Origin of the sequence: Shimia sp. MMG029, from assembly GCF_027947445.1 — a bacterium.
Classification (GTDB): Bacteria; Pseudomonadota; Alphaproteobacteria; order Rhodobacterales; family Rhodobacteraceae; genus Shimia.
Window position 1 is genome coordinate 340,719 of record NZ_JAQJIM010000002.1, and the last position, 197,608, is coordinate 538,326.

A 197,608-nucleotide genomic window follows, 5' to 3' on the forward strand; every position below is an offset into this window, starting at 1 on the left:
CTGCACCGCGAACCGCCCACCGAACAAAGCGTGTTTAACGAACTCTACCGCAGCCACATCGGCCATCACGAATACCCATCCGATGCAGAGTTTTTCACCGGCGGCGACCACTGGTACCCGGTGCGCTTCGGCCTGATCTCTGTTGCCATTCACACGGCCCTGCTATGGCCACTGCTGGGTCTCAGCATGGCGTTCATGGTTGCGTATATTGCGTTGTTTGTCGGATCCGTGACCGCCTTTGCCACCTATGAATACTGTCACACCCTGTCGCACCTGAATGTGAAAAAGGGCCGCTTTGGCCAATATGTGACCCGCAAGCACCTTGCCCATCACTTTCAGGACCATCACGCCACATTTCAGGTCAGCTTTGGCTTTGATTGGATCGACCGCCTGTTTGGCACCGCCCATGACAAAGACGTGGCAAAAGAGCGATTTGATCGCAAAACCATTTTGTCGATGGGCATGGATCCCGAAGATCTGCGCCTTGTGACCGCACGCAAAGCTTTTGGCATCAACCGCCGCCCCGGTGCCAAAAAAGCGTCTTCCTAAGCCACCACTGAAAGTTTCGGCCTGCCCACTTTGCGATGGGTGGGCTTCACCCCAGCCGGAAAGCGGTGTGAAAAACTAAGCCCCGCGCGGATCAGATCAGGGTCCATTCGGCCACGGGTCACAAACGCCACTGCGCTGCGCGCGCCAGAGGCTTTGTCTCGGCGCATGTGATGCAGCATCGACATAATCTGCATCTCATCATCTGTCATTTTCAGCCGCGCCTCTGTGCACAACGGGTCCATCATCTCAGGCCCATCTTCACGGCTTTCAGCCAACGCCAGCGCAACCTTGTTCAGCAAGTAGGCAGCAGGCAGACCAACCGCCTCGCCCCACCGCTCGACTGCAATATCTTGCCCTCGGGTCCATCCGTGTGGATCGGCTTCATAAAGACCCAGCATGATGTGGCGCAAAACCGCCAGCAAGCCAAATTCGAATTCGTCACAGCCAATCGTGCGCAAAGCTTCGATCGGGCGCGCAAGGGCGTCGGTATTTTCAACCAAACTCATGCCCGCTTCCTCTCGTGTCCGGGCACTTCAGTGATTGGCACCACATTGTCTGGCAAATCGCTCGGCGCAATCGGCCCTGCCTGCATCGGAGAGGCCGCCACCGCAGGAAACCGCAGGCTTGCTTCCATTGCCGCGCGCAACTCTGGCTTTAAGCCGCAACCGGCCTTTTGTGCCAAGGCATCAGCCGCCAACAGATCCCGGAAAATAGTCGCCATGCTCGGTCCTTTCACAGAGACATTCGAAATGGCGATGCACAGCACCAAAGACGCGCGCACCGTCACTTCATGAATTGGAAAACCACAGCTATGCTCGAGGGTAGACTGGCTAGGTGCGCGCTTTCTGACAAAATTAGTCAGAAATTGCAATAGCGGAATTTCGCACACCGCAACGAAAAATGCCGCGGCCCCCGGACCACGACATTTTCAATCAACGTCAAATGTTTAACAGCTCAGCGCCCGCTGTCCTGCGCCTTGATCACTCCGGCCACACGGTTGCCTATGGCGCGGCTTCCCTTAAGCGAGGGGTGAATCATGTCGCCACTGTGGAAGCTGCGATTGCCATGCGGCACCAGATCCGCCAGCGACACAAAATGCACCCCGCTATCTAAGGCGGCGAGCTTGGCGATCCGTGCTTCCAGCGCATCCCCATTGTCGCGACACCCTTCAATCGGCGACCAGGCGCCGGGACTACGCAAATAGCCGACCCATGCCACCTGAGCACCTTTGTTGCGCAAGTCCTGCACCAGCATGGGGATTGCACCGCGCTTGCCATCTGCACTGATCAGCTTGTCCATTTTTCGCGTACATTTGCCACAGCCGCAGCCGAACCAAAGATCATTGCCCCCGCCATTCAGAACCACCCAGTCCCAGTCTCCCTTACGATACTGGCTGGCGATCTTCATGCCCATTGCCCCGGAAATCGGCAAATTATACAGCATGCGCGCCCCGCTCACCGCAGTACTTGCCACCGGCTCACCCAGCGCGATCTCCATCGCGTGCGATACCGACTTTTGCGTCACACTGTGCCAGGCCATCATGCTGTCGCCCATCGCCAGAATGCGCGGGGCATCCTCGGGCGCAGTCACCGCGTTTTTGGCCACAACATCCGTCGTGGAGCTTGCCGCAACGGCCGCATTGGCATCCTCAGAAATCTCGTCGGGCATGGCCTCAAGCGGCGGCGTCGATGCGCATCCCGCAACAAGAAACACAACGGCAAAGCCGATGGCCAACAAAAGGGTATATGGGGCTCTTATCAAATACTCTCGCATACGCACGCCTGGTCCAACAAATATCGAATCGATCACGGCAAGCCCCCAAGCCGCATCAACTCGGCACAGTCTCACCCAATTTATGGTTAATTGCCACGATCAGGTCGTGAACAATCTGTTGCGCTTCCCGCCATAGTAGCACAATCGCAGGTCAGAAACACGTGCATGTGCGCGGGCCGCCTGCTCAGCTTATGCAAAATCAGGTTTCCAAAAGCCTTATTTTCCGATATGGGCCAGCCATCTGAAAGCTTGCGCTCTGATCCCGGCGCTCGAAGCAAGATAAGGGGGATCGGCGGCAATGGGGCCGCTATTTCAAACGGGAGACCCGGGATACGCCCGGGAGGGCTCCCAGCTAGGATACGATGATGTTCGAAGTAACAAAGAAATCCATGCAGTGGGGCGAAGAGACGCTCACACTGGAAACGGGCAAGGTTGCCCGTCAGGCCGACGGTACCGTGATCGCCACTCTGGGCGAAACCTCCGTCATGGCCAACGTGACCTTTGCAAAGGCACCAAAGCCCGGTCAGGACTTTTTCCCGCTGACCGTACACTACCAAGAGAAATACTACGCCGCCGGTAAAGTACCGGGTGGCTTCTTCAAGCGCGAAGCGCGCCCGACTGAAAAAGAAACCCTGACCGCGCGTCTGATCGACCGTCCGATCCGCCCGCTGTTTGTTGATGGCTTCAAAAACGAAGTTCTGGTGATGTGCACCGTGCTGTCCCACGATCTGGTCAATGACCCAGACATCGTGGCAATGATCGCAGCCTCTGCCGCGCTCACCATCTCTGGCGCACCATTCATGGGCCCAATCGCGGGCGCACGTGTGGGCTTTGAAGACGGCGAATACGTTCTGAACCCAACCGTTGACGACATGCAGGACCTGCGCTCCAACCCAGACCAGCGTCTGGATCTGGTTGTGGCCGGCACCAAAGACGCCGTCATGATGGTTGAATCTGAGGCTTACGAACTGACCGAAGCAGAAATGCTCGGCGCTGTGACCTTCGCCCACGAGCAGATCCAGCCAGTGATCGACCTGATCATCGATCTGGCCGAAGAAGCGGCAAAAGAGCCGTTTGACTTCCAGCCACCAGAATACACCGAGCTGTTTGACGCGGTGAAAGCAGCTGGCGAAGAGCAGATGCGCGCAGCTTTCGCTCTGCGTGACAAGCAGGAGCGCACTTCCGCTGTTGCCGCTGCCCGTGACGCGATCAAAGAAGCGCTGTCTGAAGAGCAACTCGAAGACGCAAACCTCGGTTCCGCGCTGAAAAAGCTCGAAGCAGGCATCCTGCGTGGCGACGTTGTGAAAACCGGCGTCCGTATTGACGGCCGTAAAACCGACGAAGTCCGTGACATCGTTTGTGAAACCGGCATGCTGCCACGGACCCACGGCTCCGCTCTGTTCACCCGCGGTGAAACTCAAGGCCTCGTGGTGACCACTCTGGGCACCGGCGACGATGAGCAGATCATCGACGCGCTGCACGGCAACTTCCGCTCCAACTTCCTGCTGCACTACAACTTCCCCCCCTACTCCGTGGGTGAAGTTGGCCGCGTGGGCTCCCCGGGTCGTCGTGAAATCGGTCACGGCAAACTGGCATGGCGCGCGCTGCAGGCAGTTCTGCCAGCGGCAACCGACTTCCCATACACCGTGCGTGTGGTATCCGAGATCACCGAATCTAACGGCTCCTCTTCCATGGCGTCCGTTTGCGGTGGCTCCCTCTCCATGATGGACGCAGGTGTGCCTCTGAAATCCGCCGTTGCCGGTGTGGCCATGGGCCTCATTCTGGAAGACAGCGGTGACTACGCGATCCTGACCGACATCCTGGGTGACGAAGACCACCTCGGCGACATGGACTTCAAAGTGGCGGGTACCGAAAACGGCATCACCTCGCTGCAGATGGACATCAAAGTCGCAGGCATCACACCTGAGATCATGGAAAAAGCGCTCGCGCAGGCGAAAGAAGGCCGCATGCACATCCTGGGTGAGATGAACAAATCTCTCTCCGGCGCATCGGAATTCTCCGTCCACGCACCGCGCATCGAAACCATGAACATCCCAACCGACAAGATCCGCGAAGTGATCGGCTCCGGTGGTAAAGTGATCCGCGAGATCGTTGAAGTCTCCGGCGCGAAAGTCGACATCAACGACGAAGGCGTGATCAAGATCGCAAGCCCGAACGGCGACTCGATCCAGAAGGCCTACGACATGATCCACGCGATCGTGGCAGAGCCAGAAGAAGGCGCGGTTTACACCGGTAAAGTTGTGAAAATCGTCGACTTCGGTGCCTTCGTGAACTTCTTTGGCAAGCGCGACGGTCTGGTGCACGTGTCTCAGATCGAGAACCGCCGCCTGAACCACCCTTCCGACGTTCTGAAAGAAGGCCAGGAAGTGAAAGTCAAACTGCTTGGCTTTGACGACCGCGGCAAGGTGCGCCTGTCCATGAAAGTTGTGGATCAGGAAACCGGCGAAGAGATCGTTCCTGAGAAAAAAGAAAAGTCTGACGACTAAGTCTTGAATTTAAGACACCAGAGAGCCCCGGCCATTGGTCGGGGCTCTCTTGCTTAACGGCTTTGGCGACAGTGTGGGACAAAACATGCCACAGCAACAAGATGAAGCTCCACTCGCACAAGTGGCGACTTGGGTCATCAATTTGGAAACGGACGCTGAGAGGCTTCGCGTAACAGGCAGCCTATTGCAAGACGCGGACCTCCCATGGTCTCGCTTTCCTGCTGTCGATGGTCGGGCAACCAATCTGAAAACCCATCACCTGAACAATAGTAAGCGACAATCCCATTTGTTTGGGCGTGAGTTGAACAGTGGCGAAATTGGGTGTTTCCTCAGCCACTTACATGCACTCGAAAAATTTGCCGCCGGCTCCGAAGAATACCTTCTCATTCTGGAAGACGACGCCGATGTTCCGAAATCATTGGCCCGAGACGTATATGAAATAATAAAGTGGCACGAAGCAAATCCCAAACACCGTTTGGATTGCGTCAATCTTTGCAATGCATCTCGCAAACGAAACACACCGCTCGCGGCACTGTCAGGTCGTCAACTATTGCGGTCTTGGTATTTCCCGGTTCTCACGACCGCTTGCCTGTGGACCAAAGAAGGCGCACGCGCGTTTGTAAACCAAGTGCATCACGGCGGCATTGACGGCCCACTTGACGATCGCATGCGCGCTTGGTTCGCCAAGACAGGTGGCGGCATGCACCTGGACCCAGTCCTTGTACCTCCGCGGCAGGTTGCAAGCTCCATAGACGCAATGGGATCCCGGTCCACAAGCACTTTGCCACGCTCAAAGCAGATTCTGCGGCGAAAGCTCCCAGTCTACGGGTGGGTTTTTCTGAACAAACTCAAGAGCCTCTTCCGGGCTTCGTAGCAAACGGATCGATGAACCGAACGCTGAAGGCCGCAAACAAATCGACCGCCCCCGGAAACAGGAGCGGTCATATTTTTCTCAGCGGCTAATGGCTTTAGGCCGCCACCCACTCTTCGTCATCATCATCTTCAAACAAGATGGCGTCTTCAGAGGCTTCCTCAACCGCTTCCGCCACACGGAACCCGGACAACCCATCCACCAGACGATCCACCGCCATATCCAGGCTGGAGGTCGCCGCAGAGGCTTCTTCAGACCGCGCAGCATTGGCCTGCGTCTCAGAGCCAATCGTTTGCATGCTGTCTCGGATTTGAGCCACCGATTGCGCTTGCTTGTCAGAGATCTCGGAAATCTCGGCAATATTGGTGCGCACTTCGCTCACATCGCCCAAAATGGTCTCCAGCGCCTCACCAACTTCACGCACCAGCGACACGCCGCTGGACACATGCCCGTTGCTTTGGCTGATCAGCCCATTGATGTTTTGCGCAGCTTCAGCCGACCGGTGCGCCAGCTCGCGCACCTCCGAGGCCACGATCGCAAACCCTGCGCCCGCTTCCCCGGCCCGCGCCGCCTCCACCCCGGCGTTCAGCGCCAATAGGTTGGTCTGGAACGCAATGTCCTCAATCAGCGCCACAACCGTGTCAATCTGCGCTGAACTCGCTTCGATTTCATCCATTGTGCTGACAGCTTTGCGCACAACTTCAGTGCCTTCGCGGGTCAGCTTTGTTGTGTTGTCAAACCGGTTTTGGGTATCGACAGCTTTATCAACTGCGCCCTTCATGGCATCCGCGATCTGCTCAACAGCCTCAGTGACATGCTGCAGCTCACCCGCTTGTTTTTCCGTGCTGTGCGCCACATTCAAAGACACTTCACGCAGTTCGCGGCTGTCTGTTTCGATCTGATTAGAAATCGTGGTCACAGAGCTGACAATGCCACTCAGCGACGTCACCGACGCATTGAAGCTTTTGCGCAGATCCTCATAGCTGTCCTCAAACGGAGTACGCACATAAGCGTCGAGATTGCCTTCAGAGATCAGCGTCAACTTGTCATGCAGCGTCTCCACCACTTCGGTTTGCACTTTCTCTTTGGTCTCAATGCTGGCCTTTTCCTCATTCAGCGTATCCATCAGATCTTGCTGCGCTTGTTGCTCTTTGGCCAGCTCCTGCAGCTGCTTGCGATAGTTGTTCACCGACACAACCAGAATACCAGTCTCCGCAACCACAATCAGCGCGTGCACAATGGTTCGCCCAAGGTTCTCAACCAAATCAACAGACGGGTAAACCATCACTGGGAACAGAAACGTCAACGCCAGATGGTGAACCGCGACAACACCAGCGGCGGCCAAAATCGCAACCGGACAGATCATCACCGTCAAAACCGCCAACATCGCAAAGAACATCATATGAATGTCGAGCTGCCATGCATGGCCAGCCATAGCTGCAAGCAGCACCATAATTTGGCCAGAGCTTGCAACGGCAACGCTCAAACGCGCAGCCAAATTGCCTTGCAGGCGCATCGCATAAACCGACAGGCCAACCAGCACCGCCGAGGCGCCGCCAAGCGCCACAAAATTGCCGCCGCGCACAATTGCGACGCCAAAGGCCAACGCACCCAAGAGCGCTGTGACAATTGCGACGACTTTCACACCAGTCTGGTGTGATTGGGTAAGTTTGGGATGTTCAATCATGTTTTCACTCCGCAGAGCCAGGATAGCGCTTCGCCGTCCAAAATGGCCCATGCCCCGTTTTCCTTAAGTCTGTCTTCAAAATCTTCGGCATCAGATGCGCCCATGACCGCCATTGGCGCACGCGAGACGCCAATCACCCAGCCACCAGAAACCTCAACTATGCGGTCCAGATCAGCGCCCGGCGCTGCCACCACCACCACCGGCGCACCTTCTTTCAACGGCGCGCCCACAACTGCCAGAACCGGGGTTACCGTCAGGCAGAAAACGATTCCAAGAATCGCAGGCAGAAATTGGACAGGTCGGGTCATTCGTCCATCTGCGCGCAAAATAATTGCCACCAAATTAATCGATGCCAGCAAGCGCAGAGACAAACGCCTAAGAATTTATCGGTTTTCACAGAGAAGACGGTGCAGTTGGAGCAAATCAATCAAAGTAAAGAAAAAGGCGCCGCACATATCGCACGACGCCTTCTCAATGGGTTGTTTGTATGCCGTAGCACCGTCAGGGTACTGACGTCATTTAATTAACCTGGCAACTTAGTGGTGCGCAGATAAGGGAAATGCGTGGTGAACTCCCCGTATTTGGCAGTCGCGTCCGCATCGCTCACAGCAACCGGGATGACCACATCACCACCCGGTGTCCAGTTTGCCGGAGTCGCAATGTTTTCCTTCGCCGCGGTCTGCAATGCCTCAAGCGCCCGCAGAATCTCCGCAAAATTGCGCCCCACATTCATCGGATAGGTCATTGATAGCTTCAGCTGCTTGTCAGGCCCGATGATAAAAACAGAACGTACAGTGGCACTGTCAGCAGGCGTGCGCCCATCTGGCAAGTAGGCTTCTGCTGGCAACATATCGAAGGCTTTGGACACCTCTAGCCCCTCATCTGCGATGATCGGAAATCCAGCATCCGCACCGCCATAGCTCTCAATGTCCTTCTTCCAGCCCTTGTGGTCTTCGACACCATCAACGGAAACACCCAACACTTTGGTACCACGCTTGGCCCATTCATCTGCCAATTGCGCCACGGCACCAAATTCAGTCGTGCAAACCGGCGTAAAGTCCTTGGGGTGCGAAAACAGGATCGCCCAGCTGTCACCTATCCAATCATGAAACGTAATCGTGCCCTGATCCGTTTCTGCCGTGAAATTTGGCACAGTATCATTAATTCTAAGGCCCATCTGAATCTCCCTATTCGCGGGTCTGTCTGTCAGCGGCAAATGCTGTCGCAGTAAAAAATACCTCGTAGGAAATGGCAGCTCAGAATAGGCCTTTCCATCCGCAGGCAGGCACAGACTACATCACCAGCTTCTAAGCACCACCCCTTTTGGGATCAGGATATATCCAAAATAACCCGGCGTCCGATTGAGTGTACACACTCTTGCACCGCCCGGATGTCGCGGGCAGAGTGCCCGCAAGGATCGATAGGGAGGGAACCATGATCGATAAACGCCAATTCTACATCAACGGCCAATGGGTTAATCCCGTGGTTGCCAATGACCTCACTGTCATCGACCCATCCACCGAAGAGCCCTGCGCGGTGATTTCTCTCGGTGATCAGGCAGATACAGACGCCGCCGTGGCCGCGGCACGCGCCGCCTTCCCCGCCTGGGCGGACACCCCACTGGAAGAGCGTGTGGCACTGGTCAAAAAACTGCGCGAGATCTACGTCGCCCGCCGTGCAGACATGGCCGAAGCCATCCGTGCCGAAATGGGCGCGCCGCTTGATCTGGCCAGCAACAACCAATGGGGCGCCGGTGTCTGGCATCTGGATGGTTTCATTGAAGCGCTGGAGAACTTCGAATTTGAATACGCCATGGGCGCAGACCGCATGCGCAAAGAGCCCATTGGTGTCTGCGGCATGATCACCCCTTGGAACTGGCCCATGAATCAGGTCTTCCTGAAAGCGATCCCCGCGCTTCTGGTGGGCTGCACCATGGTTCTGAAACCTTCTGAAATCGCGCCGCTCTCTTCGATCGTCTTTGCCGAAATGATGGACGAAGCGGGCTTCCCTGCGGGCGTGTTCAACATGGTCAACGGCGATGGCGTCGGCGTCGGCAGCCAGCTCTCATCCCACCCCGATGTGGATATGATCAGCTTCACCGGCTCCACCCGCGCAGGCATCGCCATCTCCAAAGCCGCCGCCGACACGCTCAAACGTGTCAGCCTGGAACTCGGAGGCAAAGGTGCCAACATCATCTTTGCCGATGCGGATGAAAAGGCCGTCAAACGCGGCGTGATCCACTGCATGCAAAACTCCGGCCAGTCCTGCAACGCCCCCACCCGCATGATGGTGGAAAGCAGCGCCTATGCCGCCGCCGTGGAACAGGCCAAAGCCGCCGCCGAAGCGGTCCAGGTCGGTGCCACAACAGAGGCGGGCCGCCACATCGGCCCAGTGGTCTCCGAGGTGCAGTTCAACAAGATTCAGGGCCTGATTGAGATCGGCATCAAAGAGGGCGCAACCCTCGTCGCCGGTGGCCTTGGCCGCCCCGAAGGCATGAACAAAGGCTATTATGTGCGCCCCACGGTCTTTGCCGATGTCACCCCGGACATGACCATCTACCGCGAGGAAATCTTCGGCCCAGTGCTCGCCATCTCCCCGTTTGATAGCGAGGCGCAGGCGGTTCAGATGGCCAATGACACGGTCTATGGCCTCACCAACTACATCCAGACGCAGGATGACGACAAACGCCTGCGTGTCGCCCGTCAGGTGCGCTCCGGCATGGTGGAAACCAACGGCGTGGGCCGCGTCAACGGCTCCCCCTTTGGCGGCTACGGCCAATCCGGCAATGGCCGCGAAGGCGGCGGCTGGGGTCTCGAAGAGTTCTGCGAAACCAAGGCGATCTCCGGCGTGCCAATGGGCTGACCGGAAGGCTCCAACAAAACAAAAGGCCGCAGCACACCGCTGCGGCCTTTTTTATTGATGCTGTATTTATGCGGCTGGCTTGCGCGAACGATTGCGCCGCCGACGCGGGCGTCCGCCACCGGGCTTGTCAGTGCCATTGGCCGCGCTTTTGGGCTGTCCGCCAGCAGGTTTGGCACCACCGCCGGGCTTTCCGCCGCCGGGTTTGCTGCCTCCGCGCTTGCGCCCCGGCCCGCCGGAGCGTGGCCCAGCCCCGTATTCTTTCTTCATCTCCCGAAGTTCATCGGTAGGGCGGTCAAACTTGCGCCCGATCAGCTTCTCGATGTCCTTCAGATAATCCCGCTCATCCAGCGCACAGAAGGAAATCGCGCGCCCGTCGCGGCCCGCCCGCGCGGTGCGGCCAATCCTGTGCACATAGCTTTCAGCCACATTGGGCAGGTCAAAGTTAATCACCAGCGAAATCACCGGAATATCAATCCCGCGCGCCGCCACATCTGTCGCCACCAGCACAGTGATTTCACCATCGCGAAACGCCTTGATCGCGCGGTCCCGCTGCCCCTGGCTCTTGTTGCCGTGGATCGAAGCCGCGTTGAATCCATCAGAGACAAGCTGCTTCATCATCCGCTCCGCACCATGTTTGGTGCGCGAAAAAATCAGCGTGCTCTCGCCCATGTTCTCCGACAGGATCTCCCGCAGGCGCACGCGTTTTTCGCCCTTTTCCAGATACTCCACGCTCTGCGTGATCTTATCCGCGGTTTTGCCCGGAGGCGCGATCTCCACCCGTTTCGGCTTGGTCAGATAGCTCTGGCTCAGCTCTTCCATCTGCTTGGGCATGGTGGCCGAAAACAGCATGGTCTGGCGCGGCGTGCCCAGATGCGGCGCGATTTTGCGCAGCGCATGGATAAAGCCCATGTCCAGCATCTGATCCGCCTCATCCAGCACCAAGTTGGTAACAGTGGACAGGTTGATTTCCTTGCGGTCCAGCAGATCAATCAACCGCCCCGGTGTGGCCACCAAAATATCGGTGCCACGCGACAGCATGGCGATCTGGCGGTTGATCGACTGGCCGCCCACCACAGTCATAACCTTCATCGGTGTGCCCTGCACCATCGGGCGCAGGTTGTCGGCGATCTGATTGACCAGCTCGCGCGTCGGGGCCAGCACCAGCGCTTTCACGGATTTCGGCATAGGCTTACCCGGCTGTTCCAGCAGGCGATCCATCATCGGCAGACCAAAGGCCAGCGATTTCCCGGTGCCTGTCTGTGCAAGGCCTAGAATGTCATGTCCTTCAAGCGCCAACGGTATCGCCTTGGCCTGAATCGGTGTCGGGGCGTCAAAGCCGTGTTTCTTCAACCCTTTGAGCAGGGTGGATGACAGGCCCAGATCTTCAAATTGCGCCACAATATGTCCTTTCAACCGCACGCAGGACGCACGGCAAACAGCGGTGCCAGCGGCATCCGCTCAGAGGTTTGACAGCACCGCCATTGCACAGACCCATTCTGCGCCAACCCGGCCTATCCGTCAGAACCCTGCGTGATGGGAACGAAAGCGTCGTTGATGCGCCTGTCCGCCCTCTTGGGGGCGCGGCGCGGCCTGCTCACGCGGCTGCGCAACGACGCGCCTCACATATAGGCTTGTCAAAAAATGTCAATGTCTTTGCCTTATCGCCAGTCCAGCACCACCTTACCCGACTTGCCGGATTTCATCGCCGCAAACCCCTCTTTAAAGTCTGCCATCGGCAATTGATGCGTGATCACCCGGCTGACATCGAGGCCATTTTGCAGCATCGCGATCATCTTATACCAGGTCTCAAACATCTCCCGGCCATAGACGCCCTTGATGGTGATCGCCTTAAACACAATCCGGCTCCAGTCCACAGGCGACCGCCCGGGCGGAATACCGAGCAGGGCAATCTTGCCGCCCATCACCAGCGCCTCCACCATCTGATCCAGCGCCACCTGCGCGCCGCTCATCTCAAGCCCCACGTCAAAGCCTTCTTTCAGGCCCAGCGAGTGCATCACGTCATTGAGGTCTTCCTGCGCCACATTCACCGCGCGTGCGTTGGGCACCACATGTGTGGCCAGCGCGAGCCGATCCGGATTGATATCCGTGATCACCACATGACGTGCCCCTGCATGTTTGGCCACCGCCGCCGCCATGATCCCAATCGGCCCCGCGCCTGTGATCAGCACATCTTCCCCCAACAGATCAAAGCTCAGCGCCGTGTGCACAGCATTCCCAAGCGGGTCCAGAATCGCCCCGATCTCATCGGGAATATCATCGGGCAAAGGCACCACATTAAACGCCGGCAGCCGCAGATATTGCGCAAAGGCCCCTTGCACATTCACACCAATGCCGCGCGTGCCGGGATCAAGGTGAAACTTTCCCGCCCGCGCCTGACGGCTTTCATGGCCAATGATGTGCCCTTCCCCCGAACAGCGCTGACCAATCTCAAGCCCCTCGACGCGCCGCCCAATCTCAACGATCTCCCCGGCAAATTCATGGCCAGTGATCATCGGCACCGGCACCGTGGCGCTGGCCCAGTCATCCCAGTTCCAGATATGAATATCCGTCCCACAGATCCCGGTTTTGTTGACCTTGATCAACACCTCATCCGGCCCGATCTCAGGCACCGGCGCCTGCACCATCCACAGCCCCTCCTCAGGGTGGGATTTCTCAAGCGCTCTCATTGTGTTTGCGCGCATCTGCTCACTCCCACAAATCGGTAGACAGGTACTTCAAACCACTGTCACACATCACAATCGCCACACAGCCGCCCTTTTCCGGCCCGCGCAGCAGATCCACCGCCGCCGCCAGATTGGCCCCTGCAGAAAAGCCTGCGAAAATCCCTTCGCTCTGCGCCAGCAAACGCGCGCCCTCGCGCGCGGCGTCCCCCGTCACCGACAGATGCCCCGCCAGCGCAGTACCATTCAGATGCACCAGATCGCCCATCGCGTAGCCGCCCCCCTGAATTGGATGCTCTGCCTGCGTCACAGTTTCCCCTGCAATCGCGCGCGCGCCCTCCGGCTCCACCGCATAACAGCGCACACCTTTGGGGCCGAGATATGCCGCCGCCCCCGCCAATGTGCCGCCAGACCCGGCAAAGTCACAAAAAGCCGTCACCGCCCCGTCAGACTGCGCCCAGATCTCCGGACCTGTACCGCTTTCATGCGCCTTCGGGTTGCCCACATGTCCAAACTGATCTGCGCGAAACGCCCCGCGCTCTTGGGTGATCCGCTGCGCCGCCTCATCCACCATGGCAAGGTCCGCACCAGAGACTTCGCCCGGCTTGCTGCCCGCGGCCTGCGGCACAATCACCACTTCCGCGCCCAGCGCCCGCATCATGCGGGCGCGCTCAACCGAGTTGCCCGCGCTCATCACCGCAACAAACGGATGCCCCAGAATGCCGCACACAATCGCCAGCCCGGTGCCCATATTACCAGAGGTCAGCTCCACCACCATCTGCCCCGGTGCTAGCGTGCCATCCCTGCGCGCCATCTCAATGATCGCCTTGGCCGCACGGTCCTTCTTGGAAAACCCCGGCAGCAGGTAATCCAGCTTTGCCACAATCCGCCCGTCCAGCTCCAACCGCGCGCAAATCCGGCTCAGCTCCACCAGCGGCGTGTCGCCAATTGCCTCAACAACAGAGGGTAAGATCATGTCAAAACTCCCAGCTCTTTGCCCACTTTGCCAAACGCCGCCAGCGCCCGGTCCAGCTCTTCTTTGCTCAAGGCCGCATTCATCTGCGTGCGAATGCGCGCCTGCCCGCGTGGCACCACCGGAAAGAAGAAACCAGAGACATAGACCCCCTCCTCAAACAGCCGCGCCGCCATCTCCTGTGCCAGCGTCGCCTCCCCAAGCATCACCGGAATGATCGGATGTTCCCCCGGCAGAATGTCAAAGCCCAGCGCCTCAAGCCCGGCCCGCCAATAAGCCGCATTCTCAAACAGCCGCGCGCGCATCTCTGCGCCCTCTTCCACCAGCCGCAGCGCTTCGATCCCCGCAGCAACAATGCTCGGCGGCAGCGAATTGGAAAACAGATAGGGCCGCGCCCGCTGCCGCAGCAGGTCGATCACTGGCTGCGGCCCCGCGATGTAACCGCCGATTGCCCCGCCAAGTGCCTTGCCCAAAGTCCCGGTGAGAATATCCACATCCACGCCAAAGTGATCCGGCGTGCCCGCTCCGTTTGGCCCCATGAACCCGGTCGCATGGCAGTCATCCACCATCACCACCGCGTCATACTCTTTCGCCAGCCGCGTGATCTCCGGCAGGTTCGCCAAGTAGCCATCCATGGAAAACACCCCATCGGTGGCAATCATGATATGGCGCGCGCCCTCATTGCGCGCATGTTTCAGCATCTCTTCCAGATCATGCATGTCATTGTTGGCGTACCGATAGCGCTTCGCCTTACAAAGCCGGATGCCGTCAATGATCGACGCATGGTTCAGGCTGTCAGACACAATCGCATCTTCCGGCCCCAACAGCGGCTCAAACAGCCCGCCATTGGCATCAAAACAGGCGGCAAACAGGATCGCGTCATCCTTTTTCAGAAACCTTGCCAGCTTCTGCTCCAGCTCCCGATGAATATCCTGCGTACCACAGATGAAGCGCACAGAAGCCATGCCAAAGCCGCGTGGTTCCATCGCCCCCTTGGCCGCCTCAATCAGCGCCGGATTGTCCGCCAGCCCAAGATAGTTGTTGGCGCAAAGATTGATGACCTCGCGCTCTCCAACCGCAATTTCCCCGGCCTGCGGCGAAGTGATCATGCGCTCCCGCTTCATCATCCCCTCCGCCTCAATGGTTCTGAGCGTGGCGCGGATGTCGTTCAAAAAAGCGTCTGACATGGGAATCTCCATAATGATGGACAATCATCTACCATAGCGGATTTACCTCCGTGAAGAGGGAATTTCACTATAACGGATAAAAATCCTTAATTTCGGAATTCACTTAACTTCAAGGTATCATACAAACGGCAGCATCGGCCGGCCGATAGGTCGGGCCGCACCAATCGCGCGACAGGGTATTGCAACAGGCAATGTCCCGAAAGCGGGCCTGCCCCTCGGCAGGTGCATTGGCAACGCTAGATGAAGTGGAATCGGTTGCGGGTTTTGACAGGCTTTGATCCAAAACCTCCGTCTGACTGCACCTACTCAGGCAGGCGCACCCCTACGCGCCAAACCTCACCCATTCTTCACAATCAAAAACACCCGCGCGGCCTCACTGGCCTCAATGGCATGGGTCACATCCGCCGCATACCGCGCCGTATCCCCTTCCGCCAAATCCTGCACTGCCGATCCGCTGCTCACTCGAACAGCGCCTTCCAGCACGGTCAGTTGCTCTGTCGCGCCGCGTTTGTGGGGCTGGCTCATCAAACGCCCGCCCGCCTCAAAGCGAATGTCATAGACCTCATGCCCGCCCACATCTTCGGGCGGTGACAGAATATGGATCAGGCACCCTTCGCCCATATTGTCAAACCGCGGCACATCGCTGGCGCGCAGAACCTCAACCTTGTCTGCGGCTTCCGCATCCAGCAGCCCGGCAAAATCCACCTGCAAAGCCCGCGTCAGGTTCCACAGGGTCGCTATGGTTGGGCTGCTTTCACCACGTTCAATCTGGCTCACCATAGATCGGCTCACGCCGGACAGTTTCGCCACAGCATCCAGTGACAAACCTTGCGCACGCCGCGCTTCTCGCAACCGGCTCGGCAGCAAATCCAGAATGGGCAAATCGGTATCCATGCCCCCAGATGCTGCGAACATCCCCAATTTGTCAATCAACAGCCCGCCATCCAACACGCCCCCATCCGTAAGACTACGGGTGCCGCGCTGTGACGCCCCGTTTCTGGTGACGCCCCCTTTCTGCATCTGCATAGTGCAGCGCAAATACGACGGAGAGGAGATCACCCATGTCGGACATCGTAATTCTGGGCGGCGCACGCACCGCTGTTGGCACTTTTGGCGGCGCGCTTGCCAACACCCCCCCTATTGAGCTGGCCACCGCGGTCTCCAAAGCCGCCATCGAACGCGCGGGCGTTCAGGGCGACCAAATCGGCCATGTGGCTTTCGGCCATGTCATCAACACCGAGCCCCGCGACATGTATCTGTCCCGCGTTGCTTCCGTTGAAGCAGGCGTGCCTAACACCACCCCGGCCATGAACGTGAACCGTCTTTGCGGCTCTGGCCTTCAAGCGATCGTGTCTGCCACCCAGTCCCTGATGCTGGGCGATGCGGATTTCGCACTGGCCGGTGGCGCAGAAAACATGTCCCGCTCGCCCTACATCATGCAGCAACAGCGCTGGGGCCAGAAAATGGGCGATGTGAAAACGCTCGACATGATGCTCGGCGCGCTCAACTGCCCGTTTGGCACCGGTCATATGGGCATCACCGCCGAAAACGTCGCCGATGAGCACGATGTCACCCGCGAGGACATGGACGCCTTCGCGCTCGCCAGTCAGGAACGCGCCGCCGCTGCAATCGCAGCAGGGTACTTTGACGAACAGATCACCCCGGTCGACGTAAAAGTGAAGCGCGACATGGTGGCTTTTGCGCGTGATGAGCACCCAACCGCCTCCACTCTGGAGAAACTCGCCAGCCTGCGCCCGGTCTTCAAGAAAGACGGTCGTGTGACCGCAGGAAACGCCTCCGGCCTGAACGACGGGGCCGCCGCTGTTGTGCTGGCGCGCGCAGAGGCAGCAGAGGCAGCAGGTCTGACACCGAAGTTCCGTGTGATCGGCTATGCCCATGCCGGTGTGCGCCCAGAGGTGATGGGCATTGGCCCTGTTCCAGCCGTGGAAAACCTGCTGGCCAAAACCGGCTTGTCCGTTGGCGACTTTGACGTGATCGAAAGCAACGAAGCCTTCGCCGCACAGGCCATCGCCGTGAACAAGGGGCTGGGGCTCGACACCGCCAAGGTCAATCCAAACGGCGGCGCGATCTCTCTGGGCCACCCGGTTGGCGCAACCGGCGCAATCATCACCGTAAAGCTGATGTATGAACTGGAGCGCACCGGCGGTTCCAAAGGTCTCGCCACCATGTGCATCGGCGGCGGTCAGGGCATCGCACTGGCGATTGAGCGGATCTAAATCTCTCTCAGAATCTGGTGGGCGGTCAAATGTTAACGCCTTGGCCGCCCACCGAAATTGCACCTACGCAATACAGTCGCGATACCGACGCAATACCGACAGCTCTGCAAATGGTTAATTTGGGCCCTAATCGACCCAGACAGTGATTCGATCTGACTGACCACGCGCATCGATCACGGTCAGTGTTGCACTGCCCCGCCCAACCGTGGGAACGGTCACATCACTCCTGCGCACCCCACTCACAACTGGCGCGCCATTGGCCAATACGGTCAGCGGATAAACCGCATTTTTGACCTTGAGCGTCATGCCCCCCACCGCATTGGCAAGCCGCGCTCCCTCTGGGGGAAACGCCACCTCAAGGGCGTCCGCTGCGCTCTCAAAAACAGCATTGCGCCCTCGAAATTTCTGAAGCGGTTCAGGCAGTTGCGCCGTATTGACGATCAGCGTTTCAGGCGGCGGCGCTGACAGCGGATCAAGCGTAGGTTTCAGCCTCTGAAACACATCAAACAGCACCGGCGCCGCCACCTCAGCGCCGAAAGCCCCCGGCACAGGTGTCCCATCCGGTCGGCCAATCCAGACCCCAGCCACGTGCCGCCCATCAAAGCCAATCGCCCAAGTGTCCCGATGCCCATAGCTGGTTCCGGTTTTATAGGCCAAGCCACTGCGCGGCGCACCCGCAGGCGGCGCAATATCAGACAGGATATCCCCCAGATGCCAGGCCGCCGACCGGCTCATAACCCTCTGCCTTTGTGAGGTATTTCCCCCAATCTTCCACAACAAAGGTGTCGAAACACCCCCCTGCGGGATCATCGCATAGAGCGTCACCAGCTCTTCCAACGACACCCCAACGCCGCCCAACGCCACCGCCAACCCAGCGGTCCCTCCCGGCACCTCAGGGGCCATCCCCGCCGCGCGCATGGCCGCCATCAAATTGGCCGGCCCCAGTTCATCCGTCAGCATCACAACCGGGATATTCAGCGACTGCGCCAAGGCCTCCCGCACCCGCAACTCTCCGCGAAAACGCCCGTCAAAATTCTGCGGCGCATAGCGCCCAAACCGCGTGGGCCGATCCGCAATCATCGTCTCTGGATGCGCTAGCCCACGATCAAAAGAAAGTCCATAAACCAGAGGCTTAAGCGTCGATCCCGGAGACCTCTTAGCACGGGTCATATCAATAAACCCCTGCCGCGCATCCGCACCAGTGACCCCAGCGGAGCCAACTGAGGCGAGGATCTCTCCGCTCGTGTGGTCCGCCACAACCATCGCAATCGACACCCGCGCCTCCAGCCCGCGCAGTGCGTCCTGTGCGAGAGCCTCCAACGAAGTCTGCAGCGCACGATCCAGCGTCACCTCATGCCTCTGAAGCTCCGGCGTCTCAGCCAGTGCCCGATCCGCCAAATGCATGGCCACCGAGGGAAACGCCCGCCGCCCCCTTGGCACCGGTGTCATCAACGCTCCAGCGACGCTTTCCTGATCTAAAACACCGGCTTCCTCAGCCCGCCTCAGAACCCTTTCCCGCGCGTCCACAGCCGCAGCGGTATGGCGATCTGGCCGCCGCGCATTTGGGCTTTGCGGCAAAGCCACCAAAAGCCCCACTTCCGCAGCTGTAAGTCGTTGAGGTTCTTTGCCAAACCAAGACAGAGTGGCAGCCCGTATGCCTTCGAGATTGCCGCCAAATGGCGCATGGGTGAGATAAAGTTCAAGGATCTCGCGCTTCTTTAGACGCTGCTCCAGCGCGAGCGCAACACGGATCTGGCGCAGCTTGCCCCCCCAGGATCCGGTGCCGGAATCCTCGATCAACCGCGCCACCTGCATGGTAAGCGTGGAGCCGCCAGAGACCACCCGACCGCGCCAAAGAGACTGCGCTGCGGCACGTAAAAGCGCCCGCAAATCAACGCCTTGGTGATCCCAAAACCGTTTGTCTTCATATGCCAGAAGTACATCTATGTAGAGCGAATCCACCTCACCATAGCCCGCACCAAGCCGCCACAATCCCCCTTCAACCGTATAGGCGCGCAGCAGCAAACCGTTCCGATCCACAACTTCCACAGAGGTATCAGCCAGAAGGTTGGGCAGCTCTGTCGTTTCGACCCATTTGTCAAAAGCGTCTCGCGCCCCTGCTACAAACAGAAGCGCCAGCACCAGAAAACCGGGCAAAAACCGCATGTTATTCGGTCACAACCAAACGCGACGCCGCGGTGTTGGCGCGGTACTGCGGGCGATACATGTCTTCAACAGACGCCGCTGGATGGTGGTAGCTGCCGGGACTTACAGCACGCACCATATAAGCCAGTTGAAACGGCTCCGCCGAACGCCAATCCACCGCCGCCAGAAAGCGATCTGCGCGGAACTCAGTGTTGGCCGCCTCCACAGGTTGCAGCCAATCCATGTCACGCAAATCCCCCGCCGCCAGCAGGTTGGGATTGTCGATTTCAAAACCTGCCGGCAATGGGTCATTGACCATCAAACGCGCCCCACCGTCGCTTGCTGGCGCAACTGTCAGCACAGTCACAAAGCGCTCTCCAGCGCGTACTGTTTCGAGCTCAACAGGTTGACCCTCCAAAGAAAAATATGCGCGTTCAAGCCGATAGCCATAGGACCGCGCCTCCGTTGGATAGGTTGGCACACCCACGGTGGTCACAGTCACGACCTGGGGCACGTCGCCCGCGTTCGTAAGGGCGACCTCTTGTGACACATCTTGATCCTTCAAACGCTGCAAAAGCGGCCCATTCAACGCTTTCCCATTCAGAATCAGCCCATTGGGACGTTCATCCTCAGTCAACGCATGCGCCGCCATCAGCGACCACACCGCCTCTTGAGTGGATCGCTCCGGCCTATCCGCGGCCACTTGGTGCAGCAAGCCGTCTATATCGATCGCCTCACTACCGGCTGCAACCGCCAGCGCAACCGCGCCTGCAGCATCGCGCAGGTCGGTGCCATAATCGACGCGCCAAAGCGGTGTCTCTTCGCGACCCTCCTGCGCTTCGATCTTACGCGCTGCCGTGCGGAACATTTCGTCCGCACGCATCTGATCACCATAAAGCGCCAAGGCTGCTCCCAACTGCGCAGCAGCCAGCGGCGTGGCAAAAGCTGTCCCTTTCACATCGGCGTAGTAGCGCAGATCGCCCATAGCAGCGGCACCTTCACGTGCCAGCACCATCAGGGCATAAGCCAAGTCCTCGCCACCGCTGTCAAAATCCGGGGCATAGTTCACACGATTGCGCAGGTTGTTCATCGCCTGCTTGAATGCCGGATCAGGAACCGCATGCCCCTGCGCGCGTGCGCGCGACAGAAAGTCAGTGACATAAGCATCGAGCCAGAAGTCACCGGACTCAGGACGCCAAAGACCAAAGCTGCCATTGCTCGCCTGACGCGTCAAAACAAGCGAGATCGCCTCAGCTACGCGTGCATCAATATCTTGATCCACTCCAAGCCCCAAACCACTTGCCACATCTTCAAAATAGAGCAGCGGTAGGGTTTGAGAGGTCACCTGCTCAGTGCAGCCATAGGGGTAACGGTCCAGCGCCTGCAGCAAGCCCGGCGCATCAAAGCGCGACAGCGCGCCAGAGGATACCACCGCTTCCGCACTACCAACGCGTAGGTCGGCGAACAAATCCTCCCCCAACGACAGTGTTTCACCTGCGGCCAGCGTGAGTTGCCGAGTTTCGCTCACCGCCGGATCATTGGCCCGCACGGGCAGCGTGAGAGATTTGACCAAGGTCTTACCATCGGGTGTCGTCAGCGAAACCCGCACAGCATGATCGCCAGTTTCCAGCGCGGTGAGCGGAATAGAGAAGCTCTGTGTCCCCTGCGCAGCGAGATCAAACCCCGAAGGAATCGCAGCCGCATCAAGGGCAACGCTCGCGGCTTCCACATCTAGTCCCATCCGGCCAGCGGCACCTTCGGCATGAACAAACTCCAACAGCAACCGGCTCTGATCACCCGGCGCAAGGAACCGCGGCAAGCTGGCCGTCACAACAACCGGATCACGCACCAGCACCTCAGCCTCTGCCTGGCCAACGCCTGTTTGAGACCACGCAACCGCCATCAAGCGCACCGAGCCGTTGAATTCGGGGATATCAAACTGCACATTCGCAGCCCCATCCTCGCCAACCGTGACAACACCGCTAAAGTAGGCAACCAATTCTTCGGTTGGCGGCGGCGAGTCAAAATCTCCTGCCGCATTGGCATCACCACCAGACCGCAAGCGCCCCATGGCCCCACTCAAGCCGTTGATCAGGCGACCATAGACATCGCGGACCTCCATACCCAATCGGCGTTGACCAAAGTAATGTCCCGACGGATCAGGACTTTCAAAACTGGTGAGGTTGAGAATCCCAACATCCACAGCTGCCAAAGTCACATAGGCCGTTTCGCCAGGTTTCACGCCATCCACTTGCAGCGCCACATCAAGTGGACCGCGCGGATCCATCACATCAGGTGCAGCGATAGTCACCGCTAGCTGCTTTTCTTCCGGATCGACCTGCGCATATTGCAAACCAAGCGCACGTGCAGGGTTTTGCCCTGCTGGCGCGTTCCCGGCCCGAATGACAGATGCGGTGACATAAGCGCCCGCCCCCCATTCGTCTGTCACATCCAGGTCGATCAGGTTCTCGCCCTCCTGGACCTCAACGGTTTTCATCGCGATGAGCCGGTTGGACATCACAGAAATCAAGGCTGTCCCGGCATAACGCGGCACAAGGCGCAACTGCGCGGCCTCGCCACTGCGATAACGCTTTGCATCCAGAGACAACTCAAGCGTATCGGGGGTTTCGGTCGCATCAACAGGCGCGTACCACCCCGCATCAAACGTGATCGCGGTGGAAACATAGTCACCGCCGTCTTGGGTCACAACGATCTCATAGCGGCCCCAATCAACATCTGCGCTGACCTCCAACGGCGCACCGTCGAGCGTTACGGACCCGCTCGCCACAACCTCGCGCGTGGTTGTGGGCTCCCACTCCCAGCCGCCATTGAGCTGATACCACTGGTAATGCGTGCGCAGACGGTTCACGGCCCAATTGACAGGCATGGCGGCGGGGGTCAGATCGGCATCAAGCGCAAGGAGCTCAAAGCTGGCCTGGCTGCCTTCCGGCACAACGTCCTCGCCAAAACGCGGCTTGATCCCCACCATCGGTGTTGTCGCGGCGACCGGATGGCCAATGCGGCGTTCCACTGGTCTGCCAGACCCTTCCAACACGCGTACGGCCACCTCCGCAATCAGGGCACGGCCTTTGGCCTCTTGCTCCGGCAATGGCACAAAGATATCTGCCTGACCTTTGCTGTCTGTCACATCGCCAGAGAAATACTCGGTCTGGCCATAAAACGGCAGATCATAACGGCCGAAACGGAAGCCCGGATATTCCTCAAGCGTGTCGCGCGCTTTCAGTGTCACCTGCCCTTCCACATCCAGATTGGCAGCAGGAGCGCCAAAAAGGTATCTGGCACTTAGCGCCAATGGGCTCGGATTTTGCACGTCAAAAGCACCATCTGGCGGGGTCAGGTCAAAGTCGATCCGCTCAGGCAGGAAGTCTTCAACAAGCACCTTGGCTGTCGCCAAGGCAGGCGCTTCCAGATCGGACTTAAGCGCCAGTGACCAGCGCCCACGCGGCACAGTTGCGCCTAGGGGCAGTTCAAAAACATGCCCGCCAGCGACACCATCAACGGAAATCCGGCGACTGTATTCCACACCATCCGGACGCGTGAGAATGGCCGTCAAGGGCAAGGCCGGCAGCGCCTGGGCACGATCACCGCGCGCCAAGGCGGTCACATAAATCGTCTCACCCACACGATAGGCCCCGCGATCTGTGGTGACATAGACATCAATTGGCGGCGTAGCGGGGCGTCCTTCAACACCGCGATCTGACAAATCAAAGGCAGGGTCTGTCAGGGACAGGAAAGAAAAATCATCACCCTTTTGCACCATAAGCAGTGCAGGCGACGCGCTGCCGGCACCACGGGTCAGACCTGCATCAAAAACAGCATACCCCTCATTGTCAGCCACTTCCTCCGCCAAAATGCGATTGGCGCGCGACAGCAACGTGACCGTCGCACCGCTTAACGCCCCTGCATCGGACAGCTGTCGCACAAACACGTGCAAACCGTCGCTGCCACTTAAGCTCGAAATCCCGATGTCAGACAGAAGAAACCACTGCGTCGCCGATGTTTCATCATATTTGTCGGCGCCCGGCACATCCGCCGTCAGTGCGTAGACACCTGCAGCCTGTCCAGCGACCAGATCAGCCATTGGCAGGCGCGTTGTCATGGTCTGATTGAGCGTGTTTTCTACTTGTCCAGTGCCGGTCCATACGGTTTCTGCAACATCACGATCAAAGTCCTCCATCTGCCAATAGCTCAGAGGTTGCCCAAAATACCCGTCCTGCATGGCACGCAAAATATTGCGATCGTTCACCCGCTGAAGCGTCAGGGACACTTCGTTGAGGTTAACAGTCTCAATGGGTATCCCCGCATCAGAACTGCGCGGCAAAACATAAGCTCTGCCTGCAAACGCAACGCGCGGGCTTCGATCGCGTACATACGCACGGACATCGGTGTCGCGTACAAGGCTCTCCCCGCTTTTTGCCGGCAGCCCTTCCCTGAAGGTGACCTGAATGTCCTGCCCGTGTGCCAAACCTTCCACGCAGATACGCCGCTCTTCCACACGAAGTGCCAATCGGGCATCGGGCAATTTCACGTAAGGCGTGTAATCCTGACCGGCCTCGATGAGCGCTTCGTTGAATTCCGCGCACAAGCGCGGGGCTTCCAAGTCGCTTTCAACTTGGTGATCAGAGACGCGAAAACCGTATTTTCCAATGGCATCTTCCAGTTTCTCCAGAATCTCACTGCGTGGGTTGATCGTCTCGGCAAGACGCAGGCTACGCAGCACCGCTTTGCCCCGGTCTTGGTCTTCCAGACGCTCGGCCATCAACACCAAAGCGTTCACTTGCTCCGCGTCTGAGGTGGCGCGCAGGTATGCATTTATAGAGGCAAGGTAAGCTTGCTCTTGATACCTTCGCGTCTCAGAAGTGCGATCACCGCGCAAACCAGCATTGAGCCGACCATACTCCAGCCAAAGGTCACTGCGATCCGCTTTGCTCAGCGCGCCACCTGTCCAACGCATTGCGCTCAACATGTTGCCTTCGGCGCGCCGCTCTTTGGCCGCCTGAAGCATATCAGCAACCGCCCAAGGGCCGCCTGCGTGCCTGCGCCCGATGTTGGCAGCGAGGTCTTTGGCACGAGTAAGATCATTCTCGGAAAGGAACCCCAAATCTTTGCCCCGAGCCCGAGCTGTCTTCAGGATTGTATCCGAAGCCGAAAACACCTCAGCCGACACGGCACCATCGTAGGGCTGCCGCTCATTGACTTCAGATTTTGGAAAACACGCATTGGAGCGCTGGTTGAACGTAAAAGCCACACATTCTGGCCTGCTGAGGCAGGTCTGTGCGCAAGCCTCATAAGTTGTATCAAACAGGTTTTGCAAATCGGATCCGTAGAAATCGACATCGCGACTCACCACCAGGCGCTTCTCCGGCACATAGCTTTCTTGTGCTTTCGCCGCCGTTCCCGCCATCGCAAACAGCCCAATTGCTAAAATCCGCAGCATTCTATTCTCCAACAATCAATAACTTGATCGTGCCATGTCACAAACCTGCATTGCAACGATGCAAACACATCCCGGTATTAAGCAGATGTTCATCGACTGACAGGAATATGGCCTCTAACGATAAGACGGCTTGAGGATCGGCGTATGTCGCTGGCGCAAAAACTTGCTGACGAACGGCGTGCCCGTTTGGCGGCAGAACGCTTGTTAGAGTTGAAAAAGCGTGAGCTTTATGCCGCCAACCGCAAGTTGGGCAAACATGCTGCGCAACTCTCAAACGAAATTGTGGAAGCCCGCGCGACAGTTGAGACTGTTACCAAAGAGAACAACAAGTTTCGGTCTGATCTGGAAACAGCTCAGGAACGCGCAGATAAGGCAGAAAGACGTCTGTGGCATTCCCTTTCCACAATCCGAGATGGCTTTGCCTTCTTTGACGACAGCGGCAAAATGATTGCCGCCAATCCCAGCTATCTGGCAATGTTTGAGGGTGCCGACCACATAAAACCGGGCGTGTCTTATCAAGAGATCATGGAATTTGCGGCACATGAAGGGCTGTTTATTCTCGAAGACACCTCTCCGGAAGACTGGTGCACGATGATGGAGCAGCGCTGGCACGCAGAAGAGCCAGAACCTGTGATCGTTCAGCTTTGGAATGAAGAGTTTCTGAAGCTCATCGATCAACGCGACCTCGGGAATGACCGGGCCAGCTTGGCCATGAACATCACAGAGTCGGTTCGCAACGAAGCGGAGTTGCAGCGTGCGCAGCATGAAGCCGAAGCGGCGAGCCAGGCCAAATCTGCGTTCTTGGCCAATATGAGCCATGAACTACGGACACCAATGAACGGTGTTGTCGGGATGGCCAGCCTGTTGATGGACACAACGCTGACTGAAGAACAGCGTTTGTTTGCATCAACCATCAAGAACTCGGGCGAGGCACTGCTGAACATCATCAACGATGTCTTGGACTATTCAAAACTGGGCACCGAAAATGTCGGGCTGCGCAATGAGACCTTCGATCTGGAGCGTTGCATCCATGAGGTAATGACGCTGCATCAGGTGTCTGCCCGCGAACGTGGGCTCGAATTGCTGGTCGACTACGACCTGTTCCTGCCAACCCAATTTGTTGGCGACATTGGACGCTTCCGTCAAATTCTCACGCATCTTGTTGGAAACGGAGTGAAGTTTACACACACCGGCCATGTCTTGGTGCGGGTTGTTGGCGTAATCACAAACGATGGGTCTAACGCTGTGTTGCATATCACAGTTGAGGATACAGGCATCGGTATTGCAGACGAACAGCTGGAACACATCTTCGGAGAATTCAATCAGGTCGATACAAGCCAAAACCGTGAATTCGAAGGCACTGGGCTTGGTCTTGCACTGACAAAACAGTTGGTCAACCTGATGTCCGGCGAAATTTGGGTCGAATCCGCATTGGGCATGGGTACGTCTTTTGGGTTCCGACTGACGCTACCGATCGAAGAAGACTGCGATCATCTTCCCATCCCACTGCCCGACAATATTCAGCATGTGCTCGTTGCCTCCGACACCGAAGTGAACAGCGATCTGCTCAGAAAGCAGCTTGAGCAAATGGGCGCAACGGTAACGATCTGCACAGATCAGTCGCAGGCAATGTTGCTTGCACCTCATGTGGACCTGATTTTGGCAGATCATGCGGCGGGCGACATTGATGCCCGACAGTTGAACCGTGACATGCTTGAGCAGAATTTGGCGACGCCCATTGTTGCGTTGACCTCTGATCCCAACAGTTTCGCGGATGTTGATGACCTCGGGCTTATCAAAAGCCTGCTGCCCAAACCCGGTTCCCGCGCAGAGCTGAATCTCGGAATTGCAAAGGCGGCTTTGGCCAGCCCCAACAACAGCATTCCAGGCAATTCAAGTGCCCGGCGACGCATGCGCATTCTGTCAGCAGAGGACAACAAAACCAACCGCTTGGTGTTGGAGAAATTGCTCAAGCCACTCGACATCGAATTGATGTTTGCGCATGACGGTGTCGAGGCGGTGGAGCGGTACGTTTCTTACTCACCGGACCTTATCTTTATGGACATTTCCATGCCACGTATGGATGGCACCGAGGCCACAAAGAAGATCCGGGCGCTGGAGACAAACAACAACCGCCGGACCCCAATTGTGGCGCTCACAGCATTGGCCAATGAAGGCGACGAAGAGCATGTGCTCAGTAACGGGTTGGATCGCTACCTGACAAAACCCCTGCGCAAATCTGAGATTTTCAAAGTGATCTCAGAAATGCACCCAGAAGAAACGATTGATCCGTTCAAAGACAATTCAGAGGCAATCGCCAGCTGACGCCCTTCACTTGGCTTCAGGGTAGTCCCTGAGAAACACCCAACGGTCCCCTTCTGACATGTCGTCCTGAAAACGATAGCCGCCATAGTCAAAGCTCTTAAGCCCTTCGGGATCCTGAATGCGATTGTGGATCATAAAGCGCGCCATTGAACCACGTGCTTTCTTGGCAAAGAAAGACACTATTTTGGCTTTGCCATCTCGCTCTTCCATGAAGACCGGGGTGATCACGCGCATTTTCAACGCCTTAAGATCCACCGCTCCAAAGTATTCTTGGCTGGCACAGTTGACGAGCGTGTCGGTATTCAAAGCTTCTGCCTGTGCATGCAGGGCCTTTGCCGGAGCAGTCCGCCAGTAGTCATAGAGCGACGCTCCGCGGCGGGTCTTCAGACGGCTGCCCATCTCCAGCCGATAAGGCTGAATCGCATCCAGCGGCCGCAACACACCATATAAACCTGACAAAATGCGCAGATGGTCCTGAGCCCAGGTCATTTCCTCTGGTTCAAGACTGGCCGCATCCAATCCCACATAGGTATCACCAGCAAAAGCATGAACCGCAGGGCGCGTCATGTCTGCATCGGGCTCTGCCTCAAACGCTTTAAATCGGTCGCGGTTCAGGCGCGCCAGATCTTCGCTTAAATCCATCAGCTTGCGCAGCTCACCCAATGTCAGGTTCCGCGCTGTTTTCGCAAGGCGTACAGCGTCTTCCTGAAAATCTGGCGCGGTCACAGGGCCGTCAACAACGTCCCAATTCAGGCGTTTGGCCGGAGAAATCACAACAAGCATTCGGCAGCTCCATCTGGTTTAGAACTCTTCTAATCCGCTCGATGCAGAACGTCCAGAAAAGCTGCACCAAATCGGTCTGCTCGCCGATCCCCAAGCAATCGCTCCATGTCCTGAGAGGTACGCGGCTTTTGGCTCGCGATTTTCGCCAAGAGCGAAGCTGAACAGCTCATTGGTTTGTCAATTCCGGTAGGGCCACGCATCAGCTGTGACTGCGCCTCCAACAATTGGTCATAGAGGTCAGCATCCTGCCGTCCTGCAATTTTACGGCGGCTGGGGTGCATTTGCTCTGCCTCGCCGTTGATCACTTCCAAGAACGCATCGCCATAATTGGCAAGTTTCTTGGCTCCGACCCCACTCACCCTTGCCATCTCATCAAGATCTGCAGGCCGTGTTTCTGCCATTTCTGCCAATGTGCGGTCAGGGAAAATCACATATGCAGGCACTTTGGCTGCTTCTGCCAAGGCGCGCCTTTTGGCTTTGAGCGCAGACATCAACGGGGTGTTTTCTTCGCTCACAAGTGTCTTTGCGGCGGGGCGACGCGACGTGACACGAATGGTATCGCGACGCAGCTCAACGCGTTCTTCATCACGCAATACCGGACGCGCGCGCTCTGTCATCGTCAGGGCACCGTGGCGTTCGGGATTTGGTCGCACCAGATCGTGCCCCATCATCTGCCGGAACACCGCTTGCCACTGGCGCTTGTCAAATTCGCCGCCCACCCCAAAGGTTGGCAGCGCATCATGGCCGCGTTCGCGCACTTTATCGGTTTCATTACCAAGCAAAATGTCGATCAAATGGCCGGTGCCAAACCACTCGCCTGTCCTCAAGATCGCCGAAAGCGCTTTCCGAACAGCTTCTGTGCCGTCAAAAACTTCGGGCGGCGTATCGCAGAGGTCACATTTGCCACAAGTGACCTCATCTTCGCCGAAGTACTTCAGCAACTGTTCACGACGGCACTTCAGCGCTTCGGCCAGCCCCAACAACCCGTTGAGCCGCGCATGATCTGCGGCGCGGCGCTCCGGCGGGGCAAGCCCCTCATCAATCTGGGAACGGCGCAGACGAATGTCATCCGGGCCAAACAGCGTAAAGGTCTCTGCTGGCGCACCGTCCCGCCCTGCCCGGCCAATTTCCTGATAATAGGCCTCAATGGATTTTGGCAAATCGGCATGGGCCACCCAACGGATATCGGGCTTATCTACCCCCATGCCAAAAGCCACAGTGGCCACAACGATCAAGCCATCTTCACGCTGAAACGTCGCCTCTGTTTCACGCCGTTCCTGCGGGTCCATGCCCCCGTGATAAAACAGCGCCTGGTGACCGTCTTCGCGCAGCGCTTTGGCAAGGCTTTCGGTTTTCGCGCGGGTCCCGCAATACACAATACCGGACTGCCCCTTGCGGGCTGCCGCGAACTGCAGGATCTGGCGGCGCGGGTTGTCTTTCGCAGCGAACGCAAGGTGTAAGTTGGGGCGGTCAAAACCGTGCAGGAACACCTGCGGCGTACGCCCGTCGAACAGGCGTTCAACAATTTCGTCGCGCGTTTCTGCATCTGCGGTGGCGGTGAACGCGGCAATTGGAACATTCAGCGCGCGCTGCAATTCTCCGATGCGTAGATAATCTGGGCGAAAGTCATGCCCCCATTGGCTGACACAATGGGCCTCATCCACGGCAATCAGGCTCACGCCAATCTTGCGCAGCATGCCCAACGCGGCGCCGGAGGCCAATCTCTCAGGCGCGATATAAAGAAGTTTGAGCCGCCCGGCTTCGATTGCGTCCCAAACTTGGGCTGTCTCTTCATCGGTATTGCCAGACGTCAACGCGCCGGCCTCAACACCGCTTTCCCGCAGCGCACGCACTTGATCCCGCATCAGAGCAATCAGCGGGGATATCACAACCGTGACACCATCCCGCAGCAAGGCCGGGAGTTGAAAACAGAGAGATTTACCGCCACCCGTGGGCATGATGGCCAGGACATTCTCGCCCGTAGCTACAGCATTGACGATCTCTTCCTGCCCAGGGCGGAAGGCGTCAAAGCCAAAAACATCACTGAGAACGGTGCTGGCGGCCCGCATTGTTCACCTTATTTATCTGGGCAATCTGCTCTGAGCAGTTGTCCCATAGTGTCCAAGCGGGCTCAAGCCCGAACAACGATTTAGAACAGGATCGCAGGCAGGATGTAATCACGCAGAGAAATGATGATCACAAAGACCACCAAAGGCGCCAGATCCAGAGGCCGCGTGTCCGGCAAGATCCGGCGGACAGGTTCATAGATTGGCTCCAGCAAACGGTTCAGACCGGTCCAGATTTGCGCCACAATCGGCTGACGCAAGTTGAGCACCTGAAAATTGATCAACCAGCTCATGATGATATGCGCCAGCATAAAGAAGAAGGCGATGTCCAAGATCAGCTTCAGCGGACCGTAAATTGCCATCATGAGAGGCTCCTTTGCTTTGATTGGCTCACAGTTAAGCGCGACGGGCAAAAAGCACAAGACTGACGCGAGGAAGTCGGTTGACGAAGCGTATAAAGCGCCGTTCAAGAGCGCCAAAGGAGAGACCGATGTATCCAATCATGCGCATGGTCAAAGAGCTGATCAAATACCGCAACGCTGCGCCTTTACCGCTGACTGGCACACATGTGTCCTCTCACCGTTGCTGGCCCTCAGATATTGATCTCTGGATGGAACTCAACAATGGCCGCACCCTGACATTGTTTGATCTGGGGCGCATCCCATTGGCCAGCCGCATCGGGCTCGTACCTGTTCTCCGCCAAAACAAATGGAGCCTCACCATGGCGGGTGCGTCTGTGCGCTACCGCCGCCGCATTCGCACATTTGAGAAAATCGAGATGCGCAGTCGAACCGCTTTCTGGGATGAGCGCTTTGTCTACATCGAACAATCGATGTGGAAACAAAATGGGGAGTGCGCAAACCACGCGCTATATCGTGCGGCAGTGACAGATCGAAATGGCATCGTATCACCGGCGCGTGTGATGGAAGCGCTTGGCAGTGCAGAAAGCCCGCCTCCTGCGCCGGAATGGATCCTCGCCTGGATTGAGGCGGAGACCACCAGACCATGGCCCCCCATGCAGGAATAGCTTGCTCTGGTTGAGTATCCCTGTCTAATTGACGTCAAAATCCGAAGGGGATGCGGATGGAAAAAACAACGACGCGCAAGCGCATTTGGGGTTGGTTCTTTTTTGATTGGGCGAGCCAGCCATATAACACGCTCCTGATCACTTTTATTTTTGCGCCCTATGTCAAAGACTTGATCGGCGATGGCGCGAAAGCACAAGCAGCATGGGGTTTTGGCATTGCCGCCGCAGGTGTGATCATTGCCGTTCTGGCCCCTGTGTTGGGTGCTATGTCAGACACCTCAGGCAATCGCTTGCGCTGGATCTGGCTGTTCTCGGTAATGTATGTGGTTGGATCTTTTGGGCTGTGGTGGGCGGCGCCAGACAATTTCAACCTGACATGGACATTAACGCTCTTTGCGATCGGCATGATCGGCATGGAGTTCGCCACAATTTTTACCAACTCGATGCTGCCGGATCTTGGCAGCAAGGAAGAAATCGGACGGATTTCAGGAAATGGTTGGGCCTTTGGCTATGTGGGCGGTCTGATCGCGCTTGTGATCATGCTCACCTTATTTGCCGAAGACGCAAAGAGCGGCAAAACGCTGATAGGTCTGGACCCAATGTTTGGTCTGGATGCAGAGCAACGCGAAGGCACCCGCGTTGTCGGTCCTCTTACGGCAATCTGGTATGCCATTTTCATGATCCCCTTTGTGCTTTGGGTTCGCGATCCGCGGCCGACCAAGCCTAGAAAAGGCGCCGTGGGCAAAGCACTTACCAATGTTTGGGGAACGGTCCGCAGCCTGCCCAAAACGCCGTCCCTCTTTGCCTATCTTGGCAGCTCAATGTTTTACCGCGACGCCCTCAATGGCATGTATACTTTCGGAGGCATCTATGCGGCGGGCGTGCTGAACTGGTCGGTTGTGGATGTGGGCATCTTCGGCATTCTGGCAATCATTTCCGGCGCTATTTTTGCGTGGCTTGGCGGGAAGGCTGACACACAATTTGGCCCAAAGCCGGTGATCAAAACCTGTATCCTGATGCTCTGTGGGGTCGCAATTGCGACCATCTTTGTGTCGAGAGAAAGCGTTTTGGGCATCGCCGTGGAGCCTCAGTCCAAACTGCCAGACTATGCCTTCTATGTGCTGGGCATCGTGATTGGCGCGGCGGGCGGTGTGATTCAGTCCGCAAGCCGCACAATGATGGTGCGCCAAGCCATTCCGGAACGCACTGCAGAGTCTTTTGGTCTCTATGCTCTGGCGGGCAAAGCCACGTCTTTCATCGCCCCATTTTTGATCGGTATCATGACCACGGTATCAGGCAGCCAACAGATTGGCGTCACGCCGCTCATCGCTCTTTTCTTGTTAGGCCTGATCCTGCTACGCTGGGTTGACCCAGAAGGAGATCATGCAAAATGGGGCCGCGCCTCCTCATCCTCCTAACACTGTTTGGCCTGATAGCCTGTCAGAGCGATACGGATACAAAACCCACACTTGCGGTTTCGACGCAGCAAGAAGTGCCCGCGACAATGCAAGGGATTGCCGCCAAACAATTGTTTGGCGCAAAGTCTGATGGTTCAAATCAAAGCAGTGCATCCTTTGGCAGCTATGCAAAAGGATGCCTTGCAGGCGGTGCTGAACTTGCTGAAACGGGCCCAACCTGGCAAGCGATGCGGCTTTCAAGAAACCGCAATTGGGGCCATCCTGAAACGATCTCCTACATTCAGGACCTCTCCGTTAAAGCTGCCCAGCAGCCGGGGTGGAACGGCCTTTACATTGGAGACATCAGCCAGCCCCGCGGCGGGCCGATGTTGTCAGGTCACCGTAGCCACCAGCTTGGTCTTGATGTGGATATCTGGATGCGACCGGCGGATCGGCTCAATCTAAGTGTCGGTGAACGCGAGAGTATTTCCTCGACATCCATGCGGCGCAGCAATGGGGCTTATGTCAACAGCAGCTGGACGCGACAGCACCACGAGATCCTGAGGGCCGCTGCGAAGGACTCTCGCGTGGCCCGGATTTTTGTGTTTCCCGGCGCAAAGGTGCAAATGTGCGAGGACGAAAAAGGCGATCGCGCTTGGCTTAGGAAGATCAGACCGTGGTGGGGGCATCACTATCACTTCCATGTGCGCCTGAATTGCCCAGCAGGGACGCAAGGATGCATCAATCAAGATCCTCCGCCAGCAGGTGACGGCTGTGATGATGCCAGAAAATGGGTGCAGGACATTCTCTTCCCACCGCCGCCGCCACCGCCAGATCCCAATGCGCCCAAGCCGAAACCACGCCGTGACCTTCAAATGACAGATCTGCCTCGCCAATGTATCGCCGTCTTGCAATCTCAATAGTTGCCTGCCTCACGCTTTCTGCGGGATTTGCGCTTTGGGCGGAAGCGGGCAACCCAAAGACTGGTGAGGCGGACCACCTGTCGACCTATCGCTGGCAAATACATGAGGGCTGGTTCGGCGGGTTTTCAGGCCTTGAAGTGTCTGACGACGGGACGCGGCTGGTGACCATTTCTGACAGAGGCCACATTGTGGCCGCCGATATTTCACGTGCGCGTGGCGACATTGTTGGTTTGGTCAATGTCACACAATTCAAACTTCTGAACCCAGAGGGCGCCTTTCCGGCGCAACCGACCCGTCGCGATAGCGAAGGGTTGGCGCAGCTTCCGAGCGGGCAATTGGTCGTTTCCTATGAGGGGCACCATCGGCTGGAACGCAGGGCATCCCCAGATGCGCTGCCTGCCCCACTTCCTCGAGATGCGTGGTTCAAGACCATGGCAGCGAACTCAGGCTTTGAAGCGCTCGCTGTCAGCAGCGATGGGAGACTGTTTGCAATGCCAGAAGCCGCTGTCGAGGACACGAATCGCATTCAGGTCTACACGCTACTGGGGTCTCACTGGCACCCTGCCTTTACTTTGAGCCGGGATGCAAAGTTTCAACCCGTGGGTGCTGATTTCGGACCGGATGGCAGATTCTATGTTCTCGAACGTGGCTTCAACGGGATCGGTTTCCGCACGCGTGCCCGCAGTTTCCGTATCGATGGCACCGAGGCAAACGATGAAAAACTCCTGTTTCGCAATGGCATAGGTGGCCATGACAACCTCGAAGGCATTTCGGTCTGGCGCGACAGTGATGGGCGCATTCGTCTTACCATGATCTCGGATGACAACTTCAGACTGATCCAGCGTACAGAAATTGTGGAATATGTCATTCCTCAATAAAACTTGATTTGCCCTCTCCTCACTTATACACGCCTGACGTCCTGCGATGCGCGTGGGGCCAAGTCGCCGCTACCTTGTCAAAACGGGCTAAAGCTTATGAACAAGACCTATCTTCCTGGCATTCTTGCCATGGCTGCCATCGTGGTGGCCTCCAACATCCTTGTGCAGTTCCTTTATGGCCAATGGCTGACATGGGGTGCATTTACCTATCCTCTCGCTTTCCTTGTGACCGATGTGATGAACCGGGTGTACGGCGTTTCCGCTGCGCGCCGTGTGGTTCTGGTCGGCTTCATCGTTGGTGTGATCTGCTCCTTTATCGGTACAAAGATCATGCTGGAAGGCGATGGCTTCACCTATCCGGCCGTGACGCTGCGGATTGCGATTGGCTCTGGTTTGGCGTTCCTGACCGCGCAACTGCTTGATGTTGCTATCTTTGATCGCCTGCGCAATGGAGCTTGGTGGCGGGCGCCGCTGGCGTCCACGCTGATCGGCTCTTCGCTGGATACCGCGATTTTCTTCACCATTGCCTTTAGCGGCGCACTCTCCTTCATCGAATCTGGCAACGACGTGAGCTGGGCCGGTGAAATGCTGCCGCTTCTGGGCGCTGGTCCAGTGGCCCCTCTGTGGGTCAGTCTTGGATTTGCTGATTGGATGGTCAAACTATCGCTTGCTTTGCTCGCTCTTGTGCCATTCCGCATCATCGTGGGGTCTTTGACTGCGCGCACCACATGATTTTGTTTGACATATCTCCAACCTGTGGCAGGCTGAAGATACGCGAAACAATCTGAAAGGAGGTGCCCATTGTCTAGAGAAGCTATGGAGAACGGAGTCGGAACAGTTTGGAAGGAGTGCAGCTGAGGCAGCCCTTGGCTGACATAAGATCCGAATTGGTGTTGACCTAACCGGCGCACCTCCAATCATCTCGAAGGGCTGTTTCCAACGCGGGAAGCAGCCCTTTTTGCTGGCGTGTTAACCGCTTTTATCGGCAAAAACCCCACATCGGTATTGCGTCGGTATTGCGACTGTATTGCGTAGGTGGAATTTTTGGGCGCATAGAAAAGCACAGATCTTAACCCACCGGCCGCGCAACGCGGGGAGCCCCATGCTGAGAATCAGCGATGACATCACGATTGAGGACTGGGAGCTGACCGAACAGTTCGTCCGTGCCAGTGGGCCCGGCGGGCAGAATGTGAACAAGGTCTCCACCGCTGTTGAACTGCGATTTGAGGCGGCGCGCTCGCCGAATCTGACCGCGCCGATCAAGGCACGGCTGAAACGTCTGGCCGGACGTCGCTGGACAAAAGACGGCGCGCTGATCCTGCAATGTGATGAAACCCGCAGCCAATCCCGCAACCGCGACATCGCGCGCGAGCGTCTGGCCGAGTTGATCCGCAAAGCGCTGGTGGCACCCAAACGCCGGATCAAAACCAAACCCACCTATGGCAGTCAGCAACGGCGGCTGAAGGCCAAAAAGGAACGGGGCGAGGTGAAATCCATGCGCGGCAAAATCCGCGGCGAGGACAGCTGAACCCAACCACGCGTCGTGCCATTACGAAATTACCACAAAACCCCGCTTGGCATGCCCGGACGATCAACCTAGGGTCGCGCCCAAATTGGGGAGACTGACATGACCAGCAGCATTGAACGCCGTGCCCGGCTTTTGGGGCCACATATGACCACCTTCTACAAAGAGCCTGTGCATGTGGCGCGCGGCGAAGGGGTTTGGCTGTGGGACACCGATGGCGCGCAATATCTGGACTGCTACAACAACGTGCCCCATGTGGGCCATTGCCACCCCAAAGTGGTGGAGGCGATTGCCAAACAGGCAGCGGTTTTAAACACCCATACACGCTACGTGCATGACGGCATTCTGGAATACGGCGAAGCGCTGACTGCGAAATTTGACCATGATCTAAGCAGCATGGTGATGGTCTGTTCCGGCTCTGAAGCCAATGATGTGGCGCTGCGCATGGCGCAGGCGATGACCGGTAAGACCGGGGTGATCACCACCGACAACACCTATCATGGCAACACCTCTGCGGTGAGCCAGCTGAACAGCTCCAAAGTGCCGATTGGCGGTTTTCAGGAGCATGTGCAGCGGGCGCCGGCGCCAGACAATATGATGCCGCCCGGCGGCACACGCGAAGGTCAGGCGGCGGCTTTTGCCGCAGGCGTGAAACAGGCGATTGCCACATTGGAAGAAAACGGCCACGGCGTTTCGGCGCTGATCGTGTGCCCCTATTTTGCCAATGAAGGCTTTCCGACGCTGGAAGAGGGGTTTCTGGATGAGGCGATTGCGCTGGTTCGAGCGGCGGGTGGCCTGATCATTGCCGATGAGGTGCAGCCGGGCTTTGGCCGGATTGGCAGCCATTGGTGGGGGCATCAGAAACTGAATTTTGCGCCTGACATCGTGACGCTGGGCAAGCCGATGGGCAACGGACACCCGGTGGCGGCAGTGATCACGCGCCCAGAAATCCTGACCTGTTTTCAGGAAGGGTTCAAATATTTCAACACCTTCGGCGGCAACCCGGTGAGTGCGGCAGCGGCGATGGCTGTGCTGAATGTGGTTGAGGACGAGCAGCTGGTGACCAATGCCAAGACGGTGGGCGACTACACGCTGGATCTGCTTGGCGCCTTGCAGGCGCGCTATGATGTGATTGCGGATGTGCGCGGCTCTGGCCTATTTCTGGGCGTAGAGCTGTGGCGTGATGGCAAACCTGCGACCGAGTTGTGCGATGCTGTGGTTGAAGCGATGCGCCATCGCGGGGTCCTGCTGCACACCGAAGGGCGGTTTGACAACACGCTGAAGATCCGCCCGCCCTGTGTGTTTGACAAGGCAAACGCGGATCAATTGGTCGATGTGATGGACGCAGCACTCGGTGCAGCACTGGGAGCAGTGGCATGAACGAAGCACAAGCCTTGACCGCCGCGCAGGACGCACTGACAGCATGGGGCGTGTCCGCAGCACCCCGGCTGATCAAAAACCGTGAAAACATCGTGTTGGAGGCGGTCGGCCCTGATGGGCAACGCGCGGCGCTGCGCCTGCATCGGCCCGGCTATCAGAGCGATGATGCGATCCGTTCTGAACTCTGGTGGTCAGAAGCGCTGGTGGCGGCGGGCATGACCGTGCCACAACCGATCCGCACCCTCGCCGAGGATGTGCTCGCCACGGGTGGCGCGCGGGTGGCCTCGCTGGTGACATGGCTTGAGGGCGAACCGCTGGGCGAAGGCGGTGTGCCGCTAGCGATGGATGCGCCAAGGCAAGACGCGCTGCATGAAGCGCTTGGCGCAGAGCTGGCCCGCCTGCATGTGGCGAGCGATGCGATGACGCGGCCTGACGCCTTTGAACGGGTCACTCTCGATCTGGAGGCGCTGCTGGGTGATAATCCGGCATGGGGCCGGTTTTGGGAGAACCCCAGCCTGACCGCAGAGGAATCCGCGCTGCTGCAAACCACCCGTGACACGTTGCGCGACGTGATTGCCGCCCATGCTAAGGCAGGCGGTGACTTTGGCCTGATCCATGCGGATGCGCTGCGGGAAAACGTGCTGGTGCAGGGTGATCAGGTGCGGCTGATTGATTTTGACGACGGTGTCTTTGGCTTCCGCATGTATGAGCTGGGCGTGGCCATGTCGCAGAACTATGACCAGCCCAATCAGGATGCGCTGGGGGCGGCCCTGCTGCGCGGCTATGCCTCTGTGCGTACGCTGCCGGATAACGCGGCTGCGCTGCTGGAAGCGTTCACTTTGATGCGCGGTCTGGCGAGCTGTGGCTGGACGATCGGGCGCTATGCAGATGAGGACGCAGCGGTGCGCGACTATGCAGAACGAGCGCTGGAAATGGCGCGGCGGTGGCTGGGCTGATCGTGTAAATCAGCCACAGACCAGAGTCGGCGCATTCAGACGATCACATCCATTTTGTCCTGTGCGCCGACGCTGAACACACGTTTGTAACGGTCGATTTCGTCCTGCGGCCCCATCGCCTTGTTGGGGTTGTCAGAGAGTTTGACCGTAGGGCGGCCATCCGCCTTGATCGCCTTGCAGACCAGCGAGAACGGCGCGAGGCCATCATCGGGGGTGAGACCGCGGAAATCATTGGTGAGCAAAGTGCCCCAGCCGAAGGACACGCGCGCGCGGCCGGCAAACTGGGTGTGCAGCTCGGCGATTTTGTCGGTGTCCAGACCATCGGAGAAGATGATGAGTTTCTTGGTGGGGTCTTCGCCGCGCTCTTTCCACCAGCGGATCGCGGTTTCCGCACCTGTGGCGGGATCGCCGCTGTCGATGCGGATGCCGGTCCAACCTGCGAGCCAATCCGGCGCGCGTTTCAGGAAACCTTCGGTGCCATAAGTGTCTGGCAGGATGATGCGCAGATTGCCGTCATGTTCCACATGCCAGTCTTCGAGCACCTTATAGGGCGCGCGGGCTAGTTCCTGATCGGTGTCCGCCAGAGCAGAGATCACCATGGGCATTTCATGGGCGTTGGTGCCAATCGCCTCCAAATCGCGTTTCATGGCGATCAGGCAGTTGGAGGTGCCGACAAATTTGTCGCCAAGCCCCTCGACCATGGCCTGCACACACCAATCCTGCCATAGGTAAGAATGGCGGCGACGGGTGCCAAAATCGGCAATGCGCAGATCCGGCAGGGTGCGCAGGTGATCGATTTTTTCCCAGAGTTTGGTCATGGCGCGGGCATAGAGCACCTGCAGCTCAAACTTGCGCATGTCATGCAGCACGGCGCGGCCGCGCAGCTCCATCAGTACGGCCAGCGCGGGAATTTCCCAGAGCATGACCTCATGCCATTTGCCCTCAAAGGTCAGCTCATATTGGCCGTCGCGCTTTTCCAGATGGTAGTCTGGCAGGCGCATGTTCTCAAACCACTCCATGAAGTCGGGGCGGAACATCTGGCGTTTGCCATAGAAGGTGTTGCCGCGCAGGAAGGTGCTTTCCCCGCGTGAGAGCGACAGTGACTTGATGTGATCGAGCTGTTCGCGCAGCTCGCCTTCGTCGATCAGATCAGCCAGCCGCACTTTGGAGGAGCGGTTGATCAGGCTGAATGTGACATGGGCATCGGGGCGGTTTCGGAAGATCGACTGACACATCAACAACTTATAAAAGTCGTTGTCGATGAGAGAGCGCACAATTGGATCAATCTTCCATTTGTGATTCCAGACACGGGTTGCGATATCGACCATCTTGACTGGCCCCCAAATTCACAGATTTTGCTTTTGATACCGACAATAAGACCCGGCTCCAAGCCCATAAGGCGGGCTTAGGCCTCTAAAGGTTCCGCATCGCGTGTTTCCAGCACGCTGGCGAGGGTCTCAAGCAGTTCTGCACGGCGCAAAGGCTTGCTCAGGAAGCTGTCCATTCCCGCCTGCATGCAGGCTTCTTTGTCGCTGCGATAGGCGTTTGCGGTGATGGCGATGATTTTTGGCTGCGGGATGCTGAGCCGACGAATTTCGCGCGTGGCGTCCAGACCATCCATCACCGGCATAGACATGTCCATCAGCACAACATCGGGCTCTTCACAGATGGTTTTTGCCACCGCTTCTGACCCATCTTCGGCAATCACCAGCCGGATCGGCAGTGACTTCAGCATTTTTTTGATCAGCAGCTGGTTGGTGCGGTTGTCCTCTGCCAGCAACAAGGTGATCCCTTTGAACACAGTTTCATCAGGAAGATTCTGGGCGCAGGTTTTGCTTTGCTCAGGCGCGCGCGCCTTCAAGATGTTCACATCAATTGTGAAACAGGATCCAAGCCCCAGCGTGCTGGTCGCGGTAACGTCGCCGCCCATCATCCGCGCCAACTGACGCGAAATCGCAAGGCCAAGCCCGGTTCCGCCAAATTGGCGGGTGGTCTCGGCGTCCGCTTGTTCAAATTGCTCAAAAATATGCGACAGCCTGTCAGATGAGATCCCCATGCCTGTGTCACGCACCTGAATGGTAAGGCCACCTCCGCCCTTGCGGCATGCGACATCAACATCGACGCTGCCAAATTCCGTAAACTTAATCGCGTTGCCGATCACGTTCAGCAGGATCTGACGCAGGCGGCCATGATCCCCCAGCAGATACTGCGGCAGCCCCTCCTGAATGTTCACATTCAGTGCCAGATCCTTGGCATCGGCCTGTGGACCAAGCAAGGTGCTGATTTCCTGTATGAAGGTCGGCAACTCAAAGCGGGTGGGATTGATTGTGACACTGCCATCTTGCAGCTTTGAATAATCCAGAATGTCATTGATGATCGTCAGAAGCGCCTCAGAGGAATGCCGGATGGTTTGCACGTAGAGCGCATCTTCGGGCCCCAAGTCGGAGTCTGCGAGCAGATCCGCCATGCCAATGATCCCATTCATAGGTGTTCGGATTTCGTGGCTCATATTGGCCAAGAAAATGGTCTTTGCCTTTTCACCAATCTCCGCAGCGCGCTTGGCCTCTGCCATGTCCGTTTCGTAATTTTTCTGCTCTGTGATGTCGCGCTCGATTGAGACATACACTTCCAATTGGCCGTCCTCATCAAAGACAGGCGCGGCATTGCTTTCAACCCAAAAAGGTTTGCCGGATTTGGTATAGTTCAGATTGACCGTCTGTGCGCTTTCACCGGTTAATACCGTATCTGAAAGTTTCTTTTGCACTGTGTAATCAGACTCTGGGCCATAAAGAAATTCGCCGGGACGTTTGCCGAGCACCTCATCCAATGTGTAGCCGGTGCGTTTGGTGAAGGCGGGATTCGCCCAAAGTATGCGGACTTCTTTGTCCAGCATCAGCACGCCTTCGGCGGCATTTTCTGGAATGGAGGCAAGACGACGGGTTTCGCGCTGCTGGGCAAGCAGTGAGGCGTTTGCCTTGGCCAGCGCCAGCGCTTGTTCAATCTGCCGACGCTTTTGCTTGAGATCGCGAAAGCGGCCCTTGGTGACATATCCCACGAACGGCAGCATCGCATAGACCACCATCCCTGTGGCCGCCATATCAAACAGCAGCTGCGTGCCATCGTGACTGCCCAGATAGAAATTCGCCAAGTAAAGCAGGGACAACGCGAGCGCAAAGACCGACAGCCGGATCAGTGAGGCGGTGCGATGGAACGCCAGTGACATGATGGCGTTGATCGCACCGGCGATAAAGTAGCTGATACAAACAAGTAGCCCCGCTTCGCCGGGGATGTTGAACCACATCACTGAGACAAAAATCGACAGACCGCAGGCCTGAAACAGCGCAGTCAGACTGGTTTGAAAGAAGATGGTATCGGGGGAGGTACCCGCCTTGAGCCGCGCGCTGACCCGACGGAGCAGCATCAAATCCACGATCTCGCCAATCAGCGCGGCAGAGAAAGCCAGCAATCCGATCTCGATAGAGGATGCCATCATCAGCATGACAGCGCCAATTGCGACGATCATCTGACGGTTTACGAAATGACGGCGACGCCCCCGCGCGTATCGCGCCAGCCGACCGGACCGCGTGTTGCTGCGATCAAAGTTGGCAAGCGCTTGTCTTAGTTCTCGTATGCCTGCTGACATGCGCAGATCCCTAAAAGTAACACACTGTTAATGCCTCGAAAGAGTTAACAAATTCCAAATTGTTAATATTAAATTTTAGCAACACCCGCGGACTGCATCGCTTGCCATGCGGCGGCAAGCGAGCCGTCCAAATCAATCGCGCGGCATAGGTCCGCCTGAACACGGACTTTAAACCCAAGTCGCGCCGCATCCTGCGCGGAGAAGTTGACACAGAAATCAGTGGCCAAGCCTACAAGTGTCAGCGCCGTGACGCCCCGGGTGCGCAGATAGCCCTCCAGCCCGGTGGGCGTGTTTTGATCATTTTCAAAAAAGGCGGAATAGCTGTCGATCGCGGGGTTCATGCCTTTGCGAATGATGAGATCCGCGCGGTCAATATCCAAATCCTTGTGAAAGGCCGCCCCTGCACTGCCCTGCACACAGTGATCTGGCCAGAGCACCTGTGGTCCATAAGGCATTTCAATCATATCATAAGGCGCCTTGCCGCTGTGGCTGCTTGCAAAGGAGGAATGCCCCGATGGGTGCCAATCCTGGGTCAGCACTATGGTGCCAAAATCCTGCATACGCGCATTGATGCCCGGCACAATCTGATCGCCCTCAGGCACCGCCAATGCGCCACCTGGGCAAAAATCATTCTGCACATCGATGACGATCAATGCTTCGGACATGGTGCTCTCCTCATTGCTTTTGACAGCAAGGTGAAGAAGCCTGTGCGCAAGGTCAATGATGACGTCTGTTTGGTGCTGCCGAAGCGATGTGACAGGCGCAGCGCTGGCGCGTTATTCGGCGGCCACATCTTTCTGGGTATCGGCGCCCAGCTCTGTGATCTCTGAAATCACGCCGCGCAGGCGGTTGCGGAAGGTTTCAAAATCCGCATTTGGCGTGATCTCGACCTCATCCATATAGAGAGAGCGGTCGATCTCTATCTGGATGGCATGCTGGCGACGATGGGGGCGGCCGTATTGCTGCGTCACATAGGCACCGGCAAACGGGGTGTTGCGCGACACGCGAAAACCGGCGCGTACAAAGGCGGCTTCGATCTGATCGACGATATCCACATCCGCGGCGGCGCCAAAGCGATCCCCCAACACGATCTCCGGCCGGGTGCCGCCCCGGCGCGAGACGCTTGCGACCGCTTCATGTGGCATGGAGTGACAATCAATGAGAATCGCCTCGCCAAATTTGGCATGTGCGGTCTTCAAGAGATTCGTCAGGGCTGTGTGGTAGGGCCGCCAGTAGTGATCGACGCGGTGATCGGCCTCTGCGCGACTCATTTTTCCGTGATAAATCGCCCGCCCGTTGGCGACGACTCGGGGAATCACCCCAAGGCCAGAGGCCACGCGCGGATTGTGGCCCACTTTGCGCACGCCCTGAATGAGAGCCGGGTCCAATTCTTCGGCGGCGCGGTTGAGATCCAGCAAGGCGCGCGGAGCCGTGGCGACCAGAAGTGGCGCGCCAAAGCCTGGCGCATCGGCAAACAGCTTATCTACAAAGGCATCTTCCGAGGATCGAATCGTATGCGCATTGAGCAACGAGCGCTGCACAAACCAATCCGGATAGTCATTGCCGCTGTGCGGAGAGGCAAAAACCACCGAAGTGCGGCGGTTTTTGGGGGCAAATATGTGATAAGCCTGCTTTTGCATCGTCTCTCCTGTTCCCCTAAATTATAGACGCAAAAATTACTGTGCCAAAAGCCCTTGATCCCCCTCGCGACTCCTTTTATAGAACCGCAACCGGCGCGGATTTCCGCGCCCCTTTCATTAGGGGCTAGGACTTATACGTCGGTAAAGGGCGATTAGCTCAGCGGTAGAGCACTTCGTTGACATCGAAGGGGTCACTGGTTCGATCCCAGTATCGCCCACCATGAATTCATCGCCTCTCGTTATGAGAGGTCCCGTAACCCCAGGCGCAATGCAGCGCCGCGAAATGAGGAGAAGGCCCATGAAGGTCAAGAACTCGCTCCGCTCGCTCAAGAACCGGCACCGCGATTGCCGCGTTGTGCGCCGCAAGGGCCGCGTTTACGTGATCAACAAGACCCAGCGTCGCTTCAAAGCACGTCAGGGCTAAGTCGCAAGACTTGCATCACAGAATTGAAGAAGCCGCCTTTTTGGGCGGCTTTTTTGTGTTTGGTGACACAGCGCATAGAGCTCAATTGAAAGTATGCGCATACCCGATGAACGGGCCGGAAGAAGACAGATCCGCGCCAAACGGGCCGCCTGCGCGGCTGGTCTGGAAGTCGATATCGTAGTGGCGCCAGCCAAAGACCAGAGAAGATCTGTCATTAAAGCGGCGCGCCACGCCGAGGGTCGCACTCCAGGCGAGGTCGTTGCCATTTGCACCAAAGCCGCTGGCATCCACCACAAAAGAACCATCCCAGCCGTCGGCAAGCCCCCAGGTGAAACGGGTGGCCACAACCGGTTCCCACCACCGTTCGGTGCCACCGGCATCGAGCGCGCCGCCAGAGCCCACAATGCTTTGGGTCAGACGGTTATACCGGGCCCCGCCCTGCACATCAAAAGCGTAGGGGCGGCCGTTGGCGAAGCTTCCAAGGGCAAGACGATACCCCGCCATGAGGCTGAGCCAGGCCTGCGTTGATTCGACGTCCACAGAATTGCCTGCGAAATCTCCTTCGGTTGCTGTCGCGCTTTCACTGAGGCCGATATAGTGACCTTCCGCAATCAGACCAAAATTGCCCCTCCAAGCCTCAAACCGGCCAGTGGCGGTTAAGTCCAGATAGTCGAGCGCATCGCCCAGATCGAGATCGACGTCCGCTGCACTGCCATCAACCGTGACGGTCCCGGTGGTGCTCGTCGCAGCAAAAAGTGCAAGCGATCCGTGATATCGCCAACTGTCGCTGTCTGTCAGCACCAGTGGGTTTGCCACCGCCTGCTGACCAATGATCACAAACCCCAAACCCAAAAACTTCAGATAACGCATCCAATCGATTCCCAATACCAAACCTCCCTTCAGCATAAGCACATTCCTTAAAAGGGAAATAAGAAACGAAAAACGCCATCAACGTGCGTTGACGATGCGCGTTCGCGCTGATTGAGTGACGGCGGGCGGAAGACCGCTATGAGCGCGTGGATCAAAGACTTGGCTTACATCGTTTCCGGCACAGTAAACCCACCTTGGTATGTGAATGTCGAGTTTGATGGCGACGCTCTCTGGGAGCGACTGAACTCGGTCTGGAGCAGAGCGATTTGATGAGGGTGTCGCGGTATGCCGATGGCAGCATTTCGTATATCCGCCCGCACATATATACCAAAGGGATGGTGCTCAATCGCGCGGCAGTGGCGGGGAAACACCTGTGGCGTATGCGTTATTTACGAGTCGAATTTGCGGTGTCGGACACTTTTATGGGCCTGTTCAAGGCCCGTAAACTTCAATTTCTTGAACAGGCTTACGCTGAAGAGCGCTGAAGCTTTTCAAATGCGCAACGTCGATGCTCTTCGACAGTTACTCTGACACGCTTCCCCCCAACAAAAAACGCCGCCAACCTGCGTTGACGGCGTTTTTGATGGTGTGATCAGACTGGGATCAGAGATCCAGCTTTTTGCCTTTGATCGGCGCCCAGAGCTTTTTGTTGGTCAGGTAGAGCAGCGTGCTCAGGACCACCAGGAACAGAACCCCGGTCAGACCCGCCTGTTTGCGGGCCATCATCTTGGGTTCCGCCGCCCACATCAGGAAGGCAGAGACGTCTTCGGCTTCGTGGTGCAGGGAGGTGGAGTGGCCGTCGGCATATTCCACATCCTCACCGTAAAGCGGTGGCGCCATCGCGATCCAGCCGCCCGGGAAGGCGGTGTTTTCATAGAAGGTGGTGCCCGCTTCCTCTTTCTCCTCGCCGGTGTAACCGGTCAGGATGGAGGCGATGTATTCCGGGCCACCCATGCCTTTGACAAGCTGGTTGATGCCGGTGCCATAGGGGCCGGAGAAGCCTGCACGGGCTTTGGCCATCAGGCTGAGGTCCGGCGCGCTTTCCAGACCACTTTCTGGGAAGTGGTCGGTGGGTTTGCGCGGGCGATCCTCGTCCAGTTCTGCATCATAGATGTCAAACTGCGCCGCATAAGCACGCACCTGATCTTCGGGCAGGTGTGGGCCGCCTTCATCCGCCAATGTACGCAGAGGCACATAGCGCATGCCGTGACAGGCGGAGCAGACTTCGGTGTAGACCTGAAGGCCGCGTTGCAGCTGGTTCTGGTCAAACTTGCCAAAGGGGCCTTCGAAGGAGAAGTCCACATCGTGAATGTGACCTGCGTCCCCTGCAGCCATTGCGCCACCTGCGGTCAGGGACAAGGCGGCCAATGCAGCCATGCTAAGTTTCTTAAGCATTATCCTGTGTCCTTCTTATTCGGCAGGCTGGAAGCTGGCGTCAGCTTCGTCGGCGGGCTTTGGTTTGTAATGCGCGTTGAAGTCATCTTCGATGGTGGCCGGCGGTGTGGTCGGCTTTTCGATGATGCCCAGCAGCGGCAGGATCACGAGGAAGTATGCAAACCAATAGGCCGAAGCGATCAGCGAGAAGGTTGCATAAGGCTCTTCTGCAGGCATGGCACCCAGCCACATCAGCACCACGAAGTCGACAACCAAGATCGCATACCACCATTTGAACATTGGACGGTAGCGGCCAGAGCGCACGCGGGAGGTATCCAGCCATGGCACCAGCGCCATCACGATGATCGCAGCAAACATCGCCAGAACCCCGAAGAATTTCGCGTCGATGATGCCACCGGTGATCCAGCTTGCGAACATCACAACCCAAACGTCGGCGGTGAAGGCACGCAGGATCGCGTAGAACGGCAGGAAGTACCATTCAGGCACGATGTGCGCAGGTGTCGCCAGCGGGTTGGCTTCGATGTAGTTGTCCGGGTGGCCGAGGTAGTTTGGCATGAAGCCAACAACCGCGAAGAAGATGGTGACCACAATTGCCAGACCCACGAGATCCTTGATCACGAAGTAGGGCCAGAACGGCAGCGTGTCTTTCTCGGCTTCTTCTTTGGAGCCGCGACGCACATCCACACCGGTTGGGTTGTTGTTGCCAGTGGTGTGGAACGCCCAGATGTGGACGATCACCAGTGCGGCAATCACAAACGGCAGCAAGTAATGCAGCGAGAAGAAGCGGTTCAGCGTGGCGTTGTCCACCGCAGGGCCGCCGAGCAGGAAGGTCTGCAGGCTTTCCCCAACAAATGGAATGGCGCCAAACAGGCCGGTGATCACGGTTGCGCCCCAGAAGGACATCTGACCCCAAGGCAGAACGTAGCCCATGAAGCCGGTTGCCATCATCAGGATGTAGATGACCATGCCGACAATCCACGTGATTTCACGCGGGGCTTTGTAGGAGCCGTAGTAGAGGCCACGGAAGATGTGGATATAAACCGCAAAGAAGAACAGCGACGCGCCGTTCATATGCAGATAGCGCAGCATATGGCCCCCGTTCACATCGCGCATGATGTGTTCGATGGAGGCAAAGGCCATATCGACGTGCGGGGTGTAGTGCATCACCAGCACAATGCCGGTTACGATTTGCAGCGCGAGACAGAACGCCAGCACAATGCCCCAGATCCACCACCAGTTCAGGTTTTTGGGGGTTGGGATCATGATGGTGTCATAGAGCAGGCCAATCACCGGCAGGCGGCTTTCGACCCATTTTGTGCCCTTAGATTTGGCCTCGTAATGGTCGTGAGGAATACCAGACATGCGTGCGTCTCCTTAGCCTAGAACCAGTTCACTGCCCTCGAAACGGGCAACGGGAACATGGAGGTTTTCGGGAGCCGGACCTTTGCGGATCCGACCGGAGGTGTCGTAGTGGGAGCCGTGACAGGGGCAGAACCATCCGCCAAAGTCACCGGCGCCATCTCCGAGAGGCACGCAGCCAAGGTGGGTACAAACCCCCATCATCACAAGCCATTCACCGCTGTCATCCATCGCGCGGTTTTCATCCGCAGCGTCGGTGCCTGGTTTGTTGGCGTTTTGGCTGGTGGCGTCGATCGAGAGATCTTCCATGGTCACAGCGCGCGCATCGTCGATTTCGGCCTGCGTGCGGCGACGGATGAAAACCGGCTTACCAAGCCACTTGACCGTGAGCTGTGTGCCCGGCTCGATCCCGGCGGTGTCGACGCGGATCGAGGAGAGCGCACGCACATCGGCGGAAGGATTCATCTGGTTCACGAGCGGCCAGACGGCGGCACCAGCGGTTACCGCACCCGCCCCTGCTGTGGCATAGTAGAGGAAATCTCTCCGGGTGCCTTCGTGATCTTCTGCGTGGGACACGAGTATTCTCCATTTAGCGACCGCACCGGGCGGCCTGAATAGCTATACGGCCGCGGATTCCCGCAGCTGATTGCGATCAATTTTTAGTCAAGGCGACGCTTTGCGTCCAGAAAACAAATGACCAAAGGTGGGGGACGCGTCCCTGTGTCGCGCTTCTTGCCGGGCCGTGCAGGCTCCAACCGCGCGGCGGCAGGGGGGGGACACGTGTATTTATGTGCGTTTTTGCAAAGCTCAAGAGGCCGCGCAAACCGCGGCGAGAAGACCACAGCAGCAGATTCGGTGCTTTTCCAATGGCATGCCCAAATGTGCACAGAATCGCGTGACACTGGCTCGTTGCGTTCAAATTGGCTAGAGAAGCAAAAGCGCCCGACCGTAACATTCGACCGTGGCCGGGCAAAAGGAGGTCCATCCGTTGATCAGCTTGAAAGATCTGGAATTTCTGACCTCGCTGGCCCGGCATGGGCATTTTGCGCGTGCGGCAGAGGATTGCGGCGTGTCCCAGCCGGCCTTCAGCATGCGGATTCGCAAGCTAGAAGAGCGGTTGAACGCAGCGATTGTGAAACGCGGCAATCGATTTCAGGGCTTCACCCCGGAAGGCGACGCGCTGATGCGGCATGCCCGCAAGATCATGGACGGCGTGAAACTGATGGAGGAAGAGTTCCGGTCTGCGAGCGGGGAGGTCACCGGGCAGCTGTCCCTCGGGGTGATTCCCACGGCGGTTGGTTTCGCGGCGGAGGCTGTTGGGCGTCTGCGTGCTGAACATCCGGGAATCACTGTACGCTTGCAGACGGCCTCCTCTCTGACGATCCAGCAGGGTTTGGAAAAACGCGTGTTTGATGCCGGAATTTCTTATGGGGAGGGCGTGTCACCGGAAATGTTGCGGGTGGAAGCGCTGTATGGCGAGCGTTATGTGCTGCTTGCTCCAAAATCCTTGGCCCCGCGTCAGAGCGGAGAGGCGAGCTGGGCTGAGGCGGCGGAATTGCCGCTCAGCCTGCTGGAGCCAAGCATGCAGAACCGGCGCATTCTGGATTTGGTTTTTCGGGAGGTGGGCGCACTGCCGAAGGTGGTGGCGGAGACGGGGGAATTCACCTCTTCGATGCTGATGGCCGCGAGCGGTGTTGCGGCAACCGTCGTTCCCGAAGGGTTGCTGAACAGCCTGGGGAAAATGCCCGGCATTGTGGCCCTGCCCCTGAGCGACCCACCGTTGGAAAAAGACGTGAGTTTATTGACCCCACACCGCTTGCCTGGCCTGTCGACGGTGGAAGCGCTGCGGCGCGTTCTTGCGCTCGAAAAGTGATAAACAAAACTTATCTAAACATAAAAAATGCCTGATTGATTATCACCCTTCGTGATGCCACCTTGAGCCATCTAGTAGGGAGAGCACTATGGTACCGCTGGACGACTCCAAAGGCGTTTGGAAGAAAAAAGGCACCGGGAAATCACGTCGCACACCAAAGGGGCGACAGGTCGATGATGTGGCACTGCACGAGGTGCAGGCATTGCTGGGCGACAGCCCGCGCCGCCGCGATCTGCTGATTGAATTTCTTCATCTTATTCAAGATCGTTATGGGCATTTGTCAGCCTCACATCTGCGCGCATTGGCCGACGAAATGCGGCTTGGACAGGCAGAGATCTATGAGGTTGCGACATTCTATGCGCACTTCGATGTGGTGGCAGAGGATGAGACCCCGCCCCCTGCACTGACGATTCGCGTGTGTGATTCGCTGTCTTGCGAGCTGGCCGGAGCCGAGCAGCTGCGCAAAGCGCTCGAAATTGGTATGGACCCATCCGAGGTCCGCGTGCTGCGCGCGCCCTGCATGGGCCGCTGTGACACCGCCCCTGTCGTCGAAGTGGGCCACAACCACATTCTGCACGCCACCCATGAAAAGGTGAATGCCGCGATCCATGCCGGGGAAACCCATCCGCAGATCGGCGACTACCAAGGGCTGGCGGAATATAAGGCTGATGGCGGCTATCAGACCCTGCGCTCCCTGCGTGAAAACGGCAATTGGGAAGAAGTGCAGGAGCAAATCAAAGAGGCTGGCTTGCGTGGTCTTGGTGGCGCGGGCTTCCCGTCTGGCACCAAATGGGGCTTTGTGCGTGCCAACCCCGGCCCCCGCTATCTGGCCGTGAACGGCGATGAGGGCGAGCCCGGCACGTTCAAGGACCGTCACCATCTGGAGCGCAACCCGCATATGTTCCTTGAGGGCATGCTGATTGCGGCCTGGGCTGTGGAAGCGGCGACCTGCTTTATCTACATGCGTGACGAAAACCCCGGTGTGATCAAGATCCTGAAAAAGGAGATCGCGCATCTGGTGGCAGAAGGCATTGTGGCCGAAGGGTACATCGAGGTGCGCCGCGGTGCAGGTGCCTATATCTGCGGCGAAGAAAGCGCGATGATCGAATCGATCGAAGGCAAGCGTGGCCTGCCACGTCACCGCCCCCCATTTGTGGCGCAGGTTGGCATCTTCAACCAGCCAACCCTCGTGCACAATGTGGAGACGCTTTACTGGGTGGCGCGGATTGCCCGTTTTGGCCCTCAGGTGCTGAATGCGGTGGAAAAGAACGGCCGTAAGGGTCTGCGCAACTACTCCGTTTCCGGCCGTGTGGCGGAACCCGGCGTTTACCTGTTGCCGGCTGGCTCAACCATTGATGACATCATCGAAGCGGCCGGCGGCATGGCAGAGGGCCATGTGTTCAAAGCCTATCAGCCCGGCGGCCCCTCCTCCGGTCTGTTGCCTGCAACGCTGAATGATGTGCCGCTGGACTTTGACACGCTGCAACCCCATGGCACCTTTATTGGCTCCGCCGCTGTGGTTGTGCTGTCTGATCAGGACAGCGCCAAAGATGCGGCGCTCAACATGCTCAAGTTCTTTGAGGATGAGAGCTGTGGCCAATGTACCCCTTGCCGTACCGGCTGTGAAAAAGCGGTGAAGCTGATGCAGGCGGACAGCTGGGATCAGCCACTTCTGGAAGATCTGTGTCAGGTGATGGGCGATGCCTCCATCTGTGGTCTGGGGCAGGCGGCCCCCAACCCGATCCGCCTTGTGATGAAACACTTTGGGGAGGAGATCTGAGATGGCTGACGGCGCACAACTGAACATGGTGACCTTTTCCCTGAACGGCAAAGATGTGACCGTGCCGGAAGGCACAACAATCTGGGACGCGGCCAATGGCGACGGCTTTGTGATCCCGCACCTGTGCCACAAACCGGCCAAGGGCTATCGCCCCGATGGCAACTGCCGCGCCTGTGTGGTGGAAGTGGAAGGCGAGCGCACGCTTGTCGCTTCATGCATCCGCCCAGCAAGCGACGGCATGGTGGTGCACACTGAAAGCACCCGCGCGAAAAAGGCCCGCGAGATGGTGATCGAACTTCTGGCGGCAGATCAGCCAGAAGTGAAGCATGACGCCTCCAGCCATTTTTCCAAGATGGCCGAGCAGGTGGGCGTAGACCAGTCTCGTTTCCCCGCAAAAGCGCCAGACACGGTGCCTTTGCTGGATGCCTCGCATGTGGCGATGAATGTGAACCTTGATGCCTGCATCAACTGTAACCTTTGTGTGCGCGCCTGCCGCGAGGTTCAGGTGAATGATGTGATTGGCATGGGCGGCCGTGGCAGCACCTCCAAGGTGATCTTTGATCAGGATGACGCCATGGGGACCTCCAGCTGTGTGGCCTGCGGCGAATGTGTGCAGGCCTGCCCAACCGGCGCGCTGATGCCTGCCACCATGCTGGACGAAAATCAGGCCGGAGACAGCGCCGATTTTGACCGCGAAGTGGAAAGCGTCTGCCCCTATTGCGGGGTTGGCTGCCAGATCAAATTCAAGGTCAAAGACGACAAGATCCAATATGTGGAAGGCATTGACGGGCCAGCCAATGAAAACCGGCTCTGCGTCAAGGGCCGCTTTGGATTTGACTATATCCACCACCCCCACCGTTTGACCAAACCGCTGATCCGTCGCGAAGACGCGCCAGCCAAGGGTCTGAACGTGGATCCGGGCAACCTGATGACCCATTTCCGCGAAGCAAGCTGGGAAGAGGCGCTGGATTTCGCCGCCGGTGGCCTGGCGAAGCTGCGCGCCGAAAAAGGCACCAATGTGGCCGGGTTCGGCTCTGCCAAATGCTCCAACGAAGAAGCCTATCTGTTCCAGAAGCTGATCCGTCAGGGCTTTGGCCACAACAACGTGGACCACTGCACCCGCCTGTGTCACGCCTCCTCGGTGGCGGCGCTGATGGAGAATGTGGGCTCTGGCGCGGTGACGGCGACGTTTAATGAAATCGAGAACGCCGATGTGGCGATCGTGATCGGCTGTAACCCGGTGGAAAACCACCCGGTGGCGGCGACCTATTTCAAACAGTTCGTCAAACGCGGCGGCAAGCTGATTGTGATGGACCCACGCGGCCATGGCATGAAACGCTTTGCCACCCATATGCTGCAGTTCAAACCCGGCGGGGACGTTTCGATGCTGAATGGCATCATGAACGTGATCGTCGAAGAAGGGCTGTATGACCGTCAGTACATCGAGGCCTACACCGAAAACTGGGAGGCCATGAAGGAGCATCTTAAGGACTATACCCCTGAAAAGATGGCACCGATCTGTGGCATCGAACCTGATACGCTGCGCGAGGTGGCCCGCACCTTTGCTGGTGGCAAGGCCGGGATGATCTTCTGGGGTATGGGCGTCAGCCAGCACATTCACGGCACAGACAACGCCCGCTGCCTGATCAGCCTTGCGCTGATGACCGGTCATGTGGGGCGTCCCGGCGCCGGTCTGCACCCGCTGCGCGGGCAGAACAACGTGCAAGGCGCTTCTGATGCGGGTCTGATCCCGATGTTCCTGCCTGACTATCAGTCGGTGATGGATGATGGTGTGCGCTCTGCCTTTACCGAGGTTTGGGAAAGCGAAGACTTCTCCAACCAGAAGGGTCTGACCGTTGTGGAGATCATGGATGCGATCCATGAGGGCGACATCAAAGGCATGTATATTCTGGGCGAAAACCCGGCCATGTCCGACCCGGATGTGGATCACGCCCGTGATGCGCTGGCAATGCTGGATCATCTGGTGGTGCAGGATATCTTCCTGACCGAGACCGCCAACTACGCCGATGTGATTCTGCCAAGCTCTGCCTGGTATGAGAAATCCGGCACGGTGACCAACACCAACCGTCAGGTCCAGATGGGCCGCCCTGTCACCCCGCCTCCGGGCGAGGCCAAGGAAGACTGGTGGATCGAGGTCGAGCTGGCGAAACGTCTGGGTCTGGACTGGAGCTACACCCACCCCAAAGAGGTGTTTGCGGAGATGAAGCTCAACATGGGCTCTCTGAACAACATCACTTGGGATCGACTGGAAAAAACCGCTGTGACCTATCCGTCGCTCACCCCGGAAGATCCGGGTCAGGCGATTGTGTTTGGCGATGGCTTCCCGCGGGCCGAAGGGCGCGCGCGGTTTGCACCGGCGCAGGTGATCTCGCCCGATGAGACGCCGGATGCGGAGTATCCGATGGTCTTGATCACCGGGCGTCAGCTGGAGCATTGGCACACCGGGTCAATGACCCGCCGCGCCAGCACGTTGGATGCGCTGGAGCCTGAGGCGAACTGTTCGCTGCACCCGGCGACCCTGCGCAAGCTGGGCGTGGAAGCCGGCGACTATGTGCGCCTGAGCACGCGGCGTGGCTCTGTCACCGTGATGGCGCGGGCGGACCGGGCTGTGGCGGAGGACAATGTGTTCCTGCCGTTTGCCTATGTGGAAGCGGCGGCGAACATCCTGACCAACGCAGCGCTGGATCCTTATGGCAAGATCCCGGAGTTCAAGTTCTCCGCCCTGCGCGTGGAGCGGGCAGAGAGCCCGACCATCGCGGCAGAGTAAGGCACGCCACAAAAGAAAGAGGCCGCGCTTCGGGAAGGAGCGCGGCCTTTTGCGTTTCTAGATCATCGTGCCAAAAATCTGCAACGACTTTAGCTGGTCGGCTCCGCCTCCTGCGCGTTGGTGGAGACCAAGCGTTTCAGATTTTCAGAACGGCGCTTTAAAGTCTGGGGATCAGTCAGAAGGCATTGTGGCCTGCATGCTGTCGCGCTTGGCAAATTCCGCGTACCAGCCTGCGAGCCCGTCCCGGCCCTGCCGCCAGTTGCGATCGCCATGGCGGAAATCCAGATAGCCCAGCGCACAGGCCACAGCGATCTGCCCCATGTCCAGCGGGCCAAACAGATGGCTCATCCAACGTTCGTTGATCGCATCCAGCGCGCCTGCGACCTTGCCCCACTGTGCCTCGATCCAAGCCTCAGAAACGATCTCCTCCGGGCGCACACGGCGCTCATAGACCGCCAGCACTGCCGCATCCAGAATGCCGTCTGCGGTGGCCTCCAGCGTGAACACCTCCCACAGACGGTCTTCTGGGTAAAGATCGGCCCCCGTGCGCGCCGCCAGATAGCGACAGATCACACGGCTGTCGTAGATCGCTGGCCCATCTGGGCGCACCAGTGCGGGGATCTTACCCAAGGGGTTGGCCGCTGCGGCCGCATCGGCTGTGGCAACAGGCGTGGTTTTGACCCGCACCAGCTCCACATCATCGGTTTGTCCGGTCTCTGCCAGGGTGACATTCACCTTGCGCACAAAGGGCGAGGCCGGGGAATGGATCAGTTGCAACTTCGACATTGTTCACTCCGTATCAGGGTCTGCAAAGGGAGATTGCATCAACGCCGCAAGCTCCCGCGATTCGCTGCCAAAACCATAGGCCGTCATCTGTGACGCCGCTGCGTGGCGCACCTCGGTGGGTTTGTTTTGGCCCAATTTCCATGTGCCCTGCACATCCTCGATGTGGAGGCGGAAGGGCAGGATCATGCGCAGCATGCGCTCAAAGGCGCCTTCACTCATTTTATCCCTTGTCCAGAGCGGCTTGGGGGCGAGCTCTGCCTCAAACTTGGCGGAGAGACGGTCCAGCAGATCGGGCAACGCCTCAGAGGCAAGCGGCTCCACCTGCCCGGTGAGATGCACCGCCACATAGTTCCATGTGGGCACCTGATCCGCCACGCCGTACCAGTCAGGTGAAACATAGCTGTCAGGCCCCGTCACGGCGAGGCGCGCAGGCACTGCGGATTTGGCCGCGCGCACCATCGGATTTGAGCGCACAAGGTGCAGATCGGCGTAATCGCCCGCCTCAGAAACCAGAAACGGTACATGGGACAGCAGGGGGGCGCCGTCCGCTGCGGAGAGCGCCAGCGTGCCAAAGCCACGCTCGCGCGCAAAAGCGAGGTTTTTCTCGGTTGCCGTGCCGCGAAAGGCTGGGTTGGGGTGCATAAAAACCTCACGTCGTTCGTTGTGCGCGATGTTGCAAAGCTTGCCTCATGTTGGCAAGGTGCGATCGTTCTCAGGGCGGGGTGAAATTCCCCACCGGCGGTATGCGGGCACGCCCCGTAAGCCCGCGAGCGGCGTCTTTGTTTGGATGCATCCACATCCCCAAAAGTGGGAAGCGGTTTTGGGATAAGATGTGGCGCCAGAAAAGATGTGTCAGCAGATCTGGTGAGAGGCCAGAGCCGACGGTGATAGTCCGGATGGAAGAGAACGTGCGATGGGTGTGGCCGTGGGGCTGCGCCTCATGCGCGCGTAATCGCCTTGGGTGACGTGTCTGAACCAAAGGAGATTACGATGACACACACCCGATTTGCCTTCATCAAGGCACAATGGCATGCCGATATCGTCGATCAGGCGCTCAAAGGGTTTTGCGAGCTGATTCCAGAAGCCCAAGTGGATGTTTTTGACGTGCCCGGTGCGTTTGAAATGCCCCTACTGGCACGCGATCTGGCCGAAAGCGGCCAATATGGCGCAGTGGCCGCCGCCGCGCTGGTGGTGGATGGCGGGATCTACCGCCATGATTTTGTGGCGCAGGCCGTGGTGGATGGCTTGATGCGCGCCGGGTTGGACAGCGGTGTTCCCGTGCTGTCCGTGTCGCTCACGCCGCACCATTTCCAGGAAACCGAGCACCATATGGCGATCTACAAAGCGCATTTTGTGGAAAAAGGCCGCGAAGCCGCCCGCGCCGCGCTTGGCATTCTGCAAACCCGCGAATCGCTTCAGAAAGCGGCTTAAAGCGCTTCAATGTGCCCGCAGAACACTGTGGGCGCATCCCCCGCCTGCCAGACCGGCAGTTTGGTCATGATGGTGGCAAAGGCTTCAGAGGCCAGAAACCGCGCCAGCCAATCGGCGAGGTTTGGCCCCGCCTCCGCATCAAAGCGGGTTTTGTCGATAAAGGCGAACTGGCGCACAAAGGGCAGGATCGCCATATCCGCCAAGCTCGGCTTGTTTCCAAACAACCAGCCTTCGCTCAGCTGTGCGTCCAATCCATTCAAGAACCCCATCGCGGCGGCGCGGCTCTCTTCGGGATCCGCGTCCGCATAACGCGTGTGATACTTCGTACGGTCGAGCGCGCGTTTGAACGGGCCATCCGCTTCTTCGATCAGCGCAAAGCCAGCCTCTGGCATCGCAAGCCATCCCTCGGGGTCCTTCTGGCGCAGCGCCCAGAGCATGACATCGAGGCTTTCATCAATCACCTCTGCGCCGTCTTTCAGACAAGGCACCGTGCCGCTGGGGGAGGTTTCCAGAAACGCGGGAGCCTTGTCGCGCAGCAGGATCTCCCGCAGCTCCACAGAGACGCCAGAGACCGCCACCGCCAATCGCGCGCGCATGGCGTAAGGACAGCGCCGGAAAGAATAGAGAATCGGGGCCTCTGTCATGGTCTCACGTTTCCTCTTGCCCAAAATATGCCGGGGGAATCGCGCCTGCGCGATGGGGGCTGCCCCCCAATCTTATGATGCCAGCAGTTGCGTGCCCTGCACAGCGGTGATCGCCGCCGTGACAATCGCGCCTTCCTGTTGCAGCGCATCAAACTTAACCTCGGTGAACTGTTCTGTGCGGCCCATATGGGCGTTTTCCATCAACACCTTATGGGTTTTTCCCAGCTGAGCAGCCAAATGCCGGGCCACCTTGGCCTCGCCTGCCGCGCGCAGCTCTGCGGCGCGGGCTTTGATCACCTTGCCATTGACCTGACTGGGGATTTTCGCCGCTGGCGTGCCTTCGCGTTTGGAATAGGGGAAGACATGCAGCCACGTGAGGTCGCAGTCCTCCACAAGCTTCAGTGAATTGGCAAAATGCGCGTCTGTTTCGGTGGGGAAGCCTGCGATGATGTCCGCGCCAAAGGTCATGGCGGGGCGCAGTTTTTTGGCCTCTTCACAGAACCGAATCGCATCATCGCGCAGATGACGCCGCGCCATGCGTTTCAGAATCAGATCATCGCCATGTTGCAGGCTGAGATGCAGATGCGGCATCAGACGCGGCTCGGTTGCGATTGCCATCATCAGGTTTTCATCGACCTCGATGCTGTCAATCGAGCTGATGCGCAGGCGCGGCAGATCCGGCACGAGCTTCAGAATGCGCATCACCAGATCGCCAAGCTTTGGCTGCATCGGCTGATCCGCGCCCCAACTTGTGAGATCCACACCGGTCAGCACCACCTCATTAAAGCCTTTGTCCACAAGCCGCTTGATCTGATCGACCACCACACCGGCCGGGACAGAGCGCGAATTGCCCCGGCCATAGGGAATGATGCAGAAGGTGCAACGATGGTCACAGCCGTTTTGCACCTGCACATAGGCGCGCGAGCGGGTGCCAAAGCCATCAATCAAGTGGCCTGCGGTTTCGGTGACGGACATGATGTCGTCCACCTGTACCTTTTCGGTCTCACCAATGAAATCCGGGCCGCGGGGGCGGGCCATATCCTGCCATGTGCCGGGCTGCATCTTTTCGGTGTTGCCGACCACCTTGTCGACCTCGCCCATGGCAGCGAAGGTCTCCGGCTCTGTTTGTGCCGCGCAGCCAGTGACGATGATTTTCGCATCCGGATTTTCACGGCGCAGGCGGCGAATCTCCTGACGGCTCTTGCGCACTGCCTCTGCGGTCACCGCGCAGGTGTTCACGATCACGGCGTTTTCCAGCCCAGCAGACTGCGCCATGTCTTTCATCGCCTCAGATTCGTAAGAATTCAGACGGCAGCCAAGCGTGGTGAACTTTGGCGGGGCGACAGTCATTTGGCGCGCTCCAGAAAGGCAGCGGTGAATTCGCCGGTGAAGACATGCTCGGTCGCGCCCGTCATCCAGACGCCATCTTCGGCCCACTCGATCCACAGCGTGCCGCCGTCCAGATCAATCTGCACCTTACGGCCTGTGAGGCCCCGGCGCGCGGCAGCCACGGCGGTGGCGCAGCTTGAGGAGCCAGAGGCCAGCGTGATGCCCACACCCCGCTCCCAGACCCGCATACGGATGTGATTTTCCCCCACAATCTGCGCGACCTGAACATTGGTGCGCTCGGGATAGAGGGGATGGTGTTCATGCGCTGCGCCAAAACCCGCCAGATCCACAGCGGCAACATCCTCAACAAAGAAAGTGCAATGAGGGTTGCCCATGCCGGTGGCGGTTGGGGTACCGTCAATGGGCAGCTCTAGCGTGTCCATCTCATGAGAGAGGGGAATCTCATCCCAGATCAGCTGCGGATGGCCCATGTTCACTGAAACCAGCCTGTCGCCTGCCTCGCGCGCAAACAGCGTGCCGCGATCTGTGGTGAGGGTCAGCGCGCTGGCGCCGGATTCGTCCATCAGATGACGGGCAATACAGCGGGTGGCATTGCCACAGGCCGCAGAGGTGGAGCCATCTGCGTTGTAAAACGTCAGATGTGCATCCGCATTGCTGCCTGTCGCGCCATGAGTGATCACCGCAAGCTGATCGAATCCCACAGCTTTTTGCCGATGAGAAATCGCCATGATCTGATTTTCTGTCAGCGCAAAAGTGCGCGCGCGTGCATCCACCACGACAAAATCATTGCCGAGACCATGCATTTTCATGAAGGAAATAGGGGTTTGAGCACGTGTATCCATGGCGCGCATATACGCCCGCCACAAATTAATTTCCAGTGGTGCGATTTTTTTCTCAGAATCCGCTTGACCCCCCCCGTAGCTAACTCTAAAAGCCGCCCTCACAGAGTGGGCCGTTAGCTCAGTTGGTAGAGCAACTGACTTTTAATCAGTGGGTCGTAGGTTCGAATCCTACACGGCTCACCACTTTAACCGATTGATCGGTAAACGAAAAACCGGCAGCGATTTCGCTGCCGGTTTTCGCTTTTCTAGGACATGGTGCCTGCACTCTCCCCGCAAACACCCCGCAAAGCTAGAGATTGTCCTGTGCGGCGACCTTACATGCCGATGGGCACGAGGTGGTTGTCAAATTGCACTGGTTGCTGACGCACCGAGTCGCCCAGCGCGCCCACTGCGCCCGTACCAGTGGTGAAAAAGAATCCCGCTGCACGCGCGCCGATTCCACAGACGTCTTCCTGATCCACCCCACGCAGAAAAGTGCCGCTGGCCAGATCAAACACATGCACAACCCCACCACGTGGGGAGGTGATCGCCACCTCGCGGCCATCACCAGAGATCGCCACACTGCCTGCATAGCCATCAAGAGCGCCGTGGAGGCGCTCAGGGGCCGCCAGCAGGGTGATGGGGCCTCCACGCCGGTGTAGACCCAGCAGCGGCGGTGCGGCCCCCTCTGCGCCCTGCCACTGCATTGCCAGCGCCACGGTGCCGTCGCTGTGTAAGGCGAGGTGGCGGATGGAGTTTTTGTGAAAGGTGGCTGGCAGCGACGCGGTTTCAACAATCGTGCCAGAAAAATCCAGATAGCAGAGATTGGGGGCCATGGTCGGAATGTTGAGTTTGGCACGCCCCATATCGGGATGGGTTTCAATGCCGCCATTGGCGACCACAAGGCTCTGCCCGTCTGGCATCAGCCGCATCTCATGCGGGCCAACGCCGCCCGAGGAGACCTCGCCCAGACGTTTGTAGCCCGCTCCCACATCCCAGACGCCAATCACGCCGAGACCGGCCTCATAGTCGTTCTCTGTGGTGAACAGCTGCGTGCCGTTCGGGGAAAACGCCCCATGGCCATAAAAGTGGCGCCCCTCTGGCGCGTTGAGTCGGGCAAGCACGGTGCCATCGCGACAATCCAGCGCCAGCGCAAAGGTGCCGGGGCGGCGGGCGAAGGCAACCGCCTCGGCACGCGTGGGATGTGCCGCAGCGGCATGACCGCGTGCGGGCAGAGGAATCGTGAAGCTGATGTCACCGGTCTCTGTCAGGCCGGTGAGCACAAACTGCCCGTCCGGGGCGCGTGCAGCGGACAGAAAGGCAGGTGCGCCGACGCTCGCCCAGCCAGCGGAGGGCAAAAGACTGCTGGCGGCAAGACCGGCCAGCACACGGCGTCGGCTGACCATTCTAGTCGCCATCCAGCGCGTTAAACCCTGCGCTGACCCCCAAGGCCGGACCCAGTTCAAGCGTGGTGATGTCCCACGCGCGGTTGATGTACTGTTGTAGGATCTCCACCCGGAAACGGCCCTGCACCTCTTTCACACCGGCAAAGACAGGATCATCCTGCAAGTCCGTCGCCTGCTCCTGAATGAGCGCAAAGGCTGCGCTGTAGTCAGCGCGGATGGTGTCGCTCTCTGCGGATAGAATGTGCGCCAGCTCTGCAAGGGCTGCGGTGGACACGGTCACATTGCGCAGGCTGCGGCCTGAGCGGCGCGCCTCTGCGCGGGTGGGGCGCGGTTTGTCAAAGGAGCCAAGCGGGCGGCCAAGGCGCACCTCAGCGTCAAATTGCAGCCCGGAATCCAGCGCCTTGTAGATCACCTGCAGCGACTCGGCATCGGTTTCATAAGATCCGCTCTCTGACGGCTCTGTCAGAAGGGTGGCGAAGCCGTTCACCCAATCCGTATGGATCGCGCCTGAGGACAGAGCGATGTCCGCCGCGACTCGGCGCACCAGAGCGCAATGATAGTCAGGCGCACCCAGCGTGCTGATGCGGGGGTCATAAAGCAGCTGCTCGAGCGCAAAGAAGCCCCGCCCGGCGACAGAAACCGTTTGGAATTCGGCTGCGTCCGCGATCACCGGATCCTCATCTGCAATCAGGCGGCCCAGCGCTTTGGGGGTGAACCCTTTGGTGTCGGGCCAGAACGCCAGACCAAAGGCGCGCTCATCCACCTCAGTGGGGCCAAAACGCAGGTGACTGACGCCCATCCAGGCGTCAAACGCCGTGTGGAAGGCGGCGCGCAGCGGTTCTGAGGTGGAGCTGCACTCTGTCTCAGCGGCCGCACTCAGCGCCAGAGTGGTTGTTGCAAGCGCTTCAAACCCCGGCAGTATGTGCTGCGCCACCGCAGCCTCAACCAAGGCGCCCTGATCAACGCGCACAGCCTCTTGGGAAAAGGCAGGGGCCGTGAGGGCAAAGCTGGCCACAAAAGCAAAGGATTTCAGCATCAAAGACTCTCCAGAAAACGGATCAGGGCGTCGCGGTCAGCGGGGGGCATGGCAATGACGCGCTCTTTCATCGGCTGCGCCTCGCCGCCATGCCAGAGCACGGCCTCCAGCAGCGAGCGGGCGCGGCCATCGTGCAGGAAGTCGCTGTGACCAGAGACACGTTCGGTCAGCCCCACACCCCAGAGCGGGGGCGTGCGCCATTCGCGGCCTGTTGCGCGGGCTTCGGGGCGGTTGTCGGCCAGATCCTCGCCCATGTCATGCAGCAGCATATCCGTGTAGGGCCAGATCAGCTGAAAGCTCTGGGCAGGCTGATCGACAAGGCGGTGGGTGACATAGGCCGGGCGGTGACAACTGGCACAGCCGGTGTCGTGAAAGACCTCTTTGCCGCGCAGCACCTCGGGGGCGTCCACATCGCGGCGCATCGGCACGGCGAGATTGGCGCTGTAAAAGGTGGTGAGGTCGAGCCCAACGTCATCTACCTCAAAAACGCGCACGTCTTTGTCGCCATGGATGGCGTTGACGCAGGCCTGCTGCGCCTCGGTGCAATCGCCGTGACCTTTGGTGAACAGCGGGCTGGAGATGCCAATGTCTGTGGCAAAGGCGCCGGCGGTTTGCTGGCGCAAGGTTGGGGCGCCTGCCTTCAGGCCGAACCGGCCCAGCATCGGGCGCTGAAACTCACGCGACCAGACGATATTGGCGCGGCCCGAAATGCCATCGCCATCCACGTCGTCAGGGTCTGTGTTGGCGAGAATATCCGCAGCAGGAATGGCCTCCAGCAGACCAAGACCAATCATCTGAGGGGCCACGCGCGCGCTGAACATCGTGTCGGGGTGAAAATCCCCATAGCCCAGATCCTGTGCGGTGGCGGTGGGGCGGCGCAGGGTCGCAACCTCGCCACCAGACAGCGCCACCTCAAAGGTTTCATAGGTGACTTCAAGCCGCGCCTCTGCCGGTTGGCCGGGCAGGCTGAAATCCTGAATTTGGCGGCCATAATTGGGCTCTGGCCGGGTGCCGACAAACTCCGCTATCTCATAGATCTGCTCGGACTGTGTGCCTGGGATGGAAAGTTTCAGGGCAAAGGAGATTGCGTCATCTTCGGGCCCCTCGGGCGCATGGCCACGCCCCCCGCGCATATGGCAGCTTTGGCAAGCGCGCGCATTGTAGAGCGGACCAAGGCCATCAGAGGCCAGCGTGGAAGTGGGAGAAGACACCCAAAGCTTGTCAAACATCGCCTCGCCAAGGCGGAAATCCAGCCCGGCGTCGATGTCGAGATTTGCGGAGGGTTGATCAAACACCAGATTGTCGCGGCGCACAGGCACGGAAGCTGCGCCACCGGGGCGGCTTTCAAATTTCTGGGGTTTGGAGAAATCAGTGGGCGGCGCCGTGACTTTGGCAATGCGCGCGGCCTCTTTGGCGGTGCGCGGCACAATGTTCAGGTGTCGGTCATCCAGCTCTTGCGCGCCTGCTGCGCCCGCAAGGGTTCCGAATGCCGCGGCTAGAAGAAAGGGTTTGGCTGGCATCGTCGCTACAGAAAGAAAAGGGGGCGGGACCATCCCGCCCCCTGTTGTTGGGTGGTATTATTCGAATACTGCGTCCGGATTGTCGAGGCTGTCGGAGCCTTCGAATGCCAGCTGGTCCAGACCCAGCGCAGCCACAGCGGCTTCGATGGATTTGGTCTGCTCAACAAGGCCGTTCACGCCGCCCATCACCAGCGCTTCGCCGGCTTCGTTGCCGCGCTCCAGCATCTGGTCATAGGAGAAGCCGGATTCAGCGGCGGTTTTGATGCGGCCCAGACCCAGCATGGTGTCAGACAGTTTGCCTTTCAGCTCTGCATCAAGGCCCGCGTCGGCTTCGGCCACCAGATCAGACAGGGACGCGCCGGACACGAGGGAGCCATCCACACGCACATATTCGCCAAGGTAGACGTTCTGGATGCCCAGGCCGTCATAGTAGTGGCTGTTGTGGGTGTTGTCAGAGAAGCAGTCATGCTCTTCTTCTGGATCGTTCAGCAGCAGGCCAAGGCGCATACGCTCACCGGCTTGCTCGCCATAGGACAGGGAGCCCATGCCGGTCAGGATGGCCACGATGCCTGCGTCTTCGTCACCGGTCACAGCCGTGCGTGCTTCGCCGCCGTCAACCCATTGTGCCGCCATCCATTCCAGATCGCTCACCAGCAGGTCGGTGGCTGCTTTCAGGTAGGCTGCGCGACGGTCACAGTTGCCGCCGGTGCAGTCGTCACCGGATGCGAAATCGGTCCAGGAACGCGCGCCTGCGCCATGGGCGTGGCCGTTCAGGTCCTGACCCCAGAGCAGGAATTCGATGGCGTGGTAGCCGGTGGCCACGTTTGCCTCAACACCATCTGCTTCGTGCAGGGTGCTTTCCAGCAGCTCAGGTGTGATGTTGGTGGCATCCACAGAGGTGCCGGAGATGTCGAGCGTTGCGTTTGCCACAACGTTCAGCGCCGCCAGCGGGTTCTCATCGGTTGGACCACCGTAGGAGGCGTCCACATAGTCGATCAGACCTTCGTCCAGCGGCCATGCGTTCACTTTGCCTTCCCAGTCATCAACGATGGCGTTGCCAAAGCGGTAGACTTCGGTCTGCTGATAGGGCACGCGGGAGGCCAGCCATGCGTCTTTGGCGGCTTGCAGCGCCTCAGCAGAAGGCGCTTCCACCAGCGCGTTCACTGCGGCTTGCAGGGTTTTCGCGGTGGTCAGGCTGTCTTCGTATTTTGCCGCAGCAATATCGGCGTAGTTGGTCAGAACGTCCGCTTTGGTGGCAGCAAAGGCCGGAGCGGCGAAGGCCATAACGGCCGCGGTTGTGGTCAGAAATGCACGTGTCATAAACTCGATCCCAAGGTTGAACTCTCGCGCATTACTGAGAAAATTACTCAGAAAGGTCAATCCTTATTGTTTCACTAGGTATTCACTTTTTGGGCGAGAAGGCCAACAAACATACCTTGAAAATATAGATTAACGCTCCAGAAGCGTCTCATAGCGCGCGTCGGTCAGGGTCTTCAGGAAGGCCACAATTGCGTCAACACGTCGATCATCAAGGGCGGGACCGTGTGTGAGCTCTTTGACCGCGAGTGTTGCGGGCATTGCAGGTCGGCCAAACCGTTCGCCCGTCTCTGGGTTGATTTGTCGCGCCTCATCAAAGGTGTTGTAGCGATTGTAAAACAGAACCACCGTGCGCAGATCTTCGAACACGCCGTTGTGCATATAGGGGCCCGTCACCGCGACATTGCGCAGGCTGGGGGTTTTGAATTTGCCGCGTTGATCTGAATCGCCGCCAACCGCAGGGTTGTTCATCAAACCAAGATCCACAGTGCCCAGTTCCACCCCATTGGCCGCACGCAGCGTGGTGTTCTCTGGCACACCAATGTTGTGGAACTTGTAGTTGGTGAAGGTCTCGCGCGGATCGGTCGCACTGCGACGCAGCTGATGACAGAGGTTGCAATTGGTGAACTGCTGCGAAAAGAATAACACCCGCCCCAGATCCTCTTCGCGGGTCAATTCTGCTTCGCCGCGCAGGAAACGGTCATATTTACTGTCAAATGGGGCGAATAGCTCGGTTTGCTCAAAGGCGGCAAGCGCTTGCGTCATCGCCGCATACCCAGCTTCTGCCGTTGCCAGCGTATCAGGTGCAAACAGGGTCGCGAACGCTTGTTCATAGACTGCGTTTTCGGACAAACGCGCAACAACGGCAGCTGCGTCCTTCATCCCCATTTCCGCAGGATTGGTCGGCGGCCCGCCCGCCTGCGCGGCAAGCCCCGCCGCACGGCCATCCCAGAACTGGCCACCGACCCAGTTGCCATCTTCATTCTGGTGAAACGCTGGGGAAAACGCTGCATAAGTGGCGCTGGGGGCGTTGCGATCCCCGAGTGACACGCCATCATCCCCAATCGATGCCATCCCGCGTGGATCTGCGAAACCAAAGTCAGGACTGTGACACGTGGCGCAGGACTGCGTGCGGTTGGCCGATAAATTCACGTCAAAAAACAGAAGCGCGCCCAAGTCTTCCAGCGTTTGCGGCACATCGGATTGGGCAAGTGCCACACCGGACCCAAAAGCAAAGAAGACGAAAGAGGCCAACACGCATTTCATGACGCACTCCATTGGCTGAGTTGTTTTATCAGGTTCTCACGCCGCGTGCCGTCAGAGTCAATCTGTGCCCATTGTCGCAGGGGGGCCAAACCGCCAACAAAAAAGCCGCCCCAGAGGGCGGCCTTCGTAACCTGTGATGCACCAATTGCGATCAGCGGTCGCGGAACTGTGGTTCACGCTTTTCAACAAAGGCGGCCATGCCTTCGGTCTGATCTTCGGTGGCAAACAGCGAATGGAACGCCCGACGCTCAAACAGCAGGCCTTCGCGCAGGGTGGTTTCAAAGCTGCGGTTCACGGCCTCTTTGGCGGTCTGGCTGGCGATCAGCGATTTCTCTGCGATCTTCTGGGCCGCGCCCATCGCTTCTTCCATCAGCTTTTTGGGTGGCACAACCCGGCTCACAAGGCCAGAACGCTCTGCCTCTGCGGCATCCATGAAACGCCCGGTCAGGTTCATATCCATGGATTTGGCTTTGCCCACCGCACGGGTCAGACGCTGGCTGCCGCCGATCCCGGCAATCACACCCAGATTGATTTCCGGCTGGCCAAATTTCGCGTTCTCAGCCGCGATGATGAAATCACAGGCCATCGCCAGCTCACAGCCGCCGCCCAGCGCATAGCCGGACACTGCCGCGATCACCGGCTTGCGAATATCCTGAATGCGGTCGCCAAACTCAGCAAAGAGGTTGGACAGGTTCACATCCGCAAAGCTCATTTCCGACATTTCTTTGATGTCAGCGCCTGCGGCGAAGGCTTTCTCAGAGCCGGTCAGGACGATGCAGCGGACTTTGTCGTTTTTGTCCGCGCTTTGCAGCGCTTCCAGCAATTCCCCCACCAGCTGTTGGCTGAGCGCATTGAGCGCGTCAGGGCGGTTGAGCTTGATAAGGGCGACGTGCTCTTCGATTTCGACGATGATCGTCTCAAAAGCCATGAGTGATGCTTTCATTGTTCCGGTCAGGAGTGATTCCTTACCATTTGAGGCAATTCGATCAAGTTATCTTTGGCATTGCGCGCAATAGAAAGATGAGCGGCCAGACTGGGTGATTCGGCTTATTTTGCTTGTGCAGGCAGGGGTTTTGCAGGGTTCACCCTCCCGTCCATAGACATCAAAGCTGTGTTGAAAATACCCCAGTTCCCCATCCGCCTGACGAAAGTCACGCAGCGAACTGCCCCCGGCCTCAATCGCCTCTGCGAGGACCTGCCGGATGATCGGCACAAGAGACTGTGTGCGCTCTTTGGAAATGGCGCCTGCCTTGCGTTTTGGCGCTATCCCTGCGCGATAGAGCGCCTCGCAGACATAGATGTTGCCAAGGCCCGCCACGATGCGCTGATCGAGCAGGGCGGATTTGATCGGCGTGTTACGCCCTGAGAGCTGCTCGACAAGGTAGGATTCGTGAAAGTCATTGCCCAAAGGCTCCGGCCCCAGCTTGGCCAGAAGCGGGTGGGTTTCGGCGGTTTCAAGCGGCAGCAGATCCATCGCGCCAAAGCGGCGGGGATCGTTGAAAGTGACGCGCGCGCCATTGTCCATGTCAAAGACCACGTGGTCGTGTTTCTCGGCCTGTGGGTGGTCATGGGCAAACTGGCCCAGAGGGTCGCCCGACACCGTCATGCGCCCGGACATGCCCAGATGGATCAGCAGCGACTCGTCTGTATCAAGATCCGCCAGAATGTATTTGGAGCGGCGGCGCAGCCGCAGGACTTTCGCTCCGGTCAGCCGCTCAGACATACGCTCCGGAAATGGCCAGCGCAGATCGGGGCGGTTCACCGCCGCATTGGCAATCACCGCACCTTCCATGGCCGGTTGCAGGCCGCGACGGACGGTTTCAACTTCGGGGAGTTCGGGCATTTGGCTTTCCTGTTGCGCGTGTTTTAGAGGATCGCCCAATAAATCTGGAACGCCTGAAATCAGTCACATAGACCAGTCCCCGGCCCTGGGTGGGGGTGAAGCCCCCTCTCTGGGGGAGGGTCGGGGGCTGGTCGGCTTCGCCTCCGGCGAGATGATGAAGTTCGAGCGGTTTAGATTAAAGGACGACGCTTTAGCGGTTGTAGCTGAGGCTGTGGCATAACGATAGGGCGGTGTCTGCCTGGGTGGGTGCAGCCAAGCTTGTGATGCAAGCGGGACAAACGTGCCCCGCCAAAGCAACACCAATTCGACGCATTGTACCCGTTCCACACGCTCTATATGTAGAGAGCAACCAAGAGGATTGCGCGTGATGGCGAACAACGACAACACCACCCATTTCGGCTTTGAAACCGTGCCGGAAAGCGAGAAAGCTGGCCGTGTGCAGGGCGTTTTTGGCTCGGTGGCCTCCAAATACGATGTGATGAATGATGTGATGTCGATGGGCATCCACCGCATCTGGAAAGACGCGATGATGGATTGGCTTGCGCCGCGCCCCGGCCAGCGCCTGCTGGATGTGGCGGGTGGCACCGGCGACATCTCTTTCAAATTCCTCAAACGGGCGGGCCACGGCCATGCCACTGTCTGTGACCTGACCGAGCCAATGCTGGTGGAAGGGCGCAAGCGGGCTGAGGCCGATCATATGGCGGACAGCCTTGATTGGGTGGTGGGCGACGCGATGGCGCTGCCTTTTGCCGACAACAGCTTTGATGTTTACACGATCAGTTTTGGCATCCGGAATGTGACCCGCCCGCAAGAGGCGCTGAATGAGGCGTTTCGTGTGCTGAAGCCCGGTGGCCGCCTGATGGTGCTGGAATTTTCCCAGATCCCAAATGACATGATGCAGAAGGTCTATGACCTCTATTCCTTCAACATCATTCCGCGCATGGGGCAGGTGATCGCCAATGACCGCGACAGTTACCAGTATCTGGTGGAGAGCATTCGCAAATTCCCGGATCAGGACACCTTCCTTGATATGGTCAAGACCGCTGGGTTTGAGAACGCGAAATACCGCAACCTGACCATGGGCATCGCGGCGCTGCATTCGGGCTGGAAACTGTGAGAGGCCCCCACAATATCATTCGCCTGATCCGCACCGGTGCCACGCTGGAGCGCACCGGCGCCATGGGCGTGGTACTGGATGCGTTTGAAGCGCCGCGTCATGTGCGCATGGTGCTGCGCGGGCTGGCCTGGCCATTTCAGTGGCTGGCGATCAAAGGCGACCCTGAGGCCCCGCCCCTGCCGCGCGCGCTGACTGCGCTTGGCCCGGCCTACATCAAATTTGGTCAGGTGCTCTCCACCCGCCCCGATGTGGTGGGCGGCGATCTGGCCACCCAGTTGCGCGTGTTGCAGGACAAGCTGCCGCCGTTTTCTGTGGCAGAGGCCAAGGCCGCCGTGCAGCAGGAGCTGGGCGTGAATGCGGATGAGATCTTCTCAGAGTTTTCCGAACCGGTCGCAGCAGCCTCAATCGCGCAGGTGCATCGCGCACGTTTGGCTGCGACAGGTGAAGAGGTGGCTGTGAAGGTGCTGCGCCCCGGCATTGAGCGGGCCTTCCGCAAGGATGTGGATGCGTTTTACTTTGCCGCCAATGTGATTGCCTCGCTCTCACCAGCCTCGCGTCGTCTGCGCCCGATGGAGGTGATTGAGCATTTTGACGGCGTGGTCACAGGCGAGCTGGATCTGCGGCTGGAATCCGCGTCGGCCAGCGAGTTTGGGGCCAACACCCAAGACGATGAAATGTTTCAGGTACCCACCATCAACTGGGCCTATTCTGCAAAACGCGTGATGACGCTGGGCTGGGCGGAAGGCACCCCAATTGGGGACAATGACGCATTAGATGCCGCAGGCCATGACCGCGCCAAACTGGGCGCGCGGGTGCTGGAGCTGTTCCTGAACCACGCGCTGCGCGACGGGTATTTCCACGCGGATATGCATCAGGGCAACATGAAGGTCGCCGCCAATGGCGATATCATCGCCTATGACTTTGGCATCATGGGCCACATCGATGAATACACCCGCCGGGTTTACGCGGAGATCCTGTTTGGCTTCATCCAGCGCGATTACAAACGCGTGGCCGAGGTGCATTTTGAAGCCGGCTATGTGCCTGCGGATCAGGATGTGGATGAATTTGCCCGCGCCCTGCGCGCGGTGGGCGAGCCGATCTTTGGCATGGATGCCGATCATATCTCCATGGGTCGGCTGCTCAACTACCTGTTTGAAGTGACCGAGCGCTTTGGCATGGAAACCCGCACCGAGCTGATCCTGCTGCAACGCACCATGGTTGTGGTTGAGGGCGTGGCCCGTTCGCTGGATCCGCATCTCAACATCTGGGATGTCGCCAAACCCGTGGTCAGCGCCTACATTCAGAAAAGCATCGGCCCGCGCGCCCTGCTACGCGATCTGGCCAAAACCGCGCGTGTGATGACCCGCTTTGGGCCACGATTGCCTGCGATGGTTGAAGCGGCCCTGATTGCACAATCCGATCAAAAAGAGCCCGCATCCCCAAAGGTCTGGCCTTGGGTGGTGTCTGGTGCCGTGGCCGGGGCTTTTGCCGCCGCAATGCTGATTGGTCTGGGCTACGAGCTCTGGCACTGAAATCCGGCCTGAGAGATCTGGCCTGACCTTCACCAACAAATCAAAACAAAAGAAGCGCCCCAGGGGCGCTTCTTCTTTGTGGGCAAGAGCCCCTATACAAGTGCGATTTACAGCAGGCCGGCGTGGGCCATGGCTGCGTCGATCTGCGCTTTGGTTTCATCGGTCAGGCAGGTGAGCGGCAGGCGCACCTCCTCGTTACACAGACCCAGACGCGACAGCGCGTATTTTGCGCCCACAAGACCCGGCTCGACAAAGATCGCCTCATGCAGTGGCATCAGCTTGTCTTGATATTCGAGCGCCTTAGCATAGTCGCCCGCCAGCGTCGCCGCCTGGAACTCAGCACAGAGTTTTGGGGCAACGTTTGCCGTCACAGAAATGCAGCCCACGCCGCCATGGGCGTTAAAGCCGAGGGCCGTGGCATCTTCGCCGGACAGCTGAACAAAGTCAGCTCCGCAGGTGGCGCGTTGCTGGCTTACGCGGGCCAGATCGCCGGTCGCGTCTTTCACACCCACAATGCGCGGCAGCTTGGCCAGCTCCCCCATGGTTTCCGGGGTCATGTCGACCACCGAACGGCCCGGGATGTTGTAGATGACAATCGGCAGCGTGCAGCAATCGTGGATCGCGGTGAAATGCGCAATCAGGCCACGCTGGGTTGGCTTGTTGTAGTAAGGCGTCACCACGAGGATGGCGTCTGCGCCGACTTTTTCCGCGTGCTGCGCCAGATGGATGGCTTCCAACGTGTTGTTGGAGCCCGCGCCTGCAATCACCGGCACACGGCCTGCAGCGGCGCGCACCACCTCTTCTACCACAGCTTCATGCTCAGCATGGCTCAGGGTGGGGCTTTCGCCGGTGGTGCCAACGGGCACAAAGCCATTGGTGCCTTCGCCGATGTGCCACTCCACCAGTTTCTTGAGCGTTTCCAAATCCAGCTCGCCGTTCGTGAACGGCGTGACGAGTGCGGGGTAAGACCCTTTGAACATGGCACGCTCCTTTGTTTTGCGCAGCTGGGCGGAATTGCCCGTGGTATGAAATCGCGCGGACCCTAGCGGGAAGTTGCCCGCTTGCCAAGATTGTGAGTTGAGGCTGGGGAAGGCGCGTCGTATCGTGCGGGTTCTATCCTGTTTGGCATGGGAAAATGCAAGCCATGTTGCGTCTTTTTCTGACAGTTGTTGTGGCCTTGCTTATGGCCCTGCCCGCCACCGCCCAGCATCGTGAAGAGCTGCGCGCCGCGATGAGCTCTATCCGCGCAAAAGATTGGGAGGGGGCCGCACGGGCGGTGCGCAACACCGATCAGGTGGCGCGCGACATCGTCGAATGGCACCGTCTGCGCGCAGGCGAAGGCAGCCCGGATCAGGTGCTGGCCTTTCTGGATCGGCGCGGCGACTGGCCCGGCCTGCCCTATCTGCGCAAACAATCTGAAGCCGCTTTTGAAGGGGTGAGCCGTGAAATTGCGATGTCCTTCTTTGTGCATGGCAACGCGCAGACGGCCGAAGGCGCGTTGGCACAAGCGCACATGTTGGAACAGGCCGGAGAGGCAGGCGCCGCGCAAGCGGGCATAGTGGTGGCCTGGCGCACCATGGCGATGAACGCACAAACCAAGGCCGACTATCTCAAACGATATGGCGATTTGCTTGCGCCCCATCACACCGCCCGGCTGGACAGCATGTTGTGGAAAAACTGGCAGAGCAACTCGGAAGCGATGTACCCCCATGTTTCGGATGGCTGGGTTGCGCTCGCCAAGGCGCGGCTGGGGCTGCGCGCTATGGCCAAAGGGGTCGATGGGCTGATCAATGCCGTGCCTGAAAGCTTGCAGAATGATCCTGGCCTGGCCCATGAACGCTTTGTCTGGCGTCACCGCAAGGACCGCGACGAGAGTGCCATCGAGCTGATTCTGGCACGCAGTGAGGCGGGCACTTTGGGAGAACCCGAAGAATGGGCGCCACGGCGGCGCTCTCTGATCCGCAGCCAGATGCGGGCAGGCAACTATCGCACCGCCTATGCGCTGGCTGCGACCCATCGCCTGACACCCGAGGCGGGCTATGCCTATGCCGATTGTGAATGGCTCGCGGGCTATCTGGCCCTGCGCTATCTTGACCGCCCTGAGGAGGCCGCCGCGCATTTCTTGCGGTTTGCGCAGGCTGTGGAAACCCCGATTTCGCTGGGGCGCGCGGGCTATTGGATGGGCCGCGCTTATGAAGCGTTGGGAGACATGGCCACGGCCCAGCAGGCTTATGTGGCGGGTGGCGCCCATCAGACCAGTTTTTACGGACTACTGGCCGCCGAAAAAGCCGGAATTGCTTATGATCAAGCGCTGAAAGGCACCGAACGTTTCCCCGATTGGCGAGAGGCCGCCTGGACCACCTCCAGCGTGCATCAGGCGGCGCGGATGTTGCTGGCGGCGGGAGAGCTGGATCTGGCAGAACGGTTCTGGGTGCATCTGAGCGAAACACAGGATCGCAGAGCGCTGGGGCAGATGGGCCAGATGGCGCTGGATCTGGGCCAGCCGCATGTGGCGGTGATGCTGGGAAAACAGATGGTGCGGATGGGCGTGACCCTGCCCGGCCCCTATTATCCGCTGCATCCGCTCTCTGAGCAAAGCCTGCCGGTCGCCGAGGAGCTGTCGCTGGCGATTGCGCGGCGGGAAAGCGAATTTGACCCGGTGGTGGTGAGCCACGCGGGCGCACGCGGGTTGATGCAGCTGATGCCGGGCACGGCGCAGCTGATGTCGAAGTCAACGGGCGAAGCCTATGTGCTGGGCAATCTGACAGCGGATCCAGCCTATAACGCACGTCTGGGAAGCGCCTATCTGGCGCGGCTGTCAGAGCAGTTTGATGGCAATATCATCATGATTGCCGCGGGCTATAATGCGGGGCCCAACCGCCCGGTGCGTTGGATGGAAAACAACGGCGATCCGCGTGACGGCTCAACCGAGGCGATGATCGACTGGATCGAGATGATTCCGTTCAACGAGACCCGAAACTATGTGATGCGGGTGGCCGAAAGCCTGCCGGTTTATCGCGCGCGGCTGGGCAAGGACCCACATCCGGTGCCATTTGGGCGCGAGATCGTGGGCGCCACCATCCAGCGGTTGAACTGATCGCTAGCTGGCCCGTCGTTCGCGCCACCATGTGAACAGGCCAGCGGCCAGCACAATCGCAGCCCCTATCGCCACATTGAGGCGCAGCGTTTCACCAAAGGCGGCCATGCCCAGCGCAGCCGCAAAAGGCAGTTGCAAATAGGCAAAGGGCTGCACCGCGCTGGCTTCGGCCACGTCATAGGTGCGGATCAACAGCCAGTGGCCAAAGACGCCGCTGCAACACAGAATCGCCATCCAGATCCAATCCGGGCCAGAAATCGGTTCCCAGTAAAACACCCCGATGGCCGTCATCACCACACAGCCGACCACACCGGTGTAAAAGAAACTGGTCTGCGCGCTGTCTTTGCGCGCCACATAACGGGTCATCAGGCCATAAACGGCAAACATCAGCGCCCCCAGCAAGGGCACCGCTGCTGCCGGGCTGAACACGCCTGAGCCGGGTTTCAGAATGATCATCACGCCCACGGCGCCAAGGCCAATTGCTAACCAGCGCCGCCAGCCGACACGCTCCCCCAGCACCGGGCCGGAGAGCGCGGCAACCATCAGCGGATAACAGATGAAAATGGCATGGGTTTCTGTCAAACCAAGAAGCGTGAAGGCCAGCACCGTCACACAGATTTCCAACGCCAGCAGCGCGCCGCGCCCGACCTGCAGCCATGGGAAGGCTGTGCGTGCGACTTTGCGCAAACCGCCCGCGTGCCGCGCCGAAATCGCAATCACAAAGGCTGCAAAAAACCAGTAGCGGATCATCACTACCAGATAGGTGTTATATTCGCCGGCCAAATGCCGGGACAGGCCGTCCTGCAGCGCAAACACCAAGGTGGTGAGTGACATCAGCAAAATGCCAAGCCGGTTGTTGGCAGCGCTCATGTGGCGGGTTTCACACATTGGGTCATGTGGCGCTTGCGGCCAAAGCCCGGAATGCGCGTGACTGCGAATCCCGCCGCCTCCAGATTGCGGCGCACAAAGCCTGCGGCTGTGTAAGTCGCCGCTGTGCCGCCCGCCTTGGTGTGTGCGCCCACCTGCGCCAGCAGGGCCTCATCCCAGAGCTCGGGGTTTTTGGCCGGTGAAAAGCCATCCAGAAACCAAGCGTCTGCTTCAAAATCCATGGCCGCGAGTGTTGCGCGCGCATCGCCAACAACCACCTGCACCTCAATGCCCGCGAGCGTCGCCAGCGTTTGGTCTTCGCGATAGGCTGCCACGAGGCGGTCGGCATAGTCCCCCAGCTCAGGGAAAGCGGCCAGCGCGCGCGCCATTTCATCCGCGCTCATCGGGAAGGCTTCAAAAGAGGTGAAGCGCAGCGGGCCTTGCCCACCCGCCTGATCCCAGGCCATCCAAGTGGTCAAGAGGTTCAGCCCGGTGCCAAAGCCCAGTTCGGCGATGTGAAACCTCGGCGCAAAGCGCGCGGGCAGGTCATTGCCTGCCAGAAACACATGGCGCGTCTCGGCCAGCCCGTTGTCGAGGCTGAAGTAAGGGTCATCAAAACGTGTGGACACGGGAATGGCATCCTGCCGCCATTCAAGATCCGCCTGCTGGTCGCTCATCATGCTTTGCCTTATGGAGGTGTGCGCGGCATTTGACCACAAACGCGCGCTTTGGCAATGGGCATCAACACAGACAAGGATGGAACCATGGTGGATGTAACGGTGATGGGCGCGGGCGCTTTTGGGCTGTCGGTGGCCTGGGCCTGTGCAAAACGCGGCGCCAAGGTACGGGTGATTGACCCAAATGGCGTGGGCGCAGGCGCAAGCGGTGGTCTGGTGGGCGCGCTGGCGCCGCACACGCCGGAGAACTGGAATGTCAAAAAGGCCTTTCAGTTTGACAGCCTAATCATGGCCGAAGGCTGGTGGGCGGAGGTCGAGACCGCAGGGGACGTGAGCGCAGGCTATGGCCGCACCGGACGCATTCAGCCAATCCGCGACGAACACGCGCTCACACTTGCCAAGGCCCGCGCAGAAAGCGCCAAAGAGCTTTGGCAGGGCAAAGCCATATGGGAGATTGTGCCACAGGAGCGCCTAGGCGACTGGGCCCCGGTCAGCCCCACCGGCTGGCTCATCCACGACACATTGACAGGCCGCATGTTCCCACGCCGCGCCTGCGCCGCGCTGGCCGCCGCGCTGACTGCAAAAGGCGCAGAGATCACCACAGAAGGCACGCCGGAGGGTCAAGTGGTCTGGGCCACCGGCTATGAGGGGCTGCTCGCGCTGTCAGGCGAGATGGGCAAAGCGGTTGGCAATGGCGTCAAAGGTCAGGCGGCGCTGTTGCGGCTGGATCAGTCACAAGCGCCCCAGCTTTTTGCCGATGCGGTGCATATTGTGCCCCATGCGGATGGCACGGTGGCCATTGGCTCCACCAGCGAGCGCGACTTTGAGGATCCAACCAGCACCGATACGCAGCTTGATGACGTGCTGGCACGCGCCTATGCGGCGGTGCCTGTGCTGAAAGAGGCCGAGGTGATCGAACGCTGGGCCGGGGTGCGCCCGCGCGCCAAAAGCCGTGCGCCGATGCTTGGCGCACACCCCACCCGCGCCGGAGAATTCATCGCCAATGGCGGCTTTAAAATCGGCTTTGGCATGGGGCCAAAAGCTGGGGAAGTGATGGCGGATCTGGTGCTTGAGGGCAAAGACGCCGTGCCTGACGCCTTCCGCCCTGAAGCCTCGCTTTAGCCTCTCGTCCTTGCAATCCGATCACATGGGCGGCGAAGCCGACCAGCCCCAATCCCTTTCCACGGCCCCTCCTCACGGGAGGGGGGCTATAAAACCGTTTTCACGCGTTGCACGGTTGTGGGACGATGCTGACTCGCCTTACTGACCGCGCCCGACGTCGTCTTTGAGCGCCTCCATTAAGGCGGTCAGGGACGCGGTGTAGTGCTCGCTGGTCAATTGACCGTCTGCATCAAATTCATTGCTGCTGTTGGCCAGACCAAATTCCGGGGCCAATGTGATGCGGGGGCGAAAGGCCACCAGACAGCTGCGCAACATGGTTTGGGCACGCACACCGCCTGCACGGCCAGCGGCTGCACTCATCAGGGCCGTGGGTTTGCCGACCATCGGTTTCTCGGAATGGCGACTGATCCAATCCAGCGCATTCTTGAGAACCCCCGTGATGCCTGCATTGTATTCCGGTGTGGCGATCAGCAGCGCATCGGCCTCTGCGATCTGGGCCACAAGCGTATTCACGCCGTCGGGCAGGCCACTTTCGCTCTCCAGATCCCCGTCATAAAGCGGCAGGTTGAGATCCGCCTCAACATAGTCCGTGGCACCATACAGGCGTGCCGCTTCGCGCAGCAGAAGCCGGTTGGTCGAGCCCGTGCGCAGCGCGCCAGACAGGCCAAGCAGTTTATGGGGCATGATCATCCTCCTTGTTCACACTGACTCAAGGTAGGCAAAAAGGCGCCGTTTACAAACGACGCCTTTCAAACATTTTCTGTGCGTATGCGCAGAGCCGCGTTTACGCGCTGGTCGGCAGGATCACGATTTCCACACGACGGTTCTGGCGACGGCCCGCCTCATCGAGGTTGGAGGCAATCGGCTGATCCTCACCGCGGCCAATCGCATCGATACGGCCAAAGGCGACGCCATTGTTCAAGAGCACATCCGCGACCGCATTGGCACGGCGTTCCGACAAGGTCTGGTTATAGCTGGCCGCGCCAGTGTTGTCGGTGTGCCCCAGAATTTGCACGGTGGAATTTGGATAGGCTTCAAGGCTCTTGGCCACTTTGGCCAGATCATCCTGAAGGCTCGCGCTTACCTCGACGCTGTCCACAGCGAACAGAATGTCCTGCGGCATGGTCAGAATCAGGCGGTCACCGGTGTTTTCGATGCGTACGTCACTGTCCAACTGCGCGCGCAGCTCTGCTTCCTGCTTGTCGAGTTCATTGCCGATCAGCGCGCCAACACCGGCGCCCACAGCCGCCCCGATTGCAGCGTTGTTGTCGGTCGCAGCCGCAAGGCCCGCGCCCAGAATGCCGCCAATGATCGCGCCGCTTTTGGTTTGTCGGTTGGGATCAGTGCCCGCACCAGTCACATAGTTCGGATCGGTACAGGCGGCCAAAGCCACCAAAGACAGCGCACAGCAGGACAGGGTGAATTTTTGCATATCAAAGCCTCAATATTAAACTTAGCCGCCGGTTTTCCGGCTGTTGGCCTCTGTATAAGCTATCGCGCAGGCTCGCCCAAGCGTTTTGCCGCCCGATGTCGGCAAATAGACGCCGAAATCCCCGCTTTGTGATGGGTCTTGACCCCGGTGCTCAGGCTTCTGCGCGCGCGCTTTCATAGGCCAGCAGGGCGCGTTTCACCGGCACGCCCCAGTGATAGCCGCCAAGGCCACCGGATTTGCGCATTGCGCGATGGCAGGGAATGAGCCAGCTCACCGGATTGCGCCCCACCGCCGTGCCCACCGCACGCACCGCTTTGGGATTGCCGATCACACGGGCGATTTCGGAATAGGTGGTGACCTCGCCCGAAGGGATACGCATCAGCGCCTCCCAGACTTTGATCTGCAGCGCCGAGCCGATCATATAGACTGGTACTTTATCAAGCTCGGCACGCTCCGCCTGATAGGCGGCCAGCACCCAGGGGCGCAGAAACATTGGGTCTTCGACAAAATTGGCCTTGGGCCAACGCGAGAAAAGATCTTCGATGGTTTCCGCCTCTCCCATCTCCGCTGCAAAACCGATGCCGCAGATGCCTTTTTCGGTGCCTGTCACCAGCGAAAGGCCAAACGGGCTGTCAAACCAGCCCCAGTAGATTGTCAGCCCCGCGCCGCGTTTGGCATATTCACCCGGACTCATCGCCTCCCAGCGCAGGAAGAGATCATGCAGGCGGCCGGAGCCTGACAAGCCCACCGAATTGGCGGTGTCAAGCGTGGTGAAATGCTCATGCAGCAAGGCTTTGGCGTGGCCCAATGTCAGATATTGCTGAAACCGCTTGGGGGAGACCCCGGCCCAGCGCGTGAACAGCCGCTGAAAATGTGCCGGGCTCATCCCCATTTCCTGCGAGAGCTGCTCCAGAGGCATGGTTTCGCCAGCCTGATCGATCAGCTCAATGGCACGGCGCATGACATTGTAGTGGTAGCCTTCGCTCATGTCGTTCATGGCGGATCTCCTCTTCTGTGGACACCCTAGGCGCTGCAAAAAACGCAAGCGACCCGAAAATTGCGCATTTTCAGCCTGCCTCTTGAATTTCCGAAAAAATGAGACATCTTTGTCTCATGACACATGGAACACACTCCAAAATCATCGAGGCGGGCTTTGCCGTCTTTTCCGCAACCCCCACAGCCACGTTGCAGGATGTGGCAGATGCGGCCGGGATCGGCCGCGCCACACTGCACCGACATTTCAAAGGGCGCGACGAGCTGATGGCGGCGCTCGCCATTGCCGCCATGAAGGAACTTGACGCTGCGATTGAGGCCAAAACACAGGATGCAGACAGCCATATAGAGGCGCTGCGGCTCAGCCTTGAGGCCATGATCCCGCTGGCAGACCGGCAGATGTTTCTGGCCAACGAGCCACTGGATCATGTGCCCAAAGTCCTCGCCGGTTACACCCAGCAGCTTGAGGAGCTGGCAGAGGCGGTGGAGGCCGCCAAGGCAGAAGGCGGCTTTGACGCTTCGGTGCCCACCGCCTGGATTGTGCAGGCTTATGAAACGCTCACCTATGCCGCCTGGACGGTGGTGCGCGACGGCGACGCCACAGCCCAAGAGGCCGCCGCGCTGGCGTGGCGTACCCTCACATCCGGCCTTACCACCGACACGAAAGGAGGCAAATGATGCTGCCTGAACGCTTTATGGAGCTCGCCCAACAAGTGGATGAGGTGTTTTTCATCATCGGCATCGCGATTCTGGTGATCGAGATCGCGGAGGCCTGGTTCAAAGGGTCGCTCAAAGGCAAAACCTGGCTTGAAATGCTGGCCAGTGCGTCCACGCAGGTGCCTTACATTCTGGTGGAAGCCAGCATGATGACGGCGCTTTACGTGGGGCTTTATGTGTTCAGCGACACAGTGGTGAGCTGGCATCTGCCCACGACTTGGCCGTGGATTGTGGTCGCCATTCTGCTTGCGGACCTTACCTATTATTGGGAGCATCGCATCGCCCATCGCGTGCGCCTGTTGTGGACCCAACACGCCGTGCACCACTCCAGTCGGGACTATAATATCGTCACCGCCATACGTTTTGGCCCGCTGGAAAGCCTGTGGTCGTTCATCGCCCATATTCCCATGGTGCTGGTTGGTTTCAGCCCGGATGTGGTGTTGGGCTCCGTGGTTCTGGTGCTGGCGTACCAGACTTGGCTGCATACGGAACTGATCGGCAAACTTGGCCCGCTGGAATGGATCCTGAACACGCCGTCCCACCACCGGGTTCACCACGGCTGTGACGACAAATACATCGACAAGAACTATGCCGGAATCCTGATCATCTGGGATCGCCTGTTTGGCAGCTTTCAGGTGGAAGAAGAACGCCCGCGCTATGGGCTGACCACCGACTTTGACAGCCAGAACCCGGTGAAAGTGTGGTTCTCAGAGCTGCCCGCCTTGTGGCGTGACATCACCCGCGCCAAGTCTGGACGCGAGCTGTTTGGCCGCCTGTTTGGTCCTCCGGGCTGGAAGCCGTAGCGCGGGCTTTCAGCGGTGCCATGGGGGCGTGCGGGTTGCGAAACCCCACGCCCCTCCCATATGAAAGCGCGGGACAGCCTTCGCATGCAACTTTGAGACAACCTATATGAGCCTTCGCGACACCATTGGCGCCTTCATTGAGCGCCCAGCCTTTCGCAACGCCATTCTCGGCGTGATCCTCTTCAATGCCGTCATTCTGGGGCTGGAAACCTCCAAGCCGCTGATGGATGCCATCGGGTCGTTGTTGATCACTCTGGATGGGGTGTGTCTGGCAATCTTTGTCGCAGAGATCGCGGCCAAGCTCTATGTGCAGCGCGGGCGCTTTTTCTCAGATGGCTGGAACCTCTTTGACTTTGTGATTGTCGCTGTCGCACTGGTGCCAGCGGCACAAGGGCTTGCCGTCTTGCGCGCACTGCGCATCCTGCGCTTGCTGCGCGTTGTCTCCGTCGCCCCGTCGCTGCGGCGTGTGATCGAAGGGCTGATCAACGCGTTGCCTGGTATGGGATCGGTGTTTCTGCTGATGGCGCTGATCTTCTATATCGGCGCAGTGATGGCCACAAAACTGTTTGGCGCCGCCTTCCCTGACTGGTTCGGCACGTTGGGCAAATCCGGCTACTCCCTGTTTCAGATCATGACGCTGGAAAGCTGGTCCATGGGCATCGTGCGCCCGGTGATGGAAGTGTACCCCTACGCCTGGATGTTCTTTGTGCCGTTTATCCTGCTGACGACATTTGTGGTGCTCAACCTCGTGGTCGGCTTGGTGGTAAACTCTATGCAGGACGCCCACCACGTTGAAGCGGAAGCGGAAACAGGCAGCTATCGCGACGAAGTTCTGAGTCGTTTGGCCGAAATTGAAAAGGCTTTGAAAGACAAACCAATCAAGTAACCATTTGGTTACACTGTAACTTCATCCATTCGGTAAAATTTGAGCCATTTTCTGAGGTATTACTACTTTGGGATAGGGGAGATTTTGCCCTGAAACGACGCGACCAGAGAAACATCCAGTTTGTAGGCGCCTCTTGCCAGTGCGTCAGGTGCGCACTTGGCGCGTGCGAGGCCCTTATTTTTAAAAGCGACGCGCATTGTGCGGATTCCTTATGTGTATTTCAGATGGATGTTTTATACTTCAAAATCCACAAGATACTGAAGTATATGTATTTTTCTCACAGTATTTAAAATTGAGAAACAGCCCTGAGCAGATCTCCTGTTTGCGACATGCCGTCATACATCATTAACCCGTTGAACGATCTTTTCTCTGACGGACAGCACGCGGAGACGGACAATGGAAACAGCGATCACAGAAAATCTCGAAAGGTTTGCCCTCACCGGGGCGGATCTGGACGCCCTTAAATACGCAGCGAAGATCGTCATCCCAAGCCTTGATGATGTGTTGGACGACTTTTACGCATTCGCGACCGATCGCGCAGAAATGGCGCGTTTTTTTCCTACAGAAGACATTCTGAACCACGCACGAAGGCGCCAGAAAGAGCATTGGGAAATGCTGTTAAGCGGTGACTTTGCAGAGGCATATCTCAAATCAGCGGAAATCATTGGCCAGGTGCACTACCGCATCCAGCTGCCATTTGAGCTGTACCTGTCTGGCTATGCGCGTGCCTCAAGCCAATTGCAGGATCTTCTGTTGAAAAAGACCAAGACCCGCTGGCCCCGTCGGGATCGTGGCCGGCGCTCGGCCGCGCTTGGCGCGCTGACCCGTGCCTTCTCACTCGATACCAACCTCGTGATCGATTCCTATTTTACCGCCCAGCGCGAAGAGCGTGAACGTGCGATGAACCACCTGAACGCCGCCATGGGGCGCATGGCCAACAAAGACCTGTCGCAGACCATCCCAAGCCCTGAAGACAGCGACTATCCAGAGCGGTTTGACGGCATTCGCACCGACTTCAACCATCTGATGCTCGCCATGCGTGATATTATCAAGACCATCAAAGACGCGACCGTCGATCTTGATCTGACAGCCAGCGAAGTCAATGACTCCACCGAAAGCCTCGCACGTCGCACAGAATCTCAGGCCGCAACACTGGAACAAACCGCACTGTCAGTGGATGAAATCAGCAGCAGCGTTCAGGCCTCCTCTTCTGCGACAGCAGACACTGATCGCGTGGTCTCCGCCACCCGAACGAATGCCGCCAATGGCCACAGCGTGGTGTTTGAAAGCGTCAAATGCATGAAAGACATCGCGGAAGCCTCTGCCAAGATCTCCGACATCTCTGGCTTGATTGACGAAATCGCCTTTCAGACCAACCTGCTTGCGCTCAACGCAGGTGTCGAAGCTGCGCGCGCCGGCGATGCTGGCCGCGGCTTTGCTGTGGTGGCCTCTGAAGTGCGCAGCCTCGCGCATCGTGCTGCCGACTCCGCGCAACAGATCAGCGAGCTCATACAGGGCACAAATGACCTTGTGGAACACGGTGTTGATCTTGTCGATCGCGCAGGCTCGGCGCTTGGTACGATTGTGTCAGATGTGGAACATGCGGCCAGCCTGAGCTCTGAAATTGCCACATCGTCCAAAGAGCAATCTGCCGGGCTCAAGGAAATTGCCCAAGGCATCTCGCAGCTGGACAACGTGACACAGGAAAACGCCGCAATGGTGGAACAGACCGCAGCCGCGATGAGCTCCATGCGCCGCGATACCGAAGCCATGTCACAACTGGTGAATGGATTCATTCTCAGCGAAGCGCGCCCGGTCGTCACTCAGGGCCCCGACGCCCCGCAGGACGAAACCGAAGCAGAGGAAACCTGGGAGGATGTGGCCTAAGCAAATGGCCCATCCGTTTCAGAAGGCGCCTGATGGTGCCTTTCTTGGTTTGGAAACGCTGCAAAGGGGCGGAAATCCGTCAGATCTTCATATTGCGCGCGGAATCTTTGATTGCGTCGTATTGCCCGGAGGGTCGGAACCGCCACAGGTATTCTGCCAGCACCGCTTCTGGGGCAAGCGGCGTGATACCAAGCGCCTCAAACCCCTTTGTCCCTTCTGAGACAACATTATCACTGCGCAGCAAGATCAGCTGATCCCCGGTGATCACCGAATTGTGCCAAAGCCCAAAGGTCACGGCCTGCAACAGACCAAAGCCGCCCGCCATCAGCCGCCCGACACCAAAGGGCAAATTGATCACCGCGCGCTTACGGTGGATCACCTCAAGCATCTCATCAATCCAGCCGCGCAGGGTTTTCACTTCAGGCCCGCCCAATTCATAGAGACCGCTTGCCGCGCCTTTGATGCCCATCACCGCCGCTTGGGCCACGTCATCCACAAACACCGGCTGAAACTTGGTGTTGCCCCCCATGATCGGCAACATAGGCCCCATGCGCGCCATGGCGGCGAAGCGGTTGAAGAATTCATCGTCCTGCCCAAAGATCACCGAAGGGCGCAGGATCATCGCCTCCGGCATATGCTTCAAGACGCCTGCTTCGCCCAGCGCTTTAGATTGCGCATAGTGGCTGGCGCTGCCTGCATCCGCCCCAATCGCGGACACATGCACCATGCGCCCCACGCCCTCAGCGGCCGCAATTCGGGCGATACGTTCTGCGCCTTCGTGCTGAACGCTGCCAAAGGTGTTCTTGCCCCGATTGGCCAGGATGCCAACACAGTTCACCACCGCGTCCGATCCCTGCATCGCGGATTTGACAGAGGCATCGTCGCGAATGTTGCAGAACACGGGCTCTACCTGCCCAACCGCACCGTAAGGCTTTACAAACATCGCCTCATTGGGGCGGCGCACCGCCACGCGCACCCGCCAGCCCTCTTTGGCCATCCGTTGCGCAATGTGACGCCCCACAAAACCAGAGCCGCCAAAGATGGTAACAAGTTGAGACATGGGATCTCCTCCGCTCTGCGTGGTGCAATCTATGCTGTTACTACGAAATACTGGCTCGATTGGCTCACAACAGCAAGTCACAACCCCTGCTCCGCGACAAGAATACCCAAGCAAACGACGCGGCATTTCCAGCCCGCCGCAGACAATTTCGAGGCGGGAGAGAAATTTTTCAAAAAACTTCCAAAAACGCGTTGACACCCCCCCCGCACAGGTCTAAATGCCTGCCTCACCAACCCGTGCCCAGATGGCGGAATTGGTAGACGCGCTAGCTTCAGGTGCTAGTGTCCGTATGGACGTGGAGGTTCGAGTCCTCTTCTGGGCACCAATTTTTCTACGAAGAATTGGTCACAAAAAAACGCCGCGCAACAGCGCGGCTTTTTTGCTTTTGTGGCTCTGTTTTTTTCGCGGTGTGATGGACCGGCGCGACACGCCCTCAGGCGTGCGTTTGAAACAGCTCCAACACAAATGGGATCGCCTTAAACTCGCGGGATTTGTTGCCTGCGCGCCTTTGGATCGGTTTGGTGACCCAATCCACCCAGCGCAACCGCCGACAGGTCTGTTGTGCCAGCGGCCAAATCCCTTCAGGTGCAGAGCTGCGGTATACGGCCATCGCTTCATCCAGACTTCCCCGCATGTGCGCGGAATTTGCGGCCACGTTGAACGCAAAGATCACCAAATCCCGCGCCTGCCCCTTGAGCGTGTTGTTCTTGGCCTGGTAGCGCTCAAAATCAAGCAGCAGCACCTGATCATCCACCAGGCACATGTCTTTCGGGCTGGGACGTCCATGCGCAAACCCAAGGGCATGAAACGCCCCAAGGGACTGACTGGCATTCAATAGAAGGTCACGCCCCTCCCCGGTGTCGCCTGTATCCCCAAGCCGGCGCCGCAAATCTTTGCCGCAATCAGGCAGCACCAGAAAGTCAGGACCATCCGCCACCACCTGCGGCACAGGCGCCTGTACAGCGTTCATGTCGTGATAAGCTTGGCGTTCACGTCTGAAAGACGTCTCTGGATTGCCCTTTTGCAAACGGTAGCGCAGGTCCAGCTTCTCTGGGCGCTTGATCCAAAACACCTGCCCCCCCTGCTCTATGCGCTCCACACGCGGCCCTGCTTCACGCGCACGGGTTTCCACGAGCATTTTAAGCTCATCATCAACGGTAAGAGGGCTTCGAAAATCCATGACCTGCTATCTAGGATGTCATCAAACCGTCGTAAAGATGCGTTCCCAAACGCCGCCAAGCCATAGTGGCGGCCTGCACCGCATCGCAAATCACGGCATTGGCCCCAAATACGCACCCTGCAAAACATTGAAACACCGCCCTGAAACCCGTAAGTGCAAGGCATCCGATTACGCGAGGCACTCATGGCAAATTTTCTGTATCAAAACGACCTGCCCGACGGGCTTGATCTGGGCCCTATCGTGGCCATCGACTGTGAAACCATGGGGCTGAACCCACATCGTGACCGGCTGTGCGTGATCCAAATGTCTGGTGGGGATGGCAACGCCCATCTGGTGCAGGTCGCCAAGGGCCAGACCAGCGCCCCCAACCTGCAAAAGATGCTCGAAGACCCCAATGTTCTGAAGCTGTTTCACTTTGGCCGCTTTGACATCGCCGCGATGTACAACGCCTTTGGCGCGCTGACCGCGCCGGTCTATTGCACCAAAATCGCCTCCAAGCTGGTGCGCACCTATACAGATCGCCATGGCCTCAAGAACCTGCTGCAGGAACTGCTGGGGGTCGACATTTCCAAACAGCAACAGATGAGCGACTGGGGGGCCGAAACCCTGTCCGAGGCACAGCTCGACTATGCGGCATCTGACGTGCTGTATCTGCATGCCCTGCGTGAAAAGCTGAACGAACGCCTGGCACGGGAAGGCCGCACAGAGATGGCACAGGCTTGCTTTGACTTCTTGCCCACACGTGCAAAGCTCGATCTGGCTGGCTGGCCCGAGCAAGACATTTTCGCACACTGAAGGGTCCCACTGATGACGGATGGCGACAAACAGACTTTTCTGGAAACCGCGCGCCGCGTGGTGTCCATCGAGACCGACGCGCTGCGCCTGCTGGGCGAAAGCTTTGGCAGTGAAATCGGCGACGCGGTTGAGTTGCTGCTGTCGGTCAAAGGGCGCGTGATCATTTCGGGGATGGGCAAATCCGGCCATATCGCGCGCAAGATTGCCGCCACTTTTGCCTCCACCGGCACACCGGCGCATTTTGTGCACCCAGCAGAGGCCAGCCATGGCGATCTGGGGATGATGGCACAGGGCGATGTGGCGCTGGTGCTGTCCAACTCCGGCGAAACACCTGAGCTGGCCGACCTTGTGGCCTATACCCGGCGCTTCAACATTCCGCTGATTGGCGTGGCCAGCCGAGCCGACTCTACGTTGATCAAGCAAAGTGACATCGGCCTCATCCTGCCCAAAGCGCAGGAAGCCTGCGGCACCGGTGTTGTCCCGACCACCTCGACCACCATGACGCTTGCGCTGGGTGATGCGCTGGCTGTGGCGCTGATGGAGCACCGCCGCTTCACGCCGGAAAACTTCCGCGAGTTCCACCCCGGCGGCAAGCTGGGGGCGCAGCTGTCACGCGTACGGGATCTGATGCATTCCGGTGACGCCCTGCCGGTGATCGCTGAGAATACTGCCATGAGCGATGCGCTTCTGGAGATCAGCCAGAAAGGCTTTGGCGTGGTTGGGGTGGCCAATGACGCGGGTAAACTTCAGGGCATCATCACCGATGGGGACCTGCGCCGCCATATGGACGGCCTGCTGGAGCGCACCGCGACAGAGGTCATGACCGCAGCGCCGCAAACCATCGCGCCCAGTGCACTGGCAGAAGAGGCGGTGGGGATCATGAACCAGCGCAAAATCACCTGTCTGTTTGTGGTCGATCCTGAAGGCGACGGTGCACCCGCGGGCCTATTGCACATTCACGACTGTCTGCGCGCGGGGCTTGGTTAAACCACGTGCGCATTCGCCTGACATATTCCAATCTGGTGACCTGGCTGAAGGTCCTGCTGCCGCTCGCGGCGCTTGGATTGCTGTCGACGCTGTTTCTAGTATCCCAGAAAGTCGATCTGGAAAGCGCCATTCCCTTTGCGGAGGTGGAACTGGAAAAACGGCTGCGCGATCGTCAGATCACCGCGCCTTATTTCTCTGGCAAGACCGATCATGGCCACGACATCACCGTGACGGCAGAAACTGCGCATCCTGATGCCGAGGACAGCTCGCGCCTCATCGCTCAGAACGTCGGCGCCCTGCTGACCATGGAGGGCGGCACCGAGATCACGGTGACCGCCAAAGAAGGCGACATGGATGGCCGCTTTCAAGAGCTGTTATTGGATGGCGAAGTCGAGATATTGACCTCCACGGGCTACACAATTGAAACTCAGGCCATGACATTCGGACTGGAAGAAGCCCGCGCTGAAACCGCCAGCACCGTGACCGCAGAAAGCGCGCTCGGGCAGTTGGAAGCGGGCCGAATGGCGCTGCGCCCATCGGGCGAAAACAATGAAATATATTTGTTTTTCACAAAAGGTGTGCGACTGGTATACACGCCGCAAACGACAACGAGGTGACCTGTGTTTCTTTACCGCACGCTCTTGATTAGTGTCCTGGCGATGACGCCAGCGGTCGGCACCGCTCAGGGGCTTCAGCTTGGCTTCGGCCAGAGCCAGCAAGACACAGGCCTGCCGGTCGAAGTCACTGCAGAGAGCCTTTCCGTCAACCAATCTGACGGCAGCGCCGTGTTTGAGGGCGATGTGGACATCTCTCAGGGCGACATGCGCATGACCGCCGACAAGGTGAACGTGCATTACCTGCCAGACAACAGCGGCATCGACAAATTGGTCGCACAGGGCAACGTACTTCTGGTACAGGGCCCGGATGCGGCAGAAGCGAATGAGGCCGTCTACACCATTGCCAATGGCGATGTGGTGATGAGCGGGAACGTGACGGTCAATCAGGCCGGAACCACGATTTCTGCCGATCGCATGGTGCTCAATCTGGAAAACAACACCGCCCGCATGACGGGGCGCGTGAAAACGGTTTTGAAGACGGAATAAGACATGGCCAAACCCACTCTGTCCGTCACCGAAGGCACCTCCGGTCTGCGTGTTGAAAGCCTGCGCAAGGCATACCGCAAACGAGTGGTGATCCGCGATTTCTCCATGGAGCTTCAACGCGGCGAAGTTGTTGCGCTGCTTGGCCCCAACGGCTCTGGTAAAACCACCACGTTTTATGCGGTCGCTGGCCTACTGGTGCCCGAAGGGGGACGTGTGTCCATTGATGGGCGCGATGTCACGACCCTGCCGATGTATCGCCGTGCCAAACTGGGCATCGGGTATCTGCCGCAGGAAATGTCGATCTTCCGCGGGCTGTCTGTTGAGGACAATATCACCGCGATCCTCGACATCACCCACCGTGACCGCCACAAGCGTCGCGAGCGGCTTGAGGAGCTGCTCTCTGAGTTTTCCATAGAGCACCTGCGCCGCGCCCCTGCGCTTGCGCTTTCTGGTGGCGAGCGGCGCCGTGTCGAGATTGCGCGCTGTCTGGCGGCGGATCCCAAATATCTGCTGCTCGATGAACCTTTTGCTGGTGTTGATCCAATCTCTGTCGGCGATATCCGCCATCTGGTTGCTGATCTCAAAAAACGCGGCATTGGCGTTTTGATCACCGACCACAATGTGCGTGAAACCCTCGAAATCGTGGACCGCGCTTATATCCTGCATGATGGCAAAGTGCTGATGTCTGGCACACCGGACGAGGTTGTGGAAAACGAAAACGTGCGTCGCGTGTACCTCGGGGAAAACTTCAAGATTTCTTAATCCTAGAAATTGAAAAACCCGAAATTTTGACCTGCATCATTGACTCTCGCGATTGGGAATACTCAAATACTGAGTATGACATTTGCTCAAACCCCCGCTGATACCAGGGTGGCCTTTCTTACAAGGCCCGGTCTTAAGCAAGGTTCGCATATGTCGATTACCAGCATTCGGACCTAACTGATAACGGGCACACAAAGCCCGTGGTCCGACATGTCATCGAAAAGGAGACAGGATGCGCTATCAGATTACCGGAAAACACATCGACGTTGGCAATGCGTTGCAGACACATGTCCAAAACGAACTTGGCGATGTCTTACAAAAATACGCCGGCCGTCCGACTGACGCGACAATCACGTTTTCAAAACACGCACATGAATACATGTGTGAAACCACCGTACACCTGTCCACCGGACTGACTGCGCAAGCCAAGGCACATGCGACTGAAATCTACGCAGCCTTTGATGGATGCGCCGAAAAAATGGACAAACAACTGCGTCGCTACAAGCGTCGACTGAAAGATCACCACAAGGAAAGAGCCGAACCGGTTGAACTTTCGGGGGCTTCCTCGTATATCCTCGCGCCTGAAGCTGAAGAACATGAGGCAGAGCCAGAAACGCTACAACCTGTGATCGTTGCCGAGATGGAAACAAAGATCCCATCTCTGAGCGTCGGCGAGGCTGTGATGCAGATGGAACTTTCAGGCGCGCCTGTATTGGTCTTCAAGAACGAAGGTAAAGCTGGGTTGAATGTGGTCTACCGTCGTGACGACGGAAACATTGGCTGGATTGATCCACAGACATAAGGTGAGAGGGCGCAAAGCGTCCGATCCGGAGTACAGGCAAGATGGACCTTTCTACGATCCTCAAGCCAGAGGCAGTGCGTGTGGTAACTGCTGCCTCAAGCAAAAAACGTTTGCTGCAGGAATTTGGCGATCTCGCTGAATCCGCCTATCAGTTAAACGCGCAAACCGTGGTCGAAGCGCTGCAAGAGCGTGAAAACCTCGGCCCCACAGGTGTGGGCCATGGTGTGGCACTGCCACACGCACGGTTTGATGGCCTGCAAAGCGTGGTTGGCGCCTTCATCCTTCTGGAAAAGCCCGTTGATTTCAACGCGGTGGACCGGCAACCCATCGACATCGCATTTGCGCTGTTTGCCCCGGAAGAGGCGGGGGTGGAGCACCTGAAAGCGCTTGCCAAAGTCTCCCGCCAGCTGCGGGAAAGCGCGATCTGCGCCAAACTGCGGGCCAACCCGGATCCCGCAACCCTGTTCACCATTCTGACTGAGGGTGACACCGTACAAGCCGCCTGAGTTTCAGGCTGCACTGCAAACAAAGATCACGCGCCTCAGCCCTTGCTGAAGGCGCGTTTTTATTGCCAGCGGTCGAAGCCGAATGTGATGTAGTCGCGCTTATAGATGTCCTGCACAAGCGCCTCGATTTCTTCGTCATATATGGCGCTCAAAGGCACCGGATGATCTGGCACCACATCGACCGGATCCGCCGCGTCCAACCGGCCCACCTGCATGGCCAGGGCGGGCAGATAGCTTTCCATTTCACTCTCACGCACAACCATGTCGGGCAACGCCAGATTCGCGAATCCTTTCATCGCCACGGCCTGACTGCCCCAATGGCCATCCTGACGCAGGCTTGTCTGCCCCAAGAGATTCGCTTTCACAAAGCTCAGAAACGCCAAGAAGGCGGCGCGATGCGCCTCTGCATCATACTCTGCCTGGGGTGGGTCCTTTGGGATCGGCATCTTGTAGACACGCCGCAATGTGTGCCGGATCTTCTTGTAGATCCCCTCGTCTGCCGACAAAACCTGCTCACAGAACGCCGCATGCACCCGCGCCACCGGATGGCGCACCACGGTAAAGCTGCGATGGTGTCGGTTGGCTTTCTTCCATTGGCGCAGCGTCTTTTGACTGAAGTTGCCAATCAGCCCATCCACTTCCACGTGATCAAGCCCCGCCATCCAACGCGTCACCGTTGCTTTCGGGCCGGACGGGATCGGCAGATAGAGCAGTGGCGCCACCGCACAGGCCACATAGTTTGGCACCGCCGCCCCGCGCCGAGGCTCAAAATTGGGGGTGCGGCTCAGGTTGAAGCGATCAAGCTCTTCAAGGGCACGCGGGATCTCCGCAAAATTCTCAACCTTCTCTGACAAGGCGGCTGGGTTCTGCGGCTTCAGCTTCTTGTTGACCGCGTCAATCGTGGCGTCGTGGCCCAAAAATCTGGCCAGACCATTCATCACCTCAACGTCTTGCAAGTCCTCATAGGCCACATAGAACGCTGTCTGCCCACTGGTCTGCAAAGCCCGCATGATCTGTACCTGAAACGCCTGCAGCGCCTCTACATGCTGTTTGAACTCAGCACCATCAAACTGCACTGTACTGTCTTTACGGCGACGCACATCGGTCAGTTTCCATTGCCCCGTGGCTTTGGCGATTTTCCAGCTGACGTAACTGTCCAGCGGATTGCGGGTCAGAACGATTTTCGCGCAACGCGGATCGGCGAGCATCGAGTCCAAGACGCGAGGGTCATGATCATGAAAGTATCGAAACCCCGCCACCCCCTGATCGGCCTTCACCGCCGCGATCAGCTGCATCGGATCCTCTGTGCGTGCCTCAAGCGTGATACCAAGAAGGTCATCTTTGCGCGGATAGCCAATGAAATGCGGGTTGAATGCCTCCCCGTGGCAGGTCAGGCCCTCAAATTCATTGATGTTGGCCTCCAGGAAATTGGAGCCCGTGCGCATCTCGGCAAAAACTACAAAATAGTCAAAGCGTTGGTCCATGGGAATTTACTGCACCAAATAGGGTTTGCGTGGGGGCTTTTTCTGCGTGTTTTCCGATTGTGTGACCGGAAAGTCCCCCATCAGATAAGGGTGCATGCCCTGATTTTTCAGATTTTGCAGAAACTGTCCAAAACCGTTCAGATCCGTCATCCGGGGCGCTTCCGCCAAACGACGAGCGGGATCTGTTCCGATCTCGTCAATGATTGTCTGCAATGGCTCCATCGGAGATTCAATAAACTCGGCCAGCGACCAGATCCGCACGCGCGCTTTGGCATAGGGGCTGCGCAGAGCATAAAGCTGGTCGCTTTCAATTTTTTGCAGCCGTGCAGCTTCTTTGCGAATGTCAGCAAAATTCATGTTTGATTTGAACAAGGGCAATGCCCAAGATCCGCTGATCACGGACACCTGCGCGTTGGGATCTTTGGCAATGAACCAGACCGGCACATGTTCGTCACGCGGCCCCGCCTGAAAACACTGCCGCTCACCACGCGTATTCCACACCAGATTGGTTAGGAACGCAATCGGGTTATAGTCTCTGAGTTTTGCAGAATCGCTCAGCGCTCCATTGAGGAACCGTTGAGCGCCCTCAAACTCAACCCGCTCTGGGGCGTATAGGTGGCCATGCACCCGTGTCCCTGTGGCCCGTGCGAGCCAAGGCTCGAAGTCCTCAAACAGCTCGGTAAAGCCGTGAAACACGGAATAGCGGCCATAGGTCATGCCATTTTCCCAGCCCTCATTGGGAAAACGGCTCTGCATATAGAGCCCCGGACGCCCCTTTGTGCGCCGCTCTACGGCCTTTGAAAAGATCCGGTCGATCTTTGCCGGGTTGGGTTCACTCATCTTGATGGCCCCATCAGGATCGCGCAGGAAACCGCTGTAAATCTTGTCCGCATGGGGCCAGATCTTGCGCGCCACAAAGCAATCTGACCGCCGCAACAATTGCAGATGGTCGTCATAGAAAATATGCGGCTTGCCCTGAAAATCGAACTTCGACAGCGTCAGGGAGCGGCTTTCCACATTGCTGGAATACACCCGCACCAAGGTCTGAAAATAGCTTTCATCCGGGATCCAGACCCGCTTGAAAAACGCGTCAAAAACCTCTCGATCCGGGTCTTCCAAAATCGCAGACAGCGTTTGGCGGGTCAGGCACCACCACTGGCTGCCCATATGTGGCACGATCCCCTTGGGGATGCGGCGTTTGAAACGGATAAACCGTTGGATATCGACCCATTTGTCAAACAGGTAGCGGTGCTTCTTCCACGAGAATGGGAAGCGCAGAGTAAAACGCTCTCGATCAAGCCCGCCAACGGTCCAAGGCACATCCGAGGTTGTCGCGCTTTCGATGAAATCCGTTCTGGGACGGGCAGCCAGATAATCCTTCAGCTCCTGCACAGGGCGCAGCGGCAAGCACGACCCTGACGACAGGTACACATGATGCACATCACGAAACTGCTCGAGCATAAGTTCCGACGCCGACTGAGAGGCCGCCACAATGCCCCACATACCCCACTCGCAATTGTGGCGTTTGCAAAACACGATCAGGGCGTGATCGGAACAGGCCTCAACAAAGCGGTCATAGGTCTTGCGCGGCACCTTTTTATCAACATGGATCACAACCGGACAGCCAGCATTGGCCCAATGGCGTGCCACCTGTTCCGCGCGATCCAGTGCGGTGTGCACCAGCATGAGGATGCCGACGCTCACGCCCAATTGCCCTTTGACATCAGCCCGAGAATCTCAAGCTGGCGCCAGTTGATATATTTTTCGCTCCACTTGCACCAGAGCTCGGGATGGGTGCCCAGCTGCTCAGCATAGGCTTTATACTCACGCGAGCTGGCATAGTGCTGACCGCGCTCCATCTCTTCGAGGGCTTTTTCAGAAAGCGTGTTGAGGAATTTTGTATGCAGAAGCGCGCCACTCGCCTTTTCGCCCCCCCATTCGTCATACACTTGATTAAGCCCACGCGGCAGCATGCTATGAGTGGAACTCACATAGGCATAGCGCCGGTTCCATTTGACCAGCGGGATTTTGTTGAGCGCAGGCGCTTTCTGAGGGGTGTCCGCAAAGAACACACGCGCACGCGGCCCGCCCTGTATCCAGAGGTTGCCATAAGCTGGGTTTTTCTCAAGCGTGTAGTTGCCGGCATCAAACCAGTTTGCGATCTCCAGCGGATCCTGTCCCGGCTGATAAGTGGTTCGATCCAGGCGTCCACGCGGATACACGTCCACCAACATCGCGCCAAAGCTGCGGATCGAAGAATTGTCGAGCCAATCCGTCAACGCCCGGATCGGGCGGGTGTCACAAAACGGATAAATGAAAAATTCATCCGGATCGACAACCAGACACCAGTGCCCATGGGCGTATTTGCGTTGCAGCCCGTTCATCCAGTCGATGCCAAATTTGGCGCGCCGATAGCTGTGTTTGGTGTGCCAGACGGAAATATCATCCTGCCCGCTTAGATACTCCAGCGTGCCATCTGCGCTGTCATTGTCCACGAAAAGGAAATGATCAACGCCAAGATTCCGATAATACTCGAGAAAATAAGGCAAACGCACCAACTCATTGCGAAAGGTGCTGACCAGCAAGATATCGTTGGGTCGAATGGCGTGTGTATTGTTTTGAACGGGGCTCAGCTCGCGTGCTTTCCGCACCGACCGCATCAGTCGATGACGCCGACGCAACCGCATTCTGTAAGAGTCCCAAAGGCCCACGTCTGTCCAACCTCTCCCCCCAAAGCTTGCACAGAATATGAGGGAAATTTATCATGTTTCTAAGCTTATGCCACGGTAACCATATTGGAAGCAACGCCTTTAAAAACGGTTACATAGCGGGAAAACTCTTCGCGGCTGACACGCTGGCGCACGGGAGATTTCACCAGTCCCCTGCCCGCATCAATCCCAGCGCTTCCAGCTGTTGCCATCCGGTGAATTTTTGTGAGTCTGGCGACCACAGGTCTGGCGCCTCAGCAATCGCATCATAGTAATCTGCAAATTTTTCAGGCCGGTGGAAATGCTGCTGACGCTGTTTTTCTATTTCCGATTTGGCGACAATCTCTGGCAGGAACTTGGTGTGCAGCAGCACCCCTGACGGCGCCTCACCACCCGGACCATCATAGCCATGATTGAGCGCCGCAGGCAGCGCTGAGTGACAGGAATTCACATAGGCATAGCGCCAAGACCACCGCACCAGCGGGATTTTATTAAGGGTCGGAGAACGCTTTGGATGGCCCTGAAAGAATACACGCTCCCGCATACCGCCCTGCACCCAGAGATTGCCCAGAGGCATCTGACGTTTGGCGCGATACGGCCCCGCGTCAAACCATTGCAGGACTTCCAGCGGGTCTTGTCCGGGCGTGTATGTTGCCTCTGAAAGCGCGCCTTTGGGATAAAGATCCAGCATGTGTGCACCAAAGACACGGCGCCCCTGTGCATCAAGCCATGCGGTCAGCGCGCCCAAGTTGCGACTGTCATGATGGGCATAGATCAACAGTTCATCGACATCGACCATCAAGCACCAGCGATCATCGGCATATCGCATTTGCAGCCATGTCATCCAATCCAGACCGAAGCGCGCCGAACGATAGCTGTGCGCGGTCTGCCAGAGCGAGACATCCGGCTGCTCGGCCAAATAGTCGCCACTGCCGTCGCTGCTGTCATTGTCCACGATGAGAAAATGCCCAACACCCAAACGTCGGTAGTGGGCCAAAGTAAAGGGCAGCCGCGTACGCTCATTGTGCAGGGTCATCACGACAACCACACCCCCCGGTGCGATCTGCCCCGTGCGATCCACGCGGCAGCTCAACTGATGACGACTGCGAAAGCTGCGCCACAGCAGGCCGCGCCGCCGCCACCGCATGCGGTAGGCGGCCCACATATCCGGCTTTGGCAGGGGCGCGGTGGTCAGCTTACTTGTCGTAGTGCCCGTTCTGATGCCATCTCCATGCATCGGCGATCATTTGGTCCATTTTGGAGCGTTCGGGCACCCACCCTAGCTCTTTCTCAGCACGTGTCGAGCCTGAAACCAACTTGGTACAGTCGCCCGCACGCCGTGCGCCCTCATTGTAAGGCACCTCGCGGTTGGTGACGATGCGGGACTGGTCGATCACCTCTCGCACCGAAAACCCGCTGCCGGTACCAAGGTTGAACACACGGCTGCCTTTTCCATCCTGCAGCCACTTCAGGCCCAGAACATGCGCATCTACCAAGTCACACACATGCACATAGTCCCGAATACAAGTGCCATCCGGCGTCTCGTAATCTGTGCCATAAATCGTCAGTGCGTCCCGCTTGCCATCAATGGCGTCGAGCATCAGAGGGATCAGATGCGTCTCTGGCTGATGGAATTCCCCAACTTCCGCGTCCGGATCCGCGCCAGCCACGTTGAAGTAGCGAAAAATCACGCTCTCCAAACCAAAGGCCGCGCCAAAATCTTTGAGCATATCCTCAATGGCGCGCTTGGACGCACCGTAAGCATTGATCGGCGCTTGCTGCACCTCTTCATCCAGCATCACATTGTCATGATCGCCATAGGTTGCGCAGGTTGAGGAAAAGACAAAGTGCTTCACCCCCGCCGCAATACAGGCTTCGATCAGATTGAGGGATCCATTCACATTGCTGCGCCAGTACTTGCCCGGCTCAGCCATGCTTTCACCGACTTGCGACAGCGCCGCAAAGTGCATCACAGCTACTGGCTTATACTGCGCAAACACCTCATCGATCCGCGCACGATCCATAAGATCCCCGCGCTCCAGAGGACCGAATTTTACCGCCTCTTCCCAGCCAGTGCTGATGTTGTCAAAGGTCACCGGATTGAACCCGGCAGCAGCCAAAGCTTTACATGCATGCGAACCGATATAGCCCGCACCGCCCGTGACGATCACGTTTTTCAAGGAATTGATCTCCTGCTATTTATTGCGCCGCGCGACGCGAGGCGATCAGCTCTTCCAGATAATTGGACAGCTCGTCCTGCAAATCATCGCGTGCCAAACCAAAGGCCACAGTGGCCTGAAGGAAACCCGCCTTGGAGCCACAGTCATAGCGCTGCCCCTGGAAACGGTAGCCATAAACACCCGCGTCTTTGGCAACTTCGGTTGCGATTGCGTCGGTCAATTGGATCTCGCCCCCTGCACCGCTTTGCTGAGACGCAAGGTTTTTGAGAATCTGCGGAGTCAGAATATAGCGCCCAATCACGGCGAGATTTGACGGTGCGGTGCCGGGCGCAGGTTTTTCCACCATCCCTTTAACGGACACAAGCGATCCCATGTCTTCTTTGACATCCAATACACCATAGGAAGATGCCTTGTCATGCGGCACTTCCATCGCCGCAACCATGCATCCACCGGTGTCTGCGTAGGCATCAACCATCTGTTTCAGGCAGCCAATTTCACCCGCGATCACATCGTCTGGCAGAATAACCGCAAAGGGCTCATCCGCCATCAAACGGCTCGCACAGGCCACAGCATGCCCCAGACCAAGCGCTTTGTGCTGACGGATATAGGCAATAGAGCCGCTTTCCATGTTGGTCGCTTCTAGCTGCTCCAACAGGTCTGTTTTGCCCTTCTCTCTCAGAGTTTGTTCAAGCTGAGGCGCATGATCGAAATAGTCTTCAAGCGCGCTTTTGCCGCGGGACGTGACAAAGATGAATTCCTTGATCCCAGCTTCACGTGCTTCATCAATCGCATATTGGATAAGCGGCCTGTCCACCAAAGTCATAATTTCTTTGGGCACAGATTTAGTCGCAGGCAAAAACCGCGTCCCCATACCTGCAACTGGAAAAATAGCTTTGGTAACCTTACGCTGCATGAAGAGTTCTCTTTCTTTTGCTTACAAAAAACTGGTCCGACTATCGCCATCTAAAATAAATTCACTTATCCAGGCAACGCCTCAGATAACACGAACCGCAGCGCATTTCTACATGACGCGCATGACGTTTTTCTTACGATGCGATAATGTCTCAGATAGCACACCAGCGGGCAATTCTGCCTGATTGATGATCAATTAAAACATTTGAGATGGCAAACAGCGATCCAACCAGTGCGATTGCAGCTTATGCAGGGCGCACCGCCGACTCACTTGCCACAACAATGTCACCTGGCTGCACTTGGAATGCGCTGGCCCCAAACAGGCTGTCCGAATTTGTCATATCAAAAGAAAAGACAGCTATTGCCAAGTTGTTCACAGTGAGTGATCCAGCTATGTATCGTTGATAAGTATGCCGACGAACATACCACGTCTTAAAGGATTTCGCCTTACTCATGAGATCCTTACTTATGCAGCTTGAGCTCACCTTCGCTTTGCGTTGAGCACAGCTGACGTTGAGGATCTGTTGGCCGCGCATGGGGTGATCGTCAGCCGGGAAGCAGCCCGGTAATGGATCAATCGCCTTGGTAAACACTTTGCTAATTGCATCAGAAGGGATCGTCCACGGTCGAATGCAAGTGACACATGGATGTGGTCATGCTCATGATCCGTGGTAAAAATCACTGGTTGTGGCGCGCGATCGCCCCAATTGGCGACATGCTCGACCTTCTTGTGCAAACACGCCGAAACGCCAAAGCCGCAAAGCGCTTTTTCGAAGGGTTGGTTGCCAAATTCGGCGCGCCTAGAATCGTCACCAACAGGCTCAGGGATTTCTCTCTGCCCATAACCAAAACAACCTGACCTTAAGCCCCCGCCGATATCAACTCACCGCAAACTCATACAGCCAAACTCGTTCCGACGTATTCAACCTATAGGACGACTACACCATGGAAATGACAGCTTAAACCTGCCCTCGCCGCTACTTCACATGCTTAGATGACCAACTGGGCAACACCCTCACACCTCATAGAAATCACGATACCAGGCCACAAACTTCGCCACGCCCTCTTCAACGGGGGTCGCAGGGATGTCTCCAGTCAGCTGATCAAGCAGTTGCGCTTCTGCCCATGTTGCGGGAACATCGCCGGGCTGCATGTCCATGAAATTCTTTTGCGCCTCTTTACCAAGCGCAGTTTCAATCGCTTCCACAAACTTCATCAACTGCACTGGCTGACCATTGCCAATGTTGACCACCCGCCAAGGCGCCACCGGGCTGAGGCTGTCACCTGTCAGCGCGGCTTCACGCTGCCCCACCTGCGCAGGCGCAGCCTCGACCAGATTCACAATCCCCGTCACCAGATCATCGATATAGGTGAAATCGCGCTGCATATCGCCGTGATTGTAAATATCAATCGGGCTGCCTTCGAGGATCGCTTTCGTGAACTTGAAGAGCGCCATATCTGGTCGCCCCCAAGGGCCATAGACCGTAAAAAAGCGGAACATGGTGGTCGGCAGATGATAGAGATGCGCATAAGAGTGCGCCATCACCTCGTTGGCCTTCTTGGTCGCCGCATAAAACGACATCTGATGGTCCGCTTTATGCACCTCGGCATAGGGCATCTCAGTATTGGCGCCATAGGCAGAGCTGGTCGACGCCAGCAGCATATGCGCCGGAGGATAGGCGCGCGCGGCCTCCAGAAGCTCAAATGTACCCACCAAATTGGCTTCCACATAGGAGCGTGGCGCGTCAATTGAGTAGCGTACCCCGGCTTGCGCCGCGAGATGGATCACCGCATCAGGTCGATGATGCTCAAAAAGGCGCATCAAGGTGCCTTCGCTCTCAAGCCGCGCCTCAACCGCCTCGAAGTGCGCATGCTGTTGCAGGATCTGGTGCCGGCGTTCTTTCAGCGTGACGTCATAGTAATCGGTCATCGCATCCAGCCCGATCACCCGCCAACCTTCCTGCAAAAGCCGCTGAGCGGTGTGAAAACCAATGAACCCCGCGGAGCCCGTCACCAAAGCTGTGCGCTGCATCATAGGTCTCGCCTTTTCTTCAATATTTGAGTGTATTTCTGGCTTATAAACCAACTTAGGGCGTGCCCATTTCGGCCATCATGGCCTCAATGCGCGGCACATCTTCGGGGTTGTTGAGTTCCCAAAACTGCCGCCCACGCGCCTCTACTTCGACACACAACACTTGCCGCCCATGCTCCATAAAGCGCAGCTGCTCCAGCCCTTCCAGCTGCTCAAGCGGGCCAGACGCCCAGCGCGGATAGGCCCCCAGTGCAGAAGGCCGGTAAGCATAGACACCTACATGGTGAAACACCGGTGTTTCATCCTCATCCGCATAGGTTTCGCTGGTGAAAGGCACAACTTCTTTGGAGAAGTAGAGCGCATGGCGATCTGTGGTGAACACAGCCGTTGTGCCGCCCACGCGCCCCGCTTTGCGATCTTCCAGAAAACCGTTCAGTGCGCGCCCATCACAGCGCAGCACTGGCGTGGCCACTTCAGCCATTGGATCTTTGCGCAATCCAGCCACCAGATCTTCGATAAACCAGGCTGGCGTCAAAGGCGCATCGCCCTGCAGGTTCACCACAACGTCATAGCCACCGCCCAGCACATCAAAGGCTTCCGCGCAGCGTTCGGTGCCATTGGCGCAGTCAGGTGAGGTCATCACCACCTCTGCGCCAAAGGCTTCGCTTGCTTCTTTGATCCGATCATCATCCGTGGCCACGACCACCCGATCCACGCCTTTAACCTCACAGGCCGCCTCCCAGCTGCGCTGGATCAGGCTTTTGGCCTCCCCCGTCGCGCCTTTCAGCGTGGCCAGTGGCTTGCCCGGGTATCGGGTTGAGGCATAGCGGGCCGGAATAACAATCAGAACAGACATCAGGCTTCTTTCAGATCTACCTTCGGCGCATAAGCGATGAAGAACGGGTTGGCAAAATCTTCCTTGCCATAAGTCAGGGGTGTGTGATCGTCAAACCGGACCACGTCGCCACCTGCGCCCAGCAGCACCGCATGGCCCGCCGCTGTGTCCCATTCCATGGTGCGACCCACGCGCGGATAAATGTCCGCCTCACCTGTCGCCACCAGACAGAATTTCAGCGAGGAGCCCGCGCTTTTCATATCTTTGACGTTGTACTTGTTGATGTAATCATCTGTCGCCTGATCGCGGTGGGACTTGGATGCCACCACAAACAACGCGTCATTGTCGCTGTCTGCAACGTTGATTGCGGCCACAGTTCCCACCTTTTTAGGATCAAACATGCCGGTTTCTTCTACCGCTTGGCCATCCGCTTGGGTGAAGAACATGCGGTTGCGCGCAGGAGCGTAAACCACACCGCGCTGGGGCACGCCGTTTTCCACATAGGCGATGTTCACAGTGAAATCGCCGCGACGGTGGATGAACTCCTTGGTGCCATCCAACGGATCCACGATCATAAAGGTATCGCCTTTGGCTTTGTGGCTGTCGGACTGCTCTTCCGTGACCAGCATCACATCGGGGAAAGCCGCTTTCAGACCAGCGGAAATCAAGGCATCCGCAGCTTCGTCCGCTGCGGTCACGGGGCTGTCGTCGCTTTTGACTTTTACGTCAAAGTCATCGGCCTCATAAATTTCCATGATCTTTGCGCCGGCTTCAATGGCAAGCTCGCGCATGACGGGAATAAGCGTCTCGTAATCCAAATTACCTCTCCTAAAGGACATTTGTTGTCTAATACGGTCGTGCCCCTTATGGTCGCTGCGTAAGGGAACAGCAAGAATTCCTTGTTATTCTGAGGTCACGTAACAGCGACAGAGGCAATGTTTCAGCAAACCGCCCCCAAAACGACGCTTGCATCAGCACTCAATCTGACGGAGCTGATCTATCACGCGATTGTCCGCAGCGTGCGCAAAAGCCATGGCAATGCGCTGATGTCGATTGTCATGAACATGCTTCAAGCCGTCATTTTCGTGATGGCGTTTTATGTGATGTTCTCTGTCCTGGGCTTGCGGGGCGCCGCGCTGCGTGGGGATTTCCTGATTTATCTGATGTCTGGTGTATTTCTGTTCATGACGCACACCAAAACCATGAGCGCGGTTGTCGGATCTGAGGGGCCGTCTTCGCCCATGATGAAACATGCGCCCATGAACACGATCATTGCGATTTTGTCGGCGGCACTTGGCACGCTTTACATTCAGGTGCTGTCGCTGTCTGCGATCTTGTTTGTCTATCACGTCGCCTTTACGCCGTTTGAAATCTATCAACCGATTCAAACATTTGGCATGTTACTGCTGGCTTGGTTCACCGGCCTCGCCATCGGGACAGTGTTTCTGGCGCTGAAACCTTGGTTTCCAACATTCGTGCGGATTGCCAATACAGTCTATTCGCGGGCCAATATGATTGCTTCCGGCAAGATGTTTGTGGCCAATGCGCTGCCGCCTTTCATGCTGGCCATGTTTGACTGGAACCCCCTCTTTCATTGCATTGATCAGGCCCGCGGCTATGCATTCATCAACTATGTCCCGCGAAACTCCTCGGTGACATATCCGTTGATGGTGGGTCTTGTGCTGCTGATGATTGGTTTGATGGGGGAGTTTTACACCCGCAAACACGCCTCTCTCAGCTGGGGCGCACGGCGCTAAGCGGCCTATGCGCTTGCGGGCGACACGCACGGGCCTCCGCACGCTCTTATTTGGGATTGCCACCCTTTGTGGTCTATGCGGCGCCGCTGCGCAGACCAAAGATCCTGCCCCACAAGGCAGCACCCCCAAGTATGTGCAGCCGCATGATGCACTTTGCGGATCGGGGCAACACCGCACAAAAGGCTGTCAGGCAATCAGAGATCGCACAGTCCTTGACGCAGCAACGGCGCCCTGGCGCGCCATTGGCCGCGTCAATTTTGCGAGCACAGATCTGCGTCAGCATTGCACCGGTACACTTGTGGCGGAGCGTGTCGTGCTTACGGCGGCGCACTGTCTATACAACTTTGCGCGCAAATCTTGGATCCCGGCCCAAAGCATACGGTTTGCCGCCGGATACCAACGTGGCACGGCCATCGCTGTGTCACAGGTCGAACGATATGTTCTGCATGATATCCACGCCCCAGACAGCCGGACATTTCACGCGGATTTTGCACACGACTGGGCCTTGCTGATCCTAAACACCCCGCTTGGACAAGATGTGGGGGTTCTAGACACACTGGCAGCAGACGATATTGCTGAGCCAGACAGCGTCTTTGCTCTTGCCGGATACCCCGCGCTGCGGCCGCATGTCTTGTCACTCACGCGTACATGCGGCGCACCAGATGGCACAGCCGACCCGGTGTGATGCTGCAGAAATGTGCCATCATGTCGGGCGACTCCGGGGCCCCAGCCCTTGCCTTTATCAACGGCAACCCAAAGGTGATCGGCGTTCTCTCAGGCGCAATATCCACAGAGAGCACCTTCCACAGCGTTGCCGTGCCACTGGCCGCCTTTCAGACAGCATTGGACCGCGCGCGCAACACGCAGGGGCAATAAGCCGCATCCCGGTTGTAATTTGTGCCAGACAGGCGCAAGTTGTGCGCAAATCAGACATATCGCGGATCTCACCCATGCAGAAAACGCTCCTCCTCACTGGCGCCAGCCGCGGCATCGGGCACGCCACTGTAAAGCGCTTCTCAGAGGAAGGCTGGCGCGTGCTGACCTGTTCCCGACAGCCTTTTGATCCGCGCTGCCCCTGGCCAGACGGTGAGAAAAACCACATCCAACTCAATCTTTCTGACCCGGCAGACACGATCAACGCGGTGGAGCTGATCCGCGAACGGCTGGATGGGCCATTACACGGGCTGGCCAACAATGCGGGCATTTCACCCAAAGGCCCCAATGGCGAGCGGCTAAACACCTTCACCACCGATCTGATGGACTGGGGCAAGGTCTTTCACGTGAACTTCTTTGCCTCTGTGATCCTGGCCCGTGGCCTGCGCGAGGAACTGGCCGAGGCCAAAGGCTCCATCGTGAATGTGTCCTCTATCGCAGGCTCAAGGGTGCACCCCTTCGCCGGGGCCGCCTATGCCACCTCCAAAGCCGCGCTGGTCGCATTGACCCGCGAAATGGCGCATGATTTCGGCCCGTTGGGTGTGCGCGTCAACGCCATCGCACCAGGCGAGGTCGAGACCTCCATTCTGTCGCCTGGAACAGAGAAAATTGTTGAAGCACTGCCGATGGAACGCCTTGGACAACCCAAGGAAGTGGCCGATGTGATCTATTGGCTGTGCTCAGATCAGTCGAGTTATGTGACCGGCACCGAAATTGAGATCAACGGCGGCCAGCACGTCTAGGCGCGCACGTTAATGGCGAGGCATGGATGCGCGAGATCGGCAAATTAACGCCTATGCGAAATCCAGCCAGCCTCTCGACATGAGGTCAACTTTGCAACTAAGCTAAGAATATGGATGCCGAGTTTCGTGAGCTTTTAAGTGACATTTCTCAATCGTTTTTAGATGGAAATCTCGCGCTTTGGAGATCTCGACTGGTCTTGCCCTTTTCTCTAATTACCAAATCCGAGCACGTGACCTTAGAGACCGAAGAGGCCATAGCCGAGAATTTTGAACTATATCTAAAGGCGAGAGATGCAATGTGCGTAGATTTTGTCGACCGCACGCCCATCAGCCTTGAACCATGCCCAGATGGCACATGGCATGGCACTTTTCAAACACGGTTGCTTGGGAATGAAACGCTGATCACACCGCCTTATACTGGAACAGCCTTGATGATGGTCATCGAAGATCGCTTTCGCATGTCATCTGTACTGAATGCGCGTGGTCACAAGGAGTGGACAGATGTGATTAAGTCTGAATGACCTGCTTGTCACCTGATCGTCCGCTCACCCCTCAACAACCCGCAATGTCACATTGATGCGCCCGCCATCGGGCAACAAAGACGAGCTGCCAAACCGGATGCGATCCACCCCGTGATAGGCCAGTCGCGCAGCGCCGCCCATCACCACCACGTCCCCCGATGTCAGCCAGACCGATTGGGTCTTGCCGCCCCGCTCCGTGCCACCCATGCGGAACAGACCATCATCGCCCAACGAAATCGACAGCACGGGATAGCTGAAATCCACCTCATCCTTGTCCTGATGCAGCCCCATACGTGCGCCTTCGCCGTAATAATTGATCAGACAGCAATCCGGCGCACGATCTAGCCCTGTGATGGCTTTCCACAACGTCAGAACGCCCTCGGGAATCGGCGGCCAGTCCATGCCATCGGGATGTTTGGGCTCATACCGATAGCCGCGCCGGTCGCTGGTCCAGCCAACGCGGCCTGCGCTGGTCATTTTCACGCTCATCGGTTTGCCCCAGCGAGTCACCGGCGCGCGCATCGGTGCAACCTTCGCAACCGCGCGCAAATCGTTAACCAAATCTAACTGATCCGCCCCACTCAGGTAGGCTTTGAACAGCTCAAAACCGCCAATTTTCATGGCTTGTTCCATTTTCCCCGCCCCCACGGCAAAAAACCTCTGCAAAATGTAGCCAAAGGACCACAATCGCTCAATGGAGACGCTTGCAGGCTTTTTTCATGCTCCCTATATACGCTGCGAAGCGCATTTTGGCTCAGTTGTCAGAATGTCCTATGGATCGAGGCTAGGATGCCACAAAGGGTCCGACCTTGAAATATCGCCTTAAGTAGAAGGGATCAAAAATGAGCAAAGTGATTGGTATCGATCTCGGTACAACAAACTCCTGTGTTGCCATCATGGATGGCTCTCAGCCAAAAGTAATCGAAAACGCCGAAGGCGCGCGCACCACGCCGTCTATCGTTGCGCTCACCGATGACGAGCGCCTTGTGGGCCAGCCGGCAAAACGCCAGGCCGTCACCAACCCGGAAAACACCATCTTTGGTGTGAAGCGTCTGATCGGTCGTCGTCGCGACGACGCGGCGCTGGCCAAAGACCTCAAGAACATGCCGTTCTCCGTGGTCAACGGCGGCAACGGCGACGCGTGGGTCGAAGCCAAGGGTGAGAAATACTCCCCATCGCAGATCTCCGCCTTCATCCTCGGCAAGATGAAAGAAACCGCTGAAAGCTATCTTGGCGAAGACGTGACACAGGCCGTGATCACCGTGCCTGCATACTTCAACGACGCTCAGCGTCAGGCCACCAAAGACGCGGGCAAGATCGCGGGCCTCGAAGTGCTGCGCATCATCAACGAGCCAACCGCAGCCGCGCTAGCCTATGGTCTGGACAAAGAAGACACCCAAACCATCGCCGTTTATGACCTCGGCGGCGGTACCTTCGACGTGACCATCCTAGAAATCGACGACGGTCTGTTTGAAGTGAAATCCACCAACGGTGACACGTTCCTGGGTGGTGAAGACTTCGACATGCGCATCGTGAACTACCTCGCAGGTGAGTTCAAAAAAGAGCACAACGTCGATCTGACCAAAGACAAGATGGCGCTGCAGCGTCTGAAAGAAGCCGCAGAGAAAGCCAAGATCGAGCTGTCCTCGGCCAACCAGACCGAAATCAACCAGCCGTTCATCTCCATGGACCCAGCCACCGGCACCCCGCTGCACATGGTCATCAAACTAACCCGTGCGAAGCTGGAAAGCCTGGTGAACGACCTGATCAAAGCCTCGCTGAAGCCTTGTGCCGCAGCTCTGAAAGACGCGGGCCTGTCTGCAAACGAGATCGACGAAGTTGTTCTCGTGGGTGGTATGACCCGTATGCCAAAAGTCATCGCAGAGGTGACCAAATTCTTTGGCAAAGAGCCCCACAAAGGTGTGAACCCTGACGAAGTTGTGGCCATGGGTGCCGCGATCCAAGCCGGTGTTCTGCAGGGCGACGTGAAAGACGTTGTTCTTCTGGACGTGACCCCGCTGTCTCTGGGCATCGAAACCCTCGGTGGCGTGTTCACCCGCCTGATCGACCGCAACACCACCATCCCAACCAAGAAGTCTCAGATCTTCTCCACAGCCGAAGACAATCAGAACGCTGTGACGATCCGCGTCTTCCAAGGTGAGCGTGAGATGGCGGCGGACAACAAGATCCTCGGTCAGTTCAACCTCGAAGACATCCCACCGGCGCCACGTGGCATGCCTCAGATCGAAGTGACCTTCGACATCGACGCCAACGGCATCGTGTCTGTGGGCGCGTCGGACAAAGGCACCGGCAAAGAGCAGAAGATCACCATCCAAGCCTCCGGCGGTCTGTCTGATGCAGACATCGAAAAGATGGTTCAGGACGCTGAAGAGAACGCCGAGGCCGACAAAGAGCGCCGCGAGCTGATCGAAGCGCGCAACCAGGCCGAAAGCCTCGTGCACGACACCGAAAAGCAAGTGGCAGAGCATGGCGACAAGGTGGACCCATCCACTGTCGAAGCCATCGAACTGGCTGTGGCTGCGCTGCGTGACGAGCTGGAAAAAGACGATGTGACCGCAGAGAAGCTGAAGTCTGGCATCCAGAACGTGATGGAAGTGGCGATGCGTCTGGGCGAAGCGATCTACAAATCCAGCCAGGAAGATGCCGGCGGCGCCGACATGCCTGACATGGACGACGCAGGCCCAGCGGCTGACGATGATATCGTTGACGCCGACTTCGAAGATCTGGACGACAACAAGCGCTGATCCCAGCGCTCCCGGACATGAAAATCGGGCCGGTCCGATCTCCGGACTGGCCCTTTTCATTCCGACCAAAGGAGTAACCCATGGCAAAACGTGACTTCTACGAGGTGCTTGGCGTCAGCAAAGGGGCTTCGGCGGACGAAATCAAAAAAGCCTATCGCAAGAAGGCCAAAGAGCTGCACCCCGACCGCAACAAGGACAACCCTGAGGCGGAAGGCCAGTTCAAAGAGGCCAATGCAGCCTACGAAATCCTCAAAGACGCAGAAAAGAAAGCCGCTTACGACCGATATGGTCACGCTGCCTTTGAAGGTGGCATGGGCGGTGGCGGTGGCCGTGGCGGCCATCCGGGCCAGGGTGATTTCGCCTCAGCCTTCTCTGATGTGTTTGACGATCTGTTTGGCGACTTCATGGGCGGCGGTGGCCGTGGTGGTGGCGGGCGTCAACGCGCCTCCCGTGGGGCCGACCTGCGCTACAACCTGCGTGTGACGCTAGAAGAAGCCTACTCTGGCCTTCAGAAAACCATCAACGTCCCAACCTCTGTCGCCTGTGAGAAATGTTCCGGCACGGGCGCTGAAGGTGGCGCTGAGCCCACCACCTGCCCGACCTGCTCCGGCATGGGCAAGGTACGCGCGCAGCAGGGCTTTTTCACAGTGGAACGCACCTGTCCGACCTGTTCGGGCCTCGGTCAGATCATCAAAAACCCCTGTAAGGGCTGCCACGGTCAAGGCCGCGTCGAGAAAGACCGCGCCCTGTCTGTGAACATCCCCGCAGGTGTGGAAACCGGCACTCGCATCCGCCTCGCTGGCGAAGGCGAAGCCGGCATGCGCGGCGGCCCTGCGGGTGACCTCTACATCTTCATTGAGGTGGCGCAGCACGAGATCTTTGAGCGTGATGGTGTACACCTTTACTGCCGTGTCCCGGTCTCCATGTCCGGCGCAGCTTTGGGCGGTGACATCGAAGTGCCAACCATCGACGGCGGCCGCTCCCGCGTGAAGATCCCGGCTGGCTCCCAATCCGGCCGCCAGATGCGCCTGCGTTCCAAAGGCATGCCCGCCCTGCGCGGCGGCGGCTCTGGTGACATGATGATCGAACTGGCGGTGGAAACCCCGGTGAACCTCACCAGCCGCCAGAAAGAGCTTCTGCGCGAGTTCGAAGAACTGTCGGAGGAAAACAACCCCGAAAGCAGCAGCTTCTTCAGCTCAGTGAAAAGCTTCTGGGATTCGATGAAGGGGTGAGGAGCGTCTTGGAAACCCTCCAGTGGAGGGTTTCAGCTCCGAACGGGCGGAGCCCAAATAGCAGAAAGGCTCCCAAAGATATCTTTGGGAGCTCTTTTCATTTGGATAGCTATCATTGATGGTTTTTCCAACGGGCGCTTTTTTCTATTGGAGCCAGTCTGTTATTAGTCCCCCCCATCAGGAACATCGTAGCTTACACCATGACCACGACCATCGTCGGCCCGATTATCGTATGCTGATTTGTCTGGGTGCCTAGCGAAAGAAAAGGAGACCAGACCAGATAGAAACAATGCTAATGCAATCAAATAGAGCCACAACGGCCCCTCAATCCAGTAGGTGATAAAGCCCAAAAAGAGGCCTCCACCAGTAACTGAAAAATTGCTCCGAAATTTTCTCATACTGGACGATAGATCGACTGATACATGAAGTCACGTCGATCTTGTTCATAAGGTGTGAGCAAACGTTTGGTACGATTCGATCAGTGTGCGTTGCAATCATCCACCGCCCTCCAAATGCGCCAGCACCGCCGCCAGAACCTCCTCCGGCTGCTCCTCAATCAGGAAGTGCCCGGCCTCTACACCCTTGCCCACCGCGTTCGGAAACCACGTCCGCCAGCGCTCTAGCGGGTTCACATGGTGGGCAATCGCGCCTTTGGTGCCCCAGATCACCAGACAGGGCATCTCAAACTGCCGCCCCTCATCCGCGCGGTCATGCTCCAGATCGACACCGGCTCCTGCCGCATAATCGCAACACCAGGCATCCACCACGCTGGGCTTGCGTGCTGCTGCCTCATAAGCTGCCAGAGCCTCTGGGTGAAACATCTCCAAACTGCCTGACAGCCCGACCAGCGCGGAATGCAGATACAGCACCGGATTGCTGTTGATCAGCGCCTGTGGCATGCCACCGGGCTGCGCCAGAAAGCTCCAGTGGTAGTATTTCTTGGCCAGCCAGTCATCCATCGTGCGCCACACATCGAGCGTGGGCAGAATGTCCATCAACGCGACGGACTGCACCGCCTCCGGGTGATCCAACACCATGCGGTGCGCCGTGCGGGCGCCGCGATCATGGGACACCACATGAAACCGCTCATGCCCCAACGCGCGCATCACCGCGACCTGATCCTGCGCCATCGCCCGAAACGTGAAATCCCCGTCATGGGCGACAGACTCGCCATAACCGCGCAGATCCGGCACGATCACCCGATACCGCTCTGCCAGCTGTTCGGCGATGCCGTGCCACATCACATGGGTTTCCGGAAACCCGTGCAACAGCAGAAGCGGCGCGCCTGCCCCGCCCACACGCAGATGAATGCGCGCAGTGGGCAAGGCAATCTCTTGTGTCACAAAGCCTGAAAACACGCCGCTTACTCCTCGCGTCTAGTGCAACCGCCTCACTGCGGAATCGGCGCCATGGTGAACATCGCACGCAGGAATTCCCCCGGCTGAATGCCCGGCAACGTGGTTTCAAAGATTTTCTGCATCACGCCACGGGCATACATCGCAGACAGGATACCATCGACCATCAATCGGAACTCCGTATCACCGCGTGCCATGGCAAGGCCGTGCTGCTCCACTGTCAGGATTGCGTTGCTGAGTTTGAGATTGCCACGCTGTTCGCTACTCAGCCACAAAGCGGCCAGAATGGACTGGTCCGCGAAATAGGCATCAAGCTCGCCTCCCTCAAGCGCGGCCATTGCGACCTCATGATCGGCAAATCGTACGACCTCAGCAAACAGCCCTGCCGCAGTCAACGTGTTGTTGAGAGCCGCTTCTGTTGTCGTATCACGCCGCACACCCAGTTTTTTGCCCGCCAGCTCGGCAAAGTTGTCTGGCGCATTCAGCGGCAACAGGATCGATGTGCCATCAGCAAAGACCGGGATCGAGAAATCCACAACAGCCCGGCGGCTGAGTGTGATGGTTGCCGCACCGCACAACAGGTCAATCTCTCCTGCAGCCACCTTTTCAAACTGATCCTTTGCATCGACAGCAATGAACTCAACATCCAGATTGGGGATCTTGATGGTGTTCAAAATACCCTGCGCCAGCTCGGCACACACCAGTGGGGTGTAGCCGCCCGGGTTGCCGTCCTCTGCCTGAAACGACAGCGGCGCCGCGTCGACACGATAGCCCAGCTTAAGCTGCCCGGTTTCCTTGATCCGGTCGATGGTCTGCGCGCTCGCAGCCCCTGCCAAAAGCGCTGTGGCCACAATAAGGCTCAAAAGGGATTTCATGGGGTATCCTGTCTCAATAAAAATATACTTGGCGCAACCTTCACAGCTTCTGGTCAGCCCCACAAGCGCGATTTCGGCGCGCAAAGGTTAACAAAATCGGCACTCCCGCGTTACAGACGCAATACAGACGCGATACCGACGTTCGATTTTGCAGAAAACCGGCCGCCGTTAACCTTTAATTTACCATGTTTGGACATTGTTAACCTATGTCCAGGGCGCGCGACTTTGGGGAACGGCCACTCCCGCTTTTTGAAGCGGACGAGGCCGTTGGGTCGCCGCTAACGGCCAGTAAACGACCCTCCTATATTGCGGATCACCGCAAACGCCTGCGCAGCCGCTTCATTTCGGGCGGCGCGCAGGCGATCCCGGATTACGAGCTTCTGGAACTTGTCCTGTTCCGCGCCATTCCCCGGCAAGATGTCAAACCACTTGCCCATAAGATTTTGCAAACATTCGGAGATTTCAACGCGGTTGTCAGCGCCCCAGCAACGCGCTTGGCCGAGGTCAAAGGGGTGGGCGACGCCGTGATTTGTGAGCTCAAGATAGTCGAGGCGGCCGCGCATCGGCTGGCCCGTGCCCGCGTGATGCATCGCCCCGTACTCTCTGGGTGGGAAGCGCTGCTAGATTACTGCCATACCACCATGGCCCACCGCGACACAGAACAGTTCAGGGTCTTGTTTTTAGACACAAAAAACACGCTGATCGCTGACGAAGCGCAGGCAGAAGGCACCGTCAATCATGTGCCCGTCTACCCGCGTGAGGTGGCCAAACGCGCGCTGGAGCTGAACGCCAGCGCGCTGATCTTGGTGCACAATCACCCGTCTGGCGACCCCACTCCATCGGAGGCCGACATCGCCATGACTCATCAAATCGACAGGGCTTGCCAGACCCTGTCTCTGATCCTGCATGACCATATAATCATTGGGAAATCCCGTGAATTGAGCTTCCGTGCCGAAGGGCTGATTTAGGTCACTTGACCCAGATCTCCACCCGCCGGTTCACCTGTCGCCCCCAGGCGCTGTCATCACAGGCCATGGGCATCGCCTCGCCAAAGGCATGCACCTGTAGGTCCATTCTATCTGGGTTCGCGGTCTCCGCCGCCGCAAGCACCGCTTTCATCACAGAGTCAGCGCGGCGTTGCGCAATTTTTTGGTTGCCAGCCGCTGGCCCGTTTCCATCTGAAAACCCAACAAAATAAAGGCTTCGCGCATCATAAACCCCTGCCTCAAAAGCCCGTGCAAGTTGCTGCACATTTGAGCGCGACTGCGCATCCAGCTTTGAGGACCCGGCCTGAAATCTGAATGAAATCGACAACCGCTTCATGCCCGACAGTGTGCTTGTCATGCGTTGCAGATCGGCAAGTTCTACTTCCTCCCCAGCCGCAGAAATCGCATTTGCAAAACGGTCTCCTTGCAGGTTGATGGACACTTCTTCAGCTGTTTGATCCACAAAACCAGCCCGGCGTATCACAATCTGTGCCGCTGGGCCTCGGGTGTAGCTGAGAAAATCTCGCGCAATTTTTGGCAAACGCCGCGCTGGAAAATACAGAAACATCGGGGCGTTCAGCGGATAGTCTTCGGTTTTGATCGTCCGTCTGGACGCCGCCAGAGAAAATCCGCAAGAGCCTCGCAAGGTCACGAGCTGTGTATTGGAGCGCTCGGCGTAAGACGCGATTCCAATCGCAAAAGGATCGCGCTCGACAGCCTTTATCAGCGCCTCATTTTGAACATGCCGCGCCGCTGTATCTGCAGTGGTGGCATTCGCCCGTTTCATCAACTGGTCTTCAACCGCCTGCGCAAAACCAGACTCCGCGGCCATCATATGGACCGAAATCGATGCATCTGGGCCGCCAAGTTCTGACCAATTGGCTATTTTTCCTGAAAAAACTTCCGCCAGTTGCTGCAATGACATCGCGGTGACAGGGTTACCGGGCGCAACAACCGGCACCATCCCATCCAACGCCAACACGCGGCTGCGGTTGGCGTCGGTCATATCCCCCAAACCTGCTTCATATCCAAGTTCCGCCTCTTTGGGGCGGATCTCGCGTAGAGACATCGCTATGTCAGCCTCATCTGCGAGAAGGTCGGCAAAACCCTCCTCTGCACTGCTGGCATGAAAGCGAAAACGCGCAAGGGTTTCACCACTGTCCGGCGCAGCGAGTACATAGGTAAAGCGATGTTTGTTTTCAGATTTTCGGGAAACACTATACCCTTCAGCCTGCGCAAACGCCTCCAGCAAGGCTGGCATGAGGATTTCAGCCATAGTGGCGGAACCAGATATGGCGACATCTGCCACGAAGTTGATCAAATTGGGGCACCCCGGCCCTTCGCAAAACACGCCGGAGCCATCCACAGTGAGTTCGCCATAGATCGTTTGAACCCGATAGAATTCACCATCAAATCCAAGAAGCGTACCGGAGATTTCCACATCACCATCGTGGGATTTCAGAAAAACATCCTGCGAAACCGCTGATGTCACCCCCATAAAATAGAAAAGTGCGGCGCCAACCGCCGCACGAAAATGCATCATTGTGATGTCCTGACCGCCAGCCTAATTTTTGGCGATTGTCAGGTTTTGAACAAGGTTTTTCAACACCAGAAATTCACCAACTGCGGTGCAATCTGGCATTTGAATTTCCAGCTCATGCCGTGCTGACACTTCGCCTCTTGTCAGCCCAAGACTTGTCAGGCGCACCTCTTGGTCGCAGTTGGCCTCTGTCACCGCAGCCTCGATACTGATCTGGATCTCACCTTGGCTGCTGCTGATGCCTGATGGGAAGGTATAGATTTCTGCCTGCGCAGACTGTGGACCACCCGCGGCTCCCAGGCTCAACAGAAAGCCTGCATTGCCTCCAACCAACGCGCTGACATTTCGAGGGGCTTCGCGCCACACGTGTCCGGTCTCTCCATAGAAAGCGCCAAATTCTCGTGCATGAAGCTCTGGTCCTGCTTCACCGCGCCATTGCATCACGACCCGATCATAAAGCGGCAACGCATCAATCCGTGCGGAGGCAACTGCGCCGTCCCCATTGGCAAAAGTCGCCGCAAACACAGCCGTTTCTGACAGCGCAGGCACGATCAGTTCGGCGCTGCCTTCACCTGAAACCTCAGCATGAAAGGCCAGATCCTCATGCTCGATCAGAACGCGCTCATTTGGATGACAAGGCGCGATGAGTTGAAGCGACACGAGCGCTGCCGCCGATGGTTCTGCGCGCAGTTCAGGGCCACAGCCAAGCGCTGGGATCTGCTCTTCATTCGGCAACAGGCCGACTGGCAAATCGTCCGCCACAGCCACCAGCACCTGTTGGTGTGGCAGGCTTGTTGCGTGCCTCACGTCTGCGGGCATGGAGGGCAAGCTTTGGCGCGTGCTCAAATGTGGCACCTCTACGTCCTTTGGCAGGGGAACAGGCCCGTTCAGATCGGCAGAGGCGATACCCTCCTGATCTGATGACACAACAGCGGCTTCGCTGGTTTGCATCACAAACCCGATGCAAGCCGCTGTGGAGGCTGTCGCAAATGCAAAGGCATAGCGTCGGTAAACATTTTTGAGATTCTGCATCGTGGCTCCTTCTGAGATCGCAAATCCCGTCAGGACACTTTCACAACAGAAAAGGGCGTTCATAAGGCGCCCTTTAGATCATTGTCTGTCGATGTCGCCGAAAATTCAGGCCAGTTTGCCGTGGCAATGTTTGAATTTCTTGCCCGATCCACAGGGGCAAGCTTCATTGCGCCCGGGGTTGCCCCATGTCGATGGATCATTTTCGTCAAAGCCTGCGATGGCTTCTCCGGCTGGCTGACCGGTTGCAGCGGCGTCACTTTGCGCAGGCGCCGTGTTGGTTTGTGCGGCACTCATCATCGCCTGCTGACGTTGTGCCATCTCCAGTGCGAGTTGTTTTTGCTCGTCTTCGGAAATTGGACGAACGCGCGACAACATGGTTGTCACATCAATCCGCAGGCTGTCGAGCATGCTTTCAAACAGCTGGAAGGCTTCGTTTTTATATTCGTTCAGCGGATCACGTTGCGCATATCCGCGGAAGCCCACAACAGAGCGCAGGTGCTCTAGCGTCAGAAGGTGCTCGCGCCATTTGCTGTCAATGGTCTGCAGCAACACCTGCTTTTCGATCATGCGCATGGCGTCTGGACCAAAGCTGGTGGCCTTGGCGGCCATCATCTCGTCAGCGGCTTTCTCAAGGCGTTCACGCATGCTGTCATCATCCACGCCTTCTTCATCGGCCCAGTCAATCACAGGCACATCTACGCCCAGATGTTCAATGGAAGCTGCATAAAGCCCTTCAGTATCCCACTGATCGGCATAGGTTTTAGGCGGCAGGTGGCGCTCGACCAGATCGTCAATCACCTCATGGCGCATGTCCTGAACGATTTCAGACAGATCGGCGGCTTCCATAATTTCCCGACGCTGGGAGAAGACCACCTTACGCTGGTCGTTCATTACATCGTCGAATTTCAGAAGCTGCTTACGGATGTCAAAGTTGCGGCCTTCAACCTTCGCCTGCGCGCGCTCCAGCGATTTGTTGACCCAAGGGTGAACAATTGCTTCACCCTCTTTCATGCCCAGAGACGACAGCACTTTGTCCAGACGATCAGAGCCGAAGATGCGCATCAGATCGTCTTCGAGGCTCAGGAAGAAAGAGGACCGACCCGGATCGCCCTGACGGCCAGAGCGGCCGCGCAGCTGGTTATCGATGCGGCGGCTTTCATGGCGTTCTGTGGCCAGAACAAAAAGCCCGCCGGCATTTTTAACGGCTTCTTCATCGGCGACATGCTGGGTTTCAATCTCGGCACGCAGCGCAGTGTGATCGCCGTCTGGATCTGCGGCGATGGCTTCAAGCACTTTGAATTCAACGTTCCCGCCAAGCTTAATGTCGGTTCCGCGACCTGCCATGTTCGTAGCAATCGTCACAGCACCCAGCTTACCCGCATCAGCAACGATCTGAGCTTCTTGCTCGTGCTGGCGCGCGTTCAGAACGTTGTGCTTCACGCCTGCCTTTTCCAGCAGACCGGACAGGAACTCTGATTTTTCAATCGAGGTGGTTCCCACAAGAATCGGCTGACCCTTTGCATGTGCTTCCTTGATGGTTTCAACGATGGCGTCAAATTTCTCGCGCGCTGTGCGGTAAACCGCGTCGTCTTCATCAATCCGCGCCACACCTCGGTTGGTCGGCACTTCGACCACACCCAAACCATAGATTTCATGAAATTCTTCGGCTTCGGTTGCCGCGGTGCCGGTCATGCCGCCAAGTTTGTCATAAAGGCGGAAGTAGTTCTGGAAAGTCACCTGCGCCAATGTCACGTTCTCTGGCTGGATCTGACACCCCTCTTTGGCCTCGATCGCTTGATGCAGACCATCAGACAGACGACGCCCAGCCATCATGCGGCCAGTGAATTCGTCGATCAGCACAACCTGACTGTCGCGCACAATGTAGTCTTTGTCTTTGACGAACAGCTTATGTGCCCGCAGGCCCTGGTTCACGTGGTGCACCAGGGTTGTGCTTTCCGGATCATACAGGCTTTGCCCCTCAGGAAGGAGTCCCCGCGCGTGCAGATGCTCTTCCAGGAATTCGTTCCCCTCATCCGTGAAGGTCACGTTTTTGGCTTTTTCGTCGAGCGTGTAGTGGTCGTCTTGCACATCCGGAATGAGCTTATCGATCGCCACGTACATCTCGGTACGGTCTTGTGCCGGGCCAGAAATAATCAGCGGCGTCCGCGCTTCGTCGATCAGGATGCTGTCGACCTCGTCCACGATGGCGAAGTGATGATCGCGTTGCGACATCTCCGCGAGCTCGCTCTTCATGTTGTCGCGCAGATAGTCGAAACCAAGTTCGTTGTTGGTGGCGTAGGTGATGTCGCAAGCGTAGGCGGCGCGTTTTTCATCTTCAGGCTGCTGCGGATACACAACACCAGTGGTCATCCCAAGCGCCGCGAAAACGTTACTCATCCAATCCGCGTCGCGACGGGCGAGATAGTCGTTCACCGTCACCACATGCACACCCTTGCCGGTCAGCGCATTCAGATAGGCCGGGAAAGTCGCCACAAGGGTTTTGCCCTCACCCGTCTTCATTTCTGAGATATTGCCCTGATGCAGGAAGATGCCGCCCATCAGCTGCACGTCAAAGGCGCGCAGGCCAAGGGCACGTTTCGCGGCTTCGCGACAGTTGGCAAAGGCTTCTGGCAGAAGCGCATCCAAAGACTCGCCGCCTTTGGCGCGCTCTGCCAGCTCTTGAGTCTTGGCCTTCAGATCATCGTCAGACAATTTTTCAAAGTCGGGCTCAAGTGCGTTGATCTTTTCGACAAGTGGCCGGGTCGCTTTGACTTTGCGGTCATTTGGCGTGCCAAACACTTTTTTGGCGATTTTTCCGAAACCGAGCATATAACTTGTCCTTCGTTGCGCTTTCGTGCGTGGCTAATTCTTGCTGTCCCGGCCCTGTGCTCCTAGAAACGGGAAACAGCCTGTTTGCCTTGACCTCAGAGCGATGTAAGGGTCGTCAGGAACAGTGTCAACGCCGCCAAGTGGTGCGGCACCAGCCAAGGACGAAACGATGTCAAAACACCTCAATTTCTTGCGCGCCACTGCGGTTGCCGCCTGCTTTGCTCTCCCTGCGTTTGCACAGGAAGATCCATCGCTGGACACCGTCGTCGCCACCGTCAACGGCGAGGCGATCACATTGGGTGACATGATCTCGATCCGTGCCGGTTTGCAGCCGCAATATCAGCAACTTCCAGCAGAAACGCTTTTCGCCAGCATTCTGGAGCAGCTTGTGCAGCAAACCGCGCTGGCACAGTCCCTGAACGAAAATGTCCCGCAGTATATCGAAATTGCTCTCAACAATGAACGTCGCACCTTGATGGCAGGCGAAGCGCTGGAAGCTTTTGTGGCGCAAAACGAAATCAGTGACGAAGAATTGAAGAGCGCCTATCAAGATCGCTTTGCGAACTATGAAGGGGCGGAAGAATACAACGCCAGCCACATCCTTGTTGCAAGCGAAGAAGAGGCTGTAGCGATCCGCCAAGACCTGCAAGACGGCGCAGATTTTGCAGAAACCGCAAAAGAGAAATCCACAGGCCCATCCGGTGCATCTGGTGGCAGCCTCGGCTGGTTTGGCGCAGGCCAAATGGTCAAGCCTTTCGAGGATGCGGTTGCAGAGCTGGCTGTTGGGGAAATCTCTCAGCCTGTTCAGACACAGTTTGGCTGGCACCTGATCATCCTGAACGACGCCCGCAAATCAGAGGCACCGTCTTTTGAAGAGGCGCGTCAGGAGTTGCTGAATGATGCACAGCGCGCCGCAGTGCAGGCTTATATCGCCAAACAGTCGTCTGAAGCGGTTGTGGATCAATCCCCAGCTGACAGCATTGATCCCTCTGTTCTGCAGCGCATCGACCTGCTGAACCCAGTGCGCGTTCAGGAATAACTCATGGCAGAGATCACCACTGTATCACCATTGGCTCCAGAGCATTTTCCGGAGCTTCCCGTGATCGAAGGCGTCAAGTTTGCGGCGGTTGAAGCCGGTATCAAATACGCAGGTCGCAAAGACGTGATGCTCGCCGAGCTGGTGCCCGGCACGACACTGGCCGGCGTGTTCACCAAGTCGGCCACCCGCTCTGCGGCCGTGCTCGATTGTCAGGAAAAGATCGGACAAGAAAGTGATGCGGGCGCGGCTATCCTTGTGAACGCGGGCAATGCCAATGCGTTCACTGGCAAGAATGGTGTCAGCTCTGTCAAAGCCGTCACCGAAGCGGTTTCGGCCTGTGTCGGGCTGCCCGAGGCACGCGTGTTCACCTCCTCCACCGGTGTGATTGGCGAACCGCTTCCGCATGATCGGATCACTGGAAAACTTGAGGAGCTGAAAGGCAAACTCTCCGCCAATGCGATTGATGATGCCGCAGAGGCCATTCGCACCACAGATACGTTCGCCAAGGGCGCCATGCGGTCTGTCAGCATCGGCGGTCAGACGGTGAAAATTGCTGGGATCGCCAAAGGTTCTGGCATGATTGCGCCTGATATGGCGACCATGCTGGTCTATATTTTCACGGATGCAAAAATCGCGCGTGCCGATTTGCAAGAGCTGGTCTCTTCTCTCAACGAAGTGACGTTCAATGCCATCACGGTGGACAGCGACACTTCTACGTCTGACACACTGCTGATGGCCGCAACTGGCGCGTCAGGCGTAACGGTGGATCTGGACGAAACGGCCTTCAATGACGCATTGCATGAAGTGATGCGGGAGCTTGCGCATCTCGTGGTGCGCGACGGCGAAGGCGCGACCAAGTTTGTTGAGATCAACATCAGTGGCGCAGCCAGCGCAGAAGACGCGCGTACGCATGCCATGGCCATCGCCAATTCACCGTTGGTGAAAACCGCGATTGCCGGAGAAGATCCAAACTGGGGCCGCATCGTCATGGCGATCGGAAAATCCGGCGCGCGCGCGGACCGTGACCTTTTGAGCATTCGATTTGGGGATACGCTGGTTGCCGAAAATGGCTGGGTTGCGCCGTCCTACCAAGAAGAAGACGGGGCCACCTACATGCAAGGCCAAGAGATCGCGATCAACGTGGATCTCGGACTGGGCACTGCCACGGATACGGTTTGGACCTGCGATCTGACCCACGGATACATCACGATCAACGCGGATTATCGGTCATGAAAACAGTTTTGGTCGCCGCCGTTGTGCTGATTGATGCCGACGGGCGTATCCTTTTGGCACAACGCCCTGAAGGCAAATCTATGGCTGGTCTCTGGGAGTTTCCCGGCGGCAAGGTGGAAGTCGGCGAAACACCCGAAGCCGCTTTGATCCGGGAACTGCAGGAAGAGCTGGGAATCGACACCTGGGAAAGCTGCCTGGCACCGTTAACGTTTGCGTCTCACAGCTATGAGGATTTTCACCTTCTGATGCCCCTCTTTGCCTGCCGTAAATGGGAGGGCATTCCTCAGGCCAGAGAGGGACAAACACTTAAGTGGGTGGCAACAAAAGACCTCAGAGACTATGATATGCCGCCCGCTGACATCCCATTGATTCCTATGATCCGGGACTGGGTATAGACGCGATATTGAGCAAAAGCCCTAAATTTCCGCCATTTTTCATGGCGGAAATGAAACCTCAGCGCTTTCGCCATGCTTAAAAAAAGATTACTATGACACTTAAGTGACCAATCGGTCGCTAAGACTAAATTAACTAATCTCGTGTGAAGTAGGCGTCAATCAAGTGGGGATTTTTGACATGCTGAAGACAATCACTGTGGGTAGTTGTGTTTCGATACAAGGCCCAGTTGTTAAGAAACTGCCGGACGGGCGCGTGTCCATTCGTGTAGGCGACAAAGTGTATTCAGGTAAGCCGATCTCCTGATCATCTTACCTGAAAGCGAAGAAAAAAGGCCGCTCCAAACTGGAGCGGCCTTTTTCATTGTCCGATTGATCACCGCGTGGCGGCATACGCTGGATTAATCCAGCGTACGCGTAACCTCTTCACGCTCGAAGATCTCGATCACGTCGCCTGCGCGGATATCATCGTAGTTCTCAAATGCCATACCGCATTCCTGACCAGACTGAACTTCCGCCACTTCGTCCTTGAAGCGCTTCAGGGTCTTCAGCGTGCCTTCGTGGATCACCACGTTGTCGCGCAGCAGACGCACGCCAGCGGAGCGACGCGCCACACCTTCGGTCACGATACAGCCAGCCACTTTGCCCACACCGGTCACTTTGAACACCTCTTTGATGTTCGCGTAGCCGATGAAGTTTTCGCGGATCTCTGCAGACAGCAGACCGGAGGCCGCAGCTTTCACGTCGTCCACGAGGTCATAGATCACCGAGTAATAGCGGATTTCCACGCCTTTCTGGTTGGCGGTGTTGCGGGCAGAGGCATTGGCACGGACGTTAAAGCCCATAACCGGTGCTCCGGACGCTTCTGCAAGACCAACGTCGGTCTCGGTGATCGCGCCCACACCGGAGTGCAGCACACGCACGCGCACCTCGTTGTTGCCGATCTTTTCCATCGCTTGAACGATGGCTTCGGCAGAGCCCTGCACGTCAGCTTTAACGAGGATTGGCAGCTCGGCCATATTCTCGTCGTCTTTGGCCTTCTGCATCAGCTGTTCAAGCGTGGTCGCCGCACCAGCAGCTGCACGTTTGTCCTTGGCAACCTGCGCACGGTATTCCGCAATCTCACGCGCTTGTGCTTCGGTTTCGGTCACGTTCAGAACATCACCCGCTTCCGGTGTGCCATTCAGGCCAAGGACCTCAACTGGCACAGAAGGGCCAGCTTCTTGGACGCGCTCACCCTTGTCGTTGATCAGCGCACGAACCTTACCGTACTGCTCACCCACAACGAAGATATCACCTTGGCGCAGCGTGCCTTTCTGAACCAGAACGGTCGCAACAGGGCCACGACCCACATCCAGCTGCGCTTCGATCACAGCACCCTGTGCCGCGCGATCCGGGTTGGCTTTCAGCTCAAGGATCTCTGCTTGCAGTGCAATGGCTTCCAGCAGTGCATCCAGACCTTGGCCGGTGTGCGCAGAAACTTCTACGTCCTGAACTTCACCGGACATTGCTTCCACGATCACTTCGTGTTGCAGCAGCTCTGCACGCACTTTGTTTGGATCTGCGGCCGGTTTGTCGATCTTGTTGATCGCCACGATCATCGGCACTTCGGCCGCCTTCGCGTGGTTGATCGCCTCGATCGTCTGCGGCATCACAGAGTCATCAGCGGCCACAACCAGAACCACGATATCCGTCACCTGTGCACCACGGGAGCGCATGGAGGTGAAGGCCGCGTGGCCGGGCGTATCGAGGAACGACAGCGTCACGCCATCATCGGTTTTCACCTGATAGGCGCCGATGTGCTGGGTGATGCCACCCGCTTCGCCAGACACAACTTTCGCATCCCGAATCGCATCCAGAAGCGAGGTTTTGCCGTGGTCCACGTGACCCATGATGGTGATCACTGGCGGACGCGACTGCAGCGCGCCTTCGTCATCCTCGACATCAGAAATAACATCTTCCACATCGGCGTCAGAAACACGCACAACTTTGTGACCGAATTCTTCGATGATCAGTTCCGCTGTGTCCGCGTCAATGGTCTGGTTCTGTGTCACCATCATGCCCATTTTCATGAGCTCTTTCACAACATCAGCCACACGCTCGGCCATACGGTTGGCAAGCTCAGAAACCATGATGGCTTCTGGCAGCTGCACGTCACGCACAACCTTTTCGCGCTCAACCGCACCCCCCATAGCCTTCTGGCGCGCACGCTCTTGCTTACGCTTCATGGACGCCATGGACCGATGACGGCTGTTTTCGCCACCCGTTGCCTGACCCAGTGTCAGCTTGCCGGAACGACGGCCATCATCACGGCCTTTGCCGCGACCACCGCGCTGTTCGCGCTCACGGTCTGCTTTGCGCTGGGTTGGTTGCGCCGCAGGCTTGTTTGTTGGCGCACCGCGCCCTTGCGGTGAAGCTGTAGTAGAAGGTGCAGGCGCAGCTGCAGCACGCTTGGCTGCTTCTGCAGCGTCCGCCGCTTCTTTTTTCTTACGCTCTTCTTCTTCGGCCTTTTTGCGGGCACGCTCTTCAGCTTCACGCTGCTCACGCTCTTTGGCTTCCGCTTCTTGGCGACGACGCTCACGCTCTTCGGCACGGGCCTTTTCTTCGGCTTCGCGCTTTGCGGCGTCTTCAGCTTCGCGGGCTTTCGCAGCCTGAAGTGCCTTCAGGCGGCGTTCCATTTCCGCATCAGAAATGCCAGCGGGGCGGCGATTGGGATCGCCACCAGATTTGGAGCCACCGCCGCCACCGGTTTTGGTTGCACCAGGCTTGGGCACCACAACGCGTTTGCGCTTCGTTTCCACCACGACATTTTTCTTGCGTCCGTGGCTAAAGCTTTGCGTCACATTGCCAGGGCGGTTCCCACCGCGCAGACCCAAGGTTTTTTTACCGTCGTTATCGCTCATCTGGCTGTCTTGTCCTTCCCGGAGGCCGCTGCCGCCGTTTCTTCGCGTACGCCTTTTAATCTTAGGGCTTCCTCTACAACACGATTTGTGAGTCCGCCAGACGCAAGCGCTCCATGTATCACAGTTTGTCGCCCAAAAGCCAAACCCAATTCGTTAGCTGTGAGCCAGTCTATGTGGTGACCACCAAATGGCGGCCTCAGTTTCGTTTTCCCGCGCTCCGATCCGTCGCTGGCCTGAAGCAGCACTTCTGCCTCATCTTTGACCAGCCAGTCCTTGACCTTCTCAAAGCCCGTCACCGCAGATCCGGAGCGACGCGCCAGACTGATCAACTCAATCACGCGCTGCCCCAATTGGCGGGACACCTCTTCAACCAGATCCTCAGGCACTTTGACCTGCTGTTTGGCGGCACGGGCAAAGACACCCTTCTTTACCGCCTTATGCAGTGCCGAGGCCGTTGCAGTTACCCACATGCCGCGACCTGGCAGTTTGCCCCTGACGTCGGGCACAACCTGCTGGTCAGGCCCGACAACAAATCGGATCAACCCCTCCTTTGGAGCGGTCGCGCCCGTGGCAATGCACTTGCGCTCTGGTTCCTCAGCCCGTTTGCCCGGACGGCCACCGCGGCTCATCTATCGACCCCTGAGGCCTGCAATCAGGCCTCAGCCTCCTCAGATGTGTCTTCTTCGCCCTCTTCGGCGTCTGCTTCAAGCTCCGCAGGGTCTACCCAACCCAGCACAACGCGCGCGGTCATCACCATGTCTTGCGCTTCTTCAAGAGACACGTCGAATGGCTCAAGGATACCATCGTCTTTGACGCGCTCGCCATTCACAGAGGTCCAGCCACCGGCCAGCTCCCAATCTGCACAGGTTGCGAAATCTTCAAGGTTCAGCACGCCATCTTTGGCCAGTGCTTCGATCATTTGGGGTGTCAGACCCTCAAATGCAACCAGGCTGTCCTGAACGCCCAGTTCACGGGCATTGTCCAGCGCGGCTTTGTTCTGTGCGTCGATGTAATCACGCGCACGAGCCTGAAGCTCGTTTGCAGTGCCATCATCCACACCATCAATGACCAACAGCTCATCAACTTCAACGTAAGCAACCTCTTCCAGGTTAGTGAAGCCTTCAGAGACCAGCAGCTGCGCGAAGAACTCATCCAGATCCAGCGTGTCCATGAACAGCTTGGTGCGCTCTTCGAACTCTTTCTGACGACGCTCAGATTCTTCTGCTTCTGTCATGATGTCGATATCAAGCGCGGTCAGCTGGGACGCCAGACGCACGTTCTGACCACGACGGCCAATTGCAAGAGACAGTTGCTCGTCAGGCACGACCACTTCGATCTTGCCTGCCTCGTCATCCAGAACCACTTTGGACACTTCTGCAGGTTGCAGCGCGTTCACAAGGAAGGTTGGCTGATCTTCGTTCCAAGGGATGATGTCGATTTTCTCGCCCTGCAGTTCGTTCACAACTGCCTGCACACGAGAGCCGCGCATACCCACACAGGCACCGACCGGATCAATAGAGCCATCGTGAGAGATCACAGCGATCTTCGCACGGGAGCCCGGATCACGCGCCACGGCTTTGATGTCGATGATGCCATCATAGATTTCGGGGACTTCCATTTTGAACAGCTCAGCCATGAATTCTGGCGCGGTGCGGCTCAAGAAAATCTGGTGGCCACGTGGCTCGCGACGCACTTCTTTGATGTAGGCACGCAGACGGTCACCGGAGCGATAGCTTTCGCGGCCAATCTTGTCGTTGCGACGCAGCACGGCTTCGGCACCGCCGAGATCCACAATCACGTTGCCGAATTCTTCGCGCTTCACAGCACCGTTGATGATGGTGCCCGCACGATCTTTGAATTCTTCGTACTGACGGTCACGCTCTGCTTCACGTACTTTTTGCAGAATCACCTGCTTGGCAGATTGGGCCGCGATTCGGCCCATTTCTACCGGGGGCACTTCCTCTACAAACACGTCGCCCACTTCTGGGTTCGCCATGTATTGTTTGGCCTGCTCGATAGTGAACTCTGCCTGATAGTTTTCCAGCAGGTCATCTTCGACAACGGTGCGTACACGGGTGAAGGTGGCCTTACCCGTCTTGCGGTCGATGGACACGCGGATGTCCATTTCTGCGCCATAGCGGCTCTTGGCGGCACGGGCGAGGGATTCTTCCATCGCTTCAACCACCAGACCGGGGTCGATCATCTTTTCGCGCGCAACGGCTTCGGCAGTCTGAAGCAGCTCAAGTTGGTTTGCAGAAGTGATTGCCATTGTCTTACTCCTCGGACTCTTCGGTCTCGACGTCGTCAAAATCGTCTTCGTTCAAGATGCCCGCCTCTTTGCGGGCTTTCAGCATTTCTTTGATCAAATCATCGGTTAGCATCAGCTTTGCATCTGACAGCCAATCAAAGTTGAGACCAACAGTCACAGTCTCACCCTGATTCTCAATGTTGATGAGAACATCTTCGCCTTCGATGCCGGCCAGCGTGCCTCTGAAACGCTTGCGCCCATCAATCAGCTCGCTGGTTTCGATCTTCGCTTCATAGCCTTCATAGGCTTCAAAATCTTTCAGGCGCGTCAGCGGACGGTCCACACCGGGGCTGCCTACTTCCAGCGTATAGGAGTCCGCCAGCGGGTCTTCCACGTCCAGCACCGCACTGACCGCATTGGAAATCTGCGCGCATTCATCCACTTCGATGCCGCCACCCGGGCGTTCCGCCATAATCTGCAGGGTGTGGGTTTTTCCCCCCATCAGACGCAGGCGCACCAGCTCAAACCCCATGTCTTCAATCACAGGGCCAACAATTTCTGCCAGCTTGCGGTCAATCGCTGCTTTGGCAATCAGGTCACTCATAGGCGAGCTCCAAACACAAAAAAACGGGCCCGCGGCCCGTCGATCTTTCTCGGTGGTGCGTTCGGTTTCAGCCGATCGCGCCGCTGTTGAAAAGCCATATACGTGTCAGAAGCTGAGTCTGCAAGGCTGAATGTGAAAGCGCACGCAGCGCGCACTTATGCTCGCCACCAGCGCTCAGCAAAACGCGCATTGTCCATCGCATAGTGCGCGCCGGTGCTGGGCGGCGTGGCAATCGATTTGGAGGTGGCCTGAAGGTGATCGGCAAAGGCCGGAACAATCAGATTGCCCGACTGCGCAACAAGCTGCTGCAACTCACCATAAAGCGCCCGACGCTTGGAGCTGTCCATCTCAGAGCGGGCGGCACTCAGGAGTCTGTCAAACAGAGGATTCTCCCAACCGCCCCGGTTCCATGTCGCGCCCGGTGCAAGATAGGTGGCCATCGCCCAGTCCTCGGTGGCACGGCCCGCAGAGTTGGTAAGTGACAGCTGGCTGGAGTGCGCAGAGACGGTGATATCTACGCCAACCTGCTCCAGTTGCTTGGCAAAAACAGCGGCCGCAGCTTGGCCCTGACCGCCCGGCCCGCCGATGAGTCGCAACGACAGCTGATCAACACCTGCTGCGCGCAGAAGGTGTGTCGCCTGTTCTGGATCATGCGGCAGCGCCCCAAGGGTGCCCGCGTAGAATGGGTTGGAGGGGCCAACCGGGGTATCCCCGCCTACAGCGCCATATCCGAGCAACAGATCATCGACAAAAGCCTGACGCTCTACCGCATGTTTGAGCGCCCGCTGAACCGCATCCGCTTCAGCCAGGTTGTGACGGCCATCCAGTGCAAAGCTATAATGCTGGTTGCCGCGCAACTGTTGCAACGCAATACCCTCGGCCTCTGCGATCTGGGCCGCATAAACTGGCGCGATTTGCGCTACCGTATCCGCCTGCCCTTCCAGCAGAAGATTCAAACGTTCCGAAGGCGCATCGACGTTCACAAAATCTAGCGCTTCAAAGAAACCAGCGCGTCCATCCTTGTAGTGTGACGACACGCGCGTCGCCTGCAGGCGCTGCCCCGGCTCAAAGGTTTGCACGCGATAAAGCCCCGTGCCGATCCCGTTGAGCATCGCCAATTCGACATAGCCCGCTGGATAAATCACCAGATGGTAATCGGCGAGAAGATAGGGAAAATCCGCGTTGGACGCCGCTAAAGTGAACTGAACCTGATGATCGCCTAGCGCATGGATGCCGGTCACATCCCGCAACAAAGGCTGCGCAGGCGATGGGTGCGCGGGATCAAAATGCAGCGCAAAGCTTTCCAAGACATCTTCTGCCACAAAAGGTTTGCCATTGTGGAAGGTCACGTCCTTGCGCAGATCAAAAGTCCAGACACGTGCATCTGTGCTCGCGCTCCAGCTTTCGGCAAGTTCGCCCTTCAACGCGCCATCGGCACCGATTTCTGTAAGACAATCAAACACCGATCCATGCGCCGCCGCCATCATAAACAGGCTATCATGATCGCGCGCATCCCAAGTGTCTTGGGCTGTGCCACCGGTCAAAACACCACGCAGCGTGCCACCTGTTTTTGGCGTGCCCGCCATCAACGCAAGACCAGAAGCCGCCAGCGCACCGGCTGCGGCACCAGAGGTCAGAAGGCTGCGTCGACTGATACGAGACAAGAAAGATCTCCGAGTTGCGGACTTTGATCAGACGCGCACGCCCGCACATTGTCCAGCGGTTTTGTCAGATGCGCGCCAATTGATCCATAATGCGCACCAATTCTGCGCTAATGCCCGGCTCTGACAAGGCATGCCCGGCATTCCTGATCATGCGCAGATCCGCCATGCCGCCCCAAGCCTGAGCAAGTTCATATGCAGATTTCGGCGGACAAATCATATCATATCGCCCCTGCACGATGTAGCCGGGGATATCTTCGAGACGCGCCATATTTTTCAGAATATGTCCATCGCTTTCAAGAAACCCATGATTGCGGAAGTAGTGATTCTCCAGTCGCGAAAAAGCCCGCGCATATTCCGCAGGCGCATCGCCTCCAGAGCCGTTTGAGTACACCGACGCTAGTGCGTTTTCCCAGCTTGCCCAAGCGCGCGCATATTTGATCTCCGTCGCGCGATCTCCACAGAAAAGCCTGCGGTGGTAAGCCTCGATGAAATCGGCTTGTTCGTCTTCAGGCACCAGTGATGTAAAGCGTGCCCATGGCTCCGGCCAAAAATTCCCAGCGCCACCACCATAGAACCAGTCGAGCTCTGCTTGTGTCATTAGGAACACGCCCCGCAGCACAAGACACACCGTGGTTTCAGGATGAGATTGCGCATAAAGCAGGGACAGCGTTGCGCCCCAGCTTCCTCCAAAAACAATCCACTCTGCAATGCCAAGCGTAGTGCGGATATGTTCCATATCTGCAATCAAGTGCCAGGTCGTGTTGTGCGCCACCTCTGCGTGAGGACGCGAATGGCCGCAGCCGCGCTGATCAAAAAGAATGATACGGTAGACCTTGGGATCGAAGTAGCGCCGCATCGCCGGGCTGCTGCCGCCACCGGGTCCACCATGCACAACGATCACCGGCAGCCCTTGCGGATTGCCAGATTGTTCCACATAGATCGTGTGACCATCGCCCACGTCCAGCATCCTCTGGTCGAAGGGTTCGACCGGAGGGTAGAGGTAGTGCACTGCGCCCTTTTGGCCCGAGTTTTTGTCCATGTCCTACCTATATCGGTTGCGACGCCCAAATGAGCACGGAGAGTATAAAATGCAAGCCACGAATACCACGGTAGATCCAGCCGAAGTGGCCAAATTCGAAGCGATGGCGGCAGAGTGGTGGGATCCGAACGGTAAGTTCAAACCGTTGCATATGCTCAACCCCTGCCGACTTGACTATATTACGTCTCAGATCGCCGCAGAGTTCAATCGCGACTTATCCGAAACATTGCCTTTTGCAGGACTTCGTGTCCTGGACATCGGGTGTGGTGGAGGATTGTTGTCAGAGCCCATGGCCCGTTTGGGCGCAGAAGTGGTGGGGGCGGATGCAGCGGAAGGCAACCTGCCAGTTGCGCGCGTCCACGCCGAGCAATCGGGGCTGACCATAGACTACCGCCACACCACAGCTGAGGCGCTTGCAGAAGCTGGCGAACAGTTTGACGTGGTTCTGAACATGGAAGTGGTCGAGCACGTCGCCGACCCACTCAGCTACCTGACAGCCTGCCAGCAACTTCTGAAATCGGGTGGTTTGCATATCTGCTCGACCATCAACCGCAATCCTAAGAGCTTCGCCATGGCGATTATAGGCGCCGAGTATGTCATGCGCTGGCTGCCAAAGGGCACCCATGAGTGGAACAAATTCATCACCCCGGACGAGTTGTTTGCATTGATTGAACAGGCTGGGCTAGCCCCAGTGGATCGCAAAGGATTCGTGTTCAACCCGATCAGCTGGCAGTGGTCGCTCTCGGACCGAGACTTGAGTGTGAACTACGTCACCGCAAGCACAAAAGGGTGACCCCTTAGCTGCTGTCTTCGAGCTTGAGACGCAACTCACGCAAGATCGGGAGCGCGGCGCGCACCCGGTCATCGCCCAGCTTGCTCACCATTTCATTGATAATCGGCGCCATACTGGCAAGCGCGGCATCTCGCGCTTGTCGTCCCGCGGGGCTGATCGCCACAAATTTGCGGCGCGCATCGTCCCAATCTGGACGAATATGCACGTAGCCCGCCACCTCAAGTTTGTGCAGCGTATTTGTCATCGCGCCACGGGTCAGGTGAAAGGTTTTGGCCAACTGCGCTGGGCTGCGCTCCGCATTGGAGCGATCAAGATGATTCAACACGGAAAAATGCGACAACTCCATGCCTTTCGGCAGGACCTTAGACAGACGCGAGCGGGCCAGCTGGTCCACCATTAGAATTTCACCAAACAAGGTGATCGCCAATCCGCTTTTGTCGTTCATTTAAGGACCGTTAAACTCTCGATCATGCTGAAGTGCAGGCACCTGCCTGCGAGCTTTTTGAACCAAAGACAGATCAACATCAACAACCGTCACACCTGTTTCAACGCCCGCGTCCACAAGAACTTCCCCCCAAGGCGCCACAACCATAGAGTGCCCATGAGTTCGTCGTGAGTGCCCTTGGCTTGACGGGTGGGTGCCGGTTTGCGCGGGGGCAATGACAAAACAACCGGTTTCGATGGCCCTTGCACGCAAGAGCGTTTCCCAATGTGCAGCCCCTGTCACATGCGAAAACGCGGCAGGAACAGTCAGTATTTGCGCGCCAGCCTGTGCAAGTGCACGGTGCAATGCGCCAAATCGCACATCATAACAGATCGTCATGCCAATTTTGCCAAGGGGGGTCTCGGCAACAACAGCCGTTTCACCGGGGCGATACCCATCTGACTCTCGGTAGGTTTCTTCCGGTGATACATCCACATCAAACATGTGAATCTTGTCATAGCGCGCGACGATTTCACCTGCGTCAGAAATCACGAATGAGCGGTTGGCAAACCGCCCGTCTGGATCGTTTGTTTTCAGACCCAGGCTGCCAATCAACAGCCAAATGCCCAGCTCAGCACACAGCGCGGCAAGCGCAGGCAGCGTCTCGTCGTCCTCCTCCAGCTGCAACACCTCCTGCTGGTGGCGGCGACTGGTGGACAAGCAATTCATCACCTCCGGCAGAAAGGCGAATTCCGCCCCCTCAGACTTGGCCTGCCGCAGCATCGCTGAAGCCACGGCCAAATTGTCTGAGGGTATGTCGGACGATGTCATCTGCAAGAGAGCGACACGCATGATCGATCAGGCCGACAGCAGTGTATCAAGTTTGCCTGCGCGCTCCAGCGCCATCAGGTCATCACAGCCACCAACATGGGTTTCCCCGATGAAGATTTGCGGCACGGTGCGGCCACCATTGGCACGTGTCACCATCTCTTGCTTGCGACCTGGGCTGGTAAGAACGTCGATTTCAGTAAAGGCGACATTTTTCTGCGTGAGCAGACGTTTGGCGGCATGGCAATAGCCACAGAGCGGGCTGGTGTAGATTTCGACAGGCTGCATCGTGTTTCCTTTGTGCACTCATGTGTTTGTCAGGCATTTAGGAAAGCTTTGCAACGCGCGCCAGTACCAGAACGCTGACATCTTTGGCATTTGCAGCAAAACAGGCTTCGGTTGCTGACTTTAATGTCGCACCGCTGGTCAAAACATCATCCACCAACAGCACCGACGCACCGTCTAGCCGATCTGTCCGTTTCGGGTTCGGCACGATTGCCCCATTGAGTTTTTCCTGTCGCTCTTTTGCGCTGAGCCCTTCCAGACTGCCGGACCCGCGATTTCGGACTAAGATATCCGGACAGTAGGCTGCCTGAACTTCTTTTGCGAAGGCGTCCGCCAATAAAGCCGCCTGATTGTATCTGCGCTTTAACAAGCGCATTCGGTGGAGCGGTACCGGCGCAACCAGAGTATTGGCCGCGAGCAAGGGGTCTGCGACGCGCGCAAGCCATTTCGCTGCCGGTCTCACAACGTCAGTTCGATCGCTGTGCTTCAGACCCAAGATAAGCTGTCGGCCTGTTCCAGAGTAAAGCAACGCCGCCCGCCCTCGTTGCCAAGGGGGCCGGGTATTCAGGCAAGTGTCACACACCACGTTCTCCTCACCAGCCAGCCGCGTGACAGGGGCTGCGCAGACGTCGCACACATCGTCGCCCAGAAACACCATATCTGCCCAACACGTCGGACAGAGACCGAAATCACTCTCGACCATCTCTCCACACCCCACGCAGCGCGGCGGAAACAAAAGATGCAGCGCTGTTTGAAACTTGTGGGCGAGATGATTATTTCTGGCGCTATGCAAAACCGACCTCACCTCACTGACAGAGCAATGCTGACCCGCAATCGCGCGCGCGCTGATCTGAAAGACGCGATGTTCCTACACGATATGGCCATAGATGAGGTTCAGGATCGGCTCAGCATGGTTAACAAAGGGTTTACATCCCCAGCCATCGTGACCGGATTTCCCAGCATCTGGCAGCGATGTGTCCCAAACGCAAAGCTCGTCGAAGACACAGAGGTGCTCGCTCTGGAACAGGGTGCGCATGACCTCGTGATACACGCGATGGGGCTACATTGGGCGGACGACCCTGTCGGGCAAATCATTCAGAGCCGTCGTGCTTTGCAGGACGACGGGTTGTTTCTGGCGGTGTGTTTTGGCGGCCAAACACTGCATCAATTGCGCGCAGCCCTCGGGCAGGCGGAGGTGGAACTCTCCGGCGGACTGTCGCCACGCGTCGCGCCGATGGCGGAAATCAGAGATCTCGGAAGCCTCTTGCAGCGTGCTGACCTGGCGCTGCCTGTGGCTGACACCGCCCCCATCACTGTGACCTATGAAACGCCTTGGGCTTTGATGAGTGAGCTGCGAAAAATGGGCGAAGGCAATGCGCTACAGGGGCGCATTCGCACGCCAACGAAGCGGTCCATTATGATCCGCGCTTGCGAAATTTACGTAGATAGCTTCATGAAAAATGGTCGCATACCCGCAACTTTTGAATTGATCTATCTGACAGGGTGGGCCCCTGACGCCAGCCAGCCCAATCCGCTCAGGCCGGGATCGGCCACAACCCGACTTGCCGACGCGCTCGGCGCTTCTGAAATCAAACTGCCCAAGTAGACTGCACACGGAACGGACCCTATTTTTATGACTCACGCCACTTGCCCAGCCCACGCCCCTGCGGATCACCCGAAGGTCGCGCGAGGCAAAACCGGCATTCTGCTCGCCAATCTTGGCACCCCTGACGACTATAGTTACTGGCCGATGCGTCGGTATTTGAACGAATTTCTCTCCGACAAACGTGTGATCGATTACCCGGCGTGGAAATGGCAACCCATTCTGCAGCTCATCATTCTCACCAAACGTCCGTTCTCAAGCGGCGAGGCTTACGAATCGATTTGGGACAAGGAGCGCGGCGAAAGCCCACTGATGGTGATCACCAAGGAGCAAACCGCCAAAATTGCGGAGACTATGAAAGACCGCCATGGCGAGGACGTGATGGTGGATTTCTGTATGCGCTACGGCAATCCCTCAACGATTTCAAAGGTACGTGAAATGGTGGCCGCAGGCTGCGAGCGCATTCTGTTCTTCCCGCTTTATCCCCAATACGCGGGCGCAACGACTGCCACGGCAAACGATCAGTTCTTCCGGGCGCTGATGAAAGAAAAATGGCAGCCCGCGGCGCGCACGGTCTCCGCCTATTTTGAACATCCAGCCTATATTGAAGCCTTGGCACAATCGGTCGAAAAAGCCTACGCTGCTCAAGACAAACGACCAGAGTTGCTGGTTGTGTCATATCACGGCATGCCAAAGCGCTACTTGCAGGAGGGGGATCCCTACCATTGCCAATGCCAAAAAACCACGCGTCTGCTGAAAGAGCGTCTTGGCTGGCAAGACACTGATCTGCGTACCACTTTCCAATCACAGTTTGGCCCAGAGGATTGGTTGCGCCCCTACACGGTCGAAGAAGTGGCGCGTGTCGCCAAGGAAGAAGGCAAGAAAAGCATCGCCGTGATTGCACCAGCTTTCTCTGCTGACTGCATCGAAACGCTGGAAGAGATCAATGAAGAGATCAAAGAAAGCTTCGAGCACGCAGGGGGCGAAGAGTTTCTCTATATTCCGTGCCTGAACTCGGATACCGGCCACATCAACGCGCTGTGCGAGATCATCGACGAAAACCTAGGTGGTTGGGTGCGATAGCACCTAATTGCGGACTAACCGATCTGCGCCTGATTCACGCCATGATCTAAATTTTGCGGATCAGGGACCTCAAATTCCAAAGAAAAAGGCGGGGCCAAAACCCCGCCTTTTTCAATTTCGACAAGCTTAAAAAGCTTAGCTGCCAGCAGCTACAGCTGCAGCAACAACTGCGAGCAGAAGCAGTGGAACCCAAACGCCAGTGCCGGAACCGTTTGCGACTTCTTCAATCACAACAGGCTCAACAACTGGGTCGGCCAAGCCGCCAGCCATTGCGGTGGTTGCAGCAGCAGTCAGAGCAGCAGCGATAACGAGTTTTTTCATAGTATCCTCCAGAATTCGCGTGTCACCAATAGGAATGGGCGATGACAAGCACCCAAGACTTACCTCGTAAGTCACCTCTAAACAGTAATTTTTCCGAATTGCAAACCGAAGATTACCTTAGACGCGACTCCTTCGAGCAAATGTCGTCAAATTAGCAACACCTGCGTTCCCACTTTCGTCAATGAAAACAGCTCCGCGATGTGCTCGTTGTAAAGACCGATACAACCATTGGACGATCTACGCCCTATTTTACGAGTGTCGTGGGTTCCATGAATGCGATAATAGGTCCAACTCAAATAAAGCGCATGAGTCCCCAAAGGGTTATCTGGGCCAGGGCCCACAAAATCAGGCCATTCAGGATTGCGTTTTTTCATCGAGGGCGTCGGGCGCCAGCTCGGTCCCTCGACTTTGCGCACAACTTTGGTACGCCCAAGGCGCGTCAACTCTTCACTCAGAGGAACGGACGTGGGGTATAGCTTGTAGGTCGATTCGTCTTCTGACCAATAATGCAGCGCACGGGAGGTCACATCGACCAGCACTGCCCCATTGTTCAAATTGTCAAAGTAAGGCCGCCAATCCAAAGAGCGGAAGCTCGAGATATTGCGGACCACACGTTCATCGAGGTCGCGCTCTACCTCTGTTGTACTATCTTCGGTTTGCGCAAGTGCCGGGGTGCTCAGAAACGCGGCGCTGCCTGCCAAAAACGTGCGCCGACCAAATTTATTCGACCGCTCTACAGTCATTATTTTTCTCCAGAAACCAATCTCACGGGCCTGTGAGATCATATGGCTGTAATGCCGCAGTCGCAAATCAATCAATCGTCAGGGTAGCAATGTCACGCCTATGTGGGTTTTCATGGACACGCTGTGCGGTTAGGAGTGCCGCAATTAACTAGGTGGGACAGAGATTAAGATGCGCGTTATTGCTCTTTTGCTGGCAGCAGCGGTGGGATTGGCCGCTTGCGGAACAAGTGGCGGCGGAAGCGCCAAACAGTACAAAATCGATTCGGGCAACACGTCTCGTGTCCAATTCAGGGTTCTGGACTCAGTGAATGCGCTGCGTCAGGCTTCCGGTGCGCCAGTAGTTACTCTTAACGCCCAGCTGAATGCAGCCGCGGCAACCCATGCGCGCGATATGTCCCGGCAAAACCGACCATGGCACTTTGGCTCTGACGGCTCTTCCCCTCTCGATCGCGTGGCACGCGTCGGCTACCCCGGCACACTAAGCGGTGAAACCATCAGCGAGAGCTATGAATCCGAAGTCGAGACCCTCGCAGCTTGGATGGAGCAGGACGATACACGCTCAGTCATCTTGGACCGTGCTGCCCGCGATATGGGATTTGCCTGGTTTCAGGAAGACAACGGAAAAATCTGGTGGACGCTTGTGATGGGTGAACCCACCACAGCTCAGTTCACCACGGTCGCTGACACGCAGACCTCCGAAGCAAGCGACACGAACCCCTTCTCATCGATAAATTGAGACCGGGGTTCCGGTTTTCACCATCGCGTAGACATCACGCATTTCAGCATCGGTCACCGCAACGCATCCAGCAGTCCAGTCTTCGACACCGTTCTGGAAGGCTTTCGGGCGGCCATGAATGAAAATATCCCCACCCGGCGATTTGCCGATGGACGCGGCATATGCGCGGTCGGCTGCGTTGGGGTATGAGATGCCAAGCGAAAGATAGAAGCGGCTGTTGGGATTGCGACGGTCAATGTAATAGTCGCCTTCGGGTGTCCGCCCATCACCTTCGATCTGCTTGTGTCCGGTCGGTGAGAACCCGAGCCCAACCTCATAAGCTTGTAGCACCTGATCATGATGCATCAGATACATCCGGCGGCTTTCTTTATAAATCAAAACCCGCGTCACCTCTGGACCCGTATAGGTTTTGAATTTCTCGGCGCAGCCTGCCAGTCCGAATGCCAAAACGGCAATCATCAATGCGGAGATCCAACGCATTAACCAGTTCCTCTTTATATGTCTTCACTGCCTCTGAGCGTTTCTTAGCAGACCGGCTGGCCTTATGCCGCTCACGCCTGCGTGATACGCTTTATTTCCGAACAAATCTTGAAGCCAATTCCACGTGAGAAGACCAGCGAAATTGATCAACTGTTTGCACCCACTCAAGCGTATATCCCGCGTGCACCAGCACCGCGGCATCACGTGCAAATGTCACCGGGTTGCAGGAAACATAGGCGATTTCAGAGATTTGTGACTTGGCGAGTTCCGCCACCTGCGCCTCAGCGCCTGCGCGTGGCGGGTCAATGACCGCAAAGTCATAGCGCAAGTCCTCAGCGATCACCGGATTGCGGAACAGGTCTCGGGTCTCTGCTGTCACTTTTTTCAGCCCTTTGGCCATGCGCCATCCGGCGTCCATGGCTTTGACCATGGATTTCTCACCTTCGATGCCATGCATCCTGTAGCTTTCTGCCAGCGGCAGGGTGAACGTGCCACTGCCTGCAAAAAGATCAATCCCAGTGTCCCCCTGAGTGATGGCTGCGCGTACAGCGGACAGCAAAGCCTCCTCGCCCTCTTTGGTGGCTTGCAAGAATGCACCGGGAGGCGGAATAACCTGCGCCGTCCCAAAGGTTTGGTAAGGTGCAAACCGGGTCGCGATGACTTCGCCATCCCAGCTCAGACGGGCCAGTTTATGGCGCTCAGCCTCTTGGGCCATACGCGCCAAGAGCGCGCCATCCAGCGGCTTGCCGCCTTTCACAGACAGATCAAGCCCCGCGTCTGACAGGGTGACAGTGGCGCTGAGTTCGCCTTTGCGCGACCCGGCGATTTGGGACAAAGCGCCCACAATGTCCAAGGCGGGCATGAGATCGGGGTGCAGAAGCTGGCAGTCGCTGATGTCGGCAATCACATCCGAGGCGCGAGCATGAAAGCCAACAAGCGCGCCCTTTTTTGTGCGACGGGCAGAGATCACGGCGCGACGGCGCGATCTGGCGGGGGAGGTCACGATGGGGCGCAAGTCAGTTTCCAAACCCTGCGCAGCCAACGCCTGACGCACCACATCGACTTTCCAATCGGCGACAAATTCATCCGCAGCGTGCTGCAACTGGCAACCACCACAGGTCTTGAAATGCCGACACGGAGCTTTCACCCGCTGGTCAGAAGGGTTCAAAATCCGTATGTTTTTCAGTCGATTGCCCTCAATCTCCCCTTCGACGGTTTCACCGGGCAGGGTAAGCGGGGCAAAGATTGGACCCTCGGCAATTCCATCGCCGTGCAGGCCCAGTCGCTGGATGTCGATCTGGCTCATGCCTGTCCCCCTAACGAGGGACAGGCGCGAGGTCAAATGTTACTCAGCCGCCTCATCGGCATTGAGGAAGCCGCCGGACTGACGTGCCCAGAAACCGGCATAAAGACCACCCTGTGAAAGCAGTTCCGCATGGCTGCCTTGCTCTACGATACGGCCTTGATCCATAACCAGAATCCGGTCCATCTCGGCGACCGTGGACAAACGGTGCGCAATGGCGATCACGGTTTTGCCCGCCATCATGCCATAGAGCGTACGCTGGATGACGGCCTCGACCTCGCTGTCGAGCGCGCTGGTGGCTTCATCGAGCAGCAGAATCGGCGCGTCTTTCAGGATCACGCGGGCCAAGGTGATGCGTTGCCGCTGGCCACCAGAAAGCTTTACCCCTCGCTCACCCACATGGGCATCATAGCCTTTGCGCCCCTCAGGATCCTCCAAATCCAAAATGAAATCATGGGCTTCGGCCTTTTGCGCGGCGGCGATCATTTCCGCCTCGGTCGCATGCGGGCGACCGTAGAGCAGATTGTCTCGCACAGATCGGTGCAGCAGCGAACTGTCCTGTTGCACCATACCGATGGCATCGCGCAGGCTGTTTTGCGTGACCTTGGAGATGTCCTGACCGTCGATCAAGATCCGACCGCTTTCCGCATCATAGAACCGCAGAAGAAGCTTCACTAAAGTCGACTTGCCCGCACCCGATCGGCCAATCAGGCCAACCTTTTCGCCTGGTGCGATGGTCAGTGCGATCTGATCCAGCCCACCCGAGCCACGGCCATAGTGGTGCGAAAGATGATCGATCTCGATCTGCCCTTGGCCAAAATCAAGCGAAGGTGCTGACTTTTCATCCACCAAATCAATGGGTTGGGCAATTGTCTCCATCCCTTCAGCCACAACACCAAGTTGGCGGAAAAACGAGGTGAGCGCCCACATGATCCAGCCGGTCATCGCATTCAGGCGCAGGCTGAGCGCGGTGGCGGCCGCGACCGCACCGACAGAGGCCTGCCCCAAAGACCAGAGCCAGATCGCCCAGCCGACAACGCTGACGATAAGCACACCATTGAGCACAACCAGTGCCACGTCCATGATGGTGAAAATCCGCATCTCCGCCTGAAAGGTTTCCCGTGAATATTCAATGGCTTCCTTGGCATATTCCAGCTCGCGCTGATTGTGGGCAAAGAGCTTGACCGAGTGGATGTTGGTATAGGCATCCACCACGCGGCCAGTGACTTTGGAGCGCGCATCAGAGGCGGCCTGAGAGGCCGGGCCGACCCGTTTGACTGTCCATTTCACCAAGAAGCCATAGAGCACCAGCCAGCCGAGCATGGGCAGCACCAGACGGGGGTCAGCCTCGGCCAAAAGTATAGCAGCACCAATGACATAGGCGATGGAGAAGGTGATGGCATCAAAGACCTGAAACACAGCTTCGCCGGCGGCGGGTGGGGTCTGCATAATGCGGTTGGCGATGCGGCCGGCGAAGTCGTTTTCAAACCAGCCAACTGATTGACGCAACACGTGTTTATGGGCCCGCCAACGGATCAGAGTGCCAAAATTGGGCAGCACCGTGTTGTTCAGCAACAGCACATCCAGCGCCTGAAGCGCGGGGCGCAGGAACAGAACGAAGAGCACCACGATGATAAATTCGGTGCCGTGCTCGGCCCAGACAGTGGAAGGATCGCCGGTCAGAAGGTCCACGACGCGGCCCATATAGGCGATCAGGCCGACCTCCACCGCTGCCACAATGATGGACATTACCGTCGCAAAAACAAAGACTTGGCGGAACGGTTGCGCATAGTCGCGCATGAAAGGCCAGAGTTTGGTGGGCGGCGCGTCTACTTCATCGTAGTCGCAATAGGGGTCAACGAGAGTCTCGAAAAACTTGAACATGAGAAAGCCTGAAAAACAGATAGAAATATTAAGTGCATAGATGAAATGACATGCCAACCCTGGCCGTCATTGCGGTCAGATTGGCTTATGAAAACCAGATCCCACGATACATCCTGCACTCCTTCTCATGGTTGAGTGCGGCGATGCTGCGCGAGCGTTGCGTTAAAGTCAACCGGCATTAACCAAGTTTTTGCAACGTCGGTATTGCGTCGGTATCCCAACGGTATCGCGGAGGTGGATTTTTTGTGGCGGCGCCAAAGGTAAGCACAAGGTGCGCTGGTGTTGCGGATCAGTCCAAGCTGGCCAGAAGATCCGCCTTGGTGAGCGTGAACTGCGAATCGATCCAGCGCGTCTCGAGCTGTTTGAGCGTCTGACCGAGTGCGGCGCCCTGAAATCGGCCTATCAGATCGGAAGGGCGGATCGGGCACTCTGCCTCTGCCCCGGCCACAACAGCGTCGAGCGCATCTGGCATGAGTGGCATTTCCAGCAGAGCGGCGCGTAAAAGCACGATCGAACGACCCAAATCAGCACCATGGTGATAGCCCAGCGCATTGGGGCTTTCTGTACTTTCCACGCCGTTGCGCAAGGTTTCGAGCTGACGCGCGCTTTTCTTGGAGAGGCGCAACGCGTCCGCCACCTGTTGGCCACCCAATGCCGCGAGGCGGCGCATGGGATCGGGGGACAGGCCCGCCAGCGCTTCCAGATGAACGAGCGGCGCAAGGGCACGATCATCCGCCCCCTCTAGCACCGCGGCCAGCGCACCAGTGCTGCGCATCGCCGCCACCGCGGGGGCCGGATCTGGCGCGCCCATAAGTTTCACCATCTCTGTGCCGATACGCTCTTTGGACAGGCTGGCGATGCCCTCGATAGTGGCAGCGATGGCGGCGAGCGCCTCTGGGTCCATGCCCTCGTCCGAGTCGCCGTAGTAGGCGTGAAAGCGGAAGTAGCGCAGGATGCGCAGGTAGTCTTCGCGGATGCGCTCTTCGGCCACGTCGATAAACCGCAGGCGGCGGGCCTCAAGATCGGCCAAGCCCCCCAGCGGATCCACCACGGTGCCATCAGAGCGGGCATAAAGCGCATTCATGGTGAAATCGCGGCGGTGGGCGTCATCCTCCACGTGATCAGAGAAGGCTACAACGGCGCGGCGGCCGTCGGTTTCCACATCACGCCGGAAGGTGGTGATTTCATGGGGGATGCCACCCGACACCACGGTGATGGTGCCATGTTCAATCCCTGTGGGGATCGCCTTGAGCCCGGCGGCCTTGGCCAGCGCCATGACCCGCTCTGGTCGGGCGTCGGTGGAGATGTCGATATCATTGACTGGCGCGCCCAAAAGCGCGTTGCGCACACAGCCGCCCACAAAGAGCGCCTGATGGCTATCAGTCTCTAACATGGCGCAAACCGCCTGTGTGGCGGGTGCGGTGAGCCAGTCTCCGGTGACTTTCATAGGCGTTCCACCCGGTCTGCCAACCCACGCAGAATGCGCGCGGTTGCGCCCCAGATGTAATAGGGACCAAAAGGTACGGTAAAGTAGTGGCGGCGCTTGCCCTGCCAGCGGCGGGACTGCACCGAAAACCGCGCCGGATCGGTGACATGGGCCAGCGGCACAGAGAAGACTTCCTCTACTTCTCCCGGTTCTGGGATCACCTCAAAAGCGTCTCTAACATGGCCCAAAACCGGTGTGACCGTGAAGCTTGTCACAGTTTCATGGGTGGGCAGCGTGCCGAGCACCTCGACGTTTTCAGGTGGCAGACCGATCTCTTCGCGCGCCTCTCGCAATGCGGCGGCAATCACATCCGCATCGGATTCATCCTGTTTGCCGCCGGGAAAGGCGATCTGGCCCGGATGATGTTTGAGATGGCTCGCGCGTTTGGTGAGGATGACATGGGGGATGCCGGATTTGATCTCGATCGGGACCAGTACGCCGGCGGGGCGCAGCTTGCGGCCCTTGGGCAAGATCACATCAGGATTGAGATCAAAATCAGAAGAGGCCGCGCTGTCCAGCGACAGCGCGGCCCGAATGTGTTCGAGTGGATCAGGCGCCAGCAGCATCAGCGCTGCGGTCCTTGGGTGGCATGCCCACGCTGGCCGGATCCATGTCGTAATGTGCGCCACAGAACTGGCAATCGGCGGTCACGCGGCCTTCCGGTGTGGTCATCTTTTCGATGTCACGCGCAGAATAGATCGACAGGGACTGGCGCACACGTTCCTCTGAGCAGGTGCAGCCAAATTTCACCGACTGCGCATCATAGACGCGCGGCTCTTCCTCGTGGAACAGGCGCACCAGCAGATCAGTTGGCGGCACGGAGGGGCCGATCATTTCCAGATCTTCCACCGTGTCGAGCAGGATATTGGCGCGATTCCAGTTCTCTGCGTCGTCTTCGTTGACCACATCTTTGGCCAGAAGATAGCCACTTTCACCGCTGCCGCCTTCACCGGAGATCTCTGGGCTTGCCTTTGGCATATGCTGCAGCATGATGCCGCCCGCGCGCCAATGCTCCCCGACGCCTGGCTCGATGGATTTGCCAAACTTCAGGGAAAAGCGCGTTGCCAGCTGTTCTGACTGGGCAAAATAGGCCTCAGCAGATGCCTGAAGCGACCCGCCAACAAGGCCGGAAATGCCCTGATACGGCTTCATGCCATCCCCTTGGTCGATCAGCACCGCGAAATAGCCATTGCCGAGCTGTTCAAACGGGGTGCCATCGGTCAGGCGCTCTTCGTCAAAGCTTGCGTAAGCGCGGATGCGGGCAATCTCACCCTCATTTTGGGGCGCGTAGTAATCGGTGGCGATCATGCGCACGGGGCCGTTGGTCTGCACCTGCAGCGACAGCTTCCAGCGCAGGCTGATGGTTTGCCCGATCAGCGCGGTCAGCAGGGCCATTTCGGCCACCAGCGCCTCGACCGTTTCCGGGTAGGCATGTTGCTTCAGCACGCCCGAGAGCACGCCGTCCAGGCGCGCAACACGCCCGCGAATATCAGATTTGTCCAACTGGAACGGCAGCACTGTGTCGTCCCAGGCAATTTTACTTGCAGCTTTCATGGGGTTTCCTTATCGGCCTTCCCTTGCCATACCGCGACTATATAGGGCCAGCAAGGGCAGGAAAAAGGGGTTTCACGGATGATACCACGATTTGGCACACCGCCACGCGCGGACATCTCCTATCGGTTGCGACCCGGGGCCTATGCGGTTCTGTTGCGGGGGGACCAAATGCTGGTGACCCATCAGAGCCGTCCGATCCCCGAGTTTCAGCTGCCCGGAGGCGGGATTGATCCCGGAGAAAGCCCACTGGTCGCGCTGAGCCGGGAGGTGTTTGAAGAGACCGGATACCGGATTGCCAAGCCCCGCAGGCTGGGGGCGTTTCGCCGCTTCACCTTTATGCCGGACTATGACCTTTGGGCGGAGAAACTCTGCACGGTGTATGTGGCCACACCCACGTTGCGAATTGGCCCGCCAAGTGAGCCGGGGCATGAGGCAGTGTGGATGCACGCCGCTGATGCAATCGCAAAGCTGGGCAATGACGGTGACCGCCACTTCGCCTCACTATTGTTGGGCTGACGCGGGGGGCGGGGTTAACTGCCCTGATACTCCAGAAGAATACCAGACACATCATCGGGGAACCCCTTGCCGCCGGAGAATTCATCCAGCTTCCAGACCAGCGCTTGCAGGGTGTTTTCCAGATCGTGATCCTTAAGATCGGCCATCATGGCCTCAAGCCCTTCTTCGCCCAGCATACCGGAACTGGTGTCGGGGCATTCAGTCACGCCATCTGACAACAGGAACAACCGATCGCCCGGAGCCAGTTGAATGTCGAACTGCGAAAATTCCGCGCCGGGAATCAGGCCAACGGGCAGACCGCCGGGGCCTTCCTGCTCAATGGCACCATCCGCACGCTGCACCAAAGGATGCGGGTGACCGGCCTGCGCCATGATGACCTTGCCGGTTTTGAGATCCACATCCGCCAGCAGCATGGTGAAATAATGCTCTGTCTCCATCTCATCGAGAATGATCTCGTTCAAACGGGCAACAACCTCTGCCGGGGGCAGTGGCTGATGGGATCCGTCCGGCAACACCTGCATGGCGACATTATGCTCTGGTGAAGTGGCGGAAAGATGCCCAGCAAGACGCGCGGTGATCAGGGCAGAGCTGATTCCATGCCCAGAAACATCAATCGCATAAAGACCGATTCGCGTTTCGCTGATCTTGTAGTGCCCCACAAGGTCACCGCCCACATGGCCAGACGACTGCAAGAGCAAAGACACCGCCGCCCCGTCAAAGGTGCGGAACCGTTCCGGCACCAAGGACTGCTGGAGCTTTTTGGCAGCCAGCAAGTCATTGTCCAGACTGTCATACAGACGACGCAACTCATCCAGCGTGTCGGTGATGACCCGGTTTTTGTCTTTGAGCTCGCGCTGCATGCGCAGAATACGCTCCGCCGCGGAGATCCGTGCCCGCAGCTCGTAGCCGTTCACGGGTTTGGTCAGAAAATCGTCCGCCCCGGCATCAAACCCTTGTGCCACCTCAGTTTTTTCACTCTTGGAGGTCAAAAGAATGAAGTATCCATAGGTCTCTGTCTGCAGCTCACGAAAGGCCACACAAAACTCAAGGCCAGTCATTCCCGGCATCATCCAGTCAGACAGAATCAGATCCGGCGGATCATTGCGGCAAATCTCCAGAGCTTCGGAGCCTGAAGCCGCTTCAATCACATCATAGCCATCCCGCTTGAGCGAGAGGCTAAGGATACGGCGCTGCACACGACTGTCGTCCACCAACAGAACACGTTTGATAACCCCGACACCCGGGGCATTTTTCTCAGCAGATTGAACAGAGGTCGTCGACAAAACGCTGGGGCCTTTGCACAAATTATAAAGTTCGTTAGACAGACATCTATGCTTGCGCTGCTTAACATGCCGTCAAAACTAAAAATGAGATAGTTCAAAATTTACCGGTTAGGAATTGTTAATACTTTTTTGTCACTCTTACGGAAGGAATTGATGAGGAAATGCCCATGATTGACTGGGAACGTGTAGATGAGCTGCGTCAAGAGATTGGTGCAGAAGACTTCGATGAAGTTGTGGATCTCTTTCTCGATGAAGTCGAGGAAGTGATTGGTCGTCTGCAAGATGGACCTGACATGGCCAATCTTGAGGCGGATCTCCATTTCCTGAAAGGCGGCGCGCTGAACCTTGGGTTTCAGACATTTTCGCAACTGTGCCAAGCTGGGGAAGCGGCGGCGGCAGCTGGAAAAGGCGAGACTGTCGACCTAGCAGCGATCCTCACCGCGTTCGAAGACAGCAAAAACATCTTTGCGCAAACCCTGGCAGCAGCCTGAGCAATTCCTGACGCGTCACCGTCTGACAAGATGACCCTCCAAAAAAGCGCGGCGCCATACTCTCTGGCGCGGCGCTTTTTCATATGTGGCCCTACACCCGCACCCAACGCGCAGATCACATGCTGTTAGAGCACGTATTGAGCGAGCGTTTCATCATTGGTGATGTCTGTGAAGGTCATGCCGGCGGCCTTGATTCGTGCAAACAGCGCGTCAAAGTTCTCAGATCGCGTGGTTTCGATGCCAATGAGCACAGACCCGAAATTGCGCGCCGATTTCTTCAGATACTCAAAGCGCGCGATGTCGTCTTCGGGGCCAAGCGTTTCCAGAAAATCACGCAGCGCACCGGGGCGCTGTGGCATGCGCAGAATGAAGTACTTCTTCACCCCTGAGAATCTTTGCGCGCGTTCTTTCACCTCTGGCAGGCGCTCAAAATCAAAGTTGCCGCCGGAGGTGACACAGACAACGGTTTTGCCACGGATCTGATCCGCGACATCGCTGAGCGCATCCACTGCCAAGGCCCCAGCTGGTTCCAGCACGATGCCTTCGACATTCAGCATTTCAATCATTGTCGCGCAGATCCGATCTTCGGGCGCGGCCAGAACCTTTTCAGGGGCGAGTGTTGCCAGCCGTGCGAAGGTTTTGTCACCGATCCGCGCCACAGCTGCGCCATCCACAAACCCGTCAAGATTGGCGAGCGTGACCGGTTGACCAGCATCCAGCGCCGCCGCAAGGCTCATCCCACCCTCTGGCTCCACCAGTGTGTAGTTGGTTTGATCGGCGAAATAGCTGTAAACACCGGAAGACAGCCCGCCACCGCCAACCGGCAGAATGATGTGGTCTGGCACTTGGCCAAGCTGCGCTTCGATCTCAACAGCGACAGTGGCCTGACCTTCGATCACATCCTCATCATCAAATGGCGACAGGAAGGCGGCACCGGCCTCTGCACAATAGGTTTTGGCCGCCGCCAGCGTATCGTCGAAATAGTCGCCCACGAGGCGGATCTCTACGTTTTCGCCGCCAAACACTTTGGTTTTGAAAATCTTCTGCTGTGGCGTGGTGACCGGCATGAAAATCACGCCCTGCACATCAAAATGCTTACACATATAGGCCATGCCCTGTGCGTGATTTCCGGCACTGGCGCAGACAAAAATGCGCTGATCCGGGTTGTCCACCCGACGCTTGCGCATGGCATTAAACGCGCCGCGCAGCTTGTAGGAGCGCACGGGCGTCAGGTCTTCGCGCTTGAGCCAGATGTTGGCGTCAAAGCGGGCGGAAAGGTGGGCATTCAGCTGCAGAGGCGTGGCGGGAAAAACGCTGCGCATGGCGGCTTCGGCAGTGCGGGCACAAATACGAAAATCGCTCATGTGCCCTCAGTGACTTAAGCCGCCCCGTTTGGCAAGGCCCAGTCGAGCCGGGCCCGCAGATCAGGGTCAGTCGATCGACCGGCCCTCAACATAGTGACCATACAATGTGGTCAGGATGCTGATGTTGAGGAGGGACACAAAAATCGTGGTCGCCAAATTCAGCACAACGGACAGTGGAGCAGAGACCAGCGCGAGACCAGCCGCCGCGCTCTGCGTCAGAATCTGAAGCCCTGCCAGCAGCAAAATCATCAACAGCAGCGCACCCCAGGATTTCGTGGTGGCCTCAAACGCCTGACTGAAGGTCACAGGTTTGCCGACCGCCGCTGCGGGCAGGATGACTGACAGGCGCATAAAGGCGAGCAAAGCAAAGAAGTAGGCAGGAATGCCGATCAGAAGGCCAAGCACCGGAGAAGCCTTCACAATCAACATCAGGACAAACCCGGCAGGCACAACCACAAGAAGGGCCGCCAGTGAGAGTTTAAAGATTTGCCCCCAATAGGCAAAGATCCGGGCTTTGTGAAAGGGCGGCATCCAACCCTGCGGCATCTCTTCGAGCATGACAAACCGATGCCAGGCGACAACGCACCATGTGGCGAGCAGGGCCGTCACGACAAACACACCCAAAAACGTGAGTATTCCAGCAAGTTGAGGTGTCGCCGCCATGTCTGCGTGGGGCACACTGGCAAGCATCAGGGCAACAAACAGCCCAAGCACCACAACACCGATCAGCGATGGCACCAGGAATATGCGCGCGGCTTCCCGCCAGTTGCGCACGATCATGCCAATGGCATGTTTGAACAGTTTCCAGCCCTGCATTGTCTCACCTCTAAGTAGCTGAAACCTCAGCTACAGTCGCGCAAAAGCGATCTCAAGGCAGAAACGGCTGTGACCCGCTGCGCCACCCGGCATGATGCAAGATTTGCACAGGCCGGGCGCCCTGAGGGGTTGGTTTCGGCGTCAGGCCTGCAACATGTCTGTCTCTGCAGCTGCCGGCAGGCCCATGGCAACCAAGGTTGGCTCGTTCAGACGGGCCGGATTGATCCCACTGAGGGTGACCCCCTCGCCACCTGGAAAGATCAGCACGGCGTTGCCATAGGTATCGGCACGCACGGCGACGTCCCTAACAGTGATCGGCTTGCCCTGCGCATCGGTGAGCTGAGACACATCAAGCTGGTCACGATCTGCGCCCTCGATGCGGAAGTCTTCCACCAGCTGAAAATCATAGGCCTCGGCAAACGCGAAGGTTTCGCTGTCACACATCCATTCGACCAACGCCTCTGTCACCTCGGCGGGGGCGGGTTGGGTTGGATCTGCGCCCTGCTCCCAAGGTTCCACAAAACTCAGCACACGCCCGCGCGCTGTGGTTGGAAACCCTCGCGGGTTATCAGGCGCAAAATAGGTGGCGCCGTGATGTTCAAAAAACGCGCCCTCCACAATGCCCAAGGCAGTGTCATACACAACGCTGCCACGCCCAAGAGGCGGATTGCCCTCTGGACAGATCTCTATTTCGAAACCGGCCTTCGCAGGTGTCGGTGTTGTCAAAGTGTCAAAAAGCCAATGGGCCCTTACATGTGCCATTAGTCTTCCCCCAAAATAATCCCAAGGACCACTACGGCGCAGCAAAGTTAAGAAAGACTGAAAAACTGGGGGCGAACTGCCTCGTGTTTTAAGCGCAGTTGCATCGATTTTTTGACGCCCGCGACCAAAAGGCTCAGGCCACGCGCCCCTGAGTGTTCCAGACCTGCGGACCCAGCGCGGATTGATAGACATGGGCCAGCTGCGTGAGCGCCTCTGTGGTCATGGTCTCGGTCTGCCACGCCTTGGCGCTCACCCCGAGCATGCGCGGCATGAGCATCGGCCAGATCTGCGCATCTTCTGTGGTGAACTCAGACCAGAAGGTGCCCTGTACCCCTTTGATGCGGTCTGCAAGGTTCGGATCGGGCACCGGCTCCCAGGCGATGGTGTCTGCCAGAGAGACATAGGCCGCCCAATTGGCGCCCCAGTCATCAGGATCATCGGTATGCGCCATATCAAGGTAGACATGCTGTGCCGGGCTCATCACCACATCATAGCCCGCGCGGGCGGCGGCGAGGCCGGGCCCCTGCCCTGTCCAGCTGAACAGCAGTGCGCCATTGCCAATGCCGCCATTATTTCCGCGCGCGGCCTCTTCCCACGCGCAGGGGCGGAAGCCGTGCGCGGTGGCTTTGGCAGCGAGCCGCGCAATGGTCCAGCCTTGCAGATCATCGGTGGTTTTCAGCCTTTCGCGGGCCATCAGCACACGGGCCAGCGGGCTGCCCATCCAAGTGCCTTCCGGCAGTTCGTCACACCCCAGATGCACATGACCAAAGGGGAAGAGTGCACCAACTTCCACCAAAATAGGCTCTAACACAGCCCAAGTCTGGTCAATTGCGGGATTTACCACATTGCCTTTGTAACCCTGCACGCTGGTTTCTGTGCCGCTGTCATCGGGATCGCGCAATTCCGGAAACACATGAGTGAGAGCGATGGCATGGGCGGGCACCTCAATCTCTGGCATCACCTCAATATTGAGCGCCTTGGCGTGGGCGATGATGGCGCGGGCGGTGTCTTTGGAATAGCTGCCCCCGGAGGTCAGCGCGCCGGCGAACAGGCCGGGCAACAGATGGCCCTCACCACAGAAGGCGGTTTGCTGCCAAAGCTCCGGAAAACAGTCGATTTCCAGACGGAATGCCTCATCATCTGCAAAATGCCAGTGAAAGCGGTTCATCTTGAGCAATGCCATCAGATCGAGCAGCTCAAAGATGGTTTCGGGCGCATAGTAATGGCGCGCAGTGTCCAAATGTTGCCCGCGCCAACCAAAACGCGGCGCATCTTTGAGTGTGCCACAGGGCAATGGCCCCTGCTGCATGAGCGTCAGAAGCGTGATGCCCGCATAAAACACCCCGCCATAGTCTCCAGCGCGAATCGTGATACCCTGCGGCGTGATGTCGATTTCATAGGCATCTTCGGGGAGATCTACGAGGTCAATATGTGGCTCTATCTCACCTTGGTATGCCCATTTCTTACGATCCGCCAGATCGGCAACTGCCTGCAGCGCGGGGTGCGCGCATTGGATGCCATCCAGCGACAGCGTGCCGCCGGATGGCACCCAGCTTTGCGGCTGCGGCACCAGCGGCAGGCCGGGGAACGGGCCGAGATCCGGCAGTGGTAGCGGGCGGCATCCCGAAGGCGGTTTGGGCAGAGGGATCGCCACGCCAGCCACCCGCAGAAAAGGGCCCAAAGGGAGCCAGGCGCGGTTGGCTGCGTGGAAGCCACCGGCATAGCGAATGGTCACTTCATACGGCTCATTGGCTGCCAAATCGGGAAGCTGAATTTCGGTGTAACTTCCCAGCTGTTTCGTCACTGTTCCACCAGAAACCACCTCAAATGGGGCCATGCCAGAAAAACAAAGCACCGGAGCTGCCAGTGCGTGATCCGGTGTGAAAGTGCATAGGATTTCCTTGCCAGTGAGGCGACTTTCATACTGCATATCAATCCAACCTGAGTTCTGAAACGAAGTCATAAATGTCTGAACGGTACAGGCCGCGCGTGAGCTCTATCGGGCGACCCGAGGCGAGATAGCCCGTGCGCACGATCTGCAACACCGCGCTGCCTTCGGGCAGCTTCATGAGATCGGCGTCAGACGGCGACAGATTGAGCGCCGTCACCCGTTGGATGGCGCGGGTGGGGGCGCTGCCATCTTTGCGCAGCAGCGTATACAGCGAGGTTTCAATTTTTTCAGGGTCGCGCAAAATATCGCGCGGCAAGGAAGAATATTCGAGCGCGATCGGCGTCCCCCCGGCGCTGCGCAGACGGTTGATGCGCGCAACCTTTTCATGGGCTGCAAGTCCCAACGTGACCATTTCATCGGGGTTTGGCGAAAACAGCCCACGCGAGAGCACTTCGCTGGTGGCCTGCATGCCGCGCGCGCGCATGGTTTCAGTGAAGGACACAAGAGAGGACAGGGATTGTTCCAGCCGCGGAGAGGGCATGGCCACAAACGACCCAGCACCGCGGCGCTGTTCAATCAGCCCCTCCTCCACCAGCAGAGACACGGCCTTGCGCACGGTGACGCGGCTGATGTCTGCGGTATCTGCCAGATCCCGTTCCGGCGGGAGCTGATCGCCGGGTTGCAGACCGCCACTGCGGATCTCTGCGGCGATGTGGCGGTAGAGCTGCTGATAACGTGGACCCCGCCCTGCGCGATGCCAGACAGTGGGATCATATAGCGACGTTTCGATTTCCATCGGGGCCCTCGTGTGGTTTCAAAAACAATACCAATTCGCAAGGCAGGCGCAAAAGGGCTGACTAAACACCTATCGAAATGCCTGTTTTTCATGGGTTATTCAAGGGAATTCTGTTTTGGTATTGTATTGGTAGTATTTTGGTTTGATTGAGTTAACATATTTGTCATGAATTGATTCGGCTTGCTGCTGAGCCGAAGAACACCATGGGGGATATGGATGGCCGAACTCTCCGCACAGGCGCCACAAGACAGCGCCAGCCTGCGCAGCCGCACTTTGCCAGAGGGGCTCTTTGGCTGGCTTCTGGTTGGGCCCGCCATGCTCTTCATCGCGGTGATTGTGGCGTGGCCGCTCGCGGAAACCATTCGGCTTTCTTTCATGGACGCGGGCCTGGGCGGCGAAAGCTATGTCGGCCTTGAGAACTATCAGGATCTCGCCGACAGCCGCCGCTTTCATCAGACCATTGTGCGCACGTTTTACTGGATGTTCCTCAGTGTGGGGCTGAAACTGATGCTCGGACTGATTGGCGCGACCCTGCTGAACGCAGCCATTCCGGGCCGGGCGCTGTTCCGGGTGCTGGTCATGCCGCCCTGGGTGATCCCAATTGCGATTGGCTGTATCGGCTGGCTGTGGCTCTATAATGGCTACTTCGGCGTCTTGTCTGGCGTATTGATGAAGCTTGGCATCACCGACGGGCCGTTTGAATTTCTCGCTTACAAAACCTCCGCTTTCTACTCTGCGGTTGTGACCGATGTCTGGGTGGGCACACCGATGGTGACGCTGTTCTTTCTGGCGGCAATGCAGGGGGTGAGCCGGGATCTGTATGAGGCGGCCTGGGTGGATGGGGCCGGACGCTGGTATCGCTTCCGCCGGATCACCATTCCGCAGATTTTCCCGGTGATCGTCTCTATGGCGCTGCTGTCGGCGATTTTCACCTTCAACAGCTTTGAGATTATCTGGATTTTGACCGAAGGTGGGCCACGCGGTGCAACCACCACCATGATCGTGGACACCTATAAGGTTGCAATTGGCAACTACAAGTTTGGCGAAGGCGCGGCTCGGGCGGTCATCATCGTGATCCTGCTTGGCCTTTTCTCTCTCATCTATTTGTTCTTCTTGAACAAAGTGAACAAACGCTACGGGGTGAAGTGACATGATGGATCGCTACACAAAGCTGCAACTGGTGGGCATTTACGCCGCTCTGGCTGTTTTCCTCACCTTTATGCTGTTGCCGTTTTTTGAAATGTTCATGGCCAGCCTGCGCCCGCTGGAGCATCTGTTTCGCAGCCCGTATCAGTTCTGGTCTGATGATTTCAGCCTGCAGGCCTATAGCGATATGTGGGTCACGGTGCCCCTGCTGGGGCGCTATATCTTCAACTCGATTTTCATTGCCAGCTCTGTCACCTTGATCACCATGGTATTTGTCGTGCCTGCGGCCTATGCCTATGCGCGGCTGAATTTTCCCTTCAAAAACATCAGCCTCGGTATCTTCCTCGGGGTGAATATGTTCACTGGTGCGGTGCTGCTCATTCCACTTTATCGTGTGTTGCGCACCATGGGGCTGCTCAATTCCTACTGGGCGATGATCATTCCCGGTGTCGCCTTCCTGATCCCCACCGGTATCTGGCTGCTGCGCTCTTATCTGGAGAAGATCCCGCGGGAGCTGGAGGAAGCGGCCTTTGTGGATGGCGCCAGCCGTCTTTACACCCTGCGCCGTGTGGTGCTGCCGCTGGCGGTGCCGGGGCTGATCGTGGTGGGCGTGGCCGTGTTTATCGGCGCCTACGCACAGCAATTTTTGTTCGCAATCACATTCAACCAGACCCGCGAGCTGCAGCCGCTGCCTGCCGGTCTTTACGAATTCATCGGGTATCAAACGGTGACCTGGAATGAGATGATGGCCGCTGCCTTGGTGGGCGTTCTGCCTGTCATGGTCATCTTCCTGTTCCTGCAAAAGTATCTCGTCGCCGGCCTCACCGCTGGCGCCGTGAAAGAATAAGCCAACAAGGGAGACTAATTATGAAAAGCGTAAAACTGACATTGGGCGCAGCCCTTTTGTCTGGGGTGGCCAGCACGGCCATGGCGGCAGACAAAGAAGTTCATTTCATTATGTGCGGCGGCGAAGTGCGCGCGGCAGACCAAGCGGTGGTCGATCAGTTTGAGGCCGATTACGAAGGCGTCAAAGTCAATCTGGAAGCGGTGCCATGGGGCACATGTCAGGACAAATCCCTGACCCTCGCCGCAGCAGGTGACCCGCCCTCCATCGCCTATATGGGCAGCCGTACTCTGCGTCAGCTGGCGAAGAATGATCTGATCGTTCCAGCAGAAATCGACGAGAGCACACCTTATCAGCCCGGCGTTCTGAACACTGTGACCGTGGAAGGCACCGCCTGGGGGTATCCGCATGCCTTCTCCACCAAGGCGCTGTATCTGAACTGTGACATCATCGAAGCCTCCGGTCAGGCCTGTGAAGCGCCCGCCACCTGGGACGCGATGTATGATTTGGCCAAAGGCGTGGTGGACAATACTGATGCGGCGGGCGTGGGCCTTGCGGGCAAAGACTTTGACAACACCATGCACCAGTTCCTGAACTACCTTTATTCCAATGGTGGTGCGGTGATTGACAGCGCGTCGGGCAAAAACATGCTCGACAGCAAAGAGACCCGCGAGACGCTGGAATTCTACGGCAAGCTTGTGGATGTGGCGCAGGACGGCCCAACCGCATGGGAACGTGACCAACTGCGTGATCTGTTCAACGACGGCCAGATCGCCATGTATGTGTCTGGCCCATGGGGACACAACCAGCACAACGAAGACATCAACCAGAAGGTTGTGCCTGTGCCTGCTGGCCCCTCCGGCACCTCCGGTTCGATCCTGATCACCGACTCCATCGTGGTGTTCAAAGGGTCTGGCCATGAAGATCTGGCGCAGGAGTTGGCCAAGCGCATCACCTCTGGTGACAGCCAGTATGATCTGGACAGCAGCTGGGGCCTGACCCCGATCTTGGACTACTCCAAGCTGGGAAAAGAAGATCTCTACTACGCAGATGGCATCTGGCCGACCTTCACTGCCTCCATCGCGACCGGTGGCCCGGAGCCGCTTGTGGAAGATTTCAAATCGCTGCAGTCGGTCTTCACCAACATGGTGCAGGGCATCATCCTGAAAGATGACACGGTCGACAACCTGGTGACAATCGCCGCCGAAGAGCTCGACGACGCGCTCTAAGCGGTCTCCCTGCTCCGGGCGCGCCCGCGATGGTGCGCCCGGGGTGTGATCCTCCTCACTTTCAATAATTTTCAGACAGACGGACAGTGCCATGGCGACGCTCAACCTCAATGCAATCACCAAATCCTTTGGCACGGCCAAAGTGTTGCATGACATCAGCCTCGCCATTGAGGACAAGGAATTTGTGGTGTTTGTCGGCCCTTCAGGCTGTGGCAAATCCACCTTGCTGCGCATCATTGCCGGGCTGGAGGAAGCCACATCCGGCTCCATCGTGATTGGCGGCGAAGATGTAAGCCACGCCGCGCCGGTGGATCGCGGCATTTCCATGGTTTTTCAGTCCTATGCGCTCTATCCGCATCTGACGGTTTATGAAAACATCGCCTTCCCACTGCGGGTGCAGAAGATGGCGAAAGATCAATTGGATGCGCGTGTGCAACACGCCGCCAAAGTGCTCCAACTCACGGACAAACTGCAACTGAAGCCCGGACAGCTTTCGGGTGGTCAGCGCCAGCGGGTGGCCATTGGCCGTTCGATTGTGCGCGAACCGAAGGTGTTCCTGTTTGATGAGCCGCTCTCCAACCTTGACGCCGCACTTCGTGGGGATATGCGCGTCGAGCTGAGCCAGCTGCATCGTCAACTGGACGCCACCATGGTCTATGTGACCCATGATCAGGTCGAAGCCATGACAATGGCCGACCGGATTGTGGTGCTGAACGGCGGTCAGGTGGAACAATTTGGCACGCCTATGGAACTCTATCACCACCCGGCCACCAAATTTGTGGCGAGCTTCATTGGCCAGCCAAACATGAACTTTGTTCCCGCCAAGGTGCTCGACACCGCAGGCGCGCTGACTGTGGAGCTTGAAGGCGGCCACAAGATGTCGCTGCCGGTGGAGACCGAGGGGGTCAGCGTTGGTGACACTGTGGAGGTCGGCATTCGCCCCGAACATGTGGCCTTGGGCCAGAATGGTCTCGATATTTCGGTGAATGTGCTGGAACGTCTGGGCGGTGTGGCAATCACCTATGGCACCATTGGCAATGGCACGCGGTTCTGCGCCTCCTTGCCTGGTGACGCGCCAGTGCGTGAGGGGGAGATCCTCAAGCTCACGGTCGCGCCCGAAGATTGCCACGTGTTCCAAAGCAACGGTCAGGTGCTGCGCCGCAAATCTGCGCCGGCGCTGGTGGCCTGAGGATAAGCCATGCGTGTTGTCACAGCAGGGATCGGGCTTCGGGCGGGGCATGTGCTCTCCATCCTGAAAAAAGCCATGCCCGAGGTGGAATTTGTCGGGTTTTATGATCCACAGCCCACCCATCTGGAAATGATTGGCACCGATGTGCCGCAGTTTGACGATGTTGAGACCATGCTCGCCGACACATCGCCGGATCTGTTTTTTGTTGGCTCACCGAACAGTTTCCATCTGGAGCATATCAAGGCAGGACTGGCCGCCGGGGTGCGGATTTTCACCGAAAAGCCCGTGGTCACCACCAAAGAGGAGACCATGGCGCTGGCCGCGCTTCTCGCCGAACATGGCACAGATCGTGTGATGGTCGGGCTGGTGCTGCGCTATTCGCAACATATGGTGGACCTGCGCCGTGTGCTGGATCAGATCGGGCCGATCACCTCGATTGAAGCGAGCGAACATATTGCGCCGTATCACGGGGCGTTCTTCATGCGGGACTGGCGGCGGATGGTGCGCTGGTCTGGCGGCTTTATGTTGGAAAAATGCTGTCACGATCTGGACATCTACAACATGGTGACGGGCTCGCGCCCCAGCCGCGTGGCGAGCTTTGGCGGGCGGCGATCTTTTGTGCCGGAATTTGCACCCACATCAAACGCCGAAAATGAGATCATGCATCGCAAGAAAAGCGTATGGGAAAGCGTGGATGATCCATTTCACAGCGACGGTGATATAATCGATCACCAGACCGCAATCCTGCACTATGAAAGCGGCGCGTCGATGAGTTTTCACACCAATATCAATGTGCCCGATGAGCACCGCCGCTTCTGTGTGATGGGCGCGCTTGGCATGATTGAGGGCGATTTTATGCGCGGCTTTGTGCGGGCCACGGCGCGGGATGGCAGCGTGATTGCCGATCACGATTACACACAGATGGAAGCCGCGCGCGCCTCTGCCCACTACGGTGCGGATCACATGATGGTGGATGACATCGTCGCCTTTTTGAAAGGCGAGAGCGACAGCCTGCCGGTGGGCGTTGTGGATGCGCTTGAGGCCGGGCTGGTGGCCATGGCACTGGATGAGGCACGCATCAACGGCAGCATGATTGATATGGCCCCGATCTGGGCCGAGTTTGACAAGTTTGGATTGCGGGAATGACGATGAAAGCGGATGTTCCGGGCGCCTGGATGGCGCAGGAAAGTGGCGAAGCGCTGGGTGTTTTTGCGCGGGCGGCGACACAGGCGGTGGCCCTGCCCGACATAGGGGATGTGCGGGCGTTTTACACCATTGCGCGGGGCTCCTCTGATGCGGCGGCCAATATTCTCTCCTATGAGTTCATGCGCGTGCTGGGCGTACCGGTCACATCGCTGCCGCCTTCGGTGTTTTCCATTGGTGATGGTGTGAAGATGGCGGGCACCGCCGCGCTGGTGGTGAGCCAATCTGGCGCGAGTGAGGATCTGGTGCGCAGTGCCAAAGGCGCAGGGGCGCGAGGTGCAAAAGTGCTGGCAATCACCAACCAGCCAAACAGCCCGGTAGAACAGGTTTCAGAAGTGACCGTGCCCATTGCTGCTGGGCCTGAAAATGCGGTGCCTGCCACCAAAACTGTGGTTGGATCAATCGCGGCAGGTATGGCACTTTTGGCTGGATTAGAGCCGAAATATGACGCCAAGAGCTCTGCGGCAACGCTGGCAGGCGCGCCCGCTGCGCTGCCAAATGCAGCGGCAATCCGCGCGGCTTTCCTGCGGGCGCGCAGCGTCTATGTGATTGGGCGGGACACCGGCTTTGGGGCTGCCCATGAGGTGGCGTTGAAGCTGAAGGAATGCTGCGCAATTCATGCCGAAGCCTACTCCTCGTCCGAGGTGCTGCATGGCCCTCTACAACTGGCCACCAACCCGCTCATGGTGATGATCCTAGACACCGGGCGGGCCGACATTCAGGACAGCCTCGATCAGGCAGAAGCGCGGTTTCAGGCAGAAGGCTGTGACGTGCATCGCCTGCGGGTGAGCGCACTTTGTGAGGGGCCGCTGACCCCGGCGGCGGCGGCGGCTTACCTGCTTGCGCTGATCTACCCTGTGATCCTTGAAACTGCGCTGGCTTTGGGATTGAACCCAGATGCGCCGGAAACGCTCTCGAAAGTGACCCAAACCACATGACCGACTCTTTGAACAGCTGGGCCACCTGGCGCGAAATTCATCAACAACCTGCGGTTTGGCGCGCCTGGGGCGCGGCGTTTGACGTGGCTGGCTTGCGCGCCTGGATTGCGGAACAGGGCGCGGACGAGGTGTGGTTCTGCGGTGCAGGCACCAGCGCCTATATCGGCGACATCATCGCCGCGGCTGTGCCGGGCACGCGCTCTGTGCCCTCCACCGATCTGGTAGCCAATCCGCGTGCGTTTCTGACGGGCAACCGCCCGCTGGTGGTGAGCTTTGGCCGCTCAGGCAATTCCACCGAAAGCCTTGGCACGCTCGATGCGCTGGATGCACTGGCCCCAGATGCACCGCGTTTGCACATCACCTGCAACCCGGACGGCGCGCTGGCAACCCGCCCCTCTCCCGGCCCACTGAAGGTGATCAACCTGCCCGAAGTGACCCATGACGCGGGCTTTGCCATGACCAGCAGCTTTTCCACCATGCTGCTGACCGCGCTGGCCCTGTTTGATGCGCCTTGTGATGTGCCTGCGCGCTTTGCGGCGCTGGCCGATCAGCTCGACGCCCTGTTGCCGCAGTTTGGCACGCCGCGCCCGGAGCGCGCGGTTTATGTCGGCTCTGGCCCGCTGACCTATGCGGCGCGGGAGGCAGCGCTGAAGGTGATGGAGCTGACCGCCGGGCAGACACCTGCGCTGTGGGACAGCAGCCTTGGCTTCCGCCATGGGCCAAAGTCCTTCGTGCGCGGAGAGACCGCGATCACCGTATTCTCAAGTCCGCAATCGCCCACCCGCGCCTATGACACCGATCTGGTGACAGAGCTGCGCGCGCAGTTCCCCGACGCGCGGGTAACAGAGATTGGCCCGGGGGGTGATATCGACATCCCAATGCCCTTTGGCACCGCTTGGGCAGCACCACTGTGCATCGCTGCGGCGCAAATCGATGGCGTTAAATGGGCCGCAGATCTGGGCCTGAATGTGGATGATCCCTTCACCGGCCAAGGCACGCTCAGCCGTGTGGTGGCAGGGGTGACCCTGCATGGTGTTGGCGACGGAGCAGACGCATGACAGTCGCCGGCATCGATCTGGGAGGCACTAAATGTGAGGTGCGCCTGTTTGATGAAGACTGGCGCGAAGTGACGCGCCACCGCGCGCCGACGCCAAAAACTTACAAAGAGCTGGTCACAACTGTGGTGGATCAGGTCCGATGGGCCGAAGCGGAAGCCGGAATGGCGCTGCCGGTGGGTGTGGGGGCGGCCGGTCTGATAAACCCCAAAACCGGCCTCGCGCTGACCGCCAATCTGCCCGCCACCGACCATCCGTTTCCCGCCCATCTGAACACCGCTTTGGGACGCCCTATCACCTATGTGAATGACTGCCGCGCACTGGGGCTGTCAGAGGCGATTTTTGGCGCAGGGCGCGGCCACAACACCGTGATGTCCCTGATCATCGGCACAGGCATTGGCGGCGGTATTGTGGTGAATCAGTCTCTGTTAAAAGGCCCAACCCTGACGGGCGGTGAGTTTGGCCACATCGCTGCGCCCGCGCATATTGTGAGCCGTTACAGGCTGCCAATCCATCGCTGTGGCTGTGGCCGATTGGGCTGTATTGAAACCTATGTGGCGGGGCCCGGACTGACCGCGCTGGCACAACATCTGAGCGGGCTCGCGCTCTCTCCGCCAGAAATAGCTGAACGCCGCAAGGGCGATATGGCGCGGGTCTGGAAAGTCTGGACCAGCCTTGCCGCCGAGATGATCCACGGGCTGACACTGACTGTCGATCCCGATGTGATCGTACTGGGCGGTGGTCTGAGCCAGATCGACGGTGTGATCGAAGACATCTCAGCCGCCGCACAAGACGCCCAGATCGGGGATTTCTTGGCCGCAAAGCTGGTACTGGCTGAGGGCGGCGACGCCAGCGGCGCACGAGGGGCTGCCTATGCAGCCTGGCAGGAGACACAACATGACGGATGAACTCCGCAAGATCATCACCCTGAACCGCAACGGTGCGCCGGTGGCCATTCCCTCGGTCTGCACCGCGCATCCCGATGTGTTGCGTGCCTCGCTCGCGCTTGCAGAGCGCAAGGATCAGCAGGTGGTGATCGAAGCCACCTCCAATCAGGTCAATCAGGACGGCGGCTACACTGGGATCACGCCGGAAGGTTTCATCCGATATGTGCATGACATAGCCGATGATGCCGGCGTGGATCGCGGGCGCATCATCTTTGGCGGGGACCATCTCGGCCCACAGGCCTGGCGCGCAATGCCTGCCGAGGCGGCGATGGAAAAGGCGCGCGTTCTGGTGCGTGATTATGTGAAAGCCGGGTTTGGCAAGATCCACCTGGATTGCTCCGAAGGCTGTGCGGGCGAGGCAGCGCAGCTCAACGACGATCAGACCGCCAGCCGCTCTGCCGATTTGGCACGGATTTGTGCCGAGGCGGGCGAAGATCTGTTGTTTGTGGTCGGCACCGAAGTGCCCCCTCCGGGCGGCGCGCGCATGGATGAGGACGGAGATATCCCTCCCACCGACGCAACTGACGCGGCCAAAACCCTCGCCATGCACATCGAGACCTTTGGCGATCTGGCCCCCGCGATTGGCGGATTGGTGGTGCAGCCCGGTGTGGAATTCAGCCCGACCGAAGTGCATCACATGCCACTGGCGCGGGATCCGGGCTTTCTCGCGGCCCTGAAGGACTATCCCAATGTCTGCCTTGAGGCGCATTCGACGGATTATCAGCACCCAGAGGTGTTTCACCGGCTTGCAGAGCTGGGCTTTGCGTTCCAAAAGGTCGGCCCGGCGCTGACCTTTGCCTACCGCGAGGCGCTTTATGCGCTGGACACACTGCGCGGCGCCAAAGGCGCGCTGCAGGCGGCAATGGAAGAAGTGATGTTGGAAACGCCAAAACACTGGCAGGGGCACTATCATGGGGCCGAGGATGCGCTGTATCAGCAGCGTCATTTCGGGCTGGCGGATCGTATCCGCTATTACTGGCCGCAGCCCAAGGCGGTTGCTGCTGTGAAGGCGCTGTTTGATGATCTGCCCTCCGTTATACCTGACGCGGCACTGCAAACCGCCTTTGATGAGGCCACGCTGACCCGTGCCGAGATGCTGGACGGTGCGCAAGCGCAGCGGCTGGTGGATGCGCAGATCGAATTGGCGCTGGAGCCCTACTTTCTTGAGGTGACATCATGAGCACGCAGTGGCTGGCCCCAGATCAGCTGTTTGACGGCAAGGACCTGCGCACAGGGATGGCTCTGCGGGTGGACAATGGGATTGTCACCGAGATGGCAGAGACCCCCGCTGGCGCGACCCCCGTGACAGGCACGCTGACGCCCGGCTATGTGGATTTGCAGGTCAATGGCGGTGGCGGCGTGCTGTTGAACACCAGCCCAACACGGGAGGGCATCGCCACCATCGCAGCGGCGCATCGGCGGTTTGGCACGGTGGCGCTGTTGCCCACTGTGATCACGGATCGGCCAGAGGTGCTGGAAGAAGCCGCAAATGCGATCGTCGCCGCCAAAGGGCTGCCGGGCGTTATTGGGTTGCACATTGAGGGGCCGCATATCTCTGAGCCCCGCAAAGGCACCCACGATGGTGCCTATGTGCGCCCGCTGGATGCGCGCACAATGAATGTGGTGCAGCATCTGCGTGAAACGGATGTGCCTGTGATGATCACTTTGGCGCCTGAGGCGGTCACGCTGGAGCAGATCAGAGAATTGGCAAGTTGGGGCGCAATAGTCTCTGTTGGGCACTCCGATGCCACCGCCACGCAGGTAGAGGCCGCGATTGCTGCTGGCGTGCGCTGCGCCACCCATCTTTACAACGCGATGTCGCCCATGACGAGCCGGGAACCGGGTGTGGTTGGCGCGGTGATCAACTCATCACTATACGCCGGGATCATCTGCGACGGCTTTCATGTGGCTGACAGCATGGTGGGGCTGGCGCTGCGCGCGCGCCCAGTGCCGGATCGCATGATGCTGGTTTCGGATTCCATGGCCACGGTTGGCGGGCCGGATCGGTTTGACCTTTATGGCCATGAGGTTGCGCTGCGCGACGGGCGTCTGATCAACCGTCAGGGCGGTTTGGCCGGGGCGCATATCACGCAGGCACAGGGCGTGCAGCGCCTGATTTCAAAGATCGGGCTGTCACCGGAGGCGGCCTTGCGCATGGCGATCACCACCCCTGCGACCTGCATGGGGTTGCCTGCGCTCGCAAGCCCGCTCAACCGCCCTGTCGAAGATCTGATCCTGCTGGATGAAGACCACACCGTGACGGGCACGCTTGCAGAGGCTCTCACTGCGCCAAAAGCCCCCGATGCGGCGGAATAGGCTCACATTTGAGGTCTGCATCGACACTCCTGCCGGGTTGAATGCCTGTGCCGGGTTGGTGGATCGGATCGAGCTGTGCAGCGCGCTGGACTTGGGGGGCCTCACACCCGATCCCGGGCTGATTGCGCTGGCGGCGCAGAGTGGCCTTCCAGGCCATGTGATGATCCGCCCCCGCGCCGGGGATTTCTGCTATGACGCGGCAGAAACAACAGCCATGTGTGCCAGCATCGCAGCGGTGAAAGAGGCCGGTTTGACCGGTGTGGTCATCGGCGCACGCAAGGGGGATGCGCTGGATCTGAAAACGCTCACCACTTTGATACGCGCCGCCAAAGGGCTGGAGGTCACGCTGCATCGGGTGATCGACCTGCTGCCGGATCCCATCGCGGCGATGGAGCAGGCCATCACACTAGGCATAGACCGTATCCTGACATCCGGCGGAGCGCCCAAGGCGGTTGACGGACTGGCGCAGATTGCACGTCTGTACAGCACAGCAAACGGGCGGATCGAGATCATGGCGGGCAGCGGCGTTTCAGTCTCTAACTTGGCTGAAATTGCAGATATGACAGGCGTTACATCCTTTCACAGCTCCTGTGCGAAAGACATGCCTGTGGCCGCTGATTTGCAGCAATTTGGCTTTGCCAAAACCCAGCGTGTGACAGACCGAGCGACCGTGCAGGCCTTTCGCGCCGCGTTAGACCACCTCGCACAGACCTAGCTGCGCAGCGCCTGTGCCAAAGCGTTATAAGATGCCTTCGGCGTGCGCGCAAAACTGTCAAAATCCACACGAATCAGGCCAAAGCGCTTCTCATAGCCCAGCGCCCATTCGTAATTATCCATCAGCGACCAGATGTAATAGCCCTTCAGTGGCACATCTGCGGCCAGCGCCTGTTTGACGGCATCGAGATGGGCGTTCAGGTAGGATATTCTATGTGGATCATCAACCGCGCCACCGGTGATCTGGTCAGGCGCTGACATGCCATTCTCTGTGACATAGATCGGCAGATCGCCGGTGTATTCCCGCGCCATTCGGATAAGGAAATCACGCAGCCCATCAGGATAGATCTCCCAGCCCATAGAGGTCAGCGGCAATTCACCGGTGTGCTCGCTATAGCTTGGCCAGGGCGCCGCGGCCGGACCAATGAGGTTGCGGGTGTAATAGTTCAACCCGCTCCAATCCACAGGCGTGGTGATGACATCAAAATCATCCTGCCAACCTTTGGGCAGATGCGGGCCAAGCCCTTCGAGCACCAGATCGGGGTAGGCCCCTTTGAACAGCCCGCCCAGAAAGAACCGGTTGTAAATCGCATCATAGCGCGCGGCGGCGGCGGCGGCCTCTGCACTGTCATCAACCGGCGCGGCCCACTCAAAATTGCACACCGCGCCGAGGTTTTTCATGCCATGGCCGCGCATCACCTGAATGGCAGTGCCGTGGGCCAGAAGCACATGGTGCATGGCGCGCGCGGTGGCGCGGATGTCGCTCAGCCCCGGCGCATGGGCGCCAACAAAATGGCTCAGCCAGCCAACACACCAAGGCTCGTTGATCGGCGCGACGGACCAGACACGATCCCCAATCTGACGCATGAGCGTGTCGGTATAGTCGCCAAACCAGCTCGCAATATCGCGATTGCGCCACCCGCCCAGATCGGCCAGGGCGGAGGGCAGCTCCCAGTGATAGAGCGTAAGTGCCGGGTTGATACCCCGCGCAAGCAGCCCATCCACCAGACGGTCATAAAAATCGAGCCCTTCCTGATTGGGGGTGCCGCGCCCCTCTGGCAGCACACGCGCCCAGCTGGTGGAAAAACGATACGTGTCCACCCCCAGCCCAGCGATGAGATCGAGATCCTCTTCCAGACGGTTGTAGTGATCACAGCCCAGCGCGCCATTTTCAGCGCGCACCACATTGCCCGGGGTGGCCGCGAAATCATCCCAATGGGTGCGCCCGGCGCCGCCAAAGCTGTGGCCCTCAATCTGGTAGCTTGAGGTCGCAACGCCAAACTGGAAGTCTTGCGGAAAGTCGGACCGTTTGTGGGTGATCATGTCAGACTTCCTGCTTTAATGCCTGGCGCAACGCAGGGGCAGGACCGGTGGATTGGCCCACCGTCAGTGTTGCCTCCAGCATCACCTGTGGCAGATCGGTGCCGGGATTGGTGATCATGTCAATCAGCGCATGCGCCACTTTGCGTCCGGCTTCGCGCACGGACGAGCGCACAGAAGTGAAGGCGGGAATATCGCCATCATTGCTGAAATAGCTGAGCGCATCATCATGGATGACCACAGACACATCACGGCCCATCGTCAACCCGGCCTCCGAAAGTGCGCGACGCAGACCAATGGCCGGAATGATCGAGGACACCACAAAGGCGGTTGGCGGCTTCTCCATCGCCAGCGCTTTGCGGCAGGTTTCATAGCCGTAGTTTTCGGTCATCTCGTCATGAAACACCAAGTCAGGTCGCAGAGGCACATCGCGCCCCTCCAGCGCTGCCACATAGCCCGCGCCCCGTCGGGTGGCGAAATCCATATCTGCCAACCCGTTCAGTAAAGCAATGCGGCGATGCCCGAGATCCAGCAAGAATTCCGTGGCCCGTTGAAAGGCCCGCTTGTTGTTCACATCCACCCAGCTGTATCGCTCTCTCACTTCAGTAGAGCGGCCATGCACCACGAAAGGCACGCTAAGCTCCTGCAACAGCGCGATGCGACGGTCATCCACCTTGGGGCCATGCACGATCAGCCCGTCCACAGCACCACGAGAAACAAGTTTGCGATAGCTGGCTTCTTCGTCTTCGTCATTCACCACAGAGAGCAGCAGATCATATCCGTTGTCTGAATAGATCTCCCCCGCCCCGGCAATAAAATCGGCAAAGATCGGGTTCACCATCTCATGCTTTTTGGAAACGGGCAGCACGTGGCCGATGGTCATCGCCCGCCCGGTCGCCAATGTCTTGGCACGCGTGTTGGGCGCATAGTTATGGGCGCGCGCCGCCTCCAGCACTTTCTGGCGCGTTGATTCGCGCACTTCCGGGTAGCCATTGAGTGCGCGCGACACTGTGGTCTGCGATAGGCCCAGTTTCTCTGAGAGCTCTTTCAGGTTCATGATTTTTGACGATTATTCCTCAAAGCGCTTTGATTGTTGGCAAAAACACAGACCGTGCCTGACAACAGAACCAAAGGTATTCCTCCTGAAATCACTCATAAATCATATATTTCTCTGGCACAAGTCGGTGGATTTCTTGCGGATTGCAAAATTCAAAGCGCTTTGGTAATCTATCCACAGGAATGGAAACTGGGAGGACATCCATGACACCGAAACTTTATGCGAGCGCCGCTGCGCTGGCGCTGATGGCAAGCACCGCATTGGCCGATGGCCACCTGAAATTTGCGCCGGGGGAGGGTGCATTCAGTTGGGACAGCTACAAGACATGGGCCGAAAACGCGCCGGATCTGAGCGGACAGACCGTGACGGTCGCCGGTCCATGGCTGCAGCCTGAAGATGAAGTGTTTCGTTCGGTGCTGGCCTATTTCACCCATGCGACGGGGGCAGAGGCGATCTACACCGGCTCTGACAGCTTTGAGCAGCAGATCGTGATTGATGCCGAAGCGGGCTCCGCCCCCAATATTGCCGTGTTCCCACAGCCCGGCCTTGCAGCAGACATGGCCGCGCGCGGCCTACTTTCACCGCTGCCTGCGAGCATGGCGCCCTGGACCGTTGAAAATTACGGCGCGGGCAAAAGCTGGGTTGATCTTGGCACCTATGCCGACAAAGACGGCGCGGATCAGCACTATGGCTTCTTTTACAATGTGAACGTGAAATCGCTGGTCTGGTACATCCCGGAGAACTTTGAGGATGCCGAATATGAGGTGCCTGAAACCATGGAAGATCTGCGCGCGCTGACCGAGCAGATCGTGGCCGATGGCGAAACCCCTTGGTGCATCGGTCTGGGATCCGGCGCGGCAACCGGCTGGCCCGCCACTGACTGGGTCGAAGACATCATGCTGCGCACCCAACCCGCCGATGTTTATGACGCCTGGACCACCAACGATATCCCGTTCAACGACGAACGCGTGGTTGCGGCCATTGAAGAGTTCGGCTGGTTTGTGGGCGATGACGCCAAAGTCTCTGGCGGCGCAGGTGCCGTGGCCACCACTGATTTCCGCGACAGCCCGAAAGGCATGTTTGCCGCCCCGGCAGAGTGCTACATGCACCGTCAGGCCTCGTTCGTGCCGGCCTTCTTCCCCGAAGGCATTGAGTTTGGCGAAGATGTGGATTTCTTCTACTTCCCCTCTTACGCGGGCAAGGACCTCGGCAATCCGGTTCTGGGCGGCGGCACATTGATGGCGATCACCGATCCGTCTGATGCCACAAGCGCGCTGATGGAATTTTTCCAGCTACCACTGGCGCATGAAGTCTTTGGCGCGCAGTCGGGCTTCCTGACACCGCTAAAAAGCGTGAACCCAGAGACCTACCTCAATGATGCCCTGCGCGGCCAGGCAGATATTCTGGTGAATGCAACCACCTTCCGCTTTGACGGCTCTGACCTGATGCCGGGTGGCGTGGGCGCAGGCTCTTTCTGGACTGGCATGGTCGATTTCACCAGCGGCAAGGACGCCGCCACTGTGGCGACCGAAATTCAGGACAGCTGGGACGCGCTGAAATAAGCGCGCTCTGACGCCAAACCCGTGTCGCCCCACATTCGGGGCGGCACAGTTCAAAAAAAGGGGTGCGCCATGTCTCCGGCCCTGCTTGGTCTTGTGACCATTGCGATTGGTGTGAGTGGCTGTCTTGGCTATTTCTACCTGTCCAATCTCTTTCTGGATAAAGTCCTGTTTCCGCCAGTGGGCCCCAATGCGGGGCGCAATATCAACCGCGCAAACATGATCCGCCCGTGGCTGTTTCTCGGCCCTGCGATTCTCGCGCTGGGATTGTACCTCGGCTATCCGGTGATTGAGACACTGCGGCTGTCTCTCACGGACCGCACGCAGGATGAGGCCTTTGTGGGCCTCGCCAACTACAGCCAGATGTTTGCCGAACCCAAATTCTGGGAGGCGATGCGCAACAATATGCTGTGGCTGATTGTGGTGCCTGCCGCCTCCACCGCCTTTGGCCTGTTGGCGGCGCAGCTGACCGACCGGATTTCCTGGGGTAATGTCGCCAAATCCCTGATCTTCATGCCCATGGCGATCTCTTTTGTCGGCGCGTCAGTGATCTTCAAGCTGGTCTATGATGCGCGCCCCGCGGGTAATGAACAGATTGGCATCTTAAATGCGGTCTGGTTGCAGTTTGAAGGTGGAATAGGCTCTTTTTTGATCCTGAAACTGATGCCTGCGGTGCTTCTGCTGAGCTTTGCCGGAATTGTGACTTATGTCGCCTATCTGCTGCTGCGACCATTGCTGGAGCGCACAGGCAATATGCTGACCAAAGCCCTGCGCGTGATCGGCGCGGCTGTTGGCCTATGGTTTGCCTATACCGCGCTCAGCAATGCGGTGACGGTCTTTGTCACCGAGCTTGAATATGGCGCGCCTCAAACGTGGCTGACCCTGCCGTTTTACAACAACTTCTTCCTGATGGTGGTGCTGATCTGGATCCAGACCGGCTTTGCCATGGTGATCCTCTCCGCCGCGCTGCGTGGCATCCCGGAGGAAACCATCGAGGCCGCCATTCTGGATGGGGCCAACCCGTTTCAGATCTTCTTCAAGATCAAAGTGCCGCAGATCATGCCCACAATTGTAGTGGTCTGGACCACCATCACGCTGGTGGTGCTCAAGGTCTTTGACATCGTGTTTGCCATGACCAACGGCCAGTGGGAAACGCAGGTCTTGGCCAACTACATGTATGACAAGCTGTTCCGCGCCAATGACTGGGGCGTGGGCTCTGCCAGTGCCATCATCATCATGCTGCTCGTCTCCCCGATCCTGATCTGGAACGTGGTGCAGGCCCGCAAAGAACTGCGCTGAGGAGAGTGACGATGGACAATATCGTAGGACGCAAATCCGCTCTTAGCTGGGCCGTTAATATCTCGGTCGTGCTGCTTGTGGCGCTGTGGCTCTTCCCCACCGTTGGTTTGTTGGTGTCCTCCTTCCGCACCGCAGATCAGATCTCTGCCTCGGGATGGTGGAAATCCCTGTTTTCGGCAGAGCAGGTCGTGCAACTGCGCACCGGTGGGGCGGAGGCCGCAATGCAGGAGGGCGACCTCTGGGTGGTTGAAGGTAATCTGCTTGAGGAGGCTGAGGATGGGCCCGCGCCGGGCATCACCATCACGCGGTTTGGCGTGTCCTCCAAAGCGGTGGACGCCTTTGCGGTGGGCGAGATGGCGACGTTTTCCAAAGATGAGAAGACCTTCACCATGGACGCGGCGGGGACCTATCGCTTCACCTCCACCGAAGAGCTGCGCAAACGCGGCCAACGGGTGTTCATCACCGCTACCCTGCCGCCGGACTTTACGCTTGAGAACTATGATCAGGTGCTCTTTTCCGGCAACAGCAATGACAGCATGGCCAAAGCGTTTTTCAACACGCTAACAGTCACGATTCCGGCCACAATCATCCCAATTCTGATCGCCGCCTTCGCCGCCTATGCGCTGGCCTGGATGGAGTTCCCGGGCCGTGTGCTGTTGATTGCGACGGTGGTGGGCCTCTTGGTGGTGCCCTTGCAGCTGGCGCTGATCCCGCTGTTGAAGCTGCACCTCAACATCGGCATCGGCAAAGGCTATCTTGGCGTCTGGCTGGCCCACACAGGCTTCGGCCTGCCGCTCGCGATCTACCTCTTGCGCAACTACATGGCGGGGCTACCCAAAGACATCATCGAGAACGCCAAAGTGGATGGGGCCACGGATTTTCAGATCTTCACCAAGATCATCTTGCCCCTGTCTTTCCCTGCGCTGGCCTCTTTTGCAATCCTGCAATTCCTCTGGACTTGGAATGACCTGCTGGTGGCCAAAGTCTTCCTGATTGATGCCACCGGCAACACCACGGTGATGACCAATCAGATTGTAGAGCTGCTGGGCACCCGTGGCGGCAATTGGGAGATCCTCGCCACCGCGGCCTTTGTTTCCATCGTGGCACCGCTCTGCGTGTTTTTTGCCATGCAACGCTATCTCGTGCGCGGCCTGCTGGCCGGCTCAGTGAAATAACAAACAGACCCTAACACGGCAAAAATGCCGCCAAGACCTAGGACGACCCGATGACATATCAGGACCCGAACATGACCCAAGACACCGCTCTCATCACAGACCCAGACTGGTGGCGCGGTGCGGTGATCTATCAGATCTATCCGCGCTCCTATCAGGACAGCAACGGCGACGGCATTGGGGATCTGGCCGGCATCATCCAGCGCCTGCCCCATGTGGCCAGCCTTGGCGTGGATGCCATCTGGCTCTCGCCGTTCTTCACCTCACCCATGCTGGATTTTGGCTATGACGTCTCAGATTACCGCGATGTCGATCCGATGTTTGGCACGCTTGCGGATTTTGACGCGCTGATTGCCAAAGCGCATGAGCTGGGCCTCAAGATCATCATCGATCTGGTGCTGAGCCACACCTCTGATCAGCACCCCTGGTTTGTGGAAAGCCGCGCCGACCGCAGCAATGACAAAGCCGATTGGTATGTCTGGGCCGATGCCAAACCTGATGGCACGCCGCCCAACAACTGGTTGTCGATTTTTGGCGGCCCGGCCTGGCAATGGGACACCGCGCGGATGCAGTATTACCTGCACAACTTCCTCAAGGAACAGCCGGACCTCAACTTCCACAACGCAGAGGTGCGGCAAGAGCTGCTGGATGTGGCTCGCTTCTGGCTGGAGCGCGGCGTGGATGGCTTCCGTCTGGACACGGTGAACTTTTACTATTGCGACGCAGCGCTGCGCGACAACCCGCCCCTGCCCGAGGATCAGCGCAACGACAATATCGCGCCAGCAGTGAACCCCTATAATCATCAGGATCACCTGCATGACAAAAACCAGCCGGAAAACCTCGACTTCCTACGCGATCTGCGGGATTTGCTGAATGAATATGACGCGATCACCACCGTGGGTGAGGTGGGAGATTCCCATCGCGGCAGCGAAATTCAGGCAGAATACACCGGCGGCGGGGACAAGCTGCATATGGCCTATGATTTTGCCCTGCTTGGCCATGTGCATCCCACCGGCACCCGCATCGCCGAAGTGATGGCAAAGGCGGAAAGCTTCTCGCAGGACAGCTGGGGCTGTTGGGCCTATTCAAACCACGATGTGGAGCGCCATGGCTCCCGCTGGGCGCTGTCCGATGCGGCCCAGCGCACCTATGCGGCGCTTTTGTTGTCACTGCGCGGCTCCGCCTGCATCTATCAGGGCGAAGAGCTGGGCCTGCCGGAGGCCGATGTGGCGTTTGACGATCTGCAAGATCCCTATGGCATCCGTTTCTGGCCGAAGTTCAAAGGGCGTGACGGCTGTCGCACGCCCATGGTGTGGAAGTCTGACAATCAGAATGGCGGGTTCTCAGAGAGCAAGCCATGGCTGCCGGTGGCCTCTGAGCATCTGGCGCTGTCGGTTGACGCTCAGGAAGAGGCTTCCGGCTCAATGCTGAATTTCTACCGCCGCCTGATTGCCTTCCGCAAAACCGTGCCTGCGCTGGCCAAGGGGGATTTCACCTTGATCCACGCCGATGACACCCACATCCGGTTTGAGCGCAGCCACAATGGCACCCGCGCGATCTGTGCCTTCAACCTGTCTGACAAAGACCAAAGTTTTGATCTGCCCAGCGGCGCCTGGAAAGTGGAGGCCAAAGCCCCCTTCACCGTCAGCCGTGATGGCAACACCGTCACCTTACCCGGATGGCAGGCGGTCTTTGTGGTCACATTAGTCTCTAACACATCGCAAAACAGCGAGGAAAGCGGACATGGCTGATCTGGTTCTCAAAGATGTGGCCAAGTCCTATGGCCAGGTGAATGTATTGAGCAACATCGATCTGGAGATCGAGAAAGGCGAATTGATCGTCTTTGTCGGCCCGTCGGGGTGTGGCAAATCCACCTTGCTGCGGATGATTGCCGGGCTCGAACATATCACCGGTGGCACGCTGGAAATTGACGGCACATTGGTCAACGATGTGCCGCCCAGCCAGCGCGGCATCGCCATGGTGTTCCAATCCTACGCGCTTTATCCGCATCTCACCGTGCGCGAAAACATGTCCTTTGCGCTCAAGATCGCGAAGATGAGCACAGCGGAGATCAACGAGCGTGTGGAGAAGGCAGCCAAGACCCTGCAGCTGCACAATCTGCTGGATCGCCTGCCCAAAGAACTCTCTGGCGGGCAACGCCAGCGTGTGGCCATCGGCCGCTCGATAGTACGCGATCCAAAGGTCTACCTGTTTGATGAGCCTCTCTCCAACCTTGATGCAGCGCTGCGGGTGGCCACCCGCATCGAGATTGCGCAGCTCAAGGAAAGCATGCCTGACAGCACCATGGTCTATGTGACCCATGATCAGGTGGAAGCGATGACGCTTGCCTCGCGCATTGTGGTGCTTGCCGGTGGCGGCATTGCGCAGGTTGGCACGCCGCTGGAGCTTTATGAGCGCCCGGAAAATGAGTTTGTTGCGCAGTTCATCGGCTCTCCAGCCATGAACCTGCTGCCCGGCAAAATCACGGGCACAGGCGAGATCACCACCGTCACGCTGGATGCGGGCGGCACTGCCACTTCGACCGTGCCGTCGCGCCCGGACGACATAGGGCGTGCCGTCAACATCGGCGTGCGCCCCGAGGATCTGGTGACAACCGACGGCCCAGCGCTTTTCACCGGTAAAGTCAATATCACCGAAGCACTGGGAGAGGTCACACTGCTCTATTTTCAGCCGCAAGGGGGTGCGGATCCGATCATTGGGAAACTGCAGGGCATTCACCCAGATCTTAAGGGCCAGCAAGTGGCATTGACGGCAGATCCAAGCAAAATTCATGTTTTCGCAGATACACAATCACTGCTGTATCGCGACCGTCCGATCAAAGAAATCGCAACGAAAGCGCATTGAACCGCAAACGGTTGCCATTACGGAACGTGACCAACACTGCAAAACTGTGGTGCGGTGGACAATTTCATTGCAGACTTTGCCAATGAAACGCACCGATTTAGAATCACATCGGCACGACCTGACTGAAACCGCTGTTAATTCAGGCCAAACTGTTCAGATTGACCTGTTTTGCTGTGGTGCAGCAAAGGTTTCAACACTATCTTTACCTCTGCTGCATACCCGTAAGCCATTGTGTTCATCCGGCTCCTTCTTGTCATGGGTCCTATTGTCATGTCTCGTCTCGCCCGCCTGATATTACGTGTTGCCACCATGTTGGCATGTTTGGTGCCGATCAAACTGGTGGCTGAGACCCTGACAATTGGCACCATGAATCAGGGCATCCGCACCCAAATGAAAATCTATGAACCCTTTGCGGCGCATATCGAGCGAGAAATGCGGGGCACAGAGATCAAGAATGTGCGCCTGATGGTGGTGCCAACCGCCGATCAGATGGCTGACGCGATCAGGCGCAATGAAGTGGATATTTTTATCGACAGCCCGCTCGTGGCGGGCAAGGTTGCCAGGATGTCCGGTGCGCAGCCCTTTCTGCGCCGCCTGCAGCAAGGATCGAGCGCGCATTACTCCGTCATTATCGCCCATAAGGACAGCGGCATATCAACAGTCACAGATCTCGAGGGCAAAACCATCGCATTCACGGAGCCAGACTCCTGTGTTGGCTATTTGCTGCCGGCCCATATCATTGTCAAAAATGGCCTTGGGCTCAGAGAAATTATGAGCCGTGAACAGCTGGCGCGACCCGGCGAGGTGAACTTCAGATTTTCGTCACATGAAAAGAACACAATCTATCAAATTGCCACAGATCGTGTTGATGCCGCGGCGGTGAGCCTTGACTCCCTTCTGAGCTTGCGCGAAGCGCGGCCCGGAGAATATCGCATCGTGGCGAGCTCTTCTCAATTTCCGCGACAGGTTTTGCTGTATCGCGACAATATGGATGCCAATATTTTGTCCGATCTACGTGCCATACTGCTGGCCATGCCGGAAACTGAAGAAGGTCGACACGTGCTGCGCAAGCTTGAAAATACAAGCGGGTTTGAGGATTTTCCCAAAGGCCCCAATCCGCTTTTTGCGCGGATCAATATGATTTTGGATGATCTGTCCGCTGCGGGGATCAAGTAAGGTGTCCGCGCCTAAGAATCCGCTTCTGCGACCTTTGTCAAAGACATGGCAATCGCTGACCTATGGCCTTGGCCGTCGGATGACGTTGTATTTTGGGATCATGATCGGTGCGTTTGTGACAACGCTGATTTACCTGAACACACTAACGCAGTTGGAACTTGTCCGCACACGATTTGCCGAACGCTCTGATGCACTTGGCATTCTGATACAGGAAGTCACCTTGCCCTATCTCTTTGAGGGGCGTCCGGCAGAGCTGGACATTATCTATCAGGAATTGTTGCGCCAGCCAGACATATTGAGCCTGAAGTTTGTGGATCCGAACGGATATCTTCTGGTGAACGGCGAAGAGGACTCAAATGCGCTGTTTCTCAGCCGCGTCGACGATCCGATTATTGCGGAGACCTCGGAATCAAAAGTCAAAAAGATCGTGTCAGAGAACAGCGTCATTCAGGTCGCGGTCCCCGTGATCTATGGGAACGTGAACTATGGCACCATTCGGTTTGATCTGGACGGCGCACCGGCCAACAATGAAGTGAGCCTGGTGCTGCGCCGCAACATGCTGTTTGGCGTGTTCTTTACCTTGACCGGTGTTCTGCTCAGCATCTGGGTGTCCCGACGGTTGACCGAACCTTTGGCGCGGCTCAATAGCGCGACCAAACGCGCCGCAAAGGGCAACCTGAACCAATCCATTGTCATTCGCACAAATGATGAGGTGGAAGGTCTCGCCAACAGCTTCAACTTGATGCTTGGCAACCTCCGGGCCTGGGTGCAGTCGCTTGAAGATACGCAGACCAAACTGGAGCTTTCCGGGCGCGACTTGAACGCCAAGAACAAAGAGCTGCAGGTCGCCGCGGAGCAGGCACAAGCCGCAGAGAAAGCAAAATCGCAGTTTTTGGCGCGGATGAGCCATGAAATCCGCACACCAATGAACGGTGTACTTGGCATGGCCGAACTGTTGGCGGACACGGATTTGTCCAATGATCAGAAAGACCTGCTGGAATCGATACACAGTTCCGGCTCTACACTTCTGACCATCATCAACGACATTTTGGATTTCTCCAAAATTGACGGCAAGCATATGGTCCTGCGCGAAGAGGTCTTTCGCCCAAGCGAAGTCATTGAAAACACTGCTCAAATGCTGGCGTTTCAAGCCGCTTCTGCGGGCGTGGACCTGATCACCCGCATCGAACCTACATTGCCAAAATCGCTGGTGGGTGACGATGCCCGCCTACAGCAGATTATTATCAACCTGGTTGGCAACGCCTTGAAGTTCACCGAAGAAGGCTATGTGCTGATCAACGCCACGCTGAAGACAGAGGATGGGCGCGACGTGATGCAGGTGGACGTTTGCGACACCGGTATTGGCATTCCCCAAAGTCAGCTTGAAACGGTCTTTGATCAGTTCACGCAGGTGGATGGATCCTACAGTCGCCGTCATCAGGGCACGGGATTGGGCCTGGCCATCGCCAAAGGCTTTATCGAATTGATGGGGGGGCGCATTTGGGCAAAGTCCGAGATTGGAACCGGCACCACTTTCAGCTTTACTGTTCCGATTGTCTCACCAGAGGCCCCACCTCCGCTGCAATCCGAAGACAGCGTCGATCTGGAAGGGCTCAAGGTTCTGGTGATGCAGTCCGAACCAACAGCTCTGTTTGTTGTGAAAGAAACCCTGAAGCAATGGGGCGCGGAGCCACATACGTTTGAGACAGCCAATGCGGCGCTTACGAGCCTAAGCGATGCAGCGCAATCAGATGCCCCCTACGATGTGATCATCACAGAAACCACCATGCCGGACATGGAGCAGAGCAAGCTTTTCACGGAAATCAAAGCTGCTCAAAGCCGCGAAAAGGCACAGCTCATTGTGGTAAAGCCGATCAACGAAGGGTTGTCGCCCGAAATCGAGGCGATCATGCAGGCGGATGCGGAACTCTTGAAACCTGTGAACACCCGCAAATTGCTGCTGGCGCTGCTGCCTGACGAAATGGAAGTCGAAGACACTGTCGCAACCTCGTCTTTTGAACAGCCCCGCGTCGCGCCCAAACCCGTCGCACAAGAGCTTTCTAACGAGCCGAACCGCAAGACCATTCTGATTGTGGATGACAACAAAACCAACCGGAAGCTCATCGAAGTGTACCTCACCCGGTTGGGAGTCAGTCATTTTTCCGCAAACGATGGTGAAGAGGCGATCAACCGTTTCCAGAAACACAAACCAGATCTGGTGTTGATGGATGTGAGCATGCCGGTGATGAACGGGTTGGAAGCAACGCGAGAAATCCGCGCTCTGGAGGAACTCAAAGGTGTTGCGCGCAGCCAGATTATCGGGCTGACGGCGCACTCTGCACCGGAAGATCGCGAAGCCTGCCTCAACAGCGGTATGGATGCGCATATTGCAAAGCCCATCAAGCTGCAGGAACTTAAGACAATCATCGCTGAACTTTGAAATCAGCGACAAACTGTTGAAAAGTCGCGCTTAACCCGGCAACACTTCCAAAGGTTGCAAGGGAATAAGCATGACACACTCAAAACAGAACATCGTTGTGGTCGGCGCGGGCATCAATGGCGCGGCCACCGCACTTTGGCTACGCCGCGCAGGGTGTGAGGTCACGCTTGTTGACAAGGCATCGCCTGGCATGGGGGCGTCCTATGGCAACGCCTGCTTGCTCGCCAGCTGTGCCATTCTGCCCAATGCAACGCCGGGGATTGCAACGAAGGCTCCGGGCTATTTGCGTGACCCAGAGTTTCCCTTGTTCATGCAATGGGCGCATTTGCCCCGTCTGCTTCCTTGGCTTCTGAAATTCATCAGCCACTCCGATCACACCCGTGTGCGCAACATCACCCAGGCCCTAAGCCATCTGATTGGTGACAGTGTGGAGCAGCACAAAGCGCTGGCCGCAGGCACCCCAGCGGAGCGCTGGATTCAGGAGACCGACTATCTGTTTGCCTACAAGGACCGCGCAGCCTTTGAGAAGGACAAATATGTCTGGGACATGCGGGCGGACATGGGATTTGTCCCCGATTTGGTCGAGGGCGCCGCAGTGCAGGAAATTGAACCAATCCTGAGTTCAGAGATCCGTCTGCTTGCGGTCAACAAGGCGCATGGGTTTATCCTCAACCCCGGCTCCTACGTGCAGGCGCTGGTCGACACGTTCACAGAGATGGGTGGCCGGTTTGTGCAAACAGCGGTGCATGACTTTGAGATGACCGGCGGACAGGTCACAGGCGTACTCACGGATCAGGGCCGGTTTGATTGTGACCGCGCGGTGCTCTCTTCTGGCATCTGGTCAAAATCTCTGGCGCGGAAGCTGGGCATTGCTGTGCCTTTGGAAGTGGAACGCGGCTATCACGTCACTTACCGCAACCCATCTGTGCGCACCAATCATCCTGTGATGATTGCCGACGCAAAATTTGTGGCAACGCCAATGGATCAGGGCCTGCGCTGTGCCGGCATTGTGGAATTTGGCGGCCTGTCAGATCAAAAATCCAAGGCACCGTTGGCGCTTTTGCGCCGCAAGGTGGCGGAGGTGTTTCCCGATCTGACAGCAGACAGCGAGGAAGAATGGCTGGGATTTCGCCCCACCTTGCCTGACAGCCTGCCGATGGTTGGCGAGATCGGCAGCAGTGGGGTCTATGCCGCCTTTGGGCACCAGCACATTGGCCTGACGGGTGGGGCAAAAACTGGGCGGCTGGTGGCAGATCTGATCTCTGGTCGGACACCGAATATCGACCTGGCCCCCTATCATCCCCAGCGGTTTGGGTAAAAACGCCCGCGTTTCAGCGGGCGCCGTATGCTTTTAATAGATCAGACAGACGTGCGCGCGCTCTCTGTCTGTGCGCTCTCATTGTCAACAGGGGTGGCATCGACCACATCTTCCTCCGCCTCGACGACCTCTTCATCCTCAGAAGATTTGTCCTCCAACGCGCCAATAATCAGCGGCAGCATCGCAGCGCTGGATTGGCTCTGGCCTTCGACCTCCGGTGGTGCAACCCAAGCCAGCGTGTCAAAGCTGTGACAGCTTTCACAAGTGGGCGACCACTCAGCATGGATATGGCTGCAGTTGTCACACACCCATTGCGGCCCGCGTGGCGCGCTGAGGGCTTTGGCAAGGAAGCCTTTTACAACCGCGTCCCCAGCACCCTCGCCCCGCTCAACCGCGGCCATGATGGTCAGCGCACGCTGGGTGGGGTTGGTTTCATAAAGATCGCCCAGCGCACGACGCGCCGCAGGAAAATCCTCTGCCGCAATGTAGAGCTCAGCCAATAGCATCTTGCTCTCATCATGATCAGCTGTGTTTTTCACCAATGCACCAAAGCGTTTGATGCGCGCCTCTGGCGTCTCCTCCGGGGCAATCTCTGCAAAGGCGGCTGCAAGATCCGGATGCGGCTGCGCATCCCACGCCTTTTTCAGCAGGCGCGTGGCGTAACGCGGTTTGCTTTTTTCGATATAGCTGCGCGCGGCCAGAACTGCCGCCGGGATCAGATCAGGCGACAGGCGGTTGGCCTCGATCGCCTGTTCACGCGCCTCAATAGAGCTGTCCTCGGCGATCACCTCTTTGGCTTCCGACAGCGCCAGAACCGCATCGCGGCGGCGATGCACATCCCGCGGCAGGCTGCCGTGGCGCAGCTTCGCGTTCAGTGTGCCACGCGCGCCAGTCCAGTCTTTGCTTTCGGTCTGAAGCCGTAGCAAGGTGTCCTGCACTTCCTCATGGCGGGGTTTCAGCGCAAAGGCATTTTCCGCAAGTTTCAACGCCACATCGGTGTCCCCTGCGGCCAGCTTTTGCTTCATCAGCCCGCGCACCCCCACAAACCGCGTGCTTTCGTCATTCAGCAGCTTTTTGTAGGTTTCTTCGGCCTTCTTAGTGTCGCCGTGCATCTCTGCGGCCTGCGCAACAATCAGGTTCGTAAGCTCTGGCTTCGCCAATAGGCGCTCGGCCCGGCGTGCTTTGTCCATCGCGATGCGCCCCTCACCTGACGCCAGCGCCATGACGCTGTCAGACAGCGCTTTGTAGCCTTTTTGCTCGCGATTGCGGTCAAAATAGCGGCTGATCGCGGTTTCATCCCCATTGAGGAACTTCAGAACCGCCACCAGCAAGCCCAAAAGCTTGATGCCAACCCAGACAGCCGCCACCAGAGCGGTCAGCGCAAGTGCGGTATGGAACGGGCCAAGGCTGTATTCCACCCCGCCCACGGTCAGCATCACGCCGCCTTCGCTTTCAAGCAGGTAAATCGAGCCAAAGGTCAGCCCGGTGACAATGGCAACAAACGCAATAATTTTGATCAGGGACCAGAGCATAAAATGACCTTCAGTTACTGTTTAGGGTTTGTGCCAGATCTTCGGCAGCTTGTGTGGCATCAGCCCGGGTCTGCGCCTGTGCAACCCAGTCTGCCATCACGGATTTCGGCCCCTCGGCCAATGTCGCTATCTCGCCCAGCGCGGCGGTGAGATCGCCGGTTTTCAGCGCGGCTTCCGCCCGGCTGAGAATGGCGTCGGTGTCGCTGCCTTCGCGGGCCTCAACAGAGCGTGCGCCAAATTGGGTTTTGAAGAAATTGCCAAGCCGGTTGCCCTGCCCTTCGTCCACCTTATCTGCACGCGCTTTGGCCAGCGCCGCACGCGCGGCCTCAGGGTAGCTTTCAATCAGCGCGGCCAGCGTGACAAGGCCCTCATCGGCGAATTGCGCAAGCACGGGCGCAACCTCCTGCCCCGTTGCGGAACGCAGATCCACCAGAGCGCCGCTGTAAGATGCACCACTGTCCAGCGCGGCGACAATGCGGGCCACGGAAGAGCGCGCCAAAGCAGTTTTTGCAGAGAGATCCGCCCGGTCTTTCAACTCGGCAGCCTCGGCTTTCTGCGCAGCCACCAGCTCTTTGAGGTCTTTGACTTCCCGCTCATAGGCCGCAATCGCGGCAGCGCCCAAGCCTTCGTTCAATGGGCGCTTTTCAATATCGGTCAGACGCGCCTCAAAAGTAGCGACAGCCTCGGCCAGCGTGCCCAGCTCGCTGGTTTGGCTCTCCAGGGCGGCGCGCAGGGTTTCCAGCTCACCAGCGGCAGCTTGCGCGGCACTCTGTGCAGCACCTGCGGTGTCACCGCTGGCCCCGATCTCGCCATCTAGCTCTGCCAAAGTCGCGCTCTGCGCTTGAAGCTGCGCGGTCAGCTCTGCAATTGCTGCCTTGGTGTCGCCACCCAGCCCCAGTTGATCGCCAAAATAGACAGCCCCGCCAAACCCAATTGCGGCGGCCACAACACCGCCCAGAACCATGGGCACAAAGCCCGCGCGTTTTTGAGGCTCCTGCGTTGTGTCTGGTGCTGGCAGCGTTTCGACAGCATCCACGCTAGGGGCGGTCTCGTCAGGCGTATCCAAACCGTCTTCTGCGTCGTTTGCTTCTGTATCGCTTTCGTCATCTGCAGGCGCATCTTCGGTAGGCTCTGGATCCACCGCCGCTTCAGGCTCTGGCGCTTCAACCGGTTCCTTTATCTCGACCGGATCCTCGTCAGAGGCCTCCGCCACAGCGTCGGTGCCTTCCTCCGCAACCTGCTGAGCCGTGTGGTCCTCCACGATCTCTGCGTCTTCGATCACCTGTTCCGCCTCTGTGGCGTCAACCTGATCCTTGTTTGGCTTGTCCGACTTATCCGTGGTCCCCACAGGTCACCCTTTCGAATCCGTTTTTTGCAAATGCAGCACCAATCTAGGCGAGGGCGGCGGCTCGCTCAATGCGTCACACTGCGTCCAACAGTCTCGTGATCGCATCTGCCATGGCATTCGCCTGTTTTTTCGCCGCCAAAACAACCTGTTCGCAAGGCAAATCGCCCAGTGCTTCTTGCGTGGCGGCACTGATCGCAACCACATGTATCGGAGCCGCTATGCCCTCCAGCGTGCGCAACTGACGGCTGAACACAGCCGCCGCATTGGGCGAAAACAAAGGCACTATGAGGGAGTTTTCACGCATTAGAAGCGATTTTGCAGCCTCGGTGAGATCAACGGGCACCTGATCATACACCACCGTCTCTTGCGTTTTGATCCCTGCGGATGTCAGACGCGCGGCCAGGTCACCGCGCGACAGCGTCCCTCTGAAATGCACAAGCGGGCCGCGTGGGGCATCGGCCAAAATTCGCGCATAGAGCGCTTCAGCATCCCCATCCGCCGCAACTGCCTGCCAGCCCCTAGCAACCGCAGCCTCAGCCGTGGCCGCACCAACACACCATGCAGGCAGATCCTGCGCCGGCGCCATCGCCACCCCATTTCGCGAACTAAACACAGCGCCGGTGGTCTCTGTGAAATCAACGTGAGCGCCGGTTGGCACAATCTCTACAATTGGGGATATCTCAATCGGGGCCGTCACCCCATGCGCCCGCAGGCGCTGTGCAAACCGCGCGGCATCTGCCTGCGGGCGGGTCAGCAAAATCGTTGCGGGCCTGTGCGCCATAAATGCCACCGGGATTGTTTGAGCCACAGGGAGGTGTTACCTGCGACAGAACCCACGCGCAACGGCAAGGACCAAGCCGCCATGACAGAAACGCTCACCATTCTTGGCATTGAAAGCAGCTGTGATGACACAGCCGCCGCGATCCTGCGCCAGCCTGCGGGCGGGCCTGCAGAAATCCTTGCTTCTGTGGTGCATGGGCAAACCGACCTGCATGCGCCTTATGGCGGGGTGGTGCCCGAGCTTGCTGCGCGCGCGCATGCGGAGAAAGTGGATGTCTGTGTGCAGCAGGCATTGGAGTCCTCTGGCGTGGCCCTCAAAGAGCTGGATGCCATTGCCGTCACCGCAGGGCCGGGGCTGATTGGCGGGGTGATTTCCGGTGTGATGTGTGCCAAAGGGCTGTCGGCCAGCCTTGGCATTCCACTTGTTGGTGTGAACCATCTTGCCGGGCACGCCCTGACCCCGCGCCTGACCGATCAGGTGGCCTTTCCTTATCTGATGCTTCTGGTGTCGGGCGGGCATTGCCAGTTTCTGATTGCCCATGGCCCTGAGAAATTTTCCCGCCTTGGGGGCACCATTGATGACGCCCCCGGCGAGGCTTTTGACAAAACCGCGCGTCTTCTGGGCCTGGCGCAGCCCGGTGGCCCGGCGGTGCAGGCAGAAGCCGAAAAAGGCGACGCCAAGCGGTTCCGCTTCCCGCGTCCGCTGCTGGATCGTCCCGGATGTGACATGTCCTTCTCTGGTCTGAAAACCGCACTTCTACGTCAACGCGACGCGATCATCGCGGACAAAGGCGGGCTGACAGTGCAGGATCGCGCCGACCTTTGCGCAGGCTTTCAGGCCGCTGTGGTGGACGTGCTGGCCGAAAAAACCCGCCGCGCACTGGAGAGCTATCTGGCAGAAAATCCTTCTGAGCCTCTTCTGGCTGTGGCCGGTGGCGTGGCGGCAAATACGGCCATTCGGGCAAGGTTAGAGACTGTTTGTACCGATCTTGATGTGACCTTCACTGCCCCGCCGCTGGCGCTCTGCACCGACAATGCCGCCATGATCGCTTATGCCGGTCTGGAGCGCTATCAAGCGGGCAATCAAGATGATATGTCCCTCGCCGCCCGCCCGCGCTGGCCGCTGGATCAGTCGGCACCGGCGTTGCTGGGCTCAGGCAAAAAAGGGGCCAAAGCATGATCTCCGTTCTGGGCGCTGGCGCGTTTGGCACCGCGCTTGCCGTGGCTTTTGCCAAAGGCGGCACCAATGTCACCCTTTGGGCACGCGATGCCCAAGCCGCCAAGGCGATGCAAGAGACACACGAAAATCCCCGTCTGCCGGGCGTGACTTTGCCTGACTCAGTCTCTGTTACAGCTGAATTTGCGGATACGCTCTGTGATACAGTCCTGCTGGCTGTTCCCATGCAAAAACTGCGTGGCGTGCTTACAACCCATCCAGAGCTCTCTGGCCGCACCCTTGTGGCCTGCTGCAAAGGGGTGGAGCTGGGCACAGAACTTGGCCCCGTGGCGGTGATCCGTGATGTGCTGCCCAATGCCACGCCTGCGATCCTCACCGGACCAAGTTTTGCCGCCGACATCGCGCGCGGACTGCCCACGGCCCTGACATTGGCCACCCCAGATGAAGACACCGGAAAAGCGCTGCAACAGAGACTGATATCGCCCAACTTGCGTATCTACCGCACCACCGATACGGTGGGTGCTGAGCTGGGCGGTGCCCTCAAAAACGTGATCGCCATTGCCTGTGGCATCGCCATCGGCGCGGGGCTGGGCGACAGCGCCCGTGCCGCGCTGATGACCCGTGGCTATGCGGAAATGGTGCGGATGGCACGTGCGCTGGGTGCGCAGGGCGACACGCTGGCCGGGCTGTCCGGGTTTGGGGATCTCACCCTGACTTGCTCATCGGAGCAATCGCGCAACTACAGCTTTGGCCTTTCTCTCGGCCGGGGCGACAGCTTTGATGCGTCCGTGACCGTCGAAGGCGCCGCCACCGCCCGCGCGGCGCTCGCCCGTGCAAACACCCTGAACACAGACATGCCCATCACCGCAGCCGTGGTCGCAATCCTCGATGGGGGCTTGCAAATCCGCGACGCCATGGAAATGTTGCTCTCAAGACCACCCAAGGAGGAATAAACATGCTGATCGCCCTCATCGCCAAAGACAAAGCCGGCGCATTGGACATCCGCAAGGCCAACCGTGACGATCACGTGGCCTATCTGAAAAGCTCTGGCGACACGATCATGATGGCGGGCCCGTTTCTGGATGACGCTGGCGACATGTGCGGCTCGCTGATCATCCTGAACGTCGCAGATATGGCCGAAGCAGAAGCCTGGGCCGCGGCAGACCCCTATAAAGCGGCGGGCCTGTTTGAGAGCGTGACCCTGCAAGCCTGGAACAAGGTGCTGGGCTGATGCGCTATTGGCTGTTCAAATCTGAACCCTCCACCTGGAGCTGGGCGCAACAGGTCGCCAAAGGCGAGGTTGGCGAAGAATGGGACGGCGTGCGCAACTATCAGGCGCGCAATTTCATGCGAGAAATGGCCGTGGGAGACCGCGGCTTTTTCTATCACTCCCAAAAAGAGAAATCCGTGGTTGGGATCATTGAGGTCTGCGCTGCTGCGCACCAAGACAGCACCACAGATGATGACCGCTGGGAATGTGTGGACATCAAGGCCATTGCCCCGGTGCCCAAACCGGTGACGCTTGCCATGATCAAGGACGATCCGCGCCTCACCGAAATGGCGCTGGTGAAAAGCTCCCGCCTGTCCGTGCAACCTGTCACCGCCGAAGAATGGGCCATCGTTTGTGAGATGGGTGGCGTCACACTGTACACTGCCAACCGAATGTAGAATCAATTTTAGCTAGAGAATTCCGGTAAAAGTTCACAGCTGGGATGAGGAGCGAACGCAGCGAAAATCTCGCCGTTCAGCAGTTCATGACAAAGCTTTGCTCTGAAGGTCTGGCAGTGCCCGTTTCCGCAGGAAGTCCCAGCTCAACCATGGGTCACCCGCCGCCAGCCCCGGGGGGTCATCATACCGATGGAACCCAAGCCAATCATACATTAGCATTCAAATTAGACCATAAGGTGGGGCTGATCAATAATTCGAAAGATTTCAAAACTTAGAAGCCCAATTTTCGATACTAAATTCTGCTTTTTCCGTCTCCGTTGGCGTTATCAGGAAGTATTCTCGCCCATTTAAATCTACCGTTTTTGAGTTTGCGAGATTCGGATTGTTCGTGAGCACCTTCTTGCCGTTGCGTAAAGCGGTAACGCATCGATGGGTTAGACCTGCCTGTTTTGGATGTGAATAGTCCAATACAATTTCGCTTGCAGACATAATTTTCTCAAAATCGGATAAGGGTAGAAAACCGATTTTGACGAGACTAACGTAAGCACGCAAATATCCAAGGTTCATCATCATGTGAAATAGATAAGTAGCGATATTTTTACAATATAGAGCTACATAGACTTGTGTCGAATCTTGTTTGCCATCTCGCAAAAAATCATAGATAAATTTCAACCTTTCCGAATGCATTGTTCCTATAAAGGAATATTGGTATCTAGTGGAAGATGCAGGTTTATCAATCTTCGCAGAAAACAAAGGCTTGTAACAGATATTGAATTTTTCAGAATCTATTTTGTCAAAGGTTCCGATAAAGTGCATCTTGTCTCCAAGCACTTCAAAGAAGTGTTTCAGATACTTTTTGTTGTTAACTGAGTCCCAAGTGTAGAATGAAACTTGCTCGCCTTTTTTTAGTATTTCGAGAAGATGATGGATATCATATCCTTCGCCATTAATTATGACAATTTTGTCGAAGTCATCGGCGATTTTTTCGATACGACTATCTATCTCTCTTGAAAAGAGTGCGAAGTAAAAAGAACGCAGGAAACGCAAAATAACGTTGCGAATAAAACCCTGACTATTTCTATCGTCCAAAAAAACGACATCAAACCCTCTGCTTTCGAAAAAGGATACAACAGAGTTCAAGATGCTGAACACATCCGGAGCGACGATGAGAAGTTTTCTTTGTGTCATGCTACTTTAGATTTCAAGTGTATGAAGGAGTTCGGCTTGACTACGGTTCTTGGTTCCATACTGCCGCCGCCGAGGATCACGGAATTCACCCCCAAAAAACACTCTTCACTTATCTTAGGCCTGCTCGTAGCATCGAAGCCGAAGTCTACTTTCGACGCACCAAGTGTAACACCTTGCATTACGGTGCAGTTCTTTCCAATCTCCGCGCATCCGAAAATGATATTGCATGGGTGAGGGAGTAACAACCCAGGACCGATTTTTGCTTGCGACGCCACTTCAATATTGAAGAACCATTGAAGCGTGATTTTCCCGATGAATTTCGCGACAAACTTTTCCGATGTGTTTAGACGGATCAAGGTTGTTGAAATAAACATACGGCTAGTAAGAATACTGAACGGACTGCGCTCCGATAACTTTCTCAAGTTTTCGAAGTCAGATTTGATAAGTTCAAAGCAGGTCACTCCGAGTAGATCCCATACTTTCTAAGCTCCCTCACAGAGGCATCGAATTTGTTCATGTCCATTCCGCCCATATCGGCTACCCAATCAAGATAGGCTGGCAGTTCATCGTCAAATTTTCTAAAGTCATATTGCCCAAAAAAGGAGCGAAATCTCGTCAGATCGGCAAAGTTTGTTGCAATATCGCCAAAGCGAAACGCATTAGTAACGTGGATATCACTGCGAGACTTGTAGTGACTTACCATAGATTGTGCGACTGTTTTAAGGGGTTGAGCTATGCCTGTGCCAACGTTCAAACTGGCAGGCAATTCTGATTTTTCCAGGGAGCGTTTTAGGATTTCAGCGATATCAACTACGCTTACGAAGTCGCGTGAGATCTTACCTTTCTCGTAGACGCTAATATCTTGTCCTTTGCGTGCAAGCGATGCGAATATTCCGAGCACACCGGTGTAGGGATTGTTGAGAGATTGGCCGATGCCGTATACATTCTGAAAACGCAAAGAACAGTGGGTTACATCTGAATTTGCAAAGGCAATACTTATCGCCTGCTCAGTTGCAGCTTTGGTCAGAGCATAGTGTGATGCGGAATTTGCTGCACAGTTTTCCGTCGTTGCGATCGCTCGAGCATTGCTGCCACAACTCGGGCATTTTACTTCGAACTGATTTTCGCGTAGATTTTCTACCAAACGTTGTCCAAGGAAACCGTCAGAGTTACATTCTTGGCAAGAATAAAGCCCTTCGCCGTAGATTGACCGGCTAGATGCAAAAAGAAAATGCTGCATGCTTTCTTGATTTTTGAGCGCAAAATCCAACACTCTTGCAGATCCAGTAATATTGGTCTTGTAGTAGTTTTCCAATTCATACATCGACTGCCCCGTGCCGGTCTTTGCGGCAAGGTGGATGATTGCTTTTGGTTTACCATAGGCGTCAAGTTGCGAAAAATCATCTGTGGCAATATCGAACTCAAGGATATCGGTTTCATCCGTACGACGCTTGCCATCATGTATTTGCGGATCGAAGCTATCAAGGCATACCAACCTGTGTTCGCCGGCAAGTCTATTTACGAGGTAGTGCCCTATAAAACCCGCTGCTCCGGTAACAAGGACATAGTCATCTTTAGGCACGTTTATTTTCCCTTTTAAGTTGTGTAATTAGCACTCGTCGGATGTACTTCAAAAACGAATAGACCAAAAACGGCGGTAAGAGGCAAAACGACATATGCCCCCTCTTGCAAACTCGATAGTAGTTCCGAATTTCACCTGCCTGCATTTTCCAGAGCTTCGCACTCGCTCCAGCCTGTCCGAACGCGGCTTTTCCTGACGAATAGTCAATAAGAACTTGGTTTACCAATATGCCCTTTTTTCCGTGCAAAATCTTGAGGAAAACGTCACCTTCTTCTGCGTACCACTGATCTTCTGGGAAATGTATCTCGTCTATTTCCATTCCACGAACATCAATAATCGTCGTCGAAGTCAAAAATCGATTTGTTTTAAGCTGATCCCAAAAACGAACAAGGATAGTGTTTTGCGAGGGATCAGAACGATAGAAGGTATGGGATACAGAAAGAGAACCCGCTATAGCGGCATTGTTGGCTAGCATTTCACCTATCATAAGACGCGTTTTCTCGGGATACCAAGCGTCATCAGCGTCTAGAAAAGCAACAAAATCGGGAGAATCTACTCGATCAAGACCATAGTTTCGAGCCGACGCAGCACCTCCATTGGGCTTGCGAACCAGTTTTAACACCGTGTTCGAGTAAGAGCGATCTTCAAATGCTGGACAGGGAATTGAACTTCCGTCATCTATCACAATGACCTCAACAATTTGAAACTTTGAATCAGGCTCTTGTTCAAAGATAGAGCGAACGCATCGATGGATTGTGTCTGCATTGTTATAGTAGGGAACGATAACGCTTACTCTATACATCTCGAACAATTGCACTCCAATCATTTTGAAATGCATCTTTGTTATAGGATTGAACGCTTTGGGCGCAGCGATTTGCACAAATGGGATTTGAGCGCAGCGATACCATCTGCTGATGTAATCTTTCGATACTTGCGTAGGAAAGGTCACGTGAGATTTCTATTGATGTTTCCTCTGTCGTATAGTCTTTGGGCCCGATCAAGTCATTATACATCACCAATGCCGCCCCTTGGGCAGCTGCTTCTATTCCAACGATGGAGAAGGACTCAGAGCTTGAAAGGATAAATAGGAAATCAAGCCCTCTCACAGTCTCGTACCATGTGTTTTTAAACCCATGATAGGTAGCTCTGCCTTTTGCTCGAGAACTACTGCAAAATGCATCGACCTCAGCAACAAAACTTCCTTCCCCAAATATATGCACTCTGATGTCAGGGTTCAAACTAATCAGAGTTTCAGAAACTTTGATAAAGTCGTTCACGCCTTTCGATTGCTCTAGGCGTCCCACGAAAGCGATTTGTAGTCCACTCTCTTTGGTCAAAGGCAAATTTCTATCAATCTCTACATACGAGGGCGGAATTTTGACGAGATTTTTGCGATGCACTCTGCTGTACTTCTTTCGGGAGTAGTCTGTCTGGCAAACGAGGCTACTACAAAATCCGACAAGACAATTCAGCATGAATCTCACATGTGGTCGAACAGCATCGAAACTACTATGTTCTGTGTATACGGTTCTTTTCAAAGAACTGAAGTTAAGCAGAGCTGAAAAAATAAAGATATTGTTGAAAGTATGTATGATAACCGAATTTTGCGTAATTTTACGTAGCTGCCAGACGGTTTTAAAGAGGCTAAATCTTCCCGCTTGTTGTACCCCAACCGGGTTTAAAACAACAATATCTTCGGATTTTAGATCTAGGTCGGCTTGGTAGTAGAGCGAAATGATACGAGCAGACATTCCGGTCTCTCGGAAAGCCGCACACAGGCGTCTTGCGAAGCTTTCTATCCCTCCCGTCAGAGATGCATCTAGTACTACGATATCAATTTGCTTCATTGCTGCATTCGTTCGATGTTTCGGTGGTATGAGCCAAGTTTGTTTGGGGATAGATCTTCTGCAGATATTTTTCGCAAATCATTGATATCATCTAACAACACACCAATTTTTCCGCAACGCTCCTCGATTGCACCAAGTGATGTCGTGCGTTTGGTAATCAACGGAATTCCTAAACGCAAACAGGTTTCGATCATGCCGCTGTGTACGAGTTCGTATCCTGGGCAAAATAACTGAGGTATAAAGACAACACTGGCGCTGGCGAGCAGACTTTCATATTCGTCTTGTGGAATGAAATCAGTGCGTCGCCGAGCAGAAATCGGTGATAGAAAATCTTCCTCCGATAAGTCTGCATCAAACTTACCTTCCACTCGTAGGCAAAATTCTGCACATAGAGACCTACTGTAAGTGAGCTCATTAAAAAAATTGGCTCCCTTTTGGGCACCTATTGCCCCGGTCATCAAGAGAACGCGCGCTTTAGGATTGTATTGAAATGAGCCTCTGTCAGACAACGCTATCTCCGAAGACGGCCGGAAAGTTACAAGCGCCCTATTGACGGTAGTTGTAGCGAGCAAGTTCTCAAACAATCCGTCATTCAGGCAAATTTTCTTCACTCCGCTTCGGCCTTCTTGCAGGGCAACGCGTAAACACATGGCTCCAAATTTTTGTCCTTTACCTGCAGCATCCACGAGATAGCGAAGTTCGCCGTGTAGGTATACGTGGAGATCGCGCGCTAGAATGAAATTCAACGCACACAGGTAAAGCAAGGCCAAAGGCGGCAGGTGTAAAATAATAATTGGAGCCTTGCGATCAGCTTTGACCAATAGCCAAGTCAGTACAAACAGCACACCTAGCCATCGATAAAAAAAGGTGCTCGAATCTATGTTTATCCTGCGTAGCAAGTGAAGATTGGGTCTATTATCTACGTATTTCACACTATTGTGGAACACGCCCATCGCTTCACCAAAACGTGCAAGTTGAAAATTAATAACTTGTTCATTGAATTCGCGATGGGCTTCAAATCTATTGAGAACATCAGCGATGATGACTTTTGTAGGCACGAGTCAACCTGATCTTGAGAGAGACGTCATTTAGCGGGCGGAACAGAGTCACAGCTTCTGTAACGATGATGTTTGGTGCACTGAACACGGCTTTTCTAGAAGGTCAACGACTGAGTGTTTTAAACAAACGTCTCAGCGAAGGGTAGAGACCCAAGCTTAGAACGATCTTCTTAAGCCTTACTATCCGCCGATTGTCGTAGTGCTCTCGTAGAAACAAAGCATTGAGACGCTCATCAATATTGACTTCCTGAGCATCAAATTGGACGTCGGAACTTATTTTACCGTACTCAAAATTTAGTTCATTGTTTGTCGAATGTGCGCCGTTTACACCGATGTTCTTCGTCATATTCGCATAAGGCGCGATGGTTTTTCCACCTTCCTTAAAGATCATATACATGAATTGGTAGTCCCATGTGTCGAGACAGCCTTTTCTAATCAAGGACAAGTTTAGTACTAAGGAATCAAGAAGATAGCGATACTTTGATCGCTTTGAACGCTCTTGCTTGAGCCAATTCAAGTCGAACTTATCTTTACTATAATTCACCCATCGATCCCGCCAGCACCCCCATCCCCAAGGATAAAAGCCCTCGTAGAAAAAGTAGTCGTCACTCTTCACATTCTGCCCGTTTACATTAAATCCTAGAACCGCTTTGATATCTTTTTCCGCTTCATATTTCTTGAGCATTTCCGGCAAAAAGGTGAAGAAAGCTTCATGTGGAACAATATCGTCTTCGAGAATTATTCCCAATTCCTCATTTTCAAAGAACCAGTCTATACCCGCAACAACTGCGTCGCGGCATCCAAGATTGTGCGGCTGTTGCTGTATCTTTAGTGTGCCATCCAGCTCGAATTCTTCGATAATTTTCCGAACTTCTTTACAGTTTTTGGTATCACTTTCATTGCCGGCACGAGCGCCGTCCAGCGCAACATAAAGCCGCGGCGGGTTGGCCTTCTTGATTTCGTTCAGTATTACTAAAGTCTCATCTGGACGATTAAACGCAATAAGGAGGATAGGGCAGTCAATAGTTTTGTGATGCATTTTAGACTCTCATGAGGATCTGGTTGAACTGCGTACGATTTAGTAAGTAAGGAACCAATATTTCCGATACGCATTGCGAAATCAAAATTGAAACTGCAGCGCCAATCATTCCATAGACGGGAATGAGGAAGAGACAGAACACTATTGTGAGCACTGCTCCGATAAGTGCGCGATACAACAAGAAATGAAGTTTGCGATCGTTTACAATCCAGAGGCTATGAGTAATGCCGATATAAACGGGAATATTCAATATCGCATAGATTTTCAGCGCATTGGCGCTCTCAGAAAACTCTGGACCATAAAACGAAAGGACCACTAACTCCGCAAAAACATAGGTGGCGATCGCTACGCAAAAAGCCATTGAGACATTCAATACATAGACTTTTCGAAGTATGCTGCGGTACTCTACCTCGTCCTGTAGTTTGAGTTCTGTTGCCGTAGACATTGCGCTTCCGCAGATAATTGCTGGCAAAAAAAATGTCGCCGAACCAAACAGAATTGCGGCAGAGTACAGACCAATCTGTTCTTCACCTAAATAGAAATTCAACAAGAACTGATCCATACGCGTCGCCAAAGCAGTAGCTACTGCTGCGACGATTACCGGCCAGGTTTCTGAAATAAAGAATACAAAATAACGAAATATAGACCCGGGTTTGAACGACCAACTATTCCGAACTTTGTAATAGTAGGTGAGAATCGCTGCAATTGAGAGTGCCTCAATAAAATATGCTGCAGCAAAGTAGATCAGGTCGGCATCGATATATATAAGAACAATTCTGAAACCGTTTGAAAACACATAGGATACAATTTTTGCAATTGCCGTTCTTTTTGAAGCGAGTTCGCTCTGATTGAAAAGATCGATAGTATCCGCCGCCTGAAATATAAGAATAAATCCGATCAGCGCAGTGATTTGCAGGGATCTAGCTTCCCAATCGGTTAGCAAGCCATTGATAACTAATAATAGTAGATAAAGGGCTAGTCCGGTAAATAGCCGCAACAACAATACAGATGAAACAAGTGTTTCTGTCTTGAAATCGTCTTCGTCCAAAAGCCGATAGCTCCCAATCGAAGTGTTACGTTTGTCTGGATTTTTAGAATGGACAATTTCGCGGATGAAGTTGCCTTCAATGCCTAGGTTTGCGATTGCTTGGAAAAAAGATACAAATACAATCGCATAGGCGATGTGGCCAAACCGCTCGGCACCCAAGTGCTGGATAACCCAGGCGCCAACAAACAATGTAGAAAAAGCTCGGACAGCTTTTTCGAGAATAAGCCAACTTGCGTTAATGGAAATACGTTTTAGCACCCGTGTACCTCATGATACATAGGTGCTTCGGTAAAAACAGCACTCATTGTCGCTACTGTTCCATCGCCAAGTCAACAAGGCCAAGATTCTTAATATAGTCTTCAATGTCAGTTTGTGTTGTCCAGCCCAAGGCTTCCATACGTTTATGATCAATACTGGATTCGGTTCTATTGCCGGGCCCAGAGGGTACAATACGATATTCTACTCCAATCATTTCAGCGAGTTCTACGATGGATACAGAACGCTTTGATGCAATGAAGTAGTTGTCTCCCTCACCAAACTGATAAACCAATAAAACACCACGAATCAGATCGCCAATGTCTGTGAACTTTCTAGTTTGTGTCCCTGGTGAGCTAATTTCGACGCGTTCTTTGTTTAGCTTTGCACGAATGAACTTTGCTACAACAGTTGCATTGGCACCGGTCCCCAGTTCGTTGCCTCCATACACGTTTGAAAAGTATACAACAGCGCCACGCAATTTACCGAGTTTGAAGTATGTATTAATCAGATCTCTGTTGGATTTCTTAGAAATAACATAGGGGGAATGAATCAAATCTGGATCATTCATAGAATTGATTGCGCTGCTACACGAGTAAATGAACTTACAGCGCCCAGCCATAGCAAATTTAATCATAGCAAGTGTGCCTAGATAATTACTTTGAAAAACTTCATCTAAACACGAAAAGCTTTGCTCTACGCGCGCAAATTCTCCAAAATGAAAAATTACGTCAAAATCGTTTTTTGGGAAAATATCAAACACTTCACGTGTATCTGCAGAGATATAATTGCAACCATCAACATGATTACATTCCCTGCCGTTCGAATAATTGTCGATGCTTGTAACGTCGCGATAACCTAGTTCTACGAGCTTACGAATTAGACCGGAGCCTACGTGCCCCGCTCCACCAGTAACCAACACTTTATGTGAAGGTGATGGAGTAAAATTTCTTAAATTTTCCATGATCAGTTACTTCCAAAAATGTCCCTAGTAAAGACTTTATCAGAAACGGCTGTGAGCTCCGGTGCTGTCCGATTGGCTAGGATAACATCAGACAGAGAAAGGAATTCAGACAAGTCCGATACAACGGGGTATCCTTCGAAAGAATCGTCTCTTAAATTTGGCTCATAGACCACTACTTCGCTTCCCAGCGCGCGGCATCGTTCCATAAGTCCTTTTACCGATGTTTCTCGAAAATTGTCGCTATCGGTCTTCATGATTAGCCTAAAAACCCCAACGGTTTGAGGGTTTCTCTCCATAATACATCTGGCAAGATAGTCTTTTCGTGTCTCATTCGATGCTACGGTAGCGGCGATCAAGTCTTGAGGGATTGAATTATAGCTCGCTAATAGCTGTTTCGAATCTTTGGGTAAGCAATAGCCACCATATCCAAATGACGGATTATTATAATGCATTCCAATTCTTGGATCTAGAGACACACCCTGAATAATCTGCGCCGCGTCCATACCCTTTCCAAGCGCATAGCTGTCAAGTTCATTAAAAAACGCAACTCGGGTAGCTAAGAACATGTTAGAGAATAGCTTGATTGCTTCACATTCGTTGGGGCCTGTAAAAAGCACATCAATATCTTTTTTCTGAGCACCTTGTTGTAGCAGTTTTGAGAATTCTCTTGCATATGAGGATCCGTCGCCAACAATTATACGACTTGGATGTAAGTTGTCGTACAAAGCTTTCCCTTCACGCAGAAACTCTGGAGAGAAAAAAACTTTCACACCGGGATATCGTCTCCTTACATCTTCGACAAAGCCAACTGGGATTGTGGACTTGATCACTATGCAAGCATTTGGTTCGTGGTCAGCAACTGTTTTGAGAACAAGTTCAACAGATCCAGTATCAAAAGAGTTGGTACCGATGTCATAGTTTGTCGGTGTCGCAACAATCACGAAATCAGCTTCAGGCAGTGCTCCGACTAGGTCGGTGGAAGCGGAAAGTGAAAGTTTCTCCGTTTCGAGAAATTCAGACAAGCTCGCATCGTCAACCGGAGATTTTCGCTTGTTCAGATCAGCGACTCGACTTTCGGACAAGTCGACACCAATGACATCGTTGTGCTGAGCCAGCAATGCGGCATTAGCGCAGCCAACGTATCCTAATCCAACAACAACGATTTTCAACTTATGGTACTCCAAATTGGTCCGCGAGATCAGATAGAAGCCTCCAACTATTTCAGTTTCAAGCAAGTGTCACTATCTCCCAAAGGAGTTTTGTAAAATAATGTTTGTTGCGGTGTATGGTCACATATCTACGCGCTCCACCTGAGGGGCCCGTTCTGAATTGAGTTGGTCCCTGAAGCAACCTGCTCGCATCGTTCAGCCCACCCGCTTGGACGACTTACGGCCTGGCGCGGCGTTTTGATTTTGAAGTGGTCCTACTTTTTTGGACAAGTTTGCAGCTTTGCCAAGGTGTATCGGGTTAAGGTTTCCCGCTGCTTTTTGCTTATCTAAGCTGCCCCAATCTGCCTCGTCCGCCGTTCGCCGATCAAGCGCGGAATGGGGCCGATCTGCGTTGCAGAAGTTCTTCCAGCTCTCGATGACACGTCGTGCTTTGAAGCCGTCGCTGGTTTCTTTGAGCCATGATCGCGACCAAGTACAAGAACCCATTCTTGACCGGCACTAAGGTCATGTCGGCGCACCAAGCCTGGTTCGAGCGGTCGATCTGCATCTTCTTCAGCAAGTACTGATAGACTGTACACTGCGGATTCGACTGACTGGTTCCGGAACGTTTGTAGATCGCCCTGAGGCCCATCTTGGCCATGAATCGCCGAACGCGATGTCTCCCGACCACTGTGCCCTCTCTTCGCAGATAGGCCGCAATCTGGCGCGACTCGAAGAACGGGTATTTGGTGAACCGCGGTCGATCCCTTTGATCAATGTCAGCTTGCTCGCATCTATCCCAACCGGCATGTAGTGGAAGGCAGACCGTGACAGCTGCACCAGTTTGCACTGCTGACTAATGCTTCGCGGCGGTCTCTTGTAGGGCCTAATCACCACGTAGCGTTTCCAACGAGACCTAGGCCTTAAATTGATCTGTAAAATTCCGGCGCTTTGCCATTCTCGTATCCCTTCAAAGGTTTGGATACACCTTAGCTAACTGTCCAGTTTCATGGGTCCATTTCACCAGCGCGATAGCAATGAAAAAGGACCACTCAGGCTGGGTAGATCATTGCAAGTGGAATGCACCGATCACGCGATTCATACTTGTGGCGCCAGCCAAGCTATGAAATGAACCGCTTCAACAAGTAGGTGGTATGAGTTAGATCACCTTTTAATTTCTTTTTCGTAGGTCTTGAATTTTGAAGGTTGAATATACTTCGCTCAATGGCGTCATTTGCCTTAGCCCTGCACGGTTTGAGGACCATCGGGGTTTTTTTAGTGAGAGTTACAGTCGACTACGGATGGCCGAACATGGCATCACAACCGATTTTGTGCAGGATAATCACTCTCTTTCGCGCGAGGTCGGTACCGTACGGGGCTTGCATTTTCAATCGCCACCTCACGCTCAGGCAAAGCTAGTGCGCTGCGGTAAGGGCGCTTTGTTTGATGTTGCAGTGGACATCCGTAGAGGTAGCCCGACTTATGGTCAGTGGGTCGGAGAAGAGCTGAGCTTTGAAAACGGCAAGCAGCTTTTGGTTCCAGAAGGCTTCTTGCATGGTTTCATAACTCTGCAACCTGATACGGAAATCATCTACAAATGCTCGGATTATTATGCGCCGGAATGCGACGGCGCAGTGCACTGGAACAGCTGCGGGATTGACTGGAAATTTGGTGGCACACCTATTTTGTCAAGCAAAGACGCCGCCGCGCCAGCGCTTGCTGATTTTGTTAGCCCGTTTGTTTTTGAGGAATAAGCAATGAAGATCTTGGTCACAGGCGGCGCCGGGTTTATTGGATCAGCTGTGGTAAGGCTTGCGATCGAACGCGGACATGAAGTGGTGAATGTCGACGCCTTGACCTACGCTGCCTGTCTCGAAAATGTGTCCTCTGTTTCTGACAACAAACGCTATATGTTCAAGCAAGCCGACATTCGAGACCGTGCCGCACTGGACGAGATTTTGCAGGAAACTAAACCTGATGTGGTTATGCACTTGGCTGCGGAAAGTCACGTCGACCGGTCAATTGATGGGCCATCCGAATTTATCGAAACCAATGTTACTGGTACATTTAATATGCTGGAAGCCGCACGCAAGTACTGGCTTGCACAAGGTAAGCCGGGATATTTTCGCTTCCATCATATTTCAACCGATGAAGTCTATGGATCGTTGCCATCGGATCCATTGGTCCAGTTTACAGAAAACAGTCTCTATGATCCTCGTAGCCCGTATTCAGCGTCTAAAGCTGCGTCAGACCATTTGGTACGCGCTTGGGCTGCAACCTACGGGTTGCCGGTTGTTGTTACGAATTGCTCCAATAACTATGGACCTTATCATTTCCCTGAGAAGCTTATTCCGGTAGTGATCATAAACGCATTGGCGGGCAAACCGTTACCGATCTATGGAGATGGTTCTAATGTCCGGGATTGGCTCTACGTGGAAGATCATGCGGACGCGCTATTGCATGTTGTTCAAAATGGCGAACTTGGCCGCAGCTATAATATCGGCGGAGAAAATGAGCGTAGCAACCTGGAGCTTGTTCGAACGATTTGCGGCATTCTTGATGAACTACGCCCGCGTTCTGAAGGTAGATATGCGGACCTTATCGCCTTTGTAACCAATAGGCCGGGCCATGATAAACGCTATGCAATTGATCCAACCCGTATCCGTGAGGAGCTCGGCTGGCGCCCATCTGTAACGGTGGAAGAAGGTTTACGTAAAACCGTAGCGTGGTATCTGGAAAATGAGGATTGGTGGAGAAATCTGCAAAATCGTCAGGGCGTGGGGGAACGGCTGGGAATAAATTCATGATGCGTTCTCATTCGATAAACCCCTTAGCCGTCTCAGAATTCGAAGCCCATAGCACACCGGAGACTGAATTGAGTATTCTCGTGTTTGGTAAAACTGGTCAAGTTGCGTTGGAACTGCAACGCCAAGCGGATGTGATTGCACTAACGCGAGAAGCAGCAGATTTGAGTGATCCAGAGGCTTGCGCAGCAATTATTGCAGCGAGTGATGCAGATGTCGTCATTAATGCGGCGGCGTACACAGCAGTTGATAGGGCTGAAGAAGAAGAAAGTCTTGCGAAAACCATCAACGGGGATGCACCGGCTTTTATGGCGAAAGCTTGCGCACTTAAGGGGATCCCCTTTATCCACATCTCCACAGACTACGTTTTCGATGGCTCTGGGGTGACACCTTGGACTCCAAAAGATCAAACAGGGCCATTGGGGGCTTACGGACACAGCAAATTGTTGGGGGAAGAGGGAATCACGGCAGCGGGCGGTCAGACTGCAATTCTGAGAACCTCCTGGGTTTTTTCAGCCTATGGTAGCAACTTTGTTAAAACCATGCTGCGCCTCGGAGAGACCCGAGATGCGCTGAATGTGGTATCTGACCAAGTTGGAGGCCCAACCGCCGCGCATGATATCGCAGCCGCATGTTTGTCGCTTGCCAAGCAGATGATCGCAGGCAGCACTGGAGGTATCTACCATTTTTCAGGCGCTCCCGACATAAGTTGGGCAGGTTTTGCTCGCGAGATCTTTTCGCAAGCGGACTTGGCGATTACGGTGAACGATATTCCAACTTTAGAGTTTCCGACCCCTGCAAAGCGCCCATTTAACTCTCGTTTGGACTGCAGCTCACTTGAAGCGGATTTTGGCGTTTCCCGTCCTGACTGGCGCGAAAGCCTCACACGGGTGTTGATTGATTTGAAGGAGAGCGCTCCATGATAAAACGCAAAGGTATTGTCCTCGCGGGAGGTTCAGGTACACGGCTTTATCCAATCACCATCGGAGTGTCGAAACAGCTTTTGCCGGTCTACGATAAACCAATGGTCTACTATCCTATCTCGACGTTGATGTTGGCAGGTATTCGCGAAATCGCGATTATCACAACGCCTCAAGATCAGGACCAGTTCAAACGTACCTTGGGTGACGGACGCCAATGGGGTATCGAGCTAACCTATATAGTGCAACCAACCCCAGACGGTCTGGCTCAAGCCTTCATTCTAGCAGAAGATTTTTTGGATGGGCATCCATCGGTTTTGGTATTGGGCGATAATATTTTCTACGGCGCAGCATTGCCTAAATTACTTGCAAAGGCAAATGCAAAGAGTACTGGAGCCTCAGTGTTTGGTTACCGTGTAGCAGATCCAGAGCGATACGGCGTTGTCGACTTTGACAAAGATGGAAATGTTAATGCGATTGTTGAAAAGCCCGAAGTTGCGCCGTCAAACTACGCGGTGACTGGGATTTACTTTGTTGATGAAACAGCAGTAAAACGTGCCAAACAAGTTGGACCATCTGAACGTGGAGAGCTAGAAATCGTTACGCTCCTGGAAAGCTATCTAGCTGAAGATCGGTTGGATGTTCAGCTTATGGGGCGTGGTTATGCATGGCTTGATACCGGCACGCATGGGTCTTTACTTGATGCTGGCAATTTTGTGCGCACGCTTGAAAAACGCCAAGGAATGCAGACTGGTTGCTTGGAGGAGATCGCTTACTATTCAAAGTGGATTTCTAAGGAAACGCTTCTTGAAACTGCTGCAAGGTTCAAAAAGAACGATTTTGGCAGATACCTCGCCTCGATCGCTAGTTCTTGAGGTAGTGAGATACGTCCCGCAACTCGGACACTGACTTATGCTGCGATTTGTTGTCTGCAGCTTTTCGGCTAAAAGTAGATAAGAGATGTCAAAAAGGAAAAACCATTCGCCTGAGGCAAAGCGGTGAGCCACCTCCCGCCTGCTGCGTAGTCCCAGCCGGACCGCGCTATCTACATTGATGCAACCTCGGTCAAAACCAACCTGACCCGGCAGCGGGGCTGGTTACGGCGATGCAGCTGGTCATGGAAGTGCCCTTCGGATCATGGGGGACACAGACTTTTGTCACAGGTCTCGCCATGCGAGCGTTGATCGCATCATGGGCCATCAAGGGCGCGATGGACGATGACGCCTTTGCCGCTTACGCCGATCAAGTCCTGGTTACCGAACTGAACCCCGCACGTTCTTCATCCTAGACAACCTCGCTACCCATAAGAATGCTCCTGCCACCTAAGCCATGCGTTAGAGCGCCTTACGTCTGATCGGATACGGGTTTCCAATTTGGTAAGAACCGTGATTCCTTGTTTTTAAGCAAACAAGGAGGGTGATTATGGACAAACCACATCCGATAGAGCTTCGTCATCGCGTTGTTGCCCATGTCGAGGCGGGTAACAAGCATCATTCGGCGGCTACGCGGTTTGATATCTCGGTGGAATTCATCAACGATATGGTCAAGCTGAAGCGCGAGACAGGGTGCTTGCGCCGAAACGTCAGGGCAATCCGGGCATCGGCAAGCTGACGCCTCACGAGACCTAGGTGTGTGCGCAGGTGGATGCCAAGGGCGAGATCACGCTTGACGAAATGGCGGCGCGTTTGAAAGCAGAGCAGGGTGTGTCCTTCGACCCCAGCTCGGTCTGGCGGCTTTTCCGGCAGCTCGAGCTGACACACAAAAAAGACATTCAGACGCTTGAACAGAAGCGTGCCAAAATTGCCTGCCAGCGGCACATCTGGATCACACGCCGTCAGCCCTTCATGAGCCGCATGCTCGGGCGCATTGGCTTTCTGGATGAAGCCTGGCTGAAAACCAACATAGCCAAGACCACCGGCTGAGCTCCACGCAGGCAACCGCTGGTCGATCATGTCCCGTTCGGCCACTGGCGGCGCACGCAAACCTTCGTTGCCACGCTGCGCAATGACCGATTGGACGCGTGCTGGGTCATCCACGGCACTATGGCCCGCGTGACGTTCGACACCGTTGTTGAAACCCAGCTCGCACCGACCCTGAGCAAAGGCGACGTAATCATCTTGGACAATCTGTCCAGCCACAAAAGCGTCCGGGCCGCCGAGGTGCTCCGCGATGTAGGTGTGTGGCTCCTGTTACTGCCGCCATACTGCCTCAACCTGAACCCGATTGAGATAGCATAATTCTAAATTCAATGCGCACCTACGAAGGGTCGGCGTATGTAGCGTCACGGATACGTTTCAGGCGCTCGCGGAGATTTGTGATCTCCAGTCACCGGAAGAGTGCTGGAACTACTTCTGGGCTGCCCGACATGTCTCAAGTTAAAAGTTGCACCCTCTAAGATGACCAAGTCTTGGTCTCGTGCTTCGTAGGGACCCAGCTGTCCATAGCCTGCAATTCATACAATAAAGGCCTTCAT

The 197,608-nt window shown here is 57.0% G+C and carries 181 protein-coding genes, 3 tRNA genes, 2 pseudogenes and 1 riboswitch (1 of these 187 running past the window's edge); of the genes and pseudogenes, 87 read left to right on the forward strand and 99 right to left on the reverse strand.

Going from position 1 to position 197,608, the window contains the following annotated elements; genetic code table 11:
- A protein-coding gene (locus PJL69_RS08420; protein WP_271309252.1) for a sterol desaturase family protein crosses the window boundary here: on the forward strand, positions 1–549 show its 3' portion. The gene continues 174 nt to the left of window position 1, outside the view; the window shows 549 of its 723 coding nt (coding positions 175–723); its start codon lies off the left edge, out of view; the stop codon is at positions 547–549.
- On the opposite strand, the gene PJL69_RS08425 is transcribed toward PJL69_RS08420, so the two are convergent.
- From PJL69_RS08425 to PJL69_RS08435, 3 genes are all read right to left on the reverse strand, one after another.
- Positions 546–1,055 (reverse strand): hypothetical protein, encoded by a 510-nt coding sequence (locus tag PJL69_RS08425; RefSeq protein WP_271309253.1) that lies wholly within the window; start codon positions 1,053–1,055, stop codon positions 546–548. The genes PJL69_RS08420 and PJL69_RS08425 overlap by 4 nt on opposite strands.
- A complete protein-coding gene (locus PJL69_RS08430; protein ID WP_271309254.1) occupies positions 1,052–1,270 on the reverse strand; it encodes a hypothetical protein in 219 nt (72 codons plus the stop codon). The genes PJL69_RS08425 and PJL69_RS08430 overlap by 4 nt, the downstream gene beginning before the upstream one ends.
- Before the next feature lie 233 nt (positions 1,271–1,503).
- The gene (locus PJL69_RS08435; RefSeq protein WP_271309255.1) at positions 1,504–2,358 is read right to left on the reverse strand and encodes an SGNH/GDSL hydrolase family protein; all 855 of its coding nucleotides are present in this window, start codon (positions 2,356–2,358) and stop codon (positions 1,504–1,506) included.
- 329 nt (positions 2,359–2,687) lie between these two features.
- Between PJL69_RS08435 and pnp the strand changes: the two genes are divergently transcribed.
- Together pnp and PJL69_RS08445 are read left to right on the forward strand one after the other, a co-directional pair.
- A complete protein-coding gene (gene pnp / locus PJL69_RS08440) occupies positions 2,688–4,829 on the forward strand; it encodes a polyribonucleotide nucleotidyltransferase (protein WP_271309256.1) in 2,142 nt (713 codons plus the stop codon).
- Between the two features lie 85 nt (positions 4,830–4,914).
- Positions 4,915–5,703 (forward strand): glycosyltransferase family 25 protein, encoded by a 789-nt coding sequence (locus PJL69_RS08445; protein WP_271309257.1) that lies wholly within the window; start codon positions 4,915–4,917, stop codon positions 5,701–5,703.
- A 94-nt stretch (positions 5,704–5,797) separates the two neighbouring features.
- On the opposite strand, the gene PJL69_RS08450 is transcribed toward PJL69_RS08445, so the two are convergent.
- From PJL69_RS08450 to PJL69_RS08460, 3 genes are all read right to left on the reverse strand, one after another.
- Positions 5,798–7,387 carry a methyl-accepting chemotaxis protein gene (locus PJL69_RS08450; RefSeq protein ID WP_271309258.1) on the reverse strand — a complete coding sequence of 530 codons (1,590 nt, stop codon included), beginning with the start codon at positions 7,385–7,387 and terminating at the stop codon, positions 5,798–5,800.
- The gene (locus PJL69_RS08455; RefSeq protein ID WP_271309259.1) at positions 7,384–7,695 is read right to left on the reverse strand and encodes a hypothetical protein; all 312 of its coding nucleotides are present in this window, start codon (positions 7,693–7,695) and stop codon (positions 7,384–7,386) included. The genes PJL69_RS08450 and PJL69_RS08455 overlap by 4 nt, the downstream gene beginning before the upstream one ends.
- Positions 7,696–7,910: 215 nt before the next feature.
- Entirely contained in the window at positions 7,911–8,564 is a 654-nt protein-coding gene (locus PJL69_RS08460; protein ID WP_209097160.1) for a peroxiredoxin, read from the reverse strand.
- 257 nt (positions 8,565–8,821) lie between these two features.
- Between PJL69_RS08460 and PJL69_RS08465 the strand changes: the two genes are divergently transcribed.
- A complete protein-coding gene (locus tag PJL69_RS08465; RefSeq protein WP_271309260.1) occupies positions 8,822–10,249 on the forward strand; it encodes an aldehyde dehydrogenase family protein in 1,428 nt (475 codons plus the stop codon).
- Between the two features lie 66 nt (positions 10,250–10,315).
- Here the strand turns inward: PJL69_RS08465 and PJL69_RS08470 are convergent, their stop codons facing one another.
- The 5 genes from PJL69_RS08470 to PJL69_RS08490 form a co-directional block, all read right to left on the reverse strand.
- Positions 10,316–11,647, reverse strand: a complete 1,332-nt coding sequence (locus PJL69_RS08470; RefSeq protein WP_271309261.1) for a DEAD/DEAH box helicase — start codon at positions 11,645–11,647, stop codon at positions 10,316–10,318.
- A 260-nt stretch (positions 11,648–11,907) separates the two neighbouring features.
- Positions 11,908–12,936 (reverse strand): L-threonine 3-dehydrogenase, encoded by a 1,029-nt coding sequence (gene tdh / locus PJL69_RS08475; RefSeq protein WP_271309412.1) that lies wholly within the window; start codon positions 12,934–12,936, stop codon positions 11,908–11,910.
- A 19-nt stretch (positions 12,937–12,955) separates the two neighbouring features.
- Entirely contained in the window at positions 12,956–13,906 is a 951-nt protein-coding gene (locus tag PJL69_RS08480) for a PLP-dependent cysteine synthase family protein (protein WP_271309262.1), read from the reverse strand.
- Positions 13,903–15,090 (reverse strand): glycine C-acetyltransferase, encoded by a 1,188-nt coding sequence (locus PJL69_RS08485; RefSeq protein WP_271309263.1) that lies wholly within the window; start codon positions 15,088–15,090, stop codon positions 13,903–13,905. Before PJL69_RS08485 ends, PJL69_RS08480 begins: the two co-directional genes overlap by 4 nt.
- A 336-nt stretch (positions 15,091–15,426) precedes the next feature.
- Entirely contained in the window at positions 15,427–15,984 is a 558-nt protein-coding gene (locus tag PJL69_RS08490) for a helix-turn-helix domain-containing protein (RefSeq protein WP_271309413.1), read from the reverse strand.
- 167 nt (positions 15,985–16,151) lie between these two features.
- Between PJL69_RS08490 and PJL69_RS08495 the strand changes: the two genes are divergently transcribed.
- A complete protein-coding gene (locus tag PJL69_RS08495) occupies positions 16,152–17,327 on the forward strand; it encodes an acetyl-CoA C-acyltransferase family protein (protein ID WP_271309264.1) in 1,176 nt (391 codons plus the stop codon).
- A 126-nt stretch (positions 17,328–17,453) separates the two neighbouring features.
- Here PJL69_RS08495 and pbpC read toward each other — a convergent pair whose 3' ends face one another.
- Together pbpC and PJL69_RS08505 are read right to left on the reverse strand one after the other, a co-directional pair.
- Positions 17,454–19,493, reverse strand: a complete 2,040-nt coding sequence (gene pbpC, locus PJL69_RS08500) for a penicillin-binding protein 1C (RefSeq protein WP_271309265.1) — start codon at positions 19,491–19,493, stop codon at positions 17,454–17,456.
- Between the two features lies 1 nt (position 19,494).
- A complete protein-coding gene (locus tag PJL69_RS08505; RefSeq protein WP_271309266.1) occupies positions 19,495–24,930 on the reverse strand; it encodes an alpha-2-macroglobulin family protein in 5,436 nt (1,811 codons plus the stop codon).
- A 144-nt stretch (positions 24,931–25,074) separates the two neighbouring features.
- On the opposite strand from PJL69_RS08505, the gene PJL69_RS08510 reads away from it, so the two are divergent.
- Positions 25,075–27,255, forward strand: coding sequence for a response regulator (locus PJL69_RS08510; protein ID WP_271309267.1), 2,181 nt, complete (start codon positions 25,075–25,077; stop codon positions 27,253–27,255).
- A 6-nt stretch (positions 27,256–27,261) separates the two neighbouring features.
- On the opposite strand, the gene yaaA is transcribed toward PJL69_RS08510, so the two are convergent.
- The 3 genes from yaaA to PJL69_RS08525 all read right to left on the reverse strand — a co-directional run bounded on the left by yaaA (position 27,262) and on the right by PJL69_RS08525 (position 30,469).
- The gene (yaaA, locus tag PJL69_RS08515) at positions 27,262–28,038 is read right to left on the reverse strand and encodes a peroxide stress protein YaaA (protein ID WP_271309268.1); all 777 of its coding nucleotides are present in this window, start codon (positions 28,036–28,038) and stop codon (positions 27,262–27,264) included.
- Positions 28,039–28,067: 29 nt separating this feature from the next.
- Entirely contained in the window at positions 28,068–30,107 is a 2,040-nt protein-coding gene (gene recQ / locus PJL69_RS08520; RefSeq protein WP_271309269.1) for a DNA helicase RecQ, read from the reverse strand.
- Positions 30,108–30,187: 80 nt separating this feature from the next.
- Positions 30,188–30,469, reverse strand: coding sequence for a YggT family protein (locus PJL69_RS08525; protein WP_209097171.1), 282 nt, complete (start codon positions 30,467–30,469; stop codon positions 30,188–30,190).
- Between the two features lie 125 nt (positions 30,470–30,594).
- On the opposite strand from PJL69_RS08525, the gene PJL69_RS08530 reads away from it, so the two are divergent.
- The 8 genes from PJL69_RS08530 (at position 30,595) to PJL69_RS08565 (ending at position 38,190) form a co-directional block, all read left to right on the forward strand.
- A complete protein-coding gene (locus PJL69_RS08530; protein WP_271309270.1) occupies positions 30,595–31,131 on the forward strand; it encodes an acyl-CoA thioesterase in 537 nt (178 codons plus the stop codon).
- Between the two features lie 56 nt (positions 31,132–31,187).
- A complete protein-coding gene (locus tag PJL69_RS08535) occupies positions 31,188–32,549 on the forward strand; it encodes an MFS transporter (protein WP_271309271.1) in 1,362 nt (453 codons plus the stop codon).
- 86 nt (positions 32,550–32,635) lie between these two features.
- Complete coding sequence (mepA, locus tag PJL69_RS08540; RefSeq protein WP_271309414.1) at positions 32,636–33,451, forward strand: penicillin-insensitive murein endopeptidase; 816 nt, start codon at positions 32,636–32,638, stop codon at positions 33,449–33,451.
- Complete coding sequence (locus PJL69_RS08545) at positions 33,424–34,329, forward strand: esterase-like activity of phytase family protein (RefSeq protein WP_271309272.1); 906 nt, start codon at positions 33,424–33,426, stop codon at positions 34,327–34,329. The genes mepA and PJL69_RS08545 overlap by 28 nt, the downstream gene beginning before the upstream one ends.
- A 96-nt stretch (positions 34,330–34,425) precedes the next feature.
- The gene (locus tag PJL69_RS08550) at positions 34,426–35,061 is read left to right on the forward strand and encodes a queuosine precursor transporter (protein WP_271309273.1); all 636 of its coding nucleotides are present in this window, start codon (positions 34,426–34,428) and stop codon (positions 35,059–35,061) included.
- Between the two features lie 370 nt (positions 35,062–35,431).
- Entirely contained in the window at positions 35,432–35,857 is a 426-nt protein-coding gene (arfB, locus tag PJL69_RS08555) for an alternative ribosome rescue aminoacyl-tRNA hydrolase ArfB (protein WP_209097177.1), read from the forward strand.
- A gap of 99 nt (positions 35,858–35,956) precedes the next feature.
- Entirely contained in the window at positions 35,957–37,234 is a 1,278-nt protein-coding gene (locus PJL69_RS08560; RefSeq protein ID WP_271309274.1) for an aminotransferase class III-fold pyridoxal phosphate-dependent enzyme, read from the forward strand.
- Positions 37,231–38,190: a phosphotransferase enzyme family protein gene (locus PJL69_RS08565; protein ID WP_271309275.1), complete on the forward strand. Its 960-nt coding sequence runs from the start codon at positions 37,231–37,233 to the stop codon at positions 38,188–38,190. The genes PJL69_RS08560 and PJL69_RS08565 overlap by 4 nt, the downstream gene beginning before the upstream one ends.
- Positions 38,191–38,225: 35 nt before the next feature.
- Here PJL69_RS08565 and pncB read toward each other — a convergent pair whose 3' ends face one another.
- The 4 genes from pncB to PJL69_RS08585 all read right to left on the reverse strand — a co-directional run bounded on the left by pncB (position 38,226) and on the right by PJL69_RS08585 (position 43,473).
- Positions 38,226–39,518 carry a nicotinate phosphoribosyltransferase gene (pncB, locus tag PJL69_RS08570; protein ID WP_209097180.1) on the reverse strand — a complete coding sequence of 431 codons (1,293 nt, stop codon included), beginning with the start codon at positions 39,516–39,518 and terminating at the stop codon, positions 38,226–38,228.
- A 77-nt stretch (positions 39,519–39,595) separates the two neighbouring features.
- Positions 39,596–41,833 (reverse strand): PAS domain-containing hybrid sensor histidine kinase/response regulator, encoded by a 2,238-nt coding sequence (locus tag PJL69_RS08575; RefSeq protein ID WP_271309276.1) that lies wholly within the window; start codon positions 41,831–41,833, stop codon positions 39,596–39,598.
- Between the two features lie 68 nt (positions 41,834–41,901).
- Positions 41,902–42,498, reverse strand: coding sequence for a bifunctional nicotinamidase/pyrazinamidase (pncA, locus tag PJL69_RS08580; protein ID WP_271309277.1), 597 nt, complete (start codon positions 42,496–42,498; stop codon positions 41,902–41,904).
- 111 nt (positions 42,499–42,609) lie between these two features.
- Positions 42,610–43,473 carry an N-formylglutamate amidohydrolase gene (locus PJL69_RS08585; RefSeq protein ID WP_271309278.1) on the reverse strand — a complete coding sequence of 288 codons (864 nt, stop codon included), beginning with the start codon at positions 43,471–43,473 and terminating at the stop codon, positions 42,610–42,612.
- 146 nt (positions 43,474–43,619) lie between these two features.
- Between PJL69_RS08585 and PJL69_RS08590 the strand changes: the two genes are divergently transcribed.
- Together PJL69_RS08590 and ykgO are read left to right on the forward strand one after the other, a co-directional pair.
- A tRNA-Val gene (locus tag PJL69_RS08590) sits at positions 43,620–43,694 on the forward strand.
- Positions 43,695–43,771: 77 nt separating this feature from the next.
- Positions 43,772–43,897: a type B 50S ribosomal protein L36 gene (gene ykgO / locus PJL69_RS08595; RefSeq protein ID WP_008562923.1), complete on the forward strand. Its 126-nt coding sequence runs from the start codon at positions 43,772–43,774 to the stop codon at positions 43,895–43,897.
- A gap of 81 nt (positions 43,898–43,978) precedes the next feature.
- Here ykgO and PJL69_RS08600 read toward each other — a convergent pair whose 3' ends face one another.
- Positions 43,979–44,767: a hypothetical protein gene (locus PJL69_RS08600; protein WP_271309279.1), complete on the reverse strand. Its 789-nt coding sequence runs from the start codon at positions 44,765–44,767 to the stop codon at positions 43,979–43,981.
- 138 nt (positions 44,768–44,905) lie between these two features.
- Between PJL69_RS08600 and PJL69_RS08605 the strand changes: the two genes are divergently transcribed.
- A complete protein-coding gene (locus PJL69_RS08605) occupies positions 44,906–45,037 on the forward strand; it encodes a hypothetical protein (RefSeq protein ID WP_271309280.1) in 132 nt (43 codons plus the stop codon).
- Positions 45,038–45,370: 333 nt separating this feature from the next.
- Here the strand turns inward: PJL69_RS08605 and PJL69_RS08610 are convergent, their stop codons facing one another.
- The 3 genes from PJL69_RS08610 to petA are packed head-to-tail and all read right to left on the reverse strand — an operon-like array spanning position 45,371 to position 48,097.
- Entirely contained in the window at positions 45,371–46,162 is a 792-nt protein-coding gene (locus PJL69_RS08610) for a cytochrome c1 (protein WP_271309281.1), read from the reverse strand.
- 15 nt (positions 46,163–46,177) lie between these two features.
- Positions 46,178–47,524 carry a cytochrome b gene (gene petB, locus PJL69_RS08615; protein ID WP_271309282.1) on the reverse strand — a complete coding sequence of 449 codons (1,347 nt, stop codon included), beginning with the start codon at positions 47,522–47,524 and terminating at the stop codon, positions 46,178–46,180.
- A gap of 12 nt (positions 47,525–47,536) precedes the next feature.
- Positions 47,537–48,097 (reverse strand): ubiquinol-cytochrome c reductase iron-sulfur subunit, encoded by a 561-nt coding sequence (gene petA / locus PJL69_RS08620; RefSeq protein ID WP_209097188.1) that lies wholly within the window; start codon positions 48,095–48,097, stop codon positions 47,537–47,539.
- A gap of 412 nt (positions 48,098–48,509) precedes the next feature.
- Between petA and PJL69_RS08625 the strand changes: the two genes are divergently transcribed.
- The 3 genes from PJL69_RS08625 to fdhF all read left to right on the forward strand — a co-directional run bounded on the left by PJL69_RS08625 (position 48,510) and on the right by fdhF (position 53,962).
- Complete coding sequence (locus tag PJL69_RS08625; protein ID WP_271309283.1) at positions 48,510–49,394, forward strand: LysR family transcriptional regulator; 885 nt, start codon at positions 48,510–48,512, stop codon at positions 49,392–49,394.
- Between the two features lie 88 nt (positions 49,395–49,482).
- Positions 49,483–51,174: an NAD(P)H-dependent oxidoreductase subunit E gene (locus tag PJL69_RS08630; protein ID WP_271309284.1), complete on the forward strand. Its 1,692-nt coding sequence runs from the start codon at positions 49,483–49,485 to the stop codon at positions 51,172–51,174.
- Between the two features lies 1 nt (position 51,175).
- The gene (gene fdhF / locus PJL69_RS08635) at positions 51,176–53,962 is read left to right on the forward strand and encodes a formate dehydrogenase subunit alpha (protein WP_271309285.1); all 2,787 of its coding nucleotides are present in this window, start codon (positions 51,176–51,178) and stop codon (positions 53,960–53,962) included.
- Between the two features lie 171 nt (positions 53,963–54,133).
- Here the strand turns inward: fdhF and PJL69_RS08640 are convergent, their stop codons facing one another.
- Both PJL69_RS08640 and PJL69_RS08645 read right to left on the reverse strand, forming a co-directional pair.
- Positions 54,134–54,748 (reverse strand): glutathione S-transferase, encoded by a 615-nt coding sequence (locus PJL69_RS08640; RefSeq protein ID WP_441347463.1) that lies wholly within the window; start codon positions 54,746–54,748, stop codon positions 54,134–54,136.
- A 3-nt stretch (positions 54,749–54,751) separates the two neighbouring features.
- Positions 54,752–55,390: an FMN-binding negative transcriptional regulator gene (locus PJL69_RS08645; protein WP_271309286.1), complete on the reverse strand. Its 639-nt coding sequence runs from the start codon at positions 55,388–55,390 to the stop codon at positions 54,752–54,754.
- A 62-nt stretch (positions 55,391–55,452) separates the two neighbouring features.
- Positions 55,453–55,660, forward strand: a riboswitch (FMN riboswitch).
- 78 nt (positions 55,661–55,738) lie between these two features.
- Here PJL69_RS08645 and PJL69_RS08650 point away from each other — a divergent pair.
- On the forward strand, positions 55,739–56,179 hold the full coding sequence (locus PJL69_RS08650; RefSeq protein WP_271309287.1) for a 6,7-dimethyl-8-ribityllumazine synthase: 441 nt from the start codon (positions 55,739–55,741) through the stop codon (positions 56,177–56,179).
- Here PJL69_RS08650 and PJL69_RS08655 read toward each other — a convergent pair.
- The 3 genes from PJL69_RS08655 to dapF form a co-directional block, all read right to left on the reverse strand.
- On the reverse strand, positions 56,176–56,823 hold the full coding sequence (locus tag PJL69_RS08655) for a glutathione S-transferase (RefSeq protein ID WP_271309288.1): 648 nt from the start codon (positions 56,821–56,823) through the stop codon (positions 56,176–56,178). The genes PJL69_RS08650 and PJL69_RS08655 overlap by 4 nt on opposite strands.
- A 72-nt stretch (positions 56,824–56,895) precedes the next feature.
- Entirely contained in the window at positions 56,896–58,173 is a 1,278-nt protein-coding gene (gene mtaB / locus PJL69_RS08660) for a tRNA (N(6)-L-threonylcarbamoyladenosine(37)-C(2))-methylthiotransferase MtaB (protein WP_271309289.1), read from the reverse strand.
- The gene (gene dapF / locus PJL69_RS08665; RefSeq protein ID WP_271309290.1) at positions 58,170–59,024 is read right to left on the reverse strand and encodes a diaminopimelate epimerase; all 855 of its coding nucleotides are present in this window, start codon (positions 59,022–59,024) and stop codon (positions 58,170–58,172) included. Before dapF ends, mtaB begins: the two co-directional genes overlap by 4 nt.
- A 98-nt stretch (positions 59,025–59,122) precedes the next feature.
- Here dapF and PJL69_RS08670 point away from each other — a divergent pair.
- Positions 59,123–59,198, forward strand: a tRNA-Lys gene (locus tag PJL69_RS08670).
- A gap of 131 nt (positions 59,199–59,329) precedes the next feature.
- Here PJL69_RS08670 and PJL69_RS08675 read toward each other — a convergent pair.
- The 7 genes from PJL69_RS08675 to mutM all read right to left on the reverse strand — a co-directional run bounded on the left by PJL69_RS08675 (position 59,330) and on the right by mutM (position 67,382).
- A complete protein-coding gene (locus tag PJL69_RS08675) occupies positions 59,330–60,400 on the reverse strand; it encodes a DUF1513 domain-containing protein (RefSeq protein WP_271309291.1) in 1,071 nt (356 codons plus the stop codon).
- A 1-nt stretch (position 60,401) separates the two neighbouring features.
- A complete protein-coding gene (locus PJL69_RS08680; RefSeq protein WP_271309292.1) occupies positions 60,402–61,436 on the reverse strand; it encodes an imelysin family protein in 1,035 nt (344 codons plus the stop codon).
- Positions 61,436–62,956 (reverse strand): di-heme oxidoreductase family protein, encoded by a 1,521-nt coding sequence (locus tag PJL69_RS08685; protein WP_441347470.1) that lies wholly within the window; start codon positions 62,954–62,956, stop codon positions 61,436–61,438. The genes PJL69_RS08680 and PJL69_RS08685 overlap by 1 nt, the downstream gene beginning before the upstream one ends.
- Positions 62,957–63,013: 57 nt before the next feature.
- Positions 63,014–64,276, reverse strand: a complete 1,263-nt coding sequence (locus PJL69_RS08690; RefSeq protein WP_271309294.1) for an imelysin family protein — start codon at positions 64,274–64,276, stop codon at positions 63,014–63,016.
- A 129-nt stretch (positions 64,277–64,405) separates the two neighbouring features.
- Positions 64,406–65,539 (reverse strand): cytochrome-c peroxidase, encoded by a 1,134-nt coding sequence (locus PJL69_RS08695; protein ID WP_271309295.1) that lies wholly within the window; start codon positions 65,537–65,539, stop codon positions 64,406–64,408.
- 151 nt (positions 65,540–65,690) lie between these two features.
- On the reverse strand, positions 65,691–66,467 hold the full coding sequence (locus PJL69_RS08700; protein ID WP_209097344.1) for an enoyl-CoA hydratase: 777 nt from the start codon (positions 66,465–66,467) through the stop codon (positions 65,691–65,693).
- A 63-nt stretch (positions 66,468–66,530) separates the two neighbouring features.
- Positions 66,531–67,382, reverse strand: coding sequence for a bifunctional DNA-formamidopyrimidine glycosylase/DNA-(apurinic or apyrimidinic site) lyase (mutM, locus tag PJL69_RS08705; protein WP_271309296.1), 852 nt, complete (start codon positions 67,380–67,382; stop codon positions 66,531–66,533).
- A gap of 367 nt (positions 67,383–67,749) precedes the next feature.
- On the opposite strand from mutM, the gene ubiE reads away from it, so the two are divergent.
- Complete coding sequence (gene ubiE / locus PJL69_RS08710; RefSeq protein ID WP_271309297.1) at positions 67,750–68,499, forward strand: bifunctional demethylmenaquinone methyltransferase/2-methoxy-6-polyprenyl-1,4-benzoquinol methylase UbiE; 750 nt, start codon at positions 67,750–67,752, stop codon at positions 68,497–68,499.
- A complete protein-coding gene (gene ubiB, locus PJL69_RS08715) occupies positions 68,496–70,031 on the forward strand; it encodes a 2-polyprenylphenol 6-hydroxylase (protein WP_271309298.1) in 1,536 nt (511 codons plus the stop codon). Before ubiE ends, ubiB begins: the two co-directional genes overlap by 4 nt.
- A 107-nt stretch (positions 70,032–70,138) precedes the next feature.
- On the opposite strand, the gene dapA is transcribed toward ubiB, so the two are convergent.
- A complete protein-coding gene (gene dapA, locus PJL69_RS08720) occupies positions 70,139–71,011 on the reverse strand; it encodes a 4-hydroxy-tetrahydrodipicolinate synthase (RefSeq protein WP_271309299.1) in 873 nt (290 codons plus the stop codon).
- A 164-nt stretch (positions 71,012–71,175) separates the two neighbouring features.
- Here dapA and PJL69_RS08725 point away from each other — a divergent pair, with 164 nt between their 5' ends.
- Entirely contained in the window at positions 71,176–73,128 is a 1,953-nt protein-coding gene (locus tag PJL69_RS08725) for a lytic transglycosylase domain-containing protein (protein WP_271309300.1), read from the forward strand.
- Positions 73,129–73,131: 3 nt separating this feature from the next.
- Here the strand turns inward: PJL69_RS08725 and PJL69_RS08730 are convergent, their stop codons facing one another.
- Both PJL69_RS08730 and mnmD read right to left on the reverse strand, forming a co-directional pair.
- On the reverse strand, positions 73,132–73,998 hold the full coding sequence (locus PJL69_RS08730; protein WP_271309301.1) for a DMT family transporter: 867 nt from the start codon (positions 73,996–73,998) through the stop codon (positions 73,132–73,134).
- Complete coding sequence (mnmD, locus tag PJL69_RS08735) at positions 73,995–74,672, reverse strand: tRNA (5-methylaminomethyl-2-thiouridine)(34)-methyltransferase MnmD (RefSeq protein WP_271309302.1); 678 nt, start codon at positions 74,670–74,672, stop codon at positions 73,995–73,997. The genes PJL69_RS08730 and mnmD overlap by 4 nt, the downstream gene beginning before the upstream one ends.
- An 87-nt stretch (positions 74,673–74,759) precedes the next feature.
- Here mnmD and PJL69_RS08740 point away from each other — a divergent pair, with 87 nt between their 5' ends.
- Positions 74,760–75,794 (forward strand): NAD(P)/FAD-dependent oxidoreductase, encoded by a 1,035-nt coding sequence (locus tag PJL69_RS08740; RefSeq protein WP_271309303.1) that lies wholly within the window; start codon positions 74,760–74,762, stop codon positions 75,792–75,794.
- A gap of 138 nt (positions 75,795–75,932) precedes the next feature.
- On the opposite strand, the gene PJL69_RS08745 is transcribed toward PJL69_RS08740, so the two are convergent.
- The 3 genes from PJL69_RS08745 to PJL69_RS08755 form a co-directional block, all read right to left on the reverse strand.
- Positions 75,933–76,478 carry an NADPH-dependent FMN reductase gene (locus PJL69_RS08745; protein ID WP_271309304.1) on the reverse strand — a complete coding sequence of 182 codons (546 nt, stop codon included), beginning with the start codon at positions 76,476–76,478 and terminating at the stop codon, positions 75,933–75,935.
- A 100-nt stretch (positions 76,479–76,578) separates the two neighbouring features.
- Positions 76,579–77,226, reverse strand: a complete 648-nt coding sequence (locus PJL69_RS08750; RefSeq protein ID WP_271309305.1) for an OmpA family protein — start codon at positions 77,224–77,226, stop codon at positions 76,579–76,581.
- 151 nt (positions 77,227–77,377) lie between these two features.
- Entirely contained in the window at positions 77,378–78,223 is an 846-nt protein-coding gene (locus PJL69_RS08755; RefSeq protein ID WP_247743354.1) for a methylated-DNA--[protein]-cysteine S-methyltransferase, read from the reverse strand.
- A 116-nt stretch (positions 78,224–78,339) separates the two neighbouring features.
- Here PJL69_RS08755 and PJL69_RS08760 point away from each other — a divergent pair, with 116 nt between their 5' ends.
- The 4 genes from PJL69_RS08760 (at position 78,340) to PJL69_RS08775 (ending at position 82,512) form a co-directional block, all read left to right on the forward strand.
- Positions 78,340–78,897 carry a TetR/AcrR family transcriptional regulator gene (locus PJL69_RS08760; RefSeq protein WP_271309306.1) on the forward strand — a complete coding sequence of 186 codons (558 nt, stop codon included), beginning with the start codon at positions 78,340–78,342 and terminating at the stop codon, positions 78,895–78,897.
- Positions 78,897–79,739: a sterol desaturase family protein gene (locus tag PJL69_RS08765; RefSeq protein WP_271309307.1), complete on the forward strand. Its 843-nt coding sequence runs from the start codon at positions 78,897–78,899 to the stop codon at positions 79,737–79,739. Before PJL69_RS08760 ends, PJL69_RS08765 begins: the two co-directional genes overlap by 1 nt.
- Positions 79,740–79,845: 106 nt before the next feature.
- On the forward strand, positions 79,846–80,625 hold the full coding sequence (locus PJL69_RS08770) for an ion transporter (RefSeq protein ID WP_271309308.1): 780 nt from the start codon (positions 79,846–79,848) through the stop codon (positions 80,623–80,625).
- Positions 80,626–81,021: 396 nt separating this feature from the next.
- The gene (locus tag PJL69_RS08775; RefSeq protein WP_271309309.1) at positions 81,022–82,512 is read left to right on the forward strand and encodes a methyl-accepting chemotaxis protein; all 1,491 of its coding nucleotides are present in this window, start codon (positions 81,022–81,024) and stop codon (positions 82,510–82,512) included.
- A gap of 79 nt (positions 82,513–82,591) precedes the next feature.
- Here PJL69_RS08775 and PJL69_RS08780 read toward each other — a convergent pair whose 3' ends face one another.
- Positions 82,592–83,572: a complex I NDUFA9 subunit family protein gene (locus PJL69_RS08780; protein ID WP_271309310.1), complete on the reverse strand. Its 981-nt coding sequence runs from the start codon at positions 83,570–83,572 to the stop codon at positions 82,592–82,594.
- A 238-nt stretch (positions 83,573–83,810) separates the two neighbouring features.
- Here PJL69_RS08780 and PJL69_RS08785 point away from each other — a divergent pair.
- A tRNA-Leu gene (locus tag PJL69_RS08785) sits at positions 83,811–83,897 on the forward strand.
- Positions 83,898–84,005: 108 nt separating this feature from the next.
- On the opposite strand, the gene PJL69_RS08790 is transcribed toward PJL69_RS08785, so the two are convergent.
- Positions 84,006–84,752, reverse strand: a complete 747-nt coding sequence (locus PJL69_RS08790; protein WP_271309311.1) for a hypothetical protein — start codon at positions 84,750–84,752, stop codon at positions 84,006–84,008.
- A gap of 183 nt (positions 84,753–84,935) precedes the next feature.
- Here PJL69_RS08790 and PJL69_RS08795 point away from each other — a divergent pair, with 183 nt between their 5' ends.
- The 7 genes from PJL69_RS08795 to PJL69_RS08825 all read left to right on the forward strand — a co-directional run bounded on the left by PJL69_RS08795 (position 84,936) and on the right by PJL69_RS08825 (position 89,707).
- Entirely contained in the window at positions 84,936–85,547 is a 612-nt protein-coding gene (locus PJL69_RS08795) for a ribonuclease D (protein ID WP_271309312.1), read from the forward strand.
- A 12-nt stretch (positions 85,548–85,559) separates the two neighbouring features.
- Positions 85,560–86,534 carry a KpsF/GutQ family sugar-phosphate isomerase gene (locus PJL69_RS08800; protein WP_271309313.1) on the forward strand — a complete coding sequence of 325 codons (975 nt, stop codon included), beginning with the start codon at positions 85,560–85,562 and terminating at the stop codon, positions 86,532–86,534.
- Positions 86,535–86,539: 5 nt separating this feature from the next.
- Entirely contained in the window at positions 86,540–87,151 is a 612-nt protein-coding gene (lptC, locus tag PJL69_RS08805) for an LPS export ABC transporter periplasmic protein LptC (protein ID WP_271309314.1), read from the forward strand.
- A gap of 42 nt (positions 87,152–87,193) precedes the next feature.
- On the forward strand, positions 87,194–87,637 hold the full coding sequence (lptA, locus tag PJL69_RS08810) for a lipopolysaccharide transport periplasmic protein LptA (protein ID WP_271309315.1): 444 nt from the start codon (positions 87,194–87,196) through the stop codon (positions 87,635–87,637).
- Between the two features lie 3 nt (positions 87,638–87,640).
- Positions 87,641–88,399 (forward strand): LPS export ABC transporter ATP-binding protein, encoded by a 759-nt coding sequence (gene lptB, locus PJL69_RS08815; RefSeq protein WP_209097221.1) that lies wholly within the window; start codon positions 87,641–87,643, stop codon positions 88,397–88,399.
- Between the two features lie 232 nt (positions 88,400–88,631).
- Complete coding sequence (gene hpf, locus PJL69_RS08820) at positions 88,632–89,201, forward strand: ribosome hibernation-promoting factor, HPF/YfiA family (RefSeq protein WP_209097222.1); 570 nt, start codon at positions 88,632–88,634, stop codon at positions 89,199–89,201.
- Between the two features lie 41 nt (positions 89,202–89,242).
- Positions 89,243–89,707 carry a PTS sugar transporter subunit IIA gene (locus tag PJL69_RS08825; protein WP_209097223.1) on the forward strand — a complete coding sequence of 155 codons (465 nt, stop codon included), beginning with the start codon at positions 89,243–89,245 and terminating at the stop codon, positions 89,705–89,707.
- A 59-nt stretch (positions 89,708–89,766) separates the two neighbouring features.
- On the opposite strand, the gene PJL69_RS08830 is transcribed toward PJL69_RS08825, so the two are convergent.
- The 6 genes from PJL69_RS08830 to galU form a co-directional block, all read right to left on the reverse strand.
- Positions 89,767–91,191 carry a sulfotransferase family 2 domain-containing protein gene (locus PJL69_RS08830; protein WP_271309316.1) on the reverse strand — a complete coding sequence of 475 codons (1,425 nt, stop codon included), beginning with the start codon at positions 91,189–91,191 and terminating at the stop codon, positions 89,767–89,769.
- 6 nt (positions 91,192–91,197) lie between these two features.
- Complete coding sequence (locus tag PJL69_RS08835) at positions 91,198–92,895, reverse strand: DUF5927 domain-containing protein (protein WP_271309317.1); 1,698 nt, start codon at positions 92,893–92,895, stop codon at positions 91,198–91,200.
- On the reverse strand, positions 92,892–93,878 hold the full coding sequence (locus PJL69_RS08840) for a glycosyltransferase family 2 protein (RefSeq protein ID WP_271309318.1): 987 nt from the start codon (positions 93,876–93,878) through the stop codon (positions 92,892–92,894). Before PJL69_RS08840 ends, PJL69_RS08835 begins: the two co-directional genes overlap by 4 nt.
- 184 nt (positions 93,879–94,062) lie before the next feature.
- Positions 94,063–95,136, reverse strand: a complete 1,074-nt coding sequence (locus PJL69_RS08845; RefSeq protein WP_441347464.1) for a glycosyltransferase family 2 protein — start codon at positions 95,134–95,136, stop codon at positions 94,063–94,065.
- Entirely contained in the window at positions 95,096–96,079 is a 984-nt protein-coding gene (gene galE, locus PJL69_RS08850) for a UDP-glucose 4-epimerase GalE (RefSeq protein ID WP_271309319.1), read from the reverse strand. The genes PJL69_RS08845 and galE overlap by 41 nt, the downstream gene beginning before the upstream one ends.
- Before the next feature lie 19 nt (positions 96,080–96,098).
- Complete coding sequence (galU, locus tag PJL69_RS08855; protein WP_271309320.1) at positions 96,099–96,992, reverse strand: UTP--glucose-1-phosphate uridylyltransferase GalU; 894 nt, start codon at positions 96,990–96,992, stop codon at positions 96,099–96,101.
- Between the two features lie 403 nt (positions 96,993–97,395).
- Between galU and PJL69_RS08860 the strand changes: the two are divergent.
- Positions 97,396–97,924, forward strand: a pseudogene (locus tag PJL69_RS08860) (DDE-type integrase/transposase/recombinase).
- An 82-nt stretch (positions 97,925–98,006) separates the two neighbouring features.
- Here PJL69_RS08860 and PJL69_RS08865 read toward each other — a convergent pair.
- From PJL69_RS08865 to cysQ, 3 genes are read right to left on the reverse strand one after another with little or no spacing between them, the layout of a single operon-like run.
- The gene (locus PJL69_RS08865; RefSeq protein ID WP_271309417.1) at positions 98,007–99,023 is read right to left on the reverse strand and encodes an SDR family NAD(P)-dependent oxidoreductase; all 1,017 of its coding nucleotides are present in this window, start codon (positions 99,021–99,023) and stop codon (positions 98,007–98,009) included.
- Positions 99,024–99,078: 55 nt separating this feature from the next.
- Positions 99,079–99,879 carry a 3-deoxy-manno-octulosonate cytidylyltransferase gene (locus tag PJL69_RS08870; RefSeq protein WP_209097233.1) on the reverse strand — a complete coding sequence of 267 codons (801 nt, stop codon included), beginning with the start codon at positions 99,877–99,879 and terminating at the stop codon, positions 99,079–99,081.
- Positions 99,879–100,676 carry a 3'(2'),5'-bisphosphate nucleotidase CysQ gene (cysQ, locus tag PJL69_RS08875; RefSeq protein WP_271309321.1) on the reverse strand — a complete coding sequence of 266 codons (798 nt, stop codon included), beginning with the start codon at positions 100,674–100,676 and terminating at the stop codon, positions 99,879–99,881. The genes PJL69_RS08870 and cysQ overlap by 1 nt, the downstream gene beginning before the upstream one ends.
- Before the next feature lie 117 nt (positions 100,677–100,793).
- On the opposite strand from cysQ, the gene PJL69_RS08880 reads away from it, so the two are divergent.
- From PJL69_RS08880 to PJL69_RS08900, 5 genes are all read left to right on the forward strand, one after another.
- On the forward strand, positions 100,794–101,615 hold the full coding sequence (locus PJL69_RS08880; protein ID WP_271309322.1) for an ABC transporter permease: 822 nt from the start codon (positions 100,794–100,796) through the stop codon (positions 101,613–101,615).
- 7 nt (positions 101,616–101,622) lie between these two features.
- Positions 101,623–102,300: a trypsin-like serine peptidase gene (locus PJL69_RS08885; protein WP_271309323.1), complete on the forward strand. Its 678-nt coding sequence runs from the start codon at positions 101,623–101,625 to the stop codon at positions 102,298–102,300.
- 20 nt (positions 102,301–102,320) lie between these two features.
- Positions 102,321–102,491 carry a hypothetical protein gene (locus PJL69_RS08890; RefSeq protein ID WP_271309324.1) on the forward strand — a complete coding sequence of 57 codons (171 nt, stop codon included), beginning with the start codon at positions 102,321–102,323 and terminating at the stop codon, positions 102,489–102,491.
- Between the two features lie 74 nt (positions 102,492–102,565).
- Positions 102,566–103,291 carry an SDR family NAD(P)-dependent oxidoreductase gene (locus PJL69_RS08895; protein ID WP_209097237.1) on the forward strand — a complete coding sequence of 242 codons (726 nt, stop codon included), beginning with the start codon at positions 102,566–102,568 and terminating at the stop codon, positions 103,289–103,291.
- Positions 103,292–103,401: 110 nt separating this feature from the next.
- Positions 103,402–103,812 carry a hypothetical protein gene (locus tag PJL69_RS08900; protein WP_271309325.1) on the forward strand — a complete coding sequence of 137 codons (411 nt, stop codon included), beginning with the start codon at positions 103,402–103,404 and terminating at the stop codon, positions 103,810–103,812.
- A gap of 24 nt (positions 103,813–103,836) precedes the next feature.
- Here the strand turns inward: PJL69_RS08900 and PJL69_RS08905 are convergent, their stop codons facing one another.
- Positions 103,837–104,433 carry an alpha-ketoglutarate-dependent dioxygenase AlkB family protein gene (locus PJL69_RS08905; RefSeq protein ID WP_441347471.1) on the reverse strand — a complete coding sequence of 199 codons (597 nt, stop codon included), beginning with the start codon at positions 104,431–104,433 and terminating at the stop codon, positions 103,837–103,839.
- Positions 104,434–104,654: 221 nt separating this feature from the next.
- Here PJL69_RS08905 and dnaK point away from each other — a divergent pair, with 221 nt between their 5' ends.
- Both dnaK and dnaJ read left to right on the forward strand, forming a co-directional pair.
- The gene (gene dnaK, locus PJL69_RS08910; RefSeq protein ID WP_271309327.1) at positions 104,655–106,577 is read left to right on the forward strand and encodes a molecular chaperone DnaK; all 1,923 of its coding nucleotides are present in this window, start codon (positions 104,655–104,657) and stop codon (positions 106,575–106,577) included.
- 80 nt (positions 106,578–106,657) lie between these two features.
- On the forward strand, positions 106,658–107,809 hold the full coding sequence (gene dnaJ, locus PJL69_RS08915) for a molecular chaperone DnaJ (RefSeq protein WP_271309328.1): 1,152 nt from the start codon (positions 106,658–106,660) through the stop codon (positions 107,807–107,809).
- A gap of 494 nt (positions 107,810–108,303) precedes the next feature.
- On the opposite strand, the gene PJL69_RS08920 is transcribed toward dnaJ, so the two are convergent.
- Together PJL69_RS08920 and PJL69_RS08925 are read right to left on the reverse strand one after the other, a co-directional pair.
- On the reverse strand, positions 108,304–109,167 hold the full coding sequence (locus PJL69_RS08920) for an alpha/beta fold hydrolase (RefSeq protein ID WP_271309329.1): 864 nt from the start codon (positions 109,165–109,167) through the stop codon (positions 108,304–108,306).
- A gap of 32 nt (positions 109,168–109,199) precedes the next feature.
- Positions 109,200–110,039, reverse strand: coding sequence for an amino acid ABC transporter substrate-binding protein (locus tag PJL69_RS08925; RefSeq protein ID WP_271309330.1), 840 nt, complete (start codon positions 110,037–110,039; stop codon positions 109,200–109,202).
- Positions 110,040–110,245: 206 nt separating this feature from the next.
- On the opposite strand from PJL69_RS08925, the gene radC reads away from it, so the two are divergent.
- A complete protein-coding gene (gene radC, locus PJL69_RS08930; RefSeq protein ID WP_271309331.1) occupies positions 110,246–111,007 on the forward strand; it encodes a RadC family protein in 762 nt (253 codons plus the stop codon).
- 1 nt (position 111,008) lies between these two features.
- On the opposite strand, the gene PJL69_RS08935 is transcribed toward radC, so the two are convergent.
- The 3 genes from PJL69_RS08935 to secA all read right to left on the reverse strand — a co-directional run bounded on the left by PJL69_RS08935 (position 111,009) and on the right by secA (position 116,426).
- Positions 111,009–112,568: a phosphate ABC transporter substrate-binding/OmpA family protein gene (locus PJL69_RS08935; protein WP_271309332.1), complete on the reverse strand. Its 1,560-nt coding sequence runs from the start codon at positions 112,566–112,568 to the stop codon at positions 111,009–111,011.
- Between the two features lie 21 nt (positions 112,569–112,589).
- Positions 112,590–113,597, reverse strand: coding sequence for a hypothetical protein (locus PJL69_RS08940; RefSeq protein ID WP_271309333.1), 1,008 nt, complete (start codon positions 113,595–113,597; stop codon positions 112,590–112,592).
- A gap of 105 nt (positions 113,598–113,702) precedes the next feature.
- Positions 113,703–116,426, reverse strand: coding sequence for a preprotein translocase subunit SecA (gene secA, locus PJL69_RS08945; protein WP_271309334.1), 2,724 nt, complete (start codon positions 116,424–116,426; stop codon positions 113,703–113,705).
- Positions 116,427–116,595: 169 nt separating this feature from the next.
- On the opposite strand from secA, the gene PJL69_RS08950 reads away from it, so the two are divergent.
- From PJL69_RS08950 to mutT, 3 genes are read left to right on the forward strand one after another with little or no spacing between them, the layout of a single operon-like run.
- On the forward strand, positions 116,596–117,465 hold the full coding sequence (locus PJL69_RS08950) for a peptidylprolyl isomerase (RefSeq protein ID WP_271309335.1): 870 nt from the start codon (positions 116,596–116,598) through the stop codon (positions 117,463–117,465).
- Between the two features lie 3 nt (positions 117,466–117,468).
- Positions 117,469–118,698: a bifunctional glutamate N-acetyltransferase/amino-acid acetyltransferase ArgJ gene (gene argJ / locus PJL69_RS08955; protein WP_271309336.1), complete on the forward strand. Its 1,230-nt coding sequence runs from the start codon at positions 117,469–117,471 to the stop codon at positions 118,696–118,698.
- The gene (mutT, locus tag PJL69_RS08960) at positions 118,695–119,093 is read left to right on the forward strand and encodes an 8-oxo-dGTP diphosphatase MutT (RefSeq protein ID WP_209097250.1); all 399 of its coding nucleotides are present in this window, start codon (positions 118,695–118,697) and stop codon (positions 119,091–119,093) included. The genes argJ and mutT overlap by 4 nt, the downstream gene beginning before the upstream one ends.
- 398 nt (positions 119,094–119,491) lie before the next feature.
- On the opposite strand, the gene infB is transcribed toward mutT, so the two are convergent.
- The 6 genes from infB to pip all read right to left on the reverse strand — a co-directional run bounded on the left by infB (position 119,492) and on the right by pip (position 127,548).
- Positions 119,492–121,993 carry a translation initiation factor IF-2 gene (gene infB / locus PJL69_RS08965; RefSeq protein ID WP_271309337.1) on the reverse strand — a complete coding sequence of 834 codons (2,502 nt, stop codon included), beginning with the start codon at positions 121,991–121,993 and terminating at the stop codon, positions 119,492–119,494.
- A complete protein-coding gene (locus tag PJL69_RS08970) occupies positions 121,990–122,622 on the reverse strand; it encodes an RNA-binding protein (protein ID WP_271309338.1) in 633 nt (210 codons plus the stop codon). Before PJL69_RS08970 ends, infB begins: the two co-directional genes overlap by 4 nt.
- A gap of 23 nt (positions 122,623–122,645) precedes the next feature.
- Positions 122,646–124,262 (reverse strand): transcription termination factor NusA, encoded by a 1,617-nt coding sequence (nusA, locus tag PJL69_RS08975; protein ID WP_271309339.1) that lies wholly within the window; start codon positions 124,260–124,262, stop codon positions 122,646–122,648.
- A 4-nt stretch (positions 124,263–124,266) separates the two neighbouring features.
- The gene (gene rimP, locus PJL69_RS08980) at positions 124,267–124,845 is read right to left on the reverse strand and encodes a ribosome maturation factor RimP (protein WP_209097254.1); all 579 of its coding nucleotides are present in this window, start codon (positions 124,843–124,845) and stop codon (positions 124,267–124,269) included.
- Positions 124,846–125,000: 155 nt separating this feature from the next.
- Positions 125,001–126,509, reverse strand: a complete 1,509-nt coding sequence (locus PJL69_RS08985; RefSeq protein ID WP_271309340.1) for an ABC transporter substrate-binding protein — start codon at positions 126,507–126,509, stop codon at positions 125,001–125,003.
- 64 nt (positions 126,510–126,573) lie between these two features.
- Entirely contained in the window at positions 126,574–127,548 is a 975-nt protein-coding gene (gene pip, locus PJL69_RS08990) for a prolyl aminopeptidase (RefSeq protein ID WP_271309341.1), read from the reverse strand.
- Between the two features lie 49 nt (positions 127,549–127,597).
- Here pip and ubiG point away from each other — a divergent pair, with 49 nt between their 5' ends.
- Positions 127,598–128,341, forward strand: coding sequence for a bifunctional 2-polyprenyl-6-hydroxyphenol methylase/3-demethylubiquinol 3-O-methyltransferase UbiG (ubiG, locus tag PJL69_RS08995; RefSeq protein ID WP_271309342.1), 744 nt, complete (start codon positions 127,598–127,600; stop codon positions 128,339–128,341).
- Between the two features lie 4 nt (positions 128,342–128,345).
- Here ubiG and PJL69_RS09000 read toward each other — a convergent pair whose 3' ends face one another.
- From PJL69_RS09000 to PJL69_RS20285, 5 genes and pseudogenes are all read right to left on the reverse strand, one after another.
- Positions 128,346–128,786: a MarR family winged helix-turn-helix transcriptional regulator gene (locus PJL69_RS09000; RefSeq protein WP_209097258.1), complete on the reverse strand. Its 441-nt coding sequence runs from the start codon at positions 128,784–128,786 to the stop codon at positions 128,346–128,348.
- Positions 128,787–129,617 carry a carbon-nitrogen hydrolase family protein gene (locus PJL69_RS09005; RefSeq protein WP_271309343.1) on the reverse strand — a complete coding sequence of 277 codons (831 nt, stop codon included), beginning with the start codon at positions 129,615–129,617 and terminating at the stop codon, positions 128,787–128,789.
- Positions 129,618–129,623: 6 nt separating this feature from the next.
- Positions 129,624–129,881 carry a glutaredoxin 3 gene (grxC, locus tag PJL69_RS09010; protein WP_271309344.1) on the reverse strand — a complete coding sequence of 86 codons (258 nt, stop codon included), beginning with the start codon at positions 129,879–129,881 and terminating at the stop codon, positions 129,624–129,626.
- A 37-nt stretch (positions 129,882–129,918) separates the two neighbouring features.
- Positions 129,919–130,215 (reverse strand): ComF family protein, encoded by a 297-nt coding sequence (locus PJL69_RS20280; protein WP_333781872.1) that lies wholly within the window; start codon positions 130,213–130,215, stop codon positions 129,919–129,921.
- 288 nt (positions 130,216–130,503) lie between these two features.
- Positions 130,504–130,581, reverse strand: a pseudogene (locus tag PJL69_RS20285) (ComF family protein); the annotation flags it as partial.
- A gap of 84 nt (positions 130,582–130,665) precedes the next feature.
- Between PJL69_RS20285 and PJL69_RS09020 the strand changes: the two are divergent.
- A complete protein-coding gene (locus tag PJL69_RS09020) occupies positions 130,666–131,484 on the forward strand; it encodes an SAM-dependent methyltransferase (protein ID WP_271309418.1) in 819 nt (272 codons plus the stop codon).
- A gap of 27 nt (positions 131,485–131,511) precedes the next feature.
- Positions 131,512–132,564, forward strand: coding sequence for a ferrochelatase (hemH, locus tag PJL69_RS09025; protein ID WP_271309346.1), 1,053 nt, complete (start codon positions 131,512–131,514; stop codon positions 132,562–132,564).
- A gap of 135 nt (positions 132,565–132,699) precedes the next feature.
- Here hemH and PJL69_RS09030 read toward each other — a convergent pair whose 3' ends face one another.
- Complete coding sequence (locus PJL69_RS09030) at positions 132,700–132,885, reverse strand: hypothetical protein (RefSeq protein WP_209097263.1); 186 nt, start codon at positions 132,883–132,885, stop codon at positions 132,700–132,702.
- A 146-nt stretch (positions 132,886–133,031) separates the two neighbouring features.
- Complete coding sequence (locus tag PJL69_RS09035) at positions 133,032–133,628, reverse strand: L,D-transpeptidase (protein WP_209097264.1); 597 nt, start codon at positions 133,626–133,628, stop codon at positions 133,032–133,034.
- A gap of 169 nt (positions 133,629–133,797) precedes the next feature.
- Between PJL69_RS09035 and PJL69_RS09040 the strand changes: the two genes are divergently transcribed.
- Complete coding sequence (locus PJL69_RS09040) at positions 133,798–134,364, forward strand: CAP domain-containing protein (protein WP_271309347.1); 567 nt, start codon at positions 133,798–133,800, stop codon at positions 134,362–134,364.
- Here the strand turns inward: PJL69_RS09040 and PJL69_RS09045 are convergent.
- The 6 genes from PJL69_RS09045 to hslO all read right to left on the reverse strand — a co-directional run bounded on the left by PJL69_RS09045 (position 134,350) and on the right by hslO (position 141,071).
- Positions 134,350–134,844: a L,D-transpeptidase family protein gene (locus tag PJL69_RS09045; protein WP_271309348.1), complete on the reverse strand. Its 495-nt coding sequence runs from the start codon at positions 134,842–134,844 to the stop codon at positions 134,350–134,352. The two genes, PJL69_RS09040 and PJL69_RS09045, sit on opposite strands and share 15 nt — an antisense overlap.
- Before the next feature lie 91 nt (positions 134,845–134,935).
- Positions 134,936–136,150 (reverse strand): class I SAM-dependent RNA methyltransferase, encoded by a 1,215-nt coding sequence (locus PJL69_RS09050; RefSeq protein WP_271309349.1) that lies wholly within the window; start codon positions 136,148–136,150, stop codon positions 134,936–134,938.
- A 39-nt stretch (positions 136,151–136,189) separates the two neighbouring features.
- Positions 136,190–138,031 carry an ABC transporter ATP-binding protein gene (locus PJL69_RS09055; RefSeq protein ID WP_271309350.1) on the reverse strand — a complete coding sequence of 614 codons (1,842 nt, stop codon included), beginning with the start codon at positions 138,029–138,031 and terminating at the stop codon, positions 136,190–136,192.
- A 289-nt stretch (positions 138,032–138,320) separates the two neighbouring features.
- Positions 138,321–139,478, reverse strand: a complete 1,158-nt coding sequence (locus PJL69_RS09060) for a CCA tRNA nucleotidyltransferase (RefSeq protein ID WP_271309351.1) — start codon at positions 139,476–139,478, stop codon at positions 138,321–138,323.
- On the reverse strand, positions 139,475–140,083 hold the full coding sequence (locus PJL69_RS09065; protein WP_271309352.1) for a CoA pyrophosphatase: 609 nt from the start codon (positions 140,081–140,083) through the stop codon (positions 139,475–139,477). The genes PJL69_RS09060 and PJL69_RS09065 overlap by 4 nt, the downstream gene beginning before the upstream one ends.
- Positions 140,067–141,071, reverse strand: coding sequence for an Hsp33 family molecular chaperone HslO (hslO, locus tag PJL69_RS09070; protein ID WP_209097271.1), 1,005 nt, complete (start codon positions 141,069–141,071; stop codon positions 140,067–140,069). Before hslO ends, PJL69_RS09065 begins: the two co-directional genes overlap by 17 nt.
- Before the next feature lie 78 nt (positions 141,072–141,149).
- Between hslO and PJL69_RS09075 the strand changes: the two genes are divergently transcribed.
- Positions 141,150–141,587, forward strand: coding sequence for an NUDIX hydrolase (locus tag PJL69_RS09075; protein ID WP_209097272.1), 438 nt, complete (start codon positions 141,150–141,152; stop codon positions 141,585–141,587).
- A 14-nt stretch (positions 141,588–141,601) separates the two neighbouring features.
- Here PJL69_RS09075 and PJL69_RS09080 read toward each other — a convergent pair whose 3' ends face one another.
- Entirely contained in the window at positions 141,602–142,870 is a 1,269-nt protein-coding gene (locus tag PJL69_RS09080; protein ID WP_247743358.1) for a PP2C family protein-serine/threonine phosphatase, read from the reverse strand.
- 167 nt (positions 142,871–143,037) lie between these two features.
- Between PJL69_RS09080 and PJL69_RS09085 the strand changes: the two genes are divergently transcribed.
- Complete coding sequence (locus PJL69_RS09085; RefSeq protein ID WP_209097273.1) at positions 143,038–143,361, forward strand: Hpt domain-containing protein; 324 nt, start codon at positions 143,038–143,040, stop codon at positions 143,359–143,361.
- Between the two features lie 125 nt (positions 143,362–143,486).
- On the opposite strand, the gene ilvA is transcribed toward PJL69_RS09085, so the two are convergent.
- From ilvA to PJL69_RS09110, 5 genes are all read right to left on the reverse strand, one after another.
- Entirely contained in the window at positions 143,487–144,725 is a 1,239-nt protein-coding gene (ilvA, locus tag PJL69_RS09090) for a threonine ammonia-lyase IlvA (protein ID WP_271309353.1), read from the reverse strand.
- 66 nt (positions 144,726–144,791) lie between these two features.
- The gene (locus PJL69_RS09095; protein ID WP_271309354.1) at positions 144,792–145,541 is read right to left on the reverse strand and encodes a hypothetical protein; all 750 of its coding nucleotides are present in this window, start codon (positions 145,539–145,541) and stop codon (positions 144,792–144,794) included.
- Between the two features lie 141 nt (positions 145,542–145,682).
- Positions 145,683–146,303: a hypothetical protein gene (locus tag PJL69_RS09100; protein WP_271309355.1), complete on the reverse strand. Its 621-nt coding sequence runs from the start codon at positions 146,301–146,303 to the stop codon at positions 145,683–145,685.
- Between the two features lie 133 nt (positions 146,304–146,436).
- Positions 146,437–148,266 carry a beta-N-acetylhexosaminidase gene (locus PJL69_RS09105; protein WP_271309356.1) on the reverse strand — a complete coding sequence of 610 codons (1,830 nt, stop codon included), beginning with the start codon at positions 148,264–148,266 and terminating at the stop codon, positions 146,437–146,439.
- Entirely contained in the window at positions 148,235–148,990 is a 756-nt protein-coding gene (locus PJL69_RS09110) for a GntR family transcriptional regulator (RefSeq protein WP_271309357.1), read from the reverse strand. Before PJL69_RS09110 ends, PJL69_RS09105 begins: the two co-directional genes overlap by 32 nt.
- 216 nt (positions 148,991–149,206) lie before the next feature.
- Between PJL69_RS09110 and PJL69_RS09115 the strand changes: the two genes are divergently transcribed.
- The 11 genes from PJL69_RS09115 (at position 149,207) to PJL69_RS09165 (ending at position 160,572) form a co-directional block, all read left to right on the forward strand.
- The gene (locus PJL69_RS09115; RefSeq protein ID WP_209097278.1) at positions 149,207–150,139 is read left to right on the forward strand and encodes a carbohydrate ABC transporter permease; all 933 of its coding nucleotides are present in this window, start codon (positions 149,207–149,209) and stop codon (positions 150,137–150,139) included.
- Between the two features lies 1 nt (position 150,140).
- Positions 150,141–150,983, forward strand: a complete 843-nt coding sequence (locus PJL69_RS09120) for a carbohydrate ABC transporter permease (protein ID WP_271309358.1) — start codon at positions 150,141–150,143, stop codon at positions 150,981–150,983.
- Between the two features lie 20 nt (positions 150,984–151,003).
- Positions 151,004–152,209 (forward strand): ABC transporter substrate-binding protein, encoded by a 1,206-nt coding sequence (locus PJL69_RS09125; RefSeq protein ID WP_271309359.1) that lies wholly within the window; start codon positions 151,004–151,006, stop codon positions 152,207–152,209.
- A 91-nt stretch (positions 152,210–152,300) separates the two neighbouring features.
- Entirely contained in the window at positions 152,301–153,398 is a 1,098-nt protein-coding gene (locus tag PJL69_RS09130; protein WP_271309360.1) for an ABC transporter ATP-binding protein, read from the forward strand.
- A gap of 9 nt (positions 153,399–153,407) precedes the next feature.
- On the forward strand, positions 153,408–154,544 hold the full coding sequence (locus PJL69_RS09135) for a Gfo/Idh/MocA family protein (RefSeq protein ID WP_271309361.1): 1,137 nt from the start codon (positions 153,408–153,410) through the stop codon (positions 154,542–154,544).
- Positions 154,541–155,539 (forward strand): SIS domain-containing protein, encoded by a 999-nt coding sequence (locus PJL69_RS09140; protein ID WP_271309362.1) that lies wholly within the window; start codon positions 154,541–154,543, stop codon positions 155,537–155,539. The genes PJL69_RS09135 and PJL69_RS09140 overlap by 4 nt, the downstream gene beginning before the upstream one ends.
- Positions 155,536–156,597 (forward strand): SIS domain-containing protein, encoded by a 1,062-nt coding sequence (locus PJL69_RS09145; protein ID WP_271309363.1) that lies wholly within the window; start codon positions 155,536–155,538, stop codon positions 156,595–156,597. Before PJL69_RS09140 ends, PJL69_RS09145 begins: the two co-directional genes overlap by 4 nt.
- Positions 156,594–157,502, forward strand: a complete 909-nt coding sequence (locus PJL69_RS09150) for an ROK family protein (RefSeq protein WP_271309364.1) — start codon at positions 156,594–156,596, stop codon at positions 157,500–157,502. The genes PJL69_RS09145 and PJL69_RS09150 overlap by 4 nt, the downstream gene beginning before the upstream one ends.
- The gene (locus PJL69_RS09155; RefSeq protein ID WP_271309365.1) at positions 157,492–158,721 is read left to right on the forward strand and encodes a class II D-tagatose-bisphosphate aldolase non-catalytic subunit; all 1,230 of its coding nucleotides are present in this window, start codon (positions 157,492–157,494) and stop codon (positions 158,719–158,721) included. Before PJL69_RS09150 ends, PJL69_RS09155 begins: the two co-directional genes overlap by 11 nt.
- Positions 158,718–159,857 (forward strand): N-acetylglucosamine-6-phosphate deacetylase, encoded by a 1,140-nt coding sequence (locus PJL69_RS09160; protein WP_271309366.1) that lies wholly within the window; start codon positions 158,718–158,720, stop codon positions 159,855–159,857. The genes PJL69_RS09155 and PJL69_RS09160 overlap by 4 nt, the downstream gene beginning before the upstream one ends.
- Positions 159,844–160,572, forward strand: coding sequence for a copper homeostasis protein CutC (locus tag PJL69_RS09165; protein WP_271309367.1), 729 nt, complete (start codon positions 159,844–159,846; stop codon positions 160,570–160,572). The genes PJL69_RS09160 and PJL69_RS09165 overlap by 14 nt, the downstream gene beginning before the upstream one ends.
- Here PJL69_RS09165 and PJL69_RS09170 read toward each other — a convergent pair.
- Both PJL69_RS09170 and PJL69_RS09175 read right to left on the reverse strand, forming a co-directional pair.
- Positions 160,569–161,894 (reverse strand): GH1 family beta-glucosidase, encoded by a 1,326-nt coding sequence (locus tag PJL69_RS09170; protein ID WP_271309368.1) that lies wholly within the window; start codon positions 161,892–161,894, stop codon positions 160,569–160,571. The two genes, PJL69_RS09165 and PJL69_RS09170, sit on opposite strands and share 4 nt — an antisense overlap.
- Before the next feature lies 1 nt (position 161,895).
- Entirely contained in the window at positions 161,896–162,948 is a 1,053-nt protein-coding gene (locus tag PJL69_RS09175) for a LacI family DNA-binding transcriptional regulator (protein WP_271309369.1), read from the reverse strand.
- Between the two features lie 203 nt (positions 162,949–163,151).
- Between PJL69_RS09175 and PJL69_RS09180 the strand changes: the two genes are divergently transcribed.
- The 8 genes from PJL69_RS09180 to PJL69_RS09215 all read left to right on the forward strand — a co-directional run bounded on the left by PJL69_RS09180 (position 163,152) and on the right by PJL69_RS09215 (position 174,777).
- Complete coding sequence (locus PJL69_RS09180; protein ID WP_271309370.1) at positions 163,152–164,510, forward strand: ABC transporter substrate-binding protein; 1,359 nt, start codon at positions 163,152–163,154, stop codon at positions 164,508–164,510.
- Positions 164,511–164,579: 69 nt separating this feature from the next.
- A complete protein-coding gene (locus PJL69_RS09185) occupies positions 164,580–165,806 on the forward strand; it encodes a carbohydrate ABC transporter permease (RefSeq protein WP_271309371.1) in 1,227 nt (408 codons plus the stop codon).
- An 11-nt stretch (positions 165,807–165,817) separates the two neighbouring features.
- Positions 165,818–166,981 carry a carbohydrate ABC transporter permease gene (locus tag PJL69_RS09190; RefSeq protein ID WP_271309372.1) on the forward strand — a complete coding sequence of 388 codons (1,164 nt, stop codon included), beginning with the start codon at positions 165,818–165,820 and terminating at the stop codon, positions 166,979–166,981.
- 71 nt (positions 166,982–167,052) lie between these two features.
- Positions 167,053–168,729: an alpha-glucosidase family protein gene (locus tag PJL69_RS09195; RefSeq protein ID WP_271309373.1), complete on the forward strand. Its 1,677-nt coding sequence runs from the start codon at positions 167,053–167,055 to the stop codon at positions 168,727–168,729.
- Positions 168,722–169,843, forward strand: a complete 1,122-nt coding sequence (locus tag PJL69_RS09200) for an ABC transporter ATP-binding protein (protein WP_271309374.1) — start codon at positions 168,722–168,724, stop codon at positions 169,841–169,843. The genes PJL69_RS09195 and PJL69_RS09200 overlap by 8 nt, the downstream gene beginning before the upstream one ends.
- Positions 169,844–170,113: 270 nt before the next feature.
- On the forward strand, positions 170,114–171,019 hold the full coding sequence (locus PJL69_RS09205) for a phosphate/phosphite/phosphonate ABC transporter substrate-binding protein (protein ID WP_271309375.1): 906 nt from the start codon (positions 170,114–170,116) through the stop codon (positions 171,017–171,019).
- Between the two features lies 1 nt (position 171,020).
- Entirely contained in the window at positions 171,021–173,459 is a 2,439-nt protein-coding gene (locus tag PJL69_RS09210; RefSeq protein ID WP_271309376.1) for a hybrid sensor histidine kinase/response regulator, read from the forward strand.
- Positions 173,460–173,529: 70 nt separating this feature from the next.
- A complete protein-coding gene (locus PJL69_RS09215) occupies positions 173,530–174,777 on the forward strand; it encodes an NAD(P)/FAD-dependent oxidoreductase (RefSeq protein WP_271309377.1) in 1,248 nt (415 codons plus the stop codon).
- A gap of 41 nt (positions 174,778–174,818) precedes the next feature.
- On the opposite strand, the gene PJL69_RS09220 is transcribed toward PJL69_RS09215, so the two are convergent.
- The 3 genes from PJL69_RS09220 to PJL69_RS09230 form a co-directional block, all read right to left on the reverse strand.
- Positions 174,819–176,309: a heme biosynthesis protein HemY gene (locus PJL69_RS09220; RefSeq protein WP_271309378.1), complete on the reverse strand. Its 1,491-nt coding sequence runs from the start codon at positions 176,307–176,309 to the stop codon at positions 174,819–174,821.
- A gap of 10 nt (positions 176,310–176,319) precedes the next feature.
- Complete coding sequence (locus PJL69_RS09225) at positions 176,320–177,657, reverse strand: COG4223 family protein (RefSeq protein ID WP_271309379.1); 1,338 nt, start codon at positions 177,655–177,657, stop codon at positions 176,320–176,322.
- Positions 177,658–177,730: 73 nt separating this feature from the next.
- Positions 177,731–178,438 carry a uroporphyrinogen-III synthase gene (locus PJL69_RS09230; protein ID WP_271309380.1) on the reverse strand — a complete coding sequence of 236 codons (708 nt, stop codon included), beginning with the start codon at positions 178,436–178,438 and terminating at the stop codon, positions 177,731–177,733.
- Between the two features lie 81 nt (positions 178,439–178,519).
- On the opposite strand from PJL69_RS09230, the gene tsaD reads away from it, so the two are divergent.
- From tsaD to PJL69_RS09250, 4 genes are read left to right on the forward strand one after another with little or no spacing between them, the layout of a single operon-like run.
- Positions 178,520–179,617: a tRNA (adenosine(37)-N6)-threonylcarbamoyltransferase complex transferase subunit TsaD gene (tsaD, locus tag PJL69_RS09235; RefSeq protein ID WP_271309381.1), complete on the forward strand. Its 1,098-nt coding sequence runs from the start codon at positions 178,520–178,522 to the stop codon at positions 179,615–179,617.
- Positions 179,614–180,567, forward strand: a complete 954-nt coding sequence (locus PJL69_RS09240; RefSeq protein ID WP_271309382.1) for an NAD(P)H-dependent glycerol-3-phosphate dehydrogenase — start codon at positions 179,614–179,616, stop codon at positions 180,565–180,567. Before tsaD ends, PJL69_RS09240 begins: the two co-directional genes overlap by 4 nt.
- Positions 180,568–180,569: 2 nt before the next feature.
- Positions 180,570–180,845: a YciI family protein gene (locus PJL69_RS09245; RefSeq protein WP_271309383.1), complete on the forward strand. Its 276-nt coding sequence runs from the start codon at positions 180,570–180,572 to the stop codon at positions 180,843–180,845.
- Positions 180,845–181,282, forward strand: coding sequence for an EVE domain-containing protein (locus tag PJL69_RS09250; RefSeq protein ID WP_271309384.1), 438 nt, complete (start codon positions 180,845–180,847; stop codon positions 181,280–181,282). Before PJL69_RS09245 ends, PJL69_RS09250 begins: the two co-directional genes overlap by 1 nt.
- A 264-nt stretch (positions 181,283–181,546) precedes the next feature.
- Here PJL69_RS09250 and PJL69_RS09255 read toward each other — a convergent pair whose 3' ends face one another.
- From PJL69_RS09255 to PJL69_RS20320, 10 genes are all read right to left on the reverse strand, one after another.
- Positions 181,547–182,470, reverse strand: coding sequence for a hypothetical protein (locus PJL69_RS09255; RefSeq protein WP_271309385.1), 924 nt, complete (start codon positions 182,468–182,470; stop codon positions 181,547–181,549).
- Between the two features lie 457 nt (positions 182,471–182,927).
- On the reverse strand, positions 182,928–184,052 hold the full coding sequence (locus PJL69_RS09260; protein ID WP_271309386.1) for an NAD-dependent epimerase/dehydratase family protein: 1,125 nt from the start codon (positions 184,050–184,052) through the stop codon (positions 182,928–182,930).
- On the reverse strand, positions 184,045–184,878 hold the full coding sequence (locus PJL69_RS09265) for a glycosyltransferase family 2 protein (RefSeq protein ID WP_271309387.1): 834 nt from the start codon (positions 184,876–184,878) through the stop codon (positions 184,045–184,047). The genes PJL69_RS09260 and PJL69_RS09265 overlap by 8 nt, the downstream gene beginning before the upstream one ends.
- On the reverse strand, positions 184,847–185,899 hold the full coding sequence (locus tag PJL69_RS09270; protein ID WP_333781871.1) for a glycosyltransferase: 1,053 nt from the start codon (positions 185,897–185,899) through the stop codon (positions 184,847–184,849). The genes PJL69_RS09265 and PJL69_RS09270 overlap by 32 nt, the downstream gene beginning before the upstream one ends.
- The gene (locus tag PJL69_RS09275) at positions 185,896–186,957 is read right to left on the reverse strand and encodes a hypothetical protein (protein WP_271309389.1); all 1,062 of its coding nucleotides are present in this window, start codon (positions 186,955–186,957) and stop codon (positions 185,896–185,898) included. The genes PJL69_RS09270 and PJL69_RS09275 overlap by 4 nt, the downstream gene beginning before the upstream one ends.
- A gap of 103 nt (positions 186,958–187,060) precedes the next feature.
- A complete protein-coding gene (locus tag PJL69_RS09280) occupies positions 187,061–187,996 on the reverse strand; it encodes a hypothetical protein (protein ID WP_271309390.1) in 936 nt (311 codons plus the stop codon).
- A gap of 1 nt (position 187,997) precedes the next feature.
- The gene (locus PJL69_RS09285; protein ID WP_271309391.1) at positions 187,998–189,302 is read right to left on the reverse strand and encodes a flippase; all 1,305 of its coding nucleotides are present in this window, start codon (positions 189,300–189,302) and stop codon (positions 187,998–188,000) included.
- A 52-nt stretch (positions 189,303–189,354) separates the two neighbouring features.
- On the reverse strand, positions 189,355–190,263 hold the full coding sequence (locus PJL69_RS09290) for an NAD-dependent epimerase/dehydratase family protein (protein WP_271309392.1): 909 nt from the start codon (positions 190,261–190,263) through the stop codon (positions 189,355–189,357).
- 2 nt (positions 190,264–190,265) lie between these two features.
- A complete protein-coding gene (locus tag PJL69_RS09295) occupies positions 190,266–191,432 on the reverse strand; it encodes a nucleotide sugar dehydrogenase (RefSeq protein WP_271309419.1) in 1,167 nt (388 codons plus the stop codon).
- Between the two features lie 364 nt (positions 191,433–191,796).
- Positions 191,797–192,261 (reverse strand): IS3 family transposase, encoded by a 465-nt coding sequence (locus PJL69_RS20320; RefSeq protein WP_441347465.1) that lies wholly within the window; start codon positions 192,259–192,261, stop codon positions 191,797–191,799.
- 349 nt (positions 192,262–192,610) lie between these two features.
- On the opposite strand from PJL69_RS20320, the gene rfbC reads away from it, so the two are divergent.
- From rfbC to PJL69_RS20335, 8 genes are all read left to right on the forward strand, one after another.
- Positions 192,611–193,165 carry a dTDP-4-dehydrorhamnose 3,5-epimerase gene (gene rfbC / locus PJL69_RS09300; RefSeq protein WP_271309393.1) on the forward strand — a complete coding sequence of 185 codons (555 nt, stop codon included), beginning with the start codon at positions 192,611–192,613 and terminating at the stop codon, positions 193,163–193,165.
- A 3-nt stretch (positions 193,166–193,168) separates the two neighbouring features.
- Positions 193,169–194,218 (forward strand): dTDP-glucose 4,6-dehydratase, encoded by a 1,050-nt coding sequence (gene rfbB / locus PJL69_RS09305; RefSeq protein WP_271309394.1) that lies wholly within the window; start codon positions 193,169–193,171, stop codon positions 194,216–194,218.
- Positions 194,218–195,138, forward strand: a complete 921-nt coding sequence (gene rfbD / locus PJL69_RS09310; RefSeq protein WP_271309420.1) for a dTDP-4-dehydrorhamnose reductase — start codon at positions 194,218–194,220, stop codon at positions 195,136–195,138. The genes rfbB and rfbD overlap by 1 nt, the downstream gene beginning before the upstream one ends.
- A complete protein-coding gene (gene rfbA / locus PJL69_RS09315; protein WP_271309395.1) occupies positions 195,135–196,010 on the forward strand; it encodes a glucose-1-phosphate thymidylyltransferase RfbA in 876 nt (291 codons plus the stop codon). Before rfbD ends, rfbA begins: the two co-directional genes overlap by 4 nt.
- 230 nt (positions 196,011–196,240) lie before the next feature.
- Positions 196,241–196,423, forward strand: coding sequence for a hypothetical protein (locus tag PJL69_RS09320; RefSeq protein ID WP_271309396.1), 183 nt, complete (start codon positions 196,241–196,243; stop codon positions 196,421–196,423).
- A 134-nt stretch (positions 196,424–196,557) separates the two neighbouring features.
- The gene (locus tag PJL69_RS20325; RefSeq protein ID WP_441347466.1) at positions 196,558–196,746 is read left to right on the forward strand and encodes a hypothetical protein; all 189 of its coding nucleotides are present in this window, start codon (positions 196,558–196,560) and stop codon (positions 196,744–196,746) included.
- Between the two features lie 17 nt (positions 196,747–196,763).
- Positions 196,764–197,057 carry a hypothetical protein gene (locus tag PJL69_RS20330; RefSeq protein WP_441347467.1) on the forward strand — a complete coding sequence of 98 codons (294 nt, stop codon included), beginning with the start codon at positions 196,764–196,766 and terminating at the stop codon, positions 197,055–197,057.
- A gap of 90 nt (positions 197,058–197,147) precedes the next feature.
- Positions 197,148–197,372, forward strand: a complete 225-nt coding sequence (locus PJL69_RS20335; RefSeq protein ID WP_441347468.1) for a transposase — start codon at positions 197,148–197,150, stop codon at positions 197,370–197,372.
- Positions 197,373–197,608 lie beyond the last annotated feature (236 nt).

Coding starts and splice junctions, on each gene's coding strand:
- PJL69_RS08425 (WP_271309253.1), bottom strand. CDS start 1,055: ATGAGTTTGGTTGAAAATACCGACGCCCTTGCGCGCCCGATCGAAGCT.
- PJL69_RS08430 (WP_271309254.1), bottom strand. CDS start 1,270: ATGGCGACTATTTTCCGGGATCTGTTGGCGGCTGATGCCTTGGCACAA.
- pnp (WP_271309256.1), top strand. CDS start 2,688: ATGTTCGAAGTAACAAAGAAATCCATGCAGTGGGGCGAAGAGACGCTC.
- PJL69_RS08445 (WP_271309257.1), top strand. CDS start 4,915: ATGCCACAGCAACAAGATGAAGCTCCACTCGCACAAGTGGCGACTTGG.
- PJL69_RS08450 (WP_271309258.1), bottom strand. CDS start 7,387: ATGATTGAACATCCCAAACTTACCCAATCACACCAGACTGGTGTGAAA.
- PJL69_RS08455 (WP_271309259.1), bottom strand. CDS start 7,695: ATGACCCGACCTGTCCAATTTCTGCCTGCGATTCTTGGAATCGTTTTC.
- PJL69_RS08460 (WP_209097160.1), bottom strand. CDS start 8,564: ATGGGCCTTAGAATTAATGATACTGTGCCAAATTTCACGGCAGAAACG.
- PJL69_RS08465 (WP_271309260.1), top strand. CDS start 8,822: ATGATCGATAAACGCCAATTCTACATCAACGGCCAATGGGTTAATCCC.
- tdh (WP_271309412.1), bottom strand. CDS start 12,936: ATGAGAGCGCTTGAGAAATCCCACCCTGAGGAGGGGCTGTGGATGGTG.
- PJL69_RS08480 (WP_271309262.1), bottom strand. CDS start 13,906: ATGATCTTACCCTCTGTTGTTGAGGCAATTGGCGACACGCCGCTGGTG.
- PJL69_RS08485 (WP_271309263.1), bottom strand. CDS start 15,090: ATGTCAGACGCTTTTTTGAACGACATCCGCGCCACGCTCAGAACCATT.
- PJL69_RS08490 (WP_271309413.1), bottom strand. CDS start 15,984: ATGGATACCGATTTGCCCATTCTGGATTTGCTGCCGAGCCGGTTGCGA.
- PJL69_RS08495 (WP_271309264.1), top strand. CDS start 16,152: ATGTCGGACATCGTAATTCTGGGCGGCGCACGCACCGCTGTTGGCACT.
- pbpC (WP_271309265.1), bottom strand. CDS start 19,493: ATGCGGTTTTTGCCCGGTTTTCTGGTGCTGGCGCTTCTGTTTGTAGCA.
- PJL69_RS08505 (WP_271309266.1), bottom strand. CDS start 24,930: ATGCTGCGGATTTTAGCAATTGGGCTGTTTGCGATGGCGGGAACGGCG.
- PJL69_RS08510 (WP_271309267.1), top strand. CDS start 25,075: ATGTCGCTGGCGCAAAAACTTGCTGACGAACGGCGTGCCCGTTTGGCG.
- yaaA (WP_271309268.1), bottom strand. CDS start 28,038: ATGCTTGTTGTGATTTCTCCGGCCAAACGCCTGAATTGGGACGTTGTT.
- recQ (WP_271309269.1), bottom strand. CDS start 30,107: ATGCGGGCCGCCAGCACCGTTCTCAGTGATGTTTTTGGCTTTGACGCC.
- PJL69_RS08525 (WP_209097171.1), bottom strand. CDS start 30,469: ATGATGGCAATTTACGGTCCGCTGAAGCTGATCTTGGACATCGCCTTC.
- PJL69_RS08530 (WP_271309270.1), top strand. CDS start 30,595: ATGTATCCAATCATGCGCATGGTCAAAGAGCTGATCAAATACCGCAAC.
- PJL69_RS08535 (WP_271309271.1), top strand. CDS start 31,188: ATGGAAAAAACAACGACGCGCAAGCGCATTTGGGGTTGGTTCTTTTTT.
- mepA (WP_271309414.1), top strand. CDS start 32,636: ATGCAAGGGATTGCCGCCAAACAATTGTTTGGCGCAAAGTCTGATGGT.
- PJL69_RS08545 (WP_271309272.1), top strand. CDS start 33,424: ATGTATCGCCGTCTTGCAATCTCAATAGTTGCCTGCCTCACGCTTTCT.
- PJL69_RS08550 (WP_271309273.1), top strand. CDS start 34,426: ATGAACAAGACCTATCTTCCTGGCATTCTTGCCATGGCTGCCATCGTG.
- arfB (WP_209097177.1), top strand. CDS start 35,432: ATGCTGAGAATCAGCGATGACATCACGATTGAGGACTGGGAGCTGACC.
- PJL69_RS08560 (WP_271309274.1), top strand. CDS start 35,957: ATGACCAGCAGCATTGAACGCCGTGCCCGGCTTTTGGGGCCACATATG.
- PJL69_RS08565 (WP_271309275.1), top strand. CDS start 37,231: ATGAACGAAGCACAAGCCTTGACCGCCGCGCAGGACGCACTGACAGCA.
- pncB (WP_209097180.1), bottom strand. CDS start 39,518: ATGGTCGATATCGCAACCCGTGTCTGGAATCACAAATGGAAGATTGAT.
- PJL69_RS08575 (WP_271309276.1), bottom strand. CDS start 41,833: ATGTCAGCAGGCATACGAGAACTAAGACAAGCGCTTGCCAACTTTGAT.
- pncA (WP_271309277.1), bottom strand. CDS start 42,498: ATGTCCGAAGCATTGATCGTCATCGATGTGCAGAATGATTTTTGCCCA.
- PJL69_RS08585 (WP_271309278.1), bottom strand. CDS start 43,473: ATGCAAAAGCAGGCTTATCACATATTTGCCCCCAAAAACCGCCGCACT.
- ykgO (WP_008562923.1), top strand. CDS start 43,772: ATGAAGGTCAAGAACTCGCTCCGCTCGCTCAAGAACCGGCACCGCGAT.
- PJL69_RS08600 (WP_271309279.1), bottom strand. CDS start 44,767: ATGCGTTATCTGAAGTTTTTGGGTTTGGGGTTTGTGATCATTGGTCAG.
- PJL69_RS08605 (WP_271309280.1), top strand. CDS start 44,906: ATGAGCGCGTGGATCAAAGACTTGGCTTACATCGTTTCCGGCACAGTA.
- PJL69_RS08610 (WP_271309281.1), bottom strand. CDS start 46,162: ATGCTTAAGAAACTTAGCATGGCTGCATTGGCCGCCTTGTCCCTGACC.
- petB (WP_271309282.1), bottom strand. CDS start 47,524: ATGTCTGGTATTCCTCACGACCATTACGAGGCCAAATCTAAGGGCACA.
- PJL69_RS08630 (WP_271309284.1), top strand. CDS start 49,483: ATGGTACCGCTGGACGACTCCAAAGGCGTTTGGAAGAAAAAAGGCACC.
- fdhF (WP_271309285.1), top strand. CDS start 51,176: ATGGCTGACGGCGCACAACTGAACATGGTGACCTTTTCCCTGAACGGC.
- PJL69_RS08640 (WP_441347463.1), bottom strand. CDS start 54,748: ATGTCGAAGTTGCAACTGATCCATTCCCCGGCCTCGCCCTTTGTGCGC.
- PJL69_RS08645 (WP_271309286.1), bottom strand. CDS start 55,390: ATGCACCCCAACCCAGCCTTTCGCGGCACGGCAACCGAGAAAAACCTC.
- PJL69_RS08650 (WP_271309287.1), top strand. CDS start 55,739: ATGACACACACCCGATTTGCCTTCATCAAGGCACAATGGCATGCCGAT.
- PJL69_RS08655 (WP_271309288.1), bottom strand. CDS start 56,823: ATGACAGAGGCCCCGATTCTCTATTCTTTCCGGCGCTGTCCTTACGCC.
- mtaB (WP_271309289.1), bottom strand. CDS start 58,173: ATGACTGTCGCCCCGCCAAAGTTCACCACGCTTGGCTGCCGTCTGAAT.
- dapF (WP_271309290.1), bottom strand. CDS start 59,024: ATGCGCGCCATGGATACACGTGCTCAAACCCCTATTTCCTTCATGAAA.
- PJL69_RS08675 (WP_271309291.1), bottom strand. CDS start 60,400: ATGGTCAGCCGACGCCGTGTGCTGGCCGGTCTTGCCGCCAGCAGTCTT.
- PJL69_RS08680 (WP_271309292.1), bottom strand. CDS start 61,436: ATGCTGAAATCCTTTGCTTTTGTGGCCAGCTTTGCCCTCACGGCCCCT.
- PJL69_RS08685 (WP_441347470.1), bottom strand. CDS start 62,956: ATGCCAGCCAAACCCTTTCTTCTAGCCGCGGCATTCGGAACCCTTGCG.
- PJL69_RS08690 (WP_271309294.1), bottom strand. CDS start 64,276: ATGACACGTGCATTTCTGACCACAACCGCGGCCGTTATGGCCTTCGCC.
- PJL69_RS08695 (WP_271309295.1), bottom strand. CDS start 65,539: ATGAAATGCGTGTTGGCCTCTTTCGTCTTCTTTGCTTTTGGGTCCGGT.
- PJL69_RS08700 (WP_209097344.1), bottom strand. CDS start 66,467: ATGGCTTTTGAGACGATCATCGTCGAAATCGAAGAGCACGTCGCCCTT.
- mutM (WP_271309296.1), bottom strand. CDS start 67,382: ATGCCCGAACTCCCCGAAGTTGAAACCGTCCGTCGCGGCCTGCAACCG.
- ubiE (WP_271309297.1), top strand. CDS start 67,750: ATGGCGAACAACGACAACACCACCCATTTCGGCTTTGAAACCGTGCCG.
- dapA (WP_271309299.1), bottom strand. CDS start 71,011: ATGTTCAAAGGGTCTTACCCCGCACTCGTCACGCCGTTCACGAACGGC.
- PJL69_RS08725 (WP_271309300.1), top strand. CDS start 71,176: ATGTTGCGTCTTTTTCTGACAGTTGTTGTGGCCTTGCTTATGGCCCTG.
- PJL69_RS08730 (WP_271309301.1), bottom strand. CDS start 73,998: ATGAGCGCTGCCAACAACCGGCTTGGCATTTTGCTGATGTCACTCACC.
- mnmD (WP_271309302.1), bottom strand. CDS start 74,672: ATGAGCGACCAGCAGGCGGATCTTGAATGGCGGCAGGATGCCATTCCC.
- PJL69_RS08740 (WP_271309303.1), top strand. CDS start 74,760: ATGGTGGATGTAACGGTGATGGGCGCGGGCGCTTTTGGGCTGTCGGTG.
- PJL69_RS08745 (WP_271309304.1), bottom strand. CDS start 76,478: ATGCCCCATAAACTGCTTGGCCTGTCTGGCGCGCTGCGCACGGGCTCG.
- PJL69_RS08750 (WP_271309305.1), bottom strand. CDS start 77,226: ATGCAAAAATTCACCCTGTCCTGCTGTGCGCTGTCTTTGGTGGCTTTG.
- PJL69_RS08755 (WP_247743354.1), bottom strand. CDS start 78,223: ATGAACGACATGAGCGAAGGCTACCACTACAATGTCATGCGCCGTGCC.
- PJL69_RS08760 (WP_271309306.1), top strand. CDS start 78,340: ATGACACATGGAACACACTCCAAAATCATCGAGGCGGGCTTTGCCGTC.
- PJL69_RS08765 (WP_271309307.1), top strand. CDS start 78,897: ATGCTGCCTGAACGCTTTATGGAGCTCGCCCAACAAGTGGATGAGGTG.
- PJL69_RS08770 (WP_271309308.1), top strand. CDS start 79,846: ATGAGCCTTCGCGACACCATTGGCGCCTTCATTGAGCGCCCAGCCTTT.
- PJL69_RS08775 (WP_271309309.1), top strand. CDS start 81,022: ATGGAAACAGCGATCACAGAAAATCTCGAAAGGTTTGCCCTCACCGGG.
- PJL69_RS08780 (WP_271309310.1), bottom strand. CDS start 83,572: ATGTCTCAACTTGTTACCATCTTTGGCGGCTCTGGTTTTGTGGGGCGT.
- PJL69_RS08790 (WP_271309311.1), bottom strand. CDS start 84,752: ATGGATTTTCGAAGCCCTCTTACCGTTGATGATGAGCTTAAAATGCTC.
- PJL69_RS08795 (WP_271309312.1), top strand. CDS start 84,936: ATGGCAAATTTTCTGTATCAAAACGACCTGCCCGACGGGCTTGATCTG.
- PJL69_RS08800 (WP_271309313.1), top strand. CDS start 85,560: ATGACGGATGGCGACAAACAGACTTTTCTGGAAACCGCGCGCCGCGTG.
- lptA (WP_271309315.1), top strand. CDS start 87,194: ATGACGCCAGCGGTCGGCACCGCTCAGGGGCTTCAGCTTGGCTTCGGC.
- lptB (WP_209097221.1), top strand. CDS start 87,641: ATGGCCAAACCCACTCTGTCCGTCACCGAAGGCACCTCCGGTCTGCGT.
- hpf (WP_209097222.1), top strand. CDS start 88,632: ATGCGCTATCAGATTACCGGAAAACACATCGACGTTGGCAATGCGTTG.
- PJL69_RS08825 (WP_209097223.1), top strand. CDS start 89,243: ATGGACCTTTCTACGATCCTCAAGCCAGAGGCAGTGCGTGTGGTAACT.
- PJL69_RS08830 (WP_271309316.1), bottom strand. CDS start 91,191: ATGGACCAACGCTTTGACTATTTTGTAGTTTTTGCCGAGATGCGCACG.
- PJL69_RS08840 (WP_271309318.1), bottom strand. CDS start 93,878: ATGCGGTTGCGTCGGCGTCATCGACTGATGCGGTCGGTGCGGAAAGCA.
- PJL69_RS08845 (WP_441347464.1), bottom strand. CDS start 95,136: ATGCATGGAGATGGCATCAGAACGGGCACTACGACAAGTAAGCTGACC.
- galU (WP_271309320.1), bottom strand. CDS start 96,992: ATGCAGCGTAAGGTTACCAAAGCTATTTTTCCAGTTGCAGGTATGGGG.
- PJL69_RS08865 (WP_271309417.1), bottom strand. CDS start 99,023: ATGCAGCGCACAGCTTTGGTGACGGGCTCCGCGGGGTTCATTGGTTTT.
- PJL69_RS08870 (WP_209097233.1), bottom strand. CDS start 99,879: ATGTCTGTTCTGATTGTTATTCCGGCCCGCTATGCCTCAACCCGATAC.
- PJL69_RS08880 (WP_271309322.1), top strand. CDS start 100,794: ATGTTTCAGCAAACCGCCCCCAAAACGACGCTTGCATCAGCACTCAAT.
- PJL69_RS08885 (WP_271309323.1), top strand. CDS start 101,623: ATGCGCTTGCGGGCGACACGCACGGGCCTCCGCACGCTCTTATTTGGG.
- PJL69_RS08890 (WP_271309324.1), top strand. CDS start 102,321: ATGTCGGGCGACTCCGGGGCCCCAGCCCTTGCCTTTATCAACGGCAAC.
- PJL69_RS08895 (WP_209097237.1), top strand. CDS start 102,566: ATGCAGAAAACGCTCCTCCTCACTGGCGCCAGCCGCGGCATCGGGCAC.
- PJL69_RS08900 (WP_271309325.1), top strand. CDS start 103,402: ATGGATGCCGAGTTTCGTGAGCTTTTAAGTGACATTTCTCAATCGTTT.
- PJL69_RS08905 (WP_441347471.1), bottom strand. CDS start 104,433: ATGAAAATTGGCGGTTTTGAGCTGTTCAAAGCCTACCTGAGTGGGGCG.
- dnaK (WP_271309327.1), top strand. CDS start 104,655: ATGAGCAAAGTGATTGGTATCGATCTCGGTACAACAAACTCCTGTGTT.
- dnaJ (WP_271309328.1), top strand. CDS start 106,658: ATGGCAAAACGTGACTTCTACGAGGTGCTTGGCGTCAGCAAAGGGGCT.
- PJL69_RS08925 (WP_271309330.1), bottom strand. CDS start 110,039: ATGAAATCCCTTTTGAGCCTTATTGTGGCCACAGCGCTTTTGGCAGGG.
- radC (WP_271309331.1), top strand. CDS start 110,246: ATGTCCAGGGCGCGCGACTTTGGGGAACGGCCACTCCCGCTTTTTGAA.
- PJL69_RS08935 (WP_271309332.1), bottom strand. CDS start 112,568: ATGATGCATTTTCGTGCGGCGGTTGGCGCCGCACTTTTCTATTTTATG.
- PJL69_RS08940 (WP_271309333.1), bottom strand. CDS start 113,597: ATGCAGAATCTCAAAAATGTTTACCGACGCTATGCCTTTGCATTTGCG.
- secA (WP_271309334.1), bottom strand. CDS start 116,426: ATGCTCGGTTTCGGAAAAATCGCCAAAAAAGTGTTTGGCACGCCAAAT.
- PJL69_RS08950 (WP_271309335.1), top strand. CDS start 116,596: ATGTCAAAACACCTCAATTTCTTGCGCGCCACTGCGGTTGCCGCCTGC.
- argJ (WP_271309336.1), top strand. CDS start 117,469: ATGGCAGAGATCACCACTGTATCACCATTGGCTCCAGAGCATTTTCCG.
- mutT (WP_209097250.1), top strand. CDS start 118,695: ATGAAAACAGTTTTGGTCGCCGCCGTTGTGCTGATTGATGCCGACGGG.
- infB (WP_271309337.1), bottom strand. CDS start 121,993: ATGAGCGATAACGACGGTAAAAAAACCTTGGGTCTGCGCGGTGGGAAC.
- PJL69_RS08970 (WP_271309338.1), bottom strand. CDS start 122,622: ATGAGCCGCGGTGGCCGTCCGGGCAAACGGGCTGAGGAACCAGAGCGC.
- nusA (WP_271309339.1), bottom strand. CDS start 124,262: ATGGCAATCACTTCTGCAAACCAACTTGAGCTGCTTCAGACTGCCGAA.
- rimP (WP_209097254.1), bottom strand. CDS start 124,845: ATGAGTGACCTGATTGCCAAAGCAGCGATTGACCGCAAGCTGGCAGAA.
- pip (WP_271309341.1), bottom strand. CDS start 127,548: ATGGACAAAAACTCGGGCCAAAAGGGCGCAGTGCACTACCTCTACCCT.
- ubiG (WP_271309342.1), top strand. CDS start 127,598: ATGCAAGCCACGAATACCACGGTAGATCCAGCCGAAGTGGCCAAATTC.
- PJL69_RS09000 (WP_209097258.1), bottom strand. CDS start 128,786: ATGAACGACAAAAGCGGATTGGCGATCACCTTGTTTGGTGAAATTCTA.
- PJL69_RS09005 (WP_271309343.1), bottom strand. CDS start 129,617: ATGCGTGTCGCTCTCTTGCAGATGACATCGTCCGACATACCCTCAGAC.
- grxC (WP_271309344.1), bottom strand. CDS start 129,881: ATGCAGCCTGTCGAAATCTACACCAGCCCGCTCTGTGGCTATTGCCAT.
- PJL69_RS09020 (WP_271309418.1), top strand. CDS start 130,666: ATGCAAAACCGACCTCACCTCACTGACAGAGCAATGCTGACCCGCAAT.
- hemH (WP_271309346.1), top strand. CDS start 131,512: ATGACTCACGCCACTTGCCCAGCCCACGCCCCTGCGGATCACCCGAAG.
- PJL69_RS09030 (WP_209097263.1), bottom strand. CDS start 132,885: ATGAAAAAACTCGTTATCGCTGCTGCTCTGACTGCTGCTGCAACCACC.
- PJL69_RS09035 (WP_209097264.1), bottom strand. CDS start 133,628: ATGACTGTAGAGCGGTCGAATAAATTTGGTCGGCGCACGTTTTTGGCA.
- PJL69_RS09040 (WP_271309347.1), top strand. CDS start 133,798: ATGCGCGTTATTGCTCTTTTGCTGGCAGCAGCGGTGGGATTGGCCGCT.
- PJL69_RS09045 (WP_271309348.1), bottom strand. CDS start 134,844: ATGCGTTGGATCTCCGCATTGATGATTGCCGTTTTGGCATTCGGACTG.
- PJL69_RS09050 (WP_271309349.1), bottom strand. CDS start 136,150: ATGAGCCAGATCGACATCCAGCGACTGGGCCTGCACGGCGATGGAATT.
- PJL69_RS09055 (WP_271309350.1), bottom strand. CDS start 138,031: ATGTTCAAGTTTTTCGAGACTCTCGTTGACCCCTATTGCGACTACGAT.
- PJL69_RS09060 (WP_271309351.1), bottom strand. CDS start 139,478: ATGAAAGTCACCGGAGACTGGCTCACCGCACCCGCCACACAGGCGGTT.
- PJL69_RS09065 (WP_271309352.1), bottom strand. CDS start 140,083: ATGCTGCTGGCGCCTGATCCACTCGAACACATTCGGGCCGCGCTGTCG.
- hslO (WP_209097271.1), bottom strand. CDS start 141,071: ATGAAAGCTGCAAGTAAAATTGCCTGGGACGACACAGTGCTGCCGTTC.
- PJL69_RS09075 (WP_209097272.1), top strand. CDS start 141,150: ATGATACCACGATTTGGCACACCGCCACGCGCGGACATCTCCTATCGG.
- PJL69_RS09085 (WP_209097273.1), top strand. CDS start 143,038: ATGATTGACTGGGAACGTGTAGATGAGCTGCGTCAAGAGATTGGTGCA.
- ilvA (WP_271309353.1), bottom strand. CDS start 144,725: ATGAGCGATTTTCGTATTTGTGCCCGCACTGCCGAAGCCGCCATGCGC.
- PJL69_RS09095 (WP_271309354.1), bottom strand. CDS start 145,541: ATGCAGGGCTGGAAACTGTTCAAACATGCCATTGGCATGATCGTGCGC.
- PJL69_RS09100 (WP_271309355.1), bottom strand. CDS start 146,303: ATGGCACATGTAAGGGCCCATTGGCTTTTTGACACTTTGACAACACCG.
- PJL69_RS09105 (WP_271309356.1), bottom strand. CDS start 148,266: ATGACTTCGTTTCAGAACTCAGGTTGGATTGATATGCAGTATGAAAGT.
- PJL69_RS09110 (WP_271309357.1), bottom strand. CDS start 148,990: ATGGAAATCGAAACGTCGCTATATGATCCCACTGTCTGGCATCGCGCA.
- PJL69_RS09115 (WP_209097278.1), top strand. CDS start 149,207: ATGGCCGAACTCTCCGCACAGGCGCCACAAGACAGCGCCAGCCTGCGC.
- PJL69_RS09120 (WP_271309358.1), top strand. CDS start 150,141: ATGATGGATCGCTACACAAAGCTGCAACTGGTGGGCATTTACGCCGCT.
- PJL69_RS09125 (WP_271309359.1), top strand. CDS start 151,004: ATGAAAAGCGTAAAACTGACATTGGGCGCAGCCCTTTTGTCTGGGGTG.
- PJL69_RS09130 (WP_271309360.1), top strand. CDS start 152,301: ATGGCGACGCTCAACCTCAATGCAATCACCAAATCCTTTGGCACGGCC.
- PJL69_RS09135 (WP_271309361.1), top strand. CDS start 153,408: ATGCGTGTTGTCACAGCAGGGATCGGGCTTCGGGCGGGGCATGTGCTC.
- PJL69_RS09140 (WP_271309362.1), top strand. CDS start 154,541: ATGACGATGAAAGCGGATGTTCCGGGCGCCTGGATGGCGCAGGAAAGT.
- PJL69_RS09145 (WP_271309363.1), top strand. CDS start 155,536: ATGACCGACTCTTTGAACAGCTGGGCCACCTGGCGCGAAATTCATCAA.
- PJL69_RS09150 (WP_271309364.1), top strand. CDS start 156,594: ATGACAGTCGCCGGCATCGATCTGGGAGGCACTAAATGTGAGGTGCGC.
- PJL69_RS09155 (WP_271309365.1), top strand. CDS start 157,492: ATGACGGATGAACTCCGCAAGATCATCACCCTGAACCGCAACGGTGCG.
- PJL69_RS09160 (WP_271309366.1), top strand. CDS start 158,718: ATGAGCACGCAGTGGCTGGCCCCAGATCAGCTGTTTGACGGCAAGGAC.
- PJL69_RS09165 (WP_271309367.1), top strand. CDS start 159,844: ATGCGGCGGAATAGGCTCACATTTGAGGTCTGCATCGACACTCCTGCC.
- PJL69_RS09170 (WP_271309368.1), bottom strand. CDS start 161,894: ATGATCACCCACAAACGGTCCGACTTTCCGCAAGACTTCCAGTTTGGC.
- PJL69_RS09175 (WP_271309369.1), bottom strand. CDS start 162,948: ATGAACCTGAAAGAGCTCTCAGAGAAACTGGGCCTATCGCAGACCACA.
- PJL69_RS09180 (WP_271309370.1), top strand. CDS start 163,152: ATGACACCGAAACTTTATGCGAGCGCCGCTGCGCTGGCGCTGATGGCA.
- PJL69_RS09185 (WP_271309371.1), top strand. CDS start 164,580: ATGTCTCCGGCCCTGCTTGGTCTTGTGACCATTGCGATTGGTGTGAGT.
- PJL69_RS09190 (WP_271309372.1), top strand. CDS start 165,818: ATGGACAATATCGTAGGACGCAAATCCGCTCTTAGCTGGGCCGTTAAT.
- PJL69_RS09195 (WP_271309373.1), top strand. CDS start 167,053: ATGACCCAAGACACCGCTCTCATCACAGACCCAGACTGGTGGCGCGGT.
- PJL69_RS09200 (WP_271309374.1), top strand. CDS start 168,722: ATGGCTGATCTGGTTCTCAAAGATGTGGCCAAGTCCTATGGCCAGGTG.
- PJL69_RS09205 (WP_271309375.1), top strand. CDS start 170,114: ATGTCTCGTCTCGCCCGCCTGATATTACGTGTTGCCACCATGTTGGCA.
- PJL69_RS09215 (WP_271309377.1), top strand. CDS start 173,530: ATGACACACTCAAAACAGAACATCGTTGTGGTCGGCGCGGGCATCAAT.
- PJL69_RS09220 (WP_271309378.1), bottom strand. CDS start 176,309: ATGCTCTGGTCCCTGATCAAAATTATTGCGTTTGTTGCCATTGTCACC.
- PJL69_RS09230 (WP_271309380.1), bottom strand. CDS start 178,438: ATGGCGCACAGGCCCGCAACGATTTTGCTGACCCGCCCGCAGGCAGAT.
- tsaD (WP_271309381.1), top strand. CDS start 178,520: ATGACAGAAACGCTCACCATTCTTGGCATTGAAAGCAGCTGTGATGAC.
- PJL69_RS09240 (WP_271309382.1), top strand. CDS start 179,614: ATGATCTCCGTTCTGGGCGCTGGCGCGTTTGGCACCGCGCTTGCCGTG.
- PJL69_RS09245 (WP_271309383.1), top strand. CDS start 180,570: ATGCTGATCGCCCTCATCGCCAAAGACAAAGCCGGCGCATTGGACATC.
- PJL69_RS09250 (WP_271309384.1), top strand. CDS start 180,845: ATGCGCTATTGGCTGTTCAAATCTGAACCCTCCACCTGGAGCTGGGCG.
- PJL69_RS09255 (WP_271309385.1), bottom strand. CDS start 182,470: ATGACACAAAGAAAACTTCTCATCGTCGCTCCGGATGTGTTCAGCATC.
- PJL69_RS09265 (WP_271309387.1), bottom strand. CDS start 184,878: ATGATTGGAGTGCAATTGTTCGAGATGTATAGAGTAAGCGTTATCGTT.
- PJL69_RS09270 (WP_333781871.1), bottom strand. CDS start 185,899: ATGAAGCAAATTGATATCGTAGTACTAGATGCATCTCTGACGGGAGGG.
- PJL69_RS09280 (WP_271309390.1), bottom strand. CDS start 187,996: ATGCATCACAAAACTATTGACTGCCCTATCCTCCTTATTGCGTTTAAT.
- PJL69_RS09290 (WP_271309392.1), bottom strand. CDS start 190,263: ATGGAAAATTTAAGAAATTTTACTCCATCACCTTCACATAAAGTGTTG.
- rfbB (WP_271309394.1), top strand. CDS start 193,169: ATGAAGATCTTGGTCACAGGCGGCGCCGGGTTTATTGGATCAGCTGTG.
- rfbD (WP_271309420.1), top strand. CDS start 194,218: ATGCGTTCTCATTCGATAAACCCCTTAGCCGTCTCAGAATTCGAAGCC.
- rfbA (WP_271309395.1), top strand. CDS start 195,135: ATGATAAAACGCAAAGGTATTGTCCTCGCGGGAGGTTCAGGTACACGG.
- PJL69_RS09320 (WP_271309396.1), top strand. CDS start 196,241: ATGCAGCTGGTCATGGAAGTGCCCTTCGGATCATGGGGGACACAGACT.
- PJL69_RS20325 (WP_441347466.1), top strand. CDS start 196,558: ATGGACAAACCACATCCGATAGAGCTTCGTCATCGCGTTGTTGCCCAT.